The following is a 230,686-nucleotide window of genomic DNA, read 5'->3' as shown; positions in this document are numbered from 1 at the left end:
GACCACCAGCGACCGGCACGATCGAATGGTATCGACAAAAAGAGAATGCGGCCCGTTGAAGGAGTGGATAAACCCGGCCGGGGTGCTGGCTGAGGTGCCTTTGATCGTTGTCCAGCGGTTGGCCTGGACCGCTCCTGAAATTTTAAGAGCCAGTTCATACGTGTTTTTCTCCCATTCGTTGAACGGAATCCGGCCCTCGTTCATGAGCCGAAGCAGGTTACCGTAGGTGCTGACGTTGTTGAATCCGTGATCGTGTACGCCCACATGGCTTATGTGCGGGGCCATAGCCGTCAGCGTCTTCTGGCGACCAGCCGCCAGGAACCCGGGCGCATCCGTTGCGTCGAACTGCAGAATGGTCGAGCCGTACTGAAAACCCTGTGTCCACTCGGTCCAGCCGCGGGTGGTGTAACGTCCCTGTACGGTAAAAACGGGTGATCCTTTGCTGGGGTCGTAGCCTTGCTCAATCAGGTTAATTTTCTGGGCCGAGATGTCCCAGAACTGCCGGAGCTTTGTGGACAGGTCAGCCGGTGTACGCGACCAATTAAGTTGAACCATACTGGTTGAAGTAATGCAAATTTTTGTTAGCCTTGCTGTTCAAGGCTGAAACCCAGCATTCGTCCAGATTCTACTTCTGCGTCACATGTTAACCCCTACCCCTATGAAAAAAACCGCTTTACTCGTCGGCTTGCTTTTTGTTTTGTTCACTAGCGCTATGGCCCAAACGTTTCGGGGTCTCGACAAATCGCCGATGGACATGGCCTATTATCCGGACGATTACGCCCATGACCGCAAATTTGCACCGGCTAAAATTGGCACCGACAAAGCGATGGTCCGGGTCACGTACAGTCGCCCGGCCAAAAACGGACGTGAGCTATTCGGCAAGCTGGCCCCGTTCGGAAAAGTATGGCGGGTCGGTGCCAACGAAGCGCCGGAAATCAAATTTTATGGGGATGTAACGATTGGGAACAAGAAAATTCCGGCGGGTACGTACGCGCTGCTGGCCATCCCGAACGAAACAGAATGGACCATCATCATCAGCTCCGACCTTGATCAGTGGGGCGCCTACAGTTACAACCCGGCGCTGGATGTAGCCCGCGTAACGGTGCCAGTGCAGAAAAGCGACACCACCCTGGAAAATTTCTCGATTCAGTTCGCGAAGAAAGACCCTAAATCGGCTATGATGTACATGGGCTGGGATACCACCGTGGTCGCTGTACCCATGTCATTTTGACGATACCGTTGAGCCGTTGTAAAAATAAGACCCGGCCTGTCAGTGGTCGCAGACCCCGACAGTGCCTCGCCCCTAATTCCTCTATTTGATCGTAGGACCTGGCTGTGTCTCAGCAAAAGGTGTCGTTATCGAGAAGTGGTTACCGCTTTTTCTTACCGGAGTAATGCCCCGGAAACTTCGGTTTGCCGGTGTTTTCCTTTTTGGCACTACCCAGCAGCCGATCAGCCAGATCGGGCCGGTTAAGTTTGTTGAGCCGGTTACGAATCCAGTCTTTGTATTCTGGTTTGTACCAGAAAAAATACTTGTTCTGCGCCTGCTTTTCTTCCCGCGTTTTCGCCGTCTTTACGGGCTTCAGCGTATAGGGGTGAACCCCCGAGTAATAGATAACTTCGGCTACGGTCATCGGCGTAGGCGTAAAGTCCTGTACCTGTTCGAGCTGAAAGCCCAGGTCTTTGGTTTCGGCAGCCAGGTTGGCCATGTCCTGCTCTTCGCAGCCGGGGTGCGACGAAATAAAGTACGGGATCAGAGGCTGTTTGAGATTATACTTCTCCTGTATCTTATCGTACTTCTGTTTGAACAGCTTGAAATACTTGAACGATGGTTTACGCATTACCCGCAGCGTGTCGTCCGACGTATGCTCAGGGGCTACTTTCAGCCGACCCGATACATGGCGCGTCACCAGCTGCTCCATATATTCGTCGTGATTACCGTCGGCGTTGTTCTTGTTGAAATCGTCGACCAGCAAATCGTACCGGACTCCCGAACCTACAAAGGCTTTCTTGATATTTGGGTTGGCGTCTACTTTACGATAAATCTCGGTAAGCGGCTTGTGCGAGGTATCAAGGTTGGAGCAGATAACGGGGTGGATACAGCTCGGGCTCTGGCAACGGGCGCAGATCGACTCGTCTTTCCCCTTCATCTTATACATGTTGGCCGACGGCCCGCCCAGATCCGAGATATAGCCCTTGAACTCGGGGTGCTTCGTAATTTCGTCCACCTCTTTCAGGACCGAGGCTTCGCTCCGCGAGGCTACGAACTTACCCTGGTGGGCCGAAATAGTACAGAAGCTGCATCCGCCGAAACACCCCCGGTGCATGTTGACCGAGAACTTGATCATTTCGTAGGCCGGAATGGGGCCTCGCTTTTTGTACTTCGGGTGGGGCAGGCGCGTATACGGCAGGTCGAACGATTTATCGATCTCGGCCTCATCCATGGTCTTGAAAGGCGGGTTGATGACCAGCACTTTGTCACCCACCTGCTGAAGAATCCGGTTAGCCTGCCATTTATTAGACTCTACTTCAACAATTTTGAAGTTAGCCGCATACTTGATCTTATCGGCCAGGCACAGCTCATGGCTCGCCAGCTCGACCGACTCCCAGTTGTTGTAATCGCGTAGTTCGGTGTCGGCATCGTGCAGGAAAGCGACCTGGTTGATGTTGCGCATCGACGTAAACGGAACCCCCTGCCGAACCAGTTTCAGGATCTCCCGCAGGGGTTGCTCGCCCATGCCGTAAACGAGCATATCGGCGCCTGCATCGACCAGGATCGACGGCATCAGCCGATCCTGCCAGTAGTCGTAATGGGTAACCCGACGCAACGAAGCCTCGATACCGCCCAGCAGCACCGGCACGTCGGGATACAGCTCTTTCAGAATTTTGGTGTATACGATGGTGGCGTAATCGGGACGGAAACCCGCTTCGCCACCGGGCGTGTAGGAATCGTTGGAGCGCAGACGTTTGTTGGCCGTATAGTGGTTCACCATCGAGTCCATACAACCCGCCGTTACGCCGAAGAAGTATTTGGGCCGGCCAAACTTTTTGAAGTCGCGCAGGTCGTCTTTCCAGTTGGGCTGGGCAATGATGGCTACCCGAAATCCTTCGCTCTCCATGATACGGCCGATTACAGCGGTTCCGAAGGCGGGGTGGTCTACGTAGGCATCTCCCGACACCAGCACGATATCAACTTCGTCCCAGCCTCTTTTCTCGACTTCTTTCATCGTCAGAGGCAACCAGTCTGTAAGGGGTCTTTCAATCATCAGTACGCGAGCTTATCTAGTCTGAAAAACATCGAATTTACGAAATAATTCAATGAACGTTCATGAATTATGGGGCTGCTGCTCAACGTATAGCGGTCAGGATTGCTTATTTCCGGCGTATGCTGACCACAAACCCGCCCCCGGTGGCCAGCTTCAGACTGCGTATATCGGCAGCGCAGTCGGGCCAGTTTTTGACAAAAAAAACCGCCCTGTTGCCGCTATGGTACACACCCTCAGCCATATGTCAGACCAGACTCACGCGTACCCCATCGGCCTCATCGCTGGTCAACCAGCGCACTGATGTAGGCAGGCACTTCGGGCTCACCGGCGAAGAAAGCCCCCTTCTTTCCCTGCGTCAGTGCCCAGCGGTGTATCCACGAAATACCCGCATTCCCCACGTAGCGATCGGTTGACCGGTAGGCTTCGTCCTCCAGGACTCTATCGAGCGACACAAACCGGTACCCATCCGTCTGAAGTTGGGCCAGAAGTTTGCCCAGGTAGAACGAGTTGATGGTATTGGCATGGGTCAGCAGCACATGCCGGATCGGGCGGCTGAACAGCGAGTCAGCCTGCGCTTCGTAGTAACGCACCGTTGCCACCATATAGGTCACGTATTCACTACCGATACGGCTGGCCAGCGCGGTGTCGTTGCGCAACAACGCTTTGTCGTACGCAGCCGAAAACAGGTAATCTGAATTATCGATCGATACCGGCGCTTCCTGATAGCCCCGCGCTGACAGGAACTGACGAAGCGAGTCCTGCTTACCGGCCGAGTTGCCCCGGTGCAGAAACGGATGCCGAAAATACCGAAACCGTTTGCCGGCCTGTTCGACCAGGGGCTTTACAAAAGCTTCCCCGCCCAGCACATCCTGCTGGTAGGCAACCGCCGAAATGGCATTGTAGCCTTTGTGGGCCAGGGTATGGTTGCCCAGCTCCATACCGGCGTTCAGCCACTGGGTCAGTAGGTTGATCTGGCGCTGATCAACCTGCCCGCCCGTCAGCAGCTGCTGCCCAACCACAAATCCAAGGGCGGGCACGTTATACTGCCGAAGCTGCGTCAGCAACCGACGCGTGAGCGAGTCCTTACCGCCCGGGGTCCGATAGACGCTGGAGACGGTGGGCAGATCGTCGATGGTAATACAGATTTCTTTCTGGGCCCGGAGGGGGCTGGCCAGGCTGACAGCCAATAGCAGGAAAAAAAACGACCGATGCATGTAGACAAATAAGTAACAAGGGGGGTCAGTCTACCTTGAGCTGAACACTTTTGCCCAGATAAACACCCTGCGGAAGATCAACGATGAACAAGGTACTGTTCTGCCCCTCATTGACCAGCGTTGTAAAATGATCTCCTTTCGCTTTGTAGACACCCGTCACCGACAGCAGGATACGGCTCAGCATTCTCGACGGATCGGCCAGGGTCAGTTCACTCAGGCGGCCGTTCTTCATTGTCAGCATGGCCATACCCTGGCTGTCCATCTGCACGCTGACGCCCTTCTCAACCTCTATGGTGCCGGCTTTGTAGAATGCCAGCTGACTGATTCCCAGCTGACCGTGTCGAACGGCCTGCAAGTCAGGCGTGTTGGCCAGAATCTCGATGGAGCGATTGGAACGGCTGGTTTCGCTCAACTGCTGCTCCGACACATCTGGTACCACGATGTACTGATACGAAGCACCACTGGGTTTGTTGCCATGATTGAACCAGAGCGAAAACACATCCTCCCGAATCAGGTCTTTACTGATATTCTTCTGGTCGGTAATGTCTGACCAGCGTCCCGTTTCGGTCTGGTTAGACAGGCCAACCGTGGCGGGTTCCGGAAATATATAGCCGATCCGGTCGTGGTGAACCCATTTTACCTTGTCGAGGGTTCGGCTGCCTTTGGGTACAGTGGTCAGCTTACCGTCCTGCATCAGACGCACATCGCTCCGCATCATGACCTGGTTCAGGCTGGTCACTACCGGCAGGTTGGGTTTCGAGTTGATATCGGTGCCGAGGCAAACGTACTCCTCGTCAAAGAAGAACCACGACTTTTTGGCCTCCAGGCCGTCGTGAGGGCTCTTGAAATCAAACGCTACGGCCCCGTACATACCGTCTGTAACGGCGCCTACAAAATCGGTCAGCCCGTCTTTCTGAATCTCGTCGGGGCCGGGTAGCTGGGCCTTCTGCATGATGGTGGTCCCCGAAATTTTCTGCCAGTTGTAAACGGGCCAGATGTTGTGGTACTCATCCCCTTTCAGCATGAGGTAATTGGTACCGTCGGCGCGGTGGTGGGTCGTTTTGCCCGGTCCGTTATACGGTTCTTCCATATTCCGGTTGCGGGTCGAAAACATCCGGACGGTGGTGTAGAAGCGGGGGCGCTGAAAAACGAAGTGTTCCGATTGCCAGAAGAATTTCGCGAAAGATGCGGTAGGTTTGGCTTCGCCCTTGCGGAGCCGAATAATCTCGTCCAGCTCGGCTTTCCGATAGTCGGTACTCACCAGTAGCCGTTCGATTTCGAGGGTTCCTTTGGGGGTAAACGTAGCGCCCCGTTCGGAGATACTCCGGTTCTTGACGCTGATGTCGTCGTAAACGCCGTATACCATCTGTTTGTAGATCCCGTCGAGGTAATAATCTACGAGCTGGTTGATCTTCTCTTTGGCGAACGCATATTTGGTACCCGCCACGTAGAACGACCACTCCCCATAGGCGTTGGCGTATTTCCCGTATCCGTACGACGAGGTGTTGTTGACCCGGTCGACCCGGTGATGGAAGCTGTAGTCATGCTGCATACCCCGCTCGCCGGTGGCAAACTTCAGCTCACCCTCAATGATTTTGATGATGGTATCAAATTCCTGGTAGTTATTCTGAACGAGCAGATTTTTGGCCAGAATGCCCGCAATAACGATCCGGTCACCACTGGGCCGGGCTCCCGACGCGTTCATGTTGGCCCGCCCAATCATGGGCTGTGCTTTGGCAACCAGTTCTTTCGGCAACTCATCGGCCATGACCAGCATCAGGTTACCCAGATTGGTGGGGGTGGTAATCTGATTGTCGTGCCAGTTATCGCCAACGAAATCGTTTTTGACCCAGTACGCCAGTCCCTGGCTGATGCGGTCTTTGAGTGCTTTGCTGCGGTAAAACTTCGACGATTTGTTTTTATACGCTTTGGCCATGTAGACCAGATCGCGCGTGTGGCCCCCGTGTGGGAAGCTGGCCGTTCGGCTCAGGTCGGCATAGTTGATGTTTTGAAAGCTGCCGTCTTCGTTCATCCGGGCCAGGATGGCGTCTACCTGGGAGTCGATAATGGGAGTCGCCATCAGATCGGCAACAATACGCTCCCTGATTAGTTTCACGTCGCTCTGGGCCAGGCAAAACGAGGCCCACAGAGCCAGTACAGGAACAAGCAACAGACGTTGAGTTCTGGATTTCATAAAGAGTCAGCTAGAAGATTCGGGTTTGGTTGCTTCATAAAGCTGACTTGTACCGGTTTCTATTGATAGACCAGCGACTTAACGTACACAATCGCTTAACGCCCGCACTGACTAATAGTCGCTGTACGTGTCACTAACAAAACAACCGGCAATATACCTTTTCAAACAGGTCTTTAATTTACGCTCAATCTAGCTAACCCTTCCTCTGTAGATCGCGCAAAAATTATATACCCGTTTTTATTACTTTCCAAAATAAATGCCTGCAAACTTTTGCTTGTATACTGCTCAAAGTTTTTACTATAACCATCCAAAGTTTACAAGTTGATAATTTCTAAAGTATTTCACCAGCTATTTTGGTTTTTAAATCAAAAAACTCAGATATTATCTGGCTAATTATGACAACAGCAGCGTCAAATTCCTGATACTATAAATTACCTGCTAAATCAACGCCATCTTCTGCCGTTTTCATCATAGATCTTCAGAAATTAACTAGGCAATCTGCAACACATTTAAAGGGTGCATTTTTATCTCCATAGCCTCAAATTTCACACTACTTTTTTGCCACTGAATTGGTAACACAACAGGCCCTACCCAGAAACCGCTCAACAGCTTCCAAACGACTGATACAACCACAAGCCCAACTGTTATCTGACGAGCCGGTTTACCTCATTCTGGTCAGGCATCGTCTACGGCCAATCTCACCCCCTGTCTTGTTGGGGGCCGATCAGCCGCAGCAGAGCCGGGCCGCTGGTGGCGTATTGGTTTTCACTATCGTTTCGTATAAAGCTGAATCTGTTTGGTTCGGGCGCTGATCCCCACTGCCATATAGGTAGGCCGGGCCTGTAGCACATGCCGCCCCGATACGACCAGTCCTTTGAACCGCCTGACCCACGCATCTACGTCTTCGGGTTTGTAATATTTGGCGTTCCCGAACACACCAGCCGGTTTTAACCCGAAAGCTTCCCGCAGCCGGTCGAAAGCAAGGGGCGTAATGTTGTGCTTCATGCAAATCAGTGGCTTGCTCAACAGGCCCGACGTCGATATGGCTTTAGGTGGTTGGGCCGGTTCGGCCTTGAGCCGACTCAGGGCTTCCTGATGGAGCCGATCCAGGTCATGTTCGTCGCAGGTGAAGAACCGGAACCGGACAAAGTTTACGCCTGCAATCCGGTGCTCCAGCAGCCGCGATCTCAGATTTAGCGTCTGACCAACGTAGACGACTTCGTTGTTGACATCGATCAGATAATAGATGCAGGGCTGCGGTTTGCGGAGCGTTTCGCCCGCCAGAATCTGCCCAAAATTGATGCTTTTTTCGGTTGTTTTTTCGCTGATTTTCATGTGTTAAATATACTACTAACAATACTTATATACAACAAAAAATACATATATTTTTTTACCTTTGTTTCATGGCAGGACGACGAGAAAAAAAGAACACCATTCAGGGAAAATGGCTCAAGGAAGCCCTGGCCGCGCAGGAGATGACGGTCTACCGATTAGCGAAAGAATTAGGCTATAGCCGAGAGAAATTTTACCGACATATTGGCAACAAAACCTACCTCAGCAGCGAATCACTGGCCGAGATAGCTACCAAATTTCCGACGATGAATATGCGCTACGTATTAACGGGAGAAGGGAAACCAGTTATACCTCAGCAAAATAAATAGGCTTATACAATTCTTATTAGCTTATTTTTTTTCAAAAAAATGTAGCATACTTTTCCTTAGTAATTCGGCTTGAATAACCAATTTAATCTACAGTATTTTACAAACAAATTGGCAATAAAAGGCAAAAAAAGACGGGTTTGCCAACGTATCGACTAATCTGGTTCGATACGTTGGCAAACCCGCTCTACCAGCTACTGGTGCTTTACAGCTCGAAGGTAATGCCTTGCGCCAGCGGCATGGTCGTGCCGTAGTTGATGGTGTTGGTCTGTCGACGCATGTACGCTTTCCACGCATCGGAACCCGACTCGCGGCCTCCACCGGTTTCTTTCTCGCCCCCAAACGCTCCGCCGATCTCGGCTCCTGATGTGCCGATATTCACGTTGGCAATCCCACAATCGGACCCTACCATTGACAGAAACCGCTCGGCTTCGCGCATGTTGAGGGTAAAAATAGACGACGACAGCCCCTGGGGTACGCCGTTCTGCTGCGCAATAGCGTCATCGAGGGTCGTATAGCTGAGCAGGTACAGAATAGGAGCAAAGGTTTCGCGCTGCACGACTGGCCATTCGTTTTCGGCTTCGGCAATACAGGGGCGCACGTAACAGCCCGACTCGAAACCCAGCCCATCCAGTACGCCCGGCTCAACAACGAAACGGCCGCCCAACTCGCGGATCTCCCTGACCGTAGCCTGGTAGGCCGCCACGGCCTGCTTGTCGATCAGCGGCCCGACATGGAACGACTCATCCAGCGGATTACCGATCCGTAGTTGCGCATACGCATTTTTGAGCCGGTTCTTCACGTCGTCGTAAATACTTTCCTGCACAATCAGTCGGCGGGTTGTGGTACAGCGCTGCCCGGCCGTACCAACCGCCCCGAACACGATGGCCGGAATAGCCATATCCAGATCGGCATGGTCGGAGACAATAATAGCGTTGTTGCCACCCAGCTCGAGCAGGCTCTTCCCCAGCCGGCCCGCTACCGTTTCAGCCACGGCCTTACCCATCCGGGTGCTGCCCGTAGCCGAGACCAGCGCCACCCGAGGGTCGCGCGCCAGCCATTCGCCCGCATCCCGGCCACCCGTTACCAGACACGACACTCCCTCGGGTACATCGTTATTACGCAGCACGTCACCAATGATCTGCTGGCAGGCCAGTGCGGTTAACGGTGTTTTTTCGGACGGTTTCCAGACGCAGACATCGCCACATACCCAGGCCAGCATGGCATTCCAGGACCAGACCGCCACGGGAAAATTAAAGGCAGAAATGATTCCGACAATGCCCAGCGGGTGCCACTGCTCCAGCATCCGGTGGGCCGGGCGCTCCGAATGCATCGACAGGCCGTACAACTGCCGCGACTGACCCACGGCAAAATCGCAGATATCGATAATTTCCTGTACTTCGCCGAGGCCTTCCTGGAGCGATTTGCCCATTTCATAACTAACCAGCGTTCCGAGGTCGCGTTTGTACCGCCGGAACTGGTCGCCCATCTGCCGGACAATATCGCCCCGGCGCGGTGCCGGTACCTGCCGCCACTCGGCAAAAGCGGCCTGGGCGGTCTGGATGACACGGTCGTAGTCGGCCCGGGTGGAGAGGTGAACGCGGGCAATCAGCTGACCATCGGCCGGCGAGTACGAGTCGATGGTTTTGCCAGTATGATCCCGCTCGGCTGTACCAGGCCAGAACGCCTGGCCAGTACTGGTGCCGGGTTTTACCGGCTGAGTGGGTAAGGGAAGAATAGACTGCATAAACGGTTGTCTGTGATGAGTTATTGATGGGGCAAAGCTATTGGCCTTTGCGGAAACCGCAGCCAGCCCCCGGCAAACTTTTTGCATCCATTCCGGTTAAAACATCGACATAAGCATTACTCAACAATCCCGAAACGTTATGAAACCCGTACAAACCTTTGGCCTGTCGGCGCTTGTTTTCGCGCTGGCCGCTACCGCCGGACAGAGTCAGAATACACCTACCGGAGCCGCTACGTCGACTACCTATCCGCAAGGTGCCGTGGTTCCGGATTCTACCCCCGCATCGAGCAACAGCCGGACACAGAAACGGGCGGCCCGCCGGAACCGGGTCAATCAGAACAGCCGCGACAATAGTTCCCAGCCCAATACTAACACGAGCCCGCAGGATGCGCAATACCGCCAGAGTTCATCCAGCAGCGGTACGAGCATCAACAACAGCAATACAACGAACTATAATACCAACAACGCGGTCAATGCGCCGACGGGTGCTGGCAGCAACCCCAACACGGCTAACCCCAGTTCAACCTCTACCACCCCGCCCGGCAACGATGGTTCTGATAATTCGGCCCGTCGCTCATCGGTGGGGGGATCATCATCGGCAGGAGTAACAGCCGTGGCTAACGCCCAGACCAGCAAAACACCCGCTGTTAAAGCCGGCAGCACCGAGCGGAACACCAGCATCGGTGATTTTGTAGCCTCGTCGCCCAACTATACGACCCTGCAGAACGCGCTGCAATCGGCCGAAATGGACGTAGCGCTGAAAGGGAACGGCCCCTATACAGTATTTGCTCCCTCCAATGAAGCTTTCAAACGACTGCCGACAGCGGTGCAGGCTGGCTTGCTGGAGGGCAGCAACCGGGAGGCTTTGAAGCAGTTGCTGGCCTATCATGTGGTGCCAGAAAACATAGATGCACAGGAGCTGAACCGGCGCATCAAAGCGGGTAATGGCAAAGCGATGCTGCAGACGATGGCTGGTGTTGCTCTGACTGCGCAGGCCACCAACGGCGGGGTAACTCTAACCGACGAACAGGGCCATTCGGTACGCGTGAGCCAGACGGACCTGTTTCAGGTAAACGGCGTTGTACACGGTATCGATTCGGTTCTGATGAACAAAACGAGTGCCTCGGCGTTCCAGTAATACCTGTTTTATGGAACGCAGCAGCATGGTCAGTTTGCACAAATGGGCAAACTGACCACTTCATTCGTTATATTGTCGTACTTTTTGCCTTTGTGTAGACAGTACTAACATGATCAAAGGTTATCTAAGCGATAAGAACGGGCCCGTCATCTGTTCGTTTTATTTTCCGCTATATTTGGCTCAATTAACTCTGTTTGCGTGAAACGCCAGTCTTCTTTAGTCTCCGAAAGTGTACTGCTCGAAAAACTGATCCGGCGTGACCAGCAGGCTTTTCAGTGGCTTTACGATCAGTATTCGGCTGCTCTGTACGGTGTGGTGTTACGTATTGTGCGTGACGATGAGCAGGCCCAGGATTTGTTGCAGGATATATTCGTTAAAATATGGAAAAACCTGGATGCGTATGATGCCACCAAGGGGCGTCTGTTTACCTGGATGCTTAACGTGTCCAGAAACACAGCCATTGATGCACTACGCGCGCGCAAGACTCAACCATCCGGCGCAATCCGAACCGACGAAGAGAGCGTACATATAGTTGACCGCCAGCATCACACGGAACAGCCCAACCCTGACCACATTGGCGTTCAGGAGGTTGTAAACCGGTTGCGGCCTGACCGGAAACAGTTAATCGATTTGGTTTATTTTGGCGGCTACACCCACGAAGAGGCCGCTGAAGAACTGAATTTACCACTGGGTACGGTGAAAACCAGGATACGGGCCGCGTTGCAGGAATTAAAGCAACTATTCAAGTCATGAATGTAACAGAATATATAGCGTCGGGTATTTTAGAATCGTACGTCCTGGGAGCGGTGAGCGATCAGGAACGGCGCGAGGTCGAATGCCTATCTTCTATCTATCCTGAAATCCGGCAGGAGCTTGACCACCTGTCCACGGCTCTCGAACAGTACGCACAGGCCTATAGTGTTGAACCACCAGCCTCCGTTAAAGAGAATTTACTGAAGCAGCTCGATTTTGAGAAGCCCGTTGTCCCGGCCGTTGTTCGCCCCCTGCCCGTTGATCCCTGGAAGAACGGAAGCCCTACCTTCCGGACAACCTGGCTCGTAGCCGCATCAGTCGGCATTTTAGTGTTAGGCTTCGCTTTTTTTTTGGTCTCCCAGCTGCGTACGAACCAGCAGACAGTCGCTTCGTTACGAACGGCTAATGACTCGCTCAAGTCAGAAGTTCAGCAATTACACACCCAGCAATCGCTGGCCGAACAGTCGCTGGCGCTATTGAGCAAACCCGGCATGCGGGCCATCGAACTGCGCGGCAACGACAAAGCGCCCAGCGGCCGTATGCTGGTTTTCTGGAACGCCAAAACCCGCGAGGTAGCGGTTGAGGTGCAATCCCTGCCCCCGCTCCGCCCCGATCAGCAGTACCAGCTGTGGTCGCTGGCGGGTGGCCAGCCAATCGACGCGGGTGTCTTCGAAGCGGGCAGTACCAACCTCGCCATCCAGCGCCTGAACCGCACCATCGATCGGGCCGACGCCTTTGCGGTAACCGTTGAGAAGCGCGGTGGCAGCCCTACCCCTACGCTCTCAACCCTCCTGGCGATGTCGCCGGTCGATGCCTGAACGTTCGTCAGATTTCCCTTGTTTTAACAGTGTGCAGCCGGGTTGGCTACGACTCCAGGGCGTACTTTTTTTGCGTGCATACCTAACCGGTTCGTTGACGAACTGCGGCAATTCTCAGCCTGTACATCTACCCCAATCACTTACAGATAACCCATGAAATACCTACTGATTCTGTTTATCCCGGTTCTCCTTTGGTCGGTCTATAGCGCAGCCAGCCCGTCGGTTGCTCCGGGTGTGGTACCAGCCTCATTGCAGACCAACAAACCTACCCCCCAGCCCGGCGAGCGAAAAGTGGTAAAAACCAATGCCGAATGGAAAAAGATACTTACTCCCGATCAGTACGCCGTATTGCGCGAACACGGCACCGAACGAGCTTTCACCAGCCCGCTGAACGACAACCACGAGCACGGCGTATTCCGTTGTGCCGGCTGCCGTAATCCCCTGTTTGCGTCCGATACCAAGTTCGATTCCGGAACGGGCTGGCCCAGCTTCTATAAACCGATCAGCAAAAACGCCGTTACCGAAGAGGCTGACAAAAGCTACGGCATGGTCCGTACCGAAATCCAGTGTTCGGTGTGTGGCGGGCACCTTGGACACGTTTTCAACGACGGCCCCAAACCCACCGGTCTTCGGTATTGCATGAACGGTGTGGCAATGATTTTCGAGAAAAAATAGACGTCAGCACGTCTCCGTAATCAGGTTACTAAGCCAGTCGGTGTGCATTGTCAGCCGACTGGCTTAGTCATTAAAAAACGAGTCATAACCAGCCGGATTGCGCAAACGGACCTGTTTTGGTATATCAGATCGGGCAAAAATCCGTTATATTTGACGCCCACTGAATCAACGCCGGAGTGCGTTTTTAGCGATTCAGGGGCCGACCCCAAAGCCGACGAGTCCGGGCAGTAATGTCTTCCCAAGGCGAGCCTTTTCTGTTCCGGACCTAACCGAGCATTACTGAATAAAACGCATGAGTGAAGACAGGGAGCGATTCCGCGCTATCCGACACGCTTTTGGCGCATTCCGGCGACGAATTCGACAACGTCGGACGCAGTTTGGCAGTGTGAGACGAGGAGTTAGTCAAACTATTTATAAGCAAACAACCCGCCTGGCGGGCGAAGAACGGGTTAATTCATGGACCCAGACCTACCGGGATTATCGGGAGCGGTTCCGCTCCTTTGTTCATCAGTACATTGATCCCGACGCCTGGTATTACCCGTACCTCAAAAACGGCATTCGCTGGACCCTGATCAGCGCCCTGATGCTGGGGGTGTACGTGTTCATCATCAACTACAATTTTCTGTACCTGACCGGCGAGATGCCGAGCGTAACCGAGCTCGCAAACCCGAAGCTGAACCAGGCTTCCGAGATTTATTCGCAGGATGGCGTGATGATCGGTAAATTCTATGCCGAAAATCGAACTCCCATTAAGTACCAGAACATCCCGAAACCACTTATCGACGCGCTGATTGCGACCGAAGATGCCCGGTTCTACGATCATGGCGGCATTGATCCGCGGGCCATTGGCCGGGCGCTGATTAGCCTGGGGCGCGACGGGGGCGGTTCTACCATTACCCAGCAGCTGGCTAAAAACCTGTTTAAGACCCGGCGCAAATCGAATTCGGGCCTGCTAACCCGCATTCCGTTTATCCGTAAAATAGTTTACAAATCGAAGGAGTGGCTGATGGCGCTCAAACTGGAGCAGAACTTCTCCAAAGAAGAGATCATCACCTATTATTTCAACACGGTCGACTTTGGCAGCAATGCGTTCGGATTGAAAACAGCCGCCCGAACGTTTTTCAACAAAGCCCCCGACAGCCTAAACATCCAGGAAGGCGCCGTGCTGGTTGGCTTACAGAAAGCAACGACCAACTACAACCCGCTCCGAAATCCGAAACGGTCGAAAGAGCGCCGGAACATCGTGCTTGGCCAGATGGCCAAATACAAATTTCTGACCCGTCAACAGGCCGACTCGATCAGCGCGCTACCCCTCCTGACTGAGTATACCCCCGAAAACCCCTACTCCGGCCCGGCTAGTTACCTCAAGAACGCCGTACTCGATTACGTGAAAAAATGGGCCGAAGAAAATGAAAACGGGTATGACCTGTATACCGATGGCCTGCGGATCGTTACGACCATCGACTCGCGCATGCAGACCTATGCTGAAGAAGCCACCAGCGAAAAGATGAAAGCGCTGCAACGGACCTTCGACAATCACTGGCGCGGCCGAAATCCCTGGACCGATGAAGATGGCAATGAACTGCCGGGATTCATCGATTCGGTAGCCCGCCGTACGGAGCGCTACAAAGTGCTGGCCAAACGGTTTCCGCTCGACCCCGATTCGGTCACTTATTACATGAAGGTCAAGAAATACAAGATGCGGGTGTTCAGCTGGAACAGCAAACGCGGGTACGACTCAACCGAAATGACGCCCTACGATTCTATCTCGTACTACAAGCGGTTTCTGCAATCGGGGATGGTAGCCATGGACCCGCATACGGGCTACATTCGGGCCTGGGTAGGCGGGCTGAACTATGATTATTTTAAGTACGACCACGTCAAGCAGGGCAAGCGGCAACCAGGCTCTACTTTTAAACCGTTTGTCTACACGACCGCTATCGACGATACGCTGATCAACCTCGGTCCCTGCGACCGTATTCAGGACCGGCCGTTCCGAAAGACGTACCGCGAAAACGGCGAAGAAAAAGTCTGGGAACCCCGCAACTCAACGGGCTATTACACCTATTCAGAGATGACTTTGCGCCGGGCTATGGCCCGTTCGGTGAACTCCATTACGGCTAAACTCACCGACGACGTGGGGCCTGAGCGGGTCGTTGAGTACGCCCACCGGATGGGAATTAAGAGTAAGCTGGCGGCCGTTCCGTCCGTTGGGCTGGGGTCGTCGGATGTGTCGCTGTATGAGTTGGTAGGCGCTTACTGTACGTTTATCAACGACGGAGAGGCTATCGAACCCATGATTGTGCAGCGCATCGAAGACCGCGACGGGGTTGTGATCGAAACGTTCCAGACCCAGCGACGGCAGGCCATCAGTCCTGAAACGGCGTTTCTGATGCGGTATATGCTTCAGGGCGGCCTGCAGGAACCCGGCGGTACCTCCCAGAATCTGTGGTCATTTAACCTGTTCAAAAACCGCCACGAAATGGGTGGCAAAACCGGAACCACATCCAATAACTCAGATGGCTGGTTTGTTGGCGTATCGGACAAACTGGTCGTTGGCGCCTGGGTCGGTGGTGATGATCGAAGTATTCACTTCCGCTCAACCGATCTCGGCGAAGGGGCCAAAACAGCGCTGCCACTGGTTGGTCGGTTCCTGGAAAAGGTGTATGCCGATAACAAGTTCCGGAATCTGCAGGGGCCTTTTGCCAAACCAGCCGTGCCAATCACTAAGGATTACCAGAACTGCTACTCGTACGAAGACGAAAGCGCTGCCGAATCGGACTCGACCGGTGTATCGGGCGAATCGGACTCGACCTTCGTTCCGGCTCCCCCCGCTCCTGACGCCACTACCCCTCCCGATACAAGCGGGACCCCCTAACTAACCAGCTGGTAAATTTCTCCACCGACCGCCGAACCGCATCACCCGTGCGACTTCGGCGGTCGATTTCGTTTGCGGCCATATCACTGACTATCAGGACGTAGCCTCTCCTCTACATCTTTCTTAAAATATGCCAAGTTATTATCTTGGCCACGAAAGCCGGACCCAAACCGTCAACGACGATGTGCTATACCCTGAATCTTGTCAGGCGGGCCTTAGCTCGCTATCGAGCGCTGCTGATGCTTCTCACCGTTTTTACAGGACCGCAGCTGGCCGGAGCACAGTCGCCCCAGTTGGTGGTGCAAACGGGCCGTACAGGTACCGTAGTTGCCCAGAGCACCTACCAGCACATGCTGGCTACCCTGGATAATGACCAGGCAGTACAGCTCTGGGATCTGACAACCCGCAAACTCTTGTTTAGTCTACAACTGCCCAAAGCTGGTGGCGCTGGCTACAGGCGCCCGATGGCTTTTAGTGCCAATGGGGAGTGGCTGGCCGTTTCGGTAAGTCAGCAGATTTATGTGATTGATGTAGCCAAGGCAAAACTAGTTCAAACCCTCTATCCACCCGAGCCCGACCTCATCAGCGAATCGCTGGCCGAGATTCGGTCACTGGCTTTTACCCCAGATAATCAGCTGGTATTTTCTTTAGCTCTAATTCGTAAAGCCTACCGGGCAAACTGGCAGCAGAGCCCAACTCCTACGCTATGGTTTGACCTGCCACCCTCTTTCGGGGAGTTCGGCTTCGGCTTCCGACTCCTGTCGGAAGCGGGCCGGGTACTCATTGAGCATGAGCCTGTTAGAAACAAGCAAACCGTAACGATCTGGGAGGTACCGACGCGTCAGTCCGTCTGGTCGCAATCCGGTCAGGTTGTGGCTCATCAGCATCATTCCTTCTGGTATAGAACCGACTCGACACTTTTTTTCCGGGCCGACACCGCCGGTCATACCCAGCAGTCATTTACTTTACCTATTGGCCATGACGTTTATTTTTCAATGGATAGCAGCCTAACCCGGCTCGCCGTAGGCAATGCTGTTTTACGAAGTGATCCAGCACAAAAGTTCAGACTTTTCGACATGACAACCGGCAGCCTGATCCAGAGTTTTGGTCGCAAAAGCAAATTCAGTACTACATTCGACAATCTGATCCTCTCGCCATCGGGTAGCACACTCGCTATTCATAGTTTTACCGATACAGAACTTTATGACAGCACCGGACGGTTTGTTACCGAACTGAGCGGAGATGGTGTTCAGCAACTGGCTCTGACTCACTTTCCGCAAAACAGCCCAACGCTGCTAACCAGAAATGGGCAGGCCGTACAGGGTGGTGGTTTATTTTTTGCATCCGCCAATCTGTGGGATCTGACCACACTGCGGCCACAGGTACTGGATGCTGCTTACCTCCCCGTAACAACCGCTACTGTTGTTACCAAAACCGATCTGGCCACAATCCTCAATGACTCTATAGTTGTATATGACGTCAAAGACTGGCGTAATGCCCGTAAACGATGGGCTTATAGCCTCAACACGAAGCTGAAACCAGGTTTTGGTACCGCAGTCTATTACGAACGCCTGTTTTACCTGCCCAGGCACGCCGAGTGGCTGGTGGCGGTTTCCTATCTGCACGCCCCTGGCCTGCCTGTACTGCGTATTGACGCATCGACGGGTGCGTTACGCGCCCGGCTAGCTTTACCCAAAAAACATAACATCCGCGTCTTTGCGGTCAGCCCCGACGAAAAATGGCTGGTACTGATGGGCTTCTCAACCGAGTCTAATACAGACAAACTATCGGTTCTGAATCTTGAAACAGGACAACTGGTTGCGTCTCAATCCGACGCTCATCGTATTACTGACATTGCGTTTATAAACGATGGGCAATTTGTAAGTGCCGGGGCCGACTCTTCCGTGGTTGTCTGGCAGGTATCATCGCTCAGTCCGGCTAAGCAGGTTCGTTTGGATGGCAGCGTCCAGGCGCTTGCCTTTGATACCACCCTCCGACGCCTTAGCTGCGGTCTGACCAATGGCACACTGGTTTTCGTCGAAGCTGGCACGCTACGGGAGCTGGCCCGGCATCCTAACTGCTTTTCCGGCCAGTTAGTGCAACATCCGAACCGTTCGCTGCTGGCTGTACCAAACGGAGGTCAGGTACAGCTTTTCAATACCAAAACATTAGCTAAAGCCTTGACGCTGATGAATTTTGACCCGTATCATCGTTTTGTACCGCAAACAGACGATCGACTCGTTCCGTTACCTTCTTATTTAACCAGAAGCTTGGCCATGGAACCGGTCGGAATAGCCTATACGCCCGACGGCTATTACATGGCCACGCCCGGTCTGGGTAATCGTGTGGTTTTCAGGGTAGGTAATCATGCCATACCGTTCGAGCAGCTGGATGTGCTTTATAACCGGCCCGATCGTGTGCTCGACCAAACCGGATTTGGCCAGCCTGTGCTGGTTAAAGCCTATCAGCAGGCTTATGAACGACGCACACGACGACTAGGGCAGCTGGCCAGAAACCTGGCCTCAGACGAGCCGCGTCCGGAGCTGACTATTGTCAACATAAACCAGATACCAACAGTCACTCAACAACACCATATCAGCCTACAGCTGAAAGCCTCTACTCGTTTCGGCCGGTTACACAAGCTATTGGTCTGGGTTAACGACGTACCCCTGTTTGGGACCAAAGGCAAACCGCTGTCCGGTACTAACCGTCTGGACGACTCAGTACAGATACCGCTGATCGCCGGTCAGAATACAATTCAGATAGCCTGTCAGCTCACCAATGGCCTCGAAAGTTTACGTCAGACCGTAGTTATTACCTGTACTGACAGCTTGAAATCACAAGTTCACTTTATAGGGATTGGGGTTGACCATTACCGGAACAATCGGTATGATTTACGATATGCAGCTAAAGATATTCGTGATCTGACCACAGCCATCCAGCGTCAGTATCCAGGTGCTAGCATAGATACGCTGCTCAATGAGCAGGTTACTCGAAAGGCAGTTAAGCAGTTGAAAAAACGACTCCTTCAAACAAAGACGAACGATATAGTTATGATGTCTGTAAACGGACATGGGCTACTCTCAGACAGCCTTGACTTCTACATAGCTACGCACGATATTGACTTCACGCATCCCGAACGCCAGGGTATTTCGTACGATGACCTTGAGCAGTTGCTAGACAGTATACCGGCCCGCCAGAAGCTCCTCATGCTTGATGCCTGCCACGCAGGCGAAGTAGACAAAGAAGTTGGCAAAGCCGTTTCTGGCTCTTTTCAGCCAGGTATTCAGGAGCGGGGCGTAGGCGTTGAAGTAGGCGATGCGCCCAACGCATTGGGTTTGCAGAACTCGTTCGAACTGATGCAGCAGTTGTTTACCGACGTGACCAGAACCAGCGGTACTCATGTTATTGCAGCCTCGGGTGGTAAAGAATATGCACTCGAAAATGACACCTGGCACAACGGCGTCTTTACCTATTGCATTCTGAACGGTCTCTTTGCCGATGCATACGCATCACCACGAGCGGCTACCCGTCAGTATGACGAAGTTACCGTGTCAGACCTGCGCGATTATGTCGTCTATGAGGTCAGTCGACTTACCAGCGGTCGACAACACCCTACGGTTCGGCAGCAGAATGCCTCCCAGAATATAGTACTTTGGCGTAAACGCAATTGAGTGCTAACGGTAGCAATTTTTGCCAATCGGCTAGTCACCCGAGCCAACCGCGTACCGCAAGCAGTTCCGCGGAACACAAAAAAACCCGACTCCTTATCAGTCGGAGTCGGGCAAACGTTGAACGGGTGTGAATAAAATCGGAAAGCCTCAGATTATCACAAAACAGGATCAGGACGGTGTGCTTACGACATAGGCTCAATGGCGTAGAGCAGAACCGTTGTGTTTGTGTTACATTTGATTATTCCCGGAGAACAGAAAAAGTAACAGGCCCCCATGAAAAAATGGCCACTTTTTGCATGAAGTCTCTCAACCTTAGAGCTAACCTTCTCATTGTCAGTGCTTTTTTCTTTTTGAATTTTTTCACAAAACTGCCCGAGCCATCAAACCAGGCCCAGCGAGTTTATGCCAATTTGCTGCGGGCAATGGGCAACCCACCCCATCCGCCGGTACTCCGTCGGCTGCCGCGGGGGTCGGCGCAGCAGGGCGGTTCGCTGGTTTACCGGCCTGGAACGCCGGCCCACATCGACCTTAGCGACGATGTGCTGGATCTGTGCCGTACGTTCGGCCCTGATGCCGATGCGGCCCTGGCCTGTTTGCTGGGCCACGAGCTGGCGCATTTCCAGTACCGGCATGGCCAAAAGCAAGGCTTCTTCTCGCCGGTTGTTATGCCTAACGGAACCGCTTATTCGTCAGAAAACCTGGAAGCGCTGGCCGACCGATCGGGTGTCTTTCTGGCCTATCTAGCCGGGTACGATGCGTTTACGATTGCGCCGGCGGTGTACAGAAAACTGTACGATACCTTTCGGCTACCTAACCAGATACCGGGCTACCCCAGCCGCAGCCAGCGGTTGCAGATGGTAAGCGACACCACGGCTCGCGTACGCGAACTGGCCCATTATTTCGAACTGGGTGAAATTCATTACCTCCTGCTCGACTACGCAGCGGCTGGCCAGGCTTTTTCAACGCTGATAGCCCGATACCCCACGGCTACGATTCTGAATAACCTGGGGGCCATCAAGCTCAACCAGGCACTGACTCAGATGACGTCCGCCCGGGATGATCCGCGCTTGCGGTTTGCTTTTCCGGTCGAGTTTGATGCCGACAACCGACTGCTGGCCAATCCGCGCCGGGGTGAGCCGGTACCGTACCGCCCGCTGCTGGCCGACGCCCGGCATCTGTTCAGTACCGCCCTGGCCCGACAGCCTAATTACCAGGCCGCCACCCTCAATCTGGCACTTACCTTTTATCTGCTGAACGAAACCGAAAAAGCGTACCAAACCCTGATGTCGAGTCGCACCGCCAGTAGGCCCCTGTCGGCTAATGCCTTGCTGCTACTGGCCGTCATTGAGGCCGACCGCAGCAAACCCGCCGAGGCTCAGCGGCTGTTTCGCCAGGCAGCAGCGCAGGGCGCTTTTCGAGCCACCGACAATATGCGGCTCTACGAAGAGTCACAAAAACCAGGCTGGCAACGCTACTGGAACCGGCTGGTGGCCAGCCGTCAGTCGACCCAAACCGCTGGCAGGCCCTCACCGGTCGATCGGCTCCGCCCGGCTCCCCGGTTGCCGCTACAGCCGCTCCCCTCCGGCGGACGGTATGCCCGCACCGATTCACTGACGCTGTACGAACTATCTATTGAAGAAAATAACAAACCACGGTGGTACCGCGTGGTTAAAAGCAATCGGCTGGATCTGGCCGACTTACCGATTGGCAGCCCTCGTTCGCGCCTGTCGGCCTACGGCCCACCTTCGGCCGACGTAGCCGGTGCGCGCGGAAGCCGATTCTGCGGATACCGCCGGGGCAACAGTCGCCTGTTTCTGGAATACAGGAACGAGCAGCTGGTGAGCTGGCTGGCCGTAACCCCTATTTGATCGGTACCAGCGGTTTACGCCCACCGTACGTATCGCGATCGAGCCGGTACGTGAGGCCCTGTGGGTCGGTCAGCAAAAAGCCGCCCTGCTGCGGATCATCGCGCAGCTGCCACCGGGCCTCGGTAACAGGCAGCTCCGTCAGGTACAGATGCAGCCCGTCCGGATCGCTGCTGTATTCGCCGGAAGCCGGGCCGTCGTTGCTGAAAGTCACCAGAAAAGTGGTCAGCTTATCGGGCGCCGGGGTACCATCTACCCCAAAGCCGCGCTGCGCATAGGGAATCTGAACCGAGAGCGTGTCCGGTCCGGACAGATACCGGAATCCCAGCCAGCCGAGTCCTGCTACCAGCACCAGCATAGCCACCGCCCGCAACCAGGTTTGCTGCCACCACGGGCGTAGCGGCCGGGACCGCCCCGTAACCGACGAGGCAGGCGTTGTTAGCCCTTCGCTGATCAGCCGATCAACCAGGTCGTAATCCTTGCTGGTCTGCTCCCGGTCAAACTGCTGATTAAGGGCAGACTGCATGAGCACATCGGCCCTGAAATCGGCATCGTCGGTCATTTTCTGCCTAACGGCCTGCCGCCCCGACTCATCGAGTTGTCCGGCCAGATACGCGTCAATAATGGCCCATTTGTTCTGGTCGGTAATCATAATGCTGCGTTCTTCATTTTTTCTGTCAAACAATCCCGCAACCGGCTACGGCTTTCGTTCAGCCGAACGCTGGCCGTGTGCGCATTGGTATAGCCTGCTTTGGCGGCAATTTCGGTCATATCCAGATCATCGAAGACCGCCTGTACCTCGTCCATTGACATAGTTCTCAGCTCCTGCTCACTCCAGTATTTGTACCGCAGGCGAAACAATAGCTGACGAGCCGCACCGAGTCGGCTAAAACAATCGGCCAGCCAGGTTCGGAACGTCGAAACATCAATTTGGATGGTGCCGGAACGGCCGTCGGCTGTCGTCACCGGCAGGTCAATGCTGATCGGTTCATCATCGGCGGTTGTCAGGGGCCAGGTCATAGTACCCATATCGGCCTCATCGACAGTAAGAAATGTGGTTTCCAGCCAGTTCGTTTGCTCAACCGGGTCAGTGCGTTCCTGCCGAAGCTGATGCAGGGCTTTGAAGCGGGCAATGCTGATCAGGCAGGTCGACAACAGCGCTTCGACCGGCTTTCTGTCGGCCAGGTTGGTGAAGAAGGCAGCAAACGAGTCATTGAGTACTTCGTCGGCAACGTCGGTCGTCCGGAACCGGAACTGGGCCAGGTAGCGGGCTACGGCATCCCGGTTTTCAGCCATGATTTGGCTCATCGCTGACGTTTGCTGAGTTGGGCTTCCCTGCGCGGCCAGCCAGCTCAGGACCTGCTCGCGGGTAACGCGCCGGGCAAACAGGGATAAGTTCAGTCGTTGTTTTGTTGCCTTCCGTCGAATGATCAGGCAGGTGGCCAGTGTCTGACGAAGAATAGCCGCAGCAGCCTGGCCGGGCAGATGGGCAAATTCATTGGCCAGCGTTTGAGTAACAACGGGCGCAATCTGACGAACAAAGGCTTCGTCGGAAGGTACAGATGTGGACATCAGGTGTGGAACAGTAGGCGACTGTCCAAAGCTACTAAAAAAACCGCCATACTACACTCCCGTAGTATGGCGGCTGTCGTCAACTAGCTTCCGCCTGGAGGTTTTGTTGGTTTTTCTGGGGGGTCTTCGTTGGAAGTCGTTGTTCTGACGGCTGGTTTAGCCTCACCCGGAGCGGGGTCAACCGCAACGGATTCGCAGGCACCCATGGCCAGCATCAACACGACCCCGAACATACCCACCCAACCCGAAGCCGAAGCCAATGGTTGTTTGTTCATGTCATTACCCTTGCGGGCGTTTTGGGGTTTGTTGAAGGCTGGCTCCGGGGACGTCCGCTGAAAAGCTTTCGGAGCTGGCTTTCGAGAGTAGATTGCAGGGGCCGGAAAAAAATCACACCCCCCACTCACTATTTCCGTTACTTTTCCGGCAAAAGGAGAATATCCCAGTAAACAGTCACCCTACCGCATGTCGAGTGCCGATCAGACTTTATACGAAGCCATGTGCTCCGACGACCAACGTCGGGTTGAGTGGGCTACCCACCAGCTAACCCATAGAGTCAAAGCGGTCATTCGTCGGCATGTGCTGGACAACTCGGGCAGTGAAGAAGATGCCGCTGACCTCATCCAGGAAACGGTACTGGCGGTATGGGCTCAGCTGCGCTCGGGCCAGTACCAGCCCCGGGCAGAAGCAACGCTGGATGCGTACCTGTATGGGGTGATGCGCAACAAATGGCTCAAGGTCCTCAAGAGTCGGAGTCGGGTGGGGATGATAAGCCGACTCGACGATCTGACCGAAGAGCCCACGGCCGAGGATGAACCCGAACGGCTGACTCAACTCCAGCAGGCCTTCAGCCAGTTGGGCGAAACCTGCCGGGAGTTGCTGCAGCTGTTTTACTGGGACGATCTATCGTTCGATGAGATTGCTCACCGGGTCAACGCATCGGCCAAAGCGGCCAAGGTGCGTAAGTATCGGTGCATGCTGCACCTGGGAGCGCTGCTACGGGGTGAAAAGCAGGACGGAAACGAATAAAAAGGCGGAAAACCCGTAATCGATGAAGTACTTCAGTGCTAATGATCTGAACCAGCTAGTATCTATCCAACATGCGACCAACTAATCAACTTGAACAATGGGAGTGGATTGAAGCCTACCACCGGGGTACGCTATCCGCCGACGAACGACTTATTTTCGAGCAGGAACTCAAACGCGACCCTGATTTCAGCCGGGAGTGTGCTCAGCTGCTGGCAGCTGATAAAGCGCTGCGTGAACTGGCCCTGGCCGAAACGGTCCGGAACGCCGTTCGTTCCGAACTGGCTGCGCCCCCTAAACCCATCCAGCGTCTGCGGCTCGGGCGGGGCAGGCTGGCCAGTGTGCTGGTAGCCTGCGTCCTGCTGGTCATCGGCTACCTGACTTTCAGCCGGGTCGATCTGGAAAGCTACCGCCAGGACGTGACCCTGACGCAGCGCTACCGCGAATCGGAAGACGATATTGCCGGGCCTGACCTTACACCCCAGCAGCGGACTTTTTACCGCGAGTTCTTCGATGCGCAGGCGTATCTGGCCAATGGCCAGCCCCAACTTGCTATCGCTAATCTGGAAAAGCTGGCGCGGGTAGACAATCTCCGCCCCTATTTCAAACAGGCCGTACAGTGGCACCTGCTGAATGCCTACCTGCTCAACCGGCAACCCGACAACGCCGACGCCACGTTCCAGCTGCTCGACCAGAGCGGCCAGTCCGTTTATCCCATCAGTACATCGGATCGCTGGAAAGTGTGGTGGCAGATCCGCTGGCAGAAACTCGGCCGATCAGCGTGAACGACGCCAACGGTACCGGATGTAGCCAGCGATAGCCAGTAGACCGGTACCCAGACCAGCCAGCCAGCCGGTTGGCCAGGGACCGGGAACCGGGAAAACGGGCTGGTTAGTCCCCATCAGGACCAGATGCGCCCAGAAGTGGGGCGGGCTGAACGCCCCACCGGACGATTGCTGCTCAATGAATCGCAACTTGGCCCGCTGCAGGGCTACGTCGGTTGGCAGGCCCGACGCCAGTTCTTCGTACAGCAGTTGCGAGAGCAGGGCCGTAGTACCGTCATGCGCATTCCAGAGTGAGGTGATAACCTGCGGACAGCCCGCCGATGCAAACGCCCGGCTCAGACTTAGGAGGCCCTCGCCCCCGTGCAGACTACCACTACCGGTTCGGCAGGCAGACAGCACAGCCAGCCGGATATGGCGCAGGTCCAGCAGACCCAACTCGTGGGCGTACAGCCGGTGGGACGAATCCTGCGGAAAAAACGCGATGTACGAATCGCCGGGGTCGTTGTCACTGGCCCGGGCGTGAGTGGCCAGGTGAAGGACCTGATGGTCGGGGAATAGTGACAGAAAGGTGGCTTTGCTGGCATTGGCAGCCGTTGAGCGCGTGCCGACAGCAGACCCGATCTCGGCTTCCGACCGGTCGAGAGATTGATATCCCCGTTGTTGAATAAGGCTGAGCGTAGCCTGATCGACGGCAAAAGGAGCCATACTGAGTACATCAGGCGAGCCGTCGGGGCGCTGGCGGGGGCTTCTGACATAGCTGTCCATCGAATAAGCGTAGGTGATGGCCGCATGCCGGAGCAGGTAGTCGTCGGGACGCTGGCCCGTTTCCAGCACTTCGAAAGGCAGGTAATGCAGGGGGCCATCCCGCACAATAACCAGCCGTCGGACGTCGGCCAGGTCGGCCCAGACCGGCCCCAGCACCCGGTCAAACAGAGCCCGGGCAGCAGTATGTCCCGTATACTGAAACGGATCGGGGTTTCGGTAGGCTTCATGTCGGACGGTTTCGGCCAGCTGGTTTAGCTGGGTACTGCTGATCGGGAGCGGCACTACCCGAATCTGGTTTTTCTTTACGACCGTCAGTAGCAGCGAGTCAGACGTCAGGCTGTACTGTAAAAAAGCCATGTTCGGGGCGAGTTGCTGTTGCAGGCGGCTCAGATTGTCAGTTCCCAGCCAGACCGATGTATAAGGCCGGAGCTTTTGGTACGCCCGGTTCCAGACCAGTTCGGCATTGACCAGTTCCGCATTGACAGCCACGATTCCGGCCCCTGACGAATGCGCCACGTCTCGTTCGGCCCAAGCCGTTTTGGCTGCAGCCAGCCGGTTTTTAGCCCGCTGTACCTCTTCGAGTAGATAACCCGGCACCCCCGCATAGTCGCGCTGCAAGGCCTGCAGGGTTTCGCGCAGCACGGCCGCGCTGCCTTGCTCCTGCCGGCGTAACAGTGCGGCCAGGGTGGCCTTGTCGGGCCGTTGCCGGTACTGCGCATACGCTACCGCTACCGCTTCCCGGTAAGCCGGACGAAGCTTTTCCTGCACGAACAGCTTAGTCAGTTCGGCACTGTAGGATGCCTGCAGCAAATCACTCAGGGCAAAGGCCCGGTCATAGGTGAGGCTGGCCAGCTGCAGCGAGTTAGGCATCGTTTTAGCAGCATACAGCAGGTGGGCTTTCCAGCAGAGCGACTCGAACAGATCAGGGCCGTTCAGGAAATCGGCCAGGGCTGGGTTTTGCGCCGGATCGGTAGCCCGAAAGCGCAGACTGTTGGCCTGCATAGCCTGCTGAATAAACGTTAGCGCCCCCGATATGTCCTGCTGCAGCCAGGCAATCCGGCTCAGCGCCATCAGTCCCCGCCACCCGACCCGGCTCGACCCGCCCAGCCGCTGTCCTGTGGCAACAGAGCGGGCAAAAAAAGTTCGGGCGCGGCCTAACTGCTGCTGCTGCTCCCAGTACTTACCCAACGACTGATCGAGGTAAGCAGACAGTTCGGCGCCGTCGGTACCGGCCTGCTTCACCAGCCGCTCCGTTTCGCGTATGAACACCCAGACCGAATCGGTCCGTTGCCGCTGTAGCCGACACTCAATCAGGCCCAGCAATAGCCAGCCCCGATTCAGGTCGGGCGTTTTATAGTGATGGACCGATGCGGTGTAGAGCGAGTCGGCCCGGGCAAGCTGCCCCAGTTGCCGGTAAAAAAGCGCGAACTGATTCTCGGCAATAGCCTGCCGGGCCGGGGTGGTGTGGCGAGCCAGGAGTAACAACCGCTTCTGGAAACACCGCTCGGCCTGTCGGTAGTCGCCCTGCTCTACGGAAGCAGTACCCCGATTGCCCCAGTAGGCAGCCACATAGGTGCGGGCCTCACGCTCCAGCGCCGGGCGAACCAGCAGCAGCGAATCGGCGCGTTGCCAGAACCAGCGCAGCGAGTCGGGACGGTTTCGCTGGTGGTACATTTCGCCCAGACTGGCCCATAGTTTGAAGCGGGTACTATCGGCCAGCGGAGTCAGCGACAGACCCGCCCGGCAAACAGTGGTAGCCCGGCGATAGTCATCGTTTACGTAATAGACCGTAGCCTCGTCGACCAGACCATTGGCCGCCAGGTCGAATTTGCCCTGCTGCCGGGCCAGCTTCTGAAGCTGACCAAACAACCGCAGGGCTTCGGCAGGCTGCTGTCGATAGATAGCATTAGCCTGCTGCCGCAAACTGTCGGCCGACTGACCATATCCAGCTATCGGCCCCAGGCATAGCAGTATGAGGACGTACCACGCCCAGCCAGAACCGCTGCTAGTCATAAACGTACACAAACCAATATAAAGAGAGGCTGTTCCCGTCGGTGAAATTAAGCAATAGTCCAGTAAGCTGCATACCCCGCAGCCAATCGCTACTGTTATAAATAGTTAATCTACATAAATACCAGCCTGTATCCACCCACCCCATCAACGCCGGACGACCCGCTTATCGGACAGGCAGAGCAGGTCACAAACAGTCGCGCACAGATAGTAATTATAAATTATATAGTAAGCATGATTAATGCATTAACTATCAATCGTATAGCTGTTACTTTTTTATCGAATCCGGCATTTACAGACAGAAATACAACGTTTACTCAATTCACCAATCTGTTTTTGCATTCTTATCTGATTACATGCTTCTTACGTCCGGTAACTCCCATTTCTATCTATCACCTCTTATTTAGTTCATCCCATGAAAGCACAATTCGCTTTTATTGCCTGCCTGCTGATCGCTCTGGTCGGCACCACCACCGTTGCGCAGGACAAGCCCGACAAAAATGTAACCGTAACGGGCAAGGCTGTCCCGAAAACGCGGGGCGCCAATCCTAACATCAAAAAAGATGTGCCCACCACAGACGTACCGGTTCCCAAACCTGCCAAAACCCGCGGGGCCTTATGCCGGGTTAAGTTCGATAACTATACCGGCCTCTACATCAAGATTTACGTCGATGGTGACTACAAAGGCACGCTGGCCCCCTGGGACGACGGCACGGTAACGGTTGGATCTGGTTATACCACCATTTACTGCGTCTCTACGGGCGGCACCCGCGAGTGGAGCGCGTCGGGCGACTGCCGCGAAAATTACGTCTACACCCTACGCTAGCATCAGCCAGCGCAGTACGCACGATTTTCTGTCGGGAAGGGGCCTGCCTCCTTCCCGATCCTCCTGTACCGCTCATCTCAATCCGTATGAATCTCCACCCGAACCGCATCGTGCGAGCAGGCTGGGCGGCTTTGGTCGGCCTGCTGCTCCTGGTAACTCCCCTGTTTGCGCAAACCAAACGAGCCCTCGTCATTGCTATCGGCAACTACCCGGGAGCCAGTGGCTGGCAGTCGATCAGCTCGGCCAACGACATACCGCTCATCCGGGCGGCACTGACCTACCAGAAATTCACCGAGGTAACGGTGCTGCAGGATGACAAAGCGACCAAAACCGGTATCATAAACGCCCTCAACACGCTGATTGGTCAGTGTCGGCCCGGCGATCAGGTCATTATTCATTTTTCGAGCCACGGACAGCAGATTTCCGACGACTCGAACGACGAACTCGACGGGTACGACGAAGCGATTGTCTGTTACGGAGCCCCGGCCAGCGCCACTGCCAAACCAAACTACGATGGTGGCCAGCACCTGCGCGACGACGAACTTAACGAGCTCATAGAAAAACTCCGCAGCAAACTGGGGGCTTCGGGCGATATCCTGCTCATTGCCGACGCCTGCCATTCCGGTACCATCAGCCGGGGTGGTATCGCCAAAATACGCGGCAACAGCCAACCGTTCAACCTGCCCGGCAAAGCACCCCAGGCCCGGCCAGCTCGGGGTCGTGCGGTGGCCAAACCGTTTCTGGCGCCTTCTCCAGCCCGGGGTGGCGTGGCGACCGGTCTGGCGCCTTACGTAGTGATTTCGGCCGCCAAAGCCGGTGAACTCAATTACGAATACATACTACCCGATGGGAGCGACAAAGGAGTTGGTTCGCTTTCTTACGTGATCAATAAGGTACTGCGTAGCGTTAATCCCAACGAAACCTACCGCCTGCTGTTCAACCGAATCGTTGCCGAAATGAAACTAGTGGCTCCGCAGCAAACCCCGGAGATCGACGGCGACTACGACCGCCAACTGTTTGGGGGCAAAGCGGTGCAACAAGCTCCTTACTACCCCATTCAGCAACTCACCGACAGCGGAAAACAGCTCATCATTGCGGCCGGCCGGCTGGAAACGGTTAACATCGATACCCAGGTGCGGGTTTGCCCGGCCGGTACGACTGACCCCATGCAGGCTAGTTCGTTTCTGTCCGGCACCGTAGTTCAGGCGGGTATGTTTTCGGCCACCATCCGACTCGAAAAGCCACTCCCGGCCGATCAGCAACTTAAGCAGTGGGTGTTCGTGACCGAACGTTCGTTTGGCGACCTGTCCGTAGCACTCAGTCTGGACAGCCTCCCCAACGGCCCGCTGCGCACGGCCGCCGAAAACGTTCTTAAGGCGTTACCCCTCGTTAAGCTGACGTCCGTCAAAGCTTCTGAGCTGTACCTGTCCCAGCTCGACTCGGCGGGGGGCAGCTACGCACTGGTTCGTAAAACAACCGATGGGTTTGTTGTCGGTAAGCCCATACCCGTGAGCCGGCCGACCGACGGCGAGACGATCAGCCTGCGGGTCCAGAACTACGCACAAGGTAAATTCCTGCAAACCTACAACCCAAGCTACCCCGGTATCAGCCTCAGGCTGGAGCTTATTCCCAGCAAGCCCGGAGGCCGCGACGCCACCGATACCCTGAACCGGGCTGACTTTTTACAGAACGGATTGATGATGTTTTCACCGAAGGACAAAGCATCTGTCAAAATCACCAATACCGGCTCCCTGCGCGTCTATTTCAGCCTGATCGATATCCAGCCCGACGGTGTTGTAAGCGTCGTGTTTCCAACCAAAGAAACATCCGTCAATCACGACCTGCCCGAGAATTATGTAATTGAGCCGGGCAAAACGCTCATCATTCCGCGCCGGCTGGACTTTTCGCCCCCCTTTGGTACCGAGACATTTAAAGTACTGGCCGCGCTGGAAAAGTTTGACCTGCGCAATGTTGTCGGCCTGCGCAGCCTCGATCAGGGCACCCGCGGTCTGAGCAATACCCTTGAAAAAGTATTTGGTATAGCCCAGCTCGTCATGCGCGGTACCGAAGGCGAGGGAACCCTTCCCGAAACGGCCGTTGGCTCCTTTTCATACCCTTTTCTGATTGTTCCAACCCGCCCGCAATAAGCATTGCCTGACCCGTATGTATCGTCTTTCTCTCTTTCTTGCTCTGCTCATACTGTCGGCCCAGACCCGGGCCCAAAGCTCGTCTGACGTGCTGGAAGACGCGTTGTCGGGGGTTGTTACCGTAGCCGTCTACCAGACGGCCGGTGTCAGTGTTCGGCCCCTGGGCGTGCGGGGCAAGACCGTAAATCCCGAACAGGCCTACGCCAAAGCCCTGAGTCTGACCGGCGCCAAAAGCAGCGGGTCGGGCTTTGTCATCGAGTTGAATGGCCAGAAATACGTACTTACCAACGCGCACGTTGTTGAGTCAGCCACCGACGCGACCGGCAGCCTGGCCGTTTTTTCGATCAACCAGCAGAAATACCCGGTCCGGGTTGTAGGGGGCGATGCACTCTACGATTTTGCGGTACTGGCGTTCACGACTCCGCCCGGCCCCGAGTTGACCGCGCTTCCTCTTCGGTCGGCCCCCGCCCGGATCGGCGAGCGCGTTTACGCCATCGGCAACCCGCAGGGCGAGTATCCATACACCGTCACCGACGGCATCATAAGCGCCAAAAACCGGATGCGTGGTGGCCTGACGGGCAAGTTTGGCTTCTTACAGACAACGGCAACCGTCATATGGGGCAATAGTGGCGGCCCCCTGGTCGACGAGCGGGGCGCCGTGTTGGGCATCAACTCGCAGATTGCCTTCGCCAATGGCCCCAACGGGTCATCAGTATGGCTCTCCCAGATCAATTTCGCCCTGGAAACCTCCGTTGTGCTGCGCCTGCTGAACGACGTGCTGACTAACGACGGGCTGGTCAGGCGGGCGTATCTGGGCCTCGAATTCTCGGAAACGACCCGCATCAGCGACGACGACGAGCGCCCCCAGGCCGCCCCCAGCAAACCCGTACCGGTTTTATCAGGCATGCTGCCCGACTCGCCGGGCAAAGACCTACTCAAAGGCTATATTGGCCAGACCGTTACGGCCATCAATGGTGAAGAGGTCCGCAACGTGCAGGAAGTACTGGGCATCCTGGAAACCCTACGCCCAGGCAGTATGGTCGCCCTGACGTTTGGCCATGGCCCATCGGCCACTACGGTTTCCGTGATAAGCGGCACGCTGACGCCTGTTGAACTGGAGTCGGTGGCCCGCTATGTACTGACATCGAACCGGCTGGCGCTGACAGAGTCCCCCGATGGGATCGCCATTCGTTTTATGCAGGATAACAACACGTATGAACTTGACCGGGAGCGCCGGTACCAGAAAACCCCGGCTGGTTTCGGGCAGAAGCAGATAGTCAGTCCGTCGGCCAATACGCCCAGGACCGTCACGTACCGGGTTGTGGCAGCGGGGATTCAGTCAGAGCGGGGCAGTAAACTCTGGCGGGTAAGCAAACTCAGCTACCTCGGTGCCGTTTGTCGGCTGATGGGGCTATCGGGTGTGGTAGATATGGCCGTGGCAGACCCCGACAATCCTGACGACGTTCGTTTTACCCGACACATGCTATCGGGCGAGCAGGACGTGATCAAAGCCTGTTTGTGGTACTGATTCCGGCCCATTTCTGATCAGGTTCCTACCCAACAAGGATCAGGATCGCGGCTGACTCAGGTCAGTACCGGAGCAGGCCCGCCCATGTTGTTTTGTGGTGTCATACAAACCCAACAACAACCATGGCAACGCTCTCACACGCCCCCACTGCAACATCCTCTTCATCGGCTACCACCTGGCTCGCGTCTTATCGGCATTTTGTGGCCAGCAACGAGTTTTATCGGGTTGGCTGGGCCGCTGCGGCTCTCATGATTCAGGGCTGTATTCTCTCGCCTGCCCTCCTGCTGACCATGTTCTATTTCGGCGGGGGCGACTGGCAGTTGCTGGTCAGCAACCTCAGCTTTCTGCTGGTACTGGTCCCTATTTTGTCGGCAATGCCGGTCAAATACATCCTGCCTGCCTTCGCATTCAGTTTCGTACTGCATGTAGCCATTATTCTGATCAACGTACTGTAGGTCAGCTAACCGCTTCGGTATGAAAACCATCGTTGTGGCTACCGACTTTTCGGCGGGCGCCAATCGGGCAGCCCATGTTGCCGCCCAGTTGGCCCGCGCCCAGGATGCTTCGCTGGTCCTGGTTCACGTGTTCCATTTCTGGCCGGCCAATCCGCCCGAGCTGAACGGCGACTTTCCGTTGAGTGCTACGGCTATGCGGGACGAAGGCCAGCGGGCCATCAGTCAGCTGGCCCACGAATTACACAGCCAGTACGGGGCCGGCTTGTTCATCCGATCCCTGGTTCGGGAGGGCTACGTAATCCCGACTATTCAGGAAACAACCCGGCATGAGAAAGCAGATCTGCTGGTCATGTCTACAGTAGGGTCGGCTCCGCAGAGTGCGCAGCTTATGGGTAGTATCGCCAGCGCCATGGTATCCGAAACAAACGTCCCGCTGCTACTGATTCCGCCCGCGGCAGGCTACGCTGCCATTAAGAACATTGTACTGGCTGTTGACCTGAACAGCCCCCCCGATGCAATCGTCCTCGAGACGGCCCTCCGCTTTGTTCGTCAGTTCGACAGTGTGGTCAATGTCTTGTCGATCCACGAAAGGCCGTCGGACGAAACGGTCAGGAGCCGGGCCGAGCACCTCCGCCGACTGATAGCGTCGGTGCCCCACACGCTGACCATTTTGCCGGGTGATGCCGTTTATGAAACGCTGCTCACCTTTGCCCATGCCAACAAGGCCGATCTGATTATGATGTTGCCGCAGCCGCATAACTGGTTTATACGACTCTTCAGCGAGGGCAATACCGAACGTATGGCTCGGCTTACCGATATCCCGTTGCTGGCTGTCGTTTAACAGTCGGCCTTTATACAACAGACCCGGCACCTGTCTTTTCAGCCTTAGGTGCCGGGTCTGTTGTACACGGCTGTATGCTCTGCGGGTTCGCCAGGAGACTATTCACCTGCCCATACCACGACGGTATCAGACCCGGTGCCGTATATTCAAATCAGATTCAGCCCCATCAGCTCGGCCAGGAACGCATGGCAGCGGTTTTTGAGCTGGATATATTCCGATGACAGACTAGTCAGCAGCGTAGGGCTGGAAACGGGTAGTCCATACCGCGGATCGGTGCAGGCGGCTGTTGGGCCCGTTGCCGATGCGCAGCGGTCGCCGGAGCAGACCACATCGGCACGCAGGTGATGAATACGGTGTTTGAGTCGGCTGAGTGCCTGGGCATAGTCGGCCGAGTAATCCCGCAGGCTCCGGTAGTTATCGTTGGGCAGGTCAGACAAAAGTGTCAACAGCTGATCGATTTCCTGTTCGCTTTCCACCAGGGAGGCCGCCCAGTTTTGATGCTGGCTGCGACAGGTTTGCAGGGACTTGATCGTGTTGTTCATACGTAAGCGGAGCGAATGATTTTTGTAAAATTGATAGCTCCTCCCGATACCGCGACTGATCGAAGTCAGTCCCCAACCTGATAAAAATCAGCTTCTCGTTTATCCGCCCTATCAACAAACTATGGACGACTCGGTTGACTGAACAGGCTACTACATGCTGGCGGGTGTTTACTGGATAAAAAGGTACAAATACTGGTTACGGCAGACATCAGCCTCAGATCTCCAGTAGCTGCTGGGTCGTTTCGGCCAGCCGGGCAGCCTCGGTGGTAGTTCCTTCCTGGCGCCATAGTTCGATGCCCTGCCGAACGAGGATGAACGCAGGCAGTTTTTCGACGTCGAAACTACGCATGACTTCAGGGTGAGCGGTTTCATCGATCTTAAGCACCCGTACGGCATCGCCCAGCATCGTCTGCAACGAATCAGCGAGCACCGTCAGCGACACCCGCTGCTGACGACTTTCGGCATCCGAAGGCATAAAAATCAATAAAACCGCTGTTTTAGCGGGGACCAGAAACGGTCGTGTATCGCTTGATTGCATAATCGATGAATAAACTATATCCACCTGTTTGTCCAAAAAAACAGAAAGTGTGCCGTCCCGTAAAGATCAATCCCGGCTGGCACATCTGTACTGACAAAAATCAGCCAGCCACCTGATGTATCCCCAGGGAAATACCATCAGGACGACCCAGTCACAATCCAAGGCGTCATTCTGTTGAGTCAATACGTCCCGAAGGTCACCCCCCGGCCCCGACTTACGGCTGAAGAAAATCACCCCCCGGGCTGATTCTTGCCCCGGCAATCGGCCCGGGGCAGCGTTGACAGAAGCCGCTGGCGTCCCGCTCAGACTTTTTGAGCCACGCCCCGGCTGGTGCTGACTGTATCCTGTATGGCCAGCACCAGCTGGGTTCCCAGCCGGGCTATCGACACCTGACAGACCTGCACAGCCCTAACCATATCGAACGAGGAGGTAAAGGTTTGCGGTTCGGCTCGTTCATAACCAGCCGTGCATCGACAGAGAAACCCCGGTTCCCTGGCAGCGGCAACTACGTTTGTCAGGAGCTGCCCCACCAGATCAGGGCGCCCAAGCCAGTTCGCCAGCCGGGCGTTTGCCTGATCGATTCGGAAGTCGACAATTCGAGACGACAGGTCTGACGAACTACGAATGGGCTGCAGTGCCGCCACGCCAGCGGGTACGCGCAGGAGTACATCCTGAACCTGTATACCCGGCTGGTGAATAATGTCGCGTAGTTTCCGGCGAACGGTACTGTCGGCATACCGAACCAGGATTCCGCCATCGACGGGAACCACAGTGATATCGCGCCAGCAGTCATACTCCGGGTAATAATGCTCGCCCGTGTAGGGCTGATTGGTTTCATAAACCGCTACGTACTGATGAAACATGCCATTGATACCCGTTGCGGGGTACAGCTGCCATAAGGTGCGGCCCAGCAACTCCTCCCGGCTGAACCCGCTCATCCGCAGACCAGCCTCGTTGATCAGGGTGAAGCGAAAATCGCTGATTCGGCCGTCGGCATCACGAACGACATCCAGCACGGAAATGCCCGTATTATCGGCATCGAAGGCCTGCTGCAACACCGCTTTCAGCCGGGCGGCTTCGGCTTCGGCCCGGCGTTGGGTCATGTCTACATACGATACCATGAGGTAGTCATCGACCCGCACTACCGTCATGTCGAGCCAGGCCAGCCGGTTGGTACCGGGCCAGCTGATCCGAGTGGTAAAATGAGCTCCCCGCCCCGTTTCAATCACCGGCCGAAACTGCGCCATCAGTTCCGTCCGGACCAGTTCAGAAAACAAGCTGCTGAACGGTTGCCACAGCAGCTCATTGGCCGGTTGCCCCATGTCCTGCTCCGCTACGGCGTTGACCATAGTCAGCCGCAGATCCGTCAGCGCCCCACTGGCATTACGAATTATCTGATACAAAAAGACACCATCCTGCGCCACGCTCAGTACGCGCTGTAACAGGGCAGGTGCCAGTTGCTGGGTAGAATGCATTGTTTTTACACGTTAGGATAAAGAACAAGGGCGGATTAAGCCGTACACACTAACGAAACAACGTTACCGCATGTTTTAATATAGTAACAAAGAAAACTAAAATCCCCACCCGAACTGGTCCAGGCTGGTTAAGCAATCGATGATACGCGGATCACCTTACTTAGTTATTATTACTCAACACTCACCGGTCCACGTGAAGTGATGGTGTTAACCCAGATTGATTCGTCGAATTCACTTCATTCTCATAAAGGTAGGCGCCAGAATAATTGCTGAAGCGCTCCTTTGAGGCATTGGCTCAATCTAACTTACCATTTGGTAACAAATTTCACAATCAATTACATACTAATAAATACTTAGTACAACAAACTGCTTAAAGTCAGGCTAGACAGTGAGGATGGTCAGGGCTTAGGTGTCGAACTAATCTCAATTTTGGTACATCAACTTAGCCAGTCGCCTGCTCATGACTATCGCCTTTTACAGCGCCCAACCTTTCGATCAACGCTGGTTCGACGAACTGCGCGGTCACCATCAGATCACCTACATACCCGAAGCGCTGACCCTCGAAACGGCGTCGAAAGCCGCTGGTCACCAGGCCGTATGTGCCTTCGTCAACGACGACCTGAGCCGCCCCGTTCTGCAACAGCTGCGGGGGCTGGGCATTGGTGTACTGGGTATGCGGTGCGTCGGGCTGGACAACGTTGACCAGCACGCCCTCTGCGATCTGGACATGACCCTCCTGCACATTCCGGGCTACTCCCCGTTTTCGGTGGCCGAACAGGCCGTAGGTTTACTTCTCGGGCTGATCCGGCACCTGCCCGAAGCCCACAACCGGGTCATTACCGGTAATTTTTTGATCAACGGGCTGGTTGGTACCGACCTGCACGGTAAAACGGTGGGGGTTATAGGCACCGGCCGAATTGGCAAAGCCTTCCTGCATATCATGCAGGGCTTCGGCTGTCAGGTACTGGCCTATGATATCGGCCCGGACCGCCGACTGCTGGAGTCGGGTGTCGTTTACGTGCCCCTCCGGGAGCTGCTCCAGCAGGCCGACATCGTCTCCATGCACTGCGCGCTAACGCCCCTGACAACCTACTTGATCAACGCCAAAACGCTGTCGCTGCTGAAGCCGGGGGCTTTTCTGATAAATACCGGACGCGGCAAACTGGTTCATACTGAAGCCCTGCTCAACGCCCTGGATGCGGGTCAGCTGGCGGGCTACGCGGCAGATGTATACGAAGGCGAACGCACGTATTTCCATTACAACCATGCCGATCAACCCATTACCGATGCCCTGCTGAATCGCTTACGAACGCACCCCCGGGTACTGCTGACCGCTCACCAGGGATTCCTGACCGACGAGGCCCTGCGACAAATTGCCCGCAGCATGCTTAACCAGTTCAGCTTTTACGACAACCAGCAAACGGCCCTGATTACTAAGGCATCGATGTGCTGAACGGATGTTCTTCAACCGGTAAAACGGTACCCTGCCATGCTACACGACCTCTCTCCCGAACTGACCGAACACCTGCTAAGTACGCAGTTCTTTGGTCGCATTGGCTGCACTGCCGACGGGCAGGTGCTGGTTTTACCCGTTGCGTACCTCTACGACGGCAATGCCATCTACGGTCATACCCGCGAGGGCACCAAAACCCGTATGCTGCGCCAGAACCCCACGGTATGTTTCGAAGTCGATGAAGCATGCAGCCCGACCTCCTGGCGGAGCGTAGTGGTACAAGGCGTGTATGAAGAACTAACCGGCGACGATCGGATCTATGCCGAACAGCGCCTGGGCCCCGGCCGGGTAGCGCCCCGCAGCGACGTGATTTCATCCACGGGCGAGGTGCCCCAGCCTCCACCGCCGGTTGTTTACCGCATCCGGATTCTCAGCAAGACTGGCCGGAGCGAAATTAAAGAGTAATTCGTCCTGACGCCTTACGCCTTATGAAAACGCTCGATACCCTCTTCCTGGTTGCCTATTTCGTCGTCAATGGGTTTGCGGTTGTGCAGGTCATTGGTAGTTACCGGTGGCCTACCGTGACGCGCCTGGTGTTCTGTCTGCTGTTTCTGGCAGCCGCCCTGGTCAATACCCGAACCGCACTCAACACGCCCTGGGTCTACCAGAACTATACCGATTACGCCATTCCGCTCTACAGCCGGTTTATTCTGGGCGGGTTCGAGCCGATCATCACGCCTATGGTACTGAGTATTGCGGTCGGGCAGGTGGGCATAGCGGCCTCGATGTTTATGAAGCGACGCTGGTTCCGGCTGGGTTGCGCAGGTGGTATTGTTTTCTGCCTGGCCATCTCTCCGCTGGGTCTGGGCGCGGCCTTTCCGGCTACCCTGCTTATGGCCCTGGCTTTCTACCGGCTGCTTAGCCATGACAAACGAGAACCCGCTGCCCGCCCCGATCATCGCCCGGTGAAATTGCCCCGGACAACGGTGGTAGGCCTGGTCAGCATGCACGTACTCTGGACAACACAAAGCAAGAAATAATGAGATCAGACCTGATCGATAAGTGGCTGCGGTTGTGGTTATCGGCTGGTATAATCCGCCCCCGGCAGCGTTGCCGATCAGGTCTGTCTCCAGGTAAACCCTTCCGTATAGGGGGTTAGTTGGTTGCAAAGAAGAGAGCAGTGTAATAGATAACCCCGTAGTGATATTCGCTACGGGGTTTTTGTTGGCGGCAATACCGCGCTACAAAGGCAGTCGCCACCAGCCGTACACATCACGATAAACCCGAATGGCGTTGCTCTCATCGATATCGAGTACGTTGTAGACGACAATAACCGGCACCGGCTCAGGGAACCGTATGCTTTTCGGACTGGCGTTGGTAGGGCAGCTGCTCAGGAACGACGGGCCGAACCGTGTATAGCCGAGCAGCAGATTGGCCAGTTGTATGGGCTTCTCGACCCGGACGCAGCCGTGGCTCAGGCTCCGATTCGACCGGGTGAAGAGCGGACGGGCGTTGGTATCGTGGAGGTAAATGTCATACGGGTTATCGAGGTTGAACTTCAGCAGCCCCAGCGCGTTATCGCAGCCGGTCGATTGGCGAAGGCGGTACGGAAACGGCCTGGCCGACCAGTTCACCACAGCCGGATCAACCACCCGCCCGCTGGCGTCGATGACCTGGAGCTTTAAGGCATCCAGCGTGGCGGCCGGATTTTTCCGTATAGCGGGCAGCATCTCGTTTATCATGATGGAGCGCGGCACGTTCCAGTACGGGTAAACCACCACGCTGCTGATCTCGGCCGTAAAGCTGGGGGTTGGCGTGGCGGGTTTACCCACGACAACCCGGCTGTGGAGTAGCGTTTGCCCGGCCGAATCGATGACCCGAAGCGTAGCCGACGGCACGTTCACCACCACTCGTCTGGAAGCCGAAAATCGGTTCAGCCAGCGGTAGGTGTTCAGCGTTTCCCGAACCTGCTCCAGCGTGAGCGAGTCGGCCATGTAATCGTCGATCAGGCAACGCTGGCAGTACTCTTTCAGCTGCCGATAAGCCGGGTCATGCGACTCGAGCGAATCGAGTAGCGGGCACCAGTCGGCACCGGTCCGAAACTGCTCTGTCAGGCGGCTGATCCGGCTGGTATCGATTCGTTCGGCCACCCCCTGGTAGCCCAGCCGGCGAGGGCGACGGCCATACACGATCTGAGTAAAATAGCGGGTCAGGCAGGCTTCGTCGGGCTCAGCACACAGGCTGTCGACACCAATGGTCTGGCCATACTGCCGCAGCCGCAACCAGTCGCCGGCTACCTGAGCGCGGGCCGTACCAGTGGCCAGGGCTATCCATACAACACACCAGAGATAATGCATATCCGTATTTTCGGTTGGGGAGAAGAGAGTCGTTCAGCTGCTGACGACCCTACTGGCCGGGGCGGGTTTACGACGCCAGCAAAAATGCGGATTACCGGTCGGGTGCCCGGTGACTGAGTTCAGGAGCGGCTCTGAAGTCTATCAGCGCTCGGGCTGATACCCGTCATACCCCGACCGGGCCAGTCCGGCCAACTTTGTTGAGTCAATTCTTTCATTGACGCCCCGGACATGACCTTTGAACCATCCTCCCATCTACTGGCCTTTGTGTTGCCCGTCTCGTTCCGCAAAGGTGACGTCATCTTCAGCACCGCCACTACTGACGAGGAAGTTCGGGTAGCCATCACCCCTACCGATCACCCCCGGCACGTAGTTTCAACGGCTCAGCTGTCGAGGGGACGCTGGCGGGCGCGGCTCAACTGGTCCGATGGCCGTCAGCAGTATCTGGAAGAAAAGGAAATTTTTGTCGATTAACCGGATCGCGCATGAAAACGCAACGCTTCATTCTGACCTATACGGGCCGGGGCACCATGCCCACTACCGACCTTGCCTTTCTGAACGAACATGTTCCGGTACTGGACCATAGCCGCCGGAGTCTGCTGGTAGAAGACGCACCGGAGCACATCCGGCACCTGCTGCGGTCAATGCCCCGCTGGCAGTACCGACCCGAACGCATGTACCAGCCCGTACGGCAGGTCGGCTCGCTGATTGCCTCGCCAGCGGTACGCCGGATTGTGATCATGGCGTTAGTGCTGGCCCTTTTCAGTTCGTTTCCCCTTTCCTGTATGAACTAACCGGGGTGTAACCCATGAAAAAAATCCTTTTGCTGACCGACTTCTCGGAAGCGTCTCGCCAGGCTCTTACCTATGCCCGCGCCTTCTTTGGCGACACCGTCGCTGATTTTCATTTGCTCTGCGCGCACCCGGTCGAACCCGACAGTTTTTACGGCACCAAACACGTATCGACAACCGCCCGTGCGGCCTTTGCCGACGCCTTGTACGATCTGGTGGCCAGCCTGCGCCGGGAAGCCGCCAACGACTGGCATACGTTCCGGTCGTCGGCCTGTCCGGGTCCCCTCCTCGATGCGGTCAACGAAGCTTTATCCAACGAAACTTACGATTACGTTGTCATTGGGGCCAAGAAAGATGGGACCAATGAGCTGTTCGGCAATACCGCCACTACGCTTGTCCGGTACCTGAACGCGAACCTGCTGGTGGTGCCGGTCGACTCACAGATCAGACCCATCCGCCGGGTCGTATTAGCTACGGACTTTGCCAGCCTGACAGACTGCAAACTGCTTTGTCCCGTTAAAGATATCGTTACGCTGAAAGGAGCGACCCTGACCCTGCTGACCATTGACACCCCGCACAAACAGGTAGTCACCACCGATCAGGAGCTACGTATCCGGCAGTTTCTGACGCCCGTTGAGCCACGCACGGCCCGGCTGGAAGCGCCTACCGCCAGGCAGGGTATCGATGCCTACGTAGCCGGCCATCCAATCGACCTGCTGATTAGCATTCCCAAACACAAAGGCTGGACCGACATTCTGGCCAGTAACAGCGTAACCCGATCGCTGGTCTTTGCGCCAGCCGTACCCACGCTGACCCTCTACGACAGTGGGAGCCGCGATAAGCCACAGGCCATCGACGACCTCTCCAACCTGGATTACGCCCTCTAACGACAAGCCGATCCACTCACCTTTCCGCACAACCATGTATAAGATCCTGTTATTAACCGATTTTTCGGCGGCCTCACGCCATGCCATCGCCTTTACGCAGGCGCTGTTTGCCGACACGGCGGCCAGTTTTTCGCTCCTGCACGCACTCCCGCTCGAACCGGACCTGAGCCATAACGCGGCTTTTCTGCTGGCCGAGCAGCGCGAGTCCGCCGAACAAGCGTTACACGACTTACAGCAGGCACTCACGCAACCAGCCGTACCGAGCTACCACACCTACCAGAAGCTGGTGGCGCTGGGCGGGCCGGTAGGCGTTGTGGAACAGCTGCTGGCCGATGAACCGTTCGATCTCGTCGTGGCCGGTGCGACGGGGGCCGGGTTCAGCGAGTTTATCGGCAACGTCGCTACCGGGCTGGTTCGGCATGCCGCCACCAACGTGCTGGTCGTCCCCCTGTCGGCCCCTATTCGTCCGGTCGAACAGGTCGTGCTGGCCACCGACTACCGCTCCGTCAACGATGCCGAATCGCTCCGGTTCCTGACCGATCTGGCGGCCCGGAAAGCAGCCGCGCTTACCTTGCTGACCATCGAGAATCCTGCCACGCCCGACAGCCACAGCAGTGAGGTAAACCGCCGGTATGTCGAAAAAGCCCTGGAGAACCTGTCTACTCTTCGCTATACCATTCACGACGACGACGTGCGCCACGGCATCTACGCCTACCTCGACGCCCATGCCGTTGATCTGCTGGTGATGCTTCCGCACCACAAAACCATACTGGATGTGCTGCTGACCAACAGCCTAACGCGGTCGATGGCCTACCACCCCCGGGTACCCCTCCTCACCCTGTACGATACGGTTACCGTGAGTGCGGGCGATGTGACCCAACCAGCAATATCAGCTCAGCCGTCGAGTCTGGACAGCCTGTCCGTTACTACCTATCGCTAACCGAACCCGCGTATGAAACCAGAAAAATATCGCCAGTTAACCGAGGCTCACCTCCTGCACCGCATCTGGCGCAACGAACTCGAACTGGCCCTGCAGGAAGTTAACTTTTGGGAAGAGCTGCTAGGAACGCTGAATGAGATCACCGTTGCCGGCGCCGAAGCCGACACGACCTGGACGGCCGAACTCAGCCAGCTCCACCACTTTCGCCGACTGAGTAAACGGCTACTGCAGGACATCGACACCCTGGAAAGTGAGGTCGCCAAAGGCGTACGGCTGGGTCGCATTCTCGACGCCGAAACCCGGCTCGACCATCAGTATCTGCGTACCGAGATGGATAGTTTCCACACCGACTTCCGGACGTTCAAGACTGACATACGGCGCTATATGACTGAGCTGCCCGCCTTTCAATAACCAATCAACGATTTGGGACAGAAAAAGAGGTCTTTGACTTCTTTTTCTGTCCCAAATCGTTGCTACGGGTGACCCTTATACTTCCTGCGACAACTGCATTTGACGTTGTTGATTGATCCAGTCCAGAAGCCGGTCGGCATCGGCCCGGTGGAACAGCTCCGTACCGGGGTTCATCGTAGCAGCCGTTCCGCAGGCCACGCCCTGACGGAGTGCGTCGGCATAAGATTTCCCCTGGGCCAGTGCGTGAACCATGCCGCCCACCAGACTGTCGCCCGCCCCAACCGTACTCATCTTTTTGACGGGCGGGGCCTGCACAAACTCATGCCCGTCGGCGGTGACCATCAGTGCCCCGCGCGGCCCCAGTGATACCACCACCACTTCGCAGTTTCCTTCGTTGATCAGGTTCATGGCCGCCTGGTTGATTTCGTCCGTTTCGAGTCGATCGACGCCCACCAGCCGCGCCAGCTCGCCTAGGTTCGGCTTGATCAGAAATACTCCTTCGTCCAGAGCCACCCGCAGGGGTTCTCCCGAGGTGTCGAGCACCACCCTGATGGCGCGCGATTTAGCGAACCGGGCCAGGGTGGCATACAATTCGGTCGGCGAACCAGGCGGCAGGCTGCCACTGACGACCAGATAGTCGATGGGTTCGGACAGAGCTTGCACGTGGGCCAGGCAGGCGCTGACTTCGCCACCCGTCAGTACAGGCCCCGGCGTCCCAAACCGAAACTGCTGGTTGGTGGCGGTTTCGGCCACCACAAAGCACTCGCGGCTCGGCTCCTGAATACCGATGATCTGGTATGGAATACCTTCCTGTTCCACCAGCTCCTGCAATCGAATACCGGTAGCGCCACCGGAGGTGAAGACCGCCAGCGACTGGCCACCCAGGCGACGGATTGCTTTCGATACGTTAATGCCGCCCCCGCCAGCATCGTAGCTGGGTTGGGAGCAGTGCAGCTTCTGTTCGGGGATCAACCGATCAACGGTCATGCTGATGTCTACCGCCGGGTTGAGTGTGAGGGTAATAATCATAGCAAATGGGTCTGTATGCGTAAAATTAGCCCGCTGTACCTGCCCATCCCATGAGACCCGTCAGCCCCGTCATTGATCAGCCTTAGCCCATTTTTCAGCGGCTGGCCAGCAGCGCATGAGCCTGCTGGGTCATGCCCCGCCGGGCCAGAAACAGCGCCAGTCCATCGCGGAACAGCACGTTAGCCGGGGCCAGCCGGTACGCCTGAAAATAGGCCCGGTACGCTTCCGGATAAAACCGGTTTCCTTCGTACAGGGTAGCTCTGACAAAGGCGGCCAGGGCCGCACTGCTCTGCATTTCCTGGTCCAGGGCTACCAGTTTCGTTTCCAGCGTACGCAACGCATCGGGTTTAGGCAGCGAGAACGTATACCGGGCGCAGTTGGGCTTACCAACCGGATAAACCGACCAGTAATAGGTTACCTCTTTCTCGATAAAAGGTTTGTCGAGCGCAAAAGCCAGGGTAGTATCGGCGGTTTCGGTCGTGAAAAGGGTATTGGCTTTTTCGTCATAGTTGTCATAGATGGCCAGGGTGTAGCGCCGGGCCGTCGGGTCGTGCTTCCAGGCAAACTGCATCGACGTATCGGTTGCCAGCACCGCGCCATAGTCGGGCGTCAGCATGAGCGGGGTGGTACAGCCCCGACTCACCACCCCTTTCCGCTTCATATACCCCTGCGCATACGAGTCGATCGTTTCGTGATGGTGGGTCAGGTTTCGCCACAGATACCGGAAATAGTCGGCCAGCGCCAGTCCGACCCCGTCGCTGGCCGACGACTGCAGCAGGGTAGTTACGGTGAACTCACCCGGCCGGTTGCGGATCACGACAGGCGCTTTGCCGGGTTGTTCCAGTACCAGGATACTCTGTTCGTTCAGCTTTATGGTATACGCAGCCGCCAGCGCCGGGTTCTGACTGGCCGGGCCGATGGGTACCCAGGGCGAGCGGGCTGATGTCCGATACGAAACGGGGCCATCGGCATAAAGTACCCGACTCGCTATGGGCGCATTTTGTTTCGTGGACTGAGCCGAAAGGGCCGCCGGACTTAGCAGGACGACCAGCAGGAAGAGGTTCTTAATGGTGTGCATGACTATCGTCGAAATAGGTTGTATACGGAATGCGTTTGGGAAGCCAGGATTGTTTGGTCAGCCAGCGGGCAAACCCTTCGTAGAAATACAGCACATCAACAGCCAGGGCCATCGGAGCCAGCAACGGCAGGGTGTTCATTTCGATATGCCCGAACCGGAACAGCAACAGCGCCACCAGCACGATCAGCGCTGCGGTGATGAACTGTACGGTCTTGAAAACAAGATGAAACCAGATATGATACCGCTGAAATTGCCAGGCGAAAAACATCATCAGCACCCAGCAGAGCGGGAACGATACCAGCCAGAGTACCCAGTCGGGAATTTTCCGCAGATGGGTACCGTCCAGCAGCATTGCCAGGATATTGGCGTGAATCTCCAGCCCGGTCAAACGAGTACCGTCGCCCAGCGGCACCTGATGAACATCTTCCGATACGTACGGGTCGGCCGCGCCCGCCATCGACCCCAGCAGGACGATTTTGTTGCGCAGCTCGGGCAACCGGGCGCTGCCGGGGGCCAGATCCGTACTGTCGAACCGGCTAAACAGCCGCTGGTCCTGCTGGTACAGAATCCAGTCGGGTTCGTTGGCCTTCATAGCGGCCCGGTGGTTACCGTACTGCTGCCAGGTAGCCGGCGCCACGATCGACACGATCCGGGCGGCAAACGACAGCGTATCGCCGGGGGCGTCGCCCAGGGGTGGCAGAGCAGGCAGGTGATGACGCACCATCCCGTCCGACTCTTCGGCTACGAAATTGGTATAGCCCGTGGGTCCCAGCCGGAACGGCGCGTCAGACTCGTGGAGCTCACTTCGGGAATGGCCCGCTTCCCCCTCCATAGACAGCCACGAGGCCATAACCAGCTTACGCTGTTGTTGAAGCTGGGCCAGCGCCCGTTGCAGACTGGTATCCGAAGGGGCTTTTTTCTGGTCGAATACCACATCGACGGCTACCAAACGAGGGTTCTGTCGCTCAATAGCAGTCAGCATGGCGGCAATTCCGGACCGGTTGGCTTTGCCGATATCGACCAGGCAGATTGACGAAGACGAAGGCCCCAGCGGGGCGCGGGTCTGGCCATGAATGTGATTGTCGAACTCCAGCCCGACATGATGCAGTGCGCTATGAACGGGGTCCAGAAACCCAACGGAGAAAACAACCAGTTTGAGCAGTCCGCATACCAGAAAAACGGCGATGGTAGCGCCGAGCGAATCAACCAGGAGAGATCGGGACATAATAGAAGTTAATAACGAAGGTTGGTGTAGAAGCCTTTGGCATCGCCCTTGACCGACTCAATTTCGGCCAGGAGCTGCGAGATGCGGATCTCAAGTTCGATGCGGATGCGCTGGATGCGTTCCGTTCGTTCGCGTGGTTTAAATTTACCACTGGCCACATCGTTGATTTGCCTGAGGGTTTCGTTGAAGGGCAGCAGAAAGGTTCGATGCATCTGATCGAGCGACCGGCTGAAAAACTGATCGGCGTCGGCATTCAGCTTTTCATTGCCCCACAGGCTGCGAATCCGCTGTTTGAAGGGCTCTTTATTCAGCAGCAGCTTTTCGTAGGCTTCGTTGGTTCTCTGGATCTGCTGATCGAGCCGGATAAGATCAGTACGGCTCTCAAAGGCCCGTTCCCCAAAGTTTTTGAAGGCCGTTACTTCATTGTAAACCTGCTCCAGGTAGGTGTCGGTCTGTCCCGTCAGCTCGTTGTATAACACCGCCCGCCGGTCGGCCAGCGACAGCGGAGCCGCCACCTCGTCGGTGCCCCGGCTCACGCCCGTGCTTCCTTCAACGGGGACGGCTGTCAGGGTAAACGTAATATGATCGCCCACCAGCTCAGGAACGTCGTCGGTCACGTGCCAGACGATCTGCCGATCGGGTCCATCCTGAGCCCTTACCCGTCCCACGCCATTTCCCTCCGTGTGGTTCAGGGCAATGGTTTGCGTACCGTTCTGACAAATGGCCTTGACCAGAAACTGCTGGCTGGGCCGGGTGCCGGTCAGCTGATATTGAATCACGACATCAGACCCGAAGGCCTCGTGGCGCAGGTTCTCGATTTTCTGACCGGCTCCTACCATCGGTAGTAATACCAGTCCAAGTAGTCTGCCTACCATTTAGTAAAGTTGCGATTATGTGTGGATTATTCGCCGTCTAATTAGGTACATTTCCTCCAGTAAATCAACCCATTACCAGGTTCTTACATGCGTTTTACGATTTTTACCCTGCTTTTGACCCTTAATTTACTCAGTGGTGGCGGTGCCTGTGCCCAGCTCATTCAGGCTACGTCGGCACCCGGATCGTACCGGATTCGGGGTGGCTCGGCGCAGGCCGCCCGGGTCGACTACGCCCTGCTGATTGCCAACGATACCTTTACCGATCCGGCCTACCGCCCCCTCACCAACCCCACCTTCGATGCCCGCGAAATCGAAGCCGTGCTGCGCGATAAGTTCGGCTTCCGCACCACGCTGCTCGCCAACGTTACCAAAGACAGCTGTGTCCGGCAGATCCGGCGGCTGGCCAGCCAGTCGTACGGGCCTTACGATCAGCTCTTCATTTTCTTTGCCGGTCATGGCGATTTCGACCCCGTATTGCAGCAGGGATACGCCGTTATGACCAATTCAAAAGCCGGTGACGATGGCTATACCAACCATCTGTCTTTTGCCTACCTGCAGGACTTACTCGCCAAATTCCGCTGCCGCCATGTGCTGCTCACCCTCGACGTGTGCTACGGAGGAACGTTCGATAGCTATTTCGCCACTCAAAACCCCAACGAGCTAAAACGCGATGGGCCTGAGCGCGGAGTCCGGGCCGATGTAGAAGAACTGGGCGGACAAACGCCGTTTATTCTCACCAAACTCAAACCCCAGACCCGTAAATACCTGACGTCGGGCGGTAAAGAAACCGTGGCCGACGGCGAGAAAGGAAAACACTCCCCTTTCGCCCGGTTTTTTCTTCAGAAGCTGAACGAGGCCGCCGGCAGCGACTACCGCATTCTGCCCGCTTCTGACCTGAAATCCTACATCGAACGTCAGAGTGCAATCACCCGTATAGGAGCCAGTGTGAAAATGGGCTCCTTCGGCTCTGACGAGTCCAATAGTGAATTCTTGTTCATTGCCAGATAGTTGACCACTCTTTATCCCAACGAGAAAGATCAGTATGTATTAATTGTATTGCATTTCAGCTTATCACACCCTCCTCCGCACCATGAACCGTTTCGTATGGTTACTCGTACTGGCTATCGGCCTGCTCAGCACCTGCCAGGAAAAAAAGTACCCGCCCCAGCTGACCGCCGTTAGTCCCACGGCCGCGCCCATCGGCGCCGACATCACCCTCTCGGGCACCCAGTTTGGCGATGACCCTACCGTCACCATGGCTGGCCAGACCGTACCGACCAAAACCCGCGCCGACAACGCCATCACGCTCACCCTGCCCCGGCTACCCGTCGGAGCCACCACGATTCGGGTTCAGAACGCCGACGGCACTTCCGCCCCCCTGCCCTTTACCGTACTCCAGCCCCTGCCGTTCGTCTCCGGCTTCAGCCCATCGTCGGGTCAGGCCGGCAGTGAAGTGCTCATCAGCGGCACCTTCCTGAACGATGTCACGGACGTGCGTTTCGGAAACGGAACTTCTTCGGCGGCTGCCTTTCAGACATCGGGCAACTCGTTGCGGGTGGTCGTACCGGCCAATGCGGTTACGGGGAGCATCTGCCTGCGCAACAGCGGGGGGCAGTTCTGCAGCCTCTCCGTTTTTACCGTCACGGTTCCGCAGCCAGCCCCCACGATAACCAGCGTTTCGCCCGAAAAAGGATGCGCCGGCACCGAGATCAGTATTAGAGGCCAGAACCTGCAAAACATCACCGCGATCAGGTTCGGGAACCAGACGGTTCCGATTAAGAGCAATACCAGTAATGTAGTCAGTGTCATTACGCCGGAGTTCGGGTCTGTTCAAACCGTAGCGATTACGATACAGACCGCGGGCGGACTATCGAACGAAGGTCGGTTTACGGGCGCTCCGCAGGCAACCATTAGCCAGACACCCGTTCCGAATGGATTGATTCCCGGCGGGCCGCTCACCCTGCGCGGCACTCACTTTTCGTCGGTGACGGGCATTGATTTCATGAACGACAATGGAGAAGTTACCGCCACGGTGAATGCCGCCAGCTTTTTATCGAACGAGTCGGGCAGCTGTATGATCAAAGTCCCGGTCGAGGCCACAGCAACGTCGATCCGGGTGAATAACGAGTTCGGTCATGGCAAGCCTTACAGCATCAGTAAGCTGTCGGGCAGCGATGCCATCAATACCGGTAATGTTGCCACCAATGTTGGGTCTATAACGACGGGGGTCATTTCTGACGGTTGTGATCCGGCTTCGTTTTTTTACTGTTCGCCCAACCGCGGCTACGAAATCGGCTTCAAATATTTCTCCTCCCGCTGCAACACGAAGGGTTACGTGACCGAGCAGCTGGAAGGGCGTTTGTTCGAAACCTACGTAGCGTATCGGTACACGACCGGTGCGGCCCTGATCGCCACCGACGATCTACTGAAACTGGAACGCAACAGCCAGAATACGGCCTATACGGGTGCGGTGATCATCATTGCGGGGAACAACGGCAAACCCGTCACCTACGTCGGGAATATGACAAAAGCCGGCGACATCTACGCCTATTCGGTACTGAACGGCGCCCTCTTCAAGATGTGCAAGAAAGACCTAAAGTATTTCTCCTACCCAACCCCCACGATTTGTAGTGACTGTAAGTAATGCTTTTACGTCCACGTAACGACTACTATTCTTCTACCGGCCATGAATAAGTCAATCCCACACCTGCTGGTTAACCTACTGATCCTATTCTGCATAGTCTCCTGCAAAGAAAAAAAGTACCCGCCCCAGCTGACCGCCGTCAGTCCCACGGCCGCGCCCATCGGCGCCGACATCACCCTCTCGGGCACCCAGTTTGGCGATGACCCTACCGTCACCATGGCTGGCCAGACCGTACCGACCAAAACCCGCGCCGACAACGCCATCACGCTCACCCTGCCCCGGCTACCCGTCGGAGCCACCACGATTCGGGTTCAGAACGCCGACGGCACTTCCGCCCCCCTGCCTTTTACCGTACTCCAGCCCTTGCCCCAGCTCAGCAGCGTCGAACCCGCCAACGGACTGCCGGCAACGACTGTCCGCATCCGGGGCGACTTCCTCGATCAACTCAAAGCCGTTCGGTTTGGCAACACCACCGCCGAGCTGGTCGGCACCGGGTCGGCCACCGAAATCAGCGTTAAGGTGCCTTCGCTCAGCCGCGGCCCGGTAACGATTAGTGTCGAAACAGCCGGTGGCACCGGCCAGGCTAACTTCATCGTGGCCGCCACGCCCGAGATAACCGGCTTTACGCCCAAACGAGCCATTGTAGGCCAGGAAATCACCCTCTCTGGCAAAAACTTACTCGATGGTGTGGTGAGCCTTAATGGACAGCCCATTGATAGGACCAAAACGTCCGTTCAGGATAATCAGATCCGCTTCAGCCTGCCCCCTGCCGCCAGCTCGGGCCGACTGACGGTGACGGTATTCGACAAGCTCAGCGCCACCACGCCCGATAGCCTGATCATTATTCCGCCCCCGCTCATCGACGCCACCGGCCTCAGCCTGACCGAGGGCATCCGGGGCGACAAACTCACCCTAACGGGCCGGAACCTGCTCGACGTAACCAGCGTCAGCTTCGGCGGCACGCCCGCTACCGGCCTGCGCGTCCTCAGCAACAGCCAGATCGAACTGACCGTACCCGAGCGCAGCCAGTCGGGCGAGACCCCGCTGACCGTTACCTCGCCCGGCGGCACGACCGAAGCTCCTCAGAAGTTTCTTATGCTGCTGGCGCCGGCCGAGCTGACGGCTGATCCCGACCGTCAGGGTCGTGGTAAAGACATCACCGTACGGGGCCGAAACCTGCATCGCATCACCCAGGCCAGCCTCAATGGCAAAGCCGCTACCATCACCGGCCGCACCGAAGGCAGTGAACTCAAATTAACCATTCCCACCGACGCCACCACCGGCCGACTTACCCTGACCAACCGGGCCGGCAGTGGCACGTCGGGTCGAAATATGACGGTCGTTCTTAAACCCGTACTCACTGAGTTGACCCCCACCCGCGCCCCTGTCGGCGGGCTGGTGACGATACGGGGTAATTACCTGCTCGGGGCCCGCGTCTTTTTTGCCACCGATCAAACCCCTACGGCCGTAGCCCTGGAGAAAAACGAAGATGACGAGATCAGTTTCCGCGTGCCCGCCTACGCCAAAGACGGGGCTATTCGGGTCTGGAACAACGAATCGGGCGAGTATACCGACACCCCCGTTTTCAACGTCATCCTCTCCCCGGGCGTTACCAGCGTCGTGTCGGAATACAACAACAACGAAGGCTTCGTCGGCGAGAAAGTAATGTTGTCGGGTCAGAACTTCGACGAGTGCGTGGTGCGTTTTGAGGGGTCTTCCCAGAACGCCGAAAACGTTGAGACACCTACCCGGGCCCGGCTCGTCGTCCGGATTCCGCCCGACGCCCGTACGGGAAAAATCCGCGTGTTCAATACCCGATACAGCACCGAGAGCCCCACCGAGTTCCAGATTATCGGCAAGCCCAACATTACCGACATCAACCCGAACCGGGCCAGGGCCGGTCAGTCGCTGATCATCAAAGGAACCAGCCTTAAGCGGATCGACGAAGTTAAAATAGGTGGGCAGGCGGTAGCGAAATCGGCCTTCAGCGAAAATATCGAGGGTACCCAGCTCACCATAACCGTACCCGATGCCGCCCTGCGCGGGCGTGTTTATGCCCACAACAAAGCCGGTAGCGATGAACATGCCGGCGAAAACTTTACCATCGTTCGCAAGCCCCGCATCGACGACTTCAGTCCCAGGCGGCAGGTGGTTGGCGGGCTGGTCACCATTCGGGGCGATTACCTCTACGGGGCCAGGGTTTCCTTTGGCGGGCGGGAGGCCACCGAATACCCCAAGATCAACTTCGATGATGAGATTATTGCCAAAGTGCCCGATGGAGCCAGCGACGGTGCCATTCGGGTCACTAACCTCGTTGATGCCGAACAGCGCGACGGGTTCAGCGTGGTGCGGGCGCCGGTCATCAGCGGGTTTAGCCCCGCCAATGGAAGCCGTGGCGCCGAGGTAACCATTACGGGTCAGTACCTGGATGTAGTGACAGAGGTAAAGTTCAGCGGAGGAGGATCGGCACCGGCCCAGATTCTGGACAAGAACAGCGGTTCGGTACGGGTGCGGGTACCCGACAACGCCGTTACCGGTACGATCTGTTTGAACGGCGAAGCGGGCCAGCGTTGTAGCGGCAGCAATTTTACGGTAAACCTACCTCCCGTACTAAGCAATCTAAGCCGCGACAAAGGCGTACCCGGTCTGGAGTTAACCTTATCGGGCAGTAATCTGAGGGGCGTTCAGGAAGTGAAGTTTGGCAACCAGACCGCTACCATTCGGCGGGGCGACGAGAATCAGGTGGTTGTGGTTGTTCCGGACTTCAACAGTGTACAGTCAGTTGCCGTGACGCTGCGTACTGACGCCGGCTGGTCAAATGGCCTCGGGTTTACCGGCGCGCCCCAGTCAGTTATTACGGAAGTAAGGCCGAACGCATTGATTGGTAATGCCACGGTAACGTTTAAAGGAGCCAACTTTTATTACGTCACGCACGTACGGTTACCCAATGGGGTAGAGATACCCGGCGATCGGTTTATTGACCGGGGCAACAACCAGATCACGATCCGGGTACCTCCTAATACGCCCGCCGGCGATGTCAGAATCATTACCGAATACGGCGAAGGACGCGGTCTATCCGTGAGTAATGTGCTACCCGGCAGTTCACTTACTCAGGATAACATAGCCACAAGCGTAGGGGATATTGTAACCTATACAATAGCTGACGACTGCTCCCCTACTTCATTCCATTACTGTCTGAATAACCGGGCCTTTAATTTCAAGAAATACTCTTCCCGGTGTAATCGGATCTACTTCACTCACGAAACAATTGGCGGAGCTACCTATGAAGTATACACAGACGTCCAGTTCCCTACCATTCGATTAAAGCTGGAATTGAACGGGCAAGGCAACGCCTACACAGGCTTCGTCTTTTTTGACGACAACGGCACCCGGTATGCAGGTAGCTTGCTGAAGAATGGGGATATTCTCTTGTATGCACTTAATACTGGATCAGAAGTCAGGCTTGTCAAAAAACGCTACTGCTTCGGCAACGGTAGTTGTGAGAACTGCATTAATTAATACCCTGGTCCGGCAAGTGGCGACTCACCCTTCGCGCTCCATCTTACAGCTAATGAAGGTATGACTACTGCTTAACTGGAATAGCCTACCAAACTTAGTATACCAATGACCCGCTTTTTCTGTATAACGATTCTGCTTCTGCTGGGCGTAAGTCAACTCATTTACGCCCAGCAAACCCGTACTCAGAAACTCGATTCGCTCTACAACGATCCGTTTTTCTACTCGACCGTATCGGCCATCATCCTGCCCAAAGGATTTGTTGAGGTCAATAATTTCGGCAGCCTGTTCACCACCAACGAGCTGTTCACGTCCGATGCCAAGCGGCAGAATCTGAACGCCCGGCTGAGCCAGTTTGTCAACCTCCTGCAAATCAGTTACGGCACCTCGGCCAGCAGCCGCTTCAACGTTGGGGTCGATCTGCAGTACTCCTCCCTGCGGGTCGATATTGACCCGCAGGCTTCGCCGTTCAGGGTCTTCGGCCGCGATTCGGCCCTGATCAACGATCAGGCGTTTACCCACGTGGGGCTGCGCTTTCGCTGGAAACCCGTGGCTCGTAACCGAAAGCTGCTGGTTCAGGGATCGGTCTACCAGCCCATTTACAAACCCGACGAAAACCTGACCAGTCTCCGGATGCAGGTCGTTTACGTGTTTGAACTGAGCCGACGGCTGTTTTTATACGCTCAGCCGGGTCTGACCTACAATATTCCCAAAAAGTCGATTTCGGGTAGCGTGGCCATTCCGCTAACGGCCCTGTTCCAGTTTCAGCTTACGCCCCGGCTGGGGCTGATGGGCCTCATGAATCATTCGATTGGTCTGGCCAGAAACGCCGAGCGCGTGTTCAGCCAGACCAGCCGCGGTTCGCAGGTGGGTACGGGGGTGCAGTTTCAACCCTTGTTGCGGCTGGGTATTACGGGGTTTGTAACGCAGTACCTGGCCGGTAAGAATACCGGTGTTTACCGAACCGCCAACCTGGGCCTGCGGGTTATACTCTGACCAGGCCAACCCAATTTGCGGCCCAGCTTTATCGCCGTTGCCCAAACACGAACGAAACCCCAACCTGATACCCCAGCGCGTATCGATTAACGGTCAGCAGGCTCGTTGAGCTGTATTTGTCACCCACGGCCAGCCCTTTGCTGAGCCGGGTGGTGCGCCCGGTAAAGATTCCCGCGTTCAGGCAGATCACATTGGTACCACCCAGCGCGAGCGATGGCCCAATAAGAAATCCAACCGCCTTCGCATCGCTGAGTGGTACGGCGGCTCCGAGGTGAGCCCCTAGCCGGGTGGTACTCGCTGAGCGCTTGAATACGTGAAAAAGGCCAGTGATAGCCGGCGAAAACCGGTCGAGGTCGGTAGCGCTGATTTTTCCATCAATCAGTCCATACGCCTGGGGCGGCTGACTGTAGCCCATAAATGACAAACCAAAGCTGGTGACAAGCTGTACCCGCCCCGGGGCATCGATCTGGAAATGTTCCGACCGGGTCAGCTTCCGCTTGTCAGGAACGGTGGTATCGTAAAACTGAATCAGCAGAGCCTCACTGCCCTTGTTGACCGTGGCGTTGCAGGAAGCCGTAAAGGTGTTTTGCCGCAGGGTCGAGTAATGCGTCACCACCTCGTACAAGGTCGCGGTGAGTTGGTCGGCCAGCTCATCGGTAATCGTTTTTTCGTAAATCCGGGCCGACTCGGCAATGGCGAACGAGTTGAACGAGGGTGCATCCGTATCGCCCCGCGACACCGGCTGACGGGTAGCCTGGCGTTTAAACAGGGTAAGTACGTATTTCATATACTCCGCGTTTTCGAGGGCGAGTTGCCGAAACACCTGGCGGGCGGTATTCCCGTCGGTCAGGAGCGGCAGCGCGGTAGGCGTCAGTTGCCGGACCAGTTCGTCGGCCTGTCGGGTCAATTCTGTTTTGGGAAGGGTCGTGTTATAACGCAGTCCCCGGAGCCGGGTCTGGATCGAGCGCCAGCGTTCGGCTTCGGTCAGCCGGTCGCGCAACTGACTTTCCAGATCTACCAGACTGGCGCTGGCGAGCAGATCAGCCGTTGACAAGTCGATCTGCATGGGCGCGTAGATGAGTGAGCTACCCGCTTTTTCGCCCCGGGCTTTGGGGGTTAACAGGTTTCGCAGATCGAGACCCATGCCGGGAACGAGTACGCCGGAGATACGGGAGAAGAAATCGCTGATACCCGTTGCGACTACCGAGTCGGCACGGGCACCCCGCCGGATGCTGACTTCCGGCTGAATGACCTCCACGTTGCAGTTCACAACAGATACGGAAACGGGCGTCTCCTGCCGAACGCGGATGTTTCGGCCGGTACCCCGCAGCGTATCGCCCGCTGGCCGAACGTATACCCAGCTCGTTCGGTCGGGGTGCAGGTAATCATAGGTAATCCGAATGCCGGCCGTCTGTGCCACAGCATCAGCGCAACTACTCAACAACACCAACAGAGCAACTAGTAAACAATTGATTCTCATACAAATGGGCCATATTTTCTGTAAGTAAAATAATTTACAGAAAACATGACCCATACGAATACCTGTTGCCAGGTATCTATTTATTATTCGTTACTTTCTGGTAGCCTGTCGGATGGCCTCGGTTTCGGCCGGGTCGTAGGGGGTACCGTCCTGTTTGTATACTTCATGGAACCACACGGATGGTTCGCGACCGTTTACGTACGGTTTCTGCCAGCTGTCCCAGGGCAAAAAGGTCTGGGTTTTACCCGCTACGAAACCCCAGTTGATCATCCCCACTTTGGCCTGTTTCGCAATGGGCAGATGGGTTTGAAACTTACTATCGACACCCCGCGCCATATACTCGGTACAGATAACGGGACGACCCATTTTCTGCAGAACCGGGAGTAGTTTCGTCAGGGCATCGGCCGTCGAGTACTGGTGAAAGGTGATGATGTCCGAGTTCTCGAACTGTACCTTTTCCATCGGCGTCCATTTGGCCGGGTTGCTCCAGTCGTGTCCATCCCATAAAATCCAGGGCCCCGATGTGAGCGGCTGCGTAGCCCCGGCCGCCCGGCACCACTGAAATACCTGGGGCAGCAGTCGGGTAATGATCCCGATTTTGCGGCTGTTCTCGAGTTCGATCTTCTTCTCGTTCCGGCCGTAGTTATTGTCGTTGGCGTTGTCGGGCTCGTTCCAGGTATCCCAGGCCAGAATCCGCTTATCATTTTTGAACGCGCCCACTATGCCTTTCACGTAGGCTTCGAGCCGCGGATGCTGCGACACATCGGTCAGCGCATCGGCACCGGGGCTTTGTACCCAGCCCGAATTGTGAATACCCGGCACCGGCTCGCGCTGTTTGCCGAGCTTCGGATACGGGTCCCAGCACGAATCGAACAGCACCAGCATGGGCCGGATCTTGTGTTTGGCGCAGATACCCAGAAACTGATCGAGCCGTTTTTTGAAGCCTTCGGCATCCTGCTGCCAGAGCAGATCATGCAGGAAGACCCGCATGGTGTTCATTCCGATCCCTTCGGCCATAGCCAGCTCTTTATCGATGGTAGCCGGGTCAAAGGTTTCGGCCTGAAACATCTCCAGTTCGTTGATCGCATTGGCAGGCACGTAATTGGCACCCACCAGAAACGGTTCTTTGGCGTACCAGGCATTGGCTTTGGCCGCCGACCACCGACCGGGCGCGCTCGTTTCCTGCCCGTACGCCAGAACCGATATGAATAGTAATAAGAGGACTGATACTTGTCGCATGAATTAGTTTACCGGGTTAAAAGATCACATCATCTGTAAAAGACAGACGAGGCTGCAATTGGGCCTTTGCTATCGGATAAATTTTACCGTCGCCACCTGATCGTAGGGACGGTACTTCTAGTTTGCCACCGAAAAACGGTATTCGGTCGTTTGTTTGTAGGTCTGGCCGGGGCGCAGAATGGTATTCGGATACGTTGGGTGGTTGGGCGAGTCCGGGTAGTGCTGGGCTTCGAGAGCAAAGGCATCGCGGTAGTTGATAGGTTTACCGTATTTACCGATATCGCTTCCTTGGAAGAAGTTACCGCCGTAAAACTGAACGGCCGGCTCGGTAGTCAGCACTTCCATTTTGATGCCCGATTGATCACCGGTGATCTCCACCCCTTTTGTCAGGCCGGTGCTTCCTTTTTTGTTCAGCACGAAGTTATGGTCGTAGCCGCTACCGAACGTCAGCTGCTCATTTTTCTCGTTCACCCGCGCCCCGATGGCCGTTGGCTTCCGGAAGTCAAATGGCGTACCCGCCACCGGAGCGGGCTCTCCCTGCGGAATCAGGCCTTTATCGACCACTGAATAGCGGTCTGCATCGATCATCAGCACGTGGTTGTTGATGGTGCCACTGCCCTCGCCGTTGAGGTTGAAAAAGCCGTGGCTCGTCGGGTTATAGGGCGTGGCTTTATCGGTCGTTGCGGTGTAGTCGATACGCAGGCCGTTGTCGGTCAGGGTGTAGACTACGCTGGTCGTAACGGTACCCGGAAAACCGCCTTCCCCGTCTTTCGATACGTACGTCAGCTTCAGGCTGGTATCGCCCGACTGGCTGGCCGTCCAGACCTGGTTGTGGAAGCCGCTCGGGCCGCCGTGGAGGGTGTTGCCGTTGTTGTTCAGCTCCGTCTTATACGTTTTGCCATCGAGGGTAAACGTACCTTTGCCGATGCGGTTACCAAACCGGCCAACAATGGGGCCGAAGAATGCCCCGCCCTCGCTCTGATAGTCCTTCGCCGACGCGAACCCGGGCGCCACGTCTACCAGCTTGCCCGCTTTGTCGGGAACCAGTAGCCCAACCAGCCGGGCTCCGTAATTGGTGATGGCCACCTGCATGGTTTTGTTTTTCAGCGTATAGAGCTGAATTGCTTTGCCGTCTTTCTCCCCCGCAAAGGCCTTGGCATCGGGTAGTTTGTAGACAACAGCCGCCGAAGAAGACGCCGTATCGGCATCGGGCGATCCGGCTGCGGGGGTATTGGCCAGTTCCGTATCGGCTTCTTTGGTTTTTGTCGACGACTGGCAACTGGCCTGCACCAGCAGGGCGGCCACCAGCGCCGGAAGAATGAGGGTTCTCATAGGTTATAGGCGTAAAATATGGGTAAGATATTTCAGGGGCATGACGCCCCTGTGGGGTTAAAAGCAGCAGCGGGTCTTATTCTCCCGGAACAGGCATAGGTATCTTAGGCATTGGCTTCCCAAAATTGGGCGAGCCGTCGGCATTCCAGGTAAACGGCTGAATGTGGGGGGCGCGTTTGTTACCGCAGCCATCCGTAGCCGACGGATTGGCGTGATAAATCATCCAGTGCTGAACGGGCTCTCCATTACGGCCTGCGGTCTGAAAAAAACCACCGTGTCCCGGTGCCCAGACGCCATTTTCGGGCGCCTGAACAAACACCGGCTGTGGGCTCTTCTGCCAGCTTTTGGGGTCGAGCAGATCGCCCTGGCCAGTGTAGGTCAGCAGCCCCAGGCAATAGTCGAGCCAGCAGGCGTTGGCTGAGTAGACCAGAAACAGTTTACCGTCGTGCTGCAGAAACTCCGGTCCTTCGTTGACGTAGATTTTGGGTACTTCCCCATTTTTCTGCCAGGCCTGCGGTACATCGCCATGGCGCTCCCAGGGCAGTTCGGGCTGCGAAATCCGGACCCGGTCGCCGTCGAGTGTCCAGGGGTTTTTGAGTTTGGCGATGTATATGTCCTGCTGACCGTTAGTAGGCCCCTCCCAACCCGACCAGGCCGCATACAGCTGGCCCTTAAACTCCACCACCGACATATCGATTTCCCAATGGTCGCCCGGATCGCCGATCTTGCCTTTCATCACCCACTCGCCCGCGAACGGGTCCGGGGAGTCATTCTCGATGACCCAGACCCGATGGCTCAGGTTATTGGCCGAGTCGGCCGAGAAATAAACGTACCAGCGTTCCTGCCCCCGGTCATTTTTGAGCGCGTGGATTTCGGGGGCCCAAAGCTCTTTTGAGTACGGCTGGCCCGGCGGAGGGGTATAGATAACTTTTTTTTCGGCCGTTGCCAGGTCGGCTATGTTGCGGGTACGCCAGAGGGTCAGGTTTGCGCCGGTGGTGTTCATGTAATAATACCAGCCGTCTTTTTGCAGTACCCAAGGATCGGGGCCCGACGGTTTGATCGGATTGGTGAACGTACGCTGCGCATGAGCGCTACACAGACCGGCCAGCAGCATAGCCGACAGCAGCCACCACGTACGAACGGATGCGGTGATTAGACTAATCATAGTTTATCGGTTCAGGGAGAAAGGAATAGAATAAGAATACGCTGTACATACATCCCCATTGTACCGCAGCGCCACCTCGATCAGCCGCTTTTTATCGGCCGACAGAAGAAGCTGCGATGAATAGTTGGGGCACGGATTATCATAGGCCTTCGGCACGGGAACCGGCGCGGGCGTTTCGGTCCAGGGGCCAGCCCCCGCCGGGTTGCTCACCATCAGCACCGTTCCGTTGGCGGGGGCTGGCTTATTGGCCGCATCGAGCAGCAACTGGCCAACCACGAGTAAACGCCCGTCGGGCAGGGTGGTAAAGGAGGGCGCATGCGCCAGGTGATGCCCTTCCAGCGATTCGATGCGGGTGCCGGGCTGGGCCGGGTTACCCCAATTCAGCCCGTCGCGCGAAAACCGGATGAACACGTCGCAGCCCATGCCGCAGATTTCATAAACCATGACGTAACGAGCGGGCCAGGCATACCCGGCCGCCAGTTTTCGGACAATGGCCATGCCGGGGCGCATCGGTTTGCCGGGCTGATCCGGTATGGCGACGTCGCGGACTTCAGGACCCCAGGTTCGGCCCCCGTCGGTCGAGACTTTATGGGCCAGGAGCTGATTAAACCCCTCGGCGCGGTGTTCTTCGGTCGAGTAATAGGCTACCAGATTCCCGTTGGCGTCGACGGTAAACTCGGGCTCCCACAGGCCGACCTTTCCGGTAGCCAGCGTCGAGTGAAAACGCCAGGTTTTACCCCCGTCGATGCTGCGGTGAATATTGATCGACGAGCGGCAGCGCGGGTCGCGGGAACACCCCATAGACGGCGCCCAGAAAAGCGTACCGGGGGCTACCGTACCGAGTTTCTGCGGCACCTCCCACAGGCCGCTGCAGCAATGGTTGGTATCCGTCGTATCGCGGAGATCGGCCAGGGGTTTCCACGAACGCCCTTCGTCGGCACTCGTGAAGAGCATGGCGCCGTTCCCATCGGTATCGAATGAGGCCAGCAACTGTCCGGGTCGGTTGGGTTTGTGCTGAAGCCGAATCACCCGTGGGTAGTAGGCCCGCCGTTCTGTGACTGGCTTCGGCTCATCGGGGGGCGCGGGCTCTACCAGGCCACCCAACACCAGCGACACAGCCAGCAGCAGCCAGTTGCCACCTCTAAAAGCGTTCATGAATCTGGAATAAGGGTCTGTAGGTTAAAGAACCAAATGGCTTGTTTTAACCCTCTGACTCGGCAATAATCGACCCGGCGAGGCATCAGTACGTGCGTAACACCTTGAGCCGGTGGTTATTATTGATCCGCAGGCGGGGGGAACTCAGGCGGTTAAAAATAACCCCCGCCACCGCCATGCCCCCCGCAACGGGTAGCACCGACTGGGCCCGAAAGTTGTTATTGACCACGCTCGACAGCAGGTAAACACCCCCCGCAATAGGCAGCAGCCGACCAGCCGCGGTGATAAACGGTATGCGTCGGTCAACGTATATTTTCTGCACCTCACCGAGCCGAAACGCCACCGGTTCGTCGCGGTTCATGACCTCGTTGGCCATCAGCACCACAAACGTACTGTCCGTTACCTCGTAGAGCGTTTCCCTGAATTTCTGACCCCGCGCTCTGAACCGAATCTCGTCGCCCTCAAAGAACCGGTATCGCCGGAAACCGCCCAGCGTCGGGTTCACGTCCAACGCCAGGTACCGCGACGGTCGAAGCCGGGCCGCAAAGGCCCCGCCACGCCGTTCGAGTAGCTGTTCGGTAGTCAGGGTATCGCGGGGTTGAGCAACGGAGTCGGTGAGGGCGACTAAGCCAAAAACCCAAAACATCAGCAATCGAGCAGAGCGCCACGTCATACAGTAAACAGGTTGTCCTGTCTGCAATAACGCAAAAGGGCCAGGCAAAGTCAGCTATTTTTTATTTTTTAAGAAACCCGCGGCACCATACTGATACCGGAACAGGCATAAAAAAACCGGCCAGAGACCGGTTTTACAAGGACGCAGATGCCTTAATTATTTTTGTCTTTTATCGAGTCCCGAACGGCTTCCCGATAATCTTTCCGGGCCGAATCCAGCTCAGCCTGCTCGTCGCGCACTTCGGCGGTGTCGCCTTCCTGCTGTGCTTCGATGACGTCTTCTTTAGCGTCCTGCACCTCTTCGGCTTTGTTTTCTTTCTTCGAATCGCAGCTCATCTGCGTGGTGGCGCAGACAACGGCAAGAGCAAGTGCAGTAGCAAATGATTTGATCTTCATACGTTTAAACTTGAGTTGTAATAGACGTTTCATCCGGGCTATTCCGGACTTAATGGGTTAGAACGGGAATCGGTGCCGATTGTTCCGGACACCTACTTAACGGTATGCAGGCTGGTACGCCCGGCCCTTTTGGCTACTTTTGCGCCCATGATTACTGCCAACCAACTTCGTAAGTTTACCGAACAGATATTTATAGCCATCGGCTGCTCAGAGGCCGATGCCCGCCTGGCCGCTGACGTGCTCGTCTCGGCTGACCTGCGCGGGGTAGATTCGCACGGCGTAGCTCGCCTGCCGGGTTACGTACGGCTCTACGACGTCGGCCGGCTCAATCCACAACCGCACATTCGGATCGTTCACGAAACGCCGTCGACGGCCGTTGTCGACGGCGACCGAGGCCTGGGGCTGGTAGTAGGGCCGTGGGCTATGCAGGTTGCCATCGACAAAGCCCGCACGGCCGGAACGGGCTGGGTAGCGGTTCGTAATTCCAATCATTTCGGCATAGCGGGTTACCATGCCCTGCTGGCCGCCGACCATGACATGATCGGACAGGCTATGACCCACGCGGCTCCGCTCGTGGCGCCTACGTTCTCGCTCGAAAAAATGCTGGGGACCAACCCCATCGCGGTGGCCATACCAGCCGCTACCGAGCCAACCTTTCTGGCCGATTTTGCCAGTACGGCCGTAGCCTACGGGAAGCTCGAAATTCTGCAGCGCAAAGGCCAGGATATTCCGCTGGGCTGGGCGCAGGATGCCAGCGGCCAGCCCACTGCTGACGCCAATGCCATTCGGAACGGTGGCGCCCTGCTGCCCCTCGGCACCGACCGCGAACACGGTAGCCACAAAGGATACGGGCTGGGCGCCGTTGTCGATATTTTTTCAGGTGTGCTGTCGGGCGCCAACTACGGACCATGGGTTCCTCCGTTTGCAACGGCGGGGTTCATGCAGGCCAATGAAGGCGTCGGCGACGGTACAGGCCACTTCTTCGGGGCCATGCGTATCGATGCGTTCCGGCCAGCCAGTGAGTTCAAAACCCACATGGACACCTGGATTCAGCGATTCCGTCAGGCCCAGGCGGTAGAAGGCAAGCGGGTATTGATCCCCGGCGATCCCGAGCGCGAGATGGAAGCCGAGCGGCTCTCGAACGGCATCCCCCTGCTCGACCCGGTCATCCAGAGCCTGACGGAGTTGGGCGACCGGTTTGGTGTATTTTTTTCTCCGGCATAAATGCCGGCGCTAGTCATGAACAGAACAGCGACGGCCCCCGACCACGACGAACCATGATTTGCCCCGGCATTCATGCCGGGGAACACTGAATTAATAACCCCGGCATAAATGCCGGCGCTAGTCATGAACAGAACAGCGACGGCCCCCGACCACGACGAACCATCAATAGCGCCGGCATTCATGCCGGCGCTATGAAAACCAACACATGACCACCCCGGCATAAATGCCGGAGCTAGTCATGGACACAATAGCGACGGACCTCGACCATGACAAACCATGATTGGCCCTGGCATTACTGCCGGGGAACATTATAAAAATTTCCGGCATCAATACCGGAGACACTTTAGATTGTATCAACCATCAACTCATTTCCTATGCAGTTCCGAACCCTGGGAAAAACCGGATTTTCTATTTCTGAAATCAGTTTAGGCACCTGGCAGGTCGGTGGCAAATGGGGCGACCCGTTCAGCCACGAGAATGCCGATCGAATCCTGAACGCGGCCGCCGATGCCGGTATTAATCTTATCGATACGGCCGATGTTTACGGCGATGGCGAAAGCGAAAAAGCCGTTGGCCGACTTGTACGGTCGCGGTCGGAGCGGATCTACGTGGCCACCAAGTGCGGACGTCGGCTACAACCCCACATCAACGAAGCGTACCAGCCCGCTGCCCTGCGGAAGTTTGTCGACGATAGCCTGCGTAATATGGGCCTGGAAACCCTCGACCTGATCCAACTCCACTGCCCGCCAACCGATGTTTATTACCGGCCGGAGTTGTTTGAGGTGTTTGATCGGCTAAAAGAAGAAGGTAAAATTCAGAACCTGGGCGTCAGCGTCGAGAAAGTAGAAGAAGCGCTGAAAGCCATCGAGTACCCCAACGTCACGACCGTCCAGATCATCTTCAACATGTTCCGGCAACGGCCCGCTGAACTGTTTTTCACCGAAGCCAAACGGCGTAACATAGGCGTTATCGTTCGGGTACCGCTGGCGAGTGGCCTGCTGACGGGCAAGTTTGACCAAAATACCACCTTCTCCCAGGACGATCACCGCACCTTCAACCGGCAGGGCGACGCGTTCGACAAAGGGGAAACGTTCTCGGGGGTAGATTACGAGACCGGCCTGGCCGCGGTCGACGAGCTGAAGACCGTATTCCCAAATGGACTCGCCGTCGACGCCCTGCGCTGGATTCTCACCTTCGATGCCGTTAGCTGCGTCATTCCCGGCGCGTCGAAACCGGAGCACCTGATCGCCAATGTGCAGGCAGCCGATCGGCCGGCCCCGTCGCCGGAACAACTGGCCGCCGTCAGCAGAATCTACGACGAACGAATCAAAAACCCCGTTCATTATCTCTGGTAAACAGCTCATCAGCATAACCCGCGAGAGTTCCGGTATAGGTCCGGCAGAAAACCTGTACCGGAACCCCTGCGGATCAGCGCCCCAGGAAAATCCGGAAGCCCACATTGAGTCCGATCGTGCCCGGTTCCCGATAACCGGTCGAGACCAGGCTGGTATTGACTACGTTGTTTTTGCGGTAGCCAAGCGATGCGTCGAGGCTGACGGTATTGTTGATGAAATAGGCCGCGCCTATCGATCCGCCGTAGGCAAACGAACCCTGTTTGTACCGGTTTTCACTAACTCCGTTGACATTACGGGTCCGGTACCATTGCTGTGTATAGCCAATCGTAGCATCAATGAACGGACGAAGCCTGGCTGAGCCAACGTAATAGCGCACAAAAGGAGCCAGACCGAGCTGCGTATTTGTTATACTATACTCAGTATTACCGACTGTCGCAAACCGCGTCTGGTAATGCTGGTAGTTAACCGGTACAGAGAGGCCTATAACCAGATTGTTAGCGACGAAGTACCCGGCCGATGGCGACACCGACATGGAAAAATTAGTTATCCGGTACGGTTTCTCGCCGGGCGAATAGGAGATGTTCCCAACCTGGGCGCCAACAGTCCAGCGTCCTTTTTCCGTTTGGGCCGTAGCCGCTGATACACCCAGTACCAGCAGCATTAATGAACAGACTACGTTTTTCATACACTAGAGATTGACTGATGATGGGCACAAGAATACAGGCAAAATTTGCTTGATCTATCGAATTAACATTATTTAATATATTCAGATAGTCTGTACTATGAGCAGTAAAAATTTGCACAAAACCAGCACGACTTAGAGTTCGTTTGGCGATGCGAACGGTTTGCCATATATTGTTGCTTTACTAATCAAAAACCCGCCATGCAGGAACAATCGCAGACGCTCAATGGCATGACCCAATCGCAGGGGCAGACATCAGCCAACTTCTCGTTTTCGGATTACCAGACCGAGAATTTCTTTGACGAAATGTTTGAACGCGACGAGCTGGTGCGGGCTGGTTACCTACCGTTTCAACAACGCGTTGAACAACTATCGCGCGAAGACATCATTGGTCGTCAGCATGCCGCCGAACGGGCGCTGATGAGCATGGGCATTACCTTCAACGTCTATTCAGAAGGCGAAGGCACCGAACGGATCATGCCCATCGACATTATCCCGCGCGTGATCGAATCGGCCGAGTGGGATCGGCTCGAAGCGGGGCTCATCCAGCGAATTAAAGCCCTCAACCTGTTTCTGGATGATGTCTATAACGAACAGCGCATCCTGAACGACGGGGTTGTACCGCGCGATCTGATCGAATCGAGCAAGTCGTTTCTGCCACCCTGCCTGGGCGTAAAGCCACCTAAAGGCATCTGGTGTCATATAACCGGCACCGACCTGATCCGGGGCGAAGACGGGCAGATGATGGTACTGGAAGACAACCTCCGCTGTCCGTCGGGGGTGTCATACATGCTCGAAAACCGCGAGCTGACCAAGCAGACTTTTCCCGAAGTGCTGGCCCAGACGGGCGTTCGGCCCGTATCCGATTATCCGATGCGGCTCCTCCAGATGCTGCAGTACATTGCCGACCGCCCCAATCCGACGGTGGTTGTACTAACACCGGGTATATATAACTCGGCCTATTTCGAGCATTCATACCTGGCTCAGCAGATGGGCGTTGAACTGGTCGAAGCGCGCGACCTGGTCGTATCGGGCGGGTACGTGAAAATGCGGACTACCAAAGGATTCCAGATCGTTGACGTCATCTACCGCCGGATCGATGATACGTTCCTCGACCCCAAAGCGTTTAATCCCGACTCGATGATTGGCATACCGGGTATTTTCGAGGTGTACAAAAAAGGCCGCATTGCGCTGGCCAACGCGCCCGGTACCGGCGTGGCCGACGACAAGGTGATCTACGCCTACGTACCCCGCATCATTCAGTACTACCTCGGCGAGGAACCTATCATCCCCAATGTACGGACCTACATCTGTCGCGAAGAAGAAGACTGCCAGTATGTGCTGGACAATATCGAACAGCTTGTTGTCAAAGAAGCGAACGAAGCAGGTGGCTACGGCATGCTGATCGGCCCCAAGGCCACCAAAGAAGACCACGAGCTGTTTCGCCAGAAAATCAGAGAAAACCCGCGTAACTACATTGCCCAGCCAACCATTTCTCTGTCCCGGGTTCCCTGTCTGGTGGGCGATCATGCCGAAGGTCGTCACGTCGACCTGCGCCCGTATATCCTTTACGGCGACGGCGTCAACGTGATTCCCGGGGGGCTTACCCGCGTGGCACTTCGGAAGGGGTCGCTCGTGGTTAACTCCTCTCAGGGCGGGGGCGGCAAAGATACCTGGGTCCTCTATTAGGCCACACGTTATGAGTGAACAGCGATGCGTGAGTACCGAATGATCGTACTTTTGCCCCGGCGATCCCGTTCGTTCGTTTATACGGGTATCGCTCGTCACTCATAACGTCTCTTGTCTTGCCTGATTTATCGATCATCATTGTCAATTATAAAACTCCCCGGCTCATCATAGATTGTTTGCAGTCGGTGTATCGCCATACTAGTGGCATTACGTTCGAGGTCATTGTGGTCGATAACCAGTCGGGCGATGATAGTCAGGCGCAGGTACAGGCCGTTTTTCCGCAGGTGCGCTGGTATGATATGGGCTACAATGCTGGCTTTGCCCGGGCCAACAACCTCGGTATTCGTCAGGCCACAGGCCGTACCGTGCTGCTCCTGAACTCGGACACCCTGCTGATCGACAACCTGCTGGAACGCTGCGTCCGGGTGCTTGACCAACAACCCGACGTGGCAGCTGTTGGCGCTCACCAGCTCGGCCGCGACCGGCAGCTTCGACCCAACCTGTACACCACCTTCGGGCAGATGCGCCGGGCTTTTTACATTATTCCCCCGACTCAGGCGGCCGAAAGCTGGCTGAAGCGACGACTGCCCGACCCCTCGTTCAGTGACCCGGCCCAGGTAGAATGGATTTCGGGGGCTTTCCTGATGACCCGGCCCAACACGATTGCCCGGGCGGGCGGGCTCGACGAATCCTTTTTCATGTATGGTGAAGATGTGGAGTGGGGCTACCGGCTGGGCAAACAGGGCCGCCTGCTGCTGTTACCGGACTCAGCGTTCGTTCATCTGGAGTACGGCAGCAGTACCGATCACCAGCAGCACGTGGTCACCCATATTAACCGGTTCAAACCGCAGGTGCAGGTATCGCAGCTCCTGTGGGTTCGGAAACAGTACGGCCCGGGCGCGTATCTCGTGCTGATTCTGCACTATATAACTCTGATTCCTATCATCTTTCTGGGCAAAATTGCGATCAACCTACGCCAGCGCCGACCCCTGCTCGCCGACCTCGGTAATCAACGGGCGTTTGCGCGGCAGGTCGGCGTTTTCTTACGGTTCTTTTGGTCAACGCTGCTTAACAAGCCGGGGTTTTATAAAGTTTAACGGATGAAGTTGAAATCGGGGATATACCCGTTCGTATACCGTCTCCGCGCAGCCTTCATTCTTTGCCCGTAGAAAAGCAGTAATTTCAGCCGAATATTTACACTTTCGGCTGAAGAATTCGTTGTAAGTGAAATGGAATAATTCTATGCGCTTCTTATACTCGATTGGGCTGTTTGCCCTTTTTTTGGGCGCCGTCCTCTGGCCCACCGTTAGCCAGGCTACGCACGTGCGGGCTGGGGAAATCACTACCAGGCGGATTTCGCAGACCACACTCACCTACGAAATTACCTTCACGGCCTACTACGACGAAACACCAGCCGGAGCCGGGGCCGCTGCCCAGGGAGAACGGTATACTATCTGCTTCGGCGATGGCACCTTTCAGGAAGTTCAGCGCCTGCCCCGCGTCTTTATCAATAACCGAACCTCATCGATCAACACCTATCGGGTCGTTCACACCTACCCGGCGGCTAACCCCTATACCATCTCCGTAACGGTACCCAACCGGAACCGGGATACCAAAAACCTACCCCCCGCCAGCCAGTCGGATCAGATTCGCTTTTTCGTGTCGAGCACTATTCTGATTACCCCCAACCTGGGTCTCAACTCGACGCCGATCATGCTCAACCCACCCCTCGATTCGGCCCGGGTGGGTCAGCGCTTCTGCCACAACCCGGCCGCCTTCGATGCCGACGGCGACAGCCTGGCCTATCGGCTGAGCGTACCGCAGGAAGGGCTGCAGGATGCCGGTTGCCGCGGTCGGTTTATCCCGGCCTACCAGGACCCGACCCGTTTCAGCCGCACCTCCGAGACGGGTGGCACCCCCACCTTCCAGATCGACGCCCGCACGGGCGAGCTCTGCTGGGACGCCCCCGGCGAAGAAGGCCAGTTCAACTTCGCTTTCATCGTTGAAGAGTGGCGCAACGGCGTGCTCATCGGCGAGACCACCCGCGACATGCAGATCATCGTGGTCGACAATCCCAACCGGCGCCCCCGCATCAACCCCCTGCCCGACCTTTGCGTAGAAGCAGGCACGCTGATCAACCAGCCCGTGACGGCCACCGACCCCGATGGCCAGCGGGTCATCATCACCGCCTTTGGGGGTGTTTTCAACGTGGGCCAGGACGGTCGTCCGCTGGCTCCCGGCGAACTCATCGCTCCGCAGTATGCCCAGCTCATTCCGGCCAACACGGCCCTGGCACAACCCGCCACGGTCAACTTCCGCTGGCAAACCAACTGCAACCAGATTCGGGAAGCGCCCTATGACGTCACCTTCAAGGTCAACGACGTGCCGCCCCGAGGCACCAACTCGCTGGTGTCGTTTCAGACCCTGCGGATTCAGATCGTAGGGCCATCGGTCAAAAACCTCACCGCCCGACCCACCGCCACCGCTACCGGACGAGCCATTCAGCTCAACTGGGACCCCTATACCTGTGGTCCTCCGGGTACACAGCTGATCATATATCGCAAAGAGGGTTGCGAAAATATTCAGATTCCGCCCTGTAGCACCGGGCTGGCAGCCAGCACCGGCTATCGCGAAATTATCCGGGTACCCATCACGGCTACGTCGTATGTCGACACCAGCGCCCTGCGCCGGGGTGTCAGCTACTCGTACCGGCTGGTAGCCGAGTACCCCGACCGCAATGGCGAGTTCATCAATGGCGGTCAGAGTATAGCCTCCAACCAAGCCTGCCTCGAGCTGCCCCTGCTGGCCCCCGTCATGACCCAGGTCACCGTCGACTCCACCCGAGAATCCAACGGGCAGATCACCGTCCGATGGAGCCGACCCATCGGACTCAACCCCGGCGACCTGCCAGGACCCTACCAGTACCGGCTCCAGCGCGCCACCGGACTCGATGGACAGGACTTCGCCACCATCGCCACCATCAACACCAGCCTGCTGCCCAACCCCGACACCGTCTTTGTCGACCGGGGGACAACCAGCGCCCCCCTCAACACCCAGGCCAACCCCTACCGATACCGCGTCGAGTTCTTCTACACCAGCGCCACCGGACAGCTCACCCGGCTCGACGTCACCGAAGCAGCCTCCAGCGTGCGGCTCACCACCCGGCCCGCCAACCGACAGGTCAGCCTCAGCTGGCAGGCCAACACCCCCTGGGCCAACACCAGCCAGACTCACCTGATCTTCCGCAGCCGGTCGGGACCCAACGGCCCCTTCAACCAGATCGCCGAGGTCAGCGTTCAGGGGCCCGACTCGTTCACCTACGTCGATGACGGCACTGACCGGCTCACCGCCGATGGCAACACCAGCCGGACCCTCTCGGCCGACTCCAGCTACTGCTACCGGGTGATGACCCGGGGCCGCTACGCCGACGCCCGCCTGGCCAGTCTGGGCCTGCTGATCAACTACAGCCAGATCAGCTGCGCCACCCCCGCCGACACCACCCGACCCTGCCCCCCCAGCCTGCGGCTCGACAGCCTGGACTGCGCCAGCCTGAGCCCCGAGAGCTTCTGCAACCAGACCAGCTTCACCAACCAGCTGGCCTGGACACCCACCCAGGGACCCACCTGCGACCCCAACATCGCGTCCTACCGCATCTACTACGCCCGCTACCAGCCCGACACGCTGGGCCTGCTGACCAGCGTGCCGGCCCCTACTACCAGCTTCAGCCACAGCAGCCTGACGACGGTGGCGGGCTGCTACTACGTGACGGCCGTCAGCCAGCGGGGCCTCGAGAGCCGCCCCTCCAACCTGGTCTGCAACCAGGCCTGCCCCTACTTTGCCCTGCCCAACGTGTTCACCCCCAACGGGGATGGCAAAAACGACACCTTCCGGCCGATGCGCTGCGAGCGGTTCGTGGAGCGGGTGGAACTGGTGGTCTACAACCGGTGGGGGGCAAAGGTCTTCGAGAGCAGCGGGCCGACGGTGAACTGGGACGGTCGGACCAGCGATGGTCAGGAGCTGCCCAGCGGTCTGTACTACTACCAGGCGACGGTGTACTATGCGGTGTTGGAGCGCAACGCGGCCCCGTCGGTGATCAAGGGCTGGGTGCAGATCATCCGGGGCGGGGGGGCCTGACTCCAACCGACCCCATATAGAAAAGCGAAGGGGGCTGATGCGTTTGTTATAACGCATCAGCCCCCTTCGCTGTATTCGACTGATTACTTCATGTTGTGGTACACGGTCTGAACGTCGTCATCTTCTTCGATACGTTCGATCAGCTTCTCTACGTCGGCGGCTTCCTCGTCGGAGAGTTCTTTATAGTCGTTGGCGATGCGTTCAAACTCGGCGCCTTTGATCTCGAACCCTTTTTCTTCCAGGTATTTCTGGATAGCGCCAAAGGCCGTGAATTCGCCGTAAATAACAATCTGGTTGGTGTCTTCGTCGAGTTCGAGTTCGTCGCCACCGTAATCGATAATGTCGAGTTCGAGTTCGTCCATATCGACCCCGTCGGCCGGGATGCGGAATACCGATTTACGATCGAACATAAAATCGAGCATTCCCTGCGTACCGAGGCTACCACCCAGCTTGTTGAGGTAGCTGCGGATATTGGCCACCGTCCGGTTGTGGTTGTCGGTGGCGGTTTCGATGACCAGCGCTACGCCGTGGGGCGCATAGGCTTCATATACGATTTCTTTGTAATCTTCCTGATCCTTCGATGTCGCTTTTTTGATGGCCCGCTCCACATTCTCCTTGGGCATGTTGGCGGCCTTGGCGTTCTGGATAATGGCCCGCAGGCGCCCGTTGGTGTCCGGGTCGGCCCCCCCGCTTTTTACGGCGATCACAATGTCTTTACCAATTCGGGTGAAGGTCTTGGCCATCTGCCCCCACCGCTTCATTTTCCGGGCTTTCCGGTATTCAAACGCGCGTCCCATTTTGTTGAAAAAATGATGAGTGATTAGTGATGAGTTACTGCTGGTATGACGGACTTACACGACCTGATCGTCGCTTACGGCTACCAGCTCGTCGCTGAATATATCGACCTGCCCCCGAACCATATCCTCAAAGGTTTCGCGCTGACGAACCAGATGCGGCTTGCCGTCGTACACCATGACTTCGGCGGGCCGTTCGCGCAGGTTATAATTGGAGGCCATGCTAAATCCGTAAGCCCCTGCGTTCTCGAGCGACAGCACATCGCCGGGCCGCACTTCGGGCAGCTGCCGATCCAGCGCGAAGGTGTCGGTTTCGCAGATGTAGCCCACTACGTCGTAGAGCCGCTCGGCGCCGGCTGGGTTCGAGACGTTCAGGATATGGTGGTAGGCTTCGTACATCATGGGCCGAATCAGGTGGTTCAGGCCGGAGTTTACCTGCACAAAGGTGCGGGTGGGGTTTTCTTTGACGACGTTGACCCCGACCAGCAGATGGCCGCTTTCGCTGACCAGCAGTTTGCCGGGCTCAAAACACAGCTCCACCTCACGACCATACCGGTCGCAGAATGATCGGAAAGCGGCCGATACCTTGGCGCCCAGATCGTTCAGGTTGGTGTAGTAATCACCTTCGCGGTAGGCCACTTTAAAGCCACTGCCGAAGTCGATGAACTGCAGGTTCGGATAGTCGCCCGCCATATCGAACAGCACGTCGGCAATTTTCAGGAACGTATTGCTGTCCTTGAAATCCGAACCGGTATGGATGTGCAGCCCGACGACCGGAATCTGATACTGCTCTACCAGGGCCAGAATCTGGTCGCGGTACTGGTTGGGAATACCGAATTTCGAGTTTTCGTGGCCGGTCTGGATCTTGAACGTTCCGCCTTCGGCAATGCTGGGATTGATCCGCAGCGCCACCGGATACCGGCTGCCGTACGTCTGCCCGATCTGCTCGAGCAGCGGCAGACTGTCAGCATTCAGCTGCAGGCCCATTTCCAGTGCCTTCTGAATTTCGGGCCAGGCGTTACCGCTGGGGGTGTACATGATCTGACCGGGCTCAAAGCCCGCCAGCAAGGCCAGCCGCGCTTCGTTAACCGACACGACCTCAATGTCGATGCCCTGCTTCTGCATCAGCTTGAGGATGCTCAGATTGGTCAGGGCTTTGGCAGCGTACTTAATCTTCAGGTTGACCCCCTGAAACGCCGACCGGAGCGAGCCGATTTTTTCGATAATTTTGTTGGCGTCGTAGACGTATAGCGGCAGGCCGAACTCGTCGGCGATGTCCAGTACATCAACACCCTGAATTTGATAGCGGTAGTCTGACAGTTGCATAATCGGAAAACGAACCGCAAAATTACTTGATCTTTCCCCCATGTACAAAATTCACTGTAGGCTCCTGCTCGTCATTCTGCTCCAGAGTGCCCTGCTGGCAACCGCCCAGGTCGCCGTCACCTCCCGAACGAGCAAGACCGGCAGCCCCCGGCGGGCCGCCCCGACTACCCTCCTGCAGTCGGGCCCCATGGTTGGCTACTCCGACAGCCGGGAAGTAGCCCTCTGGGTACAGACCAACAAACCGGCCCGGGTGCAGATACGCTACCATGAAGCTGGCAAACCCAGTCCGGCTTACCTGACCAGCGAGGTACAAACCCACGAGAAAACGGCTTTTACAGCCCACCTGCTCGCCAACCAGGTGGAACCCGGAAAAAAGTACGCGTACGAACTACTGATCGGGGGCCAGAAGGTGAGCCTGCCCTACCCGACAACGTTCCAAACCCAAAACCTATGGCAGTGGCGGACGGACCCACCGGCCTTCCGGTTCGGCGTCGGAAGCTGCACCTACGTCAACGAGACAGCCGTTGACCGGCCCGGTACACCCTACGGTAACGGTTACGAAATCTTTACGGCCCTCAACGCCCAAAAGCCCGACTTTATGCTCTGGACCGGCGACAATACCTACACCCGCGAGGTAGACTGGAACAGCCGGACGGGCGTACTGCGTCGCTACACACACACGCGCTCGCTCCCCCAGATGCAGCCGCTGCTGGCCAGCACCCATAACTACGCCATCTGGGACGATCACGATTACGGCCCCGACGACTCGGACCGGGCCTACTGGCTCAAACCCGTTACCCTCGAAGCGTTCAAGCTATTCTGGAGCAATCCAAATTATATCTTCGACGAAGGCTGTACCGGCACCTTCACCTGGAACGACTGCCAGTTTTTCCTGCTCGACGACCGCACCTTCCGGGCACCCGACGCCATGCCCGACGGGCCCGAAAAAACGTATTTCGGCGAGAAACAGATGCGCTGGCTTATCGATGCCCTGCGCTTCAGCAAGGCAACGTTCAAGTTCATCATTACAGGCGGGCAGATCGTAAACCCCTCGGCTATTTTCGAAAACTACGCCGTTTACGGCACCGAACGCGAGCGGCTGTTCACCGCCATTACCGAAGCCCGAATTCCGGGCGTGCTGTTCATCACCGGCGACCGGCATCATACTATTCTTCAGAAACTCGACCGGTCCGGCACCTATCCGCTCTACGATCTGACCGTTTCGCCCCTGACGTCGGGCCCGGCCAAACCGCGCCCCGAAGAACTTAAACAATCGACCGTTATTGACGGAACCCTCGTCACCGACCGTAACTTCGGCCTGCTGAGCGTTAGCGGTCCGCTCAACGATCGCGTACTCAACATTAAAGTCTACGACCAGAAAGGCATTCAGCGCTGGACCAGAGACCTGCGTGCCGCTGAGTTAAAATAAAGCCGGTTTTCCCTTTTGTTCAGAACGCGGAGACTTCTGGCTCCCCGACTACCATAAATCTCAGTTGAAATAATCCATCGAATGACCCTACAAACCTTACCAACCCACGACCTGCTCTCTCAGCACACAGCCGAATACATGGCGGCCCTGATCAACCAAAAACCCGACGCGCTGATCTGCGTAGCCTCCGGAGACACACCCATCGAAACCTATCGCCGGTTTGTAGAACTGGTCAGAGCCGGCAAAACCGACGTTAGCCGCTGCATGTTCATCGGCCTCGACGAGTGGGTTGGCTTTGCCCCCGACGACGTGGGCAGCTGCTCCTACTACATCTTCCGGGATTTGTTCGAACCCCTCGCCCTGCGGCCCGACCAGATTTGGGTGTTCGATGCCAAGTCGGACGATCTGGCAGCGGAGTGCCGCCTGACAGACGAACTGATCGATCAGCGGGGCGGGCTGGACCTCTTGCTGGTTGGCATGGGTATGAACGGCCATATTGCCCTGAACGAACCCGGCACGCCCTTCACGAATGGCTGCCACGTGAGCCAGCTCGCGGAGAGTACCATTACGGTGGGCCAGAAATACTTCGAAAAAGAAACCGTACTGACGCAGGGCATTACGCTGGGCCTGCGGCACCTGACCGGCGCAAAAGAGGTTATCCTGCTGGTTAGTGGCGAGAAAAAAGCACCCGTACTGCGCGATGCCCTCACCGGCCCCGTTACCGAGCAGCTACCCGCCAGCCTTATTCAGACCCACGCGAACGCCCACGTCTGGGTCGACGAAGCCGCCGGCCAGCTGGTTCAGGACGTGTAATTGCCTGTTTGACCACAACCCCGACTGGTTTCACAACCGTTCGGGGTTCACCATAAATCGTTTGCTGTGTCTCGCACGCCTTCCTACCGCACCGAAATACTGGCCGGGGTTTCTACCTTTCTGGCTACGATGTACATCATTATTGTAAACCCGTCTATCTTAAGCCAGGCGGGTTTACCGTTCAGCGGGGTGCTGACGGCAACGGTACTGCTGTCGTTCTTCTGTAGTCTGATGATGGGGCTCTACGCCCGCAATCCGATTGTGGTAGCGCCGGGTATGGGGCTGAACGCGTTCTTCACGTTTACAGCCGTGAAAGGTATGGGCATCCGGCCCGAGGTGGCCCTGGGTGCGGTCTTCTGGGCGGGTATCCTGTTCCTGCTGCTCTCCCTGCTCAACGTTCGGTCCGCCATTGTTCGCATTATTCCGTTACCGATCCGCTATGCCGTATCGGCCGGTATCGGGCTGTTCATTACACTGATCGGCTTCGAAAACGCCCGCTTCATCATTGCGAATCCGGCCACGCTGGTGGGCATCGCCAGCCTGTCGGACCCTATTGTGCTGACGTTCGTATTCGGCTTGCTGCTGACCGCCGTTCTGGTGGTGCGCGACGTACCGGGGGCCATCATCATCGGCATTGTGCTAACGACCCTGGCAGCCTGGCCCATCGGCCGGTACTGGGGCGATGCATCGGCCATCAACTTCGGGCAGCGAACACTCGTTAATTTTCAGGGCCTGATAGCCGCTCCCGACTTCTCCCTGCTCGGTAAGCTCGATCTGGCCGGGTCGTTTAGCTGGGCGTTGTGGCCCGTTATCTTTGCCTTTGCGTTCACCGACCTGTTCGATAGCCTTAGCACCTTTGTGGGCGTGGCGGAAGCGGGCGGCATACAGGACGAAAACGGACAACCCCGAAACCTGAACCGGTCGCTGCTCACCGATGCGGTCTCTACAACCCTGGCGGGCCTGCTCGGTACCAGCCCCGGTACAGCCTATATCGAGTCGGCGGTGGGTATCGCGCAGGGCGGCCGCACAGGGCTAACGGCCATTGTGGCGGGCTGCTGTTTTCTGCCATTCCTGTTCCTGTCGCCCCTGCTGTCGGTCATTCCAGCCATTGCTACGGCCCCCGCGCTGGTACTAGTGGGCGCGTTCATGATGAAGCCCATCACCCGGATCAACTGGGGCCAGCTCGACGATGCGCTACCGGCTTTTCTGGCCCTCGTTCTGATTCCGTTCAGTTACTCGATTACGCAGGGACTGATCTGGGGGTTTCTGGCCTGGACAGTCATTAAAGTAGCCGTGGGCAAACGACGCGACGTACCACTGGGTCTGTGGATCGTAGACGTCTTCTGCGTACTGGCGCTGTTTTCGGGCCATTGATCGTACTTTTGACGTACCGAACAAGCGCTCAGGCAGGTACGCCGGCTTATACATACCTGTATCAATACACTCATGAAATACCTGATTGGTCTACTCTTCATCTCCCACATCGCCTTTTCTCAACAGTATAAAACCAGACCCGTTACGGGCTTGCTAGGCGCTTTCGGCGCTGAAGTGGCCCTAGTCAAACAATCGCTGAAAAACCCAAAAACGGTCCTTGTCGACGGCGTATCGTTCACCACCGGCCGTATTGGCAAACAGCAGGTGGTTGTGGCCGAAACCGGCATTGGCAAAGTCAACGCAGCCATGACCACGACCCTGATGCTGAACCACTTCCGACCGGAGCGGGTTCTGTTCACCGGTATTGCCGGCGGTACCAACCCCGACCTGCAACCCGGCGACATTGTGATTGCCCGGCAAACGGCTCACCACGATTACCAGTCGATCACGATGGACCGGAAACCAACCAGGCAGACCTATTCGCTGTCGGGCAAGGTGAACCCGGCTTTTTTCCTGGCCGATTCGGTCATGCTCAGCCGCGCCCAAACCACGGCCCGGTCGGTGGCGTTCGAGCCGATTCCGCTGACGACGCGCCCGCCAACGGTTATCACCGGGATTGTTGTCACCGGCGATCAATTCATTTCATCGGCCGAGAAGGTAACGCAGCTCCGTCAGGCGTTCAATGCCGACGCTACGGAGATGGAAGGAGCCGCCGTGGCGCAGGTATGCTACCAGATGCAGGTGCCCCACCTGGTGATCCGCAGCCTGAGCGATCGCGCCGACGACAACGCCCGGAACGACATGCTGTCGTTTTACCAGACGGCCGCCCGCAACTCGGCCAAGCTGGTGCTGGCCATCGTAGAAGGTCTGTAAACGGCCTGGGTGCGGTCCGGAACGCCGAATCTTGCTAAAACAGTCGCTGTCGATTGGGGGTTAGTTGACTAGATTGCTTCCCGACAACTCAATCGTATGCCATTGACCACTATCCCCGATTCATTCGCAAACCCGTTCAAATCATTCTGGTGGGCGGGTTTTGAATGTACGGACCAACTCAACTGCTTCGGCAATCGGGTCGACTTTTTACCGCTGACGGGACACCTCCAGTTCCTGCGCGACGACTACCAGCGGCTTGGTCCGTTTAACATCCGGACGGTACGCGAGGGAATTCGCTGGAGCCAGGTGGAGCGAACGGCCTACCAGTACGACTGGAGCGTCGTAGAAGCCATGATGACCGAAGGCCACCGCCAGGGTATTCAGCAGGTCTGGGATCTTTGCCATTTCGGGTATCCCGATGACCTGACGCCCCTGCATCCGATGTTTGCCCGGCGGTTTGCGCACCTGTGTCGCGCATTCGTTCGTTTTTATCGCGACCGTTACCCCGACGACATCCTGATTGTGACCCCCATCAATGAAGTCAGCTTCATGTCGTGGCTCGGGGGCGATGCCTGCGGTACATCGCCCTACTGCACCAAACAGGGCTGGGAGGTAAAAGTGGGGCTGATGCGGGCTTATATCGAGGGGGTTGCGGCCATGCGCGAGATCGATCCCGGCATCCGTATTCTGACCACGGAGCCACTGGTTCAGATTGTCCCTCCGCTTCAGGCTACCGAACAGCAGATCATTGATGCCGCCATTGCCGACGACAACCAGTTTCAGTCGGTCGATATGCTGGCGGGGCGGCTTACCCCCGAACTGGGCGGCTCACCCGATTATCTCGACATACTGGGCTTCAACTATTACTACAATAACCAGTGGGTACTGGGCTTTCTGGATTTTCTGCCCTGGGCCGATGCCGTACCCGACCCGCGCTGGGTGGAGCCCCGGCGGCTACTGATGAAAGCGTACCGCCGTTACCAGCGGCCCATTGTCCTGACCGAAACCAGCCATCCCGGTATTGACCGGCCCCACTGGATTGAGATGATTGGTCGGGAGTGCGCGGCCGTGATCGAAGCAGGGGTACCACTCTGGGGCGCCTGCCTCTACCCCATCATCGACCGGCCCGACTGGGACCACCTTGACCACTGGCACCATTCGGGCCTGTGGGATGCCGATCTGACAACCGTGCCCCCCGGCCGGGTGCTGGCAGAACCCTATGCCGATGCGCTTCTGCGCGCCCAGGCCACCGTAGCAGCCGCTCAGCCCGCGCTGATAAATACTGTCTGATTTACCGTTACATGCCAAAAAGTCCGGCGTCTCAGCGCATCGGTTAACAAAGGGGCCGGGCTGACCGCCATCGGAAACAACTATACAAGCCTATCGAACGCCGGTCCGGGCCGGCCACATCCGTTCCTTCAACCATCTATGCGCTATCTACTCTCTCTATTCGCTACCGCTTTGCTTTTTACGGGTACGCTGGCTCAGTCCCTCAGGCCCGGTTTCGATAAAGCCGAGTATATCGAACTGCTGAAAGTTTCAGCCCAGTTTGGCGATTCTTCCTATACCAGCAAATTCCCCGCCCCACAGCACTACAAACTAGCGTACCGATCGCCGGTCGTTGGCCTTCAGAACCGTTGGGACCTTTGGACAAACCCGTCCACTGCGGTACTGAGCATTCGGGGCACAACTACCAGCAGCGTGAGCTGGCTGGCCAATTTCTACGCGGCTATGGTACCAGCCAGGGGCGAACTTCAACTATCGGCCGGCGAGACGTTTACGTATGAGCTGGCGTCGAACCCCAAAGCAGCCGTTCACGTCGGCTGGCTGGTTGCTACGGCATTTCTGGCGAAGGATATGCTACCTAAAGTCGACTCCTGCTACCGGAAAGGCATCAAAAATATACTGATCGTAGGACATAGCCAGGGCGGAGGTATTGGCTTTCTGCTGACAGCCTATCTTTATAATTTGCAAAAGCGCGGCCAGCTGCCAGCCGACATTCGGTTCAAAACGTATTGCAGCGCTGGCCCTAAACCAGGCAATTTGTTTTTTGCCTACGAATACGAAGCCCTGACCCAAAACGGCTGGGCGTATAACGTCGTCAACTCGGCCGACTGGGTACCCGAAGTGCCGATATCGATCCAGACCATTAACGATTTCAACGTCACAAACCCGTTTCGGAACGCCCCGGCTGCCATCAAAAAGCAGAAGTTGGCTCAACGTATCGTGCTGAACTATGTATACAAACAGCTTAGCAAGCCGACCCTGACCGCACAGCGTAATTATCAGAAATTTCTGGGGCAGTTCACCTCCCGATCGGTACAGAAAAACTTACCCGGTTTCCAATCGCCCGCCTACTACAGCAGTAATAACTACGTACGCACGGGGACAACTATCGTACTGCTGGCCGACAATGATTATTACGCCAAATACCCGGATAGCGAAAAGGAAGTATTTATTCACCACTTTCATCAGCCCTATTTGTACCTGACCAACAAACTGCCTTAAAGGTACAGCGGGGCCATTTTCTGCCAATCGTCGACCTGGTGGGCCCGCCCGTCCCAGACGTACAGTTCGTGCGAAACCTGCTTATCGGCCAGCGCCTGGCTGAGCGCCATGTTACTACCCAGAAAAGGGTCGTCGGCGCCAATGGTGAGCGTGATCTGCATCCGACGGAGCTGAGTCAGCAGCTGCTCATCGGTCAGATTGGGCAGAAAATGGTTGGGGCTATGAAAGTAGATGTCGTCGTCATAGTAATCATCAAACAACCCCCTGAACTCGGCCACCGGTGACGAGAGGTCGTATCGCCCGCTGAACGCTACCACCTTGCCGAACCACTGCGGATGCCGGAACGCCGTATTGACCGCGTGGTAAGCTCCCAGGCTACACCCATGCGCAATCATAAACGGCTGCGGATTTTTGAGTCGCGAGAATACCAGCACTTCATTCAGAATATACTGTTCGTACTGATTATGTCGCCGGATGCGATCGTGGGGCGGTACATACCGGTTGTAGATGCTTTCCCGGTCAACGCTGTCGACGCAGAAAAGCTGAAGCCAGCCGTTATCGAGCCGATCGGCCAGGGCGTTGACCAGTCCAAAATTTTCGTATTCATAGAACCGGCCACGTCGGGTCGGAAACACGAGTACACGAGCGCCTGCGTGGCCAAAGACCAGCAGCTCCATATCGCGGTTCAGGTTCGGACTAAACCATTTGTGATACTCGCGGTGCATAACGGTAGTAACAGGGACTGGCGAAGTTGCAACGTTTCTACCTGACTAACCTACTCGTTGAGTAAACAAATCGTTAAAAGTTATCCATATGCGCCTGAACCGCTGTTTTCCAGACCTGATAGCCATTCGGGCTGAGGTGTAGACCGTCGCTTTCAAAGTATTCGCGGGCGGGCCGACCGTCGGCGCCCAGCAGCGGATCGGTTGTATTGATCAGCCGGGCGTTCGGCATCCGGCCAATCTCGTCGGCAATCAGCTGATTGGCCCAGCGAATCTGTCCGACCAGGTTCCAGCGCGACGGGCTAATCTTAATACTCAGAAACGTCAGCGGCACATCGGGCAGGTAGCGACGCAGTTTCTCGGCAAAGGCGCAGAAAAACAGGTACACCTCTTCCGGATGGCGGCCATCGCCCAGATCGTTATCCCCCGCGTAGAATACAATAGAGCGGGGATTGGCGGGTACGACCAGCCGGTCGAAGAACCAGGTGCAGGCCGCCAGTGTAGAACCTCCAAAGCCCAGATTGAGCAAGTCCAGCTCCGGAAAATCATCAGCTAGTGTTTTCCAGAGCCGGATGGAGGAGCTACCGTAAAAAACAACCGGCCTGTTACCCGCCGGTTGCTCACGATTATTTTTTTCGAGTTCGCGTACTTCGTTTTCGTACCAGGTCATACAGGTCTTTACTTACATCCGGCTCGTTTTGTTTGCCCGATGGCTGATCTTATGAGCCTACGCGCTGGCCAGGCCAAGCATAAGACCGCGTAGTTCGGCCAGCCCCCGCAGCCGTCCAATAGCCGTATAGCCTGGGTTTATCTTCTTCGTCGACTGCAGATCGTCGAGCATCCGGTGCCCATGGTCGGGTCGGAATGGCATCCGCAGGTACCCATCATCGGGCAACGAGGCCTCGCTGACCCGGCGTTTGTTCTCGGCCAGCAACGCCCGCATGACCCCCACCATCGGCACATCACCTTCGAGGTGGTTGGCTTCGTAGAACGAGCCGTCGGGTTCACGCTGGGTGCTGCGCAGGTGAATGAAATGAATACTGGGCGCCAGCCGTTCTACCATACCTACCAGGTCATTATCCGGACGAACACCGTAGCTGCCGGTGCAAAAACAAAGGCCGTTGGCGGGCGAGTCGACAGCGGCCAGCAACGCCCGGGCGTCGGCTTCGGTGCTGACCACGCGCGGCAGCCCCAGAATCGGATAGGGCGGATCATCGGGATGAATGGCCAGCCGGACTCCCGCCGATTCGGCAACGGGTACGATCTCCCGCAGAAAGGCGTACAGATTCTGGCGCAGTTCTTGGTCTCCTACATCGGCATAGGTAGACAGTGCGTCGCGGAACTGCTCAACGGTATAGCTTTCTTCGGAGCCGGGCAGGCCCGCAATGATGGTACGGGTCAGTCGTTTAACCTGCGCGTCGGTCATGGCGTCGAGCTGACGGCGGGCGCGCTGTTTCTGCTCGTCGGTATAGAGGTACTCGGCACCCGGCCGCTGCAGGATAAACAGTTCAAAAGCCGCAAATTCGGTAGCGTCGAAGCGCAGACCCGTCGATCCGTCGACCATCGGAAAGTCGAGGTCAGTACGGGTCCAGTCGAGTACCGGCATGAAGTTATAGCAGACCGTATCGATACCCGCCTGGGCCAGGTTGACGATCGATTCTTTGTAGTTCTCGATATGCAGCCGAAAATCGCCGGTGCGGGTTTTTATGCTTTCATGAACCGGAATACTTTCCACAACCGACCAGGTCAGTCCCGTTGCTTCGATCATTGCTTTTCGGTTCAGCACCTCGGCCAGCGGCCATACCTCCCCGTTCTTGATATGATGGAGCGCCGTTACGATTCCCGTGGCACCGGCTTGTCGGACGTCATTCAGCGATACGGGGTCGGCGGGGCCGAACCACCGCCAGGTTTGTTCAAGCATGGTTGATTTGATGGGTCATTCGCCCAAACGGATTGATAAAATAGGATAAGGATCACAACTCGATGGCTGTTATCAGGTAAAAAAGGCCCTGCCCGCGCTTTTCTCCCCAACTAAGCTCTTTCTATTTTGCAAACGACCACCACTTCCGGCCGCTTCCGCTGGCGTATCGTAGCGCTCCTTTTTCTGGCAACAACCATCAACTACGTAGACAGGCAGGTCTTGTCGTTCACCATGACCGACGAAGTATTTCGCAAAGAAATGCTCGATCTGGCTCCCGATGCGGTGCTGACTAAAGAAGCAACGGACCGGTTTAAAGTGCTCTACGGCGATGTTGACGCGGCCTTCAAATTTGCCTATGCCATTGGTTTTCTGCTGGTGGGCTGGCTCATTGACCGGATCGGTACCAAGCGTGGGTTCGCGCTGGGCATTACCGTCTGGAGCATTGCGGGGGTGCTAACCGCTTTTGTGAACAACATGGTAGGGCTACGCTGGGCACGGGCGCTGCTGGGACTGGGCGAAGCGGCCAATTTCCCGTCGTCGATCAAAACCATTGCCGAGTGGTTTCCCCGGCGCGAACGGTCGTTTGCCAACGGTCTGTTCAACGCCGGGGCCAACGTAGGTATAATTCTGACGGCCATTGCCGTGCCGTACCTGATTCTGGAATACGGCTGGCGATCATCGTTTCTGGTCACGGGTATCCTGGGTTTTGGCCTGCTGGTGTTGTGGTGGCTTACGTACAGCAAACCCGAAACGAATCCTAAACTCTCGGCCGACGAACTGGCTTACATCCGCAGCGACCAGGAGAAAGTAACACCTCTGAAAATATCCTGGGGGCGGCTGCTGGGCTACAAACAAACCTGGGCTTTTGCGGTGGGCAAGTTCATGGCCGACCCCATCTGGTGGTTTTACATGTCGTGGCTCCCCGATTTTTTCAACTCGAACGATGCCCTCGACCAGAAACTCGATCTCAAAAGCTTTGGCGTTCCGTTCCTGATCATCTACGTCGTATCTGACGCGGGCAGTATTTTCTTCGGCTGGCTCACCACCCAGCTCATGAACCGGGGCTGGACGGCCAACCGGGCCCGCAAAACGACCATGCTCATCTGTGCGCTCTGCGTTGTACCCATCTTTTTTGCGGCCCAGACCAGCAGCCTGACCGTGGCCATTGCGCTAATTGCCCTGGCAACGGCCGCGCATCAGGGCTGGTCTGCCAATATGTATACCTTTGCATCGGACCTGTTTCCCCGCAACGTGGTGGCTTCGGTCACCGGGATCGGGGGGATGTTCGGCGCCGTTGGCGGTATTCTGCTGGCCTTGCTGGCCGGCCGGATCATAACCGCGTTTGGCTACTTGCCCATGTTCATCATTGCCAGTTGCGCGTACCTGATTGCGCTGGCTATTATCCACCTGGTACTGCCCAAAATGGAGCCGGTAAAGGCCGAAGAACTAACGCAGGAACTGGTATAACCTATCTATGAAAATTATTACGTTTGGCGAAGTCATGCTTCGGCTGAGTCCACCGGGTGTGGAACGCTTTGTGCAGACCGACGTCCTCGACATGCATTTTGGCGGCACTGAAGCCAATGTTGCCGTTTCTCTGGCCCAGTTCGGGCTCGATGCCAGCCACGTGACCCGCTTTCCTGACCACGCCCTCGGGCGGGCCGCAGCGGGCTACCTGCGCCGGTATAATGTCGGCACGCAGTACATCCGCTACGGCGACGGACGCCTGGGGCTTTATTTCCTGGAGACGGGAGCTGGCAGCCGGGCCAGCCAGATCATCTACGACCGGGTCGATTCGGCTTTTACCCGCATTCAGGCTGACGAGATTGACTGGGAAACAGTACTGACCGGGGCGGCCTGGTTCCACTGGACGGGCATCACCCCCGCCCTGTCGCAGGGAGCGGCCGACTGTCTGCTGGCCGGTATCCAGACCGCCAACCGGCTGGGGGTTCCGGTCTCGGGCGATATCGTTTATCGCAGCAACCTCTGGCAGTATGGCCGTACGCCCCAGGAAATCATGCCTGCTCTGACCGAGGGCTGTACGCTGGTGCTGGGCAGCAAAGCCTTGTTTTCAGAACTGTACGGAGTCGTTGGCAGCACGTTTACCGAAGCCGGACGGGCGCTGATGGAGCGCTTTCCGCGGGTCAAATACGTAACCGATACCAAGCGCACGTCGCTCAGTGCCTCCCACAACCGGCTGTCGGCCAAACTCTACGATGGCGAAACCGTGTTCAAGTCCCGTACGTATAGCATGAATCCCATCGTTGACCGAATCGGTACCGGCGATGCCTACATGGCCGGGCTGATTTACGGGCTGGTTTCGTTCAACGATTTGCAGCGCGCGGTCGAGTTCGGCGCTGCCGCGTCGGCCCTGAAACATACCATTCCGGGCGATGTCAACCTGGCTACTGTGGCCGAGGTAGAAACCCTCGAACGGGGCGATAGCTCCGGTAAACTGAAGCGGTAATTCCGCCGTAAACACTTTTTGTTCCTATGGCTCGTCTGTCCCGACTGTCTGTCTATCAAACCATACGCGAGGTACCGCTGGTGCCCGTTTTTTATCATCCTGACCCCGAGGTCTGCGCGGGCGTACTCACCGCCTGCTACCGGGGCGGCATCCGGGCCTTTGAGTTTACGAACCGGGGCGATTTTGCGCACGAACGCTTTGCGGAACTGAGCCGGCTCTGCGCCCGCGAGTTCCCCGACATGGCACTGGGGGCCGGAACACTGGTCGATGCGCCCACCGCTGCGTTGTATCTGCAGCTGGGGGCCGACTTCGTGGTAGGACCCAATTTCATCGAAGACATAGCCCGCGTCTGCAATCGCCGAAAGGTTGCCTATATGCCCGGCTGCGCTACCCTGACCGAAATTACCACGGCCCACGAGTGGGGCGTTGAGTTTGTCAAAATTTTTCCGGGCGACGTGCTGGGACCGGGATTCGTAAAAAGCCTGCGCGGGCCCCTGCCGTATACCAACGCCATGGTGACGGGGGGCGTTGAGCCGAACCGGGAAAGCCTGACCAAATGGTTCAGCGCCGGTGTGGTAGCGGTAGGCATAGGCTCCCAGCTTTTCCCTAAAGAACGACTCGATAATCGTGCGTTTGATCAAATAGAAGCCACTGTTAGCGACCTGGTTCGTATTATTGCCGAAATAAAATGACGCCCATTGACACTATGCCCCGACTAAACCGTATTTCTCACCCGGCACCTACTCATCCCGAAAAAATTCTGCAGTTTGGCACCGGCGTGCTGCTTCGCGGTTTACCCGACTATCTGGTCCAGAAAGCCAATGAAGCGGGCCAGTTCAATGGCTCCATTGTAGTCGTTAAATCGACGGGTAGCCAGACCGACGAATTTACCGGACAGGATAACCTGTATACGGTAGCCGTCAGGGGCGTTCAGCAAGGCCAGAACGTGGCCGAAACTACCGTTATCTCCGCCATTAGCCGGGTGCTGGCCGCTCCAACGCAGTGGGACGAGGTGCTGCGCCTGGCCCGGAATCCAGCCTTGCAGATCATTATATCGAATACCACCGAAGTCGGTCTGAACTACGTGGAAGAAAGCATTTTTCAGCGCCCCCCCGAGTCGTTTCCGGCCAAGCTGACGGCATTCCTGTACGAGCGGTTCCGCAGCGTGGGTGGCTCGAAAGCCAAAGGACTGGTTGTTATTCCGACCGAGCTGGTTACCGACAATGGCCTCAAACTGCGCGAGGCCGTTGAAAAACTGGCAACGTTCAACGAACTCGGCAAGCTCTTCACCAAATGGCTTAAGTTTCACGTCCGGTTCTGCAATTCGCTGGTAGACCGGATCGTTACCCGCCCGACCGACGAGGCCAGGCAGGCGCTGGAGGCCGAAACAGGGTATGAAGATGAGCTGCTGACGTTCACCGAACCTTACCACCTCTGGGCCATCGAAGGCGACGACCGGGTGCGGCAGATGCTGAGCTTTGCCAGCGATGCAACGCCCCAGATCATCATCGATGAAGACATTAACTTCTACAAAGAGCGGAAACTGCGGGTACTGAACGGAACCCACACGCTTACCATGCCGCTGGGATATCTGCTGGGTCTGGAAACCGTGGCCGACGAGATGCAGCATGCCGATATGAGCCGGTTTGTTGAGTCGCTGATGCTCGACGAGATCGTTCCGACTGTACCCAACTACGGCACGCCCGGCATGGACAAAGCCGCCATCCGGCAGTTTGCCCTCGACGTACTGGACCGGTTCCGCAACCCCTATCTCGATCACCTGCTGCTGAATATTTCGTTGCAGGAGACCGCCAAGATGCAGGCCCGTAACGTAGCCACGCTGCAGCGCTATTACGACCAGTTTAATGCCGTACCGAAACATATGGCGCTGGGCTTTGCGGCTTATCTGCTCTTCATGAAAGCAGTTAGGGAAGAAGAAGGACAGTTCATTGGCGAAGTTACCGCCAGCGGGGGCGTTATTTCGTATCCGATCCGGGATGAAAAAGCGGCTTATTTCTACGGCGACTGGCAAACGGTCGATGTCAAAGAGGCCAGCACCGTACATACCTTCGTCAAGAGCGTGCTGTCTGACGTAACCATCTGGCAGGCCGACCTCAGTACACTACCCGGCTTTGTCGACGCCGTTGCCGAGAACCTGAACCAGCTGCTGAACGAAGGAGCCGAAGCCACGCTACGCCAGCACATGGCCGCCTGACCCGGTTCCAGCGTCGGCCTGTATCGGTGTGATAATCAATCTTTCCGGCTGATTATCACACCGATTTTTTAGTTTTATGGGTGGTTGCCAGCATTGGTCGTTTATTGACCAAATAGCCAGCCAACCGATCAGACTATGAGCTGCCCACGAAGCCGGTATTTGTTTTTTCTGCTATTCCCATTCGCAGCCAGCGCCCAGCGCCCGGTCGCCCCAGCGCAGCTTCCCCATCCCACCGAAACGCGGCAAGCCTATCAGGCCAGCCTGACCCAGTTCCGGCAGGGCCACCCGACCCGATTTGCGGTGCCTGACCTGTCTTTTTTTCTCTTCGGCATGGGCGACCGGCTCAAGCTCATCTACCGCAGCGGGCGGCTCCTCAACGCGCTCACCGGTAATATCGAAGAGCAATGGACGGTAAAAAAAGAGGTTATCGTTCCGTCAGAATACACGGTTCATCTCGACCTGGCCGACGAACCGGGGCAGCCCCCCCGGTCTGTTCAGATTCGGGAAGACGAACAGGGCGTCTGGGTACTACAACCCGGTAAACGCCCGCGGCTGATTCCCGGTACGCGCCGACCGCTGACGCTACCCCGCTTTGCCAACCAACCGTTCGGGCCCGTTCTGCGGGTGCTGCACCACGAAGTGCTGATCAACATCAGCGCTGGTCGTCCCCTGCCCAACTTTATGGTCTATACCAGACCCCGGTATCGGGATGCGGCCCTGATGGCTATGGTCCTGCGCGAAACCGGCAACCTGGGCCTGATACGCGACTGGATCATGGCCCTGCGCGACCCGCTCGATCGCTACCAGGATATGACCGGCGCCGATAACCTGGGGCAGGTTCTGTTTCTGGTGTCGCTGGTGTCGGACAAAACCCATCCGGTTGTGGCCGTGGCGCTCGACTCGGCCCGGCGAGCCATACCGACCCCGGCCGAACATGGCGTTTATCAGACTACCTGGATGAACTTCGGCCTGGCATCCCTTGGCCTGCCCAACCCCTATCCGGTGCCCAGACAGACCGACAGCTACGCATCGCTGTGCTGGTGGGCCCGGACCGATGAGCCGGTGCCGGGTCCGCCGGTTTCAGCCGCCGACCGGGAGCGCTATCCTTACCTGGCCTGGGCCAGCGATCATGTCAGAAGTCGCACCGGCAATCGGCAAAAACTGGCACCCGTCGGTACTGCCGACTACCCGCTGAGCTGGGAAGCGCAAACCCGCGACGCCCATTATCCGGGGTTGACCGTATTGGACAAGGGGCTCGTGAAACAGAAACTGGCGGTTCTTAACGCCTGGCAGGCCGCCGAAATGTTTCTGGCTATTACGCAGCCGTAGGCCAGTCACGTGCCGCCGTATCCCAGCCCCGACGGGGATTGGATAGTGGGTTGGTCGGGCAGGCTGACCTTCCAGTACTTACCTTTGCGGTCATGAATTACGTTTTTTTACTCCTTGCTTTCCTGACCGGACTCGCCATAACGGTTCAGGCGGGCGTAAATGCCAATCTGAGGCAGGCCATTACCAATCCGTTACTGGCCGCTGCCATCTCGTTCGGAACCGGGTTCGTGTCCCTGCTGCTGGTGCTGTTGACAACGAGTTCGTCGGCCCCTTCCATCGATACGTTCCGGCAAATAAGCTGGTGGAAATGGACGGGTGGCTTTATCGGAGCCATTTACGTATCGACGGTTATTGCCAGCGTTCCCAAAATAGGCTCTGGCAACCTGGTCAGCCTGAGCGTTGCGGGACAACTGCTGGCCGCGGTTGTGCTGGATCACTACGGACTGCTTGGCTTCACCCTCCACCCCGCCAACGGCTGGCGTTTGCTGGGGCTGGTCTTGATCATGGCTGGGGTCCTCCTGGTCGTTCGCAATTAGGCACACGGCCCTGACCACGGGTCGGCGTGTCCTTTCTTGCTGGCGGGTGCGAGCTTCTAAACGGAGGTCTGTACGGTGTATACCACTTTATCGATTATACCTATAGAAAACAAACCTATTAAGCCTCATTGATTATCTTGCAGGATAAACCGACACGTAATTAATGACCGGCGAGCAAAAGCCTTCTAGTCGATACGATACCCTTGCCCTGGACCGATTACAGTTTGCCCTGCAAGCCGCCCATGTTGGAACCTGGGATATTGATCTGATCAGTCAGCAGGTCTGGTGGGACGATCATTGCCAGGAACTCTTCGGTATTTCGGGATCGAATCAGATACCCTTCGCCCAGGTTTTTACAATGATACACCCGGCCGATCGGCTGCGGGTTGAGCAGGCCGTTCAGCGGGCTATCGGCCAGGAAGAAAATGGCAGGTACGATATTATGCACCGCGCCAACAGCGTGGATGGCAGCGAGCGCTGGCTACACTGCCGGGGTAAAGCCTTTGTAAACGAGCAGGGGCTGCCTTACCGGCTGGCGGGCACGGCAGTCGACGTTACCGAGCAGGTAATGGCCCGCCAGCAGGTGGATGCCAGCGAAGCCAGGCTTCGTTTTATCGTGGCGTCGGCCCCGATAGCGGTGGGCTTATTCGTTGGCGAAGAGCTGGTCATCGATCTGCCCAATCAGACGTTTATCGATATTGTCGGCAAGGGCTCGGATATTTCGGGCAAGCCTCTCCGGGCGGTGATGCCTGAGCTGGAAAGCCAGCCTATCCTGCAGATACTTTCCGACGTTTACGCTACCGGCAAACCGTACCAGAGTTTCGGGACGCCGGTTGATGTGGTGCAGCAGGGGGTGCTTCGGCATAACTTTTACGACATTACCTATACGCCCATCCAGAATGCCGTTGGTCATACTTACGCGGTGCTGAACATATCGGTCGATGTAACGGAACAGGTGCGCGCCCGCCAGAAGATTGCCGAAGCCGAAGAGCGCTTTCGGGGCGCGATCGAACTGGCCGAGCTAGGCACCTGGGAGGTCGATCTGCCTACCGCCGAGTTCCGTTTTTCTGACCGGCTAAAAGCATGGTACGGGCTGCAGCCCCACGAATCTGTATCGGGAGAGCATGTTTATCTGGCCGTTCGGGAAGCGGACCGGGCCCGGCTCTGGGCGGCTGCTTCCGACATCATCAGCCAGGCATCGCCCAACCGTCAGTACGATGTTGAGTATACTATCGATGCCGCCCGCACGGGCCGCGAACGAATTTTACGGGCGCAGGGAAACGTGTTTGTCGATGCCAGCGGACGGCCTACCCGCATCAGCGGTACCGTACAGGACGTAACCGAACAGCGCTGGGTGCAGCTGGCCCTGGAACGGGAAGTGCAGGAACGGACCGAAGAGCTGGCGGTCATGAACCGGGAACTCATGGCCACCAACGAAGAATTTATGGTCGTCAATCACGCGCTCGAAGAAGCCAACAACGACCTGATCCGGTCTAATCAGAACCTGGAGCAGTTTGCCTACATTGCGTCTCACGACCTGCAGGAACCGTTGCGCAAAATCCAGCAGTTTGGCGATTTGCTCAAGATCCGCTACGCTGACTCGGCGGGCGACGAACTCGACTTTCTGAATCGAATGCAGTCGGCGGCCGGTCGCATGTCGATCCTGATCCGGGATCTGCTGGCATTCTCCCGCATATCGACCCGGCAGGCCTCGCTAACCCCGGTGGCGCTCAGGCAGGCGGTTGACCAGGCTCTGGATAACTTATTGGTATCCATTGCTGAAACGAAAGCGCAGATAGATGTTCACGACTTACCAGTTATCCTGGGCGATGCCCTGCAGCTGAGTCAGCTCTTTCAGAACCTGTTGTCTAACGCCATCAAATTCGGCCGACCGGGGGTTACGCCACACGTGGTGATCAGCAGCCACCTGGTACAGGCCGGTGAACTCCCCTCCTCGATCAAGCCAACCCGACTGGCATCAGCCTACCATCGGGTTGAAGTGGCTGACAACGGCATTGGGTTCGACGAAAAATATACCGACCGCATTTTTCAGGTGTTTCAGCGACTGCATGGCAAAAACGAATTTGCGGGAACCGGGGTGGGACTGGCCATCTGTGAAAAGGTAGCCGTCAACCACGGAGGAGGCATTACCGCCAGCAGCCAGTCGGGGCAGGGAGCCACGTTTGCGGTTTACCTGCCCGTCAGTGAATGAACCGGAGGCTGATCTTTTGTTATTAACTACTTATTACTTGCGTTTTGGGCGCTACTCAACAAACATCGGAAAATAGCCTCATCGAAGCGTCAGCTTTGTCCACGTCGCCCGTAGCGCTGTTGCAGGGAATCCTGAACGCATCGCCGGGCTGCGTGGCCTATTACGAGCCGGTTCGCTCATCCGGCAACGAACCGGGGCAGGTCATCGATTTTGTATACCGGGTGGTCAATACCCGGCTGTGTAGCCTGATTGGTCGGCCCATCGATCAGCTCATTGGCCAGCAAATGACCGAACTATCGCCAACGGTTAAAACCAACGGTCTTTTTGCGCGATACGTCCGCGTGCTGGAAACCGGACAGGCCGATAGCTTTGAATCGGCCTACCTGACCGACGGCACCGAAGGCTGGTACATGATCACCGCCGAACCGCTGGCCGGTGGTCTCGTTGTCTCGCTGATCGACATTACCGATCGGAAACAGGCCGAACTCCACGCCCGCCGGCAGGCCGACGAACTGCGGGCTACGCTGGATGCGTCGCTGAATAGTATCCTGCTGATGCGGGCCATGCGGGATGCGACCGGTCAGATCATCGACTTTCGGATGGAAACTGCCAACAAATCGGTGGTTAACAGCCTCTTTAAGCAACCCGAAGAGCTGGTTGGCCAAACGCTGCTATCCATCTTCCCGGGTAATATAGACTCGGGTTTCTTCGCCTTATACGCCCGGGTGGCCGATACGGGCCATTCTGAGCAGGCCGAGTATTATTACCAGGATAAGAACGGATTTCGGGGCTGGTTCGAGGTATCGGCCGTTCGGCAGGAAACCGACCTGATTGTCCTGACCTTCAACAACGTGACCGCCCAACAGGAAGCCCGCCTGGCTCAGGAAGGCCAGACGCAGGTACTACAGGCTATTCTCGACCATTCGCAAACGGCCATTTCGTTGCACGAACCGGTTCGGAATGAGCAGGGGCAGATCATCGATTTTCGCCCTGTCCTGGCCAACCGGCAGGCCCTGCTGAGTATGGCCCCCCTGACCGACGTGATTCCACAGCAATCGGTTGCCAACGCCCAGCAAACCGATGAGTTTGCCCGCTACGTACGAGTCATCGAAACAGGTCAGCCCGATTCGTTCGAAGTAGCTTACAACAACCGGTATTACGCCATTACCATTGCCGGCGCCGACGGGGGCGTGGTCACCTCGGCCGTCGACGTGACCAACGACCGGCAGTACCGTTTCGAGCTTGAGGCCGTTAACCGGACGTTGCAGCAATCGAACGAAAGTCTGCAATCCTTTGCCTACGTAGCCAGTCACGACCTGCAGGAGCCGCTGCGCCGGATCCAGGCCTTCAGCGATATTCTCCAGAACCAGTTTGAAGACAACCTGTCGGAAGGCGAACGCGACATGGCCCGGCGCATTCAGAAGTCGGCCAACCGTATGCAGCTGTTGATCAAGGACCTGCTGGCCTATTCGCAGGTAGCTGCCCACCGGGACCCCTACACTGCCGTTGACCTGAACCACGTCCTGGACGATGTTGTCAGCGACCTGGACGTGTCGATTGCGGAGAAGAAAGCCACCGTTCAGGTGAACCCGCTCCCTACCGTTCAGGGGAGCGCGTCGCGCCTGCGGCAGCTGATGCAGAACCTGGTATCAAACGCCCTGAAGTTCAGACGACCTAATGTAGCGCCTTCTGTTCAGATCGACGCCCGACCGGCCCAGCCCGGCGAGTTGCCCGAAAGCCTGCCCAACAACGTAGCTTTCTGGCTCATCAGCGTAACAGACAACGGCATTGGGTTCGACGAGAAGTACAAGGATCGCATCTTCCAGCCTTTTCAGCGGCTTCATAATGTAGCGACCTATAGCGGAACGGGCATTGGACTGGCCATTTGCCAGCGCGTTGCCGAAAGCCACGGCGGAGCCATCGACGTCAGCAGCCGCCCCAATGAAGGCACCACCTTCAGGCTGTTTATTCCCGTTTCCTAAGCCGACGGGTTGGCCTCGGTGAGGTAAGCCTGCGCCCGGGTTTGCGGGAACAGCGTCTGATAGACCAAAAAGGCCTGGCGGGCACCTTCCACTACGTCGGCCGGTTCCGCGTCGGCAGTGGTCAGGAACGTCCCGAACGACCGCCAGCGCTGCCCCGTGTCGGCGCCATAGCCGCGGTAAAAACGCGCGTTCGCCAGCAGGGTGTCGAGAAACGGACTCTGGCGCAGCAGGTTCCAGACGGTTTTGCCACCCAGCATAGACCCCTCGCCAACGTAGGCAGCCCCCAGCAGCCGGGCGGGTGACCAGTTTGCAAACAGGGACGTAGACACCGCATCTGCCGACAGCCCCGTTTGGGCCAGATCGTTCAGGAGCCAGGGGGTTTTTCGGCGCGTGTCGGGTTCGTAGTCCTGAAAGAAAGCTGTATGCCCATCGATAGCCCGCTCCAGCGACCCGTGAAACTGCGCGTGCATCAACAGCAGGTGACGGTACTGTTCGACCGAGAGCGTACCGGCCCGCAGCGCATCCGTGTACAGCAGCTGTTCGGTCTGCTCGTGGAGCGGCCGGGTCTCCTGCCGTAGTTGTTCATGAAGTGTAGTCATTGATTTCCGAGTCGGGTGTTGTCATTCAGCCAGAACTCGCAGAGCCGCTGCAACATCATGCCCGTTGCCTGATAGCTGCCTGGTTTTACGAGATAGGCATTGATCCCCGCGGCATACGCCTGTTCAATATCTTTGGGGTTATCGGAGGTACTGAACGCAACGATAGGTAGCCAGCGGGTTCGTTCTTCGGCCCGAATCACCTCCAGCACGTCGATGCCGCTCATACCATCCAGATTCAGGTCCAGCAACAGCAGCTTAGGCAACGAAACGTCCTGATTGGGATGGTCGACAGAATGCCCCAACAGGTACTCCAGCGCTTCCGAGCCACTGTTCAGTATGGTGTAGCTGACCGGCAGGTTAAGCTTCCTGATCAATCGACAGAAAATGTCAGCATCATCTATATTGTCTTCTACATATAAAATATCAGTCATGATGTACGCTAGCCTGATCGATTGGAAACGAAACAAAAAACGCAGCGCCCCGATTGGGTTCGCTATGATACCAGATTTTTCCGCCATGCCGGTTGATAATCCGCTTGACAATGGCTAATCCGACCCCCGTTCCTTTGAAAGGGCGGGCATTTTCCAATCGTTTGAACAAATCGAACATCTTACCGGCCCCTTTCATATCGAAGCCAATACCGTTATCCGTTACTGAATAAATTACATCGTCGGCCGTTTGCTGACCGGTTATCACAACCTTCCCTTCGGAAGCCGAGCGGGTATACTTGGCCGCGTTGGCCATCAGGTTCGTAAACAGCTGCCGCACCATGACCGGATCGGCATGGAGGGCCGGAGCCGCGTCAATATCGAGTGTCAGCACCCGATCTTTTTCGGTAATCAGAATCTCTTCCCGAATCGTTTGCAGGAGTTGCTCCATATCAATCGGCTGGGCGTTGATTTCGGTGCGTCCCATCCGCGAATAGAACAGGATATGCCGGATCAGCGCCCGCATGCGGTCCGTAGAATCCACGATTTTCTGGAACAGCACCTGCGCGTCGGGGTTCAGCTCCGCACCGTGTTCTTCCTGCAGGATTTCGGCATAGCAGCGGATCGACGACAGGGGCGTACGCAGGTCGTGCGAAACGGTATAGCTGAATGCATCCAGCTCTTCATAGGCCGCCTGGAGCCGCTGGTTGAGCAAACGGATTTCGTTGGCCTGGCGGGTAACCACCTGCAACACATCTTCCCGGAGCTTTACGGCCGCCGACACTTCGGTCTCTGTCCAGGACTCCGAGGTATTATGAACCAGTTCGGTCCAGGCTTCAAAGCTTTTGCGCGGGCTGATGCGAGCCTGTCCGTTACCGCTCACCGTCACCGGTTTCTCGGGATTACCGGCCCAGGTTACCTGCTGCACCTGCTCCGGCTTGAACCAGATCAGGTATTCGTTCAGCTCCCTCGACAGAACGACGGCCAGTATACCCGCCCCCGTTTCGCGAAAGGCTTCGGCAGCCGGGTAGAGCCGCGGCAGCTGGTTGGTTTCGATGATCGAGTCGGTGGTCGAGGTCCTGAGCCAGTCGGCCAGGCCCTGCATATCGGCTTCGCCGGGCGTTTCACCCAGCGGGTATTGTTTGTTGTTGAAGAGCAGCACCGCCCCCGTTGCCCGGGTCAGATCCAGCGCCGTTACCGAACGTCGGGTCAGGGCCTGTACAATGTCGCCGTCGAGGAGGAGCTGCTCGTGTAGTTTTTTTCCGTTTTCCCGGCTCAGCAACAGCTGCGCCTGGTCTTCTTCGTCTTTCCGGAACTCCAGCGCAGCCGACAGCAGCTGGCTCACGAACCGGGCCGACTGCCGGGCCCCGTAGCCTACAAACCGGGGCGAGTAATGGTGACACGACATCAGGCCCCACAGTTCGCCCCGGTACAGCAGCGAAATGCTCATCGACGCCTGCACGCCCATGTTCTTCAGGTACTCGATATGCACCGGCGATACGGCCCGCAGCGACGAATGGGTCAGGTCGAGCGGCTGATCATCGGGCCAGCCGGGTTGCGACAGTATAGGAGCGGGTGTGCTGCCAACATCGGCAATGAGCCGGACCAGGTTGGCCTTGTAGAGCTCGCGCGCCTGCCGGGGAATATCGGATGCCGGGTAGTGCAGCCCCAGAAACGGTTCCAGATGCGGTTCTTTTTCTTCGGCAATGACCTGCCCGTGCCAGTCGTCGGCAAAGCGGTAAACCATGACCCGGTCGAAGCCGATGATGGTTTTGACCCGTCGGGCGGTGTTTTGCAGCAACTCGACCAGCTGCCGGCTCGATTGCATTTCGGTCAGCGCTTCGGCAATCAGCCGCTGGTTGAGCGAAATCTGCTCCGGCTCCTGAACGGGCTCCCACTCAAGCAGCAACAGGCCGTTATACTCGTGGACGATCAGGTTCCAGGGGTGGCCGTTGATCCGCACCGCCTGCGGATTGATGGTATCCCAGGAGTGATTGCGCTGCCCTACGTTCAGCAACTCGACCAGGGTACTGGCGGGCAGGTCGGTCTGGGCCAGCAGCACCTCGATCGACTGGCCAAGTACGTCGGCTACCGGCTGGTTGATCAGATTGGGCAGGTTGGCGCTCGCGTGTACAACCACGTAGGTGTCGGGCCGCAGCGCCACCAGATAGCCGTGTGACTGGATATGGCCTAAGATATGAATGGGTTCCTGCTCGCAGTTCGTCAGGTCAACGTTGAAATGAGTCATTCTGTGTAAAAGCGGCATTTTTTGCCCGATCAACTACCAGACAGTCGATCCTTGCTGATGGCATTAAAAGCATTACGATAGGCAATATACGTCATACATGCCATATATACCAACAAGTCTACACTTACTAACTACCAGGAAAGCACTACAGTCTCCATTAGCCCGAATAATTTTACCCATCGGCCCGGTTGATCGCTCGAATGCAATACGCTGGAAAAGACACTTTGGCTCGGAATTGGAGCCAATACAGTGGCTTACAGGGTCTCTGACCGCTTACGCTCGGCGATATATCGGCGGCATCTCACAAGGAATCAGATGGGATTAGCCTCTCTACAACCGACCTGCTTTACGATTAGAAAATACTTAGAAATGAAGGGATTACAAAACTCGCCAGCTTAGCAACCAGTTGTGCAGGCTGAGAAGACACAATGGGTGTGTTCCGAACAACAACTAAACTTTACGTTATGGAAAACATGGAAAATCTGTTCAGCTATACATCCGTACAGTTCGACATTGTGCGCAATGTGTTGACCCTAGGTGTTGGTGCACAGCTAGCTGGGCTCGTTTATTTCCTTACAACGGCCAAAGAAAGCTCTCCCCGGTATCGACTCTCATCGACCTTATCTGCCGTAGTTATGGTTTCGGCTGCATTGATTCTAACCAATCAGCAGTTCAACTGGTCAGAAGCTTTTACCTGGGATGGCAACCGCTGGAATCCCTCGACCGCCACCTTCTCGAACGGATACCGCTACGTAAATTGGTCCATCGATGTGCCTATGCTGCTCACCCAATTGCTGGTTGTACTGGGCGTAGCGGGCAAATCATTCCGACGCACGTTTATCGGCTTCGTAGTGGGTGGTTTATTAATGATTTATACAGGCTATGTTGGTCAGTTTTACGAAACAACCAGTATCTCTACCATGCACATATGGGGGGCTATCAGTACTGTGTTCATGATTTATATCTGTTATCTGGTTGGCAATACGATTTTCAGAGCAGCTAGAACGATGCCGGGCAATACTGGCCATATGGCCCGAGCCATATTCTGGCTGCTGATCATCTCATGGACGCTGTATCCTATTGCCTACGCTATGCCCTGGCTATCGCCAACGCCTAATGGTATGGTAGCCCGGCAGGTCCTGTATACCTTGGCCGACATTACTTCTAAAGTAATATATGGGGTTATGCTGAGTCAGCTGGCCACCAAACTGAGTGCTCTGGAAGGCTACCAGCCCGCCCTTGATGCCACTACCAGTGCAGCCTATGAAACTATACAACCACTCCGTAACGGTGGTACCGCTCAGCCGACTAAACAAGTCGGCTATTAATCATACATCCCTTTAAAAGCCGGCTCCTTTCTAAAGCGGCTTACCGCACAGGTTGTTCACGCATTGGCGCGTGAACAACCAATCCTTTGCGAATTGATTAGTATAGCATGGCTGCATTTTCTTTTGTCCGTCCCCGCCTGATCCACAGACCAGCCAGCCTACTGATTGCCTTTGGCATTATTCTGACGGGCTGGCAACAATTAGTAGGATCGATACCCGATTGGGCTCAGTGGTTTGTTTTTGGCAGCTTGTTTATCGGCGCAGGCATACCGCATGGGGCGCTTGACCATCTGATCAGTCGCCAAACGGCTTTACGAACAGGGCATCATTTTTCGTGGTTCCGGTTCCTGACCAGATATTTGCTGCTTATGGCAGCTTACGGATTGCTGTGGGTATTTTTTCCGTCGTTCAGTCTCTTGCTTTTTCTGGCAGGGTCGGCCTGGCACTTCGGCGAAACAGACCTAGAGAACGTTCCCAACACCCGGCTCTGGACGTTGACCCGATTTGCTATGGGGGGCTTTGTTATTGGCTTCATCCTGCTCACGCACGCCACAGAAGTTACTCCTATTCTGGAGCGGATTACGTATCATCATGCCATGACGCTATCAGTCTGGAACTGGGCTATACACTCTGCCCCCCAGTTATGGCCATTCGGGGTTATACTAACCGGCGGATTGTTCATGCTGGCTCATAAGCAAGAACCTGTACTGATCAATTGGATTCGGCTGAGCCAGATGACCATAGTGCTGGCCCTGGGCTGCTGGCTACCCTTATTAATTTCCTTTGCGTTGTATTTTGGCGGCTGGCATGCGCTTAGCTCCTTTCAATCTATTTATATATACCTGAAACATAACCAGCCGAATCGGTTAACTGCCTCTCAGCTCTGGATAAAGTCGTTGCCCTTCACAGTCCTTTCTTTGCTCGGGCTGGCCATTTTCACGGGCTGGTGGTACAGTAACGCGTATCAACAAGACCCCTTACCCGTACTGTTCATCTTTTTGTCCATCATAACGCTGCCTCACCTGTACGCACTACATGGAATGAATACATTGATGAACAAGTAATTACATGCGTGAGGTTACCATTATAAAATCCTTAGAGAAAAATTACAAAAACCTTATAATCAACTTATTATAAATCAATTCATAGCTGTATCGGGTTCATTTATAAAGGCTGTTACCTCATACAGCCACATCACACCCGGCCCCATAGGCCACCTAAACAGACAAACATATGGACGTAGTACGTGCCGAAAAGGAAACTATACTCAAACTGGCCGACCAGAGTCATGAGCAATGTATCTCTATCTTTATACCCACTCACATCAGGGGCAAAGAAGTCAACGAACGGCAGGATCAGATCGCGTTCAAAACCCACAGCCAGACCATCCGGCGGGCCCTCGAACAGCAGTCGCTGCGCAGCCATGACATCGACGAGCTGATGCAGCCGCTGGAAGCCCTGCTCGACAACACCCAGTTCTGGCGACACCAGCGCGAAGGTCTGGCGGTATTCCGTAACCCCGATTACTTCGCCGTTTTTCAAAGTCCGCTTCCGCTGGAGAACAGCTGCCATCTGGACTCCAGCTTCCGGGTGCGGCCGTTGCTGACGTTTGCCGAGCCCTTCCCAATTTACTACGTCCTTCAGATTGGCAAAAATGGTGTGGCGCTCTACCAGGCAGATCCTTTCTCTATTTCCCAGGTCGATACCAGCGAGGTAATGCCCCTGGGTCTGAGCGACATTACCCAGTATTATGATTTCGAAGAGGAGTTGCAGGGACGTTCGGCTGGGCGCAGTGGCATGACTGCCATGTATACCAGCGACGATCTGGACAATAAACAAAAAGACCATTTGCTGGCCGACTACTTCCGGCTTATCGACGAGGGCGTTATCAAGCTGATGGGCACCAGAAATGTACCGCTGCTTCTGGCGTCGGTGGCCTATTACCAGCCTATTTACCGGCAGATCAACTCGTATCCGCACCTCAGAAAAGAAGGACTAACCGGTAACTTCGACCACGTTCAGCCGGGCGACATTCATCAGATGGCCAACGAACTGCTTATTGATGAATTTCGGCAAAACCGTCAGCTACGCATCGAACAGTATCAGAACAGCAGCAGTGGATCACTGGTATCGAGCGATCTGCGGCAGATGCTGGAAGCAGCCGTAACGGGCCGGATCGATGTACTCTTCATACAGCCTGACGCCGAAGTATGGGGGCATTTCGACGAAACCACCCTGGCCACCACGATTCATGACGAACGCCAGTCAGACGATCAGTCACTGGTTGACCGGGTGGCGCTACTGACGCTTCGCCATGGCGGAGAGGTATATATGGTCGATGACATGACCAGTGTAGACCCTCAGGGGTCGGGTTCCGTAGCGGCTCTATTCCGCTTTTAACAGTCAGTTCATTATCTTACTTATTAAGTCAAACCAGTATGGAATATACAGTTGATAACATCAAGATAGATTTGCAAACGGTCGGCTTCAGCGAAACCCCCGAGTTGCTGAACCAGGTAGAAAACGAACTTCGGCGGGTCATGCGATTTCGGCAGGATATCGTAGCGGCTGATTTCTACCTCCGCGAAGAAGGCCGCAACCCAACCAATAATAAGACGGTTCGGTGGCGGCTAGGCATTCCCGGAAACGATTTATTTGCAGAAGGGGTAGGTCCATCCTGGGCAGCCGGCCTGCGCGATGCCAGCGATAAATTACGCCGGCAGTTTGTTGACTAGGTAACCCGCGTTACCAGCGGCAATTAATTCCCAACTAAAGCCCGGCGGGGACAACAGCGTTGTCAGGTGCGCCCGTCCTAACGATAACCACCCGGCAACTGACTGATGAAATGCGAATTATCAGTCAGTTGCCGGGTGGTTCGTTTATTTATTAGCCCGGCTGCCGGGCTCTCCTTTCGTGTCTTTTTTCTCTTTGCTGAGCAGGAACCAGCCGTAGCCGTACCCATCGAGCCGAACTGAATAGGGTGTTACCTCGACTACGGGATCGGCAGTTGTTTTGAGCAGGCTGGTCAGCGTACGGCCAGTCAGTTCTGCGGGCAGTTGGGCTTCCTGCGGATTCGTACTCAGGTTATGCACCATCAGCAGAGAGCGTCCTTCCCACTCGTACCGGATAGCCAGCAGACCCGACGAGTTCAGATCAACCAGCGACCAGTTGCCCAGCCCGATACCGGGGTATTTTTTGCGCAACTCCCGAAACCTGCGAATCTGGTTCAGCAGTGAGTTCGGTTCCTGAAGCTGGCGGGCCACGTTCACCTGCGAATACGCATAAGCCCCTTTGCTGATAACCGGACGAACCGTTTTGGCGGCTCCGGAGAATCCGCCCTGTCGCGCACCCGACCATTGCATGGGCGTGCGGACCGAATTTCGCTCTTTTAGTGTCAGGTCGTCGCCCATACCAATTTCTTCGCCATACCGAAGTACGGGGGTTCCCGGTAGTGAAAACAGGAGGCTGTAGGCCAGCGATATGAGTTTGGGGTCCTGTAACATCGGCGCCAGCCGCCGACGAATGCCGCGGTCGTAGAGCTGCATACTCGTGTCGGGGCCGAATTTTTTGTAGACCTCCGCCCTGTCCCGGCTACTGAGCCGCCCCAGGTCGATCTCATCATGATTACGCAGGAAGTTGGCCCACTGCGCCGTAACGGGTATACCCTGCGTAGCTTCCAGGGCTTTGACCAGGGGCCTGGCATCGCCGGTGGCCATGGCGTAGAACAGATGCTGGTTGGCAAAGAAGTTAAACATCATCTGAAGCCCTCCGCCTTCGGCACCGAAGTATTGCTTGTTTTCTTTCGGCTCCACGTTGATCTCGCCCAGCAGAACCGCGTCAGCTTTGTGCCACTGAACAAACTGCCGCAGCTGCGGAATCATTTCGTACTGGTGTTTCGGGTTGGTCATACCCGTTTCGGGAATCTCGATGAAGAACGGAACCGCGTCGAGCCGGAAGCCGGCAATACCCTGCTTGAGCCAGTGCCGGATCACGTTGCGCAGTTCAGTTTGTACGGCCGGATTCTGCGCATTCAGGTCAGGCTGAAACCGATAGAACCGGTGGTGGAAATATTCACCCGCCAGCGAATCGTAACTCCAGGTTTCGGTCTGTACACCCGGAAAAACCATGCCCTTATTCCAGTCCTTAGGCCGTTCCTTCGACCAGACGTACCACGACCGGTACGGCGAATCTTTACGGCGCCGGGCCTCTTCGAACCACGGATGCTCGTTGGAGGTATGGTTGATAACGAGGTCCATCATGACCCGGATATTACGGCGGCTGGCCTGCTGCATGAACGACTGGAAGTCGCGCTCGGTGCCCAGGCGCTTATCAATGCGGTAAAAATCGGCTACGTCGTAGCCGTCGTCTTTATTGGGCGTTGGCTGAAAAGGCGACAGCCAGATTACGTCGACACCCAGGTTCTTCAGATAATCGAGCTGCTGGGTCAGGCCGTTGAAATCGCCGATACCGTCGTTGTCTGAGTCTTTGAACACGTCAACATCGAGGTTGTAAACGAGGCTGTTTTTGTACCAAAGCTCGTTCAGAAAATCGGTCGGCACCGGAATGGGCTGCGCCCGTACCGACAGCGACGCCAATACGCCCGCCAACAGGCCGGCGCCTAGTCTCAATCTGCTCATACAGGTATGGAAAACGATGTACCAAGTAAACCCTATTGAGCCGATAAGGTTAAACTACTTTGTCTAGCTGATTACTATATCAATCCAAACATTTCAATTTTGACCGGGTTGACAGCTATAGTAATCAGACCAATGACCCGTAAACAACTTCTGCTCTTATGAACCGATCGTCTTTGTTTATACCCAACCAGTCGCTCATCCGCCGGGACTTTATCCGGCAGCTGGGCGCAGCGGCTGTGGCTCTCCCCAGCCTGGCGAGTCTGCAAGCCTGCGGAGGCAGCTCGAATAACGAAACGGCAGGCACCGATGCCGCTGGTTCAGGCCGAACCGAGTCGGGCCGCAAACTGGGCATTGCGCTGGTCGGGCTGGGCAAGTACAGCGAGGGCGAACTGGCCCCGGCCCTGCAGGAAACGGAGTACTGCCGGCTGGCAGGGATTGTGTCGGGTACGCCCGAAAAAATAGACAAATGGAAACGGAAGTACGACATTCCCGACCAGAACGCCTATACCTACAAAACCTTCGACCAGATTGCCGACAACCCCGAAATCGACATCGTTTACGTGGTGTTGCCGAACGCGCTGCATGCCGAATATGTCATTCGGGCGGCCCAGGCCGGTAAGCACGTCATCTGCGAAAAGCCGATGGCCACCACGGCCGAAGATTGTCAGAAGATGATCGATGCCTGTAAGAAAGCAGGCAAGAAACTCTCGATTGGTTACCGGCTTCATTTTGAGCCCCACAACCTGGAAATGATGCGCCTGGGCCAGAAAGAGACTTACGGGAAGGTTAACCGGATCATGGCCGAAAACGGGCAGAAGCAGGGCAACGATACCCCCTGGCGGCTGGGTAAAGGCCTGGCGGGTGGTGGTCCTCTGCCCGATGTTGGCGTCTACTGCATTCAGGGCGCCATCTATACCAAGGGGCAGGTACCTATTTCGGTTACGGCTAAATTCCACCCCGTAACAGATAAGGAAAAATTCAACGAGGTAGAAGAAGGAATCGACTTCCAGTTGACATTTGCCGACGGATCCGTTGCCGACTGCCGAACCAGCTACAACGACAAGTACAACAAATTACGGGCCGAAGCCGCCAACGGCTGGTTCGAACTGGACCCGGCCTATCAGTACGATGGGCTCAAAGGTGAAACCAGCCGGGGTAAGATGGATATCGAAAACGTGAACCAGCAGGCCCGCCAGATGGACGCCTTTGCCGATTGCATTCTCAACAACAAAGAAACCACCGTTCCGGGTGAGATGGGGATGCGGGACGTTCAGCTGATCGAAGCCATCTACCGAGCGGCCGAAACCGGCAGGCCCGTCTCAACCGCGGACGTACGCAAGGTGCTGGACTCGACTGCCGTTGCCAGTCGGTAGGCCCTTTCTGTTCTAACCCGGCAAGGCCCTGTCACGTTGGGGCTTTTGTCCGTATCTTCAGGCCATCATCTGGCAAACGCATGTCTGTACACTATCGGTTTTACCCATCGCTGCTCAACGTTTTCTCGCGCTACATCCGCGGTGGTAATCTCTCGGCCCAGGCGTTGATTGACAGCATCAACCGGGTGCCGACACCTACCACCGACGCCCAGGAGCGGGGCACTTCGTTCGAGGAAGCCATTGTCAAGGGAACCAATGAAGAGCGCTTCGACCCGGATATTGTTCGGCGGGTTCGTAAGCTGCTGCCCCGCCCCATCGTCGACACGCAGGTCTTTTGCCAATGGCAGATCGACGACGTTTTGTTCTACGGCTATGTCGACCTCATTGGTACGTTCAAGGCAGTTGATCTGAAAACAACGGGCTCGTACCAGAAAGACCGCTATCTGTTCAACCACCAGAACCTGTACCTGCATGCACTGAAGCGAAAAGGCATCCGGCTCATGGAATACGTCATCACGGATTTTAACGACGTGTATGTAGAAAGCTACAGCCTGACCCACCCCATTGACCGGCAGCTGGAAGAGATCAGGCTATTCAAAGCGTTTGTGGAGGAACACCGCCCGCTCATTACCGATAAAAAGATATTTGTGGCCCCCGGCGAGGACCCGGCAGCCCAGCGCCGAGGCTGAGCCAGCCGAAACGCCTACCTTTGCGGCCATGCTGCAACGTACAATTCGTCTGTATCGTAATGCCTACCAGGGTCTCTCGCCATCGGTCTGGCTCCTGGCGGGTGTGATGCTCATCAACCGCTGCGGCACCATGGTGCTGCCTTTCCTGACACTATATCTGACCCAGCACCTGCATTTTTCCGTCACCAATGCCGGTATTATCATGGCCGTGTACGGCGTGGGCGCTTTTGTCGGCACGTTTCTGGGCGGGCGGCTTACCGATCGATACGGCTTTTATTACGTGCAGCTGATCAGCCTGCTGTCGGGGGGTGTTTTTCTGCTGCTGCTTCAGTTCGTGACCGAGTTTTACACCCTGTGCGGCAGTGTTTTTGTCTTCACCCTGCTGGGCGACACCTTCCGGCCGGCGAACCAGGCAGCCGTGGCTCATTATGCCGGCGCCGACACCCGTACCCGGGCTTTCTCGCTCAACCGGCTGGCCATCAATCTCGGCTGGGCGGTGGGGGGCGGTCTTGGCGGCTGGCTCGCCAGTGTCGACTATAGCCTGCTGTTCTGGGTAGACGGGCTGACCTGCGTGGCTGCTGGTATCGTGTTAGGCTCTTTTCTGCCCAAACCCGCATCGGACCAGCCGCTGCCGCGCCCCACGGCCGGCAGCCACCTGCCAAACAGACCGACGACCGGGCACCAACCCACGCAGTCGCCGTACCGCGACCGGCTTTTTATCGGCTTTGTGGTCTGTTCGGCCCTGTATCTGATGGTGTTCATGCAGCTGTTCACCCTTGTACCGCTGTTTTTCAAGCAGGAGCTGAATCTGACCGAGCGTACGATCGGCAGCTTTATGGCGCTGAACGGCCTGGTGATCGTTGCCGTAGAGATGGCGCTGGTCTATGGTCTTGAGCAACGGCAGGTTCCCAAACCCCGGCTCATTGGCACGGGGGTCGTATTGGGCGCGCTGTCGTACGCGCTGCTGTCGCTGGCCGGGCTACCGGGCTTCACCGGGCTGAGCGTTGCCTTTTCGTTTATCATGCTGGTCACCATCAGCGAGATGCTGGCCATTCCGTTTATGCAGTCCTTCACGGTAGAGCGGGCCAGCCCGGCCACGCGGGGGCAGTACCTGGCCCTGTATGCCATGGGCGGGGCTTTTGCGCAGACCACCTCGCCCGCGTTCGGCTCACTGATGGTAACCTATGTCGGCTTTGCCAGCCACTGGCTAATCATGGCCAGCATCGCGCTCCTGTCGGCAACCGGCTTCTGGTGGTTTGGAAAACAACTCCGTATCCAGCCAGCCCGGCAGCCGATTCCTGACAAGGTAACGGGCTGATCAGCCCCGCACGGGCCACTGGAAGGTCGACGTCAGCTTTACCCGCTGGCCGGTATCGCCCGACTTACGCGCGGCTTCGATGATATCGAGAACGTGCAGGGCGTGTTCGGGTCGGATAAATGGTTCTTTGCCGGTAGCCAGACATTCGGCCACTACCGACGCCCCCATTTCCCAGACATAACCGGCCCGGTCGGTGGCGTATCGCTGCCCCTTTTCGTCGTCCAGCGTGGCCAGATCAACGCCAAACGGAGCCCAGTCATAACCGATCAGCGCCAGGTTTCCTTTAGTGCCCCAGACCGAAATGGTCGGTTTCTCCTGCCCCTTTCCTTCGTGTCCGTAGGGATCAAAATAGTTGAATCCGCACTGCACGTGCGACAGCGTACCATTAGCGTGTTCCATGAGGACCATGGCATTATCCTCGGCAACTACGGCGATGGGACCTTTGTTACCGGTATTGCGCGTGGGGGTTACGATGCTGGTCATGGCCATCACCGAACGGGCCGGACCCAGCAGCCCCGTCAGGGTGGCGATGTTGTAGACACCCAGATCGGGCAGACTACCGCCCCCCTTCTCGAAAAAAAACGCCGACCAGTCGGGGCCGAGGTGGCCGTAATGCGCGTGGGCGGCCGACACCCGCCCCAGTTTGCCCTCCTGAATAGCCTGCGCCATAAACGCAAACTGCGGACTTTGCACCACTGCCGGAGCGCCCCAGATCCGGAGCTTCTTATGAATGGCCAGCGTGAGCAGTTCACGACCTTCGCGGTAGCTATTGGCCATCGGCTTTTCACTCCATACGTGTTTGCCAGCCAGCAGGGCCTGCCGGTTCAGCCGACCGTGTTCCTGCATATTGGTCAGGTTGACCAGCAGGTCGAAGGGCGGCCCGGCCAGAAGCGCATCGATGTGCGGATAATGGTTCGGGATGGCGTATTTCGTGGCGGCCTGCTGCGCGCGCTCCGGCAGAATATCGCAGGTGCTCACCAGCGTAACGAACGGCGACTTGCTCAGGTGCGGCAGGTACATATTCGAGACACTACCGCAGCCGATGACGGCAACACGTACTTTTTTATCGTCGGTTACACGGGCAGCCGACTGGGGGGCAGCCAAAGCCGGGGTCAGGGCCGTGGTGGTGGTCAGGGCAGTGACCTGGGCCAGAAACGTCTGGCGGGTTATTTTTCTGGTCATGGGTGCTTACGTTGTACTCAGTAGCCGGAAAAGCCGGTTCTTCCTCCGATCTAACCACGCGCCACCCGCACAAACGCCCCGGTCCGTTTGTACCTTTGTGCCCGTACATGGCTTATCCGGGCAGGCGGGTTCCAAACCAGCCGGTTGCCCGATCACACTTTTTACGCTGTCACCACCTTGAAACTCTGGCAAAAAGAAGGCGTCAGTACCGCTGACCAAATCGAACGCTTCACCGTTGGACGCGATCGGGAGATGGACCTGTTCCTGGCTCCGTTCGACGTGTTGGGAAATCTGGCTCATGCGCAGATGCTTGAGACCATCCATCTACTGACCCGCTCCGAACTGGACGATATCAGCCGGGAGTTGAAACAGATCTACGCGCAGATACAGGCCGGTACGTTCGTCATCGAAGAAGGCGTTGAAGACGTTCATTCGCAGGTTGAACTGCTGCTGACCCGGGCGCTGGGCGACGTAGGCAAGAAAATTCACTCGGGTCGGTCGCGGAATGACCAGGTGCTGGTCGACCTCAAATTATTTACCCGCGATCGGCTCTGGGCCGTTGCCGACAGCGTTCAGCGGGTGTTCGACCGGCTCGTCAGTCGTTCGGAGCAACACAAAGATGATCTGCTGCCGGGCTATACGCACCTCCAGATTGCCATGCCGTCGTCGTTTGGCCTGTGGTTTGGTGCCTATGCCGAAGGGCTGGCCGACGATATGCTAACCCTGCAGACTGCCTACCGGCTGGCCAACCGAAATCCACTGGGCTCCGGCGCTGGCTATGGCTCTTCGTTCCCGCTCAACCGCTCACTAACCACCGAGCTGCTCGGGTTCGAAGGCATGCATGTCAACGTGGTTTACGCGCAGATGAGCCGGGGTAAAACCGAGCAGACGGCCCTTGCGGCCCTGGCTGCGGTGGCCGCTACCCTCTCGCGCATGGCTATGGACATCTGCCTCTACAACAGCCAGAACTTCGGTTTCCTGACGCTGCCCGACGCGCTCACGACGGGCAGCAGCATTATGCCCCACAAGAAAAACCCCGATGTGGCCGAGCTGCTCCGGGCCAAGACCAACCGGCTGAAAGCGCTGCCGATGGAGGTAACGCTCGTGCTGAGCAACCTCCCCTCCGGCTACCACCGCGATATGCAGATTCTGAAAGAAGTGCTGATGCCCGCCTTCGACGAACTGCTCGACTGCCTGTCAATTACCGAATTCATGCTCGAGCACCTGCAGGTAAAGCCCAGCCTGCTCAATGATGCGAAGTACGATCTGCTCTTCAGCGTAGAGCGGGTCAACGAACTCGTGCTTCAGGGTGTACCGTTCCGGGAAGCGTACCGGATCGTGGGTCAGGAAATTGCCCAGCACACTTACGAGCCACCCCGCCAGCTGCACCACACCCACGAAGGCAGCATCGGAAACCTCGGCACCGACCTGATCGTAGCTCATATGCAGGCCGCCCGCGCCGGCTTCGGCGCCGAACAGGCCCAGCAGGCAATCGCCCGGCTCCTGGCCTAACTAACCAAACGACGCGACCGGGATTCGGTCGCGTCGTTTGGTTTATACTATCCATGCCAGCCCACACACAGGCCAGCTTAGCGGCTTAGCTCATAGGCTACCAGTTTGTTTTTCATAAACGTCGGCACGATCAGCAGCCTCCGACCAGGAATGTAGTCGATGTCGGCCGCGTTCATACCTTCTTTGCGCGTATCGAGCAGCTGTTGTTTGGCACCTTTGGCGTCGACGTGAAACACCTGGCCGGTCCAGTCCGACACCAGGTAGTTTCCTTTACCTTCGGGCACGATGCCGTCGGTCCGGTCCATCCCTTCGGCTATAGTCGTCATGGTTTTGGTATTGATGTCTACGGTTCGCAGTGCCCCGGTTTTCGTGCAGCCGATCAGGAGTTTATCCTTTCCCACGGCCAGGACGCCATTGGGTTTGTTGAGCTGCTCGCCTTCCATCCAGACCTCCCACTTATCCTCTTTCAGCCGGTAGATCTTGTCGCTGCGGCTGTCTGAGACGTAGATGGTCCCATCTTTAGCTACTGTCACATCGTTCAGAAACGCGGTTTTCTGGTCAACGGCATCGTATGTTTTCTCGGCCTGCCCCGTTTCGGTGTTGATGACGACGAGCCGGTATACATCCGTAACGTAGAGCCGGCTTTTGTACAGACCCATGCCTTTGGGCGCGTTCAGGCCCGATGTCCAGTGCAGGTTCTCGATCTTCCCATCGAGGGACACCTTCGAGATAAACCCGGTTCCATCGAGCGCGTCGGACTTACCGTCGATGTTCGTCACATACAGGGTGTTCTGCCCATCATAAAGAACCGATTCGGGTACGCGCAGGGTGGTATCCGTTTCCCAGACTTTGACCAGCTTCCGGGGTTTGGGGGCGGTGGCCGGAATCAGGGCGGAAGCGCCAATTCCCAACAGAACAAGTAATGAACAGCTGACGATGTTTTTCATACAGACGAGTTTATACCGGTTGATCTATTTTTTAATGTATATGTTTGAATTGAACAATTTCGCTTTGAATCTGGGCTCAGGCGCCGGTACGGATAGAAACGCTGGTAGTATTTCAACATGATCGAAATACAGGCATCTTTTTGGCTAAACATTCTCTAAATGAGCGCGTTTACAAACTCGCGTACAAAAGATACTGACACAACTAATCTCCTTGCAGCATGAACTCGTATCAACCAATGACCTTCCAGTCATCCGATCAGACTATGGCCATACCGGCCGTACCCCTGAAAGAAAGCATCCGTGACATGATCCGGTTGCAGAAAGACTACCAGCTCTCGGACGAATTGTTCTGGGAAATTTTCAATACGCGGGTTCTGCTCAACGAATCCATCGATGTGAACGCGTTTATTCATGAACTGAATGCGCCAACTGTACGCGCATAACTTATTGCCTATCATGCACCAACTAAGCAGGCTCAGGCCTGAGTACCGCCAGTAACCCGGCTGATCTGCCCGCTACAGGGACATGGTCAGCCGGTTTTTTTAGTTCAGCTTTACCGCAAAGAGAGCCTTCGAGCGTACAAAAATATAGCTGACTACCACCAGCGTTACCACCCCGCCCAGCAGTACCGACGGCACCGTGCCGAACAGCCGGGCCGCGACCCCCGATTCAAAAGCGCCGATCTCATTCGACGTACTGACAAAGATGCCATTCACGGCCGCTACCCGACCCCGCAGGTGATCGGGTGGAAAAATCTGCATGATCGTTTGCCGGATAATGACACTCACACTGTCGAACGCGCCCGTCAGCCCCAGCATCAGTAGCGACAGGTAAAAATTAGTCGACAGCGCAAAAATGATCGTGGCGATCCCGAAACCGGCTACGGCCAGCAGCATGTTGCGCCAGGCATTATGGATGGGCGGGTACCGGGTCATGAACGCCAGCGTCAGCACGGCCCCTATACTCGGGGCGGCCCGCAGAAAGCCAAGCCCTTCGGCGCCGACCCGCAGAATATCTTCGGCAAATACCGGCAAAATGGCCACGACTCCACCAAACAGTACCGAAAACAGGTCGAGCGAAATCGCATAGAGCACGATGGGCGTGTCGAATACGAACCGGAAGCCTTCTTTCAGGCTTTCGCGGAAACCGGCCTGGGGAGCCTCGTTGACCGGCACCGGTTTGCGACTCACCAGCGAGATCAGCCAAAAACAGAGTACCAGCAGGCCGATGACCACCAGCAGTGTATTATCGAACCCCAGCCCGCTGTAGAGAAAACCCGCCACGCCCGGCCCGACAATCGCACCCGTTTGCCAGAACGAACTACTCCAGGTGGCCGAGTTGGCATATAATTCACGCGGTACCAGAAACGGCTTCAGCGACGAACTGGCCGGCGAATAAAATCCCTTGGCAGTGCCGATCAGCATCAATACCCCATAAATCGTGGCCAGCCGTACCGTTTGCGGCAGCTTAGCCACCACCGCCGGCTGAAACGTGAGGTACAGGATAATAGACCCCAGAATAATTACCGCCAGACTCCATTGCAGAATCCGCTTCTTGTCGCGCCGGTCGGCCAGGTGCCCGCCAAAGAGCGACAGAATAATGAACGGGACGGCCTCAGCCAGCCCCACCAGCCCCAGCGCCAGCGGATCATGGGTTATTTTATAGAGTTCGTACCCCAGAACCACTTCCTGAATCAGCAGCGTAGCCGTGATCAGGAAACTATTCATCACAAAATAACGGAAGTCAGGGATGCGTAGCGACGCGTAGGTATCAGTAGCCGGAGAAGGGGGTATCATTCGTCATGAACGTTTGAGAAATAACCGGATATTCGCCAAAAAATTCCGGCCCGGACCGTTAAATCTAGCTTATCTCATGCGTACCCGCCTAAAAATCTGCTGCATCAGCAGCGTTGACGAAGCCCAACTGGCCATTCGACTGGGTGCCGATGCACTCGGTCTGGTAGGCCGTATGCCCAGCGGCCCCGGTGTGGTAGCCGATGAACTGGCCGCTGCCGTTGTTCGGGCCACGCCCCCGCCTGTGGCCACGTTCATGCTCACCAGCGAACAGACGGTAGCCGATATACTGGCCCATCAGCAGCGCGTAGGTGCCAACACCATCCAGCTCGTCGATGCCGTACCAGCCGGCACCTACGCCCGGCTTCGGGACGCGTTGCCCGCGGTTAAACTGGTTCAGGTCATTCACGTGATCGATGAGCAAAACATAGCCGAAGCCTTAGCCGCTGTTGAGGCCGGGGCCGATGCCCTGCTCTTGGACTCGGGAAATCCGAACCTGGCCGTTAAGGAACTGGGAGGCACCGGCCGGCAGCACAACTGGCTGATCAGCCGGCAGATTGTGGCGCAGTCGTCGGTACCGGTCTTTCTGGCGGGCGGCCTGCACGCCGGTAATGTCCGTCAGGCGATTGAGCAGGTGCAGCCGTTTGGACTCGACATTTGCAGCGGAGTGCGTACCAACGGTCATCTCGACGAGCAAAAGCTGGCCGCGTTTCTGGCCGCTCTCGGGTAATCACAAACTAATCGTTGAGTATAAAAAAAGCCCGCATCGATCGATACGGGCTTTCGGTTAAAAACGCCTGTTGTCCTTAGGCGATGGCGATTTCTTTCACCAGTTTTTCTTCTTTCACTTCTACTTTCGGCAGCGTTACGGTCAGAATACCGTCGGTGTAGGAAGCAGCGATCTGGTCGGCATTAACGGTTTTGGGCAGACGGAAACCGCGCTCAAAAGCGTTCACGCCAAACTCATGATGCGTAAAGGTCTCGGCGGTTTCGGTCGCTTCGGGCTTGTACGCGATGGTGAGGATGTTATTCTCTACGTTTATTTTCAAATCTTCTTTCTTCAGACCGGGGGTAGCTAGCGCCAGCGTGAAGCCGGTTTCCGTCTCTTTCACGTTAGCGGCTGGTACGTTTGGCTTGGTGTTGTAAAAACGCGTTACAGCCGGACGAACGTAAAAAGGATTGAAGAATGAAGGAGTGCGGTTATATCGAACTAAGGTTGCCATTGCTTTATCTAGTTGCTGTTGATTGTTCATTGTCAAACACGACCTCCTTAGTTCAAATCCTGTACCAGGGCAAAAATACAGCCATTTTGGCCGTATTCAACAAAATTCGATATAAAAAGCAGACAAATTGTCACAACACGCTCTATTATCTGAGTATAAACTGTCAGTCAACAGACAGGTAGGTAGCCTGGTACTGCCAGACTACCTACCTGTCTGTTAGAAACATAAAAGCCTGTTTTTCATATAGATTAACTACCTTTTAAATCACTGACGTAGACGGTAAATTAAACAGGCAGTGGCTTTGCTTAGCCGGTCTAAAGGTCTATTTTTAGCGTCCAATACTGAATTAGCATACCGCTCACCACCAGTCACTTTGTACTCTCTACCCATGAAACGACATCTCCTGTCGGTAACGGCACTTTTGTGTGTCAGCCTAACTCAACCCGTCTTTTCTCAGCAAACCGCCGTTGATTTTTTTGAAAGTGGTGTCTCGAAAAGTAAATCCGGCGATTACACGGGAGCACTACAGGCCTTCAGTATGGCCATCACCATGAACCCCGACAATGCGGCCAGTTATTACAACCGGGGTGTGGCCAAAGCCAGCCTGAAAGATCATCGGGGTGCCGTACTCGACTACGACCGGGCCATTGAGCTGAACGGAAAAGACGCGCTGGCCTACCTTAGCCGCGGTATCAGCAAAAGCAAACAGGATGACCACCGGGGGGCGCTCCTCGACTACAGCCGCTCCATCGAACTGAACCCTGACGATCCGCAGACGTATTACAATCGGGGCCTGAGCCGTAGCCACATCGACCAGTACAGCGGAGCCCTGGTCGACTTCAACAAGGCGATTGAACTCGATCCGGCTAACGTGCAAACTTATTATGTGCGCGGCATTACCAAACAGAAGCTCAACGACTATGCGGGTAGCCTACCCGATTTCACCAAAGTGATTGAGTTAAACCCCAAACGCTCACAGGCCTACGCCGGCCGGGGCATATCGAAGGCCGAACTAAACGATTACACGGGTGCCGTTACTGATCTCAATAAGGCCATTGAATTGAACGCCGAAGATGGCGAATCTCATTTTTACCGTGGTTTCGCCAAAGGCAAGCTCGACGATTACAAAGGCGCCCTGACCGATTATAACCGGGCCATCGCGCTGAAAGCCGATAATTACGCAGCCTATTACGGACGGGGGTTCTGCCGCAGTAAGCTCGGCGATCAGAAAGGCGCCATCCAGGATTTTAACCAGGCCATCGAGATCAACAACAGCAATACCGAGGCCAAAGTCGTTTACAGCGGCCGGATTAACCGCGCCACCCTCGACAACCTGCGCAACGTGGTGCAGGAACGTAACAAAATCAACGAACTGGGCAGCGAACGCGCCGAGGCCTATTTCAGCCGGGCCGTTAGCAAGAGCAAACAGGGCGACCCCAAAGCCGCGCTGCTCGATCTTAACAAAGCCATCGAGCTAAACCCAACCTACGCCGAGGCCTACTTTACCCGCGGCATGATCCGATCGGCCCAGGGCGACCAGCGGGCCGCTATCATGGACTGCAACAGCGCCATTAAGCTCAATCCGCGCTATGCCGAAGTCTATTACGTCCGGGGTATCATCAAGCACAGCCTCGGCGACGAAAATGGTGGCTGCCTCGATCTCTCCAAAGCGGGCGAGCTGGGCTACAACCCGTCGTATAAAGTCATCAGCGATTACTGCAACTAAGCGTCCGTACGCTACCGGAACGCAACAGCCACACGCCGATCAGGGTCGGGTGTGGCTGTTTTTTGTAAAAACCGAAAAGATACGAGAGGCTGAGACCGTATTAAAGACAAACAACCGGTACGAATGGGTATCTTAGCCGTCCTGCCGATAGCCGGACGGCATCTGCCTGCTCAATCAATTCATAATAACGTATATCTTTTTCAGAAAAACCACTATGGAAGCGTAATGTAGAGAAGCTGTCATTTGTACCTGTTACACCAGCACTTACCTGGTAACAACTTAGTATGAAAGTCAGAACTACATTAACCGCTATTCTGGTACTGCTTGGCCTCTATAATGCAACTGCACAATCAGAAATCACCCTGGCAGGTACCTGGCAACTCCGGCTGGACCCGACCGATGAAGGCATACGCCGACATTGGTGGTCAGAACCCTTCCCCGACACCATCCACCTGCCCGGCTCGTTGACAGAACACGGCAAGGGCAACAAAGTAACCCTGCAAACGCCCTGGACCGGCGATGTGGTCGACAGCACCTACTTTTTTGAGAAGAAGTACCAATCTTTCAGAGAGGGCGATCTCAAGATTCCGTTCTGGCTGAAACCGACCAGCTATTACGCAGGACCTGCCTGGTATCGGAGGCAGATTGATGTACCCGCCAGCTGGAAAAAGCAGCGGATTGTGCTTAATCTGGAGCGTTGCCACTGGAAAACCATGGTTTTTGTGAACGGGCTGTTTGCCGGTAGCCAGAACAGCCTCGTTGCTGCTCACCAGTTCGACCTTACCAATCTGATCGAGGCCGGCCGGAAAAATACCATCACCATACGCGTCGATAACAACACCCAGGTGTACATTGGGCAAAACTCCCATAGCATTTCTGATCATACGCAAACCAACTGGAACGGACTCGTCGGCAACCTGTCTCTGCGGTCGGGTAGTCTCACTGCGCTGGACGAGGTTCAGGTATACCCGAATATCTCTCAGAAACAGGTACGGGTAACGGTGAGCTTCAGCCAACCTCGTAACCAGATATTTACGGGCAAACTACTGGTGGAGGTCCGGCCGCTGCAGAATAGTCGGGCGACTTTTCCGCAGCAGGTAAAGGCAATCAAACTTACGGCCGAGAATACAACTCTCGAAACGACCTATTCTATACCATCTCCTCAGCTCTGGGATGAATTTTCGCCGAACCGCTACGAACTTTCGCTGGTGGTCATTGGCGACAAGGCAGATACGGTATCCCGGAAAAAGATAACCTTCGGCATGCGTGAGATAGGCACGAAAGGAACCCGGATAACTATCAATGGGCGCCCTGTTTTCCTGCGGGGCGACGTAGACTGCGCTGCATTCCCGTTAACGGGCTATCCGCCAACGAGCTACAAACACTGGGAAAAAATCATGCGAACGCTGAAAGAGCATGGTCTGAACCACTTGCGTTTTCACTCTTGGTGCCCACCGGAGGCCGCTTTTCAGGTGGCCGATGAACTGGGTTTGTACTTATACGTAGAAAGCCCATCCTGGGCTAATCAGGGGAGTACCGTTGGCGCTGGGGGTCTGGTCGACGACTTTATCTACCAGGAGTCGGAACGGATGCTGAAAGCGTATGGAAATCACCCCTCGTTCTGTATGATGTCGTACGGTAATGAGCCTGCAGGTGTTAACCAGAGCCATTTTCTGGGCAAATGGGTACTTCACTTCAAAGCCAAAGATACCCGACGCCTGTATACGAGCGGGGCTGGGTGGCCTATGCTACCCGAGAACCAGTTTCATATCCATTCAGATGCCCGAATTCAGCGGTGGGGAGAAGGGCTAACCAGCATCATCAACCAGGACAAGCCAAGAACCGACTACGACTGGCGTACCATCATCAGGCCGTCTAAAGTGCCTTATGTCAGCCACGAAATCGGACAATGGTGTGTGTATCCCAACTTCGATGAAATGGCCAAATACACCGGGGTGCTAAAACCAACCAACTTTGAGATTTTCCGGCAAACGCTTCAGGACCAGGGAATGGGCGATCAGGCTCATGACTTCCTGATGGCCTCGGGTCGGCTCCAGACCCTTTGCTACAAAGCCGATATTGAAGCGGCCCTTCGAACTCCTGGTTTTGGCGGTTTCCAGCTGCTGGGCCTCCACGATTTTCCGGGGCAGGGAACGGCACTAGTGGGCGCGTTAGATGTTTTTTATGAACCTAAGCCCTACACCTCGAAAAGCGAATACAGCCAGTTCTGTAACGCAACGGTACTGCTGGCCCGGCTCGATAAACTTGTCTTTCAGACCAATGAATCCGTCAGAGCCGCTATCGAGATCGCTCACTTTGGCGCTCGGGAACTCACCAACCAGACCGTGAACTGGTCCGTTACCGATGAGGAATCGAAGGTGCTATTCCGGGGTAAACTCACCAAAGAACGGATCAATATCGACAATGCTCAGCCGGTTGGTCTAGTCAATTTCGATCTGTCTTCTATCAAAGAACCGACCCGCCTTACCCTGAATGTACAACTGGGCAACTCAGACGTTAAAAATAGCTGGCACCTCTGGGTCTATCCGGCCGATCTGAAGGTTGATTCTGCCGTAGGCAATGTAGTGATGGCTCACGCATTGACAGACGATGTCGTTCGGCAACTGGAACAGGGAGCGACCGTTTTACTGCTTCCTTACGGCCGGATTGCGCCCGACAAAGGGGCACAGGTGAAGATCGGCTTTTCGACGGTTTTCTGGAACACCTCCTGGACCATGGGGCAACCTCCCCATACCCTCGGCCTGGTTTGTAACCCCAAACACCCGGCACTGGCCCACTTTCCAACCGAGTCATTCAGCGATTACCAGTGGCATGATGTAGTCAGCCACGCTCAACCCATGATTCTGAATGACTTTCCCAAGTCATTCAGACCGGTGATTCAGCCTATTGATACCTGGTTCGAAAACCGGCGGCTGGCCCTGGCTTTTGAAGGAAAAGTGGGGAAAGGAAAATTACTGGTCTGCAGTGTTGATCTGGAAACGGACCTGGACAACCGGCCTTCTACCCGGCAGTTGAAATACAGTTTGCTTCGGTATATGAACAGCGATCGGTTCAACCCTGAACAGGCGCTGGATACACCACTTGTTCGGCAGTTGCTCACCCATTCAGACACGGGCCAGCGGTAAGTTATGTCTCCCATAAAAAAATCCGGGCGTTAGCACATCTACGCCCGGATTTTTTTATGGCCATCGATCTACAAAAGCCCGGATGTCCAGCCCCCGGCTGTCTTTCGGTTCGACCTACCCGCATTCAGTTACCCAATGATAGATCAGCGAGCTCAGAAATCACGCTGATCAGCCATACTTCTGCATCTCACAAAGACCTTGCTCCTGTTATCCTCTATCGGAACATTCATGGGGAGACGTTTACGAGCGTGTATCTATTGTATACGAACCAGCCTTGCCAAACGCCATATGGAGCACCGGTATCGATAGCGCTCCCTGCACAGAATACGCCGAAACAGCCTGCTCACTATGCTAACGGGCAACTTTTGATAGCTCGTTGTGTACACGGCCATTTACGCTAATTTTAACTGGCCGGGCAGTAGGGGAAGTAACCCGGTAGCTGATAATCCGGCCGTTCTTCCAGGAAAAATCGACCGTAAAATTACCACGGGCTTTGAGTCCTTTGACGGCCCCCTCCCCTTTCCAGCCATCGGGAACAGCCGGTAGCAGCTCGATGTATCCCTCGTGACTCTGAATCAGCATTTCAGCAATGCCTGCTGTGCCCCCAAAATTGCCGTCGATCTGAAAAGGGGGACCAGCACAGAGCAGGTTCGGATATACCCCTCCCCCTGCCCCGTTGTTCATGAACGTTTTTCGGGTCAGCGAGAGAAAATCCTTAAGTAGTTTATACGCTCGGTTGCCATCTTTCAGACGCGTCCAGAACAGAATTTTGTACGCCTTTGACCAGCCAGGACTGTCATCACCCCGGACGTCAAGCGTTTTTCTGGCGGCCTGGGCCAGAGCTGGTGTACCAGCGGGGGTTATGAGCGAGGCCGGATAGAGGCCGTATAAATGAGACACATGCCGGTGTGTAGGCTCGGTTTCGCGGTACTCTTCCAGCCACTCCATCAGCCGGCCATCTTTTGCGATCTGCCCGACGGGGGGAATATCATTCAGGAGCGTCTGGACTTTTTTTCGAAATTCAGAATCGACATTCAGCTCTTCTGAGGCTGTTATCAGATTGGTAAACAACTCTCGAACGATCTGATTATCGATGGTCGGACCCATACAAATAGTAGCCCGTTTGCCATTGGGCAGGATGAACGTATTCTCAGGAGAAACCGACGGGGCTGTTACCTGCCAACCTGTTTTGGGGTCTTTTATAAGCACGCTAGCATAAAACATAGCCGCGCCCTTCAGTACCGGATAAATCTGACGTAAGTAATTTTTGTCGTTGGTGAAGGCATAATGATCCCACAGGTTATTACACAACCAGCCCGAGCCCGCATTGGTAATACCCCAGGAAGCATCTTCGCCCGGTTCGGTAAAGCCCCAGATGTTGGTGATGACGTGAGCAACCCATCCGTCGGCCTGATAATAAGCCCGAGCCGTTTTTTCGCCCGGCTTCACCAGATCAGTCACCAGGTCCACCAGCGGCAGATTAAGCTCCGATAAATTAGTAACCTCTACCGGCCAATGATTCATCTGAACGTTTACATCCAGGTGATAGTCGCCATTCCAGGGGGTTTGAATCTGGTTGGCCCAAAGCCCCTGCAGGTTAGGAGGCAATAGGCCGACCCGCGTGGAACTAATGCTCAGATACCGGCCAAATTGAAAAAACAAGGTGTTTAACCCGAGGTCGGCTTCCGGCTGCCGCTGAAATTCGAGCAGACGGGCGTCGGTAGGTAGATCATCCCGGTGGGTTGTTCCCAATCGGAAGCTTACGCGGTTAAACAGCTTCTGATAGGCAAGCAGGTGGTTGCTGCGCTGAACAGCGTAGGGTTTGCGGTTGGCCTCATCCAGGCGCAGCCGGGTCTGCTGCTCGAAGTCAGGATTTCGAAAATCGGTTCCGGCCGACACAAACAGGATCAATTCGGTAGCATGGCGAACAATGATCTTATCATCACTGACCTCTAATGTGCCATCCCGGTTAATTCCTTTCAGCTGCGTGAGGTACCGCATACCGTTGCCGTCGGTACCGTTGTCGAGCTGTCCGCTCATACTGAGCCGATCACCCTCCCGATAAACCCGAAACCGTTCAGGCCGATCAATGGCTATATCACACGAAAGCGCTCCTTTCGTATGGGACGTAATGCGTACCAGCGCCACATCGTTGTCAAAGCTCGTTATGTATTCACGGGTGTAGGTCACTCCATCAAGGGTATAGGTGCAGGTCGACAAGGCCTGGTCGAGTGACAACTCCCGCCGGTACTGGGTCGGACGGCTGGTCGCGGTATCGCCCTTTTTGTAGTGATAAGTCAGATGGAGATTGCCGAGCACCTGGTAACAGCCAAAAGGCACTTTTGCGCCATTGCCGTGGCCTGATCCTTTGCCTGTAGCGACGAAATCTCGGTTAATCAGACTCTGGGCCTCGTCGTTTTTGCCTTCGAGGAGGAGGCTCCTGATTTTAGGCAGGCTTTTGTGGGCCTCGTAATTATTAGCATCCTGCGGGCCTCCAGACCATAACGTAATGTCGTTCAACACGATGGTTTCCCGGAACACGCCCCCATCGGGCATCATACCCAGGCGGCCGTTGCCCAATGGGAGTGTCTCCTCCCATTGCCGGGCAGGTGTATCAAACCAAAGACGTAGCGGATACCGTTGAGCCTGTCCCAGGCTAAGCCCTAAAAGAAAAAACAAACCCGTTAAAAGAGCGTATGCTTTATGTTGCTGCATATCAGTAGTAGATGAATGAACGGAATAAAGGGTAGCCGGAACGCAGACGCCAGCAACCTGCCACAGCTGCAGTTAGTTGCCCGAAGCTAAAACCAGCGCTTACGGAACAGGCCACGCATCGGTCCTGAACATAGCCAGCGGAAGTCCCTGCCGACTGAAAACGGCCGAACGCGTAGTATCAGAAAAACCGTACCGCACGGCTACCGGCTGTCTTACCTGAGGACTGCTTACCCGGATTGTATTTCCTTCCAGGCGAACCCGGGCCGAATAAAAAACCTGATCAGCTCCGGCGATCGTAAAGCCGCAAGCCCGGTCAGCAGCCAGGACCAGTCCCTCTTCAGCCTGGTCGAAAAAGAGTCTTATCTGATCGTTCTCGACGACATGGCTGGCGTACACTGGCGATCTAAACGCCAGATTCGGCTGCCCATACGTATCGCTTAAGGCGTACCTGGCCAGTCGAATGGCTACGTCTTTCTTGTTCTGAGGGTGTATGTCGCTGACATTGTCGACCAGATCATCAATAACCACCATTCCGGTTTTGGGTATACGCGAACAATGTGCCTGCGCTTCCCGCAGGAGCGTACCAGCCAGCGGTGACTCGTACCCGCTGTAGGGCGCAATCTGCACGTAATAAACCGGCAGGTTGGTTTGCCACGCCCCACGCCAGGCCTTGATCAGGGTTGTAAACAAGCGTTCATAAGCTCCCGGGCTACTGACGTTACTTTCTCCCTGGTACCATAGTACGCCAGCCATTGCGTACTGCCGAAGCGGATGAATCATGGCGTTATAAGCCAACCCCGGTTGCACGGGCCAGTAGTCCATATTGTCCTTTTGCCGACCAGCAGCCGACCGAAGTACAGAATCCTCCTGAATCAGTGATGCTGGTGTCCAGACTTCGGCCGGTGTACCGCCCCAGTTGGCATTGATAAGCCCAACCGCCGAGTGAAGTGTATACTGAAGTTTCTCACCAAAAAAATACCCGATAGCGCTAAACTGCTTCATTGTCTCGGGGGTGCAGACGACCCAGCGGGCACGCGTATCTTCCTGGGGCGTTTCGGCAGTTGTTTTGGGTACGTAAAAGAACCGGATGCGATCGTTACTGGCTTTGGGGGCAGCCTCTATGGCTTGCTGAATGCCATGCCGCGCCCCCCATTCCATATTACTTTGCCCCCCGCACAGCCATACTTCTCCTAACAGTACATCGTTCAGCACCACTGTATTTCTCCCCGAAATAGTAATCTGGTAAGCTCCCTGTACGGCCGGGGTTTCGAGCTTAAGCTGCCACGTGGCGGTATTTTTCCCCGTTGTTCGGTAAACGGTTGTGTCCCAGCCTACCCTAACGGTAATCTTCTCGGCGGGCTCGCACCAGCCCCACAAGGTTACGGTACTCTTCTGCTGTAGCACCATGTGATCGCTTAGAATGGCTGGCAAACGAACGTCGGCACGAACAGCCCGGGGCAACAAGTTCAGCCAGACCAGGAGTCCCAGTTGCGTCAGCAATGCATATCTAATTAGCACGTAAATCATTAGAGCGTGGCAGTTACAGGTTTGTTGGCAGGTTTATCAGGGTGAGCCAGCACGAGGTATCCATTTGTTCCGTAGAAAACGAGATACAGGTAGCAGATGACCGGCACAGCAAACGCTACACGAATGCCGTAAGCATCTGATAGCAGCCCCATCAGTGGCGGAACAATAGCTCCTCCCACAATACTCATGATAAGCAGCGAAGACCCCAGTTTGGTGTATGGACCCAGCTCGCTGATACTAAGTGTGAAAAGAATTGGGTAAACGACAGACGTAAACAGCCCGACTGATGCCAGTGCCAGCAAAGCCAGCCAGCCCGTTGTCATGATGCCCAGCCCTACCAGCCCCGCGGCCGAAAGTGAACAGAATGTCAACAGCATAGGGGGCCGTACCTGCTGCAACAGCCAAGAACCCAGCAATCGGCCCAGTAGCACCAGCGCCATGAACAGGGAAATAAAAAAGGCGGCTTTTTGCTCGGTAAGACCGGGCAGCTGCTGCGTTTTGGCATACCGAATCAGGAAGCTGACAATACCTACTTCGGCACCCAGGTAGCAGAAGACACCGATGGCTCCCAGACGCGTATGCCGAAACCTCAGGAGCCGCCGGATTTGCAGGTTATGTTGATTGGTTTGAGAAACAGCGGGTAGGCGGATAAAATAGAGGCTCAGGGTAGCCAGACTGAAAAAGACCCCCAGGATCAGGTAAGGCGCTTTTACCAGTCCGGACTCGTACTCAAGAAAAGCCACCAAATCTTGCTGAGTACGGACTAATCCCGCTGCCGGTATATCGTCGGCAGAAAGTAGTAGACCTGCGCCCAGCAGAGGACCTAAGGTAGCCCCAAACGACCCCACAGCCGATGCCAGACTCAGTCGACTGGGTGCATCGTCGGGTTTCCCCAGGATAGACACATAGGGCGTAGCTGTAACTTCAAGAAAAGTAAATCCAGTGGCCATGACAAATAAAGCGCCCAGAAACAGCGGGTAAAGACGGGTTTCGGCGGCCGGATAAAACAAAAAAGCACCTAAAGCGGCCAGAGACAGTCCCATTAGCATACCTGCTTTGTACGAATACCGACGGAGAAACTCGCCTACCGGGATAGCCATCAGAAAATACGCTCCGAAAAAAGCCGACTGCACCAGCGACGACTCAAAATCAGTAAGCTGGCAGGCTCTCTTCAGGTGCGGAATCAATATGTCATTGATGTTCCGGCAAAGATTCCAGACAAACATCAAGCCCATCACAACAAGTAACGGCACAACGTTGGACGTCAATTTCATTGGTATATGCATCAAAAAAACAGGCTGTGTAAACCCGCTATCAGTGTACAGGCAGGTGACGGTCACCCCGAGTCAGGGCAGCCGCCGAAGCCGCGTTTTTCAGGTTGGAATCCTCACCGGCGGTAGCCCAATTCAGCCCCGCCCCCCACGGGCAGCAAACAGCCGGTAATAAAACGGGCCGCCTTTGAGACCAGAAAAACCGCAGCGTCGGCAATAACATCCGCTTCGGGACAATAGCCCAGAGGGTGTATTTGATCCAGATACGATTCGATATGCTGCGAGTCCCGCTGTTGAGAGGCCCACTCGCGCAGCATCGGCGTCCATACACCCGCCGGGCAAATTGCGTTGACCCGAATACCCAACGGAGCGTAATCGAGCGCCATTGATTTCGTCAATGCATTAACGCCCCCTTTCGTAACCGTGTAGGCAGCATGATCTGACTGACCTAGTTCCCCTACCAAACTGCTTGTATTTAGAATACACCCCTTCGTGGCTTTTAGGGCATCAAGGCCGTATAAGGTGGTCCAGTAAATACTCTTCAGATTAACCGACATGAGCGCGTCCCACTCGTCCTCTGTTGTTTCGTGAAGCGGCTTGGCCGGGTTAGCTATCCCCGCGTTGTTATGAATTACATGGATCTGCTGAAACCGGTTCAGGGCCGTTTTAATCGCTTGTTTAACGGCCGCTCCGCTCTGCACATCTCCCACAAACCCGGCGTGCCCATCGCCCAACTGGCTTAGTAGCGCGTGAAGAGCATTTTTGTCACGATCCATGATAAATAACGAAGCGCCTGCCCGCACATATGCTTCTGCACAGGCGGCTCCGATTCCCGAAGCCCCCCCCGTTACAAATACTACCTGACCCTGTAAAGACGTCATCTGCTCTAATCAATTAAATCGCTGCTACTCCCGAACTCCTGCGGTACCTGGTAGTATCCGTCAGTGATTGTGGCCGGATGAACAAAGTGGTTGCGCAAATGCGGTATGTGCTCCAGAAACAGATTTTCATGGCCCATCCCTACGTGATTGAACAAGACCAGGTGTTGATGAATTTGTCCCATATCGCCAACGTGCGGCACCACAGGAACACCATATTGCCGGGCCAGCAGACTGATCGTAAGAAACTCAGAGACCCCGCCTACCCGGACAACATCTACCTGACAGAAAGCCATAGCACCAGCCTGCAGGAAATTCTTAAAAATAACTTTGTTAGGAATATGCTCTCCCGCTGCGATTTTGAACGGGTTCAGCACTTCGGCAATCGTTTTATGAGCCAGCAAATCATCCGGATGGGTAGGCTCCTCAATCCAGTAGGGCATAATGTTTTTCAACTCCTGACAGATACTGAGGGCCTGTGGCAGATGCCAGCGCTGATTAGCATCCAGCATAACGGTTGTCTGTTCGCCAACCGTGTTTCGAACCAGCTGAGCTCGGCGAATATCCCGTTTTGGATCATCAGAGCCTACTTTTAGTTTTAAGGCTGTAAACCCCCGATCAAGTGATCGATGGGCGTTTTCGACAAGGCGTTCGTCCGAAAAATTGAACCAGCCGACCGACGTGTCATACCCTTTGTAGCCCCTGGTAAAAACATCCATCCGGCCAGGTCGGCTGCTGGCGGCTCCCTCCAGCAGCTCAATCGCCTGCTCCCGCGTCAGGACATCTTCCAGGTAACTCAGGTCCAGCGTATTTACCAGTGATTCTGCTGGCAGATCCAGTAATAGCTTCCACAGTGGCACCTGCCGGCTTTTGGCCCACAGATCAAAGCAGGCGTTTACAATCGCTGCCAGCGCCAGATGCACTACGCCCTTGTGTGGACCCAGCCAGCGCATAGACGGCGAGTCGGCCAACGATCGGTATACCTGGCCGAAATCAGCCATTAACTCCTCGATTTCTCTGCCAACCAGACTTTCGGAGAGGTATTCAATTGCTTTACAAACCAGATCATTACCGGCTCCCAATGTAAAGGCCAGCCCAACGCCCTTCCATGGCGAATCCGTCTGAAGTAGACAAACGGCGTAGGCATACTGCGGATTTCGGTGAACGGCATCCGTACCAGCTCCGTCCGTCAGGATAAATCGGCGATCCTGCGTTTTGATTGATTGTATCGTTACGCCATTCGACTGAAAAGGAGCCGTACCAAAAGAAGAATTCAAATACGTATGTTCCATTAAATTATGTCTAAAAGATCAGCACCAGCTGCAGAAATCAGAACAACTGTTTCCGATATTCTTTCGGCGTAACTCCTTTTATACGTTTAAATAATTTATTGAAGTGAGTCAAATTATTGAAGCCGCATTCATTCGCAATCAGTTCGATATTTTCATTACGTTCAAGCATCTGTTTACAGGCCTGGGCAATTCGTAACTCGTTAACGAATTCAATAAATGTTTTCTGGGTTCGACTTTTAAAATAGCGGCAAAACGAAAACTCATTCATATTAGCTACAGAGGCCACTTCTTTCAACGAAATTTCGCGCCGGTAATTCAGGAAAATAAACTTAAATAGCTTATCCATCCGTGGATTGTCATTTCCGGGGTAGCTATTCACGTAGTTGGCACTTGCCAGCAACCGAAACTCTGTGGCATATATCATATTATGAATCAGCTTCATGAAGGCAACAACCTGAGCCAGTCCCTCATGCCTGAATGTTTCATCCAGCTGCTCCAGGATAGATGTCCTACATTTTCCGCTGTAGATTATTCCCCGTTGGGCAGTTGACAACCAACTCTCTACAACCTGCTTATTACCATACGCGGCCATTGTTTCGATGAGCCTGTCGGGAAAAATATACATGGCCAGCGAGTGAGCATGAAACTCGCCACTTCCCTGAAAATACTTTTTCTCATTATGCCACACATGCGGAACATCTGAACCAAGAAAAACCAGTTCGCCATCCTCAAAAGGCTCAACACTATCGCCAACGATTCGTTGACCAGAACTTTGTACAACATATACCAACTGGCACTCCCGATGAAAATGGAAGTCTGTCGAGAAAAATGGTTTAACAATCTCTTTGACCAGAAACACCTGATTCGCAGAAATCTTGTCGTTAACAATAGCCTGAACAGCTTTCATACAATAGCCTGAGGGGCAGGGTAACTAATAATTATAAAAACAATACTCAGCTTATTCGTCCCGAATATCGACTCCATCCATTGCGGAACGAACCGACTTAATAACCTGCATTTTGAACCAACTCTTTATTTCGATCGAGTTCAGTTTGGGGAAACGGCAATACGTAATTCTTCTCCCCGAATTTTAGTGAAACATTGGCCGGATTTTTTAGCGCTGCGAATCTAGTTTCGATTGTTTTCCAGCGCTTCAGGTCAGCATAGCGAAGCCCTTCGAGTGCTAATTCGACCCGGCGCTCATGCCGAATCAACTCTCTTACTTTTTCCTTCGTATTGTAGCGTTGCCGATTTACCGGAGGCATCTTCACGTCGGGCCGGGCTCTGATCTGATCCAGCGCGGCATAGATGGTAGCATCGGGGCCCGATACCTCATTTTTGGCTTCAGCATACATCAGCAGGACGTCTGCATAGCGTAGATGAATACAATGCTGGTCGGTCTGGTTAGCTTTGGTGTAGCCGAACGGAAGTCGCGAAAAGTCAATGTATTTCTTCATCATGTACGGTGTCTGCGGAGCATCCGAATACTGAAACTCGGTTCCGTCCGGGTTGATGAACTTTTCGCCGGGAACCCGTATGGTTACCGCAAGACGCGGATCACGATTAGCGCCGGGGTTGGCAGGGTCGTAGCCAGAGCCAGGTTCCGAGATCAGCATGCCGTTTTTCATTTCGTACTCTTCTGCCAGATTGGAGTACACGTTAATAGCCCCAAACCAGCCAAGTTCGATGTCCAGCCCTGCAAAATCGCCATGATAACTGTTAGGAGCCAGAAACCGGGTGGAGAACATAATTTCAGGACTACCGATCTGGGTAGCCGTTAGAAAAAGACCTTTATAGCTCGGAGCCAGCGAAAACGTTCCTTTGTCTATGATCTCTTTAGCCAATGTAGCCGCTTCGGCCCACTTTTCCTGCCCAAGTAGAACCCGCGTTTTGAGGCCCATTGCACTTCCTTTAACGGCGTGGCCTTCAAACTTGGCCTCAGGCAAATGGGTGATTGCAAAATCAAGGTCTTCTTCAATGAACGTCAGAACCTCCTGCCTGGAACTTTGCTTGATCTTGGCAGCATCAACACTGGACGGGATTGTTTTATAAATGATTACTCCCCCAAAAGCCGTGACAAGATCATAGTAAAATAAGGCCCGTAGAAACCGGACTTCTCCCTTCACTATATTTTTTCGTGCCTCCGAAATTGGCGCCTTATCAACATTGTCCAGAAAATAATTACAGGAGGCTATGCCCTGATACGGCACGTTATAGAAGGCACTGCTTACGTTCGTGTTGTTAACGATACCGAGCGTCAGATTCTGAAAGTTATACGCGTTGAACCGATCATAGGCATTATCGGAGTAACAATCGAGCCAGGGGCGCCGGTAGCCAAAGAAGCCCCCCCTCAACCGGCTGTAGACACCGGTCAACGCCATATTGACATCGGCTTCCGTTTTCCAGAACGTCTGGCTGGAAATGCTGTCCAGCGGATTTTTCTCCAAAAAATCTTCCTGGCACCCACCTAGTAAGAGCAGGGCAACTCCAATCAGTCCTACTCGAAAAAAGTTTTTCATGAATCGATAGTTAAAGGTTAGAATCTGATCGTTAGCCCACCGGTTAGGGTACGAAGCTGAGGAAACTGAGAAAAACTGCCTCCGCCGGCCCGCTCGGGATCAGCGCCTTCGTATTTGGTGAAGGTTAACAGGTTATCGCCCGACACGTAAAACGTGAGCCCTTTAGCATGAATGCGGTCCAGGATCTGCTGAGGAACTTTATACGAGAGGTAGATATTCTTGAGCCGCAGGTAGGAAGCATCCTGCAGGAAGAAAGTCGACGGGTACCCATTGACGCCCGGATAGTTGGCATCAGCCAGGTAAACAGCCGGCAGTGTGTTGCTGGGGTTGTCGGGTGTCCAGGCATTTACGTACTTGGCTGGTGGCGGACTTCCCTGTCTGAATGGTTCAACGCCCCATCCGGTTACGTACAGATTACGGCCTTCCACGCCCTGAAAGAATGCGGTTAAGCTCAGCCCTTTCCACCCCATATTCAGATTGAAAGAATAGGTGTATTTAGGAAACGGGTTGATACTGATCCGATCGTCAGGCCCAACGGTGCCATCGCCATTCTGGTCCTTTATTTTCAGATCGCCGGGTCTTAGCCTGCCCGAGTTAGGCTGTCTGGCCCAACCATCTATTTCGGCCTGATTTTGAAAGATACCAGCCCATTCATGGATATACAGTGAGTTATAGGGTAGGCCTACCTCGAAAACACCCCGGATTGGAGCCAGTACCCGCGTTACCTGATTTCGGTAAGCCGACAGTAGGCCACTGGCTCCGTAGGTGAAATTACCAAGACGGTTTTGATGCCTGATTTCAAACTCCCATCCTTTATTAACCATAGCCCCTGCGTTGGTGATGGGGGCGTTCAGCCCAACACTGGCCGGCACGTCCTGCCGCTGGGCCAGTATACCCGATGTTTCTTTGTGGTACCAGTCGGCCGTAAAGCCGAGCTTACCGCCAAACACGTCCAGATCTACCCCAACATCGGTAATTCTGGTCTGTTCCCACCGCAGGTTTGGGTCCGTTAATCGAGTCAGGATGGCTCCCTGGTCTAAGGCCGCCCCAAACGGATAAGCGGTTAAGCTCAGAATATCCTGGTATGGATAGTTCCCAATCTCCTGATTACCCAGCGTTCCTACAGAAGCCCTAAGTTTCAGATTAGTCAACCAGGTGGCTTTGTTCTTCAGAAAGGTTTCTTCACTGATCCGCCAGCCGGCCGAGAAAGCAGAAAACAGCCCCCACCGATTTGCCAGCCCTACTCTAGATGTACCGTCGTAGCGGGCGTTCACCTCCAGCAGATATCTGTCCAGGTATGTATAGTTCAATCGTCCGAAAACAGATTGCAGCGCCCACTCCGTTGTGTTTCCGCCCGTACTTTGCCCCTGAGCCGCTCCCGCATTTAGTTCAATAAGGGTTGTGTTGGGAAAGTTACGCCGGGCTCCGCTCAGAGACGGGCTCGTGTTGTTCTGCTGCTCGTAGCCCGCCAACGCATTGAGTCGATGATCACGGCCCAGTTTGGTATCATACTGCAACGTAGAATAAAACGTCCTGGTCAGGCTCTGCGAAAACTGCTGATTGACGCCCTGAAAACCCGGACTCGAATCATCAGCATACGGGTACTCTCCCTGAGCGTTAGGCTGATAATAGTACGACGGAATAGCAAACTGATGATTCCGGTAGTCCTGGTTGAAATAGGTAAACGCACCTTTGAGTTGCCAGAGTAGCCCTTTGGCTACATTGACATTGGCATAAGCCTGCGCGTTTACATTGTAATTTTTGGTGTATTGACCACCATTATCAATTACCGACTGGTATCCACGCTGTCCGGCGGCTTCCCCCCGGTAGGCCGATGTAGCCAGGCGCCCCGTCCCATCGGGCAGGTAAGGGCCTGACGTGGGTGCCGAACGATACACCAGCAACACCAGATTGTCATTCGTCAGCCAGGGTTCGACTATATTCTGATAGGAGAAATTGACATTGGTGCCGACCAGTACCCGTTTGTTTACCTGAGACGTATAATCCAGTAACGCGTTGTATCGCTTGTAGTCATTCCGGGCCAGTATACCCTTCTGATCCAGAAAGTTCAGGGAAATATTGAACGTAGATTTGTCGGTACCTCCCGAAAACCCAAGATGGTGATTGACAATCGGTGCTTTCCGGAATGCATAGTCTAACCAGTTGAAGTTGGGATATTTTACCCGGTCGGCAGCGTTTCTATAGGCGTCAATCTGAGCCTGCGTGTAAAAGGCGGGTTGACCAACCCGGATGTGTGCCTGGTTTCTCAGCTCCATGTACTGTGCGGAGTTGTAAATCAGGTCAGGCAGACGCGTTGCTTCACTGGAGCTATAATTCATGCCGTATTCCAGCGTACTCTGGCCACTTTTCCCTTTTTTGGTCGTCACCAGAATAACCCCGTTCGCAGCCCGGGCGCCATAGATAGCCGCCGAAGCCGCATCTTTCAGCACGCTGACCTCGGCAATATCTTCCGGAGATAGATTATTGATTGACCCAATCACGCCATCAACCAGCACTAGCGGAGCCGATGAAGCGCCAAAAGACCCCAGGCCCCGAATAGACAGGCTCGCATTATCGCGCCCCGGCTGTCCTGTTCCCTGTACGACATCCAAACCCGGCACACGCCCCTGAAGCAGGTTTTGTATATTCGGAGAAGGCCGTTTGGTCAGTTCAGGGCCAGCTACTGTAGCCACAGAACCCGTCAGATTGATTTTACGCTGTGTGCCATAACCGACAATGACGACCTCCTCCAGATTGGATTCGGCGGCAGCAAGCCGCACCGTAAGCTGGCTCCGTCCATTTATCTGAATACGCTGCGTCACATACCCAATATAACTAAACACCAAGGTGGCCGTTGGACTCACGTTCAGTTTAAAATTGCCATCTGTGTCCGTTGTTGTTCCTTTATTTGTCGCTCCTTCAATAAGAATACTGACACCGGGCAACGTAACTCCGGTAGAGTCTGATACGTTACCTGATACACTGACTAGGCCCTGAGCAAACGTGTTGGTGGAACTGATCAAACCGAAAACAATGAGGAACAGGCTCGTCCATATACACCCTGGCGAGAAACCAACCCGTTGAAATCGTAGTATTTTCTTCATAAAGAGTTAGGCTTATATTGTTAAAAAAGAACACGATAAATAGAAATCGTACAAAATTAACTTACCTCAATATCCTATTTAGCTATATAATTGACTTTTTATAGTGTAATATTGACTTTGTAAAATGTTAAAAATTTTGTTATGCATTTTTTAGACACGTACGCAACCATTTTTCAACATACAAGCGAATATGAATTACTTCAACTTATATGAAAAGGTTAGATATCAACTAAATAGAATGAATTAATTTAGTCAGCTTGTCAGGACACAAAAATTATTGACCTAACAGGCAGCGATAGCAGGAATTTCTTTTTCGAACTATTACAAACAGAATTTATCGTGTAAAATAGACTGAGCCAGCATCTCCCTATATATTTAAAAAACTGTCTGCACTATACTATAAAAACTAATGAATAATAGCGTCTGATTAAACTAATATGCATAGACCAAAGGCATCATAAAAATTTACAAATCAAATAGGTGTTCTATAAACTTAATCCACTTACTATCGCATAATTTATTGCCATCAATTTTTATATCTACATAGTGCTTTAAGAAAGTATACAGATAGAAATTCAAAAAAAATTATACCTGTATTTATAACTCTGCACGTTCAAACGGAGTCATCTATGAAGTAAAAATAAACATTCATTATGGAACTCATAACATCAATTGTACCGTTTCTTCTTGGCTCTGCGGCCTGTAAGCATGATTCTGACAGTGTCACTCCACAGAATTCTACCACACTCTCTGTAAAAAAGGGAGCCACATTCTATCTAACTTTGCTAGTGCAATATTCGAATGGTTCCACAGGATTTATATGGAATTTGGTAAATGCAGGCGACGACACGGCCCGCAACATGAATAACATGAATACGGTTGTCAACCCTCAAAATTCAGCTGTGTGGGGAAACCAGGTATGGAACTACACGGCGCTGGCCAAAGGGACAACTACGCTGGAGTTTCATTTCGCGAGGCCTACAGTCCTAAGCGAAGCCACGGATAAAAAAACGTACAAAATTACGGTGACTGACTAACCAGTAGCGAGAATTGCCAAAACCGACTTTGCCTTATTCTCGGTATCCAGTTTGGCCTGATGACAGCCAGATTGTGAACGATACAGCAAACACAACAAAGACTAATGGCAGCATCTCAGGTTTCTTTGCCTGAGCTATCGACCTATCTAATGAAGCACCAGGTGCCCGTCTGGTGCTTTTTTTTGTCCGCCCAATGTATCATCAGTATCCAAGGTCATCGATCGCTATATGACTTTCATGGTCAATATAAACGAAACGAGCGGCTGCCCGAAACAGACAGCCGCTCGCCTGGAAGATCCGCTCCTGCCTTTGTTATTCGAAGCGCAGGTGCTTTACCGAATCGCCGGACATTTCGAGTTCGAGCAGGGAGTCGATGCCAATGTCGAGGTGTTTGGTAACGAACTGTCCCGTAACCCGTTTGTCACTCTCTTCGGTTTTTACCCCTTCGGGCACGAGCGGGTTGTCAGACACCAGCAACAGTGCGCCATGCGGAATGGAATTCGCAAAGCCAACGGTAAAGATCGTAGCCGTTTCCATATCGATCGCCATAGCCCGGGTCTCGCGCAGGTACTCTTTAAACACTTCGTCGTGCTCCCAGATGCGCCGGTTCGTGGTATAGACCGTACCCGTCCAATAGTCGAGTTCGTGCTTCTTGATCATCGATGACACCGCCCGCTGCAATCGGAACGAGGGCAGGGCCGGAATCTCCGGACGCATATAATCATTGCTGGTTCCTTCGCCCCGGATGGCCGCGATGGGCAGCACCAGATCGCCAATCTGGGTCTTTTTCAGCCCTCCGCATTTGCCCAGGAACAGAACCGCCTTGGGCCGGATGGCCGACAACAGATCCATGACGGTAGCGGCCATAGCGCTACCCATACCGAAGTTGATGATGGTGATGTTGTTGGCCGTAGCGGTTTGCATGGCCCGGCCCAACCCAAAAATTTCGGCGTTGAACTTCTCCGCGAACAGCTCTACATAATTAATAAAGTTGGTCAGCAGGACGTATTCGCCAAATTGCTCGATGGGGGTTCCGGTATACCGGGGCAGCCAGTTATTGACAATCTCTTCTTTCGTTTTCATCTATACAAAGTGGGAGTAATGAAAGCAGCGAACTACAGCGGGAGTGGTCCAGATTGAGGACGTAATATTCCCGGTTGTCGATGTTTTTCTCTGTATTTTTGGGGTATGCTTGCGTTGAACCTGCCCCCTTTTGATCACAAAACTAAGCAAGTCGAAGGGAAACCGTATATTTTCGACTTACTACGCCGGAAGTATGTTCGGCTCTCGCCCGAGGAGTGGGTTCGGCAACACATTGTCAATCTGCTGCTGACGCATTACGCCTACCCGAAAGCCCTCATCCGAACCGAAGGCGGGCTGACGCTCAACCAGACGCAGAAACGGACCGACGTCGTGGCCTTCGACCGGCAGGGCCAGCCGTTTCTGGTCGTTGAATGTAAAGCGCCCCACGTGCCGCTGACCCAGGCTGTTTTTGACCAGATTACCCGCTACAACCATATTCACCGGGCGCCGTATATCGTTGTTTCCAACGGGCTGACCCACTACTGCTGCTGCATTGACCACGACACGGCCGAAATCCGTTTTCTCGACGATTTTCCGGCGTTCGGCGCCTAGCAAAACGCCCCGGTACCGTTCGGGACCAGGGCGTTCGTAGTCTCAGATAAAGGGGGCGAAGCTACTGATTCATAACGGCCGTGAGCGTACCACTACCAGCCCGCAACCGCGCCACCCGGATTCCCGATAGTCGCTTATGATACAGCACGTAGTCACTCAGCGGCTGGGTGGTAATCATGACCTGGCCCTGCTCCGACGACGCGTGCAGGAGGTGAATACGACCGTTGGGCTGACGGACGGCCAGTCCAACGTGTTTCATATCGAGACCGGGACGGGCCGCAGTCAGCATCACAATGTCACCCTCGCGCAGCTGGCTCTCGGCCTGCCGGATAATCTTTTTGGGGATGAACGCAAACGACTGCTGGTTCAGCTCGGCTTCGGTCAGCGCCACCTGCCGGTATACCGCCGGATCGCGCAGGGCCGGGTACCGGTACGTAGCAGTTGTCATGTATGACACTGGTTTGGCCACCGACATAGCCCCCGGCAGTTCGCGGGAAACGTCGGTCAGCAAGCCCTTTCGTTCGTTGTCGCGGAGCCAGTCCGAAAAATAATGAAGTCGGCTGGCATACCCGTCTATGCGGCCATTGCGGTAGCGCAGCTGGGTCAGATACTGCTGAAAGCTGCGTTCCAGCTGCGCGGGCGTCGCTTTTGCCGACAGTTCGAAGCGCGCCAGTGAAAGCGCCAGCACCGTTTCGAGGTAGGTCGTACAGTCGAAGGCGTCTACATTGACAACCAGCTGCTCGGTCGCGTTCAGGTCGAGCGTATTGGCTACGTACGGCTTACCGATCAGTTGCTTCCCGACCTGCACGGCCGTTTCGGCGGGTGTTTTTCCGCCGGCACTCGCCCACTGACTCAGCTTCACGGCTGTCGGTTCCTGAGCCAGCGAAGCCGTAGCTATGGTTAAAAGTACTCCCAGGGTAAACCTTTTTTTCATAGATTGAGATAACAAGTGCTTGCGTCGTATGGACGACGCAAGCCGGATAAAGTACCGATTTGTCAGGCTTTAATTTCCAGCACCCGAACACTGCGGGGTGGTAATGACAACGAAACCCCTTCTCGCCCAGCAACCTCAACCTGCGTATCGCTCAGGAAAATATCGGTGAACTGGTAAGTCCGCATGGGATCCAGCCCCAGGGTAGCGAACGCATGGTCCGGCAGCTGAACGGTGGTTTCGTAGGTTGTATGCGCCGAGAAATTACAGACGATCAGCAGTTTCTGCCGATCCGTATAGCGCAGGTAACTGTACAGCTGATGGGCGTCGTAGCCCCTGCTCTGGCCGTTGTCGTTCGCCCACTGAAGGTCGTAGAAATAGCCGTTCTGGATGGCGTCGGACCCGTTGACGAGGTGGTTGAGCTGCTGGTAAAACGCCCGCAACTGCCGCTGTTCGTCGGAGAGTCCCCCACCGTCGTAACGGCCCTGCTCGCCGGGCTGCGCGTTGAGCCAGCCCTGCCATTCGGGAATGCCCCAGTAGTCGAAGATGGTCGTGCGGCCGTCGTCGCCACTGAATCCTTCGCTACCCTCGGCCCGAACCCCTACTTCCTGCCCGAAATACAGCAGAAACGGCCCGGTATGCATGGTAGCAGCCAGGGTCATGGCCGGCACAGCCGCCCAGGGGGTATTGGCAAAAAACCGCGAGGCAATGCGTTGCTCGTCGTGCGTTTCCAGAAAGCGGAGCATGTGCTGGGCGTAATCGCCCGACTGCTGCTGCCACACCCGCGTTAGGTCGTAGCAGGAGCCGTGGCCTTCCATCAACGCCCGCAGTGCATCGTACAGCCCCACCTTATCGTAGAGATAATCAAACCCACCGTCGAAAATGAAGGGCCGGTACAGGTGCGGCTCGTAAATCTCGGCAATGAAAATAAGCCGCGGATACCGTTGCTTCACCCGTCCGATCGCCCACCGCCAGAACTCGACCGGCACCAGCTGGGCCATGTCGCACCGGAACCCATCGACGCCTTTGTCGGCCCAGAACAGCAGGATGTCGAGCATCTGCTGCCAGGTGGCCGGTATCGGATCGAAATGACGGCTGCCGTCGAAGACGTTGATCCCGTAGTTGATCTTTATAGTCTCATACCAGTCGTTGCTATCGGGTGTAGCCGTAATGGAGCCCGATCCGGTAACCTTGGCCGGGTATTCGTGCAGCGATGTGGGGCGGTTGGTATCCCCGGCCGGGGCTACAAAGGTCTGACCGGGCAGGTAATAAAAATTATTATCGGGCGCAAAGCCAACCGTTGTGTCGTCCTGCTCGCCCAGGTCGACCACGCCCGCCGGTTTGGCGTCGGACTGGTACTGCCGGGCCACGTGGTTCGGTACGAAGTCGATGATGACCCGCAGTCCGTGCGCATGAGAACGCTCAACCAACGCGTCAAATTCGGCCATCCGATTCGGTACCTCAACGGCCAGATCAGGGTTGACATCGTAATAATCGCTGACCGCGTAGGGAGAGCCAGCACGGCCTTTAACCACGGCCGGATCATGAGGCTGAATCCCGTAAGCTGAGTAATCGGTTTGAGTAGCGTGTTCGAGTATACCCGTATACCAGACGTGCGAGGCCCCAAACTGCCGAATACTCCGCAACGCTGCGTCGTTGATGTCGGCGAATGTTCCAGACCCGTTCTCCGATTTGTCGCCATGGGGGCGGTTGGTGGTATTCGTGTTACCGAACAGCCGGGTAAAAATCTGGTAGATAATAAGTTTGTCCATTACGGGGACAACGGACGTCGTATTCATGAACGAGGTTACGGCTGTTTACAATTTATAATGCAAAGCTATGGCCTTTTTCGCCGAAAATCTTGGGTTATTTTTGCCAATGAATAGCCCCCTCGGTATGCAGGCAGGCCGCGAACGGGGGCAACCAAACCGGCGCCCGTCGGTCAGATCGCCTGCTACGCCTGGTTCGGCCTTATTTTCATTCAGCATAACCACTACATGAAACGATCTTTGTTTACACTCATCTGCGCCCTGGCCGCTACGCTGGCGGCTTTTGCCCAGACCGCTCAGATCCAGCGGCTGAACCCAACCAACTGGTGGGTGGGCCTGAAAAACCCGAAGCTGCAACTGCTGGTCTACGGTCCCAACGCCGGTACGCTGACCTATACCGTCAACTACCCCGGGGTTAAACTGGTCAAAGCCCACACTGTTGAGAACCCCAACTACGCCTTTCTCGACCTAGCCATTGCCCCGACGGCCCGCCCCGGCACACTGAAACTGGTTGGCAAGCGCGGCACACAGACGCTGACCCAGCCCTTTGAACTGAAAGCCCGCAACCGCGAGCCGAAAGCCCAGGGCGTAACGGCCGCCGACTTCATCTACCTGGCCATGCCCGACCGTTTTGCCAACGGCGACCCCAGCAACGACAAATTTGACGACCTGGCCGACCCCAACGCCGACCGGGCCAATCCGGTTTACCGCCACGGGGGCGACCTGGCCGGAGCTGCCCAGCATCTCGACTACCTGAAAGACCTCGGCGTAACGGCCATCTGGTTTACCCCCGTATTGGAAAACAACCAGCCACTCACGAACGAAGGCGGGCTGATGCGGTCGGCCTACCATGGGTACGGGTTTACGGATCACTACGCCATTGACCGGCGCGTGGGTGGCAACGAAGGGTATAAGGAATTTGTACGGAAAGCCCATGCCGCCGGCCTCAAGGTCGTTCAGGACGCCGTGTATAACCACGTCGGTATCAACCACTGGTTCCTGAAAGATATGCCGATGAAAGACTGGCTCCACCAATGGCCTACCTACACCAATACGTCGTACAAATACCAGCCCATTACCGACCCACACGGCGCCGAAAGCGACCGGCGCGTTTCGCTCGACGGCTGGTTCGTACCGCACCTGCCCGACCTCAACCAGAGCAATCCGTTTCTGGCCAACTTCCTGATTCAGCACGCGATCTGGTCGGTCGAAGAATTTGGGGTCGATGCCTGGCGGGTCGACACGTACATGTACAACGACCAGCCATTCATGAACCGCTGCAACGCGGCCCTGCTGGAGCAATACCCGAACATCCACATCTTTGGCGAATCGTGGGTCAACAATGTAGTCGATCAGGCCTATTACACCCGCAACAAAATTGATTTTCCGTTCAAATCGAACCAGCCGGGCGGCCTCGATTTTGTGGTGTATTCGGCCATGCTCGACGCGCTGAAGCAGAATTTCAGCTGGGACGATGGCGTCAACCGGTTTTACCAGGCGCTGGCGCAGGATGCCGTTTATGCAGACCCCAGCAAGCTCGTTACGTTCCTCGACAATCACGATACCGACCGCTACCTGTCGGTCATCGGTGAAGACATCAGTAAATACAAGATGGGGCTTACCTGGCTGCTGACCACACGTGGCATACCCAGCATGTACTACGGCACGGAAATTCTGATGAAGAATTTCAAGAACCCGTCCGACGCCGAAGTACGGCGCGATTTTCCGGGCGGTTTTCCGGGCGACAAGGAGAACAAGTTCACGGCTGCCGGTCGCGACAAACGCGAGAACGACGCGTTTGATTTCGTGCGCAAGCTGGCCACTTACCGCAAGGCCACCCCAGCCCTGCATGCCGGTAAGCTGATGCAGTATCTGCCGCAGGACGGTACGTATGTGTATTTCCGGTACGATGCCAACAAAACCGTGATGGTAGCCAGCAACACCAACGACAAAGAGATTTCGCTCGATACCGCCCGGTTTGCCGAACGCATGGCCGGATTCCGGTCGGCCCGTAACGTGCTGACCGACGAAACCCTGTCAGACCTGAAACTGATCAAACTACCGGCCAAAACGGCCGTTGTGCTGGAGCTGAAGAAATAGTTAGGCTTATGATTGGTTGTCATGCTGACGAAGGAAGCGGATTCGGGGCTATTACCTGAGATGCTTCGGCACCGGCCACCCGGCTTCGTCAGCATGACAAACATGGCTGCACCTTTTATACCTCTGTAGGCAGTAAGCGTCTATGGCAGCGCACAGCCTTGTCGCAGAAGTCTACGCTTTCGTTAAAAGGCCGTACTTTTACGGCTTACTACAACCTGAAACGCTATGCCCATCAAGGCTTTTTTATTCGATCTCGACGGCGTCATTGTCGACACGGCCGTGTACCACTATCAGGCCTGGAAACGGCTCGCCAACGAACTGGGTTTCGACATTTCGGAAGAGTTTAACGAGCGGCTCAAGGGCGTCAGCCGGACCGAGTCGCTGGATATTATACTGGCCCACGGTGGCCTGACCTTACCCGATGAGGAAAAACTGGAACTGGCATCCCAGAAAAATAACTGGTATCTGGATCTGGTCAGCCGCATGACCGCCGAAGATATACTGCCCGGCGTGGCTACGTTTTTCTCGCAGGTACGCAAAGCGGGCCTGCAAACGGCACTGGGATCGGTCAGTAAAAACGCTCCGCTCATTCTGGAGCGCATCGGCATGTCAGACGTGTTCGACGCGGTCATCGACGGGAACAAGATCAGCAAGGGCAAACCCGACCCGGAAGTGTTTACCAGGGGTGCGGCCGAACTGGAGGTCCGGCCGGCCGAATGCGTGGTTTTTGAAGACGCCGTTGCCGGCGTGGAAGCAGGCAAACGGGGCGGTATGTTCGTGGTTGGTCTGGGGTCGCCGGAGGTACTGGCCCAGGCCGATCTGGTAGCCCCCTCGCTCGACGTACTGACGGTCGATGAGGTGCTGGCCAAAGCCAATGCGCGGCCGTAAATCGCTAGCGCTCGGCTACGCCTTTGCTGGTCGGCGTGGGCGTTTTGAGCAATTCGGTACCGGCCCAGCTTAGCCGGGCCACGCTCCCCCGCGAATCGAGTATGAACCCTACGGCGTCGGTTCCTTCCCAGAAGTTGCTGTAGGTCAGCCGGAACGTGTCATAATGCCAGTGATCGAGCCGACCGGCCATCACATCGTTCGCCGAAAAGACGAGCTTATCATCCTGCACGCTCACGTTGACCTTGCCATAGAGCGGGTCCGTATACTGCCCGGCATAGGCCGTGAGCGGCAGCGATGGTTTTGTGTTCCTGACGCGCAGGCTGTCGACCCGGCGCTCGGCTGCTTTCCGGCGCAGCTGTATATCGCTGTATAGCTTGTAGAGGTCGGCGTTCCAGTCGCGACTGATTCCCAACGCAAACTGATCGAAGGCGCGGTACATGAGCGCGTGGCGCAGTTCGGCATGATCGAGGTTACCCTGTATATAAACAGCCAGTTTCTGGTCAGGAAGCTGGGCATGCATGGCGACCATGCCCGTCAGACTCCCGGTATGGAAGTTGACCCTATGGCCCCGGTAGTCGTGCTGGAACCAACCCAGGGCGTAGGTTTTCCAGGTCGGTTTGGTCAGCACCTGCGAGGGGTAAAACTGGGCATCGGTCACGATTACCTGCGGCTTGAACAGCTCGGCCCAGGTGGCGGGTTTGAGGAGCTGCCTGGATTCAGCATTTCCGGACCGATACCGGCCGGAATCGAGCATACACTGCATCCAGAGGGCCAGATCGTCGGAACATGACCAGACCGACCCGGCTGGCCCTACCGCGTCGACGGCGCCCTCTTCGCGTTTGTTTTTAACAACCCGAACTGTATCGTTCACCGCTACGTGTGGCCAGGCCCGGTTGGGATCGGTTACTTCCCGAAACAGTGCTTTAGTACGGGTCATACCCAGCGGTTCGAAAATACGCTGTCGGATAAACGTTTCCCAGGGCTGCCCGCTCACTTTCTCCACCACTTTGCCGGCCGCCAGATACATGATGTTCTGGTAGATGAACCCTGACCGCAGCGAGTATACCGGTTTGACCAGCCGCATCCGATTCAGAATCTCGTCGGAGGGAATCTGCATGATAGTCCAGAGCAGGTCGGCATTGCCAACGCCGGTGTTATGGGTCAGCAGATCGCGCACCCGCAACTCGCGCGTAACGGCCGGATCGTACAGCTGGAAATTGGGCAGGTAAGTAAGTACCGGATCGTCCCAGTGGAGTTTACCTTCGTCGACGAGCATACCGAGACAAGCCGCTGTCATGGCTTTGGTGGTCGACGCCATGGCAAAGAGCGTCTGCGTATTGACAGGCTCCGCTTTGTTGAGCTCCCGAACGCCGTAGCCTTTCTTGAGCACCACCTTCCCGTCTTTTACCACCGTAACGGTGAGGCCCGGAACGTGCCAGTCGCGCACGGCCTGCTGTACATAAGCGTCGTACGCTACGGCCGGGTCGGCCTGCCGGGTTTTTGACTGGGCCATCAGGCAGTGGCTGCTGATGAGGAGGGCACACAACAGGGCGAATTTCATAGGGGGAAGATTGAAGAGCCAATATACACATGGATCGGCCAGTATTTTACGGATTGGCACCAATCATCTGCGCCGGGCCATTAGCTTTGCTTTTCATCCTGTTTCTGCCCAATACATCCTGACAATGATTCACCTGTACAGTCAACGAACCTTGCTGCTGGCGGCCCTGAGTGCCTGTCTAAGCCTGGCCAATCCGTCCGGCACCCATGCTCAGTCAAAAGCCCGCCCTGCTTCGCCCGCCGGAGCCGCTGCCATCCGCGAAGCAGACATCAAACGCGACCTGTTTGCCCTGGGGGGCGATCACTTTCGGGGTCGAGAGGCCGGCTCGCTCGATGAGCTGAAAGCCTCGGTCTGGATTGCCGAACAACTCCGCGCCATGGGCCTGCAACCCGCCGGCGATGACGGTACGTTTTTTCAGTTCTTTCACATCCAGCGCACCCGCATTACCGAAACCAGCCGGCTCGCCATTGGTAGTCGACAGCTCACCCACGGCCAGGATGCCTTTCTGCTGGCGCCGGCCATTGCCTCGGTCGACGCGCCCCTCGTCTTCATCGGTACGGGTTCGCCGGGCGAGATGGCCAATGTCGATATTAAAGGCAAAGCCGTAGCGATCCTGTTTTCGGGAACCGGCCCGGCCGAGCTGAGCTACCGTCGGTTTTTGTTCGGTACCATGACCCGGCGGGCGGCCGAACTCGTGAAGGCGGGTGCCGTGGCGGTGGTATGGGTATCTAACGAGCAGGCTCAGTCATATTTCGAGCGCTGGACAACGGGGCTGGAACGCGGTCGCTACGACCTGCCGGGCGGCCCTAACACGCGCATATTTACCCAGGCGCCAACGGTCTGGTTACCGGCCAGTGCCATCGACTGGATCAAACAACCCAACCAGCAGTTTACCAACGTGGTCAACGTAGAGAGTTTCAGCTACCCGTCGGTCAACATTGTCGCCAAAGTAGCCGGTACCGATCCTGCGCTGACGAAGGAGCACATCCTGTTCAGCACCCATCAGGACCATGATGGCGTTCGGCGGGCGGTAGCGGGCGATTCGATCTGGAACGGTGCCGACGACAATGCCAGCGGCTGCGTTGCCACGATGGCCATTGCCAGAGCGTTTGTCAAACAACCCGCCAAACGGTCGGCGCTGTTTGTGTTCCACGGCGCCGAAGAGCGGGGGCTGCTCGGTTCGCGCTATTACGTGGACAAGCCTACCGTGCCGCGCGGGTCGATCGTGGCGGTACTGAACGCCGAAATGATCGGCCGTAATGCGCCCGACAGCGCCTGTATCCTGGGTCAGCAGCCACCCCACCGCAACTCGACCGACCTGGTCAGTGCGGCTCTGGCCGCCAACCAGGCCAATACCCGGTTCAAGCTCGACACGCTATGGGACAAACCGGAGCACCCCGAAGGCTGGTATTTTCGGAGTGATCACCTGCCCTACGCCCGGGCCAACATCCCCGCCATTGCGTTTACGAGCCTGCTTCACCCCGACTATCATACCCCCAAAGACGAACCCGAGCGCATCGACACCGGCAAAGTGACCAACATAGCCCGCTGGATGTACCTCACCGGCTGGGACATTGCCAACCGCCCAACCCGCGTCAGGCTCGACCCGAACTTCAAACTGGAACGATAAACGGCTCCCTACCAATCTTTCTCTACGTGCATGACGCATCTCTATTCCCGCCCACTGGTTGCCGCATTGCTGGTATGGCTGGTGATTGCCTGCCAGCGACCCATTTCATCTTCGGCAGTATACTATCCGCCCAAAGGCGATAACTGGGCCACGATAACCCCCGAAAAAGCGGGCATGAATCCCGCGTTACTCGACGCAGCTGTGGCCTTCGCCAAAACCCAGGAAACCACTCAGATGAAACCGGATTTCTCGACCCAGGAAGAGATTTTCGGGAAGCTCCTCGGACCAATGCCTACCAGCCGGGCGGCCACGAACGGCATCATTCTCCGCCACGGCTACATCGTAGCCGAATGGGGCGACACCCGAAGCGTTGACCCAACCTACAGCGTAGCCAAGAGCGTTCTGTCGACGGTGGTGGGCATCAGCCACGAGCGGGGCATGATCCCGAACGTTTTCGAGCCGGTCTCGACGCTGATTCACGATGGCGGCTATGATTCGGAACAGAACCGGGCCGTAACCTGGGAGCAGCACCTGCGGCAAACGACCGAGTGGGAAGGCAGTCTGTGGGGTAAAAACAGCGATTTTGTCGGCAAAGAAGCGTTCGGGCGCGGAGAACGTAAGCCCCGCACCTTGCAAAAACCCGGCACCTATTACGAATACAACGACGTACGGATCAACCGCATGGCGCTGTCGCTGCTGCGGCTCTGGAAAAAACCGATCCCTGAGGTAGTACGCGATGAGATCATGAATCCCATCGGCGCGTCGGACACCTGGCAGTACATACCCTATCCCACGGCCGTAGCCGACGTAGATGGCAAACCCATGCCCTCGGTGAGTGGCGGTACGCGCTGGGGGGGTGGCCTACGCATCAGCGCCCGCGACCTGGCCCGGTTTGGCTACCTCTACGGGCGGCAGGGACGCTGGCAGAACCGGCAGATCATTTCGGCCGACTGGGTCAGGCAGGCGACTACCGGCAACGCCGTTGGCCCCGACTACGGCTACCTGTGGTGGCTGAATACGGGCAACGCAGCCGGTGGCAAAAAGCCCTGGCCCGACGCACCGACCAGCAGCTTTGCCGCCCTTGGCGCGGGGTCGAACACCGTCTGGGTCGACCCCGAACACGATATCGTTATTGTGTGGCGCTGGCATAACGGCAATCCGAACGAGCTGATCAAACGGGTACTGGCCGCGGTACAGCCGTAACGGTATAATCAGCGGATTATCGACGTAAATAGCTGGCCACCAGAAAATCGTCCGGGCGTATTTGCTGCTTCAGCGCCCACTGGCGGCCGATATCGACGCGGGCGCGGTTGAGTTGACGCACTACCCGTTTTCGGTAAATGTTCAGACAACGCCCCGGCAGTTTTTCTTCGTAGATCAGCTGGTTGGTTTCATCGTAGAAGCGCACGATCGTATAGGGCGATGGCTTGCGGTTGGTTTCGGTCATCCAGAAAATGCCCGACGATTCGGCCGGTGCGGCATAGCCCGCCAGTCGGTTTTTATTCGCATACGAGCCTGCGGTCAGGGTCTGCGCGTAGCCAGTCAGACTCAGGCTGGTCAGCAATAGACAGAGGAGTGTGATTTTACCAGTCATAGATGTAACGAGTAATCCTTGTGCCGACCGTGCCACGGTCGGCACAAGGAATTTGGAGGTTTAGGAATAGCTATCTGATCAACTCAGCATCCCTTTGTCGTTACCGAAGCGGTTGGGGGTAACACAACCGGTACCCGTATTGAGCGAACGGTCATAGAGAACCCTTTTTGTGCATTTTACTGGCATACAAGTGGTTCGGAACCCCTATACGCACGAAATTTTCAATCATTAAGTCAGCATGCATACTATCTTTGACAGCTGATTCATCAGCAAGCCTGCGCTTACCCGCCTGACATTAACCGATTACTTATGACCACAATAGCCGAACGCGAACGTCTGTACGAACGAGCCGATAACAAAGGGTGGAAAAAATGGGGACCGTATTTATCCGAGCGGGCCTGGGGTAGTGTCCGTGAAGACTACAGCCCCTATGGCGACGCCTGGAACTACGTAACCCACGACATGGCCCGCTCCCGCGCCTACCGCTGGGGCGAAGAAGGCATCGGCGGCATTTCCGATAACAAAGGTCATATTTGCTTCGCCCTGGCGTTCTGGAATCATAAAGACAATATCCTCAAAGAACGGCTGTTTGGCCTGTCGGGGCCCGAAGGCAACCACGGCGAAGACGTTAAGGAGCTGTATTATTACCTCGACAGCACCCCTACCCACTCCTACATGAAGATGCTTTACAAGTATCCGCAGCAGGAGTTTCCGTACAACCGCCTGGTCATCGAAACCGCCCGCCGAAACCGACAGCAGCCCGAATATGAACTGATCGATACCGGCGTTTTTGAACAGGATGAATACTTCGATATTTTCATCGAATACGCCAAAGCCGATCAGAACGACTGGCTGGTAAAAATTACGGCCCATAACCGCTCGGCCCAGACGGCTCCGCTGACGATGCTGCCCACGATCTGGTTCCGTAACACCTGGTCTTGGGGCTACGAGCAGTACAACGCCCGGCCCATGATGAACGGGATCGCCAACAACCAGATCGAGGTGAACCACAAGCAGTTGGGAAAATACAAACTCTACTGCGAAGACGCCGACGCGCTGCTGTTTTGCGACAACGACACCAATACCGAGCGACTCTACGGCCGGCCCAATGTGGCCAAATATCCCAAAGACGGGATCAACAATTACATTACGTCGGGCGGGAAGAAGAACTTTATCAACCCCAACCAGATTGGCACGAAAGCGTCGGCTCAGTATACCCGGCAGATACCGCCCGGCGAGAGCATCAGCGTTCGGCTGCGCTTCAGCGATCAGACGCTGATGGGCCAGCCCTTTGCCGACTTCGACGACATCTGGAACCAGCGCCTGGCCGAAGCCGATGCGTTTTATGCCAGCCTGCAAACCAATGTAACCGACTCCGAACTGCTTACGATTCAGCGGCAGGCCTATGCCGGTATGCTCTGGAACAAGCAGTTTTATTACTACAACGTCAACGAGTGGCTCAAGGGCGATCCCAAGATGCCGGTACCGTTTCAGGGGCGGGTCTATGCGCGCAACGAGAGCTGGCGGCATATGTACACAGCCAATATCCTGAGTATGCCCGACAAGTGGGAATACCCCTGGTTTGCGGCCTGGGATCTGGCGTTTCATACGCTCACCCTGGCGCGGCTCGACCCCGACTTTGCCAAACGGCAGCTGGCCGTTATCCTGCGGGAGTACTACATGCACCCCAACGGCCAGATACCCGCCTACGAATGGAACTTCAGCGACGTGAACCCGCCGGTTCATGCCTGGGCTACCTGGAAGGTGTACGAGATTGACCGGGAGCAGAACGGCACCGGCGATGTGGCCTTTCTGGAACGGGTGTTCCATAAGCTGCTGCTCAACTTTACGTGGTGGGTGAACCGCAAAGACGTTGAAGGCAACAACATTTTTGGGGGCGGCTTCCTCGGTCTCGACAATATCGGGGTCTTTGACCGGAGCCAGCCGCTGCCCATGGGTGGGCGCATCGAGCAGGCCGACGGTACGGGCTGGATGGCCATGTATACCCTGAACATGCTGCGGATCGCCTGCGAAATCTCCCTGACGCGCCCCAGCTATCAGGACATGGCCAGCAAGTTCTTCGAGCACTTCCTGCACATAGCGTCGGCCATGAATAACCTCGGCAAGCAGAACATCAGCCTCTGGGACGAGGTCGATCAGTTCTACTACGATGTGCTTCACACGCCCGATAACAATGCCCGTCTGCTCAAGATTCGCTCGATGGTGGGGCTGATTCCGTTGTTTGCGGTCGAGATTCTGGACGAGGAACTGCTCTCCAAACTCCCCGACTTCAAACGACGGGTCGAATGGGTACTGACCAACCGCCCCGACCTGGCCTCGCTGGTGTCGCGCTGGCACGAGCCGGGTAAGGGCGAAACCCACCTGCTGAGCCTGCTGCGCGGCCACCGGATGAAGATGATCATGAAGCGGATGTTCGACGAAACGGAGTTCCTGTCCGACTTTGGCATTCGCGCCCTGTCGAAATTTCACGAACAGACGCCGTATCAGTTCGAGCTGAACAGCGAGATATTCCAGGTGCGGTACTCGCCGGCCGAGTCGGAAATGAGCATGTTTGGGGGTAACTCCAACTGGCGCGGGCCGGTCTGGTTTCCACTTAACTTCCTGCTCATCGACTCCCTGCAGAAGTTCTACCAGTATTACGGCGACGACTTCGAGGTCGAATACCCCACTAATTCGGGGCAGGTGATGAGCATCAAGGAAGCGTCTGTTCAGGTAGCCGAGCGGTTGATCAACCTCTTCCGGCGCGGAGCCGACGGCCGTATTCCGGCCTACGGCTTCGATAAGAAACTACAGACCGACCCGCATTTCGATAAGCTTTACCTGTTCTTTGAATATTTCCACGGCGACGTTGGAGCGGGTCTGGGCGCTAACCACCAGACCGGCTGGACGGGTCTGGTAGCCGATCTGATTGAGTACTGGTACAAATACCAGAGTGAAACGGTTGCTGTGCCCGCTACCAAATAAGCAGACTACCAGACAAGCCAGCCCGGCATGGACGTAGAAAAGGTCTTTACCGTGCAGTGAAGACCTTTTCTACGTCCATGCTTGAGGCATTCGGCGCCCCTTCTGTACTCGAGTAATCAGGACCACTGGCTTAACCAGTCTACCACTAACATGTGCCTATTGATCAAAAATACCGCATCGCTACTCATAGGCAGTAGCCGGTATCCGAAAAAATGGCCACATTTAAGCATGCGCCCGACTCCTCTCCCAGGCTCTTAGGGGGCTAGGAGTGAAATCCGGCGGGCCAAACGATTTCTGGCAGGCCATGCGTAACAGTCTTACCATCAACTTTTTAACTCGCATTACGCTACAGCGGGTTCAAGCAGCCGAATCAGGCCTTTTTCGGCGTCCATCTCGGCGTTGATCCCAATTGGTACGGTAAACTTGTCGGTAATATGCCCGATCATGGCGCCGGCAAAAGCCGGAATGTTTAGCGGTCCAATATGTTCGATCAGCACGTCTTCGAGCGTCAGTGAACCGTACCCCCCGCTACCGGGACCGCAACGCGTACACTTGCCGAACACGAGCCCTGACAGTTGGTTGAGCACCCCGGCCAGCTTCAGATGGGTCAGCATTCGGTCAACACTGTAGATATCCTCGCTGACGTCTTCGATGAATAGAATTTTATTACGCCAGTCGGGCACGTAAACCGAACCCAGCAAATGGCAGAGCACCGTCAGATTGCCACCCACCAGCGGACCACGCGCCGTACCGGGCCGAATCGTCCAGATGCGGTCGTCGGTCTGGGCCAGCGTATCACCCTTGTCGGTCGGATTTTCATACATAACCGGTTCGCCTTCCATAATCACGCGCCGAAACCGCTCTACGGTATACGAATTCCAGGTGGCCGAGCCTACCGGGCCATGGATGGTAGCTAATCCGGTTTTAGTATGAATGCCCAGCAGGAGGGCCGTAATATCGCTGTAGCCAATGAGTAGTTTGGGGTTTCGGCGAATCAGTTCGTAGTCGAGCAGCGGCAGCAACCGGGCGCAGCCCCAGCCTCCGTGCATGGCCATGACCATCTGGATATCCGGGTCAGCAAACATGGCATTCACGTCGGCGGCCCGGTCGGCATCGCGCCCGGCCAGATAGCCGTAGCGGTCGTAAAAGTGCGGAGCCAGCCTGGTTTTCAGCCCCATCGCCACCAGCGACTCCTGCGTAACCTGCACCTCTTCGCGGCTGTAGGCCGGCGCTGCCGGACAAACCAAACCCACCGTATCGCCGGGCTTGAGCCGGGCCGGTTTTACAGTAGCCAGTGGTTTTTGATCGTAGGTAGCAAAGGGCGCAAGCGCGGTAGTTTTGAGCAGAGAACGGCGGGTCAGCATGGCAGAAAGTCGTTTGCGAAAATCGGTGTATAATACTAGCGAAAAATAGTACATGAGCGCATATACGGGTGCTTGTAGCTGCCCGCTAACAGGTTACGGCGAGACAATTTATCCGCCATACGCTGGTAGTACTTGCTGGATCTGCCGGGCGCAGGTGTTAAAAAATCGTAACGGCGCAACGCATCGCCCCCTGCGGGTATCCTGCTGGTAACCAAACCCCATACCCAATGGCTCATGTCAACAGGCTCCTGATTATCATTATCCTCGTGCTCGCCCAGCCCTTGGCCGCTGCTGCGGTTACAAGCCCTACGAGTACACCGTGTGCCCCACCCGATTACAGGATATATCACCGCAGCATTGCCCGCATCCACGACCTGATTGCCAGCCAGCAGTACGACCAGGCGTTGGCAGCCTACAAAAACGTATTTACCAGTTATGATTTCATCTTCCTGCGGGACTATAAAGTAGCGGCTCAACTGGCTTTGTATCTGGGCAGGCCCAGTGAGGCTCTAGGCTTCGTTCGCAAGGGCTTCGCTGCGGGCATGACCCCCCGACAGGTCCGCAAGCATGCCTTTCTCAAAAAGCTTATCGGCCAGCCCGACTGGAAAAAGCTCAAAAAGCAGTATCCTGCACAGCGGGCAATCTATCAGCAACGCATAAACCCGGCGGTTCGAGACGAGGTGCAGGCCATGTTTCGCAAGGATCAGTGGAAAGCGCTGGGTGCCCTGTTTACCTTCAGTTCTCAGCGACAGGACCGCTATGCCGAAAAGCGGTTTGCCCCGCATAGCCAAATCCAGCTGGCGAGGCTTACTGAGATTCTGAAAACACACGGCTATCCGGGCGAGAAGCTGATTGGTAATGCCAGTTGGGGAGCCGTTATTTTCAGCCACCACAATTCCATCAGCCAGCGCCATGCCCTTGAAGATACACTCTATCCGGCACTTAGACCTGATCTCCTGAACGCACTAGTACAGGGACAGATATCGCCCTACGAACTGGCTCTCATCGATGACTGGTACGTAGCCGTCAAAAGCGGTCGCCAGGAAAAACGCTATGGCTACATTGACGATGCTCTGACAGAAGCCGAACGAAACAAAGCCAACGAGTGGCGCGATGAGATTGGCCTTAGCCGGGTTGAAACAATCAACGCCCTCATGGACAGACAGCAGCAAACCGGCCTGAACTTTCATCTTCCATTCCGCCAACCCGCTAAAACACGCATCCGGCCTGACAGTCTGTGACTCTGTATAGCTACATGACGGCCTGAGACCGGTGTGGGTAATATGACTACCCGGATTATTCCACGCTCGTGCCGCTAAATCGGTCATTCTACTGATTAAACCAATTATTTACGACCCACTGGTTCATATCGAACTGGTTATCGACGAACCTGTCTCATAAAGCCATTACTGCAAAACAATCACACATACAGGCAGTTTATAATATAAACAAAACACAATCAGCGTTATGAAAATTGCCGTAGAAAAAGGACAGGATAAACCACTGCTGGCCGACGGGCACCACAGCGTTACGATCACGCACATCGACGAGGGCACCAGCGAGAACAAAGGAGTGCCTTTCTTTGCCGCCCGCTTTGAAAATGAAGATGGGTATGTTTCGCACCGGTTTTACCAGTCACAGGCGGGTATGGCCAGTATTGTCGGCCTGTTCGAGCAGGCGGGTATAGCCGTAGAAGAAGGCAAGGAGCTGGACACGAAACAGCTGATTGGCAAACAGGTAGACATTGAAGTCGGCGAACGGTCGTATACGGACCCCGAAACCGGCAACGAGCGCACCCTGAAACAGGCGATGAATTTTCTGGTGAGCTAAACCAGGTTGCGCCAGCTGCTTTCGGGTGGCTGGCGCGACCAGTTAGTCAGAAAACCAACCTGTTGTTCGGTCCTATCGTCGGATCAGGTACCTTAGCCGTTCATTTTTTACTCCTTACGTTATGAAACCTGTGTCCGGCCTTCGCTATTGCCTCCTCCTATTGACCTGCCTGCTCTGGAACTGCAAAAGCGACGACCCCGCCCCCACCCCGTTTCAGGCTACTGATTTTGAAGTTATTATCAATACAACAACCCAGTCAGGAAGCGACTACCGGGTCAACTACGATATCGTCAACAAAACGACCCGCCGGTACGCAGCCCCCAGCGACCAGCTGTTTAACGTTGTTTTCACGGCCAAAGCAGCCGATGGCTCGACCTATACCGAGCAGGAAGGCGTACCCGAACTGGATGCCAGCTCCCGACAGTCGCGGGTAACGCTGGTCAGCACGACCGGCAAGCAAACCACCATAACGGCCGAGGTGCTCAAGGCTCCCTAGGATCTACTTTTTATACGCAAACCGCATCAGATACCCTTTCTTGCCATCGCCTTCGCTCGCGATGAATAGATCGCCGTTGGGGGCAAAACAGATGCCTTCCGGCTGGCGAAACCGCTTCGGGTCGAGCGACTCCGAGTAGGTGATTTTGGCCTGTCGGTTCGTAATAACCAGCCGCTTCCCAGCCGAGGTCAGGATATACCACTCGCCCGTTATGGGGTGAACAGCAATACCCGAAGGCTTATAGGTTTTCGGATCGATACCCGCGCCGTTCAACTGCTCGTCATTTAGCTGCATATCCTTAAATACCGCCCGGTTCAGCAGATCGAACGAGTAAACGGCTTTATCGCTCGACGCACTCCCCCCGTTCTTGACGGCCAGCAGCAGCCGTTTGGTCTTAGGATCATAGCCCAACCCTTCTACTTCAGTTTTGGCGGGCAGGTCGGTTTTGGTGCGGCCAATCTGCGTCGACTCCGGCTTGAACCGGAATAGGTTGCCGTTGCTTTCGAGTACATAGACCTCGCCGTTCACGTATTCGATTCCTTCAAAATCGCCGTATCCGCCGAAGCCAAAGTCTTTGACTACTTTCTTTTTGCGGCTATCGTAGACGTACACGACCGCTTCTTCATCCTGCACGCAGAGTAGCTGGCCATCCTTATAATACGTCAGGCCCGATATCTCTTCCAGCGCTTTGGGCAACGTAACATCATCGTCGGGCGATTGTAGGTCGTAGGGAAGTTTGAAGGGGGCCGCTATGGTTGCGGACTCGGGTTGGTTATCCGTTTTGGTCGACGAGGTGCCGCAGCCAGCCAGCCCAAGCATCATTCCCAACAAAAAGCGATTCATACAGGATGCAGGTTTGGCGCAAAGGTACATGCCTAACCGATTTGAACACCGATCGGCTGCCCAACCGCCGTTTTTTTAACATGATGATATGGTACTGTTTTACTCGGAACGCTGAATCTCAGGCCCGTCGGGCAAAAACCGGCGTTCATCCACATTGCTTTTGTGGGCTGATTCGGACAGCCCACCTTTGTCTCAGTCAAACGAACCAAACAAATACGAACCATGAAAAAAGTATTCGTTTTGATGCTGGGACTGGTAGCCGGTACCGCATCATTTGCCCAAACCACGGCCGACAAAGCGCCTGTCACCTATGTATCCGTCACCACTGATAAAAAGATTCAACTCGTCGTTGGCCGCGAAGAGGCCACCGCTACGGTGAGCCTCCGCGATGAGCAGGGCCGCATCCTGTATGCGCAGAATGTAAACCTGCGCGATGGCCTCCATCAATATTTCAACATTGCCGAACTGGCCAACGGAACCTACCAACTGGCCGTTCGTGTCGGTAAAGAGCAGATCGTGAAAACGTTTGTTGTGGGCGAACAGCCCGCTCAGAAGGTGGTTGCTTTTGAGTCGTGATCCAAAATTCGTCACCCAACCGACCGAAACCGGCATTCCGCCGGTTTCTTTTTTTGTAGCGTAGATAGGATGTGTAGATTTGTTATATGACCACCGTACCGACAACATACCGCCTGACCAACCGGCAAAAATGGCAGCTTGCCCTGAGCGTGTTTGTTGTCTACTGGCCCCTGCGGCTTTACGTCAATATCTCGAACCCCAGCTGGGCCCTGCGGGCGTCGCGGCTGCCGTTCTTCGTTCTCGAGATTCTGCTGTCATTGTTCTTTTTCTTTCTCTGGATCAGCATTACCGAGTGGATACAGCGACGGCTTTTCAGCTGGTTTGGTGACGGGTTTCTGCTGGAGTTCAAAATTCCAGCTCAGCTGGCTACGCTGCTCATTGCCAGCGTCATAGCCCTCTCGTTTAACTATGGCTTTTACACCATCTGGCGCACACTGAATAGCTTCATTGAAGAGCGGTTTCCGGCCTACCGCGCCCAGCGCCCCCCTAAGCCATATACTCCGCTCGATGCAGCCGTCTGGCGGCAGGGACGTGAACAGCGGGCCCGGGCCAATAACAGCCTCACCGTTCTGGCGCTGCTGTCGGCATTTTACCTGGCTGCCAACCGGCGTACCAACCGTCGGCTCGAACTGATTCAGGTGCGTGCCGAGCGACTTGAGAAAGAAGCGGTACAGGCCCAGTTTACGGCCCTGAAGAGCCAGGTCAATCCGCACTTCCTGTTCAACAGCCTCAGTATTCTATCGTCGCTGGTTCATGCCGACGCCGACCTGTCTGAGCGGTTTATCGACCAGCTCTCGAGGGCGTATCGGTATATTCTGGAGCAGAAAGATAACGAGAGCGTATCGCTCAAAACCGAGCTGGAGTTCATTCAGGCCTACCGCTTTCTGCTCAACATCCGCTTCGAAAACAAATTCGATGTTATCATCAACGTACCCGAAGCCGATCAGGTCCGGTACGCCATTGCTCCGCTCACCCTGCAACTCCTGGTTGAAAACGCCGTAAAGCACAACCGGATGTCGGCCAAAGAACCCCTGCAGGTGCAGATCTTCCTGGAAGACGACAGCCTGGTTGTGCAGAACAACCGGCAACTGCGTCCCCAATCCGAGGTGTCGACCGGTGTGGGTCTACAGAATATTGTCAACCGATATACGCTGCTTACCGACCGGCCAGTGCACGTCAGTGAGAACGAATCGGCTTTTATTGTCAAAATACCGCTACTCGGCGAACGGGTACCGGCATAGTTTCCCTACGGGTCTTTGTTTACGGTAGTTCGTCGGCTGGCTCTGCTGCTTCGATTATGAATGTGTTGATTATTGAAGATGAGAACCTCACCGCCAAACGGCTGGAGGGCATGTTGCAGAAATACGATCCCGGTATACAGGTGCTGACGGCCATTCCGTCGGTGAGCGAAGCCGTGGCGTGGTTCAAACAGCCAGCCCGCCCCAGTGTCGATCTGGTTTTCATGGACATCCACCTCGAAGATGACCTGGGATTCCGCATCTTCGAGCAGGCCAATCTGACTACGCCGGTAGTCTTTACCACCGCCTATGATGAGTACATGATCCAGGCGTTTAAGGTGAACAGCATCGATTACCTGCTTAAGCCCATCAACTACAACGAGCTGGTAGCGGCCATTGAAAAATTCAAAGCGCTGAAAAAGCAGTTCGGCTCGGCGAGTGCATCGACTCCCGACCTCGAAACCCTACTGAGCCTGATCGGCGGCCCCCGCCAAACCGATTATAAGGACCGATTCATGATTACGGTGGGCACTAAGATCCGAAGCATCGAAACAACCGATGTCGCGTATTTCTACCTCGAAGAGCGGGTGGTTTTTCTGGTCACCAAAGACGGACTCAACCTGCCTATTGATTATAGCCTCGACAAGCTGACACAACTGCTGAACCCCCGGCAGTTTTTCCGGATCAGCCGGCAGTTTCTGGTCTCCTTGTCTGCTATCCAGACCATCCATACCTATTCGGCGGGCAAACTGAAACTCGATCTGATGCCCAAATCGCGGCAGGAGGTGTTTGTCAGTGGCGACCGGATGACCGAGTTTAAGGAATGGTTGGGGAAGTAGGATCAGCCAGCCGGTCCAGTTCGCTGCGTAACACGGGTAACGCCTGCTCCAGCCCGGCTTTGAAGTGATTCCAGCGGCTGATAACCTCCTCTGGCTCGGGTGCTGCCTTGGCGGACTGCTCCAGCTGGCGCAACTCCATTTCCAGCGACGTCAGCCCGACCATACCCACCCAGGGCACAATCTTATGGGCCACATCGGCCACGCCAACCCAGTTTTGCTGCTCCATACCGGCTTCCAGCTGGTCAAAATCCGGTATGACCTCATCGAGAAACAGATGAAGCACACTCACAATCTGCCCTCGGCTTCCGCCATGCAGCCGGTCTAGTCGTGAGTAATCAATGGCGGGGGCGGTTAGTGGCATGGTAGTTGGACGAGCAAACGGTGGTGACCAGGCCCAGCGATGTGTTACCGCTGGGTATATCGGGCAATTTTTTCGAATAAATCGTCGGGGTTGAACGGTTTGGTGACGTAATCGTTCATCCCGATCGCGAAGGCGCGGTCCTGGTTGCTGAACGGAGCCGATCCGGTCAGGGCCAGAACCGGTACAATCGGATTCAGCCGCCGAATGGCCTCAGTAGCCAGATACCCATCCAGAACCGGCATTTCCAGATCCATCAGTACAATGTCGTACGTACCGGCGCTGAATTTGTCGATGGCGATCTGTCCGTTTTCTGCGGTATCGACCAGAATTCCCCACTTCTGCATAAAGCGCTGCGCCATTTTAAGATTGATCGGGTAATCATCGACCAGTAACAGCCGGATACCGGCCAGTGGCTGATCACTGCCATCGGCCGGCGTCGGTTTTTGCGAAGAGGACAGGCTATCCACGGTATATATCGGTTTATCAATCAGGTGTGCGGTATCCATAATCAGCTGTAAACACAGCTTGAATCAGGTCCTGCAACAAATATAAGTTAGTTTACCATTTCTTAACTAAGGCAATTAAAATTTTACTTTTTAGGAAAATTAGAGTTTTTAAGCGGTGTATTTTTGATCCAGCCTGCGCAAACGCCCCCCCCCCTCGGCTGGTTCGGCCACAGCTGGGTGGCAACCGTGGCGGGCGCCGAGGCTGTGCCTTTCTACAGGATGTTTATCGGCCCGAATCCGGTTAATCGGGTTTGTACCCGTACCTTTGCCAGATGACCTGCTCGTTTATGGCCGGTCTTTGACACTGGTACACTATGCAACATTCCGATCAGCCGCGTCGACGCGGTCAGCGCACCGACCAGCAGCTCACGGTTCAGGCTCCGGCCCAACTGATGGCTTTCCTGATTGACAAGCTGCCGCACAAGAATCGTAACAATATCAAATCGCTGCTGAGTAATAAACAGATTCTGGTCGACGGGCGGGTTTATACCCAGTTCAACCACCCGCTGCAACCCGGCCAGATCGTTACCGTAGCGGGCAACCGGGCGCCCGAGACAACCCAATACAGAGGCCTGACTATCCTGTACGAAGACCCACACCTGATTGTGATCAACAAACAGGCGGGCCTGTTATCGATGGGTACCAGTAAGGAGCGCGACCGTACGGCCTACAGCATGTTGAGCGACTTCACCAAAAAAGAAGACCCGAAGAACAAGATTTTTATCATCCACCGGCTCGACCGCGAGACATCGGGAGTGATGATGTTTGCCCGGAGCGAGAAGGTACAGAAGCTGATGCAGGAATCGTGGAACGATACCACCAAGCAGCGGACCTACGTGGCGCTGGTAGAGGGCGTACCGGAACCGCCTGCCGATACCATCACCTCCTACCTGCGCGAAAGCAAGGCCCTGATCGTATATTCCAGCCAGAACCCCGAATACGGGCAGCTGGCCGTCACGAACTATACCGTGTTGAAGGCCGCCAACGGATACGCTCTGCTTCATCTGGAGCTGGAAACCGGACGCAAGAACCAGATTCGGGTACACATGCAGGATATTGGTCACCCCATTGCGGGCGACAGTAAATACGGCGCCACGTCTGACCCGATCGGGCGCCTGGGGCTGCACGCCGAGATGCTGGCTTTTGAACACCCCATCACGGGCGAGGCCATGCGGTTCGACGCGCCGGTGCCCAAATCGTTTCTGAGCGTATTGAAACAGTCAGAATAATCCATGCTACGGACCCGTTTCTTAGCGGGTCCGTAGTTGGCGTTTAAAGGCATTCAGCACCCGGGCCAGGGTCAGCGTATCGCCAAAGGCCTGCCGGACAATCTTCAGCGAAGCGCCTTTGCTCACGCCCGACTCGCGCGGGTGGTATCTGGACTCTACCTGCCGAACGGTATGCCCCGTAACGAGCAGCTTCGCGCATAGTTCACTCTCTACCAGAGAGCTCTCCAGCTCGACCTTCAGCGCCTGAACGGCCTGGGTCTTGTAAATCTTGACCCAGTTTACATCTTTCAGGTCAAAGCTGAGCAGAAACCGGTTCACGAGCCGGTTGGCATACGAGAGCGCGTTCCGGAGCATGGTATAGGTTGTATTCTCGAGCCGGTAAAACGACACGAACGACCGGTCCGGCACGTTCATATGCGGAATCAGTTCATCGGTATCAAACTGACCATCGGCCGGAACCGCCGTCAGGTTTTCGTACCGCGCATGGGCGTATCCTGTCCGCAGCGCATGGCCAATACCCCGATTGACCGGATGTATCAACGGCCGGATTACGGCGTATTCCGCGGCCAGCTCCCGTACCACATCGGCCGAGCCATCCGAACTGCCGTCGTCGACCAGCAAAATTTCATACAGGCCGGGTTTGTACTGCTCAAACGTCTGAATCAGCTTGGTAACGACTTTCCGAACGGTGCCTACTTCGTTGTAACAAAAGACGACTATACTCCAGGTTTGGTCCATCAATAGCGGTTGATCACGTCAATAACCTGATTAACTTCTTCGTCGGTCAGTTCGGCAAACATCGGTAGTGATACACAGTGTTCGGCCAGGTATTCGGCATGGGGGAAATCGCCTGTGTGATACCCGAGCGATTGGTAAGCCTTCTGCAGGTGGCAGGGCACGGGGTAATGTAATCCGGCTACGATGTTGTTTTCTTCCAGATAGCGCAGGAAGTCGGCCCGGTTCTCGACCGTAACGACAAAGAGGTGATAAACGGACTCGGCAAAGGCGGGTTGCTGCTGCATCCGTACGCCCGGGTTGGTGATTTCCTGCTGGTAGCGGGCGGCAATAGCCTGCCGACGGGCGTTCCACTGGTCGATATACCGTAGCTTAATGCTCAGGATAGCGCCCTGAAGCCCATCCATCCGCATGTTATACCCAATCTCGTCGTGGTAGTACCGCGTCTGCGAGCCGTGGTTGCGCAGGCTCAGCACATGGTCGTAATAGGGTCGGTGGTTGGTCGTTATCCCTCCTGCTTCGCCATAGGCGCCCAGGTTTTTTCCGGGATAAAAGCTGAAGCAGGCCATTTCGCCAAAGCCCCCCACCCGCGTACCGTTATAACGAGCGCCGTGGGCCTGGGCGGCATCTTCGATAAAACGCAGGTTGTGCTGTTCGGCTACGGCCTGAACGGCCGCAATATCGAAGGGTTGCCCGTACAAGTGTACGCCCGCAATCACTTTGGTCCGCTCGGTAATCCGTTCGGCAATTTTCGACGCGTCGATTTCCCAGGTGTTCGGGTCGCAGTCGACAAATACGGGGGTAGCACCCACGTGCGACGCGCCCCAGGCCGTAGCAATGAACGTATTGGCGGGAATGATGACTTCATCGCCGGGGCCAACGCCCAGTGCCAGCATGGCCAGCTGCAGGGCCGTGGTTCCGTTATTGACACCCATGGCATGGGAGGTGTCACAGTAATCGGCAAAGGCCCGTTCGAACGTCGCTACGTAAGGACCGCCGGAGAACGCGTTTGATTCAAAAACTTCTTCGGTTACTTTGAGCACCTCGTCTTTCAACTGGTGATACTGTTTCCGGAGATCAAGAAAAGGAATTTTTTGGGTGGCTACCATCTGGTTAGTTGAGTTGGATCGATGGAAATTAGGAATTCACAGACTTAAGAACACGGGCTGGGTTACCCGCCACGATGGTGTTGGGCGCAACGGATTTAGTCACGACCGAACCGGCGCCGACAATGGCTCCTTCGCCAATAGTGACCCCGCACAGAATCGTGACGCTCGACCCGATCGACGCGCCTTTTTTCACCCAGGTTTCTTCCATGGTCCAGTCGGCATCGGTCTGTATCGAACCGTCGGGGTTGGTAGCACGGGGGAAACGGTCATTGATAAACGTCACGTTATGCCCGAGAAATACGTTATCCTCGATATGGACGCCTTCGCAGATAAAACTATGGCTCGATATTTTACAGTTCTTGCCAATGGTAGCGCCCCGCTGAATTTCAACGAACGTGCCGATCTTGGACCCATCGTCGATCGTACAATGGTAGGCGTTTACAAAATCGTATATCTTGACGCCTTCGCCAACCTGCACCTGATTCAGCGAGCGTTTGGGCGAGTCTTCTGTCAGTGTAGTCATGTTACAGTTTAATTTCTTTCCCGTTTTGTTTGATCGACATTTCGGCGGCTTCGAGTACGCGGACGACCTCCAGGCCTTTGTGTCCATCTACTAACGGTTGTTGCCCGTGCAGGATTGCCCCCACGAAGTCGGCCGCCATATCGGCCAGCGCTTCCTTCGGCGACACTTTCGGGATAAACACATCGCCGGTTCGATAGTCGACCTGCTTGCGGTGTTTTTCCTGTTCCGACTCGTTGAGCTGGTAGCCCGTGTCGTAAATCCGGATTTTATCGGTTGGCTCCACATCGTCGTAAAGCACCATTTTCCGGTCACCCCCGATCAGGATCCGGCGTACCTTCAGCGGAGAAATCCAGGAGCAGGTAAAGTGAGCGATAAAATCGGACTGGTAATGCAGCGTCAGATAAGCAATATTTTCGATGCTATTGATGGCGTGGGCTTTACCGGTTGCCGTCAGGCTGTAGGGCTTCTCGCTGACCAGATGGAACAGAATCGAGATATCGTGCGGAGCCAGGTCCCAGATCACGTTGACATCGGACTGAAACAGGCCCAGGTTGATTCGGGTAGAGTCGAAATACTGGAGCTTGCCAAACTCGCCCGATTCGCAGAGCGATTTGATTTTCTGCACCGATCCCGTGTATAGAAACGTATGATCGACCATAACGACCAGGTTCCGCTGAGCCGCCAGCTCGATCAGCTCTTCGGCTTCGGCAACGCTGGCCGTAAACGGTTTCTCGACCAGTACATGCTTCCCCGCCAGCAGCGCCTGTTTAGCGAGTGTGTAATGCGAGAAGACGGGTGTGGCCAGCACGACTGCGTCGATAGCCGGATCGGCCAGCAGGTCGGCATAATCGTGGGTGCCGCTTACCGTTGGGTAGCTCTGCCGGGCTACGGCCAGCCGCTCGGCCCGCGGATCGCAGACGGTTTTAACGGTGCACTCTTTGGCGTTCATGAAGTTACGAAGCAGATTGACTCCCCAATATCCGTAACCGACCAGGCCAACTTGTATCATTCGATGTGACAATAAATAAGGTTAATAGGCTGCTCTTTTCGGCAGGCAGCGCTGCGTTATTTGCTCATCCCGATGAGCCGGGCTGCCTTGAACTGGATGGCCAACAGCCAGATTAAACAACCAACAATGACGACCTCCAGCACGTATTCGGCCACAGCCTTTACGGTGGTTAGATCGCTTAACGAACCGAACAACGGCATATCCATGCTCCACCAGAGGGGTGGCTGAACAACAACCGCCACGTTGAACAAAAGCAGGAACAGCAACTGGTTCCGGCTGGTCAGTGCAACAACGCCGAACAGCATGGGCATGATGTAGATATATGCGTAGTTGGCCAGCGAACTTTGCTGAACAATCATCATAAACGCGTACGTGCTGACCCATAAGGTTACAAAACCAGCCTCAAACCGCTGTCGGTTTCGGTAAGCCACGTAGCAGCCTACCGCCAGGATAGACACCAGCCCCACCCAGTTGAGCGATTTCTGACCCAGCGGGATAACAGGTCCCAGCAACGGCCGCAGAACGGTCCAGATATTCGGCGTCCGCGGATCGTTGGCCTGCTGAACGGGCTCCAGAAACTCAAGCCCCGCCAAACCATACATAATAGCTAGAGCTGGTAAACCAACTAGCAATAATCCGGCCACATACCGCAGCTTATTACGAACCAGAAAAAACACTGGTATGAGGGTCAGCACCAGAATCGCTTTGGTTACGACCATACCCAAACCCAGGACCAAGCCCACGGCCAGATCGTCCTGACGGCGACGCCAGGCCATCAGCGCCCATACGCCAAAGAGCCACATCAGTTCATCTTCCTGCCCGCTCAGCACCGATAGTACCATCGAGATGGGCAGCAGCAGGTACAGGATGGCTTTCTGGAACGGCTCGTCGGCCGGGCCCGGCAGGCTGCGGTAGTAGCGGAAGGTCAGCGCCAGCGTCAGCCCCTCCAGCAAAATCAGCAGCAGGGTAATAGCTTCCGGGCTGTACCAGATCAGCAGGGGGAGGGCGGTCAGATAAGCAAATAAAGGCGAGTAGGCCGAATCGAAATCGCGGTAAACGACCTTCATCTCGAGCGCTTCTTTCGAGGCCTCAAAAAACATGGGCACATCCGAACGTGCATTGTAGCCCAGCACGATGTACAACCCAATAAACGGAACGATGCGGAGCAGAAAGAAGGCAATACCCAAAGCGAGGGGCTGGCGGTTATAGGCGGGCGTAAGTGCCTGACGGTAATACCAGAACAGAACAAGCAACACGGATAACAGGAACGCAATAGCCGCTTTAGGAATGACTGACGACGGGAAATCTGGCATTGGTGGTTTGCTTGTACGCAACAAAACTAAGATAAAAGTACAGATCCATGACGAATTAATTATCTACCGTATGTTGTGTAAACGGTAGCGGTCTGGTTTGGCCGCTTTTCGTTCCCGGAGTCAATCCCTGCTTTCGGCACCCAAAAATCGGCATTCGGCCAAATTGATTTCCCGCCTAGAAAGGCTGTCATCACCTTTGGGGCATCAGTCCGATCACCAGATATACAACCCCATGAAAACGTTATTACTTGTTTTATACATCGCTTCGGCAACGGCCGCGCTGGCTCAGGTTCCCAGCGGAACAGGGCCGGGCAGTCCTGGCGGATTCGGCCGACCTGCCGATGAACGAACTCAGCGCCCTGCAGCTACCATTTCGGAATCTGATCCACTGCCCCGCGGCAACGGTAAAATTGTGGGTCTGCTCATGGACTCTACCACCAGCAAACCCGTTGAGTTTGCAACCATAGCCGTACTCAGCGCCCAGACCAACAAACCCGTTGACGGAACCACCACCGACGAAAAAGGCCGGTTCGCCCTGACCAAGCTGGCTCCCGGTCAGTACCGGCTTCAGTACTCCTTTATTGGTTACCGGGATAAACGGTCTGCGCTCATCACCGTTGAACGGGGTACCGACCTCAACCTGGGCATCATCAATATGGCCCCCGACATCCGCACGCTCAGCGAAGTAAACGTGGTAGGCCAGGCGGCCATGATCGAAGAAAAAGTAGACCGGCTCGTCTACAACGCCGATAAAGATATTACGGCCAAAGGGGGCGACGCCAGCGACGTGATGCGTAAGGTGCCCATGCTTTCGGTCGATCTGGATGGCAACGTGAGCCTGCGCGGCAGCAGCAACGTAACCGTACTGATCAACAACAAACCCAGCACGATCGTGGCCAGCAGCGTAGCCGATGCCCTCAAGCAGATTCCGGCCGATATGATCAAAACCGTAGAGGTCATTACCAGCCCCTCGGCCAAATACGACGCGGAAGGATCGGCGGGTATCATCAACATTGTGACCAAGAAAACGACGCTGCAGGGGGCTACCCTGAACGTCGACGGGGGCGTTGGTAACCGGGGAGCGCTGCTCGGCCTGAACGGCAACTACCGCACCGGCAAGATGGGCTTTTCGCTGAGTGGCTTTGGCCGGGCCGAGTATAATGTGCGTGGCGCCTTCAGCAACGACCAGACAACGGCTTCGCCTAATGGCACCATCCGTACGTTGCAGAGTGCCAGCACGCAGAACCAGCGCATCTTCGGCAACTATCAGCTGGGCTGGGATTACGACATTAACAAGAATACATCCCTGACAGCCAGCGTTCGCTACGGAGCCCGTAACGGACTGACGAGCCAGAACAACCTGCTTACCCAAACCTTTCTGCCCAGCGGTTTCTTCCCGATTAATAATCTGCGGAACGTAGACAGTAAAGATCTGTCGGGTACGGTCGATGCCAACGTAACGTATACCCGTACGTACAAGCCCCAGCAGGAGCTGAGCATCCTGGCCCTATACAGCCGGAACAATCGGACCAACAACTTCGTTGCAGACATCCTGAGCGGAGCCGACTTCCAGACCATTACGGCTCGCCAGCGGAACGACAACCAGAGCTACAACCAGGAATCGACCCTTCAGATCGACTACCAGGTGCCGGTCGGCAAAAACCAGCTCTTCGAACTCGGCGGCAAAGGTATTTTCCGGCAGGTCAACAGCGATTTCCAGTATCTGATTGCCGACGGACCTGACGCACCTTACGAGACGGACAACAGCCGTCGGGCCAACACCCTCTTCTACGATCAGCAAATTGCCGCGTCGTATCTGTCGTATACTTTGACGACCAAGAGCAAATTTACGATCAAAGCCGGGGCTCGTTATGAATATACCTTCATCGGCGCCCGGTTCAGCAACGAGCAGGGCGCCCCAGCCGCGTCGATCCCCGACTATGGCAATCTGGTTCCGAGCATTAACATCTCAAAGAACCTGGGCGGTGGTAAAATTATCAAGCTGGCCTACAACCGCCGAATTCAGCGGCCGGGCATTCAGTTCCTGAACCCGAACGTGAACACGGCCAATCCGACCAATATCACCACGGGTAACCCCTACCTCTCGCCCGAGCTGACCGACAACATCGAGCTGGGTACCAGTGCCAACATCAAAGGCATTTACCTGAACGCAACGGTTTTTGCCCGGCGTACCAATAACGAGATTACCGCCGTTCGGGATACGTCTACCCAGAGTTTCGGCGATCCGACTAACCCCGTTTTCCAGCAGGTCATTCGGACCGGCTACCAGAACGTCGGGCGGCAGGATGCCTTCGGTCTCAACCTGTTCGGCAACGCTACGTTGTTTTCGAAGTGGCAGCTTGGTGGCGGTGTCGATGTGTTCCATGTCAGCCTGACCAACAACAACAGCAACCCCATCTACGCAGCCTCTAACTCGGGCTGGATCGTGAGCGGTCGTCTGATGACCAGCCTGACCCTGAAGGGCGGCTGGGGGCTACAGGCCTTCGGCGGTATGCGGGGTCGGCAGGTGCAGCTCCAGGGCTACCAAAGCACCATGTATTTCTATAACGTAGGGGTCCGTAAAGATTTCAACCAGAAAAAGGCCAGCATCGGACTGGCTGCCGAAAACTTCCTGAACCATCCATTCGTACAGACCTCTGAACTGCGCTCGCCCATCCTGACGCAGAACAGCACCAACAGCTTCTACAACGCCGGGGTTCGGTTGACGTTCAGCTACAAAATTGGTAAAATGAGCTTCGACGCCCCGCAGAAACGTCGGCGGTCGATCGACAACGACGACATAAAAAGTGGCGAAGGGGGCGGCAACGACGGTCCGCAACAGGGCGGACCGGCCGGTGGCGGAGGGGGCGGTCGTCCAAGAAATTAGTGGATACAGGCCCGTATCGTTCAGCGCTGGCTAACGTACTCAGTACAAGCAATTAATTAGATAGGTTGACGGTAATCCCTTCTGCGCTGCGGGGGGGATTCCTTTTTTTTAGCCTGTTTGCGCGAAAGTTGCCGGGTCAATACTTGCGCAACATACCGGAAAGCACTACTTTTGCCCCACAATTCAGGAGACGCCAGTGTCGGATAGCGGTCGATTCCGCCTGATTTGTAATCAGGATGCGCAAGCGCGTCGGGGGTTCGAATCCCTCCACTGGCTCAAAAAAAGCACGTACAGCCTGGGCTGTACGTGCTTTTTTTATGTTCGCTCCGCCAGCGCGGGCGGTACCTGAAAGCTGCCTTTGTATACGGTATTCGGCCGCGTTATAGTGTCGTTGCCGGTTTGAGCAATTGCTTCCTGATTTTATCAGCCGCCGATAGATCCGTCAAGGTAATGTTCATCCGGTGGCGCATGGTGGGCGAAGCCGTCAAGATTTCCGTTGCCATCTGAATCAGCAGGGCGGCCGTTGCCGATCCGTTGGCTTTTCGGCGCGTGGGCCGCGCTGAAGTCGTAGCCGCACTGTGATGCATAGGTTTGCTGGCCGTGTAAGTCGATTCCATGTGTATGTTCTCTCGCAGTTGTTGTCTACTTAAGAACAAAATCCAGTCAAAATTCGTCCCATTTCTATTCAGCCTCTCATACAGCACAACCAATTGATTATCAAACTAATATATTCATATTTTTTCAAATTTCAGTAACAACAGGCCTACCCGGTAGAATGACCATTTTCATAGTATAGCCCGCAACAGCTCTGAGGAAAAGTTTACATAATTATGGACTCGCCAAACCATTCTGCCTGCCTGCTGTTTGACTTTACCAAACGGACTGGTTTGAGGACATACATTCAATACAGATAAACATGCGTCATACAGCGTGGATGTTTTTGCTGATTGCCATCGGGCTTTTGGGCTTTTGTGGCTACTGTACGGCCCTGCTGGATTGGGTGCAGGACGTTCGGACCGGCGCGTACATATTGAATTATCCGGAAGCGGTTCTGGAAACTTCGGCCCTGATTATGTATACGTATCTGTCGATTCGATTTTTTAGAAGCAAGCTATTTTCCTGATCGGTATGATACATCCGAATTTTAATGCCAGCTGCTGATAACCGGTTCAGGGCCAGTCAGTCAGTTTTCGCAGGATAAGTAAATGAATTTGTTCATATTGCAGCCATCTTCTATCAAGCAACTTGACTAGATTGGCCACACTCAACGTTACCATCACTATGCGCAACACTACCAATTAGCTGAAACCCGATTCACCGGTTTCAATCAGGCAATTTTTCAGGTGGGATACCGTATTATCCTACATGACTCGTTGTGCCTTCCGGTTTGGCGTACCGACACCAACCCTTCGGCAATCCACTTCGTACTCTAGGCAGCCAGGCTGTCCGGTTCGCCTGCGTGTGTATGACGCTTTTGTTTCATACAGCAAGCTATCCAGCCAATCGATCTGGATACTCCTGATCGGTTTCTTTTACGCCATGGCTGTGCTGGAAGTAGATCCTGGCGATCTGGGCGATGACTTTGGCGATGTGTACGACACCCATCTGTCAGTCACGTCAGAAAAGTCTCTTAAAGTTGTACCTGCCTTCTTCCCGGCTCCAGCAGCGTCAGATCAACCAGCTAGCCTCGTACGTCATTTGCCGATCGTGCAGGTTCCGGTTGTGTTTACTATCTACCAGCAATATCTGGTCCCCTGCCCGGCGTATTCATCTTCGCCATGCGGTCTGGCGTATATAGCCCAGATACGTCGACGCATCCTTATCTTAAAGCAGGCGCTTATGCGTCGACTGCGATACCGTTTCCCCTCTTCTGAACCGCAGGTAACCAGCACCTCCCACGGGGTAGTCTGGTACGGTTATACGTGTGATAACGTATATACCTATTCGTTCGTTCTTGCAAAATAAGTAACGACAGGTGACAAACATCCACTTTTAATTTATTAACGATGCCATTTTAGGGCCATACGTTAACTTAAACTTTTCAGTATCAGCACCGGCAGGTACTGTCACTAGTATGATTACTCAACGACATAAAAAGTATTCGCCTAAGCGCTTGACGTCGCGCCTTATGGCATATGGCCTTTTCGGACTACTTATGCCTGCCGATGTGGCGTCGGCTCACGGCCCCGATTCGTTACGACTTCCCCGGACGTTACCAACCTGGGCGCCCGTAATTCCCGTCGATTTAACGGGGAAACGGTCTACCCGGGTCAGCGTCGAAGCGGGCGGTTTTGTCTCATCGTCCGGCCTTACCCCGTTCTGGCTACAAACCAATCAGTTTGGCGTTGTTCCGGCCACGGCTCCGTCGGGCCTGCTGCGGGTCGGTATGCAGCAGACGTACCGGCAGGGAGCCAGCCCACGCAAAACCGATTGGGGTTACGGACTGGAAATAGCAGGGCAGGCGGGGTCGAGCCAGGGGGTGATTCTGGCCGAAGCTTACCTAAAGGCTCGACTGGGGGTGTTTGAAGTGTTTGGCGGACGGCGGAAACAAATAGTGGGTCTGGTGGAGAGCCCTCTCTCCTCGGGTTCTTTTATCTGGTCAGGCAATGCCTTACCCCTCCCCCGGGTGCAGGTTGGTATTCCTGACTACGCCCCTCTGGGCTTTACCGGAAACTGGCTGGCCGTAAAGGGCTTCTTTGCCCACGGCTGGTTTGGCGATGGGCGCTACGTACAGCGTTCGTATCTGCATCAGAAGGCGATCTTCCTGCGGTTGGGAAAAGACAGATCGCGGGTTCGGCTATACGGTGCCTTCAACCACCAGTCGCAGTGGGCCGGCTACGCCCCCTTCCTGGAGATGGATCCTGCCACGTCGTTCGGGGGTCAAATTGCCAATAGCCTCGATGCTTATCTCAACGTGGTTGTGCCGATGAAGACCGATGCCCTCAAGAACCTGTCGAAGTTTACCACCTACGATCAGAACCGGGTAGGCGACCATCGGGGAGCAGCCGAGCTGGCTCTGGAAGTAAAGGCCGGTAAGTGGTCCATACTGGCTTATCAGCAGCATTTCTACGAGCGGGGTCGTAAACTGCTCAACTTCCGCAATATTGAAGATGGTTTGTACGGGCTGCGGCTGCTAAACACCCGTAAGCAAGCCGCTGTTCAGGAATTCATCGTTGAGTTGTTCAACTCAGGAAACCAGGGCTACATGCAGTTCGGTCAGCATCTGGGCGGAGAACACGAAGAGTATTTTCTCAATGGTCAATACCCCGACAGCTGGTCGTACCGCGGCCGAACGATGGGTACCGCTTTCATCAGCCAGGCCCGCGATACGAACCCCGCCCTGCCCCGGCTTACGTTTGAAGGAACAACAGCCGATAACCAGCTTATCCAGGGTATTCACGGCATCAACAACAACCGCGTGTGGGCGCTGTATACGGGTATAAGCGGGAACCTGGGCGCACGCTGGGGCTACGTCGCCAAAGCGTCGTTCAGCCGGAACTACGGCACGCTTCACCTGCCCTTCCCGGCCGAAACGAACCAGCTCTCAACCATGGCTTCGCTGACCAAATCTATACGCTGGTTGAGCGGGTCGACCATGCTGCTGTCGGTTGGCTACGATCAGGGCAAGCTTTTAGCGAATCCGGTGCAGTACGGAGGATATCTCGGCTTACGAAAAGAATGGAGAATCCGCTCATGAAACACAACCTGCGCACGTCTATCTATACCTGGCTACTGCTCATGGCTGGCAGTTTGCTGAGTCACTGGCTCTATTACGACCTGATCAGCAACTGGTTCCAGACCCTCGGCAGACTGTACACCCAATCCGCTGACGGGCTGCGACTCAGCTGGCTATCGATCGGGCTGGCCCTGTGGCTGTGGGGCGGGCTGTCCTTCTGCAGAACAAAGTTCAGTCTTTACAAGGCCAAGACCCAGTAATCAACGGCAATTCAGTACGTACCTATTAGTTCATTTTTTTTCACTCAACACCAGCTATTCACATGATTTCTGCCTCAGCACCCAACGCCATCAAATTACCCAGTATCTCCGATCCGGTTGCTATCGACTTCATCACCTACCTGGAAGGGTACGGCAATTACACCCGGGTTTACCAGCAGGCCAAGTCGACACCCCTCGTCATCAGCCAGACCCTCAAATGGTTTGAAGATCAGCTCCCTGCCTTCATTCGCACGCATAAATCGATGATGGTTAACCCGAGTTACGTAGCCAACATCAGCCAGGGCGATGATGCGCGCACTATACGCCTGAAACTGGTCGACGGCTCCTGGATATCGGTGTCGCGTCGGCGGGCCGACCTCGTGCGCGGTAAGCTGACAACCCTCCGGCGCTAACGGCACCTGATTGAACCAGGGCAGCTGATTCAATAACCCGCTTCGTTTCGGCTGAAAACAAATATCCCCGGCACTGTTGGGTGCCGGGGATTACGGTGGATTACGAAATGAGGTCGCTTATTTGCTGGCTACCAGCTTCATCTCAACCGTGAAATCGTCATAGATAGCTTTGTCGCCAATGTTCTCGAAGAACGATTTCGACCCGTAACGGATGTCATACTTCGTACGGTCGAGCGTGGCTTTGCCGTTAGCCTCGATGGTGTTGCCGTTCATTTTAACCGTAGCCGGGAACGTCACGGCATTCGTAATGCCTTTGATGGTCATGTTACCGGTGATGTCGTAGGCGTTGGCCCCCTTCGGCGTCACTTTTGTGATTTTGAAGGTAGAAGTCGGAAATTTCGCCGTGTTGAAGAAATCTTCCGACTTCATGTGGCCGATGAACTTAGCGTTGTAACCAGGGTCGGTCAGGTCGGTACAGGTGATGCTGTTCATGTCGAAGTTGAACGTACCGCCTGTGATTTTGCCGCCATCAACGGTGAACGCACCGTTTTCCAGCTTAACCGCACCCGAGTGCTCACCGGTTACTTTCTTGCCATTCCAGTTCAGCACGCTTTTCTGGGTATCTACCTTAAACGTAGCAGGGGCTTTTTTAACGGGACCAACAAAGGCCGAGGTGGCAGCAACTACCGCAACGGCAACCATACCTGTCAGAAATTGACGAGTTTTCATAGAGATCACTTGTGTTAACTTGGTTGTATACTTGAATTGAAGGAAATACGTGTCAGGACCGCATTCGGTCCAGGAGATCGCTCAGCAGCACCGCTTCGTCTTCGGTTAGCTTGCACCGCTGGCTCTCGTCCCATTCAGTTAAATGCGCATCGATCCGTTTCAGGAGCGCCAGCCCCTGTTCAGTGATGACTACGTCTACAGCACGGCGGTCGCTCGGACATTCCGTCCGGAGTACGAGCCGCTTCAGCACCAGCTTATCGACCAGGCGCGATGCGTTCGACATCTTGTCGAGCATACGCTCCGTAATGTCGCTCACCTTGACCGGGTTAGGATGCTGACCGCGCAGGATACGCAGCACGTTGTATTGCTGCAACGTCAGACCAAACGGTTTTAATATACGGGTCTGGTTGTCAGCAATCCAGTTGCTGGTATAGATCAGATTCACCATCACCCGATGATAGGGTGTTTTAAACGGCGTTGTTTGTTTAATGTCGGTTTCAATTGACATGATGCAAATATAGTGCAATTACATTTAATGTAACAACATTAAATACAAAAAGTTTTTTTATCGATACGGTACGATTTGAGGAGCCGACAGGTCAAAGTCGCGGAACCGGAGCGCTGGCACCCCTTCAAAAGCCTGGCGGAAAGGCTGCCGGTTGTTCGGAATGTTGGGATAGTACGATAGCCGAATCTGGAAACTGGTAAACGTCAGGTTCTCGTTTCGGAGCCGGAAACCCAGGCCATACCCCTGGTACAAAGGGCCCCGCAGTAGCGAACGCCCCGGAAAACTGACCAGACCCAGATTGGCAAATGTGATAAACGCCACCCGAAAACCAATGACGCTGATGCGCGAGAAAAGAATGTTCTCGTAGTTGATCAGCATTCGTTTGGTGCCGCGCAGCGCATCGCTGTTGATTCCGATTCCGTCGGTATTGATTCCGCTTCCCGAACTGCTCAGCGATATGTACTCATTCTGAAACCGCCCGATGCCGGTCGTGAACCGGGTGTTGAAGAAATGTCGGGCGTTACCCCAGCGGGTTGCCAGCAACGGACTGAAATAGTTCGACTCCAGCGATACCACTCCCTGCTCAATACCCTGGCTCCGCGCGTAGCCGCCCAGGTTGACCAACCCATAGAGGTAACCGAGCCGTTTGACATACTGCCCGTGGGAGAAGTTGATACCGGTATACAGGCGTTTGCCCAGTTCGGCATTGTCGTACCCAATAATACCAGCCAGGGTTCCTCCTACGGGTACGTCTTCCGTTCGGCCGAAGCCGTAGATCAGCACGTCGCGGACGTACTTCCGGCGCGACACGCCGACGCTGAACAGGGTTGTGCGGCTGTTCTGATAAATCTGGTTCGTATCGGCCGTTACAGTGGGACGGTTGACGTACTCGTAGTTGGTGTTGCGCAGGGCCACAATCAGTCGGGTACGGCCTACCTCGTCGGGGTTCTGTGGCCCGTAGAACAGGCGGAACGACCGGCCAATCCAGACATCGGAATAATTATACCGCAGGGGAACCAGCAGGACGCTGTCGTTGCGGTCTACGATCCGGCTGTTGATCTGGGTGTGGTTGAGTTCGATCGATCCGGCGTATTTGGTATCGGGCGTCAGAAAGGGTCTGAACAAGCGTACGGCCGCCTGCTTCAGATCACGCAGGTACAGAAATTCGGCCTGGGCGGTCAGAAACGTTTTTCCGATGAACGGCACTGTGTAACGCCCACGGTACTCCAGCTTTTGGCGGGGATCCCGGCCAGCGTAGGCGACCTGGGCAAAAAACTGGTGACCCAGCCCTCTGAAATTACGCTGCTCAAAACCGACGTTGAAATTGTCGAGCCCCCCTACTCCACCCGTGGGCAGCAGCGACCAGACATCCTGAGTGATCACGTACACATCCACAAACTGACGGCTTCCCTCCCGGGGTAACACCAGAATCCGGGCATCGTGAAAAATACCCGAAGCGGTTGTCCGGAGCAGCCGTTCGTTATCGCGCAGCACGTTGGGATCAACGGCATCGCCTTCTTTGAACAGCAGGTACGATCGGCGGATAACGTTCTCACGGGTGTTGGTATGCAGTCGGTTGGCGGTTCGTTCGAGCCAGTTGCCGGGCTGTCGCAGCGTATCGTAGACCGACTGCCCGAATACACCCAGCCGCCGAATGTAGATGTCGCCGATAATCCGTCCCGCAAAGGGCAGGAACGGGTTTTCTTCGATCTGGTTGACCTCCCCGGTTCTTGACCGGCTGTTATAAACATCCCGAAAAACGGCATCGTAGAGCTGACGCGTGAGCCGACGCTTATACATACTTGTCTTGAGCCGGGTGTAGAAAACGCTGTCCCGCTGCTGCAGAATACTGTCGGCCATGACCATGGATCGGGTCGTTGCCAGCGAGTCGGCCGCCAGCACCCGTTTTGATTTCTGGCGGGTGCTGTCGATCTGCGCCTGTACGCTCAGGATACATCCGCACCAAAACAGCCCTGCCAGCCAGTATCGGCAGACCCGGAGGTAACTGTTTGCAACGGTGTTTTTCATGATGTTGAGGTACGTACAGTCTTTGGATAAAACCGCTCAGCTCTGGTTTAACGATGCATTGATCAGTATAGTAACGATTTTACGCGTCAATGATCTTAACGAGCCAGTAATCCCGCTGCCGCTCGGGGCCAAACTGGAAGTAGTGAAACCCGAATCGCTCGAATCCCATCCGCTGGTAGAAGCCCAGGGCCCGTTCGTTGCGCTCCCAAACGCCCAGCCACACCGCTTTGTAGCCCTGCTGCCGGGCCCAGTCGAGGCAGTAGTTCATCAGCAGGCGGCCCTGCCCCTGCCCGATCTGGCTGTTTAACAAATAGATCCGCTGAATCTCGACGGCCTGACCACGACTCCGGTACGGCAGGGGCATTCGGCGCGGGGGTGCATGTCGACGCAGTTTGGCGAAACCCACCGCGGAGCCATCCTGATCGGCGATGAAAAAAACCGACCGTTTATCGTTCAGTTCCGTGGCCAGCGTTTCGGGCGTCAGGGCTGACTGGATATAGGCGTCAACGACCGGCGCCGGGTTATGGGGCGGTCCAAAGGCTTCGCACATGGTAACGGCCGAGAGGTCAGCCAATAGAGCCGCGTCGGCAGCTGTAGCAGGACGGATAAACACGTCAGATAGGGTTTAGTGCGTATGATTTACGAATTTTGTCGATAAAAATAGCCATAATCACCTTGATGCGTCTACGCTATCCGCTGGTGCTGGCGTCGGGTTCGCCCCGTCGAAAGCAACTTATGACCGATGCCGGTTTTTCCTTTACGATCGAAACCCGTCCTACCGATGAGGTCTTTCCCGACACGATGCCGGCCAACGAGGTCGCCGAATACCTGGCCCGTCAGAAAGCAGAACAGTTTCTGCCGGACCTTGGCAACCGGCTCGTACTCTGCGCCGACACGGTCGTTATTCTGGACGGCCAGATCCTGAACAAACCCCAGGACGAAGCCGATGCCCGCCGTATGCTAAGCGCCCTCTCCGGACAGACCCACCGCGTCCGAACGGGTGTGGCCATCCTGAGTCCAGACGGGTTCGACTCATTTACGGACGAAACGACGGTTCAGTTTGCCGCCCTCACCGATGCCGAAATCAGCTACTACATCGACGTTTGCCAGCCCTTCGACAAAGCCGGGGCCTATGGAGCGCAGGACTTCATCGGCCTGGTCGGTATCGAGCGGCTCGACGGGTCGTTTTATACGGTAATGGGGTTGCCAACGCATCGCGTTTATCAGGCGCTGAAAGCGTTCATGATCTAAGCCCTACTCAACTACGACGTCGCGCTCCAGCGGCAGGGCATCGACCAGACCGGTACTCTGGAGCTGTTGATAGACCAGCCGATACCGACCGGCGGGCAGGGTTGACGGTATCGGAAACAGAACGGATGAGTCGGCCTGCGGCACCACCGTGTACTGATCGGCCGGGTTGGTCAGCGAAATGAACCGGAGCTGCGGCCTGACCGGACTGCTGGCAGCTGCTGCCACCTCGGCCACGGAGGTCTGGATAGCGTATGTTTTGCCGCGCCAAACAACCAGCGGTGTCGTAAACGGGGCGCTGGGCGTTAATAGCTGCCCGGCCGACGCAGCCGTTCCCGACTCAGCTATCCGCTGGATAAACAGCGTTCGGGCATCGCGGATAACAACGAGCCGGACCAGGGTGGCCGTCGGCTGATCGTCCTGAAAAAGCTGTGCGTAGTAATAACCGGGTTTCAGCTGGGGCGGGGTCCTGAACGCAGCGGCCGTTCGGCGAAAACCACTTACAACCAGCGGAGCCTGAAAGGTCTCGCCCGCAGCGTTGGTAAGCTTCAGACTAAGCCGACTGTCTTCGTATAGATTATAGCCTGTCAGAACAAACGATGCGCTATCGACCAGCACGGGGCTGGCCTCGGCCGACAGCCACACCCGGCCCTTCCGTACCGTCAGGGTCTGGGGTAGCGTAGCCGTGCGGCCATTTTCTTTGCGTACCGACACCGTATACTCGCCCGGATCGACAACATTATGCTCAACCAGCAGCGATAGCACCACAGCGCCATCGGTCTGTCGGGTCGACTGGCAGGTGCTGCCGGGACACAGGAAAAACTCACGTCGGCGGGCGGTTGCTACGTTGGTCAGCGTCAGGAAACCACAAGCGACACTATCCCGAAAATTATAGATCGGGAAACACAGGCTCGACGGCTCGGCTTCCATGCTCACCTCGCGGGGGCCCGTATAGGGAGCAAAGGCCATATCGCCGGCGGCTCTGGTCACAAACTGATAGGTAGCTGCTTTTTTGGTATCGCTCACGATCCGGAGCGTCTGCGTATCGAGCAGCCACTGATTTTTGTCATTGCTGAACAGCGACGAGTTGCCGTAATCGACGGTGGTGTTGGGCGTGAGCTGCAGGATCGGCACCACCCCCGTAGCGCTCAGACTAGCGGGAATCGTGACCACCACCCGGCGCAGATTCTGATCGATGCGGATATGGTCGGCCGGAATACCAGCCAGGGTCAGCCCGAGGAGCCGGGGCTCGCCGTTCGGCCCAAATCCAGGGTCTGGCGCTACGGCATCGGGCCCACAGCGGCTGAGCAGAATCAGCAGCAGCCCGGCCAGCAGGCCATGCAGCCAACGTAACGGTCGAGTCGGGTGGCCGTAAAACGTCCGTCCCATGGTAGTTTTCTTTTTATGCAATAGGATGATTTTTTCGGATAAAACCAAGTTTTCCTGAGCGTATAGTAGCATCAGGCCGCGTGGTATTTCCGTAAGTTTGCTTTACGTATTACCAGCTAACCCATGCAAACACTTCTTCACACGTTTATTTTTTCAATTTGTCTCTTCCTGACGGCACAGGCTCAGGTAGTTACCACCCAGCCCGCTTTTCCAACAGCCGACGCCGAGGTTACCCTGACCATCGATCTGAAATTAGCCACCGATAGCCGCGCCAAAGCCCTGCTCGGCAAAACGGACGACGTTTACCTCTGGTCAGGGGCAGGCACCTCCGAAACAGGCAATGCATTTGAATTTCAGCCAGCGGGCCAGACCAACTTCAGTGCCCCCTTCGCCCCCGGCAAAATGACCGCCCTCGGTAATGACCGCTGGCAGATCAAACTCGTACCGCGTACTTATTTCGGCGTTCCTTCGGGTCGCCCCATCCGGAAAATGGGCCTGCTGCTCAAAAGTGGCAACGGCCAGGCTCAGACCGAAGACCTGCAGGTCATTATTTATGATGACAGCTTCAACCTGTCGCGGCTCTCGCCCAACCAGAAAAACTTCTACGTCGACGCCAACCTTGACCTGCTCGTTCGGTACAAAACCTCCCGGCAGGCTACCTTCTCCCTGACCCTCGACGGTCAGCCCACACCCGCGCTCCCCACGGGCGACTCGGTACGAACCACGCTGAACGCCGGTACCCAGGCCGGCGTTCGTCGGATGGCCGTTCTGCGCGCCACCGCCACGGCTACCTCGGCCGAGTCGGCGGCCGATACGTTCTACTTTACCGTAAAGCCCCAGCCGACTATTGCCGCGCTCCCCTCGGGCCTGCAGGATGGCATCAACTATACAGCCGCCAACCGGGGCGAGACCAAAGTGACGCTGGTGCTGTACGCGCCGAAGAAAAGCTTTGTTTACCTGCTCGGCGAGTTCAACGACTGGACCATCAGCCCGGCTTACCTGATGAACCGCACCCCCGACGGCAACCGCTACTGGCTCGAGGTGTCGAACCTGCCCACCGGCGAAACCTCGTTTCAGTACCTGGTCGACGGCACCATCCCCGTGGGCGATCCGTATGCCGATAAGGTGCTGGATCGGAACAACGACCGGTTTATTACCCCGGCTACCTATCCCAACCTGAAACCCTTTCCCGAAAAAGCGCAGGGCAATGTCGTGTCGGTACTGCAGCCCGCCCAGGCTCCGTTTACCTTCACCACTAATTTTCAGCGGCCTGCCGTCAACACCCTGGTTGTTTACGAACTGCTCGTGCGCGACTTTTCGGCCAGTCAGACCTTCAAAGCCGTACAGGACAGCCTGCCTTACCTGAAACGGCTGGGTATCAACACCATTGAACTGATGCCGATCATGGAGTTCTCGGGCAACAACTCCTGGGGCTACAACCCCATCTATTACTTTGCCCCTGACAAAGCGTACGGCACCAAAAATGACCTGAAGCGGCTCATCGACGAAGCCCATAAACAGGGCATTGCGGTGGTGCTGGATATGGTGCTAAACCAGGCCGACTACGAGTTTCCGTACGTAAAAATGTACTGGGATGGCAACCGCCCCTCGGCCGACAGCCCCTTTTTCAACCAGCAGGCCACCCACCCCTTCAGCGTTTTCTTCGACTTCAACCACGAGAGCGCCGATACCAAAGCCTTCGTAGACCGGGTGTGCCGGTACTGGTTGCAGGACTATCGGTTCGATGGCTTCCGGTTCGACCTCTCCAAAGGATTCACGCAGAAAAACACGGGCGACAACGTCGGGGCCTGGGGGGCGTATGATGCCAGCCGGGTGGCCATCTGGAAACGAATCTATGATCAGATTCGCGCCGTTGACCCAACGGCCTACGTCATTCTTGAACACTTTGCCGAAAACACTGAAGAACGCGAACTGGCCGACTATGGCATGCTCTTCTGGGGCAACCACAACGGCGACTACCGGAGTGCGGCCCGCTCGGGGCAGGGTAATCTGTCGGGGATATCGTACCAGCAGCGCAACTTCCGGTCGCCGAACCTGATTGGCTATGCTGAAAGCCACGACGAAGAACGACTCATGTACGACCTGCGCCAGAATGGCCAGACCCAGGGCACCTATTCCATCAAAAACCTGCCCACCGCCCTCGACCGCTCCAAGCTGGCTGCGGCCTTCCTGCTAACCGTACCCGGCCCGAAAATGCTGTGGCAGTTTGGCGAGCTGGGCTACGATGCGTCCATCAACACCTGTCCCAACGGCTCCATCAGCGATGGCTGTCGCACCGATCCTAAACCCGTTCGGTGGAACTATTACCAGGAAGCCGATCGGCGGAAACTATATAATGTCTACGCCGAGCTGATCAAACTCAAAACCACCGTGCCGGCCTTTGCCAGTACCGACTTCTCCACCGATTTTGCCAACCCGGTTAAGCGGCTGACCCTGCGTAGCTCGTCGGGAACAGTTTTCCTGCTCGGCAACTTCGATACGCGCGCGCAAACGGTCAACGCCGGTTTCCCCTCGGCGGGTACCTGGTATCACTACTTCACCGGCCAACCGGTAACGATTACCGATGCCGAGCAATCCGTTACGCTGGAACCCGGCGCGTTTCATCTGTACACGACCAGCCGTCTGCCCACCCCACCGGCCGGGCTCGTCCCGTTCGCACTGGTTCCCAGCCCCGTAACGGCCAACGAACCCGACGCGTCGGGACAGATTACGGTCTCGCCGAACCCGGTCGACAACCAGATGGTTATTGACGTGACGAGTTCGTACAAAGGTTTGATAGAATTTAACCTCCTCAATGCGGGTGGCCGGTCAATCCAGACCGTGCGAAGCCAGAAGTCTGCCAGCCAGCTTCGGCAGTCGCTGGATCTGCACACCCTCCCCGCTGGCTCTTACCTGCTCCGTGTGCAGCAGGGCGACCGGCAACGAACCGTTACGGTATTGAAACGGTAAAAGAACGTCCTTTTCCGGGTTAGGCCCGTCATCGGGTGGCCCGGGCAGGACGGTATAACAGTCTATTACATGACCCGATTTGGTCTTTTTCTGGCGTGCTGGATGCTGGCTCTTACGGCGTCGGCTCAGGTTCGGGTAGAGGTGTCGGAGTATCCGGCGCTATCGCCAACGGCATCGGGCCTGTTCATTGCCGGCGATTTCAACAACTGGAACCCCGGCGACCCCCGCTTTGCGCTCCGTCGGCAGAACAACGGTACCTACGCCATCACCTTACCCGATACGCTGCGCCGGTTCGAGTACAAGTTTACCCAGGGTAACTGGTCGCTGACCGAGGGCGACAGCGAAGGCCGGGCCGTGGCCAACCGGATTTTTGAACGAACGCAGTCAGGCCCGGCTTTTATCCGGGTACGTATTGCAGGCTGGGAACAGAAACCCATGTACCGCTTTGTGGTAACGGGAGTACCAGCCAACACTCCGGAAGACGCCACGCTATACATTACCGGTTCGTTCAACCGCTGGAATCCGCACGATGCGCGTTATAAACTCCAGCGGCAAGCCGACGGCACCTTCCGCGTCACGGTCTACAGCGACGCCCCCCTGCTCGAGTACAAATTTACGCGGGGCAGTTGGGATGCGGTAGAAGGACGCGAATCGGGAAAATCGCGACCAAACCGAGCGGTAACCCGCACCGAAACCGGCAACCAGGACATTGAGGTTACGATTCAGAGCTGGGAAGACCTCACCAGCACATTCCAGTTTTACTCAGTATACGACCTGCTGATGCTATTTTCGTGTTTTCAGGGGCTATTGCTGCTTATTGCCATTCCGAGTATTCAAAACTACAACCGCGTTGCCAATCGCTGGCTGGTGGTCCTGATCGGCAGTTCATCGCTGTTCATTCTGCTGAAGGTTATCAGTGGCTACCGCGATGTGGCGCAGGCCTATACCAAACTCCTGCTGGTGCCGGACTTTATCTGGTTTCTGTACGCTCCGCTGTTCTATTTCTACATCCGCCGACTCCTGTTCGATGCGGGGCTGCCCAACCGGCGCTGGGCCTATCACTTTATTCCGGTGGCCATTCAGTTTCTGGCGTACCTGCCCTACTTCCTAATGGAGAGCAAAACCTTTCAGCTCCGGATTGTCAACCAGGACCCGGTGCTGCGGGGGCTGTTTCTGGTTACGGGTTTTCTCGCGCTGGTTTTCAACGCGGTTTACTGGCTGAGCTGCCGCCGAACCATCCGGGCCTACAAAACTCATTACCAGACCAGCGTATCGTACGAGCAAAACCTCGAATATTTAAACACGGTACTTATCATTCAGGCCGTTTGCCTGACTCTGTGGACCTTCCTGTACGGGTTGGTGCTGGTCAGCCGGCTAATGCCGTTCGATGTGCTGGTGCTGGCCGAAGGGAGCGTAGATACCATCTGGCTGGCCTTCTCGACCATCATTTATTTTCTGGGCTACGTGGCCGTTCATCAGCCGGAGATCTTCAAGATGCCCCAGCCCCGGCTGGCCGACGCGCCCCCCATCAGCTTTTTCGAGGACGTAGTACATCCCCTGCCCGAGCCCGCTGCTGAGCCCGCCGTCGGACAGGATAGTCTGCCGATACCCGTAGCCGCTGTCGATGCAGACCAGCGGCCTGGCTCCCATAAGCCCGCTTCGGCGTTCGATCTTCCTAAATACCGCGATACGCTGGAAACCTACATGCGAGACCATAAGCCCTACACGAATCCGAACCTGACCATCCATGAGCTGGCCAGCGGCCTGAAAATTCCTCCGCATGTGCTGTCAAAAGTCATCAATGAAGGCTTCGGCAAGAACTTCTTCGACTTCGTCAACCAATACCGGGTAGAGGAGTTCAAGCAACGAATGGACGACCCACGCAGTCGTCAGCACACCCTGCTCAGCCTGGCGTTTGAGGTAGGGTTCAACTCCAAATCGGCCTTCAATCGGGCCTTTAAAAAGCTAACCCACCAAACGCCGAAAGACTATTTTCAGATGGCCAGCGAAGAGCAGCCTCTGTAATACAAATCAGATCAATATTGCCCAATTTTATCGGCTGACTGTTCTATCGACGTGCCATTTTACAAAAATGGCACGTTATTTTTTTCATATATAATTAATTGATATACAGTATATTATAAATAATTTTAAAGTTTTTTAACACATTCCGAAAGTGGAACGACAGCGGGAAGAGGCAATGGTACTTTTGTCAGATAAAGTTGACTGAAACAGCTGCTTTGGTCAATAAATCAAGTGTATTAAACCATTGTAAATCAACCCAATGATGAAACTCTTTTCACAAAGGTTTCGACGGGATGCTCCATCAGCTTCGCTTTGGCGGCTGGTAGTCATCGCGCTGTTATCCATCGGCATTCACGCATCAGTACTCGCACAGGGGGTAACCCTAACGGGGGTTGTTAAGGAGGCCGACGGTGCCCCGCTCCCTGGGGTTACGGTACAGGTAAAAGGCACCAACCGGGGTACGCAGACCAATGCCGATGGCTCTTATCAGCTAACCAACGTACCAGAGGGCGCAGCCCTGATCTTCAGCTTTATCGGAAAAACCCCGCAGGAGGTACTGGTCGGTAACCGCACCGCCGTCGACGTGGTCCTGGCCGACGATTCCAAATCGCTGCAGGAAGTCGTCGTGGTGGGCTATGGTACCCAGCGCCGGAAAGACCTGACCGGCGCCATTACCTCTATCTCGGCCGAAGAATTTCAGAAAGGCAACATTGTCAATCCCGAACAGCTCGTGGCAGGTAAACTGGCCGGGGTGAGCATTACGCCCCCCAGCGGTCAGCCGGGCGGGGGGAGCACTATCCGCATCCGGGGCGGTTCGTCGCTGAACGCGAGCAACGATCCGCTCGTGGTCATTGACGGCGTACCGGTCGATAACACCAACATCAGTGGAGCGTCAAACGCCCTGAGCCTGATCAACCCGCAGGATATCGAAACCTTTACGGTCCTGAAAGATGCATCGGCAGCGGCTATCTACGGCGCCCGCGCAGCCAACGGGGTTATTCTGATCACGACCAAAAAAGGACGGCAGGGCGACCAGCTTCGGGTGAGCGTGAGCGCGCTCGGTTCTGTATCGCAGCTGGTTAAGCAGGTGCCGGTGCTGTCGGCCGACCAGTTCCGCGATGTCATCGGCCAGACCGGTAATGCCGCCCAGCAGGCGCTGCTCGGCACCGCCAACACCAACTGGCAGGATCAGATCTACCAGACCGCCCTCAGTGGCGACTACAACGCATCGGTTACCGGCTCGGTAAAAAACATGCCGTTCCGGGCTTCGTTTGGTTACCTGAACCAGAATGGTATCCTGAAAACTTCCAATTTCGAGCGTTTTTCGGGATCGCTGGGTCTGTCGCCCCGCTTCTTCAACAACCACCTGCGCGTAGACGTCAATCTGAAAGGGTCGATCATCAACAACGTATTTGCCGATCAGGGGGCCATTGGAGCGGCCGTGGCGTTTGACCCCACGCAGCCCGTTTATAGTGGTCAGGACACCTACGGCGGTTTCTTCGAGTGGCTCGACCCGGCTACGGGCCGCCCCAATACCCAGGCCACCCGCAACCCGCTGGGTCTGCTCATGCAGAAGCAGGACCTGACTACGGTAAAACGGAGCATCGGTAACGTTCAGTTCGACTATAAATTCCACTTCCTGCCCGAGCTGCGCGCCAACCTGAACCTGGGCTACGACCTCTCCTCGTCGACGGGAACGATTTTCGTACCGGCCAACGCAGCCCTGCAGTTCAACCGGGGTGGTCAGAGCAGCCAATCGGCGCAGACCCGCGATAACAAAACCCTGGAGTTTTACCTGAACTACGTCAAAGACCTGCGTAGCGTGTCGAGCCGGGTCGATGTAACGGCCGGGTATTCGTACCAGGATTTCATCCGCAGGAGCCCAAGCTTTCCGGAGCTGACGGCCAACGGCACGGAGTTTACGCCCGCCGGCGTTCCGTTCGAGACCCAGTATACGCTACTGGCCTTTTTCGGACGGGCCAACTACACCTTTAAGGATCGCTACACGCTGACGGCCACCCTGCGCCGGGATGCAACCTCGCGATTCAGCCCCGAAACGCGCTGGGGCTGGTTCCCATCGGCGGGTTTTGCCTGGAACATTAAAGAAGAGTCGTTCCTGCAGGGCGCCAAAGCCCTGTCGGCGCTGAAGTTACGCATCGGTTACGGCGTTACGGGTCAGCAGGATCTGCCCTCGGGCCTGAGCGACTACCCGTACCTGCCGCGCTACACCCTCAGCGACCTGACGGCTCAGTATCAGTTCGGCAATTCGTTTTACCGGACGCTGCGGGCCGAAGGGTATGACGCCAACCTGAAGTGGGAAGAAACCCAGGCGCTCAACGCAGCCATCGACTACGCCTTCTTCGACGGCCGGATCTCGGGTAGTATCGACGTCTATCAGAAGAAAACCAAAGACCTGCTGGCTACCATTCCTGTACCGGCTGGCTCGAACCTGACCAACCAGATCCTGACCAACGTGGGTAATCTGGAAAACAAGGGGGTAGAATTCACGATCAATACCAACCCCGTTCGGAACGAGCGCCATAACCTCGACGTAGGCTTCAACATCACCTACAACCAGAACAAGATCACCAACCTGAGCAAAGTACCAAGCCCGAACGATCCGGGTGTGCTGGTCGGTGGCATCACGGGCGGAACCGGCAACACGGTACAGATTCAGACTGTAGGCTTCCCGACCAACTCGTTCTTTGTGTATCAGCAGGTGTACGACGCGTCGGGCAAACCGCTGGAAGGCGTTTATGTAGACCGCGGCCGCAATGGCGAAACCACCGGCGACGGTAAGATCACCATCGACGACCGGTACCGCTATCAGTCGGCCAACCCAAAGATATTCCTTGGCTTTACGAGCCAGTACACCTACGGCAAATTCAGCGCGGGTTTTGTGCTGCGGGGCAACATCGGCAACTACGTGTATAACAACGTTCGCTCGAACTACGGCGCCTACCGAAACTTCACCAACGCGCTGGGCTTCAATGCCAACGGCTCACCGAACGTGCTCGAAACCGGCTTTATCAACAATCAGTATTTCTCGGACTACTACGTCGAGAACGGCTCGTTCCTGCGGATGGACAACCTCAACCTGGGTTACAACTTCGGTAAGGTGACTAACCGCCCCGGCAAAGGCATGAACCTGCGGCTGTCGGCTACGGCGCAGAACGTCTTCGTGATCACCAACTACTCGGGTCTAGATCCGGAAGTGTCGGGTGGTATCGACAACAACCTGTACCCCCGCCCCCGCATCATCTCGGCTGGTCTCAATCTCGATTTCTAATCCACAGCCGACGGCTTGCACTCAATCCGTCGGCTGTACTACAGAGCTATGAACGTACTTACATCCATCACAAAAACCGGTGTTCTGGCCGCTTTGCTGCTCACGGCAGCCTCCTGCCTACAGGACCTCGACCGGCAACCGGTCTACGACGTCACTTCGGCGTCGGTATATAAAGACCCCGCCAACTACAAGCAGGTACTGGCCAAACTCTACGCCGTTCTGGCCGTGAGCGGTCAGCAGGGCCCGGCGGGCAAACCCGATATCGCCGGCATTGACGAAGGCTTCTCCAACTACCTGCGTCAATACTGGAAAGCCCAGGAGCTGACGACCGATGAAGCCGTTATCGGCTGGAACGACGGGTCGCTCCCCGACTACCACAACATGAACTGGTCGTCGAGTAATGAGTTCATCACGGCCATGTACAACCGGATTTTCTACATGGTCACCGCGACCAATGAGTTCATCCGCGAAACCACCGACGCTAAACTGGCCGAACGGGGCATTACGGGCCAGGGCGCTACCGACGCCAGAACGTTCCGGGCCGAAGCTCGCTTTCTGCGAGCCCTAGCCTATACGCACGCCATCGACCTGTTCGGCAGCGTACCGTTCGTGACCGAAACCGATGCGGTTGGGTCGTTCCAGCCGCGCCAGATCAGCCGGGCCGAGCTGTTCACCTATGTTGAAACCGAGCTGAAAGCCATCGAAGAAGAGATGGCCGCGCCCCGTGCTGCGGAATACGGCCGGGCCGATCGGGCTGCGGCCTGGACCCTATTGGCTAAACTGTACCTGAATGCGCAGGTCTATACCGGCACCGCCCGCTATACCGACGCCGTGACGTATGCCAACAAGGTGATCCAGTCGAACGCCTACGCCCTCGACGCCGATTACAACAAGCTCTTTCTGGCCGATAATGGCAACTCACGCGAGATCATCCTGCCCGTCACCTTCGACGGCACCCGGACCAAAACCTACGGAGGTATGACATTCTTGGTGCACGCGGCTGTCGGCGGCAAAATGAGCCCGGCCAGCTTCGGTATCAACAGCGGCTGGGCCGGTCTGCGTACCACCAAAGGACTGGTCAACTCGTTTGCCGACCCCTCGGGCCGGACCGATACGCGGGCGCTGTTCTTTACCGATGGTCAGAATCTGGAGATCAACGAGGTGCTGAACAAGTTTGAAGACGGCTATGCCATTACCAAATTCAAAAACGTAACCTCCGCCGGCCAGCCCGGCTCTGACGTTGAAGGAAACTTCCCCGATACGGATTTTCCGCTCTTCCGGCTGGCCGATGTCTATCTGATGTACGCCGAAGCGGTACTACGGGGCGGTACGGGGGGCGACGCGGCTACGGCGCTGACTTATGTGAACCTGCTTCGTCAACGGGCTTACAAGGGCACGACGGGCAACATCACAGCCTCGGCGCTGACTCTCGACTTCATCCTGTCGGAGCGCGCCCGTGAACTGTATTGGGAAGGCCACCGCCGAACCGACCTCATCCGCTACGGCCGCTTCACCGAAGCTACGTACCTCTGGCCGTTTAAAGGAGGTGTAAAAGCCGGACGGGCCGTCGAGTCGTTCCGTACTGTTTTCCCGCTGCCCGCGGCCGATCTTATTGCCAATCCAAATCTGAAACAGAACACAGGATACTAAACCAGTATATGGTCATCGATTCGGGTGATACACATAACCCGAATCGATGACCATATACTGATAATCAGTTATTTTTATGAAAACACGGTTTTACAATCTGCTCGTCATGAGCATGGCGTTACTGACGCTGGGAGCGTGCGAGAAAGAAGACGTACGGGCCGTTCTGAACCCCGATTCAGCTCCCGTAGTGACGCTCTCCTCGCAGACGGTCGTGCTGACAAAAGAAAACGCCGACCAGGACGCGCTGACCGTATCGTGGGCAAAACCCGATTACGGCTTCAATGCCCCGGCGGCCTATACCATCCTGATGGATAAAAAAGGGGGCAACTTCACCAACGCCATTACGGTATCGACGGGTAGCGAGCTTCGAAAAACCTTTAAAGCGTCAGAGCTGAACCCGATGTTGCTGAAGCTGGGGCTGGTAGCCGGTACGGCCGCCGATATCGACCTGAAAGTACAGTCGGACCTGGGTCCCGGCGCGGTGCTGATGTCGGCCGTGAGCAGCGTAAAGGCAACGCCTTACCTGGACAAGCTGGACCTGAGCAGCACCTGGGGGCTGGTTGGCAGCGCTACCGCCAACAGCTGGGATGGCCCCGATCAGCCCTTCTACAAGACCGACCAGAACAACGTTTTTGTGGCCTATGTAACCCTGACCGATGGCGAGATCAAGATACGTCAGGATAACAAATGGGACGTAAATTACGGCGGCACCGGCGGCACGCTGAAAGCCGGGGGCGACAATATCGTCGTGAAAGCAGGTAACTACCGCGTCACGATCAACATGACCACGCTGACCTATGCCCTTGAGCCGTTCTCGTGGGGTATTGTAGGCAGTGCCGCTCCCAACGGCTGGGACGGCCCCGATGCGCCTTTCGTCTACGACCCTTCGACCGACCAATGGCGGGCGGTGGTAACGCTCAAGGATGGCGACATCAAGTTCCGCCAGAACAACGCCTGGACCGTAAACTACGGGGGCGCGGCCGGTACGCTGAAAGAGGGGGGCGATAATATTGCCGTTAAGGCAGGCACCTACCTCGTAACCGCCGATTTCAAACCGACGGGTCTCAAATACACCATCGAACCCTTTAACGCCTGGGGTCTGGTCGGCAGCGCGGCCCCCAAAGGCTGGGACGGTCCGGATACTCAGTTTCAGCCCAGCTTTGTGGAAGAAGGTATCTGGACGCTCAGCAAGGTGACGCTGAAAGATGGCGAGATCAAATTCCGTCAGAACAACAAATGGGACGAGAACCTGGGCGACAGTAACGCCGACGGCGTCCTGGAAAAAGGGGGTGGTAACATCACCGTGAAAGCCGGTATCTACGACATCCAGCTCGACCTGACCAACGCCAGCCGACAGACCTACAAGCTGACAAAAAAATAACCCCACATAGCGGTTTGCCGTTATACTATCGCCTTTGTTCGTGATGTTCCCAGTGGTACGGACCGGATAAGGGCGATACTTTTGTTTGCACATGACCGAAGCGTTACTCCACCATCGTTTGACCCACGCCCGCCCCATCGGACATACCGGCGTCCATTACGAAATCTTTGTCCGTTCCTTTGCCGACTCCAACGGCGATGGGATCGGCGATCTTAACGGCGTTACCAACAATCTGGGTTATTTACAGGATCTGGGCGTATCGGCCATCTGGCTCATGCCCATCAGCCCCTCGCCCAGCTACCATAAATACGACGTTACGGACTATTACGGCATCGATCCGGAATACGGCACGATGGATGATTTTCGGCGGCTCATCGCCGAAGCGCACAAACGAAACATTGCCGTACTGATCGATCTGGTGCTGCACCACACCAGCACCCAGCACCACTGGTTTCAGGAAGCCCGCAAAGGACCTGACAATCCCTACTGGCCCTACTACAAATGGCTCACGCCGGCCGAGATCAAAGCCCGCAACCTGGCCACCCGCGACATTACGGCCGACTCGGGCGAACGCAACCCCTGGCATGCGGTACCGGGCGCGGCTTACCCCGAACGGTATTATGGCATGTTCTGGCAGGGCATGCCCGATCTGAATTTTGAGCACCGGCCCCTGCGCGAAGAAGTGTTCCGCATTGGTCGATACTGGCTTACCGAGGTGGGTGTCGACGGGTTTCGGCTCGATGCGGCCCGCCACCTGTACCGCGAATTCGAAGAACCGAAAAATCACCAGTTCTGGGAAGAGTTTCGTCGGGAGATGACCGCCGTGAAGCCAGATATGCACCTCATCGGCGAAGTATGGACCCGCCCCGAACGGGTAGCGCCTTACTACCGCGGTCTGCACGCCACGTTCAACTTCGATTTTGCGCTCTCACTGGCCGAAGTTATCCGGCAGGAAGACGATACCGAAGACCTGATCGAATTTCTGGACCACGTACAGGGTGCTTACGAACACGTCAGCCGCGACTTCATCGACGCGCTGATCCTGTCGAACCACGACCAGGAACGCATCGGCAGCACCCTGCGGGCCAATACGAACCACCTGAAAGTGGCCGCTAATCTGCTGCTCACCCTGCCCGGTAATCCGTACCTGTACTACGGCGAAGAAATTGGGATGCTGGGCCGCAAGCCCGACGAATTCATCCGCGAGCCATTTCTGTGGAACACCCGCGATCTCGACAAACAACGCACCTACTGGCAACGCGGCCGCTACAGCACCAGCAAAGCCATAAAGCCCCTGGCCCGTCAGCAAACCGACGCCGACTCGCTGTTCTGCCACTACAAACGGCTGATACAGTATCGAAACACCCACGCTATACTCAACGACAACCTGAGTCGGCTGGAGCAGACCGGAATCCGGCAACGGGGCGTCGTGGCGTTTATCCGCAAGTCGGCTACGGGCGGGCGGGTATTGCTGGTACATAACCTGACAGCGAATCCCATCGAAGTGGTATTCTCGCCCGACGAAGAATGGTGCCGCTGTATTGTTTTTGCAACCCGCGAGGAAGCCTCCTTCAACGACGACCGGGTGCGGGTGCCGGGGTATAGCTGTGTGGTGGTGGAATAAGTTAAAAAACTTACATTTACCTTATTCCTGTTCTACCAGGTACCTTTCTGTTATGCAGATAACCAAACCGTCTCGCAGGCCAGGGGCCCTTTCTCAACGTCGCCGTAAAGCAACACCAGAGCAGTACTTCGCTTTTGAAGCACGATCTGTGCGCAAACACGAGTACATCGACGGAGAAATTCGCCTTATGCCCTACACGTCCGAAAATCACGGCCTGATTGTGGCCAACCTGATTGCTTTGTTGCACAATGCGCTCAAGGGAAGTGGTTGCCGCGTTTATCCCAGCGACCGAATGCTGTACGTACCCCCAACGGGTAATTATTACTATCCCGATGTGATGGTGGTTTGTGGCGAATCGCTCTTCCCCCAATTTAAACCCCGCATGGTCGCCACGCTAAACCCAACCGTGTTGATTGAAGTACTTTCGGAAAGTACCGGTGAATATGACGAGACGATGAAATGGTACAACTACAAGCAAATTGATACGCTACAACAGTACGTTCGCGTATCACAGGACCAAGTCCGACTTGACCTCTACACTCGTGTCGGCATTACCAATGACTGGCTCAACACGTTTGCGGAACAACTAGATCAAACTGTGACAATTGGCGGCTGTGAAATCAGGGTGAGCGAGGTATACGAGCACGTTGTCACGAACCGGATTTAGCCCCAGGTTGCTACGAGGTCAGATGGTGGATTGGCTTACCCGGGCTCTGGCGAAATATGTTTAGAACGCCTTTGCGCTTATCTTTGCCCAATTTTAGCCGCTTCATTACCCCTCATGGCCCAATCCCTCAGCGTCCGCCATCTGGTGGGCATCAAAGACCTGACCGAGTCCGACATCAACCTGATCCTCGAAACGGCCGGCCAGTTCAAGGAAGTCATTAACCGTCCGATCAAGAAAGTGCCGTCCCTGCGTGACGTAACGATCGCCAACGTTTTTTTCGAAAACTCGACCCGAACCCGGCTGTCGTTCGAACTGGCCGAAAAGCGGCTCTCGGCCGATGTAGTTAACTTCTCGGCTTCGGGAAGTTCGGTCAAGAAAGGCGAAACCCTGCTCGATACGGTCAACAACATTCTGGCCATGAAAGTCGATATGGTCGTGATGCGCCATAGCAGTCCCGGGGCGCCCCATTACCTGACCAAACACATCAAAGCCAACGTGGTCAATGCCGGCGACGGTACCCACGAACACCCCACCCAGGCCCTGCTCGACTCGTTCTCGATCCGCGAGAAACTCGGCGACGTAGCCGGCAAACGCATTGCCATCATCGGCGACATTACCCACTCGCGGGTTGCCCTGTCGAACATCTTCTGTTTGCAGAAGCAGGGCGCCGAAGTTATGGTATGCGGCCCTAAAACCCTGATCCCTAAGTATATCGAAAGCCTGGGCGTACGCGTTGGGCATGACGTACGAGCCGCGCTGAACTGGTGCGACGTGGCCAATGTATTGCGGATTCAGCTGGAGCGGCAGCAGATCAAATACTTCCCATCCCTGCGCGAGTATTCACTGTACTACGGAATCTCCAGACAGATGCTCGACGACCTGGACCGACCCATCGTGCTGATGCACCCGGGCCCTATAAACCGGGGGGTTGAACTCACCTCCGACGCAGCTGACTCACCCCACTCCATCATTCTCGATCAGGTCGAAAACGGTGTGGCGGTACGGATGGCGGTGCTGTATTTACTGGCTCAGTTGTAAGTCTGGCGGTATTTCTTCCTATTTTGTAGCAGCAACCGCGCGGCCTGACTGGTCGCGCGGTTGCTGCTACCCCTCTTTCTACCCTTTCATTTGCCCCCTGCCCATGCGCTCCCCACAACTACCTACCCGCTTACCGACCGTGTTATACGCCGTCCTGTTGATGCTGTCTTCCCTGGCCGCCCGGGCGCAGGAAGATATTTATAAACAGCTGCAGGCGGTGGCCATCATTGAGCCTAAAGTCATGATGCCCATGCGCGACGGGGTTCGGCTGGCTACGGACATTTACCGCCCCAAAACCGATAAGCCCGTCCCGATTATTTTCTCCAAAACCCCTTACAATTTTAACGGCTGGGGCGACGGCGAGCAGCGGCAGAACTCATATCAGGCTGCTCTCGATGCCGTAAAACATGGCTATGCCTACGTGGTACAGAACGAGCGGGGTAAGTTCTTCTCCGAAGGCGACTGGGATATTCTGGGGCCACCCACCACCGACGGCTACGATGCCTTCGCCTGGATGAGCAAACAACCCTGGTCGAACGGAAAGATCGGTACGCTGGGCTGCTCATCAACGGCCGAGTGGCAGATGGCCGTTGCGGCTCTGGCTCACCCCGCCCACGCGGCTATGGTGCCTATGGGCTTTGGCGCCGGTGTGGGTCGTGTCGGCCCATTTACGGAACAGGGTAACTGGTATCGGGGCGGGGCGCAGCAGATGCTGTTCACTACCTGGCTCTACGGCACCCAGACCGATGCGGCCCGGCCAACTTTTCCTAAAACAGCCAGCAGCGAAGACCTGGCTCGGGTGTCGCGGTTTTACGACATGGCCCCCGAAATGCCGAAAGTAGACTGGGCGCAGGGGCTGAAGCACCTGCCCGTACAGGACATCATCAGAAACGCCAACGGTCAGAAAGGCATCTACGAGAAGATGATTGTCAGGAAGCCCAACGACCCGGCCTGGTATACGGGCGGTCTTTATCACGACAACATGCCGTTCAACGTACCGAGTTACTGGTTTGCGTCCTGGTACGATGTCTCGACGGGTCCTAACTTGGCGCTGTTTAATCACGTCCGGCAGAACGCCGTAGACCCCAAAGTTCGCGACGCTCAGTACCTTGTCATTGCCCCTACCCTGCACTGCGCCTATAAACGCGCCACCGCCAACACGATCGTGGGCGAGCGGAGCGTAGGCGATGCCCGGCTCGACTACGACGCCCTCACGTACGGCTGGTTCGACTACTGGCTCAAGGGCGAAGCCAACGACGTACTCAAAACAACGCCCCGCGTTCGGTATTATACCATGGGATCGAACAAATGGCAGACATCCGACACCTGGCCACCCGCCAACGCCACCCCGACCACCTATTACCTGACCAGTGGCGGACGGGCCAATAGTCTGTACGGTGATGGCAAACTGACCACTACGCCCCCCGGCAAAACCGATAAGCCCGACCTCTTCGCCTACGATCCGGCTTATCCGGTACCTTCGTACGGCGGTAACGTTTGCTGTACCGGCAATGCCGTACAGGGCGGTGCCTTCGACCAGCACCAGATGGAAACGCGACAGGACATTCTGGTCTATACCACCGAGCCCTTTGCCGACGGTGTCGAGCTGAGCGGCTCCATCGAAACAACCCTGTACGTAGCCTCCGACGCAAAAGATACCGACTTCACCGTGAAACTGATCGACGTATATCCCGATGGGAAAGCGTATAACCTGGACGAAACGATCCTGCGCGCCCGGTACCGCGAGGGGTTCGACAAAGAGGTCTTTATGGAGAAGGGGAAAGTGTATAAACTCACCCTCAGCCCCATGGCCACCAGTAACTTCTTCGCGCCCGGCCACCGGATACGGATCGAAGTGTCGAGCAGTAATTTTCCCCGTTTCGATCGGAATATGAACACGGGAGGCAACAATTACGACGAGACCAAAGGGGTTGTGGCCCACAATCAGGTCTTCCACTCAGCCCAGTACCCGTCGCAGATCAAGCTACCTCTGGTAAAGAAGTAAAGACGCAATGGGTTGCGTCTTGCGTCTCCTGTCCGGACGGGTTAAAGTGCCCTCTGTAGATAGCAATGCTGACGCACGCGTGGTCCGACTACGCGTCCCGTTGCGGATACGGACCACGGTGACGGAACCCTGTCATATTTATATACCGACGGGTTCTCGGATGCCGAACAAATCGCGAAACTGCGCTGTTCTTAAAACATACCCCTGCCCTAGCCAGGCCACTGACCGGGGCAGCCTACAGCAGGTGAAAACCAGTACGCCGGTATAGCCGCGTCGCTACATAAACAACAGACGAATGAAAGGCTTTCAGTTTTCCGACTACATACCCCCCGAGCAGAAAGAAGGCTCTAAATTCGATCAGCTCCTCAACATATTCCAGCAACTGCTGCTGCTGACCTCCGGCGACGTCGAACAGGCCATGTCGTGGATGAGCCAGCTCGACCGCCAATACGGCCTGACCGACGATAAATATGGTATTGGCAACTTCTTCGAGGACCTCAAGGAAAAGGGCTATCTGACCGAAGATAACCAGGAAGGCCGGATTGTAATGACCCCCAAGAGCGAGCAAACCATCCGGCGGTCGGCGCTCGAAGAAATTTTTGGCAAGCTGAAACGGTCTAAGTCGGGAGGCAATCACAAAACCCCCTTTACCGGTACCGGCGACGAGCTGAGCAGCGACCTGCGGACCTACCAGTTTGGTGACACGCTCGAACAGATTTCGATGACCGAGTCGATTAAAAATGCGCAGATCAACAGTGGCGTTGAGGAGTTTACGCTCATGGAACGCGATCTGGAGGTCACCGAGAAAGAGCAGAAAACCCAGACCTCGACCGTGCTGATGATCGACATCAGCCACTCGATGATTCTGTACGGCGAAGACCGCATCACGCCCGCCAAAAAGGTGGCGCTGGCCCTGGTCGAGCTGGTCAAGATGAAGTATCCGAAAGACACCCTCGATATAGTGGTGTTTGGCAACGACGCCTGGCAGATTCAGGCCAAGGACCTGCCCTACCTGGAGGTTGGCCCCTACCACACCAACACCGTGGCCGGACTCGAACTGTCAATGGACCTGCTGCGTCGGCGGAAAAACAAGAACAAGCAGATTTTTATGATTACCGATGGTAAACCGACCTGTTTAAAGGAAGGCATCAAATATTATAAAAACTCGTTTGGGCTGGATCGGAAAGTGGTAAGCAAAACCCTGACCCTGGCCGCGCAATGCCGTCGGCTGGAGATTCCGATCACCACGTTCATGATTGCCAGCGACCCCTACCTGAAGCAGTTTGTGCAGGAGTTTACGAAAGTGAACAACGGCCGGGCCTACTACAGCGGCCTACAGGGGCTGGGCAACATGATGTTCGAGGATTTTCAGCGCAACCGCCGGAAAAACATTAAATAAGGACTGGCTGGTGCGCGAATCCGACACCAGAACAACTTCAATTGCATGACTAGTGTACTTAAAGTCGGGACATTCATCCCGACTTTGTTTTTGCTCCTGAGCATGACACTGACCGCTTCGGGTCAGCCGTTACCCGACCTGCTGACGGCCTATCTGCAACAACTACCTGCATCGGCGCGGGTGAGCGTGGCGGTCGAATCGCTGGCCGACAGTTCGGTTTCGTACGCGCGCCGGGCCGACGAGCGGGTACCCTCGGCGAGCGTGATTAAGCTACCGATCCTGCTCGAAGCGATGGAGCGCGTCAAAGCCGGTACGCTCGATCTGGACGAAATCCACATCCTGACCGACGCCGAAAAAGTGGGGGGCGACGGTGTGCTTAAAACCTATTCACATCGCAGTCGCATTGCCTACCGCGACCTGCTCCGGCTCATGATGGTGTACAGCGACAATACAGCCACCAATATTTTCATTAACGAACTGGGTATGGACGCCATCAACGCCCGCATCCGCGCGGTCGGTCTCCCGAAGAGCCAGCTGAACCGGGTCATGATGGATACCCTGGCCGCCCGGCAGGGGCGCGATAACTACGTAACCTGCTTCGAGATGAACAGGCTGCTGAAGAAAATCTACCGTCGTCAGGTCGCCACACCCGAGCTGTGTGAGCAGATGCTGACCCTGCTGAAGCAGAACGAAGATACCCTTACCATACCCCGGCTGCTGCCACCGGGTACCGTAGTTGCCCATAAAACCGGTACCCTGTCCTACATCCGGGCCGACGTCGGTATCGTATACGCCCGCCAGCCGTTTCTGTTGTCGATCTTTGTAGAAGGGCTGCCAACGGCCGACGCCGAGCGGACTATTGCCGAGACCGCCCGGATTTGTTTCACTTACTTCTCCAGGCCATGACGACTTTCGCCGACCGGGCTATTCCGTATTACCACACACTGGCCGCTCCGACCAATTTGCCGCCCGGCCTTGGGGTTATGAATCCGTATCAGGAACCAGCCGTACAGGCCATTGTCAGCGAGTTTTATGGCAAATTCTATAGCGACACGAGCCCGCGGGTGTTTGTTCTCGGCATCAACCCCGGTCGGTTTGGCGCGGGCGTGACGGGTATATCCTTCACCACCCCTCAGAATCTAGATCGGTACTGCGGCATTGTCAACAACCTGCTCGATACCGGTCCGTCGCGTCGGCCGGAACTATCGAGCCGGTTCATTTATCAGGTTGTTGAGGCTTTCGGGGGCGCGCGCAATTTCTACGGCCGGTTTTTCCTGACGTCGCTCTTCCCACTGGCCCTCACCAAAGACGGGAAAAACTACAATTTTTACGACGACCGCCTGACCACCGATGCCCTGTGGCCCGCCATTACCGGAACCGTTCGAACCCAGACCGGCTTCGGCTACGATCGGCGCGTAGCGGTCTGTCTGGGGCGTAAGAACGAAACCTACCTCCGCCGACTCAATGACCAGCAGGGCTTTTTCGACCGGATCGTCACCCTCGACCACCCGCGGTACATTTTGCAGTACCAGGCCAAAAGCGTGGCAACGTACCTCGACCAGTACATCACCACGCTTCACGATTGTCTGGATACGGACTAACCCGCCTACCTCGTCATTTCGATGGTTGTGGTATACGTTTTCAGCCCGTCGCCGTAGTCTTCCTGAGCCGAGGTCGATAGTTTGAGGGTGTTGCCGCTCTGGGCCACGTCGTAGACTTCCGATCCGCTGTTGTCCGTCAGGGTCAGCTTAGTACCCTCCAGTTTCCAGGTCGAGTTGTCTTCGATCTCGGCCAGGTCGCCTGTTGCCGACGTACATTTCTGCCCGTCTTTAGATGTAATCCTGCCATTGCTGTTGAACGTGATCGTAGTCGTGGTCAGGCAGGTGACGATATCGGCGCCGAGACCGTTGGGCAAGGCGTTCAGATAAGCAATCAGGTCCGTTACTTTTTGACCGGTACCCAGCAGGTCGGCTCCCGGGCTGATCTTGAGACCGGAGATCCGCCAGGTGCCTTCAATGGCGTTGGGGGTTACCGCATCATCGCTATCTTTCTTACAGCTACCGAACCAGAACGGTATGGCCAGCATGAGCGCCCAGGCCAGCAGCCGGGCTGTCAATACATTCTTCATGGGTGTAGTCAACTAATTTGGTTTCAGACCAAAGTTGAGCGGCTGCCTCATTTAGACACGAAGTAGTTGAGGAAACGGCAGCAAATCGTTCGTAAGCGGTCGTCCCCGCCCGAAAAGTATAAACCCCTTTATTGCCCCTTTCTGATTAAAAGCCTGTTTCCCATGATCCGTATCCTGCTCGTTTCACTGCTCGTCAGTTTATCCATCGTTACGGCCCCGGCCCAGTCTGTCTACCAGCCGTCGGCCGAGAACCTGGCCGCTCGAAAAGCCTTTCAGGACGACAAATTCGGCCTTTTTATTCACTGGGGTGTTTACAGCCTCCTGGCCGATGGTGAGTGGATCATGAACCAGCGGCAGATTCCGGCTAAAGACTACGAAAAGCTGCCGACCTTCTTCAACCCGGTCGATTTCAACGCGAAAGAATGGGTCAGCATGGCCAAAAACGCCGGTATGAAGTACATCACCATCACCAGCAAACACCACGATGGTTTTGCGATGTACGACTCAAAGGTGTCGGATTATGATATCGTAGATCGGACGCCCTACAAAAAAGACGTACTGAAGATGCTGGCCGACGAGTGTCAGGCACAGGGCATCAAACTCTTCTTTTACCACTCGCACCTCGACTGGCACCACCCCGACTACTACCCACGCGGCCGGACTGGGCAAAAAACCGGCCGACCCGAAAGTGGTGATTTTGAGAAGTACCTCACCTATATGGACACCCAGCTGACCGAACTGCTGACAAATTACGGACCCATTGCCGGCATCTGGTTCGACGGCTGGTGGGATCAGTCGGCCGACGATGCGGGCCACGTAGGGAAAACGGCTCCTGCCAACAAAAACGGCATCGACTGGAAACTGGACCGCACCTACTCACTTATCCATAAACTCCAGCCAGCCGCCCTGATCGGCAACAACCACCACGTAGCCCCCTTCCCCGGCGAAGATTTTCAGATGTTTGAGAAAGATCTGCCGGGTGGCAAATCGACCGGGTTCAACGAAGCGCAGACCATTGGCCAACTCCCGCTCGAAACCTGCGAGACCATGAACGGCTCGTGGGGCTTCAACATCAAAGACAATCGCTACAAGAGCACTAAAGACCTGGTTCATTACCTGGTGAAAGCCGCCGGTCATAACGCCAACTTTTTGCTGAACGTAGGGCCGATGCCCAACGGCAAGGTGCAGCCTGAATTTGTCAAATCGCTGGCCGAAATGGGTCAGTGGATGCAGAAAAACGGCGAAACGATCTACGGCACCCGGGGCGGACCGATCGAGGCCCGTAATTGGGGGGTTACGACGGCGAAAGGCAACAAAGTCTACGTTCACATCCTCGACTGGGCCGACCGGCAACTGACGCTGCCCGCCCTGCCGGGTAAGGTAAGCGCAGCCCGGCTGTTTGCCGACAAAAGTCCCGTCAAAATCACCCAGTCGGCCGAGGGTGTAGTGCTGACCATGGCGGCACCCCCAGCGGCCGATATGCTGGACACGATCATTGAACTGGATATGGCGCCGGCTACCGCTAAGAAGTAAGATTTTGGCAGATGCCAAAACTCTGCGTTCTTTGCGTAGCGCTGCACTAGTTGCCTCAGGTTGGTGACCAGCTCGGCTTACTCTGCTCCTATGCTCATCACGACTACGTCAAACATCGAAGGTAAGCACATTACCAAGTACATCGGTCTGGTTAATGGGGAAGCCATTATCGGTGCCAACATTGTCAAAGACTTTTTCGCCAGCATCCGCGATGTGGTTGGCGGTCGGTCAGGCGCCTACGAACAGGGCCTGCGCGAAGCCAAAAGTATTGCCATCAAAGAGATGGTTGATCAGGCTACCCGGCTCGGCGCCACCGCCATCATCGGTGTCGATCTGGACTACGAGACCATCGACGGCTCGATGCTTATGGTCAGCGCCAACGGCACGGCGGTCGTAACGGACTAAGCTTACCCATAGCCTGTTCCGAACACCAGTTGCTCCGCATGGCAGCTTCTGGCGTTGGCGGGTTCTGTTGTAAAAACGGGACGGTCCACCTAGAAGAGGGGTATCCATAAACAAAAACGGGCTTTTCAGCCCGTTTTTGTTTAGTTCGTATGACTGGCAGATCGGTTAATACCGGTCGTCGTCCTCTTCTTCATCTTCGTCGTCTTCGCCAAACTTATTGCCGGGGCTGAACATAGACCCGAGCAGATCTTTGAACGATTGACCCGTGTCCATCGCTTTTTTGCCGACGAGCGAATGCTCGGCGAGTCCGTGCAGGGCAAACTCCATCATGAACAGTTTTTCGGGCTTGCTCAGCCGCGACTGAAACTGATCGACCACGTCGTCGAGGCCATCGATGGTGCGGAGCCGGGCTTCGTAATCGCGGTTGGTCAGGTCGTTGAGGATGTCCATTGTATTGCCATCGCCAAACCAGTCGGTGATCTTTTTATAGGGATTACCGCGCTTGTCTTTCTTGGCTTTTTCCGGATTGGGGAAGTACTGCAGAAACTGGTTCCGGATGGCTTTTCCGATCAGGTTCTGGGCCACAATGACGGGGCCCTCTACCTCGCCTTCGTAAACGAGTTCGACTTTACCGCAGATAGCCGGCACAACGCCATACAGATCGGCAATGCGCACGTAGGTTTCCTTTTCCCCGTTCAGCAACGCCCGGCGTTCTGCCGCCGACAGCAGGTTTTCGTAAGCCGAGATGGTCATCCGGGCCGACACTCCGCTTTTGGCATCGACGTATTCGCTTTCCCGGGCTTCGAGCGCAATCTGCTCAATCAGGTCGGCAATGATGTCGTTGGTTTTGACCATGCCTTTCTGCTCGGTCTTGACCACGGCTTCCTGCATCGTGATTTTCTTCCCGATCTCGATCGATTTGGGATAGTGGGTCACGATCTGGCTGTCGATCCGGTCTTTCAGCGGGGTTACAATGCTGCCCCGGTTCGTATAATCCTCAGGGTTAGCCGTGAAGACGAACTGAATATCGAGAGGCAACCGAAGTTTGAAACCCCGAATCTGGATGTCGCCTTCCTGAAGAATGTTGAAGAGTGAAACCTGAATACGGGCCTGCAGATCGGGCAGTTCGTTGATGACGAATATGCACCGGTGCGACCGTGGAATCAGCCCAAAGTGAATGGTTCGCTCGTCGGAATACGGTAGTTTCAGCGTGGCGGCTTTGATAGGGTCAACATCCCCGATCAGGTCGGCCACCGACACATCGGGCGTGGCCAGTTTCTCCGTATAGCGATCGTTGCGGTGCAGCCAGGCAATCGGCGTGTTATCACCCTTCTCCGCAATCAGATCAAGTGCGTACCGCGACAGGGGCTCGAGCGGATCGTCGTTCAGCTCAGAACCGGCCACAAACGGAATGTACTCATCGAGCAGATTCACCATCAGGCGGGCAATCCGGGTTTTGGCCTGTCCGCGTAACCCGAGCAGGTTGATGTGGTGCATCGACAGAATAGCCCGCTCAACGTCAGGAATGACGGTGTCTTCGTACCCCCATATTCCTGGAAACACCACTTCTTTATCCTTGATGCGTTGAATCAGGTTATCGCGCAGTTCCTGCTTGATGGATCGGGATTCGTAGCCGGCGGCTTTCAGCTCGCCCAGGGTCGTAATTTTGGTTAAATTAGATGATTTCAGGCTGCGATAGTTCATCGGGAGTTAATGATAATGTAGCATGAATAATGGGAATGTACAGACCAGATGCGGGAGTCACTCTACATCATTCACTATCTACTAATCCTAACAGGCATTCGAATGAAATGGTTTTTAGACGTCAAAAATGGCTAATTTTACAGACCTTGTGCCAGGCAGGAGCCGCTTTATCGTCTATGAAATCAGCTTTATCCCACGTCATCCTTTCCTGTTTTACCCTCGCGATGGTAGCGGGTTGTCGCGTCCAGAGCAATCCACCGGAGCTTACCGGCCTGACGCCACGCCAGGCTTACGTGGGCGAAGAAGCGGTTTTGAAGGGATACCAGTTCGGCACTGATCCGGCGGTATTGTTCAGCAACAGCGAAGCCTCGCTGGCTGCGTCCATCCTCAGCCATGACGACAATACCATTCGGGTCCGGATTCCGTTGATCGCGCCCGGCCCCGCCCGGGTGCAGGTACGCACCGACGAAGGTCTGTCGGACCCGTTACCTTTCATTGTACAACAACCATCGCCGAGTGTAGCCACGATAACCCCCGGCAATGGCCTGCCCGGCACCGCTGTTGTCATTGCCGGTAACTACCTGAACCAGCTTATTCGGGTGCGTTTCAGCGAAGCGGGGGCTGTTATCAAAGACAGTTCTGCTCAGAAGCTGACCGTTACCGTACCCACCAACGCACCCCGAGGGCCCCTGTCGATCATCATCGAAACCGCCGGAGGGCAAACTACCTTTCCGTTTATCGTAGCGGGCACGCCCACCATCACGGCCGTCAGCCCGATCTCGGTACGGGCCGGGGGCGACCTGCTCATTCAGGGAACAAACCTGACCGACGGCGTCGTACGGGTGAACGGACTGGCTATCTTCCGGGAGCAAACGACCGTTAAAGACACAGAAATACGAGCCAGAATCCCCGACAACGCCACGTCCGGGCCCGTTACAGTCACGGTATTTGACAAGCTCGTAGCGACCAGCCCACAGCCGGTTCAGGTTGTTCGGCAACCGGTGTTGGCTAACCTGAGCAGCCGTGAGGGTATTCAGGGCGACAGGGTTTTGCTCAACGGCTTCAATCTGAGTACCGTGTCAGGCGTGCTGTTCAACGCGACTCCGGCGTCCTTCCGGGTAATCAGCGATACACAGCTTGAGGCAACGGTTCCCGCCCTGCCTGCTCCTGCATCAGTAACGGTTACGCTCAGCAGTGTGGGGGGCAGTTTTGCCGAAAACAACGCTTTCTTTTTCTACACGATTCCGGGTGCCATCACCGTCAACCCGGCCCGCCAGCTCCGCGAACGGGCCATTACGATTACCGGCCCCAATCTGCATCGCATTCAGGAAGTTCGCGTCAGCGGGCAGCCAGTTCCGGTTACGGGCCGGGTGGAAGGATCCGAGCTGACGGTCAACGTGCCCAGTAATGCGGTTAGCGGCCCCGTTACCGTAACCAACCGCGCCGGTACCGCCACCACTGCCCGGCCACTGGTCGTCGTACAGAAACCGGTTATAACCGACATTATTCCAAAGATTGCCCGACCGGGCGAGCGCGTCGTGCTGCGGGGCGACTTCCTGCTGAATGCGCAGATTGTCTTTACCGGCTCCACCGCCCCGGCCGCCGATGGAGGCCGGAATGAGGATACGGAACGCTGGGTGCTGGTACCGACCGATGCACAGACCGGCCCACTCCGGATTACCAACGCCACCAACGACCCAACCACAACGGAGTCATTCACCGTGCTTCGGGTCGTTACCAACGTCGATTTTTCGCCCAAGACGGCTAAAGTTGGCGATGAGCTGGTCATCACGGGTACCAACCTGGCCTCTGTACAGGATGTTCGGTTTAACAACGGAGCGCTGGCGGCCACCCGGTTCACACTGAGCAACAACACGCTGCGGGTTACGGTACCAACCGGTGCCCTGACCGGCCAGATCTGCCTCGTCAACGGGGCCGGCACCACCTGTACCAGCGCCAACTTCACAATCAGCCGGTAGGTTTTCAGGAGCAGGCTCGCGCCGGGCATCTTACGCCTTCATCTGCCTGATCTGCCGTACCAGCACCTCGTTGATACGCACGTAGCTTTCGTGGGTCCAGCCCGCTACGTGCGGGGTCAGTACAACCCGATCCGACTGGCGGAGATAATCGAAGGCGGTTTGCTGGTCGGGTGTGAGCCTGGCCAGCTTTTCATTTTCGAGCACGTCGAGACAAGCCCCACGAACCTTACCCTGTTCCAGTCCCCGTACCAGTGCCGACAGCGATGTAATTTCGCCCCGGGCAATGTTGATCAGGTAGAAGGGCCTGCTCATCTGGCTGATGAAGGAGTCGTTGACCAGCTGGCGCGTATCGGGAGTCAGCGGGATGTGCAGACTCAGCACGTCGGCATCGGCCATGATCTGTTCCAGCGAGGCTTCCTGGGCGTACGCATCGCCGTAGTGGGTGCGGTATTTATCATAGGCCAGCACCCGGCAGCCGAACCCACTCAGCCGCCGGGCCGTGGCACTGCCGTTGTTGCCGTACCCGATAATGCCGACGGTCAGGCTTCCCAGCTCGTAGCCCCGGTTTCCTTCCCGGTCCCAGATCCCCTGCCGAACTTCGCGGTCGGCCTTCAGAATGTTCGCCAGTAAACCAAGCAGCATCCCAACGGCCTGTTCGGCCACGGCGTCGCGGTTGCCTTCGCCCGCGTGAAATACCTGAATGCCCCGACGTTCGGTTTCGTCGAGATCAATCAGGTCCAGGCCCGCGCCAGCCCGCCCGATGAACCTCAGCCGGGGGGACTGGCTCAGCAGATCGGCATCGACGGTGGTTTTACTGCGGATGATTAACCCGTCGAATGGAGTGAGGACACTGATCAGCTCGGCGCGGGTGATGTTGGGCTGGTAGTCGAACGCAAACCCCGCATCGGTAAGCATTGTAAACAGCGACGGGTGCATCTCGTCGGCAATCAGAATGGAAGGCGTGTTCTGGGACATCCGTAGGCTTTTCGTAACTTGCGAATCAATTTCCTCACGACCCCTGTTTCTCCGGAGATGGCAACGGCTAAAACCGGCTACCTGTTCTTGCTCCGCAGCGGACCAGAGAGGGTAATGAGGAATTTTGGCGAAACTAACGAAAGTGCATGGAACAACGCCAATCCGACGAACTGAATGAAGGTCGCCCCGAGCCAACGCCCGGCCCGCAACCTGTACATACGCCCCAGGATCAGACCGAGTCAGCTACCGCAGCCCGGCAGATTACCATCAGCCAGCCGAACAAAGAAGACCGGCGCGAGAACCGGCCACCCAACCGGGGTAACCGACCCGAGCGCGCCGGTAACCCCAACCAACCCGCAGCGCGGCAGCAGTCTCCCAACGGACCGCGTCAGAACGGCACCGGTCAGCCCGGTAACCGGCCAAACAACCGACCCGAGCGCGACCCCGCTTCGGCCGAAGCGACGCCCGGTTCGAAACCGGGTGGGCAACCCAACAATCGGCAGGGCGGCCGTGACAACCGCAACGAACCGCGTAACGACCGCGACCGGAACAACGGCGGACGCGAGCGGGAAGCCCCCCTCCGCGAAGCCGACGACCAGGCCGACCGCGATACGGGGCTGGGCGAAGGCGCCGGCCGCTCCCGCGATGAGCGGCTCGTGATCGGTATCAGCCTCGGCGATTATAACGGGATAGGCCCTGAAGTTATCCTGAAGGCGCTCCAGTACAACCGGCTCCAGAAGCTCTGCACCCCCGTCATCTACGGGTCTATGCGAGTGCTGAACCGCTACCGGAACCTGATCGACCTGAAAGACTGGAACCTCAACGGGACCCAGACCATCGGTCAGATCAGCCACAAACTGACCAACGTCATTACCTGCTGGCCCGACCAGAATCAGGATATTCAGCCCGGGCAGGTAACCCCGGAAGCCGGTCAGGCTGCGCTGGCCTGTCTGCAGCGTGCCGTCGATGATCTGAAAGCCGGTAAACTCGATGCCCTGGTTACGGCACCGATCAACAAATACAATATCCAGTCGGAGGAGTTTAAATTTCCGGGTCATACCGAGTACCTCGCCGAGCAATTCGGCGTGCAGGATAACCTGATGTTCATGGTCAGTCCAACGCTCCGTGTGGGTGTGGTAACGGGCCATGTGCCGCTGGGCCGGGTGCGGCAAAACGTCACCCGCGACCGTATTGCCCAGAAGCTAACCCTGATGATGCGATCGCTGAAACAGGATTTTGGCATCGACAAACCCAAAATTGCGGTGCTGGGTCTCAACCCCCACGCGGGCGAAGAAGGACTGCTGGGTAACGAAGAGCAGGATATCATCAAACCCCTGCTGGCCGAATGGCGCAACAAAGGGCAGCTGGTATTTGGCCCCTACCCGGCCGATGGCTTCTTCGGCACCCGTAGCTACACCAAATTTGACGCCGTGCTGGCCATGTACCACGATCAGGGTCTGATTCCGTTCAAAGCCATTGCATTCGAGGAAGGGGTCAATTTTACGGCGGGTATGCCCGTTGTTCGCACCTCACCCGACCACGGTACCGCTTATGATATTGCCGGCAAGAACCTGGCCGACGAAACCTCTATGCTCCAGGCGATCTACACAGCCATTGATGTAGCCCGCCAACGGAAAGAGTTTCTGGAACTGGAAGCCGGGGCACTCAAATAACGACACTCATCAGGAACGATATTCGGGCTGCGGTTTTCAGTTTTCGGGAGCCAACACCGGGGTTACACCGTACCGACAATAAACTGACAACCGAATAAACGATACATAGTATGCTTAAATCAATGACCGGCTTCGGCAACGCAACCGTAGAAGCCGGTGGCCTGTCGGTAACGGCAGAGGTCAAGACCCTCAACTCGAAGTTTCTGGACATCTACTGCCGTATACCCCGGCAGTTTTCCGACAAGGAGATCGAACTGCGTGCCCTGCTTACCCAGCAGCTGGAGCGCGGCAAAGTGGAGCTGTCGGTCAACCTGGCCCGTACGAGCGCAGTGCGGCCGGGCGTCACCATCAACCGCCCCCTGGTCCTGGCTTATGTGAGCGATATCAAGGAAACGGCCAACAGCATGCTGATGAGCGTATCGGATAGCGATGTGCTGCAACTGGCGCTGCAGCAACCGAATGCCTACCTGACCGAGTCGGCCGACCCCGGCGCCGACGCTTCAGAGTATGCCACCGTTCGGGCCGCCGTTGAAGAAGCCGTTCGGCGCTGTAACGAATTCCGGCAGCAGGACGGGGCCGTACTCGAAGGTAAATTTCAGGAGTATATCCAGACCATCAGCGACCGGCTGGCCGATATCGAAGAGCAGGACGTCCGCCGAATTCCGGCCGTACGCGACCGTATGCGCAACAGTGTCAGCGAGCTGCTCAACAGCGACACCTTCGACCAGAACCGGTTCGAGCAGGAGCTGGTCTATTACGTGGAGAAGTTCGATATATCGGAAGAGAAAGTCCGGCTCAAGAACCACCTCGGCTATTTCCTGGAAGTGCTGGCTACGGAAGAAGCCAACGGCAAAAAACTAAACTTCATTTCGCAGGAAATCGGCCGCGAAATCAATACCATCGGCTCCAAAGCCAACGACGCATCTATTCAGCGCTTCGTTGTTCAGATGAAAGACGAGCTGGAGAAGATCAAAGAGCAGACCATGAACGTCATTTAGGGTGCTACAACCAGCGTATAGCCCGGTTTCATAGCCTCGAACGGAACAACGCGCCCGTTGAAGCGAAGCTCGCTGGCACGGGTCCAGCCGTTGCATGGGCTGTTGTCGACGTATGTCTTCAGCTGTATGACCCCCAGACGACTGGCCCCGTTGCCCAGCCAGAAGCGGGTTGTGTCGCCCGTTTCCCGGCTAATGGTCAGCGCGTCATAACTGCTTACGGCAGTGGTGGCTGGGTTTACCCGGGCATCAGGCAGGCTCACCCATTGCCCGTTGTGGTAATACCCAATGCCTACATTGGCCGCCATGGCGGCTGTAATCAGGGGCGATCCGGCCGCATCGGTCAAAAAAACCTGTACCGGCTGGGGTGAACTCTGGCAGTCGACAGCATCGGAACAGGCCGCCAGCAGGGTAGCCCCACCCAGCAGCAGCATTCGGACAAGAAAGGTCATACATGAAAAAGAGGGTACAATCGCAAACAAGATACCTGTTCTGTTGATTAAAGTCTATCCGGGCGACATCAAGGAGCCTGGTAATACCAATCTCGCCAGCCTGTTTCCCCAAACCAGCTGGACTACGAATCGACCTTATGGCTGCTTTATCCCTCCCGTTCTACGAAAACCACGACACATTGACCCTGGCTCAGCGCCTGCTTGGCTGCGAGCTAGTACATGACTCGCCAGCGGGCCGAACAGCGGGTATCATCGTCGAAACGGAAGGCTACCTCACCGGCGATCCGGCCTGTCATGCCTACCGGCGTGCTACCAAACGCAACGCAGCCATGTTTGGCCCGGCCGGCACGCTGTATGTCTACCAGATATACAACCATTATCACTGCATCAACGTCGTAACGGGGCCTGAGGGAGTGGGTGAAGCTGTACTGATCCGTGCGCTGCAACCCACCGACGGCATGGAGCTGATGGAGGCCCGCCGAAACGAAGCATTTACAATCGGGTTTGAACGCTACCGCAACAACACCATCGACGCCAGCACCCCCGAAGGATTCCGAAACCTCTGCAACGGTCCCGGTAAGCTGGTCATTGCTATGGGCATCAGTCGGCCCGATCATAACTTCTCGTCGCTGGTTTCGGGGCCGGTGTCCATACAAGAGCCTGTTCTAACCGATTTCGAGATGATCACGACCACCCGAATCGGCATCAAATTCGGCGCCGATCTCCCCTACAGGTATTACATAAAAGACAGCCGCTTCGTCAGCAAAAAGTAGTCGTTGTCGTGTCGCGTATCGTCAACCAACCGACGTATTGAAGCGCCGGTTAGCGAAGTGACCGTCTTTGGCCTGACCGCCCAGCTTGGCAGGACATTGTCCGGTCAGTACTTACCGCCTGGTTGTCAATACCGTCTGCCCGCCCGGGTAAAGCACATCGGCGTTGTCCTCGGCCGTAATAAAAACGTTGTCGGGTTTTGTGGTCTCGGTGGTGGTCAGCCGGGCTTTGAGGGTTTTCGATACAGGTCGTATCTGGCCCAGTTTTTTGGCGGCATCCCGACCTGATTCCATCCAGACGACATAGGTATCTCGGGGCGGGTCGAGCCGCTTTGACTCGGCCAGATTCCGGACGCTTACGTCGACGACGAAGTTCTTGTTTTTATCTTTTTTCACTCTGACCTCTCCGGTAGCTGCCGGCACGATCTGTGACGGTACAAAGTTCATTTTCGGCGTGCACGAACTGATCGCGACAAGCAGGAAAAGTACGAAGGCAATAACGTTGATCGTTTTCATAACGGGATACTGGTTAATTAGAATTCTAACCAATAGTATTGTAGAGATGTTTTCCCTCCTTTCCTATACCCCTTGGCTACGCTGCATCCTGCTGGCTGGCCTTTGCCTGCTGATTTTGCCGAACGCGGGTTTCGGCGCCCGCGTCGACACGGTCGATGTGCCCAGCGCCCGCATGAACCGTACGCTACGGGCCGCCGTTATCTTACCCGACCGTTATGATAAAGCCAAAAAACGCGACAGGCGGCCCTTTCCGGTCCTGTATCTGCTCCATGGCGGTACCGGTAGTTTTCGCGACTGGCTCACTAAAACGCCCGACCGTACTCTACTACACCGCTTGTCGGATCAGTATAACCTCATCATCGTTACGCCCGACGGTGACCCAACCAGCTATTATTTTGATAGTCCGCTGATTAAAACCAGCCAGTTTGAGACGTTTATTTCGACCGAGCTGATCGAAAAAATAGACGCCACTTACCGCACCATCCGCGACCGGAAAGGCCGGGTTATTGCGGGTCTGTCGATGGGTGGGCACGGTGCTATGTTCATCGCCAGCCGTCATCCCGACCTGTATGCCGCTGCGGGCAGCATGAGTGGCGTCATGAATATCAACACCGCCACCTGGAAGGTAGCACCCGACTTTGCCCAATCCCGCGCTGCTAATTTCGCCATGCTGCTGGGGCCGCCAGCGGCCGGTAACTCGCCGTATCCGGGCTATACAATGGTTACGCTGGCCGACCGGCTTAAGGCAAACAACCTTCCGTTGATCTTCGATATTGGCGTCGATGATTTCCTGATTGAAACAAATCGGGAACTCCACCGGCTGCTGCTGGCCAATCAGACGCCCCACGAATATATTGAACGCCCGGGGGCGCACACCTGGCCGTACTGGCAACAGGCACTCCCCTACCAGGTTCTGTTTTTCAGCCAGATTCTCAAGGCCAACCAGGCCGCTATTCCTTAACCGATCCTATGAAAATCACTTCTTTTTTTCTCTGCCTGGCGGCCCTGACTCTCCTGGCCCGACCCGGAGCAGGCCAGTCGTCTATCCTATCCGTAACCGGTGGCCGAATTAGCGGAACCTCGAACGAAAAAGGCGATGTGCGTATCTACAGAGGCATTCCTTTCGCGGCCCCGCCCGTTGGAAACCTCCGCTGGAAAGCTCCTCAGCCGGTTGTCCCCTGGTCGGGCGTTCGGGCCTGCGACGCCTTCGGGCCTAGTCCCATGCAGGGTTCCCCGGCCCCGTTTAGCATGTGGAGCGCCGAATTCCTGATTCCGAAAGAACCGATCAGCGAAGATTGCCTCTATCTGAACGTCTGGACAGCGGCCCGATCGGCCACCGAGAAGCGACCAGTTCTGGTCTGGATCTACGGCGGGGGCTTCAACAGCGGAGGTAGCGCCGTACCCATCTACGACGGGGAGGCAACGGCTCAGAAAGGAATCGTGTTTGTTAGCATTAACTACCGCGTTGGGGCGTTTGGGTTCATGGCGCACCCCGAACTGACCCGTGAGTCGGGAACAAACGCTTCGGGAAACTACGGCCTGCTCGACCAGATTGCGGCTTTGCAGTGGGTCAGACAGAACATTGCCGCTTTTGGCGGAGACCCGGCCAACGTAACCATTGCCGGCCAGTCGGCCGGGTCGATGAGCGTCAACTGCCTGGTGGCCTCGCCCCTGGCCAAAAACCTCTTCAATAAAGCCATTGCCCAGAGCGGAGCCGGTGTAGGCCGCGCCTATATTGCCCTGAAAACGGCGGAAGAAACGGGGGTGAAGATCATGCAGACGCTGGGCGCTGCGTCGCTGGCGGAGCTGCGGGCTACCCCAGCCGCCGAGATTCAGCAAAAGGCGCAGGGGGTACGCGGCCCTATCATTGACGGCTACGTGCTGCCCACATCGGTTGGCGAGCTCGTAACAGCCGGCCGTCAGGCCAACGTAAGCCTGCTGACGGGCTGGAACGAAGACGAAGGCCTGCTTCCCGGCCCCATCAAAACCGCCGTCGAGTTCCGTAAACAAACCGAACAACGGTACGGTCCCGACGCCACAACGCTCCTTCGGTACTACCCCGCCGATACCGATGCCGAAGCCGATCAGTCGCAGCGGAACCTGGGGCGTGATCTGACCTTCGGGATGCAGAACTACAGCTGGGCCATGCTGGAGAGCGGGCAGGGCAAAACCGTGTATATATACAGGTTTCGGCGGAAACTACCGGCTACGGGGCAGTATGCCAGTTACGGTGCGTTTCATACCGGCGAAGTGGCCTACGCCTACGATAACCTCCGGTATATCGATCATCAGCTGCGACCGCTAAACGCTACCGATGCCGACCTGGCCCGCATCATGGCGGCCTACTGGGCCAACTTCATCAAGACCGGCAACCCCAATGGTCGGGGCTTACCGCAGTGGCCGGCTTTTTCCCCCACCGACAAACAGACCATGATCCTGGACATGCCGGCAAAAGCCCAGCCGATGCCCGATGCCGCTGCCCTCGACTTTCTGTCCGGGCTGGTCGGCAGGCAACCCTGATTGCCGTTGCCAGCCCGTCAGGAGACCGTCTTGCCGTACGCCAGCGATGGCGTGCCCAGTCCGTATTCGTTCTGCAGCACCTGATAGGCACGCTCTTCTTCGGCATCATACATGCTTTTGTCGAAGAGCGACTGGTGGCCCGAACTAACGGCGCTGGCCCATCCGTGCTGCGCGTACGGATCGTACTCGAAGTTGGTGGCCCGCAGTCCCATCTCGCTGATCTGCCGGAACCATTTGGTGCCCGTATCGACCCCGTCGGTTATGCCCAGTGGATAGGCCGGTCCGTACGGCATCGTAACCCGGCGCGCCAGGGGCATGTTGATCAGCGCCGTAAACTCGTTGAGTCGGCATTCGGGCAGGGGCCAGGAATGGTCGGCGCAGATGATCTTCTGGAAGGGGGTTTTACGGACGTTTCCGTAGGTCTGGTAGAGCTGCTCGATTTCGGCGTAGTCGGGCTGGTACTGGTCGTACATACCGCCCCAGCATTTCTGCGCTTTGTAGGCCGGACAGTTCCAGCACTGACCTACTTTCCCAATACCTACCGCATCGCCTATACGCTCGAGGTACGCGCCTACAATATCGTCCCGGTAGAGAACATCGTTGTGAGTCAGCAACAGGTACGACTTATCGGTTTTCTCCCAGGCATACTGATACCGAACGGCATGTCGGAAGGCCGGCAAAGCCAAGAGATGGCGTTTGTAGCTCTTCGTAATGTCTTCGTACCACAAAAAAAACCGGGGTGTATAGTATACCGTATTGTAGTCCAGAAGCAGTTGATGCAGTAAAGTAAGGTCGCTTCCGTTGGGTTGTTTGCGTTCTTCTGTAATGTATATTTTATCGATCCACTGACCGGAATACCGCATCAGCGATAGTAACGTGACGGCGGTCTGATATGGCTTTCCATATACGCTGACGGCAACGTCGACAAGAGGACGGGCTTGCATTAAGAGTAGCTGAGGAGTTGGACATCTGTTTTACCGGGTTCATCTAGAGTTTCATAACGCGTTGAGCCACACCAAATTCTTCAACTTTCCCTCTGGAATATGTATACCAACTACCCAAAAAAGAGGAGGCCCAGATACCGTATAGTAGAGATAAAGCTGTATGCTACTTATAAATTTATCATGTAACTTTTGGGGAAATAAAGATAAAAACAGTTTTCGTAATTTATTCATTCATGTACAAATATTTTTACTAAGCGGCTAATACCTACTCCCTGCTCAGGTAGTTAACCAGCTCGTCGATTGAGCGTATACCCAGTTGCTGCGTTTGTTCCCGACGCATCATCAGGCAGTAACTGTTGTTGAATCCGAGCGGACGTTGCCAGACCAGGCCGTACTGCCGCGCAAAGGCGTTTTTCACGTATCGGTATACCGTGTCAGCCTGCATCGGCAGGGTCTGAAGGATAGCAGTGGGCGGTTGCAGTATTACCAGCAGCCCCGTTCCGGTATATTCAGGGTAAAAATCGATGGCCCCTGTCCGCAGGGCGTCGAAGCAGATCTGGGTGCCGCCCAGGCCTGTGCGCGTGGCAACCCGCAGGTGCGTATGCCCCTCAATCAGCTGCCGGTAAATCTCCGACAGGATATACTGCTCGGTAAACAGCTTCGAGCCCATTACCACAGTTTCGGTCCGGTTGCCGGGGGGGCTTGCTTTGTAGAGCCCCGTCTGCTTCAGAAAACGGGTAGCGATCTGTTTGGGCGACTGGTGTAAAAAATCGGCCTGGTAGTTCAGCGCGGTCATTACCGAATCGGTCAGTTTACCCGCCAGCCGGTCGAGGGTCGGGCCCAGGTCGGGGTGGCGGTCGAGGGCAGCCTGCCGAACAACGAGAGCGGCATCGTAGGGCGGAAACGCATGTCGGTTATCGGCCAGTACCACCAGATCGAAAGCCCGGATGCGGCCATCGGTCGAGTATCCGCTGATGATGTCGACCTGCTGGTTATGAATGGCTTCGTACATCAGATTCTGGTCGATTAGTCGCGGGCGCAGCCGGAGGCCGTACGTTTTCTGAAGGCCGGGATACCCATCGGCGCGCCCGTAGAACTCGTGCGCAAAGCCAGCGGTCAGCTTATCGCCCCGCATTGGCAGCAGGTAAAACCCCGACAGAATCGGTACCAGCACCACGAACGCCAGTGTCCCGACGCGCAGTTTCCGGCCACTGAGCCGCTGCAGCGCGGCCAGCCCCAGGTCGAACCCGATGGCCAGCAAAGCCGCCGGTATGGCCCCGGCCAGAATCATATTGGTGTTACTCAGCGCAATACCGCTGAAGATAAATTCGCCCAGCCCGCCAGCCGCTACGTAAGCCGCCAGCGTAGCCACGCCGACATTGATAACCGTAGCCGTACGCACGCCTGCAAAGATGACCGGCAGCGCCAGCGGCAGCTCTACTTGGGTCAGAATCTGCCGGCTGGTCATACCAACACCCCGGGCTGCTTCGCGAACCGTAGGGTTGACCTCCGTAATGCCTACGTACGTATTTCGGATAATGGGAAGCAACGCGTATAGAAACAGCGCCACCAGCGCCGGGCCAACGCCGATTCCCAGCAGCGGAATCAGGAACCCCAGCAAGGCCACGCTCGGTACGGTTTGCAGCACCCCCGCCACGCCCAGTATACCACTGGCCAGCCGCGGCCGACGGGCAATCAGAATACCGAGCGGAATACCCACCACCAGTGCCAGCAGCAGCGACACGAAGGTCAGCCCAATGTGGGTCAGGGTTTGTTCGAAGAGCTTGTCGGCGTTCTGGCGTAAAAAATCGAGCATGGGTCAAACGTCTAGGAAATCGCGGACAAAATCGTTGGCAGGCTGGTTCGTCAGGTCGCCGGGCCGACCGATCTGCACAATACGGCCCTGGTGCATGAGCGCGATACGATCGGCCAGCTCGAGAGCCTCGGCCACGTCGTGGGTTACGAGCACCACCGTTGTTTCCTGCAACTCACTGAGGCCAAACAGCTCGCGCCGGACGTGACGACGGGTAAACGGGTCCAGCGCCCCGAACGGCTCATCCATCAGAACCACCGGGGGCCGGGTCGCCAGCGCCCGCGCGAGGCCAACCCGCTGTCGCTGCCCTCCGCTCAGGTCGGCCGGGTAGCGGTTCAGGACGGCTTCAGGCAGCTGTAGTTTACGGATCAGTTCGTGTGTGCGTTCCCGGATGCGGGCGGGTTCCCAGCCAAGTAGGTTTGGGACGGTAGCGATAGCCTCGGCCACGGTATAGTGCGGAAACAGCCCCCCATCCTGGATAACGTAGCCGATGCGTCGGCGCAGCGTGGGCGCATCCTGTTGCCGCACGTCGGTTCCATCCAGCCGAATCTGGCCACTGTCGGGTTCGATGAGCCGGTTCAGCATTTTCAGCGTCGTGGTCTTACCGGAACCACTGGTTCCCAGCAACACCAGCGTCTCGCCCGGTGCTACGCTAAACGAAACGTTATCCACGACCGTCGTAGGACCGTAGCGTTTGCTGAGATTCTCAACCCAAATCATAAATGCCCATCTGTTTACCAAGAGGTAAAGTTACAGGGAACGGCCAGCCTCCAACACCTCATTACCGTGAATTTGTCGACCCACCCGATGATGGTACTCTTCTCGACCCGCACCGATTGCCGCTGCGCATAAGGGTGAACAAACCCCGCAAAAACGCCGTTTCCCCCCGGTCTAACCAGAGCGGGGGGAAACGGCGCCACAACTACCGGCCAGGGCCGGCTTATTTTAGAATCTGCACGCTGATGACGGAATTATCGTAAACCCGGTGGGTGGCTTTTTTGAAATCCTTTTCCTCAGCTTTGAAGATGTTATCGACGTAGGTCTGCGGATTGCGGTCAATGAGCGGAAACCACGTACTCTGCACCTGAATCATCATCCGGTGGCCTTTTTTGAACGTATGCAGGACGTCCTGCAACCGGAAAGTCACGTCGGTTATTTCGCCGGGCTTAAACGGTTCAGGCTTCTCGAAACTATTGCGGAAACGCCCGCGCATGGCTTCTGACCGAACCATCTGCTGGTAGTTACCCAGGGTAATATTTTTGTTCGGCATGTAGGGGTGGTTGGGCTCATTGGGCGGGTACACGTCAATCAGTTTCACAACCCAGTCGGCATCGGTACCGGTGGTGCTCACTTTCAGTTTGGCCATGATTTCGCCCCCCAGCGTCAGGTCTTCGGTCAGTACATCGGTCTGGAACGTCAGCACATCGGGCCGCCGGCCCGCAAACCGCTGATCTTCCGACATGTAGTTAAACGGCGTAAAGCCCTGCGTTGTCGTAATATCTTCGGTATAGGGCACCGGTTTCATGGGGTCCGATACAAACTCCGTAAAGCCATTACCGCTCGGATCGGCCGAGCCCATGATCTTGTTCGAAGCCAGCCTACCGTCCGAATTCAGGAAATACTCGTTGGTCTGGGCGTCGGCAGCGGGCCATTTGTCGAAGGTGCGCCACTCGTTACGACCGGTATTGAAGAGGTACGCTTCGGGCAGGCCGGTTTTGCCATCGCCCGCTCCTTTCAGGAAATGGCTAAAGAACTTTGCTTCAATGTTGCGCTGGTAGAAGGTAGCGATGCTATCACCAAAATAGACGTTCGAATGCAGCGTATGCCCCGTCTCGCGCGACCACCGCCCGTGCCCGAACGGACCCATAACCAGGGTATTGTAGGCCCCCGGTGTGTTTTTTTCGATGGTTTTGTAGATGTTGAGCGGGCCGTAGAGGTCTTCGGCATCGAACCAGCCCCCCACCGTCATCACGGCCGGTCGGGTGTTTTTCAGATGCGGCAGGATACTGCGCTTCTGCCAGAACGCATCGTAGTTGGGGTGCTCAACGGTTTCCTGCCAGAAGAAGTTGTCCTTGTAGTATTTCTGGGCATTTTTCAGCGGACCCAGATCATACTGAAACTGAAACCCATCGGTGGTGCCGGTCTTGATAAACGAGTCGTTATACCAGGCCGTGGTGGTTGGTGCCGGATGCTGCACGCCGAATACCGGGTAAGTAAACAGATACGCCTGAATGAACGCGCCGTTGTGGTGAAAATCATCGAAGAAAAAGTCCGACACGGGGGCCTGGGGCGAGGCTGCTTTCAGGGCCGGGTGCGCATCGGGTAATGACGCTGCGGTGTAGAAACCGGGGTAGCTGATACCCCACTGGCCCACCCGACCGTTGTTGTTCGGCACGTTCTTCAACAACCACTCGATGGTGTCGTAGGTATCGGAACTCTCGTCGGGTGCTCCGGCGGTAGTGGCTGCGGGCTGTGCTTTCTTACGCCCTTTCGTAGCAGCGGGTGCCGGATCGGGCAGGTTGGGGGTCATATTGGTCCAGGTTCCTTCCGAGGCCCAGCGCCCCCGCACATCCTGATAAACGAAAATGTACTTGTCGCGCATCAGCGTTCCCGATGGGCCTACGGCAGCCGGGTACGCATCAGGCCCATAGGGCGCCACGCTGTAGCAGGTGCGCTGTATCAGAAACGGGTACTTGTTGGTAGCCGACGCATCTTTGGGCACATACACGTTGGTGTGCAGTTTGGTACCATCGCGCATAGGAATCTTGTACTCGAACTTCTGGTAATTATCGCGGACAAAATTACCGGTTGCGGTTGTCTGGGCAGACGTGGCGGCATAAGGACCGATGAGCGCCAGCAGGCTGTAAAGCCATTTTTTCATGGGGTTGACGGGGTTAACGATGAACAACCGTAAAGATACAGATTCGGTCGGCATCGCGACTTCATGACCGTAGCCGTTGCGCGTCGGCCCGGCCACACCCCATCTCTAATCGGTTTCTAACATGGGGTTAATCCGGCTCTAAACCGGGACCCGCACCTTTGTTTCACGCAAAGCAACAAGGCTAACACGAGCCGGCTGTCTGTTCTGTTTCATTTACCAACAATCGACATGCAATCCCTTCCGACACTACCTGCCGATGGATCGGCCCCTATCCAGGAAATCACCGAAACCATCACCCACAATGACCGGCTGGCCACCTTGTATCTGGGTCTGGGCAATGCCGTCTATGCGCTCACCAAAGTAGATGGCCGTATCCAGCGTGAAGAGTCCGACACGGTACAGCAGATTCTGGCCAGTCTGCCCCAGGGACATCTGGCGCTGCAGGCCTTTTCGGTGCTCGACAGCTGCGACGTACCGGTCGAAGCCGCCTACGCCTTTGCCATGCGCCGGTTCTCCGACAATCGGAAAGCGCTGAACGAGGCCTTAAAAAAGCAGTTTGTCAGCCTGCTCCTGCAAGTTGCTGAAGCCCATGATAGCCTGTCGACCAAAGAGCAGGAGTTCATCAAGCGGTTTCGGCGCGACCTCCGACGGTTTTGACCGGCCGCTTTCCAATCAATTGTGTATCAACCATGAAAACCATAAAATTTCTCCTGCTGCTGGTATTCCTGACCAGCCCCATTTTCATATTCTCCAACTTCCGTCCGTCGGCCAATGGGTCGTTCGGGGCCGCTGTAGAAACGGAACCCGAGCGGGTACGGGTGCTGATCGATAAACCTGCCAACAGCCTGCTGACGGTTCAGATAACGGATCAGGACGGCTGGCCCCTGTACGCCAGCACGCTTGACAAACAGCAGACTTCCAGCCCGTTTACGTTCAACCTGAGCGGCCTGCCCGACGGGCAGTACCAACTCCGGCTGTCGAATGGCAAACGAACGAAGATTAGCCAGATTCAGCTGGTATCGCCCGACAATCCCACCGACCAGCGGCAGGTGCTGATCCAGCCCATTAACTAAGCCGCAACGCGCCAACCGGTCTGTTATGGACTGGTTGGCGCGTTGTATTAGGGGAATAAAGATTCTTATTTCTGATTGGCCGCGTACCACTCGCGGAAACTCTGTTTCGGTGGCTCGGGCATTTCGCGGGCAATGGCCCAGGGGTTGATGGTACCGTTGTGCGTCAACGCGGAGGGCGTGCTGGCCAGCATCCGGCGCGCCACCCGTCCGAGCCGGGCGTAGAGCCGGGGGCGGGCCAGCACTTTGGCCAGGAGCTGCATACCAACCCGTTTGCCGGCTGGCATCGCTTTCTGGCCGCCAATGATCTGCCGCCATTTATAGAGCTGAACGTGAATGTCGATTTTAACCGGACAAACGTCGGAGCACGAACCGCAGAGCGTACTGGCAAACGGCAGGGTACTGTGTTTTTTCAGATCGACATTCGGCGACAGAATCGACCCGATCGGGCCCGGTACTGTATAGTCATAACTATGGCCGCCACTCCGCCGGTAAACCGGGCAGGTGTTCATACAGGCTCCGCACCGGATGCACTTCAACGACGCCCGGAAGTCCGGTCGGCCTAGTTGCTCTACCCGCCCGTTATCCACGATAATGACGTGCAGTTCCTGGCCGGGGCGAGGTCGGTGAAAATGGCTGGTGTAGGTCGTTGACAGCTGCCCCGTGGCCGAACGGGCCAGCAGACGCGTGTATACGCCGAGGTGGTCGAGCCGGGGAATCATCTTCTCGATGCCCATGCTGGCAATATGAACCGGGGCCAGCGTAACGCCCAGGTCGGCATTACCCTCGTTGGTACATACGACAAACCCACCCGTTTCAGCAATGGCGAAGTTAACCCCCGACAGTGCTACGTCAGCCGCCACAAAATGCCCGCGCAGGTGCTGACGGGCGGTTTCGGTCAGAAACTGCGGATCGCTGGCACCCTCGGGCGTACCGAGGTGCTTGTGAAAAATCTGACCCACATCCTCTTTCTTAAGATGGATGGCAGGCAGTACGATATGGCTCGGCGGCTCGTCGTTGAACTGAATAATCCGTTCGCCCAGGTCGGTATCGACCACCTCTATTCCTTCTTTGATCAGGAACGGGTTCAGATGACACTCTTCGGTCAGCATGGATTTGCTCTTGACCAGGCGCTTTCCGTTATGCTGCCGAATGATCTGCAACACGATCTCATTGTGTTCCTGCGCATTGGCTGCCCAGTGAACCCGAATTCCGTTGGCCGTTGCGTTCCGTTCAAACTCCTCTAGGTACTCGTCTAACCGGCTGAGCGTATGATTCTTGATCTGCGAAGCCAGCTCGCGCAGCTCCTCCCATTCAGGCAGCGAATAGGCCATGCGATCGCGTTTCTGGCGTACGAACCAGAGCGCGCCATCGTGCCAGGTGGTGCGGTCAACATCGGCCGTAAATCGTTTGGCTGCCTGCGCGTGCGTCATGTGAGTAAGGTTCTGCAAAAAGATAGTTTCGCTGATTCGGTACAGCCTGAGCCTCTGCAACATGGGCTCGGCTTACCCAAAATTACGGCAAAGCAACCGCATTTCCCGGCCTGATTTCCTGCCATGTGTCCAGAGCAGAAATGATCCGACATTCATTGCAATACCACACTGACAACATTTGGAGATAGGTACCTGTTTATAGAGCCCCTATAGCGTTGTAGGTGCGGTATGTCAATAGCCTCCAGGACCGAAACCTGACACGAAGCCCCGGCGGGGCGGCCGGTCAATACATCACCGATCAGGTAGTGGCCGTTAATATTTCGGCGATATGCATCACCCGCAAAGGAAGCTTCTGACGCCGGACGATACCTTCCAAGTGCATCAGGCAGGACACATCGCCACCGGTAATCACCTGGGCTCCGTTTTTGACATGATCTGCCACCCGATCCTGCCCCATCCGGGCCGACACGGCCGCTTCTGACACACAGAAAGCTCCTCCAAAACCGCAGCATTCGTCATACCGATCCAGCTCGACCAGTTCCAGCCTCCGAACCTGCTTCAGCAACCGGCTCAGATGACCATCGCGACTCGGCGACATCTCCGAATCACTGGCCAGACGCAGGCCCCGCTGGCCGTGGCAACTCTGGTGCAGACCTACCCGATACGGAAATTCAGCGTCGACACTCGTGACGCCGAGCACCTCGGTCAGGAACTGCACCAGTTCATACGTACGCTCCCGAACGTGCTTTACGGCGGGCGTCTGCTCAATGATGTTGAAATGCTTGCGGACGTGATACACGCAGCTGCCCGATGGCGCCACGATGTAATCAAAGTCGGCGAAGGTCCGTACGTAGTTGTGGTAGACCGGAATCGAATCGGCTTCGCAACCCGCGTTGGCCATAGGTTGCCCACAGCAGGTCTGCTCCATGGGGAAGACAGCCTGCACCCCCAGCCGCTCCAGAAGTTGCAGCGTGGCAATGCCTACCTGCGGGTAGAACTGGTCAACGTAGCAGGGAATAAATAAAGCAACGTTCATACCGTAGTGCCGAACCTCCGGGCCCGGAAGAAATCGTTTGGTGCGACCGAACCCGGCAGGCCAGCCTTACAGACTAAAAATTTTGTTCATCAACAGCCACTTCTCCCCGGGCTGCGCCATGGGCAGCGCCTGCTGGTAGGTCCACATGAGGTCTTCCCACTTCTGTACGCTGGGGTTAGCCGCATCGGCTGCGGCTTTGGCATCGAACGAGAACGATTCGTTGGTTTCCATCAGCATGAACAGCCGGTTTCCGACCCGGTAGATCTCCATGGCCGTAATGCCCGACTCGCGGATACTGGCTTCAATATCGGGCCAGATTCGTTCGTGGTAGCGTTCGTATTCGGCAATCAGCGCCGGGTCATCTTTCAGGTCGAGAGCAAGGGCGTATCGCATGGCCACTAAACGATGGGGGCGTGTTCAACCTCCGACGCCCGCGCCTGATACCCCTGGAGAGCGTAGAAAACGATGTACGAAAAACAAACCAGCGGCACGATGAGCGCGTAAACGGCTCCTTTGGCAAACAGCGCCCCGGCAACCAGCGGCAGCAGCGCCCCGCCCACAATGCTCATGATCACGAGCGACGACGCAATTTTCGACTCGGCTCCCAGGTTCTTGGTAGCCAGCGCGAAGATGGTCGGAAACATGATACTCTGAAAGAAATACGTGAAACTCAGCGCAATAACAGCCGTTAGCCCACCCGACACCATAGCCAGAATGACCATCAGCACCGAACCCGCCGAGAACAGGGCCAGCACCTGGTTGGGTCGGATGCGCGTCATCATCGATGTGCCGACGAACCGGCCGAGCATGAATAGCAGCAAGGCAAACGACGCGTGAAAACCGGCCACCTGAGTCGGCGACAGATCACCCGATGCGCCCCCGGTCAGGGCGTTGATGCCGTTCATGTAGCCTTCGGCCAGCGCCCAGTGCCCATCGCGGGAGAAGTCCAGTTTCAGATCGACGAAATAGCCCCAGAGTGTAGCCTGAGCGCCTACGTTTACGAACTGGGCAATGACGCCCAGCGCCAGCTGCCGATGCCGCAGTACGCTGAAAATCGGAATCTTACCAGCCGCCTGCTCTTCTTCAGCACCGACCTCCGGCATTTTTGTGATTGCAAACAGAATGGTGACGAGCGCAATGATCAGCCCGATGGCCAGATAGGGACCCTGCACCGAGAGCGCTTCCTGCACCCGAATGGCTTCGGCCTGGGCCGAGTCCATGGCGGTGAGCATTTCGGGGGTGTACTCCGTTTTCGAGAAGATGAATAGCGCCCCGATGATCGGTCCCAGAATGATGCTGATGCCGTTGAACGACTGCGAAAAATTAAGCCGCCACTCCGCCTTGGTCGGATCGCCGAGTACGGTTACGTAGAGATTGGCTGCCGTTTCGAGAAAGGCAATTCCGCAGGCCATGGTAAACAGGGCGAACAGGAAAAAACCGTATACCCGTACCTCGGCGGCCGGGTAGAACAGAAAGGCTCCACCCCCGTAGAGCAGCAGGCCGAACAGGATACCCCGCTTATAACCAAATCGGCGCATGACATAACCGGCGGGTAAGGCCATGAAGAAATAGCCGAGGTAGAAGGCGAAATCGACAATGCCGGCCTGAAAGCGGTTCAGATCGAGCGCAATCTGAAACTGCTTGATCAGCGATCCGTTGAGACTGTTGGCCAGGCCCCACAGGAAAAACAAACTGGTGACCAGCGCAAACGCAATTTTGTAATTACCGGTAGCCTGACCAGGTTTCAGGGTAACGTTTTCGGTTGAAGGTCCGAGTGCCATTGGGTAGGGTTTAGAAATACAGAAAGCAGGAACGCCGACCCGAAGCGAGAGCCGCCCAAAGCCGACAGAGACTGTCAAATATAGGTTGGTTTTTGAAAACCGCCGTGGCTCGGCCGTTAGTCGGTGATGGCCCGGTCGAGGTGCGTATAGCCACCGTCGACGTGGATGAGCTGGCCGGTGGTGTGGCTCGACCGGTCCGAAAGCAGGAACGCCACCGCGTTGGCAATTTCTTCGGTGGTTGTCATCCGTCGCTCCAGCGGAATCTTCGAAACGATCTGCTGCAGCTTCTTATCCGGATCGGGCAGGGTTTTGATCCAGTTGGCGTACAGAGGTGTCCAGCTTTCGGCTACAACGACGCAGTTGACCCGAATGCCGTAGGGAAGCAGCTCAACGGCCCATTCGCGGGTGAGCGCGTTTCGGCCACCGTTGGCAGCGGCATAGGCCGAGGTGCCCCCCTGCCCCGTCTCCGCCACCTTTGAGCCAATATTGACAATGGCTCCTTTCGAGGCTTTCAGCGCGGGCAGCGCGTGATGAACAATCAGATAATAGTGGACCAGGTTGCTGTGGAGCGATTTCATAAAAGCCTCGTACGAGCCGTTCTCCAGACTGACGCCGTCGTTGACCCCGGCGTTGTTGACAACCCCATCGATCCGGCCATACTGAGTCAGAACCTGCTCTACCGCCCGCTGACAGTCATCGGGTCGGCTGAGTTCGGCCGCAACCTGATGGGCCTGACCGCCATCGGCCCGCAGGGCGTCTACCATCTTGAGGTTGTCGGCTTCGTTGCGGCCAACGATGACCGGAATGGCGCCTTCGGCCGCCAGCACCCGGCTAATGCCTTCACCAATCCCTTTCGCCCCGCCCGTAACGAGGATGATTTTATCCTGAAGATTTAGGTTCATTACCAAAATGAATTAACAGTCATTCGTGGTCATTAAGTAGCGATTGCCCGTAAACTACTGAATGAGCACGAATGACTGTCCCGGTCAACCGGGGAGTGTCCGGCGCCGTCAGGGTACGTACGTTTCCAGCACGGTCATGTCGCCGTCGGGAACGAGCGTAACGTTCCGGACCGAGGCCGGAATCAGTACACACTGCCCCATTTTGAGCGAAACGCTGTAGCCACCGGGTGCGTTGACGGTCAGCCCGCCCGATACACAGATCAGGACAACGAACGAGTCGAGGTGGGTATAGTCGTGTTCGACTTCCTGACTGAAATTGAGCACGTTTGTGACAAAATAGTCGCTTTTAACGGCGTTGACGCTCTCGTTCTGCTTGCGTTCGTAGGCGGTCTTGTACTGGTCGTAATGGCGGTAGTCGATGGCATCGACGGCGAGTTCGGTATGGAGTTCCCGTTTCTGGCCGGTTGTCGCGTCGACCCGGTCAAAGTCGTAGATGCGGTAGGTTGTATCGGACGTTTGCTGAATTTCGGCCAGTAGCAATCCTTTCCCGATGTAGTGGACCCGGCCCGCGGGCAGAAAAAACACGTCGCCGGCCTGGGCTTCTTCAATATTCAGCAGATCCTGAATGGTATTATCGGCAACGGCTTTTACGTATTCGTCCTTGTTGACCTCCCGGTTAAAACCCGAGTTGAGCCTGGCCCCTTCGTCGGCCTGGATGATGTACCACATTTCGGTTTTGCCGTAGCCACTCCCGCGCTGCTCAGCCAGCTTATCGTCGGGGTGTACCTGAATAGACAGGTCGTCGTTGGCGTCGATGAATTTGATCAGCAACGGAAAGCGGTCGCCGTACTGTTCGTATACGCGCTGCCCCACCAGTTCTCCTTTATACTGCTGCACCAGTTCACGCAGCGATTTTCCTTTCAGCGCGCCCTCCCGAACGACCGATACGTTGCCTTCAACGTCAGACACCTCCCAGGTTTCTCCGCAGTTGGGCAGGGGCGAAAAGTCTTTCCCCAAAACCGTTTTAATTTTCTGGCCACCCCAGATTTTGTCTTTGAAAATAGTTTCGAACGTAAGCGGATACATATAAATAAGCTATGATTAACGATACATAGTGCGCCAAACCCCGTCAGGAGACCGGCTGGCCATCGGACTACCGTTTCTGAGGCCGGGTTTGGCATCAATAACGGACCGGCAAGGTACGGGGTTTGTCGATTCAATGGAAGACGGGCAACTTCAGGGTTAAAAGAATTAGAGAATAGCTACTTTATGATCTTTATTTTATTAATTTGCCGAGGAATAATTAGCCAAAATCAAGATTTTAAATGTTTGTTTAAAAAAACTATTCAATCTTATTGCGCGTTGTTTGACTAACACATACTTTTGACTGCCCAATGAAAAAAGCAATGAATTGTTTCTCATCCCAGTCTACCGAAGAGCGTATCAAGGAAGCTGCCCGGCAGGTGTTCCTGGAGAAGGGATTCGACGGGGCCACTTCGCGCGATATTGCCGAAGCCGCCGGGATCAACATTGCTCTGACCAACTATTACTTCCGAAGCAAGGAAAAGCTGTTTGTCACCATTTTTGAGGAGATTACCGAGTTCTTCTTTACGGGAATGTCGGCCATTTTGAGCAAGCCGATCAGCCTGCGCGAGAAAATTGCCGAGCTGATTGAGCATGACTTCCGGATGCTGCGCGAAAACCCCCGCCTGATTAACTTCATTCTCAACGAAGTACATCGGAACCCGGAGCGAATGGGCAAGATGATTGGCCTGCAGAAAGTGCTCCACCACTCGATGCTCGACGAACAGGTTCAGCAAGAAGTGAGACAGGGGACCATTCGACCCATCAGTTCCATGCACCTCATGACCATGATGGTGTCTAATATCCATTTCCTGTTCGTGAGCAAACCCATGACCACGCAAATCTGGAACATGACCGAAGACGAGTTTACGAAGTTTGCCGATGCGCACAAGAACCTCGTTATCGACATGGTAACCAATTACTTATTCGAATCAGAAAAGGCCTAGCCTTTTTTTTGCCCTAATTTTAAACAAACTTTTAAAACGATTAATTATACGCCATGTTTAAAACAAAATCAAAATCCCGATCCCGACGGCTGACCCGGTGGTGGCTCCCCGTTGCGCTGCTGGCCGCTGGCTCGTCCGTTCGGGCCCAGGAATACACGCTCGATCAGCTCCTGGCCAAAGCGCAGACCAACAGCTTTTCGGTTCAGTCGGCGCGGCTCGACGAGGTTAGAACAGAGGCCCGGATTGCCGAAGTGAAAGCAGGTGCCCGCCCCCAGGTGAACCTGGCTGGCGACTACAAACGGTATCTGAAAATTCCGGGGCAGGTCGTGCCCGCGTCGGCCTTTGGCGGCCCGGACGGTACGTATCAGGTGCTGGCGTTTGGGTTACCCTACAATCTGTCGACAACTGTACAGGCCGTTCAGCCGCTGTACAATCAGTCGCTGCTGATAGCCACCAAAGCCGCCAAAGCCAGCCGCGACCTGTCGGCCCTGCAAACCCAGAAAGTCAGAGAAGATGTGGCCTACAACGTGTCGGCTACCTACTATAATCTGCAGACAACGGCCCAGCAGATTGCGTTTCTTCGGAGCAACGTTACGGCTACCGAGCGCCTGATTGGTATTACCGATCTGCTTCGCCAGAACCAGCTGGCCAAAGGCGTCGATGTGGACCGGCTGCGGCTGAGCCGCACCTCCTCTCAGACGCAGATCGAGTCACTGCAGGCTACGTATAATCAGCTGCTCAACACGCTCAAGTTCCTGGCGGGGATTCCACAAACCGACTCGCTCACGATTCGCACCACTATTGACGAAACCACCCCTGTTGCACCCGCCAACGAATACACCATCAACCGAACCGACCTGCAACTGCTCGATCAGCAGCGAACGCTGAACAGTCTGGAGCAGCAGAATATCAAGTCGGGCTTCGTGCCGACCCTGACAGCCTACGGCGTTGCCAACAGTACGGTTTTTGCGGTGGGGGGCGATAACTCCTACCTCAAAAACGTACCGGGCTACTGGGTCGGTCTTCAGCTCAACTGGAACCTGTTCGACGGATTGGCCCGCAAGGCCCAGCTTAGCCAGAAACGCATTGACAGTCAGCAGCTGGATGTTCAGTCGCGGCAGGTGCGGGAATCGATCTCGATGGAGATTGCCAACGCCCGCAACCAGTTTCTGGTTCAGCAGCAGAACCTGAGCACCACCCGCAGTCAGGTAACCTTGGCCGAGCGGGTCTACGCCCAGACCCAACTCCAGTTTAAGGAAGGCACCGTCGACATTACGGACGTGGTGCAGGCCGAAAACACCCTCCGCGACGCGCAGAACAACTACCTAAACACCCTGGTCAGGCTCCGCACGGCCGAGCTGGACTGGAAAAAAGCAACCGGCAGCCTCGTCAGCCGATAAGCCGGACCCAGTTTCTCACTCACCCGTTTTTCAGCACGCGCTCCTGCTTATACCGGCAGTATGACCAGCACCGCCCAGTGGCTGCGCCTGCCCTACCATCAATTACCACAATCCAAACACGAAACAGGTTATGAAACGCATACTAACCGTACTGGCCCTCATCTCTACGCTGGGCCTGACTGCCTGGACGCTCCTCAACAACAAAGAGGCTGTAGAAGCCAGGGTCTACAAACCCAATCCCGATCAGAAAGTGGGCGTCCGCGCTGCTACTGCTGAGCTGCGAAATCTGGCGCAAGCCAGCGAATTTCTGGGCTCGTTTTCGCCCAACCGCACCATCGAAATCCGCCCGCAGGCGGGTGGTCAGATCGTTCAGCTCCCTATTGAGGAAGGGCAGACGATAGGCGCCGGCCGACTCATTGCCAAGCTGGACGACGAACAGATCCGGTACCAGATCGAAGCCTTACAGGTAACCCTCGAAGGATATCAGAACGACCTCAAACGGTACGAAACCCTGGTGAAAGGCGACGCAACGCCAGCCATCAATCTGGAACGCACTCAGCTCAGCATCCGGGCCACCCAGGCGCAGATTAAGCAACTTCAGAAGCAACTGGCCAACACCACCGTTACGGCTCCTTTTGCCGGTATCGTGACGGAGAAAATGGCCGAGCGCGGTTCGGTTGTCTCGGTAGGTGCCCCAATTGCCAAAGTAACGGACATCTCCAGCCTGAAGCTGGTCGTCGATGTACCCGAGAAATCGATCAATCAGTTCCGGGTGGGCCAGTCGATAGCCATCGAAACGGAGGTCTATCCCCAGGTTCGGTTTACGGGCCGGGTCTCGATGATCAGCGCCGAAGGGGATGCGGCCCATAATTACCCCGTCGAAATTACCGTACGCAACTCAGCCGCCCATCCGCTGCGGGCGGGCATGTACGGCGCCATAGCCAACACCAGCCAGCTCAAAAACCAGACGCTGGCCATACCCCGCCAGGCGATTGTCGGGTCGGAGAAGCAGCCCCAGGTGTACGTGATCGAAGGCGGCAGGGCGGTACTGAAGCCGGTAAAAATTGGCGCTACAACCAATGACTACTACGAAATCATCAGCGGCCTCGCGGCTGGCAGTCAGGTAGTTACCAGTGGTCAGATCAATCTCCAGAACGGTACGCCGGTAGTGGTTCAATAACGTAGCGGGCACCCACAGCGCATTCATGCCCTGGCCCTTTCACTCTTCCATCTACGATCATGAATTTCGTTGAAACGATCATCAAACGCCCCTCGCTCATTATCGTGCTGTTCGCGGTACTGACCATTGGTGGCCTGTTCTCCTATAATCTGCTGAGCTACGAGTTACTGCCCGAATTTTCGGTACCAACCATTACGGTGACGACCGTTTACCCCGGCGCGGCCCCTTCGGAAGTAGAAACCGAGGTCAGCAAGAAAATTGAAGATGCCGTATCGGGGCTCGACAACCTCGACGAAGTGACGGCCAAGTCATTCGAGAATGCGTCGGTCCTGATCGTGCAGTTCAAACCCGGTACGGACATCGACGCAGCCATGCAGGATGCCCAGCGCGAGATCGACAAAATGGTCAGTGACCTGCCCGACGATGCCCAGCAGCCCTCGCTGTCGAAGATATCGCCCAGCGATCAGCCCATCATGCAGCTCCTGGCCACCTCGTCGCAGCCGAACGCGGTGTTCTACCAGCAGATGGAAGACCGGTACCTGCCCGTACTGCAACAGATCAAAGGCGTTGCCGACATCGCGATGGTGGGGGGCGACAAGCGGGAAATCCGCGTGAACGTCGATGACGACAAGCTCAACTACTACGGGTTGTCCCTGCTGCAGGTCACCCAGGCTATCAACCAGGCGAACCTCGATTTTCCGACCGGTAAAGTAAAAAACACCACCGAAAACATGACCCTGCGGCTGGCGGGCAAGTTCACCTCACTGGACGACGTTCGGAAGCTGGTTGTGACCACACACGGCCCCGGCGGCAGCCCCATCCGCGTCGGCGATGTAGCCAACGTAACTGACGGACTCACCGAACCCAGCAGCATCAGCCGCTACAACGGTCAGAACGGGATCGGTCTGTTCATCAAGAAACAGTCTGACGCCAACGCCGTCGAAATCAGCCGCGCCGTGCAGGAGAAACTGGCGCAGATCGAAAAGGACAACAAGGCCGACAACGTTCATTTCGCCATTGCCTACGACAGCAGTGTGTTCACCCTGGCCTCGGTAGAAGCCGTTACGCACGATCTGTTTCTGGCCATTGGTCTGGTGGCGGTGGTGATGCTGCTGTTCCTGCACAGCATCCGGAATGCCTTCATCGTCATGGTCTCGGTACCGGCTTCGCTGATTTCGGCCTTCCTGTTCATGTACGTCATGGGCTACTCGCTCAACCTGATGACCCTGCTGGCCCTGTCGCTGGTAATCGGTATCCTGGTCGATGACTCGATCGTGGTGCTGGAGAACATCCAGCGACACCTCGAAATGAACGGCCCAACGGGTCGGAAGAATCGCTGGCAGGCCACGCTCGACGGTATGAAGGAGATTGGCTTTGCGGCCGTAGCCATTACGCTCGTTATCGTGGTGGTGTTTGTGCCGATTACGCTGGTCAACTCGGTCATTGCCGATTTGCTGCGGCAGTTTTCGCTGACCGTAGCCTTCGCCACGATGGTCAGTCTGCTGGCCAGCTTCACCCTGACGCCCTGGCTGACGTCGCGGCTGGCCAAACTCGAGCACCTGAACCCTAAAAACCCCTTCCAGGCGTTTCTGCTCTGGTTTGAACGGGGCCTGATGGCCCTGACGGCCTGGTATCACCGGTCGCTCGACTGGGTGCTGAGTCATAAGCTGGCCTTCACGGGCATCCTGATCGCCATTTTTGCCTTCACGGGCTGGGTGATGAGTCTGGGTATCATCGGGTCGGAGTTCGTAGCCGAAGGTGATCAGGGCAAGTTTCTGCTTACCATGAAACTCGATAAGAGCGCGTCGCTGCAACAGAACAACCTGACCGCACGATCGATCGAAGATTACCTGCGCAAAAAGCCCGAGGTACAGACCATTTTTGCCAACGTAGGGGGTGCCAGCACCGGCCTCAACAGCACCGGACAGGGCGAAACCAACCGCAGCGAGCTGACGGTACAGCTGGCCCCCGCCAGCGAAAGGCCCGGTCAGCAGCCTACCGAAGCGTATATGATTGCGGTTCGGCAGGAACTTGCCCAGCGGTTTCCGGCCATCGAATTCAACTCATCGGTGGTGGGTATCGTTAACTCCGGTACGGCACCCATCGAAATTTTCCTCAGTGGCGACGATGTGAATCAGAACCTGGCCGCTGCCGAAGACCTGGCCAACCGGCTCCGCCGAACCCCCGGCGCCAACGACGTGAACGTATCCGTAGAATCGGGCAATCCCGAAGTACGGGTCGACATCGACCGCGAAAAAATGGCCAGGCTGGGGCTGAACATTCAGACCGTTGGCGCCACCCTGCAGAACGCCTTCGCGGGTAACGACGACTCCCGCTTCCGGGACGGTGGCGAAGATTACGACATCCGCATCATGCTGGACGCTTTCGACCGCAAGAACCCCGACGACGTGAAGCGCATCAACTTCTACAGCCCCACGGCCAACCGAACGGTGCGGCTGGCTGAGTTTGCCAACGTATCACTCAGCAACGGTCCTTCGCTGCTGGAACGCAAAAACCGCCGGTCGTCCGTAACGGTAACGGCCAACACCCTCGGCACGGGATCGGGCACGCTCACGAGCGTCATCCAGGCCGACCTGGCCAAAAATCCGCTACCCGCCGGGGTAACGATCAGCTGGGGGGGCGATGCCAAGAACCAGAGCGAAGGCTTCGGATCGCTGGGGATCGCGATGCTGGCTGCGCTGCTGCTGGTGTATTTCATCATGGTGTTGCTTTACGATAGCTTCATCTACCCGCTGGTGGTTATGTTCTCGGTGCCGGTGGCGGTAGTAGGCGCATTGCTGGCCCTGGCGCTCACCTCGTCTGACATCGGCATTTTTGCCATGCTGGGGATGCTGATGCTGATTGGACTGGTCATTAAAAATGCCATTCTGATCGTCGACTTTGCCAACCAGCAGAAAGCGCAGGGCGTACCCTTCCGACAGGCCATCCTGCACGCGGGCGAAGAACGGCTGCGGCCCATTCTGATGACGACCATCGCCATGGTTATCGGTATGATTCCCATTGCCACCGCCAGCGGAGCCGGGGCCGAGTGGAAAAACTCGCTGGCCTGGGTACTGATCGGCGGCCTAACCAGCTCCATGGTGTTGACTGTCTTTCTGGTACCAATGATCTACTACCTCGTTGACCGGACGCAGCAGTGGTTCAGCACCCGCTTCAGCCCATCGAAGAAGAGCGAGCCCGCTGCTGAAGCACTGGTTTCCTGACCGTATCGACCTTGTTCGGACTATGCCAGACGGGTATAGTCCGAACTCATTCCTACTCACTTCCAAACAACCCAACGCATGACATCGCAGCAAATCAACAATCAGCTTGTTACCATCCTGACCAACACCGGTATCAGCACCACCGCCCTGACCGACCAGGCTCATTTCAGCCGCGACCTGGGCTTCGACTCGCTCGACATTACCGATTTATTACTCCAGGTAGAATCCGGTTTCAGCATACGGATTCCGGACGAAGACTGGTGGCAGCTCCAGACGCTCGGCCAGTTGAAAGATTACCTGAGAAATCAACTAACGTTTGGTGAAACGCAGCTCTTATAAAGCGTGTTAATCAGATGACCGCCATACACGACCATCCGTTAAACTGTCCTTGCCGGCCAACCGGCGGCAAGGACAGCCTTTTCCATCAACTCATATGGAAACGCTTATTGAAGAACCTATACGAAGGGAGCAGTTGCTCCGGTACCAGCTGTCATTCCGTCCGTTTCTCCGCTACCTGAACGCCCAGCGTCAGGCTGCCGGCTCGGGCAGCATGGCCCGGCTGTACACCTACCTCATTGAGCAGTTTGAGCCGGTAGCCGCCCTCACGAGTCAGTCGCTCGACGCGCTGCCGGCCGCTACGCTCAGCAACTACTTTCAGCTGGCTACCACGGCGGTTCTGCCGCTGGCCGATTCCAGCCAGTCTATTCCGTACGCCTTTGGGCTTCCGATGCCCCTACGGCTTTTTCACCATTCGCCCGCGCTGGAACGGCTGATCAGCCAGTTTCCTCAGCTGCTGGTCACCCCGCCCGTTCATGACGACCCGGCCAGCAAACAGCGGTTCCTGTACCGGCTTATCCTTGAGAAATGTTACGACGTATCAATGCCGTACAGCCCCGGTCTGTCGTTCGGGTTTCAGCAGGAAGTAAGCGGCCTGACAAAATATTACCAGCTGGACGTCAACGTCTCGTTCATTGAGCCATATGCTACCGGTGAGCTGCCCCCTCTTCAGCCCGCCTGGATCGAGTTTGCCCGGGGTAGTGCGCCCCTGCCCGCCCAGGTCGAGCCGCTGCCGCTGGAGCAATTCACCTTCGAAGGTTTTTCTTTTTTCCGGGTCGAAGACGTAACCGAAGCCGAGTCCATTCAGCAGCTGCGCGACGTTTTTGTGCACCTTACCTCAGCCACCGAGCCCGAGTCCTACACCCACTTCGAGACGGCCCTGCGCAACCTTTGCGGCCAGCCCGGCCTCGAAATCGGGTTGCTGCCGCTGCCCAAAGTGAACGGAAAGCCGGTCGTTTTGCCCGACAACCACGAGCGGAGCGTCTTTCTGCGATTCTCGGGCCTCCGCATGGACGACTGCGATGAACTCATGACCCAGACGATGGTCAGCGAGCTGAGCGGCAACCCCTGTCCGCACCTGGTCACCGACCTGACTGCACTCCCCAAACCGGCTTATCAGCTACTGGTCAGCAAAGGGTTCCGCAGCTTCCTGCTGTACCCGATCGTGGTTGGCGGTGAGATGCTGGGGGTTCTGGAGATGGGAAGCCGGCAACCCAACGCATTCGACGAGACCATACTGGGCCATATCGAGCGGGTGCTGCCGCTGATTCAGGAACTCATCCGCTACCAGCTTCAGCAGTTTCAGGACCGGCTGGAGACATATATCCGAACCAAATTCACGTCCCTGCAACCGGCCGTTGAGTGGAAGTTTTACGAAACCGCCTGGGCCGAGATGAGCCAGCCCTCCACCGACCCGGCCCACACAAGCCCGTTGCCGATCCGTTTTCCGCAAGTTTACCCGTTCTACGGGGCCGTCGACATCCGAAATTCATCTAACGAGCGGCAGAAAGCCATTCGCCAGGATTTGCTGAATCAGTTAAGCCTGATCGAAGAGATTTTATATCAGGTTCGGCAACCGGCCGTTGGCGACCGTCACAACAATCTGATGCTGAGCAGTTACCAATGGCAAACTCACCTCACCAACGGACTTACGCCCGACCAGGAGCAAAGCATCACGCTGTTTTTTCAGGACGAAGTGGCCCCGTATTTGCAGCGGCTGCAAACCGAACAGTCGGCCCTGACGGCAGCCATTAGTCAGTACTTTGCGCAGATCGACCCAAAAACCGGGTTCGTGAATCAGGCGCTGTCGGCCTATGAACAAACCATGGACCGGCTGAATACCGTTGTCAACAACTACATCAACCAGGAAGAAAAAGAACTACAGGCGCTGTTTCCCCACTATTTTGAGCGGTATCGCACCGACGGCACCGAGTATAGCATCTACGCCGGCCAGTCGATTGCGCCCGGCACCAGCTTCCCCGAAACGGTTCGGCAGCAGCTCTACCAGTGGCAGCTGAAGTCGATGGTCGATATGGCGCGGCTTACTTATCAGCTGCGTCCCGAACTTCCGTTGCCGCTACAGACCACCCAGCTGATTCTGGCGCATACCCAGGCCGTAGACATCAGCTTCCGGCGCGACGAACGCCGGTTCGATGTAGAAGGCTCTTACAGCATCCGGTATGAGGTACTGAAAAAACGCATCGACAAGGTAAACATCCGCAACACGAACGAACGGCTCACCCAGCCCGACACCATTGCGCTGGTATACACCTACTCCGACGAGATCACCGAATACCTGCCGTTTATTGCCGAACTCCAGCGGCAGGGCAAGCTGAAGCCGGGCCTCGACTACGTTGATCTGGAACCAGTACAGGGGGTTGCTACACTGAAAGCCCTCCGGGTAACCATCCAGTATCCTGACTGACCGTCACCCCACCGGCATGAAATCACTACACAACATAGCCTGCGGGCTGGCCGTACTGATTGGTCTGATCTGCGGCTACCCACGGGCACTGGCCCAGACGGCCCCGCCCGACTCGGTTCGGCACCGGATTATCCTGATTGGCGATGCCGGTCGGCTTCGGCAGCAGCGCAACCCGGTTGTCGACGCTGTAACGGCCCGTTACGACCTCAACAACGCCCGTACCACCCTG

At 55.9% G+C, this 230,686-nt stretch carries 190 protein-coding genes and 1 tRNA gene (2 of these 191 cut by a window edge); 109 read left to right on the top strand and 82 right to left on the bottom strand.

The features are described from left to right. On the bottom strand, positions 1-555 hold the start of the coding sequence (locus tag FBR45_RS12310; RefSeq protein ID WP_138502715.1) for a glycosyl hydrolase. The gene continues 873 nt to the left of window position 1, outside the view; only the first 555 of its 1,428 coding nucleotides appear in the window; its start codon is at positions 553-555; the stop codon falls past the left edge of the window. A 103-nt stretch (positions 556-658) separates the two neighbouring features. Here FBR45_RS12310 and FBR45_RS12305 point away from each other — a divergent pair, with 103 nt between their 5' ends. Then, positions 659-1,231 carry a DUF2911 domain-containing protein gene (locus FBR45_RS12305; protein ID WP_138502713.1) on the top strand — a complete coding sequence of 191 codons (573 nt, stop codon included), beginning with the start codon at positions 659-661 and terminating at the stop codon, positions 1,229-1,231. 139 nt (positions 1,232-1,370) lie between these two features. Here the strand turns inward: FBR45_RS12305 and FBR45_RS12300 are convergent, their stop codons facing one another. The 4 genes from FBR45_RS12300 to FBR45_RS12285 all read right to left on the bottom strand — a co-directional run bounded on the left by FBR45_RS12300 (position 1,371) and on the right by FBR45_RS12285 (position 8,009). After that, positions 1,371-3,266, bottom strand: coding sequence for a YgiQ family radical SAM protein (locus tag FBR45_RS12300; protein ID WP_138502711.1), 1,896 nt, complete (start codon positions 3,264-3,266; stop codon positions 1,371-1,373). Positions 3,267-3,541: 275 nt separating this feature from the next. Then, on the bottom strand, positions 3,542-4,480 hold the full coding sequence (locus FBR45_RS12295) for a polysaccharide deacetylase family protein (protein WP_138502709.1): 939 nt from the start codon (positions 4,478-4,480) through the stop codon (positions 3,542-3,544). Positions 4,481-4,505: 25 nt separating this feature from the next. Next, complete coding sequence (locus tag FBR45_RS12290) at positions 4,506-6,674, bottom strand: polysaccharide lyase family 8 super-sandwich domain-containing protein (RefSeq protein ID WP_138502707.1); 2,169 nt, start codon at positions 6,672-6,674, stop codon at positions 4,506-4,508. Between the two features lie 768 nt (positions 6,675-7,442). Then, entirely contained in the window at positions 7,443-8,009 is a 567-nt protein-coding gene (locus FBR45_RS12285; protein ID WP_138502705.1) for a GIY-YIG nuclease family protein, read from the bottom strand. A 68-nt stretch (positions 8,010-8,077) separates the two neighbouring features. On the opposite strand from FBR45_RS12285, the gene FBR45_RS12280 reads away from it, so the two are divergent. Next, positions 8,078-8,335, top strand: a complete 258-nt coding sequence (locus FBR45_RS12280; protein WP_138502703.1) for a helix-turn-helix domain-containing protein — start codon at positions 8,078-8,080, stop codon at positions 8,333-8,335. Between the two features lie 202 nt (positions 8,336-8,537). Here FBR45_RS12280 and amaB read toward each other — a convergent pair whose 3' ends face one another. After that, positions 8,538-10,079 carry an L-piperidine-6-carboxylate dehydrogenase gene (amaB, locus tag FBR45_RS12275; RefSeq protein ID WP_138502701.1) on the bottom strand — a complete coding sequence of 514 codons (1,542 nt, stop codon included), beginning with the start codon at positions 10,077-10,079 and terminating at the stop codon, positions 8,538-8,540. Between the two features lie 139 nt (positions 10,080-10,218). On the opposite strand from amaB, the gene FBR45_RS12270 reads away from it, so the two are divergent. The 7 genes from FBR45_RS12270 to FBR45_RS12240 all read left to right on the top strand — a co-directional run bounded on the left by FBR45_RS12270 (position 10,219) and on the right by FBR45_RS12240 (position 21,883). Then, positions 10,219-11,217: a fasciclin domain-containing protein gene (locus FBR45_RS12270; protein ID WP_138502699.1), complete on the top strand. Its 999-nt coding sequence runs from the start codon at positions 10,219-10,221 to the stop codon at positions 11,215-11,217. Positions 11,218-11,415: 198 nt separating this feature from the next. Then, positions 11,416-11,970, top strand: a complete 555-nt coding sequence (locus FBR45_RS12265) for an RNA polymerase sigma factor (protein ID WP_077922008.1) — start codon at positions 11,416-11,418, stop codon at positions 11,968-11,970. After that, a complete protein-coding gene (locus FBR45_RS12260) occupies positions 11,967-12,788 on the top strand; it encodes an anti-sigma factor (RefSeq protein ID WP_138502697.1) in 822 nt (273 codons plus the stop codon). Before FBR45_RS12265 ends, FBR45_RS12260 begins: the two co-directional genes overlap by 4 nt. A gap of 153 nt (positions 12,789-12,941) precedes the next feature. Continuing rightward, the gene (msrB, locus tag FBR45_RS12255) at positions 12,942-13,463 is read left to right on the top strand and encodes a peptide-methionine (R)-S-oxide reductase MsrB (protein ID WP_138502695.1); all 522 of its coding nucleotides are present in this window, start codon (positions 12,942-12,944) and stop codon (positions 13,461-13,463) included. A 292-nt stretch (positions 13,464-13,755) separates the two neighbouring features. Continuing rightward, positions 13,756-16,341, top strand: a complete 2,586-nt coding sequence (locus FBR45_RS12250; protein ID WP_138502693.1) for a penicillin-binding protein 1A — start codon at positions 13,756-13,758, stop codon at positions 16,339-16,341. A gap of 239 nt (positions 16,342-16,580) precedes the next feature. Further along, positions 16,581-20,015 (top strand): caspase family protein, encoded by a 3,435-nt coding sequence (locus FBR45_RS12245; RefSeq protein ID WP_171044880.1) that lies wholly within the window; start codon positions 16,581-16,583, stop codon positions 20,013-20,015. A gap of 350 nt (positions 20,016-20,365) precedes the next feature. Further along, positions 20,366-21,883: a M48 family metalloprotease gene (locus FBR45_RS12240; RefSeq protein ID WP_138502689.1), complete on the top strand. Its 1,518-nt coding sequence runs from the start codon at positions 20,366-20,368 to the stop codon at positions 21,881-21,883. On the opposite strand, the gene FBR45_RS12235 is transcribed toward FBR45_RS12240, so the two are convergent. The 3 genes from FBR45_RS12235 to FBR45_RS12225 all read right to left on the bottom strand — a co-directional run bounded on the left by FBR45_RS12235 (position 21,876) and on the right by FBR45_RS12225 (position 23,727). Next, positions 21,876-22,532, bottom strand: coding sequence for a hypothetical protein (locus tag FBR45_RS12235; RefSeq protein ID WP_138502687.1), 657 nt, complete (start codon positions 22,530-22,532; stop codon positions 21,876-21,878). The two genes, FBR45_RS12240 and FBR45_RS12235, sit on opposite strands and share 8 nt — an antisense overlap. Next, entirely contained in the window at positions 22,529-23,452 is a 924-nt protein-coding gene (locus tag FBR45_RS12230; RefSeq protein ID WP_138502685.1) for a sigma-70 RNA polymerase sigma factor region 4 domain-containing protein, read from the bottom strand. Before FBR45_RS12230 ends, FBR45_RS12235 begins: the two co-directional genes overlap by 4 nt. An 83-nt stretch (positions 23,453-23,535) precedes the next feature. Next, positions 23,536-23,727: a hypothetical protein gene (locus tag FBR45_RS12225; protein WP_138502683.1), complete on the bottom strand. Its 192-nt coding sequence runs from the start codon at positions 23,725-23,727 to the stop codon at positions 23,536-23,538. Positions 23,728-23,914: 187 nt separating this feature from the next. On the opposite strand from FBR45_RS12225, the gene FBR45_RS12220 reads away from it, so the two are divergent. Together FBR45_RS12220 and FBR45_RS12215 are read left to right on the top strand one after the other, a co-directional pair. Then, positions 23,915-24,478 (top strand): RNA polymerase sigma factor, encoded by a 564-nt coding sequence (locus FBR45_RS12220; RefSeq protein ID WP_138502681.1) that lies wholly within the window; start codon positions 23,915-23,917, stop codon positions 24,476-24,478. A 71-nt stretch (positions 24,479-24,549) separates the two neighbouring features. After that, positions 24,550-25,260 carry a hypothetical protein gene (locus tag FBR45_RS12215; protein ID WP_138502679.1) on the top strand — a complete coding sequence of 237 codons (711 nt, stop codon included), beginning with the start codon at positions 24,550-24,552 and terminating at the stop codon, positions 25,258-25,260. Here FBR45_RS12215 and FBR45_RS12210 read toward each other — a convergent pair. Then, a complete protein-coding gene (locus FBR45_RS12210; protein ID WP_138502677.1) occupies positions 25,252-28,038 on the bottom strand; it encodes a CHAT domain-containing protein in 2,787 nt (928 codons plus the stop codon). The genes FBR45_RS12215 and FBR45_RS12210 overlap by 9 nt on opposite strands. Before the next feature lie 412 nt (positions 28,039-28,450). Between FBR45_RS12210 and FBR45_RS12205 the strand changes: the two genes are divergently transcribed. The 5 genes from FBR45_RS12205 to FBR45_RS12185 all read left to right on the top strand — a co-directional run bounded on the left by FBR45_RS12205 (position 28,451) and on the right by FBR45_RS12185 (position 33,832). Beyond that, positions 28,451-28,861 (top strand): hypothetical protein, encoded by a 411-nt coding sequence (locus FBR45_RS12205; RefSeq protein WP_138502675.1) that lies wholly within the window; start codon positions 28,451-28,453, stop codon positions 28,859-28,861. 86 nt (positions 28,862-28,947) lie between these two features. Continuing rightward, complete coding sequence (locus tag FBR45_RS12200; protein ID WP_138502673.1) at positions 28,948-31,008, top strand: caspase family protein; 2,061 nt, start codon at positions 28,948-28,950, stop codon at positions 31,006-31,008. Positions 31,009-31,024: 16 nt separating this feature from the next. Continuing rightward, a complete protein-coding gene (locus FBR45_RS12195; RefSeq protein WP_138502671.1) occupies positions 31,025-32,536 on the top strand; it encodes a S1C family serine protease in 1,512 nt (503 codons plus the stop codon). Positions 32,537-32,658: 122 nt separating this feature from the next. Then, complete coding sequence (locus FBR45_RS12190; RefSeq protein WP_138502669.1) at positions 32,659-32,991, top strand: hypothetical protein; 333 nt, start codon at positions 32,659-32,661, stop codon at positions 32,989-32,991. 19 nt (positions 32,992-33,010) lie between these two features. Beyond that, positions 33,011-33,832, top strand: coding sequence for a universal stress protein (locus FBR45_RS12185; protein WP_138502667.1), 822 nt, complete (start codon positions 33,011-33,013; stop codon positions 33,830-33,832). A 146-nt stretch (positions 33,833-33,978) separates the two neighbouring features. Here FBR45_RS12185 and FBR45_RS12180 read toward each other — a convergent pair whose 3' ends face one another. From FBR45_RS12180 to FBR45_RS12170, 3 genes are all read right to left on the bottom strand, one after another. Beyond that, entirely contained in the window at positions 33,979-34,374 is a 396-nt protein-coding gene (locus FBR45_RS12180; protein ID WP_138502665.1) for a hypothetical protein, read from the bottom strand. 214 nt (positions 34,375-34,588) lie between these two features. Continuing rightward, positions 34,589-34,912 carry a thioredoxin domain-containing protein gene (locus FBR45_RS12175; RefSeq protein ID WP_138502663.1) on the bottom strand — a complete coding sequence of 108 codons (324 nt, stop codon included), beginning with the start codon at positions 34,910-34,912 and terminating at the stop codon, positions 34,589-34,591. A gap of 302 nt (positions 34,913-35,214) precedes the next feature. Next, on the bottom strand, positions 35,215-36,387 hold the full coding sequence (locus FBR45_RS12170; protein WP_138502661.1) for a PAS domain-containing protein: 1,173 nt from the start codon (positions 36,385-36,387) through the stop codon (positions 35,215-35,217). Between the two features lie 460 nt (positions 36,388-36,847). On the opposite strand from FBR45_RS12170, the gene FBR45_RS12165 reads away from it, so the two are divergent. The 3 genes from FBR45_RS12165 to FBR45_RS12155 are packed head-to-tail and all read left to right on the top strand — an operon-like array spanning position 36,848 to position 38,880. Then, positions 36,848-37,840 carry a 2-hydroxyacid dehydrogenase gene (locus tag FBR45_RS12165; RefSeq protein WP_138502659.1) on the top strand — a complete coding sequence of 331 codons (993 nt, stop codon included), beginning with the start codon at positions 36,848-36,850 and terminating at the stop codon, positions 37,838-37,840. 36 nt (positions 37,841-37,876) lie between these two features. After that, positions 37,877-38,305 carry a pyridoxamine 5'-phosphate oxidase family protein gene (locus FBR45_RS12160; protein WP_138502657.1) on the top strand — a complete coding sequence of 143 codons (429 nt, stop codon included), beginning with the start codon at positions 37,877-37,879 and terminating at the stop codon, positions 38,303-38,305. Between the two features lie 23 nt (positions 38,306-38,328). Beyond that, positions 38,329-38,880 (top strand): hypothetical protein, encoded by a 552-nt coding sequence (locus FBR45_RS12155; protein ID WP_138502655.1) that lies wholly within the window; start codon positions 38,329-38,331, stop codon positions 38,878-38,880. A 201-nt stretch (positions 38,881-39,081) separates the two neighbouring features. Here FBR45_RS12155 and FBR45_RS12150 read toward each other — a convergent pair whose 3' ends face one another. Next, positions 39,082-40,197: a L,D-transpeptidase family protein gene (locus tag FBR45_RS12150; RefSeq protein ID WP_138502653.1), complete on the bottom strand. Its 1,116-nt coding sequence runs from the start codon at positions 40,195-40,197 to the stop codon at positions 39,082-39,084. 228 nt (positions 40,198-40,425) lie between these two features. Between FBR45_RS12150 and FBR45_RS12145 the strand changes: the two genes are divergently transcribed. From FBR45_RS12145 to FBR45_RS12125, 5 genes are read left to right on the top strand one after another with little or no spacing between them, the layout of a single operon-like run. After that, positions 40,426-40,668, top strand: a complete 243-nt coding sequence (locus tag FBR45_RS12145) for a hypothetical protein (RefSeq protein ID WP_138502651.1) — start codon at positions 40,426-40,428, stop codon at positions 40,666-40,668. A gap of 11 nt (positions 40,669-40,679) precedes the next feature. Further along, entirely contained in the window at positions 40,680-40,988 is a 309-nt protein-coding gene (locus FBR45_RS12140) for a hypothetical protein (RefSeq protein ID WP_138502649.1), read from the top strand. Between the two features lie 14 nt (positions 40,989-41,002). Next, positions 41,003-41,872, top strand: coding sequence for a universal stress protein (locus FBR45_RS12135; RefSeq protein ID WP_138502647.1), 870 nt, complete (start codon positions 41,003-41,005; stop codon positions 41,870-41,872). A 34-nt stretch (positions 41,873-41,906) separates the two neighbouring features. Then, positions 41,907-42,812 (top strand): universal stress protein, encoded by a 906-nt coding sequence (locus FBR45_RS12130; RefSeq protein WP_138502645.1) that lies wholly within the window; start codon positions 41,907-41,909, stop codon positions 42,810-42,812. A gap of 12 nt (positions 42,813-42,824) precedes the next feature. Next, positions 42,825-43,223, top strand: coding sequence for a hypothetical protein (locus tag FBR45_RS12125; protein ID WP_138502643.1), 399 nt, complete (start codon positions 42,825-42,827; stop codon positions 43,221-43,223). A gap of 75 nt (positions 43,224-43,298) precedes the next feature. On the opposite strand, the gene FBR45_RS12120 is transcribed toward FBR45_RS12125, so the two are convergent. The 4 genes from FBR45_RS12120 to FBR45_RS12105 form a co-directional block, all read right to left on the bottom strand. Next, a complete protein-coding gene (locus FBR45_RS12120; protein ID WP_138502641.1) occupies positions 43,299-44,252 on the bottom strand; it encodes a 1-phosphofructokinase family hexose kinase in 954 nt (317 codons plus the stop codon). A 94-nt stretch (positions 44,253-44,346) separates the two neighbouring features. After that, the gene (locus tag FBR45_RS12115) at positions 44,347-45,330 is read right to left on the bottom strand and encodes a hypothetical protein (protein WP_138502639.1); all 984 of its coding nucleotides are present in this window, start codon (positions 45,328-45,330) and stop codon (positions 44,347-44,349) included. Beyond that, the gene (locus tag FBR45_RS12110; protein ID WP_138502637.1) at positions 45,317-46,555 is read right to left on the bottom strand and encodes a CHASE2 domain-containing protein; all 1,239 of its coding nucleotides are present in this window, start codon (positions 46,553-46,555) and stop codon (positions 45,317-45,319) included. The genes FBR45_RS12115 and FBR45_RS12110 overlap by 14 nt, the downstream gene beginning before the upstream one ends. 8 nt (positions 46,556-46,563) lie before the next feature. After that, positions 46,564-47,430, bottom strand: coding sequence for a hypothetical protein (locus FBR45_RS12105; protein ID WP_138502635.1), 867 nt, complete (start codon positions 47,428-47,430; stop codon positions 46,564-46,566). 87 nt (positions 47,431-47,517) lie between these two features. Here FBR45_RS12105 and FBR45_RS12100 point away from each other — a divergent pair, with 87 nt between their 5' ends. The 4 genes from FBR45_RS12100 to FBR45_RS12085 all read left to right on the top strand — a co-directional run bounded on the left by FBR45_RS12100 (position 47,518) and on the right by FBR45_RS12085 (position 54,586). Next, a complete protein-coding gene (locus FBR45_RS12100; RefSeq protein WP_138502632.1) occupies positions 47,518-48,438 on the top strand; it encodes a caspase family protein in 921 nt (306 codons plus the stop codon). An 82-nt stretch (positions 48,439-48,520) separates the two neighbouring features. Beyond that, the gene (locus FBR45_RS12095) at positions 48,521-50,074 is read left to right on the top strand and encodes an IPT/TIG domain-containing protein (RefSeq protein ID WP_138502630.1); all 1,554 of its coding nucleotides are present in this window, start codon (positions 48,521-48,523) and stop codon (positions 50,072-50,074) included. 42 nt (positions 50,075-50,116) lie between these two features. Further along, positions 50,117-53,593 (top strand): IPT/TIG domain-containing protein, encoded by a 3,477-nt coding sequence (locus tag FBR45_RS12090; protein ID WP_138502628.1) that lies wholly within the window; start codon positions 50,117-50,119, stop codon positions 53,591-53,593. A 105-nt stretch (positions 53,594-53,698) separates the two neighbouring features. Then, positions 53,699-54,586 carry a porin family protein gene (locus FBR45_RS12085; RefSeq protein ID WP_138502626.1) on the top strand — a complete coding sequence of 296 codons (888 nt, stop codon included), beginning with the start codon at positions 53,699-53,701 and terminating at the stop codon, positions 54,584-54,586. 28 nt (positions 54,587-54,614) lie between these two features. Here the strand turns inward: FBR45_RS12085 and FBR45_RS12080 are convergent, their stop codons facing one another. The 7 genes from FBR45_RS12080 to FBR45_RS12050 all read right to left on the bottom strand — a co-directional run bounded on the left by FBR45_RS12080 (position 54,615) and on the right by FBR45_RS12050 (position 62,025). Further along, positions 54,615-56,006, bottom strand: a complete 1,392-nt coding sequence (locus FBR45_RS12080; RefSeq protein ID WP_138502624.1) for a hypothetical protein — start codon at positions 56,004-56,006, stop codon at positions 54,615-54,617. 150 nt (positions 56,007-56,156) lie between these two features. Further along, the gene (locus tag FBR45_RS12075; protein ID WP_138502622.1) at positions 56,157-57,305 is read right to left on the bottom strand and encodes a cellulase family glycosylhydrolase; all 1,149 of its coding nucleotides are present in this window, start codon (positions 57,303-57,305) and stop codon (positions 56,157-56,159) included. 117 nt (positions 57,306-57,422) lie between these two features. Continuing rightward, complete coding sequence (locus FBR45_RS12070; protein WP_138502620.1) at positions 57,423-58,637, bottom strand: aldose epimerase family protein; 1,215 nt, start codon at positions 58,635-58,637, stop codon at positions 57,423-57,425. A 76-nt stretch (positions 58,638-58,713) separates the two neighbouring features. After that, positions 58,714-59,751: a glycoside hydrolase family 43 protein gene (locus FBR45_RS12065; protein WP_138503098.1), complete on the bottom strand. Its 1,038-nt coding sequence runs from the start codon at positions 59,749-59,751 to the stop codon at positions 58,714-58,716. Positions 59,752-59,805: 54 nt separating this feature from the next. After that, positions 59,806-60,957, bottom strand: coding sequence for a sialidase family protein (locus tag FBR45_RS12060; RefSeq protein WP_138502617.1), 1,152 nt, complete (start codon positions 60,955-60,957; stop codon positions 59,806-59,808). Positions 60,958-61,042: 85 nt separating this feature from the next. Further along, positions 61,043-61,603 carry a hypothetical protein gene (locus tag FBR45_RS12055; RefSeq protein WP_138502615.1) on the bottom strand — a complete coding sequence of 187 codons (561 nt, stop codon included), beginning with the start codon at positions 61,601-61,603 and terminating at the stop codon, positions 61,043-61,045. Positions 61,604-61,782: 179 nt separating this feature from the next. Next, positions 61,783-62,025, bottom strand: coding sequence for a hypothetical protein (locus FBR45_RS12050; RefSeq protein WP_138502613.1), 243 nt, complete (start codon positions 62,023-62,025; stop codon positions 61,783-61,785). A gap of 147 nt (positions 62,026-62,172) precedes the next feature. On the opposite strand from FBR45_RS12050, the gene FBR45_RS12045 reads away from it, so the two are divergent. Together FBR45_RS12045 and FBR45_RS12040 are read left to right on the top strand one after the other, a co-directional pair. Beyond that, the gene (locus tag FBR45_RS12045) at positions 62,173-63,249 is read left to right on the top strand and encodes an Ldh family oxidoreductase (protein ID WP_138502611.1); all 1,077 of its coding nucleotides are present in this window, start codon (positions 62,173-62,175) and stop codon (positions 63,247-63,249) included. A gap of 374 nt (positions 63,250-63,623) precedes the next feature. Beyond that, complete coding sequence (locus FBR45_RS12040) at positions 63,624-64,604, top strand: aldo/keto reductase (RefSeq protein ID WP_138502609.1); 981 nt, start codon at positions 63,624-63,626, stop codon at positions 64,602-64,604. A 73-nt stretch (positions 64,605-64,677) separates the two neighbouring features. Here the strand turns inward: FBR45_RS12040 and FBR45_RS12035 are convergent, their stop codons facing one another. Then, positions 64,678-65,289, bottom strand: a complete 612-nt coding sequence (locus FBR45_RS12035; RefSeq protein ID WP_138502606.1) for an outer membrane beta-barrel protein — start codon at positions 65,287-65,289, stop codon at positions 64,678-64,680. A gap of 198 nt (positions 65,290-65,487) precedes the next feature. On the opposite strand from FBR45_RS12035, the gene FBR45_RS12030 reads away from it, so the two are divergent. From FBR45_RS12030 to FBR45_RS12020, 3 genes are all read left to right on the top strand, one after another. Further along, entirely contained in the window at positions 65,488-66,975 is a 1,488-nt protein-coding gene (locus FBR45_RS12030; protein WP_138502604.1) for a circularly permuted type 2 ATP-grasp protein, read from the top strand. Between the two features lie 116 nt (positions 66,976-67,091). Next, a complete protein-coding gene (locus FBR45_RS12025; RefSeq protein ID WP_138502602.1) occupies positions 67,092-68,072 on the top strand; it encodes a glycosyltransferase family 2 protein in 981 nt (326 codons plus the stop codon). 145 nt (positions 68,073-68,217) lie between these two features. Further along, complete coding sequence (locus FBR45_RS12020; protein ID WP_138502600.1) at positions 68,218-71,109, top strand: T9SS type B sorting domain-containing protein; 2,892 nt, start codon at positions 68,218-68,220, stop codon at positions 71,107-71,109. A gap of 83 nt (positions 71,110-71,192) precedes the next feature. Here FBR45_RS12020 and FBR45_RS12015 read toward each other — a convergent pair whose 3' ends face one another. Then, on the bottom strand, positions 71,193-71,906 hold the full coding sequence (locus FBR45_RS12015) for a YebC/PmpR family DNA-binding transcriptional regulator (protein ID WP_138502598.1): 714 nt from the start codon (positions 71,904-71,906) through the stop codon (positions 71,193-71,195). A gap of 54 nt (positions 71,907-71,960) precedes the next feature. Next, positions 71,961-73,229 carry a diaminopimelate decarboxylase gene (gene lysA / locus FBR45_RS12010; protein ID WP_138502596.1) on the bottom strand — a complete coding sequence of 423 codons (1,269 nt, stop codon included), beginning with the start codon at positions 73,227-73,229 and terminating at the stop codon, positions 71,961-71,963. Between the two features lie 40 nt (positions 73,230-73,269). Between lysA and FBR45_RS12005 the strand changes: the two genes are divergently transcribed. The 6 genes from FBR45_RS12005 to FBR45_RS11980 all read left to right on the top strand — a co-directional run bounded on the left by FBR45_RS12005 (position 73,270) and on the right by FBR45_RS11980 (position 80,226). After that, positions 73,270-74,658, top strand: a complete 1,389-nt coding sequence (locus FBR45_RS12005) for an alkaline phosphatase D family protein (RefSeq protein WP_138502594.1) — start codon at positions 73,270-73,272, stop codon at positions 74,656-74,658. Positions 74,659-74,739: 81 nt separating this feature from the next. Further along, a complete protein-coding gene (locus FBR45_RS12000; RefSeq protein ID WP_138502592.1) occupies positions 74,740-75,471 on the top strand; it encodes a glucosamine-6-phosphate deaminase in 732 nt (243 codons plus the stop codon). A gap of 66 nt (positions 75,472-75,537) precedes the next feature. Next, positions 75,538-76,845, top strand: a complete 1,308-nt coding sequence (locus tag FBR45_RS11995) for an NCS2 family permease (protein WP_138502589.1) — start codon at positions 75,538-75,540, stop codon at positions 76,843-76,845. A 72-nt stretch (positions 76,846-76,917) separates the two neighbouring features. Then, positions 76,918-77,718, top strand: coding sequence for a 5'-methylthioadenosine/adenosylhomocysteine nucleosidase (locus FBR45_RS11990; RefSeq protein WP_138502587.1), 801 nt, complete (start codon positions 76,918-76,920; stop codon positions 77,716-77,718). A gap of 96 nt (positions 77,719-77,814) precedes the next feature. Further along, a complete protein-coding gene (locus FBR45_RS11985) occupies positions 77,815-79,008 on the top strand; it encodes a glycoside hydrolase family 1 protein (protein ID WP_138502585.1) in 1,194 nt (397 codons plus the stop codon). A gap of 138 nt (positions 79,009-79,146) precedes the next feature. Then, positions 79,147-80,226, top strand: a complete 1,080-nt coding sequence (locus FBR45_RS11980; RefSeq protein WP_138502583.1) for a lipase family protein — start codon at positions 79,147-79,149, stop codon at positions 80,224-80,226. On the opposite strand, the gene FBR45_RS11975 is transcribed toward FBR45_RS11980, so the two are convergent. The 3 genes from FBR45_RS11975 to uxuA all read right to left on the bottom strand — a co-directional run bounded on the left by FBR45_RS11975 (position 80,223) and on the right by uxuA (position 82,869). After that, positions 80,223-80,951 carry an esterase family protein gene (locus tag FBR45_RS11975; protein ID WP_138502581.1) on the bottom strand — a complete coding sequence of 243 codons (729 nt, stop codon included), beginning with the start codon at positions 80,949-80,951 and terminating at the stop codon, positions 80,223-80,225. The two genes, FBR45_RS11980 and FBR45_RS11975, sit on opposite strands and share 4 nt — an antisense overlap. Positions 80,952-81,024: 73 nt before the next feature. After that, positions 81,025-81,618 (bottom strand): GDSL-type esterase/lipase family protein, encoded by a 594-nt coding sequence (locus FBR45_RS11970; RefSeq protein ID WP_138502579.1) that lies wholly within the window; start codon positions 81,616-81,618, stop codon positions 81,025-81,027. Between the two features lie 57 nt (positions 81,619-81,675). Continuing rightward, entirely contained in the window at positions 81,676-82,869 is a 1,194-nt protein-coding gene (uxuA, locus tag FBR45_RS11965) for a mannonate dehydratase (protein WP_138502577.1), read from the bottom strand. Between the two features lie 126 nt (positions 82,870-82,995). On the opposite strand from uxuA, the gene FBR45_RS11960 reads away from it, so the two are divergent. From FBR45_RS11960 to FBR45_RS11925, 8 genes are all read left to right on the top strand, one after another. Then, positions 82,996-84,336 (top strand): MFS transporter, encoded by a 1,341-nt coding sequence (locus FBR45_RS11960; protein ID WP_077923785.1) that lies wholly within the window; start codon positions 82,996-82,998, stop codon positions 84,334-84,336. A 7-nt stretch (positions 84,337-84,343) separates the two neighbouring features. After that, on the top strand, positions 84,344-85,336 hold the full coding sequence (locus tag FBR45_RS11955; protein ID WP_138502575.1) for a sugar kinase: 993 nt from the start codon (positions 84,344-84,346) through the stop codon (positions 85,334-85,336). Positions 85,337-85,362: 26 nt separating this feature from the next. Continuing rightward, complete coding sequence (locus tag FBR45_RS11950; protein WP_138502573.1) at positions 85,363-86,028, top strand: bifunctional 4-hydroxy-2-oxoglutarate aldolase/2-dehydro-3-deoxy-phosphogluconate aldolase; 666 nt, start codon at positions 85,363-85,365, stop codon at positions 86,026-86,028. 14 nt (positions 86,029-86,042) lie between these two features. Continuing rightward, complete coding sequence (locus FBR45_RS11945) at positions 86,043-87,551, top strand: tagaturonate reductase (protein ID WP_138502571.1); 1,509 nt, start codon at positions 86,043-86,045, stop codon at positions 87,549-87,551. A gap of 135 nt (positions 87,552-87,686) precedes the next feature. Next, positions 87,687-88,880, top strand: a complete 1,194-nt coding sequence (locus tag FBR45_RS11940) for a hypothetical protein (RefSeq protein WP_138502569.1) — start codon at positions 87,687-87,689, stop codon at positions 88,878-88,880. Between the two features lie 92 nt (positions 88,881-88,972). Further along, positions 88,973-89,416: a DMT family transporter gene (locus FBR45_RS11935; protein ID WP_138502567.1), complete on the top strand. Its 444-nt coding sequence runs from the start codon at positions 88,973-88,975 to the stop codon at positions 89,414-89,416. 163 nt (positions 89,417-89,579) lie between these two features. Continuing rightward, positions 89,580-91,628 carry a PAS domain-containing sensor histidine kinase gene (locus FBR45_RS11930; protein ID WP_138502565.1) on the top strand — a complete coding sequence of 683 codons (2,049 nt, stop codon included), beginning with the start codon at positions 89,580-89,582 and terminating at the stop codon, positions 91,626-91,628. Positions 91,629-91,672: 44 nt separating this feature from the next. After that, positions 91,673-93,610 (top strand): PAS domain-containing sensor histidine kinase, encoded by a 1,938-nt coding sequence (locus FBR45_RS11925; RefSeq protein WP_138502563.1) that lies wholly within the window; start codon positions 91,673-91,675, stop codon positions 93,608-93,610. Here FBR45_RS11925 and FBR45_RS11920 read toward each other — a convergent pair. Genes FBR45_RS11920 through FBR45_RS11910 form a run of 3 tightly spaced genes read right to left on the bottom strand, consistent with a single transcriptional unit; the run spans position 93,607 to position 96,885 of the window. Continuing rightward, positions 93,607-94,209 carry a biliverdin-producing heme oxygenase gene (locus FBR45_RS11920; RefSeq protein WP_138502561.1) on the bottom strand — a complete coding sequence of 201 codons (603 nt, stop codon included), beginning with the start codon at positions 94,207-94,209 and terminating at the stop codon, positions 93,607-93,609. The genes FBR45_RS11925 and FBR45_RS11920 overlap by 4 nt on opposite strands. Then, on the bottom strand, positions 94,206-94,640 hold the full coding sequence (locus tag FBR45_RS11915) for a response regulator (protein ID WP_138502559.1): 435 nt from the start codon (positions 94,638-94,640) through the stop codon (positions 94,206-94,208). The genes FBR45_RS11920 and FBR45_RS11915 overlap by 4 nt, the downstream gene beginning before the upstream one ends. Continuing rightward, on the bottom strand, positions 94,633-96,885 hold the full coding sequence (locus FBR45_RS11910; protein WP_138502557.1) for an ATP-binding protein: 2,253 nt from the start codon (positions 96,883-96,885) through the stop codon (positions 94,633-94,635). Before FBR45_RS11910 ends, FBR45_RS11915 begins: the two co-directional genes overlap by 8 nt. A 464-nt stretch (positions 96,886-97,349) precedes the next feature. Between FBR45_RS11910 and FBR45_RS11905 the strand changes: the two genes are divergently transcribed. The 4 genes from FBR45_RS11905 to FBR45_RS11890 all read left to right on the top strand — a co-directional run bounded on the left by FBR45_RS11905 (position 97,350) and on the right by FBR45_RS11890 (position 100,948). Beyond that, the gene (locus tag FBR45_RS11905) at positions 97,350-98,213 is read left to right on the top strand and encodes a bacteriorhodopsin (RefSeq protein ID WP_171044879.1); all 864 of its coding nucleotides are present in this window, start codon (positions 97,350-97,352) and stop codon (positions 98,211-98,213) included. Between the two features lie 107 nt (positions 98,214-98,320). Further along, positions 98,321-99,277, top strand: a complete 957-nt coding sequence (locus FBR45_RS11900; protein ID WP_138502553.1) for a Brp/Blh family beta-carotene 15,15'-dioxygenase — start codon at positions 98,321-98,323, stop codon at positions 99,275-99,277. 169 nt (positions 99,278-99,446) lie between these two features. Beyond that, positions 99,447-100,613, top strand: coding sequence for a baeRF7 domain-containing protein (locus tag FBR45_RS11895; RefSeq protein WP_138502551.1), 1,167 nt, complete (start codon positions 99,447-99,449; stop codon positions 100,611-100,613). Between the two features lie 38 nt (positions 100,614-100,651). Next, a complete protein-coding gene (locus FBR45_RS11890; RefSeq protein WP_138502549.1) occupies positions 100,652-100,948 on the top strand; it encodes an HPF/RaiA family ribosome-associated protein in 297 nt (98 codons plus the stop codon). 144 nt (positions 100,949-101,092) lie between these two features. Here the strand turns inward: FBR45_RS11890 and FBR45_RS11885 are convergent, their stop codons facing one another. Then, positions 101,093-102,850 (bottom strand): alpha-amylase family protein, encoded by a 1,758-nt coding sequence (locus FBR45_RS11885; protein ID WP_138502547.1) that lies wholly within the window; start codon positions 102,848-102,850, stop codon positions 101,093-101,095. 158 nt (positions 102,851-103,008) lie between these two features. Here FBR45_RS11885 and FBR45_RS11880 point away from each other — a divergent pair, with 158 nt between their 5' ends. The 3 genes from FBR45_RS11880 (at position 103,009) to FBR45_RS11870 (ending at position 106,230) form a co-directional block, all read left to right on the top strand. Continuing rightward, positions 103,009-104,223, top strand: a complete 1,215-nt coding sequence (locus tag FBR45_RS11880) for a Gfo/Idh/MocA family protein (RefSeq protein ID WP_138502545.1) — start codon at positions 103,009-103,011, stop codon at positions 104,221-104,223. A gap of 80 nt (positions 104,224-104,303) precedes the next feature. After that, positions 104,304-104,912 (top strand): hypothetical protein, encoded by a 609-nt coding sequence (locus FBR45_RS11875; RefSeq protein WP_138502543.1) that lies wholly within the window; start codon positions 104,304-104,306, stop codon positions 104,910-104,912. Positions 104,913-104,940: 28 nt separating this feature from the next. Further along, positions 104,941-106,230 carry an MFS transporter gene (locus FBR45_RS11870; protein ID WP_138502541.1) on the top strand — a complete coding sequence of 430 codons (1,290 nt, stop codon included), beginning with the start codon at positions 104,941-104,943 and terminating at the stop codon, positions 106,228-106,230. Here the strand turns inward: FBR45_RS11870 and FBR45_RS11865 are convergent, their stop codons facing one another. Further along, positions 106,231-107,412, bottom strand: a complete 1,182-nt coding sequence (locus tag FBR45_RS11865; protein ID WP_138502539.1) for a Gfo/Idh/MocA family protein — start codon at positions 107,410-107,412, stop codon at positions 106,231-106,233. It abuts the gene before it with no gap. A 177-nt stretch (positions 107,413-107,589) separates the two neighbouring features. Between FBR45_RS11865 and argH the strand changes: the two genes are divergently transcribed. After that, entirely contained in the window at positions 107,590-108,924 is a 1,335-nt protein-coding gene (argH, locus tag FBR45_RS11860; RefSeq protein WP_138502537.1) for an argininosuccinate lyase, read from the top strand. A 77-nt stretch (positions 108,925-109,001) separates the two neighbouring features. On the opposite strand, the gene FBR45_RS11855 is transcribed toward argH, so the two are convergent. Continuing rightward, positions 109,002-109,871 carry an SMP-30/gluconolactonase/LRE family protein gene (locus FBR45_RS11855; RefSeq protein WP_138502535.1) on the bottom strand — a complete coding sequence of 290 codons (870 nt, stop codon included), beginning with the start codon at positions 109,869-109,871 and terminating at the stop codon, positions 109,002-109,004. A gap of 218 nt (positions 109,872-110,089) precedes the next feature. Between FBR45_RS11855 and FBR45_RS11850 the strand changes: the two genes are divergently transcribed. Beyond that, positions 110,090-110,314 carry a hypothetical protein gene (locus FBR45_RS11850; RefSeq protein WP_246082215.1) on the top strand — a complete coding sequence of 75 codons (225 nt, stop codon included), beginning with the start codon at positions 110,090-110,092 and terminating at the stop codon, positions 110,312-110,314. A 99-nt stretch (positions 110,315-110,413) separates the two neighbouring features. On the opposite strand, the gene FBR45_RS11845 is transcribed toward FBR45_RS11850, so the two are convergent. Then, complete coding sequence (locus FBR45_RS11845; RefSeq protein ID WP_138502533.1) at positions 110,414-111,667, bottom strand: MFS transporter; 1,254 nt, start codon at positions 111,665-111,667, stop codon at positions 110,414-110,416. A gap of 76 nt (positions 111,668-111,743) precedes the next feature. Here FBR45_RS11845 and FBR45_RS11840 point away from each other — a divergent pair, with 76 nt between their 5' ends. Beyond that, positions 111,744-112,394, top strand: coding sequence for a phosphoribosylanthranilate isomerase (locus FBR45_RS11840; protein ID WP_138502531.1), 651 nt, complete (start codon positions 111,744-111,746; stop codon positions 112,392-112,394). A 76-nt stretch (positions 112,395-112,470) separates the two neighbouring features. Here the strand turns inward: FBR45_RS11840 and FBR45_RS11835 are convergent, their stop codons facing one another. Next, a complete protein-coding gene (locus FBR45_RS11835; protein ID WP_138502529.1) occupies positions 112,471-112,887 on the bottom strand; it encodes an Hsp20/alpha crystallin family protein in 417 nt (138 codons plus the stop codon). Positions 112,888-113,275: 388 nt separating this feature from the next. Between FBR45_RS11835 and FBR45_RS11830 the strand changes: the two genes are divergently transcribed. After that, positions 113,276-114,613 (top strand): tetratricopeptide repeat protein, encoded by a 1,338-nt coding sequence (locus FBR45_RS11830; protein ID WP_138502527.1) that lies wholly within the window; start codon positions 113,276-113,278, stop codon positions 114,611-114,613. 284 nt (positions 114,614-114,897) lie between these two features. Next, positions 114,898-117,759: a sugar-binding domain-containing protein gene (locus tag FBR45_RS11825; RefSeq protein WP_138502525.1), complete on the top strand. Its 2,862-nt coding sequence runs from the start codon at positions 114,898-114,900 to the stop codon at positions 117,757-117,759. A gap of 351 nt (positions 117,760-118,110) precedes the next feature. Here the strand turns inward: FBR45_RS11825 and FBR45_RS11820 are convergent, their stop codons facing one another. The 8 genes from FBR45_RS11820 to FBR45_RS11785 all read right to left on the bottom strand — a co-directional run bounded on the left by FBR45_RS11820 (position 118,111) and on the right by FBR45_RS11785 (position 131,065). Continuing rightward, on the bottom strand, positions 118,111-120,474 hold the full coding sequence (locus FBR45_RS11820; RefSeq protein ID WP_138502523.1) for a glycoside hydrolase family 95 protein: 2,364 nt from the start codon (positions 120,472-120,474) through the stop codon (positions 118,111-118,113). Between the two features lie 99 nt (positions 120,475-120,573). Further along, complete coding sequence (locus FBR45_RS11815; RefSeq protein ID WP_138502521.1) at positions 120,574-122,001, bottom strand: sialate O-acetylesterase; 1,428 nt, start codon at positions 121,999-122,001, stop codon at positions 120,574-120,576. Next, entirely contained in the window at positions 122,001-123,275 is a 1,275-nt protein-coding gene (gene fucP / locus FBR45_RS11810) for an L-fucose:H+ symporter permease (RefSeq protein WP_246082214.1), read from the bottom strand. The genes FBR45_RS11815 and fucP (FBR45_RS11810) overlap by 1 nt, the downstream gene beginning before the upstream one ends. Positions 123,276-123,388: 113 nt before the next feature. After that, entirely contained in the window at positions 123,389-124,153 is a 765-nt protein-coding gene (locus FBR45_RS11805) for an SDR family NAD(P)-dependent oxidoreductase (RefSeq protein ID WP_138502517.1), read from the bottom strand. Between the two features lie 5 nt (positions 124,154-124,158). Continuing rightward, on the bottom strand, positions 124,159-125,427 hold the full coding sequence (locus FBR45_RS11800; protein ID WP_246082213.1) for an enolase C-terminal domain-like protein: 1,269 nt from the start codon (positions 125,425-125,427) through the stop codon (positions 124,159-124,161). A 52-nt stretch (positions 125,428-125,479) separates the two neighbouring features. After that, positions 125,480-126,349, bottom strand: a complete 870-nt coding sequence (locus FBR45_RS11795) for an AraC family transcriptional regulator (protein ID WP_138502513.1) — start codon at positions 126,347-126,349, stop codon at positions 125,480-125,482. A gap of 97 nt (positions 126,350-126,446) precedes the next feature. Next, the gene (locus FBR45_RS11790; protein ID WP_138502511.1) at positions 126,447-127,961 is read right to left on the bottom strand and encodes a RagB/SusD family nutrient uptake outer membrane protein; all 1,515 of its coding nucleotides are present in this window, start codon (positions 127,959-127,961) and stop codon (positions 126,447-126,449) included. A gap of 17 nt (positions 127,962-127,978) precedes the next feature. Further along, the gene (locus FBR45_RS11785; protein ID WP_138502509.1) at positions 127,979-131,065 is read right to left on the bottom strand and encodes a SusC/RagA family TonB-linked outer membrane protein; all 3,087 of its coding nucleotides are present in this window, start codon (positions 131,063-131,065) and stop codon (positions 127,979-127,981) included. Between the two features lie 653 nt (positions 131,066-131,718). On the opposite strand from FBR45_RS11785, the gene FBR45_RS11780 reads away from it, so the two are divergent. After that, positions 131,719-132,102, top strand: a complete 384-nt coding sequence (locus FBR45_RS11780; RefSeq protein ID WP_138502507.1) for a protease inhibitor I42 family protein — start codon at positions 131,719-131,721, stop codon at positions 132,100-132,102. Positions 132,103-132,414: 312 nt separating this feature from the next. Here the strand turns inward: FBR45_RS11780 and FBR45_RS11775 are convergent, their stop codons facing one another. After that, entirely contained in the window at positions 132,415-133,185 is a 771-nt protein-coding gene (locus FBR45_RS11775; protein ID WP_077923807.1) for an AMP nucleosidase, read from the bottom strand. A gap of 105 nt (positions 133,186-133,290) precedes the next feature. On the opposite strand from FBR45_RS11775, the gene FBR45_RS11770 reads away from it, so the two are divergent. Continuing rightward, a complete protein-coding gene (locus FBR45_RS11770; protein ID WP_077923808.1) occupies positions 133,291-133,737 on the top strand; it encodes a type I restriction enzyme HsdR N-terminal domain-containing protein in 447 nt (148 codons plus the stop codon). Between the two features lie 61 nt (positions 133,738-133,798). Here FBR45_RS11770 and FBR45_RS11765 read toward each other — a convergent pair whose 3' ends face one another. After that, complete coding sequence (locus tag FBR45_RS11765; RefSeq protein WP_138502505.1) at positions 133,799-134,671, bottom strand: N-acetylmuramoyl-L-alanine amidase-like domain-containing protein; 873 nt, start codon at positions 134,669-134,671, stop codon at positions 133,799-133,801. Between the two features lie 62 nt (positions 134,672-134,733). Further along, complete coding sequence (locus tag FBR45_RS11760) at positions 134,734-136,467, bottom strand: alpha-amylase family glycosyl hydrolase (protein ID WP_171044877.1); 1,734 nt, start codon at positions 136,465-136,467, stop codon at positions 134,734-134,736. Between the two features lie 198 nt (positions 136,468-136,665). On the opposite strand from FBR45_RS11760, the gene FBR45_RS11755 reads away from it, so the two are divergent. Both FBR45_RS11755 and pgmB read left to right on the top strand, forming a co-directional pair. Then, positions 136,666-138,537 carry a glycoside hydrolase family 13 protein gene (locus FBR45_RS11755; RefSeq protein WP_138502503.1) on the top strand — a complete coding sequence of 624 codons (1,872 nt, stop codon included), beginning with the start codon at positions 136,666-136,668 and terminating at the stop codon, positions 138,535-138,537. Between the two features lie 225 nt (positions 138,538-138,762). Beyond that, positions 138,763-139,425 (top strand): beta-phosphoglucomutase, encoded by a 663-nt coding sequence (gene pgmB, locus FBR45_RS11750; RefSeq protein ID WP_138502501.1) that lies wholly within the window; start codon positions 138,763-138,765, stop codon positions 139,423-139,425. A 4-nt stretch (positions 139,426-139,429) separates the two neighbouring features. Here pgmB and FBR45_RS11745 read toward each other — a convergent pair whose 3' ends face one another. Continuing rightward, the gene (locus FBR45_RS11745; protein ID WP_138502498.1) at positions 139,430-140,986 is read right to left on the bottom strand and encodes a serine hydrolase; all 1,557 of its coding nucleotides are present in this window, start codon (positions 140,984-140,986) and stop codon (positions 139,430-139,432) included. A 124-nt stretch (positions 140,987-141,110) separates the two neighbouring features. On the opposite strand from FBR45_RS11745, the gene FBR45_RS11740 reads away from it, so the two are divergent. Together FBR45_RS11740 and FBR45_RS11735 are read left to right on the top strand one after the other, a co-directional pair. Then, positions 141,111-142,616: a M28 family peptidase gene (locus FBR45_RS11740; RefSeq protein ID WP_138502496.1), complete on the top strand. Its 1,506-nt coding sequence runs from the start codon at positions 141,111-141,113 to the stop codon at positions 142,614-142,616. 30 nt (positions 142,617-142,646) lie between these two features. After that, a complete protein-coding gene (locus FBR45_RS11735; protein WP_138502494.1) occupies positions 142,647-143,819 on the top strand; it encodes a serine hydrolase domain-containing protein in 1,173 nt (390 codons plus the stop codon). A 16-nt stretch (positions 143,820-143,835) separates the two neighbouring features. Here FBR45_RS11735 and FBR45_RS11730 read toward each other — a convergent pair whose 3' ends face one another. Then, positions 143,836-144,210 (bottom strand): hypothetical protein, encoded by a 375-nt coding sequence (locus tag FBR45_RS11730; RefSeq protein ID WP_138502492.1) that lies wholly within the window; start codon positions 144,208-144,210, stop codon positions 143,836-143,838. Positions 144,211-144,519: 309 nt separating this feature from the next. Here FBR45_RS11730 and FBR45_RS11725 point away from each other — a divergent pair, with 309 nt between their 5' ends. Further along, the gene (locus FBR45_RS11725) at positions 144,520-147,195 is read left to right on the top strand and encodes an MGH1-like glycoside hydrolase domain-containing protein (protein WP_138502490.1); all 2,676 of its coding nucleotides are present in this window, start codon (positions 144,520-144,522) and stop codon (positions 147,193-147,195) included. 341 nt (positions 147,196-147,536) lie between these two features. Here FBR45_RS11725 and FBR45_RS11720 read toward each other — a convergent pair whose 3' ends face one another. After that, a complete protein-coding gene (locus FBR45_RS11720) occupies positions 147,537-148,559 on the bottom strand; it encodes a S66 peptidase family protein (RefSeq protein WP_138502488.1) in 1,023 nt (340 codons plus the stop codon). A 227-nt stretch (positions 148,560-148,786) separates the two neighbouring features. Between FBR45_RS11720 and FBR45_RS11715 the strand changes: the two genes are divergently transcribed. From FBR45_RS11715 to FBR45_RS11705, 3 genes are all read left to right on the top strand, one after another. Then, positions 148,787-149,800 (top strand): hypothetical protein, encoded by a 1,014-nt coding sequence (locus tag FBR45_RS11715; RefSeq protein ID WP_138502486.1) that lies wholly within the window; start codon positions 148,787-148,789, stop codon positions 149,798-149,800. Between the two features lie 226 nt (positions 149,801-150,026). Continuing rightward, complete coding sequence (locus FBR45_RS11710; RefSeq protein WP_138502484.1) at positions 150,027-150,389, top strand: hypothetical protein; 363 nt, start codon at positions 150,027-150,029, stop codon at positions 150,387-150,389. A gap of 121 nt (positions 150,390-150,510) precedes the next feature. Continuing rightward, the gene (locus FBR45_RS11705) at positions 150,511-150,885 is read left to right on the top strand and encodes a hypothetical protein (RefSeq protein ID WP_138502482.1); all 375 of its coding nucleotides are present in this window, start codon (positions 150,511-150,513) and stop codon (positions 150,883-150,885) included. 3 nt (positions 150,886-150,888) lie between these two features. Here FBR45_RS11705 and FBR45_RS11700 read toward each other — a convergent pair whose 3' ends face one another. Beyond that, on the bottom strand, positions 150,889-151,728 hold the full coding sequence (locus tag FBR45_RS11700) for an SdiA-regulated domain-containing protein (RefSeq protein WP_138502480.1): 840 nt from the start codon (positions 151,726-151,728) through the stop codon (positions 150,889-150,891). A gap of 222 nt (positions 151,729-151,950) precedes the next feature. Here FBR45_RS11700 and FBR45_RS11695 point away from each other — a divergent pair, with 222 nt between their 5' ends. The 3 genes from FBR45_RS11695 to FBR45_RS11685 all read left to right on the top strand — a co-directional run bounded on the left by FBR45_RS11695 (position 151,951) and on the right by FBR45_RS11685 (position 154,381). After that, entirely contained in the window at positions 151,951-152,304 is a 354-nt protein-coding gene (locus FBR45_RS11695) for a T9SS C-terminal target domain-containing protein (RefSeq protein ID WP_138502478.1), read from the top strand. Between the two features lie 86 nt (positions 152,305-152,390). Then, positions 152,391-153,545, top strand: coding sequence for a sensor histidine kinase (locus FBR45_RS11690; RefSeq protein WP_138502476.1), 1,155 nt, complete (start codon positions 152,391-152,393; stop codon positions 153,543-153,545). 56 nt (positions 153,546-153,601) lie between these two features. Beyond that, positions 153,602-154,381: a LytR/AlgR family response regulator transcription factor gene (locus FBR45_RS11685; protein ID WP_138502474.1), complete on the top strand. Its 780-nt coding sequence runs from the start codon at positions 153,602-153,604 to the stop codon at positions 154,379-154,381. On the opposite strand, the gene FBR45_RS11680 is transcribed toward FBR45_RS11685, so the two are convergent. Together FBR45_RS11680 and FBR45_RS11675 are read right to left on the bottom strand one after the other, a co-directional pair. Further along, the gene (locus FBR45_RS11680) at positions 154,359-154,742 is read right to left on the bottom strand and encodes an Hpt domain-containing protein (RefSeq protein WP_138502472.1); all 384 of its coding nucleotides are present in this window, start codon (positions 154,740-154,742) and stop codon (positions 154,359-154,361) included. The genes FBR45_RS11685 and FBR45_RS11680 overlap by 23 nt on opposite strands. Before the next feature lie 44 nt (positions 154,743-154,786). Further along, on the bottom strand, positions 154,787-155,248 hold the full coding sequence (locus tag FBR45_RS11675) for a response regulator (RefSeq protein ID WP_138502470.1): 462 nt from the start codon (positions 155,246-155,248) through the stop codon (positions 154,787-154,789). Between the two features lie 314 nt (positions 155,249-155,562). On the opposite strand from FBR45_RS11675, the gene FBR45_RS11670 reads away from it, so the two are divergent. Continuing rightward, complete coding sequence (locus FBR45_RS11670) at positions 155,563-156,477, top strand: RluA family pseudouridine synthase (RefSeq protein ID WP_129603665.1); 915 nt, start codon at positions 155,563-155,565, stop codon at positions 156,475-156,477. 21 nt (positions 156,478-156,498) lie between these two features. Here FBR45_RS11670 and FBR45_RS11665 read toward each other — a convergent pair whose 3' ends face one another. From FBR45_RS11665 to FBR45_RS11645, 5 genes are read right to left on the bottom strand one after another with little or no spacing between them, the layout of a single operon-like run. Beyond that, positions 156,499-157,215, bottom strand: coding sequence for a glycosyltransferase family 2 protein (locus tag FBR45_RS11665; protein WP_138502468.1), 717 nt, complete (start codon positions 157,213-157,215; stop codon positions 156,499-156,501). Next, positions 157,215-158,321, bottom strand: coding sequence for a DegT/DnrJ/EryC1/StrS family aminotransferase (locus FBR45_RS11660; RefSeq protein WP_138502466.1), 1,107 nt, complete (start codon positions 158,319-158,321; stop codon positions 157,215-157,217). The genes FBR45_RS11665 and FBR45_RS11660 overlap by 1 nt, the downstream gene beginning before the upstream one ends. A gap of 28 nt (positions 158,322-158,349) precedes the next feature. Next, positions 158,350-158,844, bottom strand: coding sequence for an acyltransferase (locus FBR45_RS26820; protein ID WP_138502464.1), 495 nt, complete (start codon positions 158,842-158,844; stop codon positions 158,350-158,352). A 1-nt stretch (position 158,845) separates the two neighbouring features. Then, a complete protein-coding gene (locus tag FBR45_RS11650; protein WP_138502462.1) occupies positions 158,846-159,853 on the bottom strand; it encodes a Gfo/Idh/MocA family protein in 1,008 nt (335 codons plus the stop codon). A gap of 56 nt (positions 159,854-159,909) precedes the next feature. After that, the gene (locus tag FBR45_RS11645) at positions 159,910-161,166 is read right to left on the bottom strand and encodes a hypothetical protein (RefSeq protein WP_138502460.1); all 1,257 of its coding nucleotides are present in this window, start codon (positions 161,164-161,166) and stop codon (positions 159,910-159,912) included. 232 nt (positions 161,167-161,398) lie between these two features. On the opposite strand from FBR45_RS11645, the gene FBR45_RS11640 reads away from it, so the two are divergent. Both FBR45_RS11640 and FBR45_RS11635 read left to right on the top strand, forming a co-directional pair. Beyond that, positions 161,399-164,053 (top strand): TonB-dependent receptor domain-containing protein, encoded by a 2,655-nt coding sequence (locus FBR45_RS11640; protein WP_138502458.1) that lies wholly within the window; start codon positions 161,399-161,401, stop codon positions 164,051-164,053. 192 nt (positions 164,054-164,245) lie between these two features. Beyond that, positions 164,246-164,329: transfer RNA gene (locus FBR45_RS11635), tRNA-Thr, on the top strand. Between the two features lie 104 nt (positions 164,330-164,433). Here the strand turns inward: FBR45_RS11635 and FBR45_RS11630 are convergent. Then, complete coding sequence (locus tag FBR45_RS11630; protein WP_246082212.1) at positions 164,434-164,670, bottom strand: hypothetical protein; 237 nt, start codon at positions 164,668-164,670, stop codon at positions 164,434-164,436. Between the two features lie 844 nt (positions 164,671-165,514). Here FBR45_RS11630 and FBR45_RS11625 point away from each other — a divergent pair. The 4 genes from FBR45_RS11625 (at position 165,515) to FBR45_RS11610 (ending at position 168,402) form a co-directional block, all read left to right on the top strand. Next, positions 165,515-166,018: a hypothetical protein gene (locus FBR45_RS11625; protein WP_138502456.1), complete on the top strand. Its 504-nt coding sequence runs from the start codon at positions 165,515-165,517 to the stop codon at positions 166,016-166,018. Between the two features lie 163 nt (positions 166,019-166,181). Next, positions 166,182-167,750, top strand: a complete 1,569-nt coding sequence (locus tag FBR45_RS11620; protein ID WP_138502454.1) for a capsule assembly Wzi family protein — start codon at positions 166,182-166,184, stop codon at positions 167,748-167,750. Then, positions 167,732-167,989, top strand: coding sequence for a hypothetical protein (locus tag FBR45_RS11615; protein WP_171044876.1), 258 nt, complete (start codon positions 167,732-167,734; stop codon positions 167,987-167,989). The genes FBR45_RS11620 and FBR45_RS11615 overlap by 19 nt, the downstream gene beginning before the upstream one ends. 62 nt (positions 167,990-168,051) lie before the next feature. Next, positions 168,052-168,402 (top strand): LytTR family DNA-binding domain-containing protein, encoded by a 351-nt coding sequence (locus tag FBR45_RS11610; RefSeq protein WP_138502450.1) that lies wholly within the window; start codon positions 168,052-168,054, stop codon positions 168,400-168,402. A 117-nt stretch (positions 168,403-168,519) separates the two neighbouring features. On the opposite strand, the gene FBR45_RS11605 is transcribed toward FBR45_RS11610, so the two are convergent. From FBR45_RS11605 to FBR45_RS11590, 4 genes are all read right to left on the bottom strand, one after another. Next, on the bottom strand, positions 168,520-169,131 hold the full coding sequence (locus FBR45_RS11605) for a YceI family protein (protein WP_138502448.1): 612 nt from the start codon (positions 169,129-169,131) through the stop codon (positions 168,520-168,522). Between the two features lie 52 nt (positions 169,132-169,183). Further along, positions 169,184-169,639, bottom strand: coding sequence for a MarR family winged helix-turn-helix transcriptional regulator (locus tag FBR45_RS11600; RefSeq protein ID WP_077921180.1), 456 nt, complete (start codon positions 169,637-169,639; stop codon positions 169,184-169,186). Between the two features lie 57 nt (positions 169,640-169,696). After that, positions 169,697-171,505 carry a BamA/TamA family outer membrane protein gene (locus FBR45_RS11595; RefSeq protein WP_246082229.1) on the bottom strand — a complete coding sequence of 603 codons (1,809 nt, stop codon included), beginning with the start codon at positions 171,503-171,505 and terminating at the stop codon, positions 169,697-169,699. Between the two features lie 241 nt (positions 171,506-171,746). Beyond that, positions 171,747-172,280 (bottom strand): GNAT family N-acetyltransferase, encoded by a 534-nt coding sequence (locus FBR45_RS11590; protein ID WP_138502446.1) that lies wholly within the window; start codon positions 172,278-172,280, stop codon positions 171,747-171,749. A gap of 65 nt (positions 172,281-172,345) precedes the next feature. Between FBR45_RS11590 and FBR45_RS11585 the strand changes: the two genes are divergently transcribed. Next, positions 172,346-172,918: a Maf family protein gene (locus tag FBR45_RS11585; protein WP_138502444.1), complete on the top strand. Its 573-nt coding sequence runs from the start codon at positions 172,346-172,348 to the stop codon at positions 172,916-172,918. Positions 172,919-172,921: 3 nt separating this feature from the next. On the opposite strand, the gene FBR45_RS11580 is transcribed toward FBR45_RS11585, so the two are convergent. After that, positions 172,922-174,304 (bottom strand): hypothetical protein, encoded by a 1,383-nt coding sequence (locus tag FBR45_RS11580; protein WP_138502442.1) that lies wholly within the window; start codon positions 174,302-174,304, stop codon positions 172,922-172,924. Between the two features lie 123 nt (positions 174,305-174,427). On the opposite strand from FBR45_RS11580, the gene FBR45_RS11575 reads away from it, so the two are divergent. The 12 genes from FBR45_RS11575 (at position 174,428) to FBR45_RS11520 (ending at position 193,953) form a co-directional block, all read left to right on the top strand. Then, complete coding sequence (locus FBR45_RS11575; RefSeq protein ID WP_138502440.1) at positions 174,428-177,274, top strand: alpha-amylase family glycosyl hydrolase; 2,847 nt, start codon at positions 174,428-174,430, stop codon at positions 177,272-177,274. A 69-nt stretch (positions 177,275-177,343) separates the two neighbouring features. After that, the gene (locus FBR45_RS11570) at positions 177,344-179,299 is read left to right on the top strand and encodes a helix-turn-helix domain-containing protein (protein ID WP_138502438.1); all 1,956 of its coding nucleotides are present in this window, start codon (positions 177,344-177,346) and stop codon (positions 179,297-179,299) included. Between the two features lie 259 nt (positions 179,300-179,558). Beyond that, positions 179,559-182,588: a SusC/RagA family TonB-linked outer membrane protein gene (locus FBR45_RS11565; RefSeq protein WP_246082211.1), complete on the top strand. Its 3,030-nt coding sequence runs from the start codon at positions 179,559-179,561 to the stop codon at positions 182,586-182,588. Between the two features lie 48 nt (positions 182,589-182,636). Further along, the gene (locus FBR45_RS11560) at positions 182,637-184,238 is read left to right on the top strand and encodes a RagB/SusD family nutrient uptake outer membrane protein (protein ID WP_138502436.1); all 1,602 of its coding nucleotides are present in this window, start codon (positions 182,637-182,639) and stop codon (positions 184,236-184,238) included. Positions 184,239-184,314: 76 nt separating this feature from the next. Beyond that, a complete protein-coding gene (locus FBR45_RS11555; RefSeq protein WP_138502434.1) occupies positions 184,315-185,619 on the top strand; it encodes a SusE domain-containing protein in 1,305 nt (434 codons plus the stop codon). A 91-nt stretch (positions 185,620-185,710) separates the two neighbouring features. Continuing rightward, on the top strand, positions 185,711-187,243 hold the full coding sequence (locus FBR45_RS11550) for an alpha-amylase family glycosyl hydrolase (protein ID WP_138502432.1): 1,533 nt from the start codon (positions 185,711-185,713) through the stop codon (positions 187,241-187,243). A 52-nt stretch (positions 187,244-187,295) separates the two neighbouring features. Beyond that, positions 187,296-187,910 carry a Uma2 family endonuclease gene (locus FBR45_RS11545; protein ID WP_138502430.1) on the top strand — a complete coding sequence of 205 codons (615 nt, stop codon included), beginning with the start codon at positions 187,296-187,298 and terminating at the stop codon, positions 187,908-187,910. A gap of 114 nt (positions 187,911-188,024) precedes the next feature. Next, complete coding sequence (locus tag FBR45_RS11540; RefSeq protein ID WP_138502428.1) at positions 188,025-188,948, top strand: aspartate carbamoyltransferase catalytic subunit; 924 nt, start codon at positions 188,025-188,027, stop codon at positions 188,946-188,948. 103 nt (positions 188,949-189,051) lie between these two features. After that, positions 189,052-190,953: a CocE/NonD family hydrolase gene (locus FBR45_RS11535; RefSeq protein WP_138502426.1), complete on the top strand. Its 1,902-nt coding sequence runs from the start codon at positions 189,052-189,054 to the stop codon at positions 190,951-190,953. A 295-nt stretch (positions 190,954-191,248) separates the two neighbouring features. After that, positions 191,249-192,352 carry a vWA domain-containing protein gene (locus FBR45_RS11530; RefSeq protein ID WP_138502424.1) on the top strand — a complete coding sequence of 368 codons (1,104 nt, stop codon included), beginning with the start codon at positions 191,249-191,251 and terminating at the stop codon, positions 192,350-192,352. Positions 192,353-192,397: 45 nt separating this feature from the next. Next, entirely contained in the window at positions 192,398-193,258 is an 861-nt protein-coding gene (locus tag FBR45_RS11525; protein WP_138502422.1) for a serine hydrolase, read from the top strand. Further along, positions 193,255-193,953: a uracil-DNA glycosylase family protein gene (locus tag FBR45_RS11520; RefSeq protein WP_138502419.1), complete on the top strand. Its 699-nt coding sequence runs from the start codon at positions 193,255-193,257 to the stop codon at positions 193,951-193,953. The genes FBR45_RS11525 and FBR45_RS11520 overlap by 4 nt, the downstream gene beginning before the upstream one ends. Before the next feature lie 5 nt (positions 193,954-193,958). On the opposite strand, the gene FBR45_RS11515 is transcribed toward FBR45_RS11520, so the two are convergent. After that, entirely contained in the window at positions 193,959-194,480 is a 522-nt protein-coding gene (locus FBR45_RS11515) for a lipocalin family protein (RefSeq protein WP_138502417.1), read from the bottom strand. Between the two features lie 162 nt (positions 194,481-194,642). Between FBR45_RS11515 and FBR45_RS11510 the strand changes: the two genes are divergently transcribed. Further along, complete coding sequence (locus tag FBR45_RS11510; protein WP_138502415.1) at positions 194,643-196,013, top strand: alpha-L-fucosidase; 1,371 nt, start codon at positions 194,643-194,645, stop codon at positions 196,011-196,013. A 90-nt stretch (positions 196,014-196,103) separates the two neighbouring features. Then, the gene (locus tag FBR45_RS11505; RefSeq protein ID WP_077921196.1) at positions 196,104-196,418 is read left to right on the top strand and encodes a YbjQ family protein; all 315 of its coding nucleotides are present in this window, start codon (positions 196,104-196,106) and stop codon (positions 196,416-196,418) included. A gap of 165 nt (positions 196,419-196,583) precedes the next feature. Here FBR45_RS11505 and FBR45_RS11500 read toward each other — a convergent pair whose 3' ends face one another. Further along, positions 196,584-198,122, bottom strand: a complete 1,539-nt coding sequence (locus FBR45_RS11500) for a P-loop NTPase family protein (RefSeq protein ID WP_138502413.1) — start codon at positions 198,120-198,122, stop codon at positions 196,584-196,586. 176 nt (positions 198,123-198,298) lie between these two features. On the opposite strand from FBR45_RS11500, the gene FBR45_RS11495 reads away from it, so the two are divergent. Beyond that, positions 198,299-200,101 (top strand): IPT/TIG domain-containing protein, encoded by a 1,803-nt coding sequence (locus FBR45_RS11495; protein ID WP_138502411.1) that lies wholly within the window; start codon positions 198,299-198,301, stop codon positions 200,099-200,101. 30 nt (positions 200,102-200,131) lie between these two features. Here the strand turns inward: FBR45_RS11495 and FBR45_RS11490 are convergent, their stop codons facing one another. After that, positions 200,132-201,076: a 2-hydroxyacid dehydrogenase gene (locus tag FBR45_RS11490; RefSeq protein WP_138502409.1), complete on the bottom strand. Its 945-nt coding sequence runs from the start codon at positions 201,074-201,076 to the stop codon at positions 200,132-200,134. 146 nt (positions 201,077-201,222) lie between these two features. Between FBR45_RS11490 and pdxA the strand changes: the two genes are divergently transcribed. Both pdxA and FBR45_RS11480 read left to right on the top strand, forming a co-directional pair. After that, the gene (gene pdxA / locus FBR45_RS11485) at positions 201,223-202,749 is read left to right on the top strand and encodes a 4-hydroxythreonine-4-phosphate dehydrogenase PdxA (RefSeq protein ID WP_138502407.1); all 1,527 of its coding nucleotides are present in this window, start codon (positions 201,223-201,225) and stop codon (positions 202,747-202,749) included. Positions 202,750-202,859: 110 nt separating this feature from the next. Then, on the top strand, positions 202,860-203,747 hold the full coding sequence (locus FBR45_RS11480; protein ID WP_077921202.1) for a YicC/YloC family endoribonuclease: 888 nt from the start codon (positions 202,860-202,862) through the stop codon (positions 203,745-203,747). On the opposite strand, the gene FBR45_RS11475 is transcribed toward FBR45_RS11480, so the two are convergent. Then, complete coding sequence (locus FBR45_RS11475; RefSeq protein WP_138502405.1) at positions 203,744-204,196, bottom strand: hypothetical protein; 453 nt, start codon at positions 204,194-204,196, stop codon at positions 203,744-203,746. The two genes, FBR45_RS11480 and FBR45_RS11475, sit on opposite strands and share 4 nt — an antisense overlap. 137 nt (positions 204,197-204,333) lie before the next feature. Here FBR45_RS11475 and FBR45_RS11470 point away from each other — a divergent pair, with 137 nt between their 5' ends. After that, entirely contained in the window at positions 204,334-204,969 is a 636-nt protein-coding gene (locus tag FBR45_RS11470) for a DNA-3-methyladenine glycosylase (protein ID WP_138502403.1), read from the top strand. 111 nt (positions 204,970-205,080) lie between these two features. Here FBR45_RS11470 and FBR45_RS11465 read toward each other — a convergent pair whose 3' ends face one another. After that, entirely contained in the window at positions 205,081-205,482 is a 402-nt protein-coding gene (locus FBR45_RS11465; protein WP_138502401.1) for a hypothetical protein, read from the bottom strand. Positions 205,483-205,528: 46 nt separating this feature from the next. On the opposite strand from FBR45_RS11465, the gene FBR45_RS11460 reads away from it, so the two are divergent. Continuing rightward, the gene (locus tag FBR45_RS11460; RefSeq protein ID WP_138502399.1) at positions 205,529-206,443 is read left to right on the top strand and encodes an alpha/beta hydrolase; all 915 of its coding nucleotides are present in this window, start codon (positions 205,529-205,531) and stop codon (positions 206,441-206,443) included. A gap of 8 nt (positions 206,444-206,451) precedes the next feature. Then, positions 206,452-208,002: a carboxylesterase/lipase family protein gene (locus FBR45_RS11455; RefSeq protein ID WP_138502397.1), complete on the top strand. Its 1,551-nt coding sequence runs from the start codon at positions 206,452-206,454 to the stop codon at positions 208,000-208,002. Positions 208,003-208,019: 17 nt separating this feature from the next. Here FBR45_RS11455 and FBR45_RS11450 read toward each other — a convergent pair whose 3' ends face one another. From FBR45_RS11450 to FBR45_RS11435, 4 genes are all read right to left on the bottom strand, one after another. Beyond that, on the bottom strand, positions 208,020-208,946 hold the full coding sequence (locus tag FBR45_RS11450; RefSeq protein ID WP_138502395.1) for a hypothetical protein: 927 nt from the start codon (positions 208,944-208,946) through the stop codon (positions 208,020-208,022). A gap of 265 nt (positions 208,947-209,211) precedes the next feature. Then, positions 209,212-210,762 (bottom strand): ABC transporter permease/substrate-binding protein, encoded by a 1,551-nt coding sequence (locus tag FBR45_RS11445; protein ID WP_138502393.1) that lies wholly within the window; start codon positions 210,760-210,762, stop codon positions 209,212-209,214. 3 nt (positions 210,763-210,765) lie between these two features. Then, positions 210,766-211,479, bottom strand: a complete 714-nt coding sequence (locus tag FBR45_RS11440; RefSeq protein WP_138502391.1) for an ATP-binding cassette domain-containing protein — start codon at positions 211,477-211,479, stop codon at positions 210,766-210,768. A 220-nt stretch (positions 211,480-211,699) separates the two neighbouring features. Further along, positions 211,700-213,640, bottom strand: coding sequence for a CocE/NonD family hydrolase (locus FBR45_RS11435; RefSeq protein WP_138502389.1), 1,941 nt, complete (start codon positions 213,638-213,640; stop codon positions 211,700-211,702). A gap of 228 nt (positions 213,641-213,868) precedes the next feature. Between FBR45_RS11435 and FBR45_RS11430 the strand changes: the two genes are divergently transcribed. Next, a complete protein-coding gene (locus tag FBR45_RS11430) occupies positions 213,869-214,297 on the top strand; it encodes a tellurite resistance TerB family protein (RefSeq protein ID WP_246082210.1) in 429 nt (142 codons plus the stop codon). A 32-nt stretch (positions 214,298-214,329) separates the two neighbouring features. After that, complete coding sequence (locus tag FBR45_RS11425; RefSeq protein WP_138502387.1) at positions 214,330-214,713, top strand: copper resistance CopC family protein; 384 nt, start codon at positions 214,330-214,332, stop codon at positions 214,711-214,713. Positions 214,714-214,778: 65 nt separating this feature from the next. Here the strand turns inward: FBR45_RS11425 and FBR45_RS11420 are convergent, their stop codons facing one another. The 6 genes from FBR45_RS11420 to FBR45_RS11395 all read right to left on the bottom strand — a co-directional run bounded on the left by FBR45_RS11420 (position 214,779) and on the right by FBR45_RS11395 (position 220,948). Further along, positions 214,779-216,143 carry a lactate utilization protein B gene (locus FBR45_RS11420; protein ID WP_138503083.1) on the bottom strand — a complete coding sequence of 455 codons (1,365 nt, stop codon included), beginning with the start codon at positions 216,141-216,143 and terminating at the stop codon, positions 214,779-214,781. A gap of 298 nt (positions 216,144-216,441) precedes the next feature. After that, the gene (locus tag FBR45_RS11415; protein ID WP_138502385.1) at positions 216,442-217,179 is read right to left on the bottom strand and encodes a (Fe-S)-binding protein; all 738 of its coding nucleotides are present in this window, start codon (positions 217,177-217,179) and stop codon (positions 216,442-216,444) included. Positions 217,180-217,245: 66 nt separating this feature from the next. Next, a complete protein-coding gene (locus FBR45_RS11410; RefSeq protein WP_138502383.1) occupies positions 217,246-217,572 on the bottom strand; it encodes an L-rhamnose mutarotase in 327 nt (108 codons plus the stop codon). A 5-nt stretch (positions 217,573-217,577) separates the two neighbouring features. After that, positions 217,578-218,960, bottom strand: coding sequence for an L-fucose:H+ symporter permease (gene fucP / locus FBR45_RS11405; RefSeq protein ID WP_077921218.1), 1,383 nt, complete (start codon positions 218,958-218,960; stop codon positions 217,578-217,580). Positions 218,961-219,076: 116 nt separating this feature from the next. Further along, the gene (locus tag FBR45_RS11400) at positions 219,077-219,862 is read right to left on the bottom strand and encodes an L-fucose dehydrogenase (protein WP_138502381.1); all 786 of its coding nucleotides are present in this window, start codon (positions 219,860-219,862) and stop codon (positions 219,077-219,079) included. Positions 219,863-219,970: 108 nt separating this feature from the next. After that, the gene (locus FBR45_RS11395) at positions 219,971-220,948 is read right to left on the bottom strand and encodes a type I phosphomannose isomerase catalytic subunit (RefSeq protein WP_138502379.1); all 978 of its coding nucleotides are present in this window, start codon (positions 220,946-220,948) and stop codon (positions 219,971-219,973) included. A 308-nt stretch (positions 220,949-221,256) separates the two neighbouring features. Between FBR45_RS11395 and FBR45_RS11390 the strand changes: the two genes are divergently transcribed. The 7 genes from FBR45_RS11390 to FBR45_RS11360 all read left to right on the top strand — a co-directional run. Beyond that, on the top strand, positions 221,257-221,892 hold the full coding sequence (locus tag FBR45_RS11390; RefSeq protein ID WP_138502377.1) for a TetR/AcrR family transcriptional regulator: 636 nt from the start codon (positions 221,257-221,259) through the stop codon (positions 221,890-221,892). A 53-nt stretch (positions 221,893-221,945) separates the two neighbouring features. Continuing rightward, entirely contained in the window at positions 221,946-223,292 is a 1,347-nt protein-coding gene (locus FBR45_RS11385; RefSeq protein WP_138502375.1) for a TolC family protein, read from the top strand. A 130-nt stretch (positions 223,293-223,422) separates the two neighbouring features. Continuing rightward, positions 223,423-224,472, top strand: coding sequence for an efflux RND transporter periplasmic adaptor subunit (locus FBR45_RS11380; RefSeq protein ID WP_138502373.1), 1,050 nt, complete (start codon positions 223,423-223,425; stop codon positions 224,470-224,472). A gap of 59 nt (positions 224,473-224,531) precedes the next feature. Then, positions 224,532-227,696: an efflux RND transporter permease subunit gene (locus tag FBR45_RS11375; RefSeq protein WP_138502371.1), complete on the top strand. Its 3,165-nt coding sequence runs from the start codon at positions 224,532-224,534 to the stop codon at positions 227,694-227,696. A gap of 78 nt (positions 227,697-227,774) precedes the next feature. Beyond that, positions 227,775-228,035: an acyl carrier protein gene (locus FBR45_RS11370; protein ID WP_138502369.1), complete on the top strand. Its 261-nt coding sequence runs from the start codon at positions 227,775-227,777 to the stop codon at positions 228,033-228,035. Positions 228,036-228,129: 94 nt separating this feature from the next. Next, positions 228,130-230,457 carry a GAF domain-containing protein gene (locus FBR45_RS11365; protein ID WP_138502367.1) on the top strand — a complete coding sequence of 776 codons (2,328 nt, stop codon included), beginning with the start codon at positions 228,130-228,132 and terminating at the stop codon, positions 230,455-230,457. Between the two features lie 16 nt (positions 230,458-230,473). After that, on the top strand, positions 230,474-230,686 hold the 5' portion of the coding sequence (locus FBR45_RS11360; protein ID WP_138502365.1) for a BamA/TamA family outer membrane protein. Its footprint extends 3,438 nt past the window's final position; only the first 213 of its 3,651 coding nucleotides appear in the window; the start codon lies at positions 230,474-230,476; its stop codon lies beyond the right edge, outside the window.

Origin of the sequence: Spirosoma lacussanchae, from assembly GCF_005870035.1 — a bacterium.
Classification (GTDB): domain Bacteria; phylum Bacteroidota; class Bacteroidia; order Cytophagales; family Spirosomataceae; genus Spirosoma; species Spirosoma lacussanchae.
The sequence above is the reverse complement of the archived record's forward strand: the minus strand, read 5'-3'. Positions and strand labels throughout refer to the sequence as shown.

Coding starts and splice junctions, on each gene's coding strand:
- FBR45_RS11780 (WP_138502507.1), top strand. CDS start 131,719: ATGGAACTCATAACATCAATTGTACCGTTTCTTCTTGGCTCTGCGGCC.
- FBR45_RS11505 (WP_077921196.1), top strand. CDS start 196,104: ATGCTCATCACGACTACGTCAAACATCGAAGGTAAGCACATTACCAAG.
- FBR45_RS11610 (WP_138502450.1), top strand. CDS start 168,052: ATGATTTCTGCCTCAGCACCCAACGCCATCAAATTACCCAGTATCTCC.
- FBR45_RS12005 (WP_138502594.1), top strand. CDS start 73,270: ATGTACAAAATTCACTGTAGGCTCCTGCTCGTCATTCTGCTCCAGAGT.
- FBR45_RS26820 (WP_138502464.1), bottom strand. CDS start 158,844: ATGACTACACTGACAGAAGACTCGCCCAAACGCTCGCTGAATCAGGTG.
- fucP (WP_246082214.1), bottom strand. CDS start 123,275: ATGAAATTGACGTCCAACGTTGTGCCGTTACTTGTTGTGATGGGCTTG.
- FBR45_RS11730 (WP_138502492.1), bottom strand. CDS start 144,210: ATGACTGGTAAAATCACACTCCTCTGTCTATTGCTGACCAGCCTGAGT.
- FBR45_RS11820 (WP_138502523.1), bottom strand. CDS start 120,474: ATGCAGCAACATAAAGCATACGCTCTTTTAACGGGTTTGTTTTTTCTT.
- FBR45_RS12210 (WP_138502677.1), bottom strand. CDS start 28,038: ATGACTAGCAGCGGTTCTGGCTGGGCGTGGTACGTCCTCATACTGCTA.
- FBR45_RS12290 (WP_138502707.1), bottom strand. CDS start 6,674: ATGAAATCCAGAACTCAACGTCTGTTGCTTGTTCCTGTACTGGCTCTG.
- FBR45_RS11565 (WP_246082211.1), top strand. CDS start 179,559: ATGATGAAACTCTTTTCACAAAGGTTTCGACGGGATGCTCCATCAGCT.
- FBR45_RS11425 (WP_138502387.1), top strand. CDS start 214,330: ATGAAAACCATAAAATTTCTCCTGCTGCTGGTATTCCTGACCAGCCCC.
- FBR45_RS11865 (WP_138502539.1), bottom strand. CDS start 107,412: ATGACCAGAAAAATAACCCGCCAGACGTTTCTGGCCCAGGTCACTGCC.
- FBR45_RS11550 (WP_138502432.1), top strand. CDS start 185,711: ATGACCGAAGCGTTACTCCACCATCGTTTGACCCACGCCCGCCCCATC.
- FBR45_RS11900 (WP_138502553.1), top strand. CDS start 98,321: ATGGCTGCATTTTCTTTTGTCCGTCCCCGCCTGATCCACAGACCAGCC.
- FBR45_RS12235 (WP_138502687.1), bottom strand. CDS start 22,532: ATGATTACCGACCAGAACAAATGGGCCATTATTGACGCGTATCTGGCC.
- lysA (WP_138502596.1), bottom strand. CDS start 73,229: ATGCAACTGTCAGACTACCGCTATCAAATTCAGGGTGTTGATGTACTG.
- FBR45_RS12085 (WP_138502626.1), top strand. CDS start 53,699: ATGACCCGCTTTTTCTGTATAACGATTCTGCTTCTGCTGGGCGTAAGT.
- FBR45_RS11440 (WP_138502391.1), bottom strand. CDS start 211,479: ATGATTTGGGTTGAGAATCTCAGCAAACGCTACGGTCCTACGACGGTC.
- FBR45_RS11515 (WP_138502417.1), bottom strand. CDS start 194,480: ATGAAGAATGTATTGACAGCCCGGCTGCTGGCCTGGGCGCTCATGCTG.
- FBR45_RS11455 (WP_138502397.1), top strand. CDS start 206,452: ATGAAAATCACTTCTTTTTTTCTCTGCCTGGCGGCCCTGACTCTCCTG.
- uxuA (WP_138502577.1), bottom strand. CDS start 82,869: ATGCTTGAACAAACCTGGCGGTGGTTCGGCCCCGCCGACCCCGTATCG.
- FBR45_RS11955 (WP_138502575.1), top strand. CDS start 84,344: ATGAAAATTATTACGTTTGGCGAAGTCATGCTTCGGCTGAGTCCACCG.
- FBR45_RS11850 (WP_246082215.1), top strand. CDS start 110,090: ATGAACTCGTATCAACCAATGACCTTCCAGTCATCCGATCAGACTATG.
- FBR45_RS12295 (WP_138502709.1), bottom strand. CDS start 4,480: ATGCATCGGTCGTTTTTTTTCCTGCTATTGGCTGTCAGCCTGGCCAGC.
- FBR45_RS11915 (WP_138502559.1), bottom strand. CDS start 94,640: ATGACTGATATTTTATATGTAGAAGACAATATAGATGATGCTGACATT.
- FBR45_RS11920 (WP_138502561.1), bottom strand. CDS start 94,209: ATGACTACACTTCATGAACAACTACGGCAGGAGACCCGGCCGCTCCAC.
- FBR45_RS12245 (WP_171044880.1), top strand. CDS start 16,581: ATGCTTCTCACCGTTTTTACAGGACCGCAGCTGGCCGGAGCACAGTCG.
- FBR45_RS11710 (WP_138502484.1), top strand. CDS start 150,027: ATGAAAATTGCCGTAGAAAAAGGACAGGATAAACCACTGCTGGCCGAC.
- FBR45_RS11650 (WP_138502462.1), bottom strand. CDS start 159,853: ATGATACAAGTTGGCCTGGTCGGTTACGGATATTGGGGAGTCAATCTG.
- FBR45_RS12170 (WP_138502661.1), bottom strand. CDS start 36,387: ATGCATTCTACCCAGCAACTGGCACCTGCCCTGTTACAGCGCGTACTG.
- msrB (WP_138502695.1), top strand. CDS start 12,942: ATGAAATACCTACTGATTCTGTTTATCCCGGTTCTCCTTTGGTCGGTC.
- FBR45_RS11885 (WP_138502547.1), bottom strand. CDS start 102,850: ATGAGCAGATTGAGACTAGGCGCCGGCCTGTTGGCGGGCGTATTGGCG.
- FBR45_RS11480 (WP_077921202.1), top strand. CDS start 202,860: ATGCTTAAATCAATGACCGGCTTCGGCAACGCAACCGTAGAAGCCGGT.
- FBR45_RS12200 (WP_138502673.1), top strand. CDS start 28,948: ATGAATCTCCACCCGAACCGCATCGTGCGAGCAGGCTGGGCGGCTTTG.
- FBR45_RS12055 (WP_138502615.1), bottom strand. CDS start 61,603: ATGTTTTGGGTTTTTGGCTTAGTCGCCCTCACCGACTCCGTTGCTCAA.
- FBR45_RS11385 (WP_138502375.1), top strand. CDS start 221,946: ATGTTTAAAACAAAATCAAAATCCCGATCCCGACGGCTGACCCGGTGG.
- FBR45_RS11575 (WP_138502440.1), top strand. CDS start 174,428: ATGCAAACACTTCTTCACACGTTTATTTTTTCAATTTGTCTCTTCCTG.
- FBR45_RS11745 (WP_138502498.1), bottom strand. CDS start 140,986: ATGAAATTCGCCCTGTTGTGTGCCCTCCTCATCAGCAGCCACTGCCTG.
- FBR45_RS12160 (WP_138502657.1), top strand. CDS start 37,877: ATGCTACACGACCTCTCTCCCGAACTGACCGAACACCTGCTAAGTACG.
- FBR45_RS11630 (WP_246082212.1), bottom strand. CDS start 164,670: ATGGAATCGACTTACACGGCCAGCAAACCTATGCATCACAGTGCGGCT.
- FBR45_RS11365 (WP_138502367.1), top strand. CDS start 228,130: ATGGAAACGCTTATTGAAGAACCTATACGAAGGGAGCAGTTGCTCCGG.
- FBR45_RS12185 (WP_138502667.1), top strand. CDS start 33,011: ATGAAAACCATCGTTGTGGCTACCGACTTTTCGGCGGGCGCCAATCGG.
- pdxA (WP_138502407.1), top strand. CDS start 201,223: ATGGAACAACGCCAATCCGACGAACTGAATGAAGGTCGCCCCGAGCCA.
- FBR45_RS11695 (WP_138502478.1), top strand. CDS start 151,951: ATGAAAAAAGTATTCGTTTTGATGCTGGGACTGGTAGCCGGTACCGCA.
- FBR45_RS12285 (WP_138502705.1), bottom strand. CDS start 8,009: ATGAAAATCAGCGAAAAAACAACCGAAAAAAGCATCAATTTTGGGCAG.
- FBR45_RS11880 (WP_138502545.1), top strand. CDS start 103,009: ATGAACCGATCGTCTTTGTTTATACCCAACCAGTCGCTCATCCGCCGG.
- FBR45_RS11410 (WP_138502383.1), bottom strand. CDS start 217,572: ATGCGATACGCCCTTGCTCTCGACCTGAAAGATGACCCGGCGCTGATT.
- FBR45_RS12250 (WP_138502693.1), top strand. CDS start 13,756: ATGAGTGAAGACAGGGAGCGATTCCGCGCTATCCGACACGCTTTTGGC.
- FBR45_RS11595 (WP_246082229.1), bottom strand. CDS start 171,505: ATGGTCATGGCCGACAGTATTCTGCAGCAGCGGGACAGCGTTTTCTAC.
- FBR45_RS11600 (WP_077921180.1), bottom strand. CDS start 169,639: ATGTCAATTGAAACCGACATTAAACAAACAACGCCGTTTAAAACACCC.
- FBR45_RS11905 (WP_171044879.1), top strand. CDS start 97,350: ATGGAAAACATGGAAAATCTGTTCAGCTATACATCCGTACAGTTCGAC.
- FBR45_RS11680 (WP_138502472.1), bottom strand. CDS start 154,742: ATGCCACTAACCGCCCCCGCCATTGATTACTCACGACTAGACCGGCTG.
- FBR45_RS11855 (WP_138502535.1), bottom strand. CDS start 109,871: ATGAAAAACATCGTCAGCTGTTCATTACTTGTTCTGTTGGGAATTGGC.
- FBR45_RS11935 (WP_138502567.1), top strand. CDS start 88,973: ATGAATTACGTTTTTTTACTCCTTGCTTTCCTGACCGGACTCGCCATA.
- FBR45_RS11760 (WP_171044877.1), bottom strand. CDS start 136,467: ATGAATACGACGTCCGTTGTCCCCGTAATGGACAAACTTATTATCTAC.
- FBR45_RS12065 (WP_138503098.1), bottom strand. CDS start 59,751: ATGCTGCTGGCCGGTCTGTGTAGCGCTCATGCGCAGCGTACGTTCACC.
- FBR45_RS12075 (WP_138502622.1), bottom strand. CDS start 57,305: ATGCGACAAGTATCAGTCCTCTTATTACTATTCATATCGGTTCTGGCG.
- FBR45_RS11775 (WP_077923807.1), bottom strand. CDS start 133,185: ATGAAAACGAAAGAAGAGATTGTCAATAACTGGCTGCCCCGGTATACC.
- FBR45_RS12120 (WP_138502641.1), bottom strand. CDS start 44,252: ATGATTATTACCCTCACACTCAACCCGGCGGTAGACATCAGCATGACC.
- FBR45_RS12195 (WP_138502671.1), top strand. CDS start 31,025: ATGTATCGTCTTTCTCTCTTTCTTGCTCTGCTCATACTGTCGGCCCAG.
- FBR45_RS12175 (WP_138502663.1), bottom strand. CDS start 34,912: ATGCAATCAAGCGATACACGACCGTTTCTGGTCCCCGCTAAAACAGCG.
- FBR45_RS11670 (WP_129603665.1), top strand. CDS start 155,563: ATGCAACATTCCGATCAGCCGCGTCGACGCGGTCAGCGCACCGACCAG.
- FBR45_RS11910 (WP_138502557.1), bottom strand. CDS start 96,885: ATGACTCATTTCAACGTTGACCTGACGAACTGCGAGCAGGAACCCATT.
- FBR45_RS12110 (WP_138502637.1), bottom strand. CDS start 46,555: ATGTCCCGATCTCTCCTGGTTGATTCGCTCGGCGCTACCATCGCCGTT.
- FBR45_RS11375 (WP_138502371.1), top strand. CDS start 224,532: ATGAATTTCGTTGAAACGATCATCAAACGCCCCTCGCTCATTATCGTG.
- FBR45_RS12230 (WP_138502685.1), bottom strand. CDS start 23,452: ATGTCCACATCTGTACCTTCCGACGAAGCCTTTGTTCGTCAGATTGCG.
- FBR45_RS11380 (WP_138502373.1), top strand. CDS start 223,423: ATGAAACGCATACTAACCGTACTGGCCCTCATCTCTACGCTGGGCCTG.
- FBR45_RS12000 (WP_138502592.1), top strand. CDS start 74,740: ATGACCCTACAAACCTTACCAACCCACGACCTGCTCTCTCAGCACACA.
- FBR45_RS11895 (WP_138502551.1), top strand. CDS start 99,447: ATGGACGTAGTACGTGCCGAAAAGGAAACTATACTCAAACTGGCCGAC.
- FBR45_RS11645 (WP_138502460.1), bottom strand. CDS start 161,166: ATGCCAGATTTCCCGTCGTCAGTCATTCCTAAAGCGGCTATTGCGTTC.
- FBR45_RS11435 (WP_138502389.1), bottom strand. CDS start 213,640: ATGAAAAAATGGCTTTACAGCCTGCTGGCGCTCATCGGTCCTTATGCC.
- FBR45_RS12305 (WP_138502713.1), top strand. CDS start 659: ATGAAAAAAACCGCTTTACTCGTCGGCTTGCTTTTTGTTTTGTTCACT.
- pgmB (WP_138502501.1), top strand. CDS start 138,763: ATGCCCATCAAGGCTTTTTTATTCGATCTCGACGGCGTCATTGTCGAC.
- FBR45_RS11795 (WP_138502513.1), bottom strand. CDS start 126,349: ATGAAAGCTGTTCAGGCTATTGTTAACGACAAGATTTCTGCGAATCAG.
- FBR45_RS12015 (WP_138502598.1), bottom strand. CDS start 71,906: ATGGGACGCGCGTTTGAATACCGGAAAGCCCGGAAAATGAAGCGGTGG.
- FBR45_RS11660 (WP_138502466.1), bottom strand. CDS start 158,321: ATGGTAGCCACCCAAAAAATTCCTTTTCTTGATCTCCGGAAACAGTAT.
- FBR45_RS11815 (WP_138502521.1), bottom strand. CDS start 122,001: ATGATTTACGTGCTAATTAGATATGCATTGCTGACGCAACTGGGACTC.
- FBR45_RS12140 (WP_138502649.1), top strand. CDS start 40,680: ATGAAAACGCAACGCTTCATTCTGACCTATACGGGCCGGGGCACCATG.
- FBR45_RS12180 (WP_138502665.1), bottom strand. CDS start 34,374: ATGAACAACACGATCAAGTCCCTGCAAACCTGTCGCAGCCAGCATCAA.
- FBR45_RS12155 (WP_138502655.1), top strand. CDS start 38,329: ATGAAAACGCTCGATACCCTCTTCCTGGTTGCCTATTTCGTCGTCAAT.
- FBR45_RS12145 (WP_138502651.1), top strand. CDS start 40,426: ATGACCTTTGAACCATCCTCCCATCTACTGGCCTTTGTGTTGCCCGTC.
- FBR45_RS11735 (WP_138502494.1), top strand. CDS start 142,647: ATGACGCATCTCTATTCCCGCCCACTGGTTGCCGCATTGCTGGTATGG.
- FBR45_RS12225 (WP_138502683.1), bottom strand. CDS start 23,727: ATGAACAAACAACCATTGGCTTCGGCTTCGGGTTGGGTGGGTATGTTC.
- FBR45_RS11770 (WP_077923808.1), top strand. CDS start 133,291: ATGCTTGCGTTGAACCTGCCCCCTTTTGATCACAAAACTAAGCAAGTC.
- FBR45_RS12135 (WP_138502647.1), top strand. CDS start 41,003: ATGAAAAAAATCCTTTTGCTGACCGACTTCTCGGAAGCGTCTCGCCAG.
- FBR45_RS11420 (WP_138503083.1), bottom strand. CDS start 216,143: ATGACGCACGCGCAGGCAGCCAAACGATTTACGGCCGATGTTGACCGC.
- FBR45_RS12035 (WP_138502606.1), bottom strand. CDS start 65,289: ATGAAAAACGTAGTCTGTTCATTAATGCTGCTGGTACTGGGTGTATCA.
- FBR45_RS11990 (WP_138502587.1), top strand. CDS start 76,918: ATGAAATACCTGATTGGTCTACTCTTCATCTCCCACATCGCCTTTTCT.
- FBR45_RS11475 (WP_138502405.1), bottom strand. CDS start 204,196: ATGACCTTTCTTGTCCGAATGCTGCTGCTGGGTGGGGCTACCCTGCTG.
- FBR45_RS11785 (WP_138502509.1), bottom strand. CDS start 131,065: ATGAAGAAAATACTACGATTTCAACGGGTTGGTTTCTCGCCAGGGTGT.
- FBR45_RS11520 (WP_138502419.1), top strand. CDS start 193,255: ATGACGACTTTCGCCGACCGGGCTATTCCGTATTACCACACACTGGCC.
- FBR45_RS11535 (WP_138502426.1), top strand. CDS start 189,052: ATGCGCTCCCCACAACTACCTACCCGCTTACCGACCGTGTTATACGCC.
- FBR45_RS11840 (WP_138502531.1), top strand. CDS start 111,744: ATGCGTACCCGCCTAAAAATCTGCTGCATCAGCAGCGTTGACGAAGCC.
- FBR45_RS12215 (WP_138502679.1), top strand. CDS start 24,550: ATGCGACCAACTAATCAACTTGAACAATGGGAGTGGATTGAAGCCTAC.
- FBR45_RS12300 (WP_138502711.1), bottom strand. CDS start 3,266: ATGATTGAAAGACCCCTTACAGACTGGTTGCCTCTGACGATGAAAGAA.
- FBR45_RS11675 (WP_138502470.1), bottom strand. CDS start 155,248: ATGGATACCGCACACCTGATTGATAAACCGATATATACCGTGGATAGC.
- FBR45_RS11940 (WP_138502569.1), top strand. CDS start 87,687: ATGAGCTGCCCACGAAGCCGGTATTTGTTTTTTCTGCTATTCCCATTC.
- FBR45_RS12130 (WP_138502645.1), top strand. CDS start 41,907: ATGTATAAGATCCTGTTATTAACCGATTTTTCGGCGGCCTCACGCCAT.
- FBR45_RS12115 (WP_138502639.1), bottom strand. CDS start 45,330: ATGCACACCATTAAGAACCTCTTCCTGCTGGTCGTCCTGCTAAGTCCG.
- FBR45_RS11615 (WP_171044876.1), top strand. CDS start 167,732: ATGGAGAATCCGCTCATGAAACACAACCTGCGCACGTCTATCTATACC.
- FBR45_RS11740 (WP_138502496.1), top strand. CDS start 141,111: ATGATTCACCTGTACAGTCAACGAACCTTGCTGCTGGCGGCCCTGAGT.
- FBR45_RS11975 (WP_138502581.1), bottom strand. CDS start 80,951: ATGCACCGCGAGTATCACAAATGGTTTAGTCCGAACCTGAACCGCGAT.
- FBR45_RS11640 (WP_138502458.1), top strand. CDS start 161,399: ATGAAAACGTTATTACTTGTTTTATACATCGCTTCGGCAACGGCCGCG.
- FBR45_RS11390 (WP_138502377.1), top strand. CDS start 221,257: ATGAAAAAAGCAATGAATTGTTTCTCATCCCAGTCTACCGAAGAGCGT.
- FBR45_RS12100 (WP_138502632.1), top strand. CDS start 47,518: ATGCGTTTTACGATTTTTACCCTGCTTTTGACCCTTAATTTACTCAGT.
- FBR45_RS11835 (WP_138502529.1), bottom strand. CDS start 112,887: ATGGCAACCTTAGTTCGATATAACCGCACTCCTTCATTCTTCAATCCT.
- FBR45_RS11685 (WP_138502474.1), top strand. CDS start 153,602: ATGAATGTGTTGATTATTGAAGATGAGAACCTCACCGCCAAACGGCTG.
- FBR45_RS11945 (WP_138502571.1), top strand. CDS start 86,043: ATGCCCCGACTAAACCGTATTTCTCACCCGGCACCTACTCATCCCGAA.
- FBR45_RS11500 (WP_138502413.1), bottom strand. CDS start 198,122: ATGAACTATCGCAGCCTGAAATCATCTAATTTAACCAAAATTACGACC.
- FBR45_RS11470 (WP_138502403.1), top strand. CDS start 204,334: ATGGCTGCTTTATCCCTCCCGTTCTACGAAAACCACGACACATTGACC.
- FBR45_RS12190 (WP_138502669.1), top strand. CDS start 32,659: ATGGCAACGCTCTCACACGCCCCCACTGCAACATCCTCTTCATCGGCT.
- FBR45_RS11525 (WP_138502422.1), top strand. CDS start 192,398: ATGACTAGTGTACTTAAAGTCGGGACATTCATCCCGACTTTGTTTTTG.
- FBR45_RS12050 (WP_138502613.1), bottom strand. CDS start 62,025: ATGAAGATCAAATCATTTGCTACTGCACTTGCTCTTGCCGTTGTCTGC.
- FBR45_RS12125 (WP_138502643.1), top strand. CDS start 42,825: ATGAAACCAGAAAAATATCGCCAGTTAACCGAGGCTCACCTCCTGCAC.
- FBR45_RS11970 (WP_138502579.1), bottom strand. CDS start 81,618: ATGACCTGGTACGAAAACGAAGTACGCGAACTCGAAAAAAATAATCGT.
- FBR45_RS11690 (WP_138502476.1), top strand. CDS start 152,391: ATGACCACCGTACCGACAACATACCGCCTGACCAACCGGCAAAAATGG.
- FBR45_RS12220 (WP_138502681.1), top strand. CDS start 23,915: ATGTCGAGTGCCGATCAGACTTTATACGAAGCCATGTGCTCCGACGAC.
- FBR45_RS11725 (WP_138502490.1), top strand. CDS start 144,520: ATGACCACAATAGCCGAACGCGAACGTCTGTACGAACGAGCCGATAAC.
- FBR45_RS11540 (WP_138502428.1), top strand. CDS start 188,025: ATGGCCCAATCCCTCAGCGTCCGCCATCTGGTGGGCATCAAAGACCTG.
- FBR45_RS12150 (WP_138502653.1), bottom strand. CDS start 40,197: ATGCATTATCTCTGGTGTGTTGTATGGATAGCCCTGGCCACTGGTACG.
- FBR45_RS12045 (WP_138502611.1), top strand. CDS start 62,173: ATGATTACTGCCAACCAACTTCGTAAGTTTACCGAACAGATATTTATA.
- FBR45_RS11870 (WP_138502541.1), top strand. CDS start 104,941: ATGCTGCAACGTACAATTCGTCTGTATCGTAATGCCTACCAGGGTCTC.
- FBR45_RS11530 (WP_138502424.1), top strand. CDS start 191,249: ATGAAAGGCTTTCAGTTTTCCGACTACATACCCCCCGAGCAGAAAGAA.
- FBR45_RS11830 (WP_138502527.1), top strand. CDS start 113,276: ATGAAACGACATCTCCTGTCGGTAACGGCACTTTTGTGTGTCAGCCTA.
- FBR45_RS11490 (WP_138502409.1), bottom strand. CDS start 201,076: ATGTCCCAGAACACGCCTTCCATTCTGATTGCCGACGAGATGCACCCG.
- FBR45_RS12260 (WP_138502697.1), top strand. CDS start 11,967: ATGAATGTAACAGAATATATAGCGTCGGGTATTTTAGAATCGTACGTC.
- FBR45_RS11825 (WP_138502525.1), top strand. CDS start 114,898: ATGAAAGTCAGAACTACATTAACCGCTATTCTGGTACTGCTTGGCCTC.
- FBR45_RS12105 (WP_138502635.1), bottom strand. CDS start 47,430: ATGGTAGGCAGACTACTTGGACTGGTATTACTACCGATGGTAGGAGCC.
- FBR45_RS11395 (WP_138502379.1), bottom strand. CDS start 220,948: ATGTATCCGCTTACGTTCGAAACTATTTTCAAAGACAAAATCTGGGGT.
- FBR45_RS11790 (WP_138502511.1), bottom strand. CDS start 127,961: ATGAAAAACTTTTTTCGAGTAGGACTGATTGGAGTTGCCCTGCTCTTA.
- FBR45_RS11400 (WP_138502381.1), bottom strand. CDS start 219,862: ATGAACCTAAATCTTCAGGATAAAATCATCCTCGTTACGGGCGGGGCG.
- FBR45_RS11465 (WP_138502401.1), bottom strand. CDS start 205,482: ATGAAAACGATCAACGTTATTGCCTTCGTACTTTTCCTGCTTGTCGCG.
- FBR45_RS12070 (WP_138502620.1), bottom strand. CDS start 58,637: ATGAGAACCCTCATTCTTCCGGCGCTGGTGGCCGCCCTGCTGGTGCAG.
- FBR45_RS11620 (WP_138502454.1), top strand. CDS start 166,182: ATGGCATATGGCCTTTTCGGACTACTTATGCCTGCCGATGTGGCGTCG.
- FBR45_RS12095 (WP_138502630.1), top strand. CDS start 48,521: ATGAACCGTTTCGTATGGTTACTCGTACTGGCTATCGGCCTGCTCAGC.
- FBR45_RS11950 (WP_138502573.1), top strand. CDS start 85,363: ATGGCTCGTCTGTCCCGACTGTCTGTCTATCAAACCATACGCGAGGTA.
- FBR45_RS11460 (WP_138502399.1), top strand. CDS start 205,529: ATGTTTTCCCTCCTTTCCTATACCCCTTGGCTACGCTGCATCCTGCTG.
- FBR45_RS11930 (WP_138502565.1), top strand. CDS start 89,580: ATGACCGGCGAGCAAAAGCCTTCTAGTCGATACGATACCCTTGCCCTG.
- FBR45_RS11445 (WP_138502393.1), bottom strand. CDS start 210,762: ATGCTCGATTTTTTACGCCAGAACGCCGACAAGCTCTTCGAACAAACC.
- FBR45_RS11805 (WP_138502517.1), bottom strand. CDS start 124,153: ATGACGTCTTTACAGGGTCAGGTAGTATTTGTAACGGGGGGGGCTTCG.
- FBR45_RS11585 (WP_138502444.1), top strand. CDS start 172,346: ATGCGTCTACGCTATCCGCTGGTGCTGGCGTCGGGTTCGCCCCGTCGA.
- FBR45_RS11845 (WP_138502533.1), bottom strand. CDS start 111,667: ATGATACCCCCTTCTCCGGCTACTGATACCTACGCGTCGCTACGCATC.
- FBR45_RS11715 (WP_138502486.1), top strand. CDS start 148,787: ATGGCTCATGTCAACAGGCTCCTGATTATCATTATCCTCGTGCTCGCC.
- FBR45_RS12090 (WP_138502628.1), top strand. CDS start 50,117: ATGAATAAGTCAATCCCACACCTGCTGGTTAACCTACTGATCCTATTC.
- FBR45_RS11580 (WP_138502442.1), bottom strand. CDS start 174,304: ATGGGACGGACGTTTTACGGCCACCCGACTCGACCGTTACGTTGGCTG.
- FBR45_RS12040 (WP_138502609.1), top strand. CDS start 63,624: ATGCAGTTCCGAACCCTGGGAAAAACCGGATTTTCTATTTCTGAAATC.
- FBR45_RS12060 (WP_138502617.1), bottom strand. CDS start 60,957: ATGAACGCTTTTAGAGGTGGCAACTGGCTGCTGCTGGCTGTGTCGCTG.
- FBR45_RS11430 (WP_246082210.1), top strand. CDS start 213,869: ATGCAATCCCTTCCGACACTACCTGCCGATGGATCGGCCCCTATCCAG.
- FBR45_RS11875 (WP_138502543.1), top strand. CDS start 104,304: ATGTCTGTACACTATCGGTTTTACCCATCGCTGCTCAACGTTTTCTCG.
- amaB (WP_138502701.1), bottom strand. CDS start 10,079: ATGCAGTCTATTCTTCCCTTACCCACTCAGCCGGTAAAACCCGGCACC.
- FBR45_RS11700 (WP_138502480.1), bottom strand. CDS start 151,728: ATGAATCGCTTTTTGTTGGGAATGATGCTTGGGCTGGCTGGCTGCGGC.
- FBR45_RS11560 (WP_138502436.1), top strand. CDS start 182,637: ATGAACGTACTTACATCCATCACAAAAACCGGTGTTCTGGCCGCTTTG.
- FBR45_RS11720 (WP_138502488.1), bottom strand. CDS start 148,559: ATGCTGACCCGCCGTTCTCTGCTCAAAACTACCGCGCTTGCGCCCTTT.
- FBR45_RS11545 (WP_138502430.1), top strand. CDS start 187,296: ATGCAGATAACCAAACCGTCTCGCAGGCCAGGGGCCCTTTCTCAACGT.
- FBR45_RS12165 (WP_138502659.1), top strand. CDS start 36,848: ATGACTATCGCCTTTTACAGCGCCCAACCTTTCGATCAACGCTGGTTC.
- FBR45_RS11370 (WP_138502369.1), top strand. CDS start 227,775: ATGACATCGCAGCAAATCAACAATCAGCTTGTTACCATCCTGACCAAC.
- FBR45_RS11495 (WP_138502411.1), top strand. CDS start 198,299: ATGAAATCAGCTTTATCCCACGTCATCCTTTCCTGTTTTACCCTCGCG.
- FBR45_RS11510 (WP_138502415.1), top strand. CDS start 194,643: ATGATCCGTATCCTGCTCGTTTCACTGCTCGTCAGTTTATCCATCGTT.
- FBR45_RS11605 (WP_138502448.1), bottom strand. CDS start 169,131: ATGAAAACTCGTCAATTTCTGACAGGTATGGTTGCCGTTGCGGTAGTT.
- FBR45_RS12030 (WP_138502604.1), top strand. CDS start 65,488: ATGCAGGAACAATCGCAGACGCTCAATGGCATGACCCAATCGCAGGGG.
- FBR45_RS11450 (WP_138502395.1), bottom strand. CDS start 208,946: ATGCAAGCCCGTCCTCTTGTCGACGTTGCCGTCAGCGTATATGGAAAG.
- FBR45_RS12205 (WP_138502675.1), top strand. CDS start 28,451: ATGAAAGCACAATTCGCTTTTATTGCCTGCCTGCTGATCGCTCTGGTC.
- FBR45_RS11755 (WP_138502503.1), top strand. CDS start 136,666: ATGAAACGATCTTTGTTTACACTCATCTGCGCCCTGGCCGCTACGCTG.
- fucP (WP_077921218.1), bottom strand. CDS start 218,960: ATGGCACTCGGACCTTCAACCGAAAACGTTACCCTGAAACCTGGTCAG.
- FBR45_RS11985 (WP_138502585.1), top strand. CDS start 77,815: ATGCCATTGACCACTATCCCCGATTCATTCGCAAACCCGTTCAAATCA.
- FBR45_RS11415 (WP_138502385.1), bottom strand. CDS start 217,179: ATGAACGTTGCTTTATTTATTCCCTGCTACGTTGACCAGTTCTACCCG.
- FBR45_RS11765 (WP_138502505.1), bottom strand. CDS start 134,671: ATGAAAAAAAGGTTTACCCTGGGAGTACTTTTAACCATAGCTACGGCT.
- FBR45_RS11665 (WP_138502468.1), bottom strand. CDS start 157,215: ATGGACCAAACCTGGAGTATAGTCGTCTTTTGTTACAACGAAGTAGGC.
- FBR45_RS11555 (WP_138502434.1), top strand. CDS start 184,315: ATGAAAACACGGTTTTACAATCTGCTCGTCATGAGCATGGCGTTACTG.
- FBR45_RS11705 (WP_138502482.1), top strand. CDS start 150,511: ATGAAACCTGTGTCCGGCCTTCGCTATTGCCTCCTCCTATTGACCTGC.
- FBR45_RS11890 (WP_138502549.1), top strand. CDS start 100,652: ATGGAATATACAGTTGATAACATCAAGATAGATTTGCAAACGGTCGGC.
- FBR45_RS12020 (WP_138502600.1), top strand. CDS start 68,218: ATGCGCTTCTTATACTCGATTGGGCTGTTTGCCCTTTTTTTGGGCGCC.
- FBR45_RS11570 (WP_138502438.1), top strand. CDS start 177,344: ATGACCCGATTTGGTCTTTTTCTGGCGTGCTGGATGCTGGCTCTTACG.
- FBR45_RS12280 (WP_138502703.1), top strand. CDS start 8,078: ATGGCAGGACGACGAGAAAAAAAGAACACCATTCAGGGAAAATGGCTC.
- FBR45_RS11980 (WP_138502583.1), top strand. CDS start 79,147: ATGCGCTATCTACTCTCTCTATTCGCTACCGCTTTGCTTTTTACGGGT.
- FBR45_RS12270 (WP_138502699.1), top strand. CDS start 10,219: ATGAAACCCGTACAAACCTTTGGCCTGTCGGCGCTTGTTTTCGCGCTG.